Genomic DNA, 169,518 nt, shown 5'->3' with positions numbered 1-169,518 from the left:
TCCGACCCGCTGCGCAAGGGACTCGGCAACGGCTACAACGCGCTGATGAAGACCCTGCGGGAACGGCTCGACAAGGCGGGCGCGGACCGCGGTCGGTATCTGCAACTCACCTCCGCGGCTTCCTCCTCGGGCTATCTGGTACGCGGCCAGGAGAACCAACCCGCGCTCCAGTACCAGGACTTCATCAACGTGATGTCCTACGACCTGCACGGCTCGTGGAACTCCTACGTCGGCCCGCAGGCCCCGCTCTACGACGACGGCCGGGATGCGGAGTTGACGGCCGCCGGGATCTACGACGACAAGAATCCGGATACGAAGGACTACCAGAAGAACGGCTACTTCAACGTCGACTGGGCCTATCACTATTATCGGGGCGCCCTCCAACCCGGCCGGATCAACCTCGGCTTGCCGTACTACACGCGCGGCTGGAAGGACGTACAGGGCGGCACGGACGGGCTCTGGGGCACCTCCAGGATGACCGACCAGGGCGCCTGCGCACCGGGCACCGGCAACAACGGCGGGCGCAGCGACTGCGGTTCGGGAGCCATCGGGATCGACAACCTGTGGCACGACACCGACCGGGGCCGCGAGGTGGCGGCCGGCTCCAACCCGCTGTGGCACGCGAAGAACCTGGAGAACGGCATCCAGCCGCGCTACATGGGTCGTTATGGGCTCACCCCCGACCGCGACGCGGACGACCGGATGACCGGCACGTACGCCCGCAAGTGGGACGACACGCTCAAGGCCACGTGGTTGTGGAACGCCGACAAGAAGGTGTTCCTGTCCACCGAGGACGAACAGTCCATCGACACCAAGCTCCGCTATGTCAAGGACAACGGCATCGGCGGGGTGATGTTGTGGGAGATGGCCGGCGACTATGCCAAGCGGGACAACGGCGAATACGGCATGGGCTACGACCTGACCAGCCGGATCGACGGGGCGCTGCGCGGGGCATCGGCGTACGGTGACACGCGCGCGGGGCGGAACCTGCCCACGGAGAGCCTGAAGGTGCGGACGCAACTGGTCGACTATCCCACCGACGTCGGGCAGATGTGGCCGATGCAGCCGAAGTTGCGCATCAGCAACGACTCGGCGACCACGCTGGCCCAGGGCACCGAGATCGCGTTCGACATCCCCACCTCCACCCCGCCGTTGCTCAAGGACGACAACTACAAGGAGATGCCGATCGTCACACCCGGGCGCACCGGACCCAATCGCGGCGGGCTCGGCGCCGACTTCCATCGGGTCACCATCAAGCTGGACAAGTGCCAGGACATCCCACCGGGCAAGGCACTGGACATCCCGCTCAAGTACTACCTGCCGATCACCGGCCCGGCCAACGTCACGATCAAGGTCGGCGGCAAGGAGTTCGGCGTCTCGACCGAGAACCGCCGGGGTGTCACCACGGTCGAACCGCCCGCACCCGGCGGCGGCACCTGCTCGGCCGGCGAATGGAAGTCCGGCACCGCGTACAGCCCGACCGGCGGGCGGCTGTGGACCGGCTGGGACAAGGGGGCCAAGGGCTGGCAGTTCGAGTACCAGGGCATGCTGATCGACCACTACCCGGACCAGAACCGGGTGCACCTGATCGAGCCGATCGAGAGCAACACCAACCAGTACTGGCGGGTTTCCGGCGTGGCCGGCGGCTGGTACACGATCGGCAACGGCGGTCGATGCCTGACCGCCGTCGCGCCGGGCAAGGATCTGTCCACCACCGGATGTGACGGCTCGGATCGGCAGAAGTGGCGATTCGTCCCGGTCGACCCGGCCAGTGGCGCGGAAGGCACACCCGGCGGGCCGGTGCACGGCAAGGCGGTCAAGCTGCGCTCGGCGACCGGGTTCGACGCCGAGGCGGCCGGCGGCAGCGCGGCTCGCGGGACGCATGTGTTGGCCGGCGACCCGGCCGGGTCGTCGGCGGCGTATGTGGCCTGGAAGGGCTACTACTGGTACGCCCAGTGGTACACCACCGTCGAACCGGGTCTGCCGGAGTCCAACGGTGGGCGGCCGTGGCGCCGACTCGGGCAGACGCCATGAGTGCCCGATCGTGAGCAGTAGCTGACGGGTTCGCCCATCGGGCCCGGGTCGCAGTGATGGCGACCCGGGCCCTTCGTCGTTCGTACCCGACAACTTTCGTTGATCGCATCGACGTACAACGGCGCCTGCGGGCGCCCATCGGCCCGGCGCAGGGTGAGGGTATGCGATTCGACCACCGGCGACGGACGTTGCCCGGCCCCGCGCGGACCCCCGAGACCGGAGCACGCCGATGACGTTCACCCTCACCATGCGCGCGCTGCGCGCGCAGCACACCCGCCTCCTGCTGACCGTGGTGTCGATCATGTGCGGCGTCGCGTTCGTCACCGGCACGCTGATCTTCACCGACACGATCGACCGCCAGGCGGGCGCGGTGGCCGGGCGCAGCGGTCGTGGGGTTGCCGTCGACGTGCGCGCCGCGTCGCTCGGCGGGCGCGGCGCCGGTGGGGCGGGTGCCCCGGTGCCGGCCGAGGTGCTGGAGACCGTCCGCGCCGTGGACGGGGTCCGCGACCCCTACGGCGTGGTCACCGGCTACGCCGCCGTGCTCGGCCGCGCCGGCCGGGCGATCAGTGGACAGGGGCCGCAGAGCCGGGGCGCCGCCGCGCAGTCCGGGATCAACTGGATCCCCGGCGGCGACCACGACCTGACCGCCGGTCGGGCACCGCGCGGCGCCGACGAGGTCGCGGTGGACGCGGACACCGCGCACCGGGCGCGGGTCCGGCTCGGCGACACCGTGACCGTGCAACTCAAGGGCGCGGCCCAGCCGATGCGGCTGGTCGGCCTGATCGCCGCCGCCGACCTCCAAGGCGCGACGCTGACCGCCTTCGACACGCCCACCGCACAGCGCCTGCTGCTCGGCCCGGGGCTGTTCACCGAGATCCGGGCGGGCGCGGCCGGCGCGGTGGACGAGCGCACGTTGCGCGACCGGGTTGCCCGGGTGCTGCCGGCGGACCTGCGCGCGGACACCGGGACCGCGTTGCGCGCCCGTACCGCGAGCGACCTGGCGAGTGCGTTGGAGCCGATTCGGCTGTCCCTGCTCGTGTTCGCCGCGATCTCGGTCCTGGTCGGTGCCTTCATCATCGTCAACACGTTTGCGATGCTGGTCGCCCGGCGCACGCGCGAACTCGCCCTGCTGCGGGTCCTGGGCGCGGGTCCACGACAACTTGCCCGACTGATCCGGGCCGAGGCCGGCGCGGTCGGCGCGATCGCCTCGGTCCTGGGGATCGGGGCGGGCGTCGGCCTGGCCGCCGGGTTGCGCGTGGTCTTCGACGCGGGCCCGGCCGGGGGCCTCGCGGTGAGCGCGCCGACGGTCGCCACCGGGTTTGCCGTCGGGATCGGGGTCACCCTCGTCGCCGCGCACGGACCCGCCCGGCGGGCCGCCCGGATCGCGCCGATCGCGGCCCTGCGCGAGGACGAGCCGCCCGCCGGCCGGCGTTCGACCCGGCGCCGTGCCGGCATCGGCGGCGGGATCGTCGGGCTCGGCGCGGCGCTGGCCGGCGTCGGTTCGGTCGCGCCCGGTGGGGTGAGCGGCGTACTGCTGCCGGTGGCCGGGGCGTTCGTCGCGTTCGTGGGGGTCGTGGTGCTCACCCCGATCCTGGCCCGCCCGGTGATCGGCGGGCTCGGCGCGGTACTGCCCCGCCTGTTCGGCATGTCCGGGCGACTCGCCCGGGAGAACGCGCTGCGCAATCCGCGGCGGACCGCCGCCACCGCCGCCGCGCTGATGATCGGCCTTGCCCTGGTCGCCGCGGTCAACGTGCTCGGCGCTTCGATGAGCGCCTCCGTACATCGCACCATGGACCGCGAGTTCACCGAGGACTACCTGGTTCGGCCCCGGCAGTCGGCGGGTTTCGACCCGGCGGCCGTCGCACTGCTCGGCGCCGCACCCGGCGTCCACGATGCCACCGCCACCTACCAGGGCAGCGCGAATGTGGGCGGCACCGACGTCCAGTACACCGCGGGCGGGATGCCGGCGACCGTGGCGGGCATCGCCGACCGGATGATCTCGGGCACCGCCACACTCGGCGCCGACGGCGTACTGGTCGACGAGGATCTGGCGAACTCGAAGGGGTGGCATACCGGCAGCGTGGTCCAGGCGCGGTTCCCCGACGGCGCCCGACAGACCCTGCGGATCGTCGGGGTCTATCCGGTCGGCATGAGCGGATCGATGATCCTGCCCGAGGCGATCCACCGCGCACATACCCGGGTACTCGCGGTCAACGCCGCGCTGGTCACCGTCGCCCACCCCGGTCCCGCCGCCCGGGCGGCACTGGAGCAGGCTCTGCGGGCCTATCCGGACCTGGGCATCTGGGATCGCACCCAATACATCGCCGAACGTACGCGTGGCATCGACCGGTTGGTCCGCCAGTTCACCCTGCTGCTCGCGCTGTCCATCGTGGTCGCCGCGGTCGGGGTGATCAACACCGTGGCGCTGTCCGTGCTCGAACGCACCCGGGAGATCGGGCTGTTGCGCGCGGTCGGCGCGCATCGCCGGCAGATTCGCCGGATGATTCGCCTCGAGGCGATCCTGATCACCACGTTCGGGGCGGCCCTGGGACTGGCCCTGGGCACGGGGTTGGGCGTGGCGGTGCAACACGCCTTCGCGAGCCAGGGATTCGACGTGTTGCGCGTCCCGGCGGTGCCGCTCGCGTTGTGTGCGGCCCTGGCGGTGCTGATCGGGGTCGGCGCGGCGGTGTGGCCGGCTCGGCGGGCGGCGCGGTTGCCGGTGCTCGCTGCCGTCGCGGCGGCGTGAGCGGGATACGGTGAGCCGCATGCGGATGCCCCGACCTCGCTCGGCCGGACCGGGCCTGGATATCGCGCTCGCCGTGGTGGTGGCGGTGTTCGGGGCCCCGATGTACTTCGGCTCCGGCCTGGTCGAGTCGCCGCGTACCGGAGGTTCCGGGTGGACGGAAGGGGTGTTCGTCGGCGTCCAGATCGGGTGTGGGCTGGCCCTGGTACTCCGTCGCCGGGCACCCTACCCGGTGACCCTGGGCTGCGCGGCGGCCACCGTGGTCGCGTTGCCGCTGGCCCTGCCGTTCGCGTGCTACGCGCTCACCGTGTACGAGCGGCGACCCACGGCCTGGCGGTGGATCCCGATCGTGGTCCCGGTGGCGGCCGGCAGCGGGGCCGCGGGGTGGCGGATGTCCGGGCACGACCCGGGCCTCACGGCGGGCGCGACCGTGGCCCTGCTCGGCTCGGCGGTGCTCGCCCCCGCGCTGCTCGGCCTCTACCTGGGCTCGCGCAGGCGGCTGATCCAGGCGCTGGCCGAACGCGCCGAGCGGGCCGAGGCCGACCAGGAACTGCGCGCCGAACAGGCCCGGTCGGCCGAGCGCAGCCGGTTGGCGGGCGAGATGCACGACGTGGTCACCCACCGGGTCAGCCTGATGGTGCTCCAGGCCAACTCGCTGCGCACCCGGCTGGCCGACCCGGAACTGCGCGACGCCGCCCAGGAGATGGTCGAGGTGGGGCGTGGCACGCTGCGCGAGTTGCGCGAACTCGTCGGTATCCTGCGCTCGGAGCAGCACCTGGGCACCGCCGCGCAGACCGCGAAGCCGGCGATCCTGGACGTGTCCGAGCTGATCGCCCAGTCCGCCGCCGCCGGTGTGTCGATCGAACTGGTCACCGAGGGCGAGCCGGTCGCGGCGGAGCCGGCGGTGGCGCGCACCGGGTTCCGGGTGGTCCAGGAGGCCCTCACCAATACGCACAAGCACGCGCCGGGGGGTCGGGTTCGGGTCGAACTCCGTTACGACCCGGGGCTGGTCCACGTCTGCGTGCGCAATACGGCGGGTGATCCGGTCGCGCCCGCGGACTCGGCGGGCACCGGCCTGATCGGCCTGCGCGAGCGGGTCGACCTGGTCGGCGGGACGCTTCGGGCGGGGCCGTGCCCGGACGGGGGTTTCGAGTTGGCCGCCGAACTGCCGCTGGGGGCCGCGGGATCGGCGGGATCGTCGCTGGGGCGTCCGGTGCCTTCAGGGTCGGTGGGCTCCGCGAGATCTGTCGCACCTGTGGACTCTGCCGGATCTGCGGACTCTGCGGACTCCTTCGGATCTGCGGACTCTGCGGGATCTGCGGGATCTGTGGACTCTGTGGGATCCGCCGGATCTGCTGACTCTGTGCGGTCTCCGGGCTCCGCAGGATCCGTCGGTAAGGACGCCCGGTGATCCGCGTCCTGGTCGTCGACGACGATCGGCTCGTCTGTGCCCATCTGCGGATCATCGTCGATGCCGCCGCCGACGTCGAGGTGGTCGGCGTCGCGCACGACGGCGCCGAGGCGGTCGAGTCGGTGATCCGGCTCGCGCCGCACGTGGTGCTGATGGACCTGCACATGCCCGGCGTCGACGGCCTGACCGCGATCGACCGGATCGGGCGACTCCCGGACCCGCCCCGGGTGATCGCGCTGACCACGTTCGATCTGGACGCCTATGTGGTCCGGGTGCTGGCCGGCGGTGCGGCCGGATTCCTGCTCAAGGACACCCCGCCGGAGGACCTGCTCGGCCTGATCCGCGTCGCCGCCGACGGCCACACCGTGCTCTCGCCCGGACCGGCATCCCGGCTGGCCGCCGACTCGGCCCGGCGCCGCGCCGACCGGCAGCGCGCGCTGGCCCGGATCTCGATCCTGTCGCCCGGGGAGACGGAGATCCTGGCGGGCATCGGCGCGGGCCGGTCCAACGCGGAGATCGCCGCACTGCTGAACTTCAGCGAGGCCACCGTGAAGACCTACGTCTCGCGGATGCTCACCAAACTCGACTGCGCCAACCGCACCCAGGCCGCGCGGCTGGCCTACGACGCGGAACTGGGCGGCTCCTGACCGCGATCGGGTCGGCCGGCCGTGACCCGCTCCCGGATCAGGTCGGCGAAGCGGAGCACGGCGCAGGTGTTGCCGGCGAGGAAGAGGTGGGGTTCGACCAGTTCCAGTTCCATCAGTACCGGGGATCCCGCGTCGTCCAGGGCCACGTCGACCCGGGCGTAGAGCAGTTCCCGGGCCTTTGGGGCGGCGGCCAATGCGGCGTCGGCCAGGGCGAGTTCGGCCCGGGAGGGGTGGTGCGGGGCCAGGTTCGGGTGGGGCGACCGCTCGTTGTCGACCACCCCGACCTCGGTGAGCACCGGGCCCTTGCGGATCGCGTGGCTGAACGTTCCGCCGAGGAAGACCAAGGCCCGTTCGCCCTCGTCGATCCGGGACAGGTACGGCTGGACCAGTACGGTCGCGCCGGCCGCGTGCAGTGCGGCGATGTGCCGTAGCGCCGCGTCGTGTTGGTGCGCCGCGTAGCGGGCGCTGTCCCGGGCGCCGGCCGAGACGGCGGGCTTGACCACAAAATGGCCGCGCTCGGGCAGGACCGGCGCCTCGCCGGGGGCGACGAACCGGGTCGGCACCACCGGGACGCCGCGCTCGGCGAGTTCGCCCAGATAGCGCTTGTCGGTGTTCCACCGCACCAGCCCGGCCGGATTGTCGAGCCGGGTCACCGCCGCCACGGCGTCCACCCACGCCAGGTATTCGTCGAGCCGCTCCGGATAGCCCCACGTGGACCGGATCACCACGGCCGCGCACGCCGCCCAGTCGTAGTCGACCCGATCCCAGGCCACCGCCTCGGCCTCGATCCCACGCGCCCGCAGCGCCGCCACCAACGGCGACAGATCCGGGTCCAGTTCGAGCCCGATGGACGACGTGGCCACCGCCACCCGAATCGCGACCGACATTCTTGACCCCCGAAAGACACCGAAGACATGACCGACCCGCGACACCGGCGAGGCGCCGCGGCCGGGATCACCCTACGACGGGGCCGGAGGCGTACCGCCGACCGGGACGCGCCTGCCCCGGCCCGTTCGGGCCGGGGCCGGGTCGGCTACGTCCGGAGGGGTTCGCGGTGGGCCGGTCGGCCGGCCAGGGCCTCGCCCTCCATGTCGACGCGGGGGATGTGCCGTTCCCAGGACTTGGGGAACCACCACGCGAGCCGGCCGAGCAGGGCCATCACGGCCGGGACCAGGGCCATCCGGATCACGAACGCGTCGATCGTGACGCCGACCGCGAGGGCGAAGCCGATCGGCTGCACGATCGGGTCGTGGGCGAAGGCGAAGCTTCCGAAGACCGAGATCATGATCAGCGCGGCGGCCGTCACCACCCGCGCGCCGCCCGCGAATCCGGCGATCACGGCGTCGGATGCCGAGGCGCCGTGCGTACGTTCCTCCTTCATCCGGGAGACCAGGAACAGTTCGTAGTCCATCGCCAGGCCGAACAGCACGCCGATCAGCAGGATCGGCAGGAAGCTGACCACCGGTCCCACCTGCGGCACCGGGATCACGTCGGTGAACCACCCCCACTGGTACACCGCGACCACCACCCCGCAGGTGGCCGCCGTACTGAACAGGAACCCCAGTACGGCCTTGAGCGGTACCAGCAGCGAGCGGAAGGCCAGCGTCAGCAGGAGCAGCGAGATGCCGACGATGACCAGGAGGAAGGCGGGCAGCGCGGCGCCGAGCTTCGCGGATACGTCGATGTTGCCCGCCGTGCTGCCGGTGACGGTGAGTTCGGTGCCGGTCCGACGCAGGTCGGCGCGTTGGTCGCGGATCCTGGTGACCAGGTCCTGGGTCGTCTTGGCATCCGGCCCGGCGGTGGGGATCACCGTGATTGCGGCCAGGCGTCCGCTCGCGTCGAAGGACGGCGGCAGCACGTCGGCCACGCCGGGCAGGGCGGCCAGTCGCCGGGCCGCGTGCTCCACCGCCGGGCCCGGGTCGGTACCGGCGCGCACCTCCACGACGGCCACCAGCGGTCCGTTGTAGCCCGCCCCGAAGCCGTCGCTGACCAGGTCGTAGGCATTGCGCGCGGAACTGCCCTGCGGATAGGAGCCGGCGCTCGGCAGGCCCAGGCGCAGATCCTTGGCGGGGATCGCCAACACCCCGATCCCGACCAGGCAGGCGACCAGGACCAGGATCGGGCGGCGGACGACCAGACGTACCCAGCGCTCGCCCGCGCCGGGCCCGCGCCGGGCGTCCCGCAGGCCCGGGACCCGCAGCCGCTCGATGGAGCGCCCCGCGTACCCGAGCAACGCGGGGAGCAGGGTGATCGCGACGAGCATCGCGACGATCACCGCGCCGGCGGCGGCCAGACCCATCACGGTCAGGAACGGGACCCCGGCCACGGCCAGTCCGGCCAGGGCGACCACCACCGTGGAGCCGGCGAACAACACCGCGCTGCCGGCGGTGCCGTTGGCCCGGGCGGCGGCCTCCTCCGGAGCCATCCCCTCGGCCAGGTTCTGCCGATGCCGGGAGACGATGAACAGCGCGTAGTCGATGCCCACCGCCATGCCGATCATCAACGCGAGCACCGGGGCCGTGGAGATCACCTCGAAGGGACCGGTCAGCACCAGCAGTCCGGCCATCCCGACGCCGACCCCCACCAGGGCGGTCACGATCGGCAGGCCGGCCGCGACCACGGACCCGAAGGTGATCAGCAGGACCAGTACGGCGACCGCGACGCCGATCGCCTCACCGCCCTCGACCTCGACCGTGGGGGTGTACGCGTCGCCGCCCAACTCGACCCGCAGGCCCGCCGGTCGCGCGGCGTTCGCGGCGTCGCGGACCGTGTCGCGCGGCCCGTCGGCGAGGTCCTTGAGCTTGTCGTCGAAGACCACCCGGGCGAGGGCGATCCGCCCGTCCGGCGAGACCGCGTTCGCGGCGAACGGTTCGACGACCGAGGCGACGCCGCGGGTTGCCGCGATGGCGCCGGTGGCGGCGTCGATCGCCCGCCGTTGGTCGGGCGCGGTGACGGATTTCCCGGGATCGGCCGCGAACACCACCTGCGCAGAGGCGTTCGCGTAGTCCGGCAGGCTTTTCGAGATCCGGTCCAGGGTGCGCTGGGCCTCCGTCCCGGGCACCCGGAACTCGTCGCCGGTCTTCCCGGAGAACGCCGCGGCCAGACCGCCGAGCGCGAGCAATACGGCCAGCCAGATGGCCAGTACGGCCGCTCGGCGCCGGTAGCAGAACCGGGCCAGCCGGTAGAGGTGAGTGGCCATCAGGGTGCCTCCAAGTACGGAGATGGGCCCGCGGATCGGCGCGACGGCATGGTGCCGGCTGCGCGGATTCACCATACGCACGACTTGGTCAGCTGACAAAGTCGAGAGATCAAGTTGCCTGGTCGAGCATTTCGAACGAGTGGTCTCCGCCGGTCGTCGATCCGGCTCGGCGTGGTCGGCGGGGTCGGCGCGAGCACTCGCTACCCTTCACGCATGGCTCACGTCCCCGCCGCCGAACGGCGTCCGCAACTCGTCCAGGCCGCGATCACCTTGATGGCGCGCGAGGGGGCCGATGCCGGCAGCACCCGGGCGATCGCCGCCGAACTGGGCGTCGCGCAGGCCACGGTGCACTACACCTTCGGTACCAAGCGCGACCTCTACCGCGCGGTGATCGAACAGTTGACCGCCGAACTGGTCGAGCAGGTGCGCGCGGCGATCCCGGTGGATCGCGACTTCGAGGAATCGGTACGGCGGATGGCCGAGGCGCTGGTCCAGGGGCTGCGCGCGCAACCGGGGCGCTATCTGCTGCTCACCGAGCTGACCACGCACTCACTGCGGCAGCCGGATCTGCGCGAGGTGCTCGCGGCGCATCAGCGGGTGTTGGAGGAGACCGCCGCGGAACTCCTCGCGGAGGTGGCCGCGCGTGCCGAACGGCCGTTGGCGGTATCGGCGCTGCCGCTCGCCCGGTTCTTCCTGGCTTGCTTCGACGGCCTCTCGCAACGGCATCTGATCATGGACGACGAGGCGATCGCGGCGGACATGGACCGGCTGATCGAGGCCACGCTCGCACTGGCCGGACCGGGCTGAGCGGGACCGGGGTGAGCCGGGCGCCGGCGCGGGCGGGCCGAGCGGGGCGCGGCGGCGCGGGCCGAGTCGGGTAACTGCCGGGTCGGGATGGGTCGGGCGTGGGCGGTCCCTTGGGCGGGCCGCGCGGGGTGCGGTTGCCGGCCGGGGCGGGCATGACGGGCCGGGCCGGGTGCGGTTGGGGCGGGATGGGCGGAGACCGCCGGTCCGCCGCAGTCCACGGGTTCGTGGGCGTGCGGTCGGGCCGGCGGTCGTTCCGCGAAACCGGGCGGACCCGGGGTGGTTCAGGCCGCGGGACCGGTGAACAGACCGCGTCCGGTCTTGACCGCGCGTCCGGCCTTGACCAGACCCTCGGTCGAGGTACGCACGCTCTCCATCCGGCTCTTGGTGGCGGTCTCGCCCAGAGCCTCGGTGAGTTGGCGGACGTTCATCGGTTCGCCGGTACCGGCCAACAGCGCGGCGATCTCGTCGCGCAGGTGGGAACGGACCGGACGAGCGGCGGCCGGTGCCGGGGCGGCCTCGGTCGCCGTGACGACGGTGGACGCCTTCGTGCCGGCGGCCTTGGTGGTACCGGACTTGGTGGTACCGGCCTTGGTGCTGCTCGCCTTGGCGGTGGCCGGCTTGCCGGCGGGGCCCGCCTTGGCGCGTGCGGCCTTCTTCTTCGTGGCGGGCTTGGCCGGCGCGGCCTTGCGCGCGGAATCGGCTTGTATCCGCGGCTGTTCCGTGACCGCAGCGACCGCCGCGACCGCCTTGCGGCTCCGGCGCGGTGCCGGAACGGTCGCCACCGGGGTCTCCGGGGCGGCCGGTTCGGCGATCTCGGCGATGGCCGGTTCGGCCGAGGCGGTCGCCTCGGACTCGACGGCCGGCGCGGCCGGAGCCGCTTCCGCCGGGGCTTCGGGCTCCGCCGACGAGGCGGGCTCCGAGGTGAGCGGACGAATCAGCGCGAGGTGCTCCACCGCGCTCAGGCGGGCGGCCAACTGCCGTTCCACATCAGCCAGTTCGCCTTGCAGCCGGTCCCGTCGCCCGGCCAGTTCGGCAGCCTCCTGTTCCAATGAAACTCTCAATTCCTGCACCGATGATGCGACCATCCGGCGACTCCTTTTCGTGCCTCGAGGATCAGGGAAGAGTAACCGCGATCCGGTGGACCGGAGCGCGCGGTTCCCCTTTGGCGGGCGGGGTCGTCCCACCCGCGCTGTGTCCATGATCGCCCGTCCGACGCATGACTTGCACCAAAACACGTTTCCGCGTGCGGAATTGACCTGGGAACGCTACGCCGGCGCGGGGAACGCACGCGGCGCGGGGGCAGGTTCGGGGGGCGAATCGGCGTTCGGTCGGGGTGGGTTGGATCGGTGTTCCGGGCGGGCGGCGTGGGCCTGTTCGCGGTAGCGCGGACGAGGCCGGTGGACGAGGTGTGGCGGCGGCTGGCCGTCGCGATGGATCGGTTCGGTCCGGCGTGGGGAGTACGGACATCCGGCTCGTGCGCAGGCCCGGCGGGTGCTCGAGCGTGCCTCGGCGGGGACTCGGGCCGCGGGCGTGGATGCGCCGGTCGATCCGGTTCGGTCCGCGCGGTGGATCCGGGCGGAGTGTGCCCCGACGGGTGTGGGGTCGGTCCCGGTCGCCTGTCTGGGTGTATGGGGCCGGCCGATCCCATGGTCCGGCCGGCCTCGGTCATCCGGTGCGGCACCGGCGGCAGTTGTGGCGGGGGCGCCGGCAGTCGAGTTGCCCCCCGACGGTACGCCGTCGCGCGGTCGGTGGCGGCCCCGGGCGGGGGCACTCAGGATGATGGCACGGGGGCGTCGTTCTTCTCTGGAGGTCTCGTCATGCCCGTCGTCACCAAGCCCTACCTTCCCGGTACGCCCTGTTGGGTCGACCTGATGGTCCCCGATCAGCAGGCGGCCCTCGACTTCTATCGCGACCTGTTCGGCTGGCAGGGCGAGGTCGGGCCACCGGAGACGGGCGGTTACGCGGTCTGCTCGCTCAACGGCAAGCCCGTCGCGGGCATCATGAAGGCGATGTCCCAGGACGGGGGACCGACGCCGCCGACCGCGTGGACCACCTATCTCGCCGCCGCCGACGCCGACGCCACCGAGGCGGCGGTCACCAAGGCGGGCGGCACGGTGCTGGCGCCGGTGATGGATGTGATGACGCTCGGTCGGATGTTCATCGCCGCCGATCCCACCGGTGCGGTGTTCGGGGTGTGGCAGGCCCGGGACTTCTTCGGCGCGCAGGTGGTCAACGAGCCGGGGGCGGTGATCTGGAGCGAACTCAACACGAGTGACACCGGCGCCGCGTCGACGTTCGGCGCCGCCGCTCTCGGTCTGTCGGCCGCGCCGATGGAGGGCACCGACGGCAAGTACTACTCGCTCAGCGCGGGTGGGCGGGTGATCGGCGGTATGCAGGGGCTCGACCAACTGCCGCCCGGGACGCCCTCGCACTGGCTGACCTACTTCTCCGTGGACGACACGGACAGCACGGTCGACGCACTGGTCCGGGCCGGCGGCAATGTGCTCATGCCGCCGTTCGACATGATGGCCGGTCGGATGGCCGTGGTCACCGACCCGCAGGGCGGTGCCTTCGCGGTGATCAACGCGACCGCGCCCGCACCCTCCTGACCTCGCCGTACTCCTGCCGAACGCCCGGCGTCCCCACGTGGACGCCGGGCGTTTCGTATGGCCCGCCGGGCGGGCCGAAAGGGCGCGGGTGGGGGTGGCGGAATGCGCCGATGGGCCCGCCCGACAACTTTCGTGGGCGGGGCGGTCGACTTTCGTAAGAGGAAAGGCAACCTTCGCGGGTCCCGCGCCGATCCACCGAGCGGCATCGTGGGTCGGGCTCGGACGTGTTCGCGCTCCCGAACATGTCCGCTCGTGGTGGTCACCGTCGAGGGAGGGGTGCATGAGGTGACGTCCCCGGCACCGCCGGGGGCACTGCGGCCGCCGTCCGGCGCCGCGTCCGGTGCGGCGGCACCTGATGCGGAGCCGGACGGTATGCGCCCGCACGGGTGATCCCCGGCGCGCGTCGCTCGCCGGCACCGACGCACCGGCCCGGCCGTACCCGACGCTGGGCGCATGTCTCACCACCTCAGCGGACCCGACCTGCGGTCCCCCATGGACGATGCCCGACTGGACCTCACCGACCTGTTCGCCTTCACCGTGCCGGGCGAGCGCACCGTGCTGATCATGAACGCCTACCCGATCGCCAAGGCCGGCGCCGCCTTCCATCCGGACGCGGTCTATCGGATCGACGTGGACACCGACGGCGACCATCGTGCCGACGTGGCGTTCAGCATGGTCTTCTCGGCGCCGCGCGACGGACGGCAGACCGTCACCGTGTATCGGGCCACCGGCGCCCAGGCGCGTGCGCACGAGGCGGCGGGCGAGCCGATCGTCACGGACGCGCCGGTGGGCACGGGCGCCGAGCCGATCGTGGTCGAGGCCGGGCCGTACCGGTTCGCCGCCGGGCTGCGCAGTGACCCGTTCTTCGCCGATCTGGACGGCATCGTCAAGGACTTCCAGTGGACCGGCGTGGACTGGGGCGCGGACAAGAACATCCTCGGCATGGTCCTGGAGATGCCGAACGCCGAACTGTCCGCCCATCCGGTGATCGGCGTCTGGGCCCGGGTGAGCCTGCGTCGGGACGGCGAACTCAGGTCCGTCGACCGGGGCGCGCATCCGTCGTTGACCGCATACTTCAACGCCGAGGACGCCAAGGAGGCGTACAACGCGGGCGAGCCGGCGCAGGACTGGGACACCTACCGCGAGCCCTGGACCGCGGCGCTGGAACACTTCGGCAATTACGACACGGCCGCCGCCGAGGGGGCGTTGCGCACGATCCTGCCGGACGTACTGCGCTTCGACCGGGACCGGCCGGCGGGCTACCCCAACGGCCGCACGCTCACCGACGATGTCACCTCGGCCCGGCTGACCATGTTGTCCAACGGCAGGATCACCAGCGACCACATCGGGCCGCACACCGACCTGCTGGCCGGGTTTCCGTATCTGGGCGCCCCGCACGCCGGCTGACGCTACGCCATTCGGGTGATTCCCCGAGGTTGGTTCGGGGCCGGGCACGGGCGCTGAGCAGGTCGGGCGCACGGTGTGGATCCGGGCTGCTACACAAGGGTCGCCCCCGGGCCCTGTACGCGGGCGCGGACCGGTAGTTCACTGCCCGGACAACCACCAATCGGGGGTCCCGGCAGGGGACTTCCGTACCTCGGGCGCGGGCGTTCGCGCGGGCCGAACGGTCGGCTGCGGTGCGTACGCCCCGGGCCCCGGGAGGAGCGGAGCAGTGATCGGATGATGACCGAAGTCGTGCTCTTGACCGGACCCGGCGACCACGGCCGGCCGTGCCGGGTCCCGCGTACCGCCGAGGGGGCCGAACCCGATCGGATCACCGCCGACCGCGCGGGTCGGCGGGCGAACTTCGAGCGCACCGGCGAGATCGCCACGGTGGACGGCCGCGAACTGTCGATCTATCGCTGGACGTATGATCTCGTGATCGCCGAATAGGGGCGCACGGACGGCGGGTTCGGGTCGACCGGCGTGACGGCCCGACGGACATTGCCGATGTTCGGCAACCTGGGGTCGTGATCATGCCGAGAACGTGGCTGCCGGCCGACCGACCGCACCTGTGAATCCGGCTTCCGTGAGGGGGCCGGTTCGGCTGTCGCCGAACCGGCCCCCTCATCGTTGACTGCTTCTCAACGATAGTTGATCAAGGAGTCGTTGTTCCCGCGTGGTGGCTGATCGATCGTTGAGGCACACCAAGTGCGTTCCCGCTTCACCTGTGCCAAGGAGCACCACCATGCGCATCATTCGTTCCACCGTCGTCGTCTCGGCGGTTGTCGCGCTCGCCGTCGGCGGGTTGGCCGGCTGCAACGACGACTCGGAGAAGTCCAACGCGAGCAAGGACGCCAAGGCGTTGGCCGGCGATGCTCTGGATTTGTTGCGCAAGGCCGACGACGTCCGGGTAATCGGTGGCGGCGACAACGAGGGCAAGAAGCAGGATGTGGACCTCTGTCTGCGCGGCGCCGACAGTCAGGGCACGATGAAGATCGACGGTTCGGCGGTCGACGTCATCGAGATCGGCCCGGTGATGTACATGAAGGGCAATGCCGCGTTCTGGATCAAGACCATGCCGCCGGCTCCCAATGCGAATGCGATGGGGAAGTTGATCGAGGGCAAGTATGTGAAGATCAGCTACGACGACGACCCGGAGAGCGGACCCGGCAGCACTCTGGGCAGCCTTTTCGAGGGCTCCCCGGACGGTGTCAGCAAGGGCGAGGTCGTCACGATCGACGGCAAGAAGCTGATTCCGCTGAGCAAGACCAACAAGAGCGGGAATCTGGTGACCGTGCATGTTCCGGAGCGGGGTCGGCCATTCCCGACGCTGGTCAAGGTGACGGGGAAGACCAACCTGACGATGAAGTTCTCCCGGTCCGGGAAGAAGTGCACGCCTGCCGTGCCGCCCGCAGACCAGGTGATCGACCCGGCGACGCTGGATGGCGAGACGCCCGCCGCGCCGGCTGCGCCGACCCCGGCCTGAGTCGGGTCGCCGCGCCGGCGGGCCGTGTGGCGGGGTCAGTCGCGGAACAGCAGGACGATGCCGGCCGTGAGCGCGCCGATCGCGATGGCGGCGATGCCGTAGGCGATGCGGTGGGTGCGCAGGAACGGCAGGAAGCGGTCGGCGGCCAGGCGGCCCGGGCCGGTCAGGGCGAGGGTGGCGGCGGCCGCGGTGAGCAGGAGTTCGTACTCGACGCCGTCGGGGGCGAAGAAGCCGCCGTCCCATTTGACCGCGATGGCGTTGATCATGGTGCCGATGATCCCCGCGGCGGCCAACGGGGTGCACAGGCCGAGCACCAGGGCCAGGCCGCCGAAGGTCTCGGTGAGCCCGGCCACCGTCGCCATCGCCTTGCCGGAGGGGTAGCCGCTCGCGGTGAAGAACTGCCCGGTGCCGTCCAGGCCGCCGCCGTCGAACCAGCCGAACAACTTCTGCGTGCCGTGTCCGGCCATGGTCAGGCCGACCACGATGCGCAGCAGCACCAGTCCGAGGTCGGTTCCGTGCGGCGCCGGGCCGGGCGCGAGCGGTTGGTCGGGGGTGCGCCGGGTCGTCTCGGCGGGGGAGTACATGCGGGTGTCTCCTGTCGATGCGATGCGATGCGATGCGATGCGATGCGGGGGCGGTGGGTGTCAAGATCATGAGTTCAAATTTGAACTCGGTCTTCGACGCTACCGTCCGATTCGGGCTTCGACAAGCTCAGTAGGCTTGGGCGCATGACCGAACCGCGTTGGCTGGACGATCTGGAGATGGCCGCGTGGTCGGGCTTCGTCGAGGCCGGACACCGGGTGGATCGGGCGCTGGAGCGTCAGCTCAAGGACGAGGCGGGCCTGTCGCATCCGCAGTACGAGATCCTGGTGCACCTGTCCGCCGTACCCGAAGGCGAGCTGCGGATGGCCGAGTTGGCCGAGCGGCTGATCACCTCGAAGAGTGGGATCACCTACCAGGTCGCCCAACTGGAGAAGCTCGGCCTGGTCCGCCGGCGGGCGTGCCCCGACCAGCCGCGCGGCGTCTTCGCGGTGCTCACCGACGAGGGCGCCGAGCGGTTGCGGGCGGCGGCGCCGGCGCATGTGGCTCGGGTGCGGGAGGTGCTGATCGACGTGTTGGATCGCGAGCAGCTTGCGGTGCTGGCCGAGGCACTGGGTACGGTCGGCCGGCGGCTGCGCGCGCACGACCGCGACTGAGCGGCGGCCCGTCCCGGTTTGGTACCGCCCGGAACGAGGCCGCGCCCCGCTCCGGCGAGGGCCGGAAGCGGGGCGCGACTCGGGGTCGGGGGCGTGGTCAGGAGATGGAGATGTCGTCCAGGAAGAACGTGGTCGCCGCCGACTGGTCCTCGGTGCCCTTGAACTGCAGGGTGATGGTCCGGCCCGCGTAGGCGCTCAGGTCGACCGTCTTCTGCACGTAGGCGCCGGTGGCGTCGGCGTTGGAGTAGGTGGCCAGCGTGGTGCCGTCGACCTGGACGGCGAGGGTGTCGTAGGCCGTGTTGCCGACCTCCTCGGTGGTGATCTTCACCCACAGGCGCAGCTTCGCGCCCGCCGGGACGGTCACGTTGGACTGGCTCAGGGTTTCGGTGTTCGCGGTGCCGTAACCCATCATCCAGGCGTACCAGCTGCCACTGTGCGCAGTTGCCTGGGTGCTGTTGGTGATGTCGTTGGCGCTCTGCGTCCAGTTGGCGGTGCCCTGTTCGAAGCCGCCGTTCTTGAGCGAGCTACCCGGACCGGTGCCGCCCACGGTGAGTGTGTAGGTGGTCGAGTGGGCGACCGAACCGGTCCCGGTGATGGTGATCGGGTAGGTACCGGGCGTGGTGTTGGCCGCGACCGTGATGGTGGCGGTCGAGGACGCCCCGGACTGCACGGAGCCCGGGTTGAAGGTCACGCCGACGCCGGTGGGGGCGCCGCCCGAGGTCAGCGACACCGTCTGCGCCGCGCCGCTCGTGGTCGCGGTGTTCACCGTCGTGGTGGTGCTGCCACCGGGCTGGACGGTACCCGAGCCGGGCGCGACCGAGACGGAGAAGTCGTTGGTGGGCGTGGTGCCGCCGACCGCGATCTTCCAGATGGTGTACGCGACGCCGTTGGCGCTGCGGGAGAGCACGGTGGGGTTGATGTTGGTGGTCGTGTCACACGACTGGTGGTAGCAGGAGTCGTAGGACTGGTTGGCGTTGCCGCCCCACTTGGCCGCCTGGGTCGAGGACTTGGTGGCGTCGGCGCCGGCCGCGTAGCCGGACGTCGGGATGCCGCCCTGCTGGAACGAGTAGTCGTCGGAGCGCCCTTGGCCCTCGACGTTCTCCTCGGGCTGCAGGTTCAGCGTGTCCCAGTACGCCTTCATCGGCGCGGCGGCGGGGGAGGTGATGTTGTTGATGAAGTAGCCCGCGTTGGGCGAGGCCACCATGTCGAAGTTGTAGTAGCTCTTGATCGCCGCGCGCTGCGTCGAGCCGAGCTGGCCGACGTAGAACTGGGAGCCCTCCAGGCCCTGTTCCTCACCCGTCCACCAGCCGAACCGGACGTGCTTGGTCAGCGTCGGGTTGGCCTTGGCCAGCGCGAGGGCGTTCTCCAGGATGGTCGCGGAGCCGGAGCCGTTGTCGTTGATGCCGGGGCCGGCCTGGACGCTGTCCAGGTGGGCACCGAACATCACGACCGAGTCGGTCGGGCCGCCGGGCCAGTCGGCGATCAGGTTGTTGGACTGGTAGCTGCACGAGGTGCAGGTCTGCTCCGCGACGGTGAAGCCCGCCGCCTGGAGCTTGCCCTTGATGTACGCCACCGACGCGCTGTGCCCCGCGCTGCCCGCGCGGCGGTTGCCGCCGTTCTGGTTGGCGATCGAGTTGAGCTGGGCCAGGTGTGCCTGGACGTTGGCCACGTCGATGTTCGGCGGGTCACCGCCCGGGTTGCCCGGACCGGTCACGGTCAGCGTGTACTGCGCGGTGTGCGTGGCACCGGAGCCGGTGCCGGTGACGGTCACCGAGTAGGTGCCCGCCGCGGCCGTGGAACTCGCCGACAGGGTCAGCGCGGCGCTGCCCCCGGACTGCACGGTCGCCGGGTTGAACTGCGCGGTGACGCCCGCGGGCAGATTGCCGGCGGACAGGGTGACCGACTGCGCGACACCGGTGGTCACGGCCGTGCTCACCGTGGTCGTGGTGGCGGCGCCCGGGGTCAGCGTGCCGGCGGTCGGGTTGAGCGCGATCGAGAAGTCGTTCTGTCCCGGACCGGCGGTGCAGGTCGGGTCACCGGACTGGGCACCGACGCTGATCGCGTCCCACGCGGCCTTGGTCTTGTTGAACAGACCGCAGGTCGAGTCGAGGGACTTGGCCGCGCTCAGCGTGGCGGTGCGGTAGCGCTTGTAGGTCATCCCGCTGGTCTTGAGCAGCATGCCGCCGTAGAACACCTTGCCGGCCTGCTGGATGCCGACGCCGGTGAGCGAACTGCTGTTGCAGGTCGGGCTGGTCGGCTTGCCGCCGCCGGGGTTGGTGCCCTCGGCGAGCAGGTAGAACCAGTGGTTGAGCGGCCCGGCCGCCGCGTGCTCCTCGGTGCTCGGGATGGAGGAGCTATAGCAGTCCGGGTCGCCGTTGGTGGACGGCTTGTACATGTAGCGGATCGGGCCGTTGCCGACCAGGTTGACCGTCTCGCCGACGGTGTAGTCGGGGGTGTCGTACGGCGCCGGCTCGTTGGTGTACGCCTCGGTCAGCGCACCCATGATGTCGCCGGTGCCCTCGCCCAGACCCGCCTCGCCGCTCGTGCTGCCCGGGGTGAACTGGTCGATGCCGTGCCCGAATTCGTGGCCGACCACGTCCATCGAACCGATCCACTGGTTCGCCTGGTTGTGGCCGATGGACACGGACGAGCCGTCCCAGTAGGCGTTGACGTCGTTCAGGCCGACCTTGACCGGCCAGCTGCCGCCGTTGCCGTCGTGGCCGTTGCGGCCGAGCCAGTCGCGCAGCATGTTCCACTCGTGCTGGGCCGCCCACATCACGTCGACGCAGCCGGTCTCCTTGCCGGCCGCCTGGCCGTTGCCCCACGAGTCGGTGGACTTGGTGAAGACCTGGCCGGTGTCGTAGTCCGAACAGGTCAGGCCGGGCCGGGTGGGGTCGCTCAACTGGTAGGAACCCGCCGAGCCGCCGGTCTGGATGGCCAGCGGATTGGGGCCGTTCCACTGGCTGTTGCCGGTGCCGGCCTTGACGTCGTCGACGGTGTCGAGCACCGTGCCGGTGCTCGCGTCGACGAAGACGTGCATCCGGCTGGGCGCCTTCGCGGTACGGCCGACCAGCACCGTTTCCCAGGCCAGGTTGCTGTGCCCGTCCCTGACCCGGACGACCAGGCGGTGCGACTCGACCCGGTCCACTGCGGCCAGCCTGGTCCTGGACGTCGCCTCGGCGGCGCCGGCCGCGACGGTGGGTTGGATCTGTACATCGATCCGGGCATCGGTGGCGGCCTGGGTGGCCCGGACCCGGCCGTGGCCGTCGGCGAGGACGACCGCGTCGCCGCCGACCACGGGCAGGCCGCGGTAGGTGCGCTGATAGGCGACCGAGTACAGGTCGTTGACCCAGGGGGTCACCGCCTGCCGTTCATAACGTTCGTCGGGGCCCTTGGCCAGCGAGTCCATGCCGCTGCCGACGGCGCGGTCGGCGGCGGCCACGGCCTGTGCCTGTGAGCCGGTGGCGGACGGCGGGTCGGCCGAGGCCGGTTGGGACGCCACCCCTACCATGAGACCGGTGAGCATGGCCAGGACGGTCCCGGCCGTGGTCATTCTTCGATTCATCGAGGCTCCTCGAGTGGAAGGCAGACCTCGACCACGAATCCGGCATGGACCGGAGGCGCCTCGTGAGCGCCGCGGCCGACCGTGCCCGCCGGGTTCGTGCCCGAGCGAGCGAAACACTCACACGGTCCCGGGGCGGCGCGAAGGGGTGCGGCGCGGGCCGGCAAATACTGGCGAAATCCCGGCAGTCCAGGCGTAGTTCGCCCGCCGATGGCCTGCCGCGCCCGCCGCGCGGGGCGAATGGGCGGGCGAACGGGCGGGCGCGGCACCGGACTTCGGTCCGGGGCAGACCGGCTCGCCGGCGACGGCCGGGACCGAGACCGCGTACCACGCGGCGGTTGGCTGCGCACGGGCGATGTCGGCACGCTGCGTACCGACGGCAACGTGGTCGTGCCCGGCCGGATGTCCGGCGTACTCGGGGCCCTCGCGGCGATCGCGCCGGCCGACGTCGTCCGGGTGACACCGGCTCGGCGCGCACTCGGCGAGCCGCAGGCGCCCGGCGCGGCGGGGGCGAATGCCGGATGAGCCGCCGATTCGCCCGCCGGCTACGGGTGTTGGTCCTGATCGGCACCGCCGCCGGGCTGCCGGTCGACCACCCGGCCGCCGAGTAGTGGCCCGGTGTCGACGGTCGACCCGACACTGGTCAGGTTCGGAGGTGACCCAGTGGTCGGTGGGTGGGTCGATGGGCGCGCCTACGCTGTGGGGCATGGTTTCTCCCCCGCTGCGGTGCGCGAGTCCGGTCATCCGGTATGCCCGGCGCGGTCTGCCGACCCGGGCGCCGCGGGTGGGTGTACCGGGCTTCGTGCCCGAGTCGCGGCCTGCCCAGGCGAACCGCGAGGTGCGCGCGGGCCGCCGAGGTGTGGATCCGGAGATCGCGGCGTCGGTGCCGGTCCTGGACTGCCTGCTGACCGAACGCGAGTCGGACGTTTTGTGGCCGGCCCGGGAGGGGTTGAGTGTGCGCGAGACAGCGGGTCGGGCGCATCCGGCGGGTGGGACGGTGCGCGACTACCTGTCCTCGGCGATGACCGAGGTGGGCGAGCCGAGCCGGGGCCGGCCGGCACGCCGCGGCGCGCTACGCGGTGGAACGTGGTCGGTGGTAGGCGGGTGACGGGGGTCGGGATGGGGAGCGGGTCCGACGCGGCGGGTGGCTTCGAGCCGGCGACGGGTGCGGAAGCCGTACCCGTGTGGGGTACGGCCGAGCAGCGCGCAGCGGCGGTGCGCGACGCGTTCGACGCGCTGTTGCGGATTCGGGCGCTGGTGAGTCCCTCCGTCGCGGCGCCGGCGGAGTGGGAGTTGGTCCGGATGGTGCGATCGGTCGCTCTGTCGTTGGAGGCCGCCGGGATGCCGCCCTCGGCGGTCGACGCGCGCGGCGAGCGGGCCGCCACCGGATATCTGGTCAGCGCGACGGAGCAGCCGCGGGTGGTGCGGGTCGAGTGGGTGGGGCCCCGGGGCAGCGGGGCGAGTCACGCGGCGGCGGGGGCGCTCGGCGATTGTGCGCGGGTGCTGGGCGGGCTCGGTTGGGTGGTGTTGGAGTACCGGGGCAAGGGCGGCCGTCGCCACCTCGAGGTCGAGGCCCCGGCGACGGTGCGGCGGTGAACTCCGGCCCCGGCCCCGGCGGCGGCCCGGTTCGCTCGGCCCGGCTCCTCCCGGCCTGGCGGGGGCTTCCGCTGGGGGCTTGAAGACACGCCCCGGCGAAGGCGAGGCGGCGCTCCGGACCGGGGCAATCTCGTCCGGGCAGGGCGGGCAACGCGGGCAGGCCAAAACGGCGGTCCGAGCCTTCGGGTCGCCGTTGGATGGCGGTGGTCGCCGGGGCTGCCGGGTTACCGGGTCACAGGCCGGGGTCGATGCCGCCGTGGCGTCCGCACAGGGCCATGCATACCTGATTCGGGCCCTCGTACGGGCGTTCCGGGAGCGCCGCCAGTGCCCGGGTCACCCAGACGGCGGCGCCATTGACCGTCGCGGCGGCCACCAGGGCCTCCGGGCGGGCCGGGAAGCGGACCCCGAACAGCGCGCACTGGAGCGCCTCGGGTTCCATGGCCGTCAATTCGGCGCTGTTCCGCATGACTCCTCCGCAGCTGGCCCGACCGCGGGTGCACGACAACCGGCGGCCGGTGTCGCCGTACGCAACCGGAACCGACCTCCGCGCCGCCCTCGGGGCCGCGCGTCGACACGGAGGGCCGTCGGTCGCACGAGCACGACACGATGTGGCGGTCGCCGCTCGGGATCCCGGGGCGTCGGCAGCTTTCCGTTCCAGAGCTATAATACGCCGCCCGGTGGGCTGATTGTCGGGATCGGGTGGCCCGGATCCGGGTCACAGGCCCGGGGCGCCCCAGACCGGGAACCAGCGGGAGAGGTCGGATTCGAGTCGCAGGTCGTCCGCGGTCGCCGCCTTGACCTGGAGTTCGAGGGTGGTGTCGCGTTTCTCCCGGGTGCCGGGGACGGGTGCGAAGGGGTAGAACGTGCCGCGTTTGTAGAGATAGACGAGCGCGAGTCGGCGGCCGTCGGCATGTTCGAACGCGGCCAGGGAGCACAGGAGTTGCGGACCGAATCCGTTGCCTTCGAGCGCCGTGTTGATCGCGTGCAGGTCGGTGACCAGGGAGGTCAGGTCGTCGGGTGTGCGCCGGGCCAGCAGCCAGGTGTAGCCGTAGTCGTCCCGGCTGGTCGTCAAACCGGCCAACAACTCGTCGAGGTCGCGCAGCACCTGCTCGAACGCGCCGCCCTCGACCGCGGCGAAGCACACCGAGCCGGTGCCGGTGGGCCGAAAGCCGGCGGCCAGTCGGAGGGTGACCGCCGCCGACGGCAGACCGAACAGCTGATCGAGATCGGGCTTGACCGGCTTGCTCCGGCCGAAGACCGAGTCGAACAGCCCCATCAGGCGGCACCGCCGAGCTCGGCGCTGATCCGGCCGAGCTGTTCCAGGCGCCGTTCCAGGGTCGGGTGGGTGGCGAACAGGTTGGCCAGGCTCTCCGTGGAGGCGATGGCCGGTGCGAAGAAGAACGCGTTGAACGGCTCGGCCCGGCGCAGGTCGCGGGTGGGGATCCGGGCCATCTGCCCGGAGATCTTGGTCAGCGCGGAGGCGAGCGCGGACGGCCGACCGGTGAGCAGCGCGGCCGAGCGGTCGGCGCACAGCTCGCGGTAGCGGGACAGGGTGCGGATCAGCACGAAGCTCAGCGCGTACACCGCGACGCTCACCGCGGTCACCGCCAGCACCACGACCGCGGCGTTCTGGTTGCGGCGCAACCCGCCGAACATGCCGAACTGGACGCCCAGTCGGGTCAGCAGCCCGGCCAGGACACCGAGGAAGGACGCGATGGTCATCACCGCGACGTCCTTGTGCGCGACGTGGGACAGCTCGTGGGCCAGGACGCCCTCCAACTCCTCGGGTTCGAGTCGGCGGAGCAGTCCGGTGGTGGCGCAGACGACCGTGTTGTTCCGGTTGCGGCCGGTGGCGAACGCGTTGGGCACATCGGTGTCGGCGATGGCCACCCTCGGTTTGGGCATGTCGGCGAGCGCGCACAGCCGGTCGATTGCGCCGTGCAGCTCGGGCTGTTCCTCGGGGGTGACGTCGCGGGCGCCCATGGCGAACGCCGCGAGCTTGTCGCTGAACCAGAACTGGGCGACGAACACACCGCCGATCAGCACGACGGCCAGCGGCCAGGCGCGGCCCAGGATCACCACGAGTACGCCGATGAACACCACGTAGAGCAGGCCGAGCAGAAACATCGTCGCGAGCATGCGGTGCACCAGTCCGCGATCGGCCGCGAACCGGGTTGCAGTCCTGGGCATCGATTCCTCCGACTCCTCCGACGGGACCGAAAGATAACAAATCGGCCCACACTTTGATTCTGCCTCGCCGAGGGGCCTTGCGGACCCGTCCGAGGGTGCGGATTCGGTGCGGATTTCGTGCGGATTTCGGTGGTCAGGTCCGGAAACCGAGATGTACGTGGTCGTGGTGGGTCGCGTCGCTGAAGAAGGCCGCGCCGGAGAGCTGGTACGGGCCGCCGACGTTGTACGAACCGGCGTCGGCGCCCTCTCGCATGAAGCTCTCGACCAGGGCGCGCGGGGTGTTCGGGTCGACGATCGGTCGGCCGTCGACGCGCCATACGTCGACGGCCCGGCCGAGCGGGTGGTCGCTGGGGCGGGTGGTGCCGAAGACGTCGATCGGATGGCCCGAGCGCAGGATGCTGACGTCGATGGTGTGCGCTGCGGCGAGGGTTTCCAGCGCGGTGAGCACCGACGTGTGGATGGTGCCGGCCCGCAGGTCGGCGGCTGCGGCGGGAGGCAGGGTGATTCGCGAGTCGGCGAGGATGCGGGCGGCTTGGGCGTCGGGCGTGGCGGCCGGCGGGCCCGGGTCGGCGGGGTGCAGCGAGGTGACGAGCCAATCGGGGGTGGCCCGGCTCAGCCGGACGTCGACGGTGGTGCCGTCGGCCGTGACGCCCCCGTCGGCGGCTCGGGTCCATCGGCGGCAGACGACCAGGACGCTGGCGCCGCCGTCCAGGATGCCGCCGTACTGCGCGTCGACCACTTCGAGTACGGCCTGCGCTGCGTCGGACAGCAGCGGCCCGGCCTGATCGGCCAGGGCCGGCGAGTACCCGAGCGCGGCGATCCGGGTGCGCGCGGCGGCGATCCCCGAGCCGCCCGCCGGCCAGGCCCCGAGTGCCTCGACGAGGGTGACGGCCCGCTGCTTGACCTGCGGCTGCACATCGTTGGGACTGGGCGCCCAGGCGGCGACGGCGGGCAGCGTGGGGGTCGTGCTCGCGGTCGGCGCCCCGGCCGTGCTGGTCGCCGTACCGCTCGCGGGCGTCGGCGCGACGGGCGTCTTGTCGCCGGACGACGACGAGCACCCGGTCAGCACCGCGGCGGCGCCGAGCAGTACGGCCCGCCGACTCGTCACATAACGTTCATCCACCAGCACAAGGTAGGTCGCCTCGGCAGCCGATTCGGGCACATCCGGGCCGGCGATTCGCGGCGTCGGTCGGTTGCCCATCGCCCGGGCCCGCCGGGCGCGCGGCCTACCGGCTGTCGACGACGCGGTCCGCCTCGGCGAAGGCAGGGTCCTGCGTCCAGGCGTCGAACAGGCTCCGGGCCGTGGCGACGAAGCTGCCGGTCTCGGCGAGTGCCGTGGACACGACGTAGTCGTGGACGGTCAGGTCGAGTTGCGCGGCGCGCTCACGCAGGGCCGCGAGTTCGGCGGTGGTGAACTCGATGGTGTGGTCGCTCACGGGTTCACGGTAGTGGTCGTGGTGGTTGGCGGGGGAACGATCGGGCCGGTGGGGTGGGCGCGTTGTGGAAGACGAGTAGGTAGCGCCAGAAGAGGAGGCGGCGGATTCGGCTGCCGGGGAGCAGGCGGGCGGCCTCGCGGCGGATGTCTGGGAGGGGCATCGTGGGTTGGCTTACCGGGGGCTTGGTGGGGTGGTCGGTGGCGGGGGTGTTGCGTAGGCGTTCCTTGGCGGCGACGGCCAGTCGGGCGGCGGCGTTGGTGGGGGCCGCGACCAGGCCGTAGGCCCAGTCCGCCGCGGTTCGTTCCGGGTAGCAGCCCAGGACCACCAGCACGCCGCCGGGGGCGAGCGCGGTGCGCAGGGTGGTGACGGTCTCGAAGGGCATGTGGTGCAGGCTCGCCAGGCACACGATGAAGTCGTAGTGGCCGTCGGGCGGTGCCGACTCGGCGAGGTCCGCGTGGTGGAAGTGCGGGGCGTCGGGGGAGGGGGCGGTGCGGGCGCGGGCCTCGGCGATCACCGCTGCGGACGGGTCGATCGCGTCGACGGTGAGGCCGCGTTCGGCCAGGCGGCGGGCGAAGCGGCCGGTGCCGCAGCCCACGTCCAGGGCGGTGCGGGCGTCGCGCGGTAGGTGGCGCAGCAGGAGCCGGTGGTAGTGGTCGTTGTGATCGAAGGGCATCGTCCGACCCTGGCACAGTGCGGTCCCGCTTATCAGTTGGTCGGGAGGTCCCGGGTGGGGACGAGGGCGCCGTCGAGGAGGGCGTCGAGGTAGTGGTCGGCCAGCTTCGGGTCGGCGCGGTCGGGGGAGTGGCGGATGGCCAGGCCCAGTCCGCCCAGCAGGAGGAGCAGGTCGGCGGGGCGCAGCGGGGGGCGCAGGCTGCGGGTGCCGGCGGTGCGGGTCAGCAGGACGCCGGTGGCCAGCAGGAGTTGCTCGCGCAGTTCGAGGGTTTCCGGGGTGGCGACGTCGGGGTCGGAGGCGGCTGCGGCGAACGGCTCGTCCTGGACGTAGGCGGTCAGTACATCCGCCAGGAATGTGCGCAACGCCCGGGCGGGGTCCGGCAATTCGGCGGCCCGGTGGGCCTGCTCGACCAGGGTCGCCCAGCGGTCGGCGGCGAGCGCCTGGAGCAGGGCCTCCGGGGTGGGGAAGTGCCGGTAGACGGTGCCCACTCCGACATCGGCGGCCAGCGCGACCGCGTTGAGCTGCGGCGGCCTGCCGCCGCGGGCCAGGTCCCGCGCCGCGTCCATGATCCGCCGCCGGTTGCGGGCCGCGTCCCGACGCATCGTGGGTCGGTGCGGGGAGGCCGTGTCGTCCATGCGCCGACGTTATCGACAAAACGGATGGATGGTCCATTCGGATGATCAATCCGATTGTCTGTCCGATTCGGGCGTGGATTCGCCGGATCGGGTGAATTCGGTGGGGTTTTCGGGCTTGCCGGCGGGTTGTCGAGTGGAATTGGGGGTTGTCTCGGAGGGCGGTTCCGGAGGAGGTCGGGATGGGGCGCGTGGCGGCCGGCGGTGGTTTTCCGCGCCGCGGCGTGCTCCGGATGGTGATCGTGGTCGTCGCCCTGGGTGCGCTCCTCGGTGCCGCGCACGGCCCCGGGGTCGGGCGGCTCGTGCTCTCGGAATCGGATCGGTGTACCGCCGGCGCCGCTCGACCGGGCGACGTGGACGACTCGGACTCCGCGCGCGACGACGCCCCGGTGGAGGATCCCGGCGGGCGGGCCCCCGGATCGGTGGTCGGGACGGGCGGCTCGGCGGCCGGTGTGCGGATGCGACCGCGGGTTTCCGCCGCGTCGGTCCGCGGCGGCGGATCCCCGCTCGCCGACGAATCGCCGCCGGCCGTCCGGGTGTCGGGGGGTTCGAGGGTCGGCGGATCCCAGGGGACGCCGTCGCGGAGCGTGGTACTGCGCTGCTGAGGGGTCCCCGTCGCCGGGCCGACGGCCGGCCGGCGGCGTGCCGCGTTCGATTCCCCAGCCCCCGCGAACACGGGAGATTCCGCCATGCCCCACGACGTCTACCTGCTCCTGAGCGCCCTGGTCCGGGCCGAAGCCGCCCGCTCCGCTGCGACCGGGTCCGCCGCACAGACCCCGCCGCCGACCGCCGAGCCCGACCCCGACCCGGGTGCCGAGCCGGGTGCCGCGCCGGAGGCGGAGCCGATGACGCGGCGATAGCACCCGCGTCCTGCTCCGGTCCGGTGCCCCTCGGCGGGTCCATGCCGAGGGGCACCGGATTCGGAGCGTCTGGATTGGGGCCGGCTCGATTGGGACCGTCTGGATTCGGACCGTCTGGATTCGGCCGGTCTGGACACTCGACGCTCAGATGATTATGGTTTTCATTATCGAGTGCTCGGGTCGGTGTCCGCCGATCGACGCGTCGATACACCCCTGCCTGGAGAGAGTTCTCATGCATATATCCGCCCGCGCGGGCTTCGCCCTCGCCGCCGCCACCTTCCTGAGCACCGGGGTTCTCACCGCGTGCGGCTCGGACGGCAAGGACACCAAGAAGCAGGTCGGCGCCGGCCCGGTGGCGAACGCCGGTGGCACCGCCGCCGGTTCGGGGCCCAAGGTCAAGGTGGTGGCGACCACCACGCAGGTCGCGGACTTCGTCCGCAACGTCGGCGGCGACCGGGTCGAGGTGACCCAGCTGATCAAGGCCAATGCCAGTGCGCACGAATACGAGGCGACACCCGCGGACCTGAACGCGATCCGCGGTGCGAAGCTGGTCGTGCGCAACGGCGTCGACATGGAGAAGGCCTGGCTGCCCAAGGCGGTTCAGGCGGCCGGCTTCACCGGCCCGGTCGTGGACTCCGCCGTCGGGGTGGCGCTGCGCAAGGGCGAACCGGCCGCGGGCGGCGGGCACGAGGAGTTCGACCCGCACATCTGGCACAACCCGATGAACGCCAAGGTGATGGCGGCCAACATCGCCAAGGCACTGAGCGGTGCCGACACGAGCAACACCAAGGTGTACGAGAACAACCTGGCCGCCTACGCCGCCAAGTTGGACGCGCTCGACGCGGACATCCGGGCCAAGTTGGACACCATCCCGGCGGCCGACCGCAAACTGGTGACCAACCACGACGCGCTGGGCTACTACGTCGACCGCTACCGCCTGGAGTTCGTCGGCTCGATCATCCCCAGCTTCGACGATCAGGCCGAGTTGTCCGGCAGCCGGATCGAGGAGATCGTCGGCAAGATCAAGGCCACCGGCGCCAAGGCGGTCTTCGCGGAGAGCGCGCTGCCGCCCAAGACCGCCGAGACCATCGCCCGCGAAGCCGGCGTCAAGGTCGTCGACGGCGAGGACTCGCTCTACGCCGACTCGCTCGGCGCCCCCGGCTCGCCCGGCGACACCTACCTCGGCGCGGAGAAGCACAATACCGACACCATCGTCGCCGCACTGCGGGGCTGAGATGTACGACGACCACGGCGAGCGCGCGCCGGACCCGACGACGTCCGACAACTGCGGCGACGGCGCGCCGGACCCGATCCGCTTCACCGACGCGACCATGGCCTACGACCGCGTTCCCGCGCTGACCAACGTCGACGGCCGGCTGCCCGCAGGTCAGGCGCTGGCCCTGGTCGGCCCCAACGGCGGGGGCAAGTCCACCCTGATCAAGGCGGTCCTGGGCCTGGTGCCCGTGGTCGGCGGAGCGGTGACCGTGGCCGGCCGCCGACCGGCGGCGGCCCGCGCGTGCGTCGGCTACGTACCGCAGGCGGCGAGCCTGGACCCGGAATTCCCGGTCAGCGCACGCCAGGTGGTGATGATGGGCCGCTACCGGCTGATCGGCCGACTGCGCCGCCCGGGCCGTAGGGACCGGGCGGCCGTCGACGAGGCGTTGGCCATGGTCGGCCTCGCCGACCGGGCGCACACCCGCTTCGGCGCCCTGTCCGGCGGGCAGCGTCAGCGTGTACTGCTGGCTCGCGCGCTGGCCGCCGCGCCGCCGATCCTGGTCCTGGACGAGCCGTTCAACGGCGTCGACGCGGTCAGCCAGGAGGCCCTGAACGCGGCGCTGACCCGGGCCAAGGCGGGCGGTACGGCCGTCCTGGTCAGCACCCACGACCTGACCGTGGCGCAGTGCCTGTGCGAACAGACCTGCCTGGTCAACCGCCGGCAATTCGCCTTCGCCCGCACCGAACTCGCGCTCACCCCGGAGCTCCTGCGCGCCTGCTACGGCGGACAGGTCGTCGAACTCGACGCCGGCCGACTCGTCGTCACCCGGGGCTGACCCGCCGTGGACACCACCCTGTTCCTGGAACCCTTCCGGGTCCCCTACCTCACCCGGGCCCTGCTCGAGCTGACCATCCTGGGCGTACTGTGCGGCGCCGTCGGCGCGTTCGTGGCGCTGCGCCGCCTGGAGTTCGTCGCCGACGCGCTCACCCACACGGTGTTCCCGGGCGTCGCGATCGGCTTCGCCCTCCAGGGCGCCGACGGCGTGTTCGAAGGTGCCCTGATCGCGGCCGGGATCACCGCCGGCGCGCTGACCCTGCTCACCCGCAACCGGCGGACCAGCGACGACGCGGCGCTGGCCATCGTGCTCACCGCGATGTTCTCGATCGGCGTGGTGGTCGTCTCGCGCAGCCACTCCTACGCCGCCGACTTCCAGACCTTCCTGTTCGGCCAGATCCTCTACACCTCGCGCACCGAGATCGTCGAGACCGCCGTGGTGGCACTGCTTTGCCTGCTCGCGCTCGCCGTGCTCGGCCGCGAACTGCTGCTGCGCGGCTTCGACGTCGAGGCCGCCCGGGCGGCCGGCTACCGGGTCGGCGCGCTCGACCTGGCGCTGAACCTGATCGTCGCGCTGACCGTGGTCGCCGCGGTGCGCACCATCGGTACCGCCCTGGTCCTGGCGCTGCTCGTGGTCCCGGCGGCGATCGGCCGCGCGCTCGGCCGCCGACTCGGGCAACTGATCACGATCGGCGCCGGTGCGGCGGTGGTGTGCGGATACCTGGGCCTGACCATCAGCTACACCGCCTCCGTCGACCACGACCTGGCGCTGCCCGCCGGTCCGACCGTCGTACTGACCCTGGTGGCGGCCTACTCGGTCGCGCTGGCGGGCGCCGGCGCCGTACGGCGGCTGCGCCCGGCGCGCGGGCGGCGTGCCCCGAGCCGCCGGACCCGGAACGTCGCGCCGCCGGGCCCGGCACCGATCCCCCGGCCGACCGGGAGTCCCCGATGACCTGGTTCGACACCTACACCCATCGTGCGTTCGCCGAGGCCGGCATGGTCGGGCTGCTCGCCGGTGTCGTCGGCGTGCAAGTGGTGCTGCGCCGGCTGGCGTTCTACGCGATGGCCATGACGCACGCCACCTTCCCCGGTGTCGTGCTCGCCTCGATGCTGGGGGTGGACATCTACCTCGGCGGCACGGTGGCCGGCGTGTTGTTGTCGCTGGTCATTGTGGCGCTGACCCGCCGGCCGGGTCGGACCGCGTCCGGCGCGATCGGGGTGGTCCTGGCGGCGGGCTTCGCGCTGGGCGCCGCGCTGATCACGGCCGGCCCGGCCGGTGATCGCAAGTTGTCCGCATTCCTGGTCGGTTCGATCGTCACCATCGACACCCACGACCTCGCGGTGACCGCCGCCACCGGGACCACGATCCTGCTGCTGATCGCGCTGTCCGCGCGGGAGTTGACCTTCGCCGCGTTCGACCACGAGGGCATGCGGGCCGCCGGATACCGGGTCGTGGCGTGGGACCTGCTGCTCCTGCTGATCGTGCAGGCGGTGATCGTGGTGCTGACCCCGGCGGTGGGCATCATGCTCACCCTCGCGCTCCTGGTCGCGCCGGCCGCCACCGCACGCTTGTGGACCGATTCGCTGAGCCGCACCACGGTGCTCGCGGGGGTCCTCGGCGTCGCGAGCGCGATGGGCGGCCTGGAGCTCTCCCGGCACTACGACGTGGCCGCCGGCGCGACGATCGCGCTGGTCGCGGCGGCCGGGTTCGGGTGCTCCCTGCTCGTGTCGCCGAGGCACGGCGCGCTCGGCCGACTGCTCGGCCGAGTGCTCGACCGCCGACCCGACGCCGACGCCGACGCCGACGCCGCAGCCCCGCCGGTCGTCCCGGTCGGGTGAACCGCGCCCGGAGGCCCCGATGTCCTCGACCCACGAACCGCGTCCCGCGCCCGACCGGGCCGCTCCCGCGCCCGACACCGACCGGCCCGCCGGCCTCGACGGCGGGCGCCGGCACACCGCGCAGCGCGACGCGGTGGCGCGGTCGCTCGCCGCGTACGGCGAATTCGTCAGCGCCCAGGACCTGTTCGCCCGGATGCGCGATCGGGGTGGCCGGATCAGCCTGAGCACCACCTACCGCAACCTGGCCGCGCTCGCCCTGGCCGGCCGGGCCGACTGCCGGCACACCGCCGACGGCGAACGGCAATACCGGTGGCGGCGCCGACCCGAGCACCACCACCTGCTGATCTGCCGGCAGTGCGGGACCACCGTCGAGGTGTACTCGGAGGTGGTCGAACGTTGGACCGCGAGCATCGGCGCCGAGCACGGCTTCACCGAGGTACGCCACGCCATCGAACTCACCGGCCGTTGTGCCGATTGTGCGCCGTAGGCCGACCCGTATGTGACACGGGTCACACACATTTGTCGCGCCGGTGTCGACCGGGACGGGTCCCGGCGGCGTATTCCTCCCGAGTCCGAAGAGATCCGGGGGCAGTTGTTGACCGTCGAGGAGTTCGAAGAGTTCTACGCGGCTGCGGTCGGCCGGCTCACCGGTCAGCTGTACGTGATGCTCGGCGATCTGCACGAGGCCCAGGACGTCGTCCAGGAGGCGTTCGTCCGGGGGTGGAGCAGACGCCGACAGCTGGACCGGCAGGGCAATCCGGAGGCGTGGATCCGGGTGGTCGCCTGGCGGCTCGCGGTGAGCCGGTGGCGCGGCCGACGGCGCGCGGACGACGCCTGGCGCCGACACGGCGGCCCCCGCCAGACGGCCGGTCCGGAGCCCGGCACGGTGTTGCTGGTGTCCGCGCTGCGCGAGTTGACCCCGCAGCAGCGGCGGGCCGTGACGCTGCACTACGTCTGCGATCTGACCGTGGCGCAGATCGCCGCCGAGACCGGCATGGCGGACAGCACGGTCAAGACCCACCTGGTACGCGGCCGAGCCGCGCTCGCCCACCTCCTGCCCGATCCGCACGCAGAGGAGCCCCCCGGTGCCGGAGCCCTATGACCCCGCGGACCCGCTGCGGGCCGCGCTGCGCGATGTCGCCGTACGCGGGAGCCGGCGGGTGGCACCCGCACCGGCGGCCACGATCAGGCGCCGGGGCGACCGGTTGCGCCGCCGCCGATGGGCCGCCCTGGCGGTGGCCGCGGGCCTGACCCTCGGCGGGACGGCCGCACTGGTGGCCGACCTGCTGCCCGGTGACTCGAGCAACCCCCCCGCGGTGTCGCCCAGTCCCATCCGGCCGGTCCCGGGACCGATCCCGACGGTCGACTCGCCCGACTCCACCCAGACGATCGAGCCGCGCTCGACCGGCTGACCCGACCCCCTCGCCCCACCTCCGCCCGGCCGCCGACCGCCGCCGGGGGAGCCGGCCTGCCCCCGAACGCCCGCCGTGGGCCCACCCATGCCCGAAACCAGGAGCCGGACCATGACCACCCCCACCCCACCAACGCCGATACCCGGGCCGGCGCGCCCGGTTCCCGAGTCCGCCCCGCCGGTGTCGGGCAGCGCGCTCGGCCACCGGCTCCGCGCGGTGAGCGCGAGCGACCGCACGGTGCTCCTGCTCTACGCGGTCACCCGGATCGGGGTGTGGCTCACCGCCTACTGCGCCGACTGGCTGTTCGTCGGCAGCGGCGAGGCCACCGAGCCGCCGCCGCTGATCTCGCGCTGGGAGCAGTGGGATTGGCTGCACTTTCGGCACATCGCCCAGGACGGCTACTTCCCCGACACCGGTGTGCCGGACAACCGCGAGGCGTTCTTCCCCGGCTTCCCACTGCTGCTGCGCGCGGTGCGGCTGGTGGTGCCCAGTTGGACCGTGTCCGGGCTGTTGATCTCGTTCGTGGCCGGCGCGGTCGCGGTGTTGGCGCTGGCCCGGATCGCCCGGGCCGAGTCGGCGGATCCCCGGGTGGGGCCGCGCGCGGTGTTCTTCCTGCTGCTGTCCCCGTGCGCGGTGTTCCTGGCCGCCGGCTACAGCGAGGCGCTGTTCCTGGCCCTCGCGCTGACCGCGTGGTCGGCCGCGCGCGCCGACAATGTGCCGCGCGCGGCCGTACTCGCCTGCCTGGCCACCACCGTTCGGATCAACGGACTGTTCCTGGCGGCGGCGCTGGTGCTGCACTTCGTGCTCGCCGGCGAGCTGCGCCGGCGGGCCAGGCAGGCGCCCTGGCTGGCCCTGCCGGTGCTGCCGGTGCTGATCTACTTCGCCTACCTGCACGAGCGCACCGGCGACTGGATGGCCTGGCAGCATGCCCAGGAGCGCGGCTGGTACCGGCAGTTCCACGCGCCGTGGGTGGCCTGGCAGCACACCTGGGAGGGGGCCTTCTCCCAGTCGCGGCTGACCACCACGTACGCCCTGCTGTTCCAGGCGGAACTGGTCGCGATGCTCGTCGGCCTCGCCCTGGTCGCAGTCCTGGTGGCCCGGCGTCGTTGGCCGGAGGCGGTCTATGTCGGCCTGTCGTTGTGGGCGCTCGGCACGTCGTACTGGTACATGTCGATCCCGCGTGCCTCGTTGTTGTGGTGGCCGCTGTGGATACTGCTCGCCCGGTGGAGTCTGCGCCGACCGCACGTGTGGACCGCGTATGTCTGCGTGGCCGCCCCGCTGGCCACCGTGTTGGCGCTGGCCTTCGCGTCGGGGCGGTGGGCCGGCTGAGCGGGCGGCGGACCTCGGTCAGGGGCAGGGCTGTTCGGGTTCGACCTCGCTCGGTGCGGCGGGGTACGGGTCGCGGTTGTGGGTCACCTCCGGGAATCGTGGCGAGGGGGCGTCCAGGAGGTGTCCCCGGCCGCGCAGGTGTTGCTCGAAGAAGGCCACGGGGTAGGCACGTTGGAACGCCGTCGCCCGGGCCGTGGGGATACTGCCGACCAGGCTCTCCAGCGTGCACCGGGACAGGTTCAGGTGCGGCGCGAGCAGCGGCAGCAGCACCGCGTCGTCCCCGAACGACTGGTGCGCGGCGCCGGCGACGGTCAGTTCGAGACGCCATCCGCGCAGGTGCGACCAGAACGCGCGCAGCGCCGGGTTGCCTGCCATGCCGCCCTTGCGGAGTGTGTCCACGACCAGGTACGGGCGATCAAGGCCGGCCTCGACGACCGGTCCGAGGGCCGCGCCGTCCAGTCCGGCGCCGGCTTTGATCCTGGGGTCGGCCAACATCGTGGCGGACGTGGTCGCGCCACCCAGGGAGTGGCCGAACATGCCGATCCGGTCGAGATCGGGAGCACCGGCCAGGCCCTCGGGCAACGCGGCCCGCTCGGCGTCGGGGTTGCGGCCGGCGGCCAGATCGCCGAGCCGGTCCAGGACGAAGCGGGTGTCCGCGGTGCGTACGGCGACCGCCTTCGCGAAGTCGTCGACCTCGTGGGCCGGGACCGCGACCCGGCCGCCGGGGAACTCCACCACCCCGGCGTCGTAGGTGTGGTCGATGGTGACCACGAGATACCCACGACTCGCCAACTCCTCCACCACGCCCGTGCCATACGCCCGGGAGGCGTTCGCACCGGGCGAATACACCACCACCGGAAGCCGATTGCCGCCGCGCGCCACCGGCGCCCCCATGCGGCCGTGGGTCAGGCCGAGGGAAACCCGGTCGGGGGACACACCGTTGGCGCGCAGGTAACGATCGGCCGCGGCGGCCGGCAACCACGGCGCGCGGGGGTGACGGTCCGAGCTCCGGGTCGGATACCACAGGCTGATCATCAGTTCACGGTTCGGCACCGAGGCGACATACGGATCCGGGCGGCCGGGATCGACCAGGTGCAGCGACACGGTGCCGATCGCCCGCGGACCGGACGGCGGCGGCAGGGTCAGCGTCGTGATCGGCGGGTGCGAGCGGGCGGCCGCGCCGGGCGCCAGGCCCGTCGCGACGGCGAGGGTGGCGGTCAGGAACACCGCGAGCAGCGTGGGAAATCTCGTGCGGACCATGGGCTTTACGCTGCCGGCCGGCCGCCGGGCGGGCGTCGTGCGCGAGGCGGGGGGCGGCACCGACCCGATCGGTCGATCGTGGGCTCCTGCGGTGGGAGGACTCGGCCCGGGGGATGACCTCCTCAGGGCGGATCACGCCGACCGCCCCGGTCAATACCGTTGGCGCGTGAGTGATCGAGGCCCGCGCCCCCTGGTGGTTCGACGATTGCGTCCCGGTCATTGGCCCGCGCTGGACGCGATCCTCGCGGTGGTGATGGCCGGCGGCTGGATCGGGGTCGGCGCGGCGGAGCACCGGCCCTGGCTCGGCACGGCGGCGATGGCGGCCATCTGGCTGTCGGTCGCGGTGCGCCGGTGGTGGCCGCTGCCGGTGCTCGGCACGATGCTCGTCGGCGCGCTGCTCGCGGCGGCCAGCGGCTGGCCCGAGTCCTATTTCGTGCTCGGCTTCGCCCTGTTCAGCGCCGCCGCCCAGGAGCCGGCCCGGCAGGCGATCGCCGGATTGTGCCTGGCGCTGCCGGTGGTCGTGGTCACCGTGTGGCTGCCCGCCGATTCCCGGCGCTGGTGGGAGAACGCCATCGAGATCGTCTTCGGCTGCTCGGTCGTGGTGTTGACCTGGGTCTGCGGGCGGGCGATCCGGGAGACCAGGGCGCTGGCCCGGCTGGCCGCCCGGCAGTCGGCGGCGCGCGCGGTGGCCGACGAGCGGCTGCGGATCGCCCGCGATCTGCACGACGTCGTCGCGCACAGCATGAGCGTGATCACCCTGCGGGCCGGGGTCGCCGCGCTGATCGCCGAGAGCCGACCCGAGGAGGCACGGGCCGCGCTGCGCCTGGTCGAGCGGACCGGTCGCGACGCGCTGGTGGAGATGCGACACCTGCTCTGCGCGCTGCGCGCCGGGCCGGACGCCGAAAGGCCCGGCGCCGCACCCGCGCCCGGGCTCCGCGACCTGCCCGAACTCGCGGCCGGCGCCGGGGTGTTCGTCGAACTGCGGATGCCGCCGGAGGTGGCGCTACCCGAGGGAGTGGAACTGACGGTGTATCGAATCGTCCAGGAGGCGCTGACCAACGTGGTCAAACACGCGTCCGCCGCGTCGTGTGTGGTCACGGTGTGCGCACCGGCGCCCGGGGTGGTCGACGTCGAGGTGCTCGACGACGGCCCGGGCCGCGCGGCGCAGACCGCCGGCGGCACCGGCTACGGCCTGTTGGGGATGGCCGAACGAGTCCGGCCGTACGGCGGGGTGTTGCACGCCGGGCCGCGCCCGGGCGGCGGATTTCGGGTACACGCGCGGCTGAGCCACGGCGTGGTGGGGTCGCGATGACCGCGTCCCCGATCCGGGTGGTGGTCGCCGACGATCAGGAACTGCTGCGGGTGGGGCTGCGGATGCTCCTGGACACCACCGACGATCTGCGGGTGGTGGCCGAGGTCGAGGACGGCCGACAGGCCGTGCAGGCGGCCCGCGACCTGCGGCCGGACGTGGTGCTGATGGACATCCGGATGCCCGGGGTCGACGGCCTGGAGGCGACCCGGCGGATCTGCGCCGAGCAGGCGGGCCGGACCGAGGCGCCGATCCGGGTGCTCGTGCTGACCACGTTCGATCTGGACGAGTACGTCTATGGCGCACTGCGCGCCGGGGCGAGCGGGTTCCTGCTCAAGGACATGCCGCCGCTCGACCTGCTGTCCGCGATCCGGGTGGTTGCCTCGGGGGAGGGGCTGTTGGCGCCGACGGTGACCCGGCGGCTGATCGCCGAGTTCGCCCGCCGCCCCGAGTTCGAGCCGCCGCTGAGCCGGGAGCTGACCGGCCTGACCGACCGCGAGCGTGAGGTGCTCGTGCTGATCGCGCACGGTCTGAGCAATCCCCGGATCGCCCAACGGCTGGGGGTGAGCATGTCCACGGTCAAGACGCATGTACGCCGGCTACTGGCCAAACTCGCCGTCGGCGACCGCACGCAGTTGGTCATCATCGCGTACGAAAGCGGCCTGATCCCCTCGCCGGGCACCGACCGGGCGGGGGCTTGAAGACCCGCCCGAGGTGTATTCACCCGGGTGATCGACCGCGCCGACGCCGGACCGGGCCGCACCGGGCCCGAAGGCGCGGGCGGTGGTCCGGCGGCGGCGGGGGTCAGCCCACGGTCTCGGCGCGGAGGGCGGCCAGGCCCGCCTCGGGCCCGCCCGCGGCGGCGAACACGGCCGACGCGGCGACCAGGTGGTCGGCGCCGGCCCGGGCCAGGGCGCGGACGCGGGCGGCGGTCACCCCGCCGTCCACGGTGACCCGGATCCGCTCCGCGCCCTCCTGCTCGAGCAACCGGCGCAATCGCTCCACCTTGTGCACCAGGAAGTCGAGATAGTCGCTGGTCCCCGGACTGGACGTCATCAGGGTGATCTGGTCGACGAGCGGCAACAGTTCGTGCACCGCGGACAGCGGCGTGCCCGGATTGAGCACCACCCCACGCGACACGCCCGCCGTCTCCAACGTGCGGAGCAGCGCGGCGAGTTGCGACGTGCTCTCCACGTGCACCGAGACGCCCCGCACGCCGATGTCGATCAGCTCGTCCAGGTATGGTCGGGGGTCGCAGACCTGGAGATGCACGTCGAGCGGCAGCCCGGTGTGCCGGGCGACGGCCCGCACGGTGCGCGTCCCGAAGCTGATGGCCGGGACGAAGCAGCCGTCCATGACGTCGAGATGAAGCAGTTCGGCGCCGGCCCGCTCGGCGGCCAGGACGGCCTGGCCCAGATGCAGCGGATCCGCCCCGAGCAGGGCCGGGACTATGGTGGCGTTCATGTGATGGACACTCCGGTGCGAGTTGGTGGAGGGGATGTCACGGCCGCGCCGGGCCGGCCAGGGCGGCCACGGCGTCCACGACGTAGTCGATCTCGTGGTCGGTCAGATCGGGCCGGATCGGCAGACACAACGTGTCGCTCGCCTGCCGCTCGGCATGCGGAAACGCGCCGGTCAGGCCCAGGTCGGCGAAGGCCGGCTGGCGGTGGATCGGCACGGGATAGCGGATCACCGCGTCCACCCCGCCCGCCCGCAGCCCGGTCAGGACCCGATCCCGATGCGGTACGGCCACCTGGTAGAGGTGGAACACGTGCCGGTCGCCGGCGGGCCGCGCGCCGGTGAGGCCGAGTGCGGCGAGTCGGGCGGCGTAGCGCTCCGCGACCGTGCGCCGGTGGGCGTTCCACGCGTCCAGCGCGTCCAACTTGTGGTCCAGGACCAGGGCCTGGAGGACATCGAGCTTGCTGTTGTGGCCGCGGGTGACATGATCGTTCTGCGCCCGCTGGCCGAGTGCGCGCAACACCTGGATTCGCGCCGCCAGTTCGGGTACGTCGGTGGTCACCGCCCCGGCGTCGCCGGCCGCGGCCAGATTCTTGCTGGGGTGGAAGCTGAAGCAGCCCACCGTGCCCAACGCGCCGACCCGGCGCCCGTTCCAGCGGGCGCCGACGGCCTGCGCGCAGTCCTCGACCACGGCCAGCCCGTGCCGATCGGCCAGGACGCGCACCCGGTCCATGTCCACCGCCTTGCCGAACAGGTGGACCACGAGCAGCGCGCGGGTACGCGGCCCGATCGCCGCCTCGACCTGGTCCAGGTCGATCAGGTAGTCGTCCGGTGTGCAGTCCACGAGCACGGGTCGGGCGCCCGCCTCGGTGATCGCCAGGACCGATGCGTGGAAGGTGTTGGCGACGGTGATCACCTCGTCGCCGGGCCCGATGCCCAGCGCCTGAAACGCCATGGTGAGGGCGTCGGTTCCGGAGTTGACGCCGACCGCGTGCCGGGTGCCGACGTAGCTCGCGAACCGTTCCTCGAAGTGTTCGACGGTCGAGCCGAGGATGTAGTCGCCGCTGCGCAGGGCCTGCCGGATCCGGCCGATCAGGGCCTCCAGGTCCGGGAATTGGCGGTCGTAGTGGTAGCGCGGGATCTTGATGCGGGAGGTGGTGCCGATGTCGGTCACGGTTCCTTCTCCGGGCTCGGTGCGGGGCAGGGGCGGGTCGGGTACGGGTCAGGCGGGCACCACGACCGGTTTCCCGATGAATCCGGTACGTGCGAAGCCGGGCAACTCGCGCGCCGCTCGGTCCAGTTCCAGGCGGTCGGTGAGCAGGCGTTCGAGCGCGGCGCCGGGCGGTCGGCCGCCCGGGCCGGCGGGATGGTGTTCGCTCAGTACGGACAGCGCCTCGGCGAAGTCCCTCGGCAGCGCGCCGTGTGTGCCGATCACCCGAACATGGCCGCCGGATACCGGGATTCGGCCCACCCGCTCGGCGCGGCGCAGCCGATCCAGGTCCAGGCCGCGCATGCCCGGCCCCGGCCGGGTGCCCGCGTAGAGCACCAACAACCCGCCGGGACGCAGCAGTTCGAGCGCCGCGTCGAGGCCGGCCGGATCGGCCGAGGCGGTGGCCAGGATCAGCCGGTCGACCCGGTCGCCGGCCCCGAGCGAGCCGAGCGAGCCGAGCGACTCGCGGGGCAACACGTCGCGTTCGGCCAGGAAGTCGAGCCGGGGCCGACTGCGGTTGACCAGTCGGGTCGGTACCCCCCGGGTGTACAGGACCGTGGCCATCAGGGTGCCGGCCAGGCCCGCGCCGACCACCAGGACCGGTTCGTCCGGCGGCAACTCCAGCGCGGCGGCCACCGCGTCGAGCCGACCCAGACAGTGGCACGCGCAGGCCAACGGCTCGGTCAACACCGCGCGCGGCGACGGGACATGCGCGGGCAGCGCACGCAGCGCGGCGCGGACGGCGGGCCCGGTGCCGCAGAGTTCGACCAGTTCGGCGAACCCGGACGTGCGGGCGGTCAGCGCCGGATGCGGATCGAAGATCACCCGCTCGCCCGGTGCGGGGATGCCCGACGGGCCGTGCGAACCGACCACCTCGGCGACGATCTCGTGGCCGAAGTCGGCGCGCCCGTGCCGTTCGCCGGTCAACTCGCGCAGATCCGACCGACACACCCCGATCAGGCTCGGCGCGATCACCACGCGCGCCTCGGCGGCGGGGACCGAGCCGGCGCTGACGGTGGCGGTACGCAGTGTGGGCACGCCGGCCACGTTGTCCAGGCGTCGGTAGCTTGCCCCCAGCGGCAGCGTGCCGGATCTGCCGGTGGTGCCGTGCCGGTCGCCGAGGCCGGGCCCGAACTCCCGGACCGGATAGCCGTCCCGGCCGCCGGCGGTCATCGGGCACCGCACAGGTCGCCGACCGTGGTGACCGCGTCCGGGGGTCGCCAGGTGTCGCCGTCCAGGGTCGGATCGATCACCATCTTGACCCGCTCGTCCGGGCCGTACGCCGGTCGGGCCCGGCGAGCCACCGCCGGCAGCGCGACCCGGGCCGCGGTCAGGGACAGCACGTGTGTCACCAACGGCGTGAACCGGGCGCGGTGTTCGACCAGGAGATGCTGGGCGGCGGCCAGGTGGTGGGCGGCGGTACCCCGGTGTCCGACCAGCCGGATCCGGCCCTGCGGAGTGCGCGCGTCGGTATGCCGGCCCGGATCCGGCCGACCGCACACATTCGCCCGCCGGACCGCGCCCAGGTCCACGGCGGCGTCCAGGTTCGGGTCGAGCACGGCCGGATGCCGATCCCCGGAGCCGAAGCCGCCCAGCAGGTCCACCATGCCGTCCGGCGCGAGCGCCTCGACGATCGCGGCCAGCGCGGCCGGCGCCGCCTCGCGCGGCAGACACAGAAACGCCGCGTGCAGGTCCTTGGGCCCGCCGGGACGCCCGGCCGCACCGGAGAGCCCGGTACGGCCGAGCACGTCCAACGCCGCGACGAAACGCAGCCGATCCGCGCGCGGATGCACCAGATGCGTTTCCACGCCGTACAGTTCGCCGACCACCGCGGCCAGCAGCGCGGTGCTGCCCGCGCCCCAGATGCCCACCGTGGCGGGTCGCCCGGCCGGGGAGAGCAGGTCCCAGCCGTACAGCACGGCGGCCAGCGGTTCGATCAACGGCGCCAGATCCGCGACCAGTTCGGGCCGCACGTCGACCAACTCCGGGTCGTCCGGCTCGGGTGCGGGCACATAGCGGCGGAAGATCCCGTCCCGGCTGTGCCCCAGGATCCGGTCCTGGGCCGCCGGATCGACCGGGTTGAACACGACCGGCCGGACCGACCCCCGATTCTCGTCGAGGGCCAGGCCCTCGTGACCGAGGATCTCGGCCACATCCGCCCGCACCCCCCGCTGGATTTGCAGGTCGGTGCCGCAGACGCCGGCCCGCAGGATCCGCAACGGCAGTCGTCCGTCCGGCGATTCGAGGATCACCGGGTGTGTCAACTCGGCCCGGACGCCCCGGCGGACCAGCGTCGGATTGTCCGCGCGCCACCCGGACGGGCGCGGGTCGCCGGTCATCGCCCGCCGCCCGCGGGACTGGTCAGCCGCAGGCACTCGGCGGCGTCGACGGTGAGCGCGTGGGCGCGGCGCAACTCGGCCGAGGTGAGGTCCTCGACGAACACCGCGCTGCCCAACCGGCAGGGCAACGGCAGGTGTTGGTGTCCGTCGCGATGCCGGGTGGCGTCGGCGAGGCCCTCCAGGAGGAGTTCGGGGCCGGCCACCGGGTGGGTCAGCGGCAGACCCATCCGGTCGAGCAGACGCAGCGCGCGGCGGGTCTGCTCACGGCCGAGCAGGCCGCGTTCGCGGGCGATCACGCAGGACAGCGCCATGTCCACGGCGACCGCCTCGCCGTGCAGCAGCGCCGGCTCCGCGCGCAGCTCGATACTCGGACCGAAGGTGTGGCCGAAGTCCACCAGCCGGCGCAACTCGTGCTCCCACAGGTTGGGTTCGAGTTCGCCGAGCATCCCGGTGACCGCCCGCTCCAGCACCTCCCGGCCACGCTCCCCGGCCATCCGACCGGCCAGCAGTTCCTCGGCGTGCGCGTCGAGCAGCTCGAACAGGTCGCCGTCGACGACCAGGGCGATCTTGACGATCTCGGCCAGCCCGTTGGCCAGATGCCGGGCCGGCAGGGTGCGCAGGAAGTCGCGGTCGAGCAGCGTGGTGACGGCCGGGTGGTAGGTGCCGATCCGGTTCTTGTGCGGCCCGAAGTTGATCGCCGTCTTGGCGCCGACCGCCGCGTCGATCTGGCCGATCAGCGTGGTCGGCACCCGAACGAACGGGGTGCCGCGCCGGTACAGACTCGCGGCCATGCCGACGATGTCGGTCAACACCCCGCCACCGACCGCGACGATCGGGTCGCTGCGCCGATTGATCCGGGCCCGATCGGCGGCGTCCACCACCGCGAACAGGCTCTCGGCGGTCTTGCGGGCCTCGTCGGAACGCAGCACGAGGGCGTGCGCGTCGACGTCATGGTGGTGGAAGTAGGCGTAGAGGGCATCGCCGTATAAGTGGGCCACTTCGTCGTCGACCACGACCAGCCGGCGGGCGCCGGGACGCAGCTGCGCGGCGTGCCGGAGCTCCGGATTGTCCAGGGCGAGCAGGTGCTCCGTGCTGCGCACCCAGTAGGTGACCCGCTGGGTGGCTTCGACGGTCCAGGTCTTCATGCGGAAGTGCCTTTCGGTGGGGCGGACTTGGGGTTGCCGTGCGGCCGGCTCGGTCAGCGGGGGGCGGCGCCGGCCCGGCGGCCGGCCGCGGCGACTCCTCTGACGTGGAAGCCGACGCCGCGCAGGGCGTCGAGTCCGTCGCCGGCCACGATGGCCAGCCGACGGTCGAAGTAGGTGTCGTCCACGGTGCTGATTCCGTACAGGCCGAGCGCCCGCAAATTGCGGAGCAGGCTGGCCCGGTACTGCTCGCCGAACGCCTCGGCGACCCCGCCGGACACGAACGTCGTGCCCACCTCGGGGTCGAGGGTGGCCTGGGCGAGCAGCACGTGGGCCAGCGGCCGGGTGATCGCGTCGAGCAGGGTCTGTGCGGAGGTACTGCCGCGCCGGACGGCGGTGCGGAACAACTCGCGGGGATCGGTGTCGAGCGCGGCGGCCCGGGTGCGCAGCCCGCGGGTCTCGGGCAGCGTGCGGAGCAGGCTTTCGATGCCGGGCCCGGAGGCGAAGGAGGCCACGTGATCGCGGGCTCCGCAGTCGCATTCGGCGTGGATCGTGCGGCCGTCGAGCTCGCAGTGCGCGGGCAGGTGGCCGATCTCGCCCTGGAGGCCGTGTTCCGGGTCCAGCGGGATGTGGCCGTCGCGCAGGTCGATGGTGCGGCAGGCGATGCCGGTGCTGACGGTCAGCGCGGCGGCGCGGCGCACCCGGGCGGTCGGGAACTCGCGCAGCAGAATGGCGTAGGCGAGCGCGGATACGTCGTTGAGCACGAACCAGCGCAGTTCGGGGGCCCGTTCGGCGAGTTCGGCGCGCAGGTCCCAGGGGGCGATCCGGGGTCCCCACAGCGGGGCACTGGCCAGGACCCGGCCGGTGCGCCCGTTGAGCGCGGCGCCGAGCGAGATGCCGACCGTGTCGGCCTCGTACCGGCGGGCCGCGCTCATCGCGTGTTCGACCACGAAGTCCACCAGCGCGCGCTGTAATCGGGGCACCGGCCCGGGGCGGGTGCGTCGGCTGATCGCCGCGTCGCGCCGCAGTACGCGCACCTCGGCGGCGCCGGTGTACACGCCGACCCGCCACCACGTGCCGCCGAGGTCGAAGACCACCACCGGCCGTCGATCGGCGCCGGCCCGCTCCGGGTCGAACGGCTCGCTGCCGCGACTCGGGGCGGTCATCGCGGTAACGCCGGCTCGGGCCCGGGGCGGGCCGCGGCGTGATCGGTCAGGAGCAGTCCGTCCGGGTCCAGTACGGTCGCGGCGGTATCGGCGGCGGTGGTGGCACCGCTGAGCAGCCGGGCGACCGCGGGCGCCTTGCCGGGGCCGCTCGCCAGTACCATCCGGTGCTCGGCGCGGCGCAGCACGCGCGAGGTCAGGGTGACCCGGATCGACCCCTGGTACGGCCCCACGGCCGCGACCGGACCGGCATCGGCGGGCGGTGGACACTCGCCGAACAACGACGCGGTATGGCCGTCGGTACCCAGGCCCAGGACGGCGATGTCCGGGACACCGGCCGGCCGCAGTCGGATCAGCGTGCGCCCGTAGGTCGCCGCCGCCGCGTCCGGATCGTGCTCCGGGGGCAACCACAGCGGATGCCAATGGTCGGCGGGGATCGCGGCGGGCCCGATCAGATTGGCCTCGATCACCGACGCGGCGGTGCCCGCCGGATCCGTGCTGACTCGTTCGTCGGTCTGCACGATGTGCAGCCGATCGAGCGGCAGTTCGCCCGCGGCGAGCAGTCGGTAGGTGGCCGCCGGGGTGCTGCCGCCGGCCAGGGCCAGTACGCAGGACCCCTTGCGGCGCGAGGTGTGCCGGATCCAGGAACGCAACTGCGCGGCGGCCACGTCGGCCAGTTCGTCCGCCGTGCGCAGATTGCGGTGTCGGGTGGCCGGGACGGGTCGGCCCATGACGAGCTCCTTCGAAACGAATCCGAGCGCCGCGAACGGCGACGCGATCGAGCGGGGAGGATCGAAGACGTGGCGGGCAGGAGTCGAGGGACGGGCACGGGGGCCGGGGTCGGCAGTGGCGTCGGATCGGCAGTGGTGTCGGCTCGGCAGGCTCGGCAGACTCGGCAGGTGGGCTGGTCGGCAGGCTCGGCGGGTCTTCGGGCGGGCTCGGTCCCGAACGCCCCGCGCAGGGCGGTCGGTTCAGTCCCGGGGTCGGGTGGTGCGCATCGTCAGCAGCGCGGCGGCACACGCCACGCAGCCGATCGCGGCGAAGGTCCACGGGATGGCGGCCGGGTGGCCCGAGTCCGCCGCCAGTTGCACCGGCAGGGACAGACACGCGCCGCCGATCATGCTCGCGGTGAGGAGCGTGGCGGTGGAGCGGTCGGCCACCGCGGGTCCGGTGACGGCGGCCATCCAGGCCAACGCACTGGGCAATACCGGCGCCAGGGCCACCCCCACGCTCGCGTACACCACCGGTGTCGCCGCGCCGAACGCGGCGAACGGGAGCAGCAGCGTCGCACCGGCCAGGCCGCCGACGACCAGGCGTCCGGGCGGCACGTCCGGGGCCAGGACGGGGACCAGCAGTCGGCCGAGCGCGAGGCTGGTCCAGAACAGGGCGGTGAACACCGCGGCGGCGCCCGACCCGGTGCCCAGTTCGGTCAGGTGGGTGGACTCCCAGGCACCGATTCCGGTCTCGATGCCCGCGTAGACGAACGTCAACAACGCGAACGGCGCCCAGGTACCGGCGCGTTGGCGGACCGGCACCGGCACCGGCACCGGTTCGGCGGGCGTGTGGTCGGCCGGTGCCCCGGCCGCCGCCCGGGTATGTACCGGCCAGGTCAGCGGGATGGCAACGGCCAGGAGCAGGAACACCGTTCCCGGGTCGTCGGCCATCGCGACCGCGATCGGCCCGCAGACCGCGCCCGCGCCGAACGCCCCGTTGAGCAGGTTGAGCATCGTGACCCGACGTTCCCCGAAGCCGCGTGCGAACGCGCTGTTGAGGGCCAGTGCCAACCCGCCGTAGCCGGCCCCCGCCAACGCGACGCCGGGGATCAGGGTGAGCCGGTCCGGCGCCCACGCGATCACCAGACACCCCACGACGAAGGCTCCCGCGAGCGGCCCGGTGCTCAGCGCCCGGGCCCGCTCGGACCAGCGGCCGAAGCCCAACACGGCGATGGTCAGGAAGGCGCCCAGGTTGTAGACGATCACCAGGTTGCCCCCGCCGTACTCGCGGCGCAGCGCCGGCATCGCGCTGCCGAGCGCGGCGGTGGCACAGCCGAGCAGCACGAACAGCACGAATGCGGCCGCGATCGCGGTGTTTTCCCGAGTGAACCGGCCCGGTGCGGCGCGGATGTGCGGGGGTGGCGGGTCGACGGGTCTGGCGATCAGCGGTGCGGGCCCGGTTTCGGACGGCGGTGGATTCGGCCGACCCATGATCATGCATCCCTTGGTGAACGTCTCGGCTTGCCGGTAACGCGCGGGGGTGATCCGGCGCCGATGGGTCGGCGCCGCGGGCAGGACGCGGGCGATCGTACGTCCGGGCCCGGTCGTTCGAGCGGCGTGGCAGGCACCGGAGCAGCGTGGAACCAACGACGGGACACCGATTTGTTCGCCTGCCGTGCAAATATTTTGATCGCTGAGCGTGCAAAAATCAACACATGATGTTGCTGCCCCGCGACCGACTTCGGGACGGTCCCGCCACGGCTCGACTGTTGACCCTGCTCTACCGGGACGGCCCGTGCGGTCGCTCGGACGCCACCCGACGCCTCGGTCTCTCGCGCAGTTCGACGGGCGAGGCGGTGGCCGAACTGGTCCGGCTCGGGCTGATCCGGGTCAGCGAGGCCCAACCGCCCGAGGAATCCCGCCCGGGACGCCCCTCCACCACGCTCGACCTGGCCCCGGACGGCCCGATCGCGGTCGGCGCGCGGTTGTCCGGCGGCGGGATCACCACGGCCGTCCTGGGCATGGACCATCGGCCGCTGGCGATCCGCACCCGTCCCGTCGACGCCGCCGCGCTCAGCCCCGCCGAGGTGTTGCGGATCGTCGTGGACGAGGCGACGGCCCTGCTGGCCGGGCAGGAACGGCGGTGTGTGGGGCTCGGGTTGGCGGTGCCGGGGATCGTCCGGGAGTCGGACGGGACGGTGCGGTTGTCGTTGCAACTGGATTGGCACGAGGTGCCCGCCGCCGAGATCCTGGCCAACCACCTGCCGCCCGAACTGACGGTGACCGTCAACCGGGACGCGGTACTGGCCGCGTTGGCCGAGCGCCGACACGGGCCACGCTCCACGGGCAGCCTGCTGGTGCTGTACTGCGACCACATCGGCATCGGCGGTGCCCTGCTGCACGGGAACGCACCGCCCGCGGACATCGGCTTCCCGCTGGAGCTCGGCCACATCACGGTCGATCCGAGCGGCGCCGAGTGCCCGTGCGGACTGCGCGGTTGTGTCGAGCTGTACGTGGACGGGCGGGCCGTGTTGCGCGCGGCCGGCCGCGAGGACCTGCTCGACGCGGACGCGGCCCGCGCGGTGCTGGCGCCGACCCGGGACGGCGATCCCGAGGCGGCCGCCGCGGCCCGGCTGGTGGGTGCCGAACTGGGCGCGGTACTGGCCATGTTGATCAATGTGGTGGGCCCGCAGACGGTGGTGCTGACCGGACTGCTGGCCCGGCTGCACCGGGTCGCCCCGGCCGAGGTCCGCTCCTGTCTGCGTACCTCGACCGTGGCCCGGATGAACGCCACCCGGTTGTTGTGCGGATCGGTCGAGGAACCGGTCCTGGTCGGCGCGGCGGAGACGGTCTTCGCCCCGCTGCTGCACGATCCCGCCGGCGTCGTCGAGCGCGCGATATCGACCCGCTCGGCGACTCCTTCAGCGACTCGTTCAGCGACCCGCTCATCGACCTCCGCACCCGAACGCGAGACCCTGGGGAGCCGACCCGCATGACCTCCGAGGCAGCCGATACCGCCGTCGAGGACGCGCTGCACGAGCGCGCGATCACCCTGTTGGCCATCGCGCAGACCGGATTGGCCTACGTCCGCGACGTGTTCGACCTGGAGCGCTACGAACAGGTGCGCGCAACCGCCTTGGCGCTGCTCGAACTGATCAGCGACGCCGACCGGGTGCGGCTGCGCGAGGTGGTCACCGCCGAGACCGGACACGCGACGCCGAAGCTGGACGCGCGTGGCGTGGTCTTCGACGCGCGCGAGCGGGTCCTGCTGATCCGGGAACGCTCGGACGGCTGTTGGACGTTGCCGGGCGGCTGGTGCGACGTACCCGAGACGCCGTCCGAGGCGGTGTGCCGCGAGGTGCGCGAGGAGTCCGGGCTGCACGTGGACGCGGTCAAGCTGATCGCGCTGCTCGACCGGCGGCGTCAGGGCCACCTGCCGCACTACCCCTACCACGTCTACAAGATGTTCTTCCTGTGCCGCGAAGTCGCCGACCGGGCCCGGCACCTCCCCGACCCGGCGGAGACCCTGGACACCGACTGGTTCGCGCTCGACGCGCTCCCCGAACTGTCCACCGCGCGGATCACCGAGGCCCAACTCCACATGGCGCACCGCCACCTGCTCGACCCGACGCTGCCCACCGAGTTCGACTGACGACAGGGGGCCGCCCGCGCCGCGTCAGCGCACCGCGTGTTCGAACGAGGCGCCGACCTGGTCGGCGAGGGTCACCGCGACCAGCCGGGCCTGGCGCGAGGGGACGGCACCGGGGCGGGGCTCGAGCAGGAAGCGGCCGTGGAAGTGACCACCCCGGTAGACCCGCAGCTCGATCTCCTCGGCGGGCAGCCCGCGCCGCTCCACATCCCACGTCCGCGCGCCGACGGTGACCGACCCGTCCTGCTCCAGGCGCGGCGGGCGGCCGATCAGCGTGCCGTACTCGAACCGGCAACCACGCAGATCGAGCAGGGTGATCAGCTGGGCCTTGACCGCGTCCACCACCGCGTCGGGCGAGCCGGACGAGCGGGCCGCCTCGGCGATGTCCCGGATCCGGGCCAGGTGTTCCGCGTCGGTGATCACCACCACCTGCAGCCGCCGGGCCCGGGCCGCGATCTGCGATACCGCCAGGCCGACGAGCAACAGCAGAACGGCCATCTGCGCGTCGGCCGAGCGGGTGATCGAAAAGCTCTCGTACGGCCTGGTGAAGAAGAAGTCGAACCACACCGTCGCGGACAACGCGGCCACCGCCCCGGCGAGCCGGTGCCCGTTCGCGGCCACCGCGACCACCACGACCACCATGCACAGCGCCACATTCGCGGCGGCGAAATGCGCACGGAAGGGTGCCACCACCCCGGCCACCGCCACCGGCGCCAATACGGCGGCGAGCATCGCCAGCCGATCCCGCTGCGGATATCGAGTCATCACGAGGCACCTCCACGAAGCCGAGCGGGCCACGGGTCACCCTCCAACCTCCGAGTATGTCGCGCCCGCCGCGCGGGCGGTATCCCGTCGCGTCAAGGACGCGACAAGGTGGGCGGCCCGGCCGCCAAGGGCGTGTCAAGGCCCGCCGGAGCGGCCGAAGGGCGAGGAATTTGATACTCATCGATGGAGGAATTCGATACTCGTCGGTTCCGGAACGACAGACGGAGGGGGTGGCCCGACCCACCATGACGGCCCCACGACGCGGCAGACTGCGCGTCTACCTGGGCGCGGCACCCGGCGTCGGCAAGACGTACGCGATGCTCGACGAAGCACACCGCAGGCTCTCCCGAGGCACCGACGTGGTGGTCGGCCTGGTCGAATGCCACGGCAGAGCGGACACCGAGGCGATGCTGACCGGCCTGGAGATCGTCCCGCGCGCCGAACTCTCCCACCGGGGCCGCGCGTTCACCGAGATGGACGTGGCCGCCGTGCTGGCCCGGCGCCCTCGCCTGGCCCTGGTGGACGAACTGGCGCATACCAACGTGCCGGGCGCGCGCAACGAGAAACGCTGGCAGGACATCGACGAGATCCTCGACGCCGGGATCGACGTGATCTCCACGGTCAATGTGCAACACCTGGAATCGCTCAACGACGTGGTCGAGTCGATCACCGGCGTCGCCCAGCGCGAGACCGTGCCGGACGACGTGGTCCGCCGGGCCGATCAGATCGAGGTCGTGGACCTGACGCCGGAGGCACTGCGCCGCCGCCTCGAACACGGCGACGTCTACGCCCCGGAGCGGGTCGACGCGGCGTTGGCCAACTACTTCCGCGCGGGCAACCTGACCGCGCTGCGCGAGTTGGCGCTGCTGTGGGTCGCCGACCGGGTCGACGCGTACCTGCGCCGATATCGCGACGAACACCACATGGCCGCGCTCGAGCCGGCCCGAGAGCGGGTGGTGGTCGCGCTCACCGGGGGACCGGAGGGGGACACGCTGATCCGGCGCGCGGCGCGCGTGGTGGGCCGCGGCGAGGGCGGCGAACTGCTCGCGGTGCATGTGAGCGGCAGCGACGGGTCGACCGCGTCCTCGCCGGTCGACCTGGCCCGCCAACGGCGCCTGGTCACCACCTTGGGCGGCACCTTCCACTCCGTGCTCGGCGACGACGTGCCCGGCGCGCTGCTGGACTTCGCCCGGGGCGTGCAGGCCACCCGGATCGTGCTCGGGTGCAGCCGGCGCAGGCAGTGGGAGTACCTCCAGGGCCCGGGCGTCGGCGCCACGGTGGCCGCCCGGGCGGGCGACATCGACACCCACCTGGTCACCCACGAGCACATCGGCCGGGGTCGTACCGACCGGCCCAGGCGCTCCGCCGTGCCCCGGGGACGCCGGCTCCTGGGCTGGGCCGGTGCGCTGCTCGGGCCGCCCGCGCTGACCGCCGCCCTGCTGCCCTCCCGGGGCGCCTCCGCGCTGCCCGGCGAGATGTTGATGTTCCTGGCGCTGACCGTCGCGGTGTCCCTGTTCGGCGGCCTGTGGCAGGCGGTGGCCACCGCCGCGTTCGCCGCCACGCTCACCGACTACTACTTCACCCCGCCGCTGGACACGCTCGACATCGCCGCACCGGCCAACATCCTCGCCTTCGTGGTCTTCGTCGTACTCGCCCTGGCCGTCGCGTCGGTGGTCGACCTGGCCGCCCGGCGCACCCAGCAGGCCGCGCGGGGGCAGGAGGAGGCCGAGACGCTGGGCTCGCTGGCGGGCAGCATGTTGCGCGGCGAGCAGGCGCTGCCCGTGCTCCTGAACCGGGTCCGGGAGACGTTCGGGATGGATGCGGTGGCGCTGCTGCAACGGGCCGGGCCGCGCGCCGCCTGGACCAGCGTCGGCGCGGTCGGACCCACCCCGCCGACCCGACCGGACGCGGCCGACGTCGAGGTCCCGGTCGACGAGACGCTCGCGCTGGCCCTGTCCGGCCATACGCTGCCCGCGGACAGTCGGCGGGTGCTCGGCGCGTTCGCCGCGCAGGCCGCGCTGGTCCTGGAACGGCGTTCGCTGGTCGCCGAGGCCGAGGAGGGCCGCCGGCTGGGCGAGCGCCACACGGTCGACACCGCCCTGTTCGCCGCGGTCGCCCGGGACCTGCGCGCGCCGCTGGCCGCGATCAAGGCCGGGTCGTCCGGGCTGCGCGTCGAGGAGGTCGCCTGGGCACGGGCGGACCGGGCCGAACTGCTGGCCACGATCGAGGCGGGCGCCGATCGGCTGGACCGGCTGATCGGCAACCTGCTGGACATGAGCCGGTTGCGGATGGGCACGCTCGACCCGCTCCTGGGCGACCTGGCGCTGGACGAACTGGTCCCGGGCGCGGCGGCCCGGGCGGGCGACGCGGCGGTACGGCTGTCCGTCCCGGAGACGCTGCCCACCGTGCGGGCCGACGCCGAACTCCTGGAGCGGGTGGTGACGAACCTGGTGGAGAACGCGGTCCTGCACACCCCGCCGGACACCCCCGTCCTGGTGGCCGCCGAGCAGGTCGGCGACCGGATCGACCTGCGTGTGGTCGACCGCGGTCCGGGCCTGCCCGACGACGCCAAGGACCGGGTCTTCGAGGCCTTCGCCCGATTCGGCGACGCCCCGCGAAGTCGCGGGGTGGGCCTGGGACTCGCCGTGGCCCGCGGCTTCGCCGAGGTGATGGGCGGCGCGCTCGTCGCCGAGGACACCCCCGGCGGCGGGCTGACCATGGTGCTGAGCCTGCCGGTGTCGCCCGGTGCCGAGCCGAGCGAAAGCACCGGCGGCTGAGCTTGGCCGGACAGGACCTAGTCGCGCCCGGCGACGGCGGGTCGGGTGTACACCCGGTGTGTGTACCCGAACGCCCAGACCAGCATGGGGATCACCAGGGCGATCAGCCACGCGCCCTCGGTGAACTTGGCGGCGGTGACCACGATCGCGGCGATCCCGGTGAGGCTCGCGCCGAACGCGTTCAGCGCCAGCTTGCCGCGCCAGCCGGCCGGTCGCAACAACCACCAGTGCCGGACCATGCCGACCTGGGAGAGGGTGAAGCCGACGAACACGCCGATCGCGAACAGCGGGACCAGGACGTTCATATCGCCACCGGAGGCGATCAGCAGCACCGCCGAGGTCACCGCGAGCAGCGCGACGCCGGCCCCGTAGACGTGCCGCCGGTTGTGCACGCCGAACACGTGCGGCAGGAAGTCGTCCTTGGCCAACAGGTCGGCCAGCACCGGCAGTCCGCCGAACGAGGTGTTCGCGGCCAGCGCGAGCAGCAGCACGGTGGCGAACTGGACCACGTAGAAGGCGACGCCGTGCCCGAGCGAGGCATTGGTGACCTGGGCCAACACGGTGACGCCGTCGGCGGGCTCGACCGAATACTTCTGGATCAGCCCGGCGATGCCGATCAACATCACGCCGAGCAGCACGCCGAGCGCGATCTCCGCCCGCTGCGCCCGACGGGCGCGCGGGGCCTTGAACGACGGTACGGCGTTGGCGATCGCCTCCACGCCGGTCAGCGCCGCGCAACCGTTGGCGAACGCCTTGAGCAGCAGCAGGACGCCCACCGCGTGTACCGCGCCACTGTCCACGGGCGGCGCGAGCGGCCCGGCGGCCGGACCGCCGCGCAGCAGGCCGACCACCACGACGGAGAGGATGGCGAGCACGTAGACGACGGTCGGTACGACGAACACCTTCGCGCTGTAGGCGATCCCGCCCAGATTGACCGCGGTGATCAGCGCGAGCACGCCCAGACACAGCCAGATCGTGTACGGATGCAGCTCCGGCACCGCCGAGGTCAGCGCGGCCACCCCGGCCGCGACCGAGACCGCGACGTTGAGCACGTAGTCGACCACCAGCGAGGCGGCGGCGATCAGCGACGCGCGACGGCCCAGATGCCGCTTCGAGACGCCGTACGCCCCGCCGCCCTCGGGGAACGCGGCGATCACATGTCGGTAGGACAGCGTCAGTACCAGCAGGAGACCCGCGATGACCAGCGTGACCGGCAGCGTGAAACCGAGCCCGGCGCCACCCGCCAGGGCCAGGACCAGGACGATCGCCTCGGGGCCGTACGCCACCGACGCCATCGCGTCGAGTGAGAGCGCGGCCAGGCCCCCGACGACCGTGAGCCGATGCCGGTCGCCGTCCTCGGGCTCGACACCGACCTCGCGGGCGCGGCGGGACATCATGGGCACATTCACGGGTTCCTCCGGCTGGCTGGGTCGAACGAACATCAGCGTCCGCCCGTGCCGACCCTCGGAAGGTGCCCCTGACATGATCTTGGCGCCGCCCGCCCCGACCCCTACGCGTTCCTGTCACCCTCCGGCGCCGGGAGGCCCGAGGTGACCGACTCGGCCGCCGTCAACACGGCCTCCAAGACCCGGGAGACCACCGCGAGTTCCTGCCCGAGCCGCTCCTCGGCCGACTCGTGGAACAGCCGGGTGGCCTGCCAGCGCATCATCGACAGGGCCTGCCGGCCGGCCTCGACCGCCGTGCGCAATTCGTCCAGCCGTTCCCCGGGGACGGGCCCGGAGGGCACCATGAAACTCACCTTCGCCCACGTCGCTCACCCGCCGGCACCGGACCGTTCCGGCGCACCACCGAGCATGACCCGCGAGCCCCGAGCCCGCGCAGCGCCGCCGCGCGATTCTTACGCCGCGCATACGCGAACCCACCCACCGGCAACACATCCTTGACACCGATCGGCCCGCCCGCAGGTTTATCCGACGGCAACCAACCCCTCGGACCACGTCGACCACGCAGCGGTGCTCAGGCGCCCTTGCGGCCGGGGAGGCGGTCGGCGAAGGTGCCGCTGCGGGCCTCCAGTTCGCGCTGGTGGGCGACCACCTGGTCGACCAATATCGCGATGTGCGGATCGTCGAGCACATAGACCCGGCGCCGCCCCTCGCGGCGCGCGCTGACCATGCCCGCCTTCTTCAGCTTGGCCAGGTGCTGGCTGACGGTGGCCACCGTGCCGCCGACCTTGTCCGCGATGGTGCCGACATCGCTCTCGCCCTGGGAGAGCAACCACATGATCTGGAGCCGGTTGGTCGCCGCGAGCATGCCGAACGTCGCGGCGGCCTGCTGGAGGGTACGGGCGTCGAGAGGGCGCGAAGCTTCGTCGGGGGGAGTGTCGATCACGATCGGGGAGTCTCCGGGAGGGCTCGGGCGAGACGGGGGAGCCCACGTTACTTGCGCCGGCGCTTGACCATCAAGGTCGGTGGGGTGTTCACTGACCGCTGTAGCACCTCGTTCGGTGAGGCTTCTACGCGGACACAGGCCACTGACCTCCCCCGTCGAGAGACGCTCCAGGTCAGGACAGGTCTCCCCGGCCTAAGGGGTGACTCCAAGTGGCTTCCCGACCCGAAGGGCGGATACGCCGCGCAGTGCCAAAGCTCTGACGAGGAGGTGTACGCCTTCGCCTGCCCAATTCCGGGCCGGGCGAGCGGCATGCCTCGCGCTGCGCGTCGTCGGTCCGGCAGCGAGGAGGTGAGAGCAGTGAGTCCAAGCGGTAGTACCAACCCCCCGCAACCCTGCTCCCCGTGCCGGGCACCTCGCCTCGCGCGGTAGCTCGCGGGCACGGCGGCAGCGTGTGGGTCCGACTCCCCTGATCTCCCCGCCCCTTCCGTCCCTTTCCTGTCCTGCCCTTTCCCCTCCCTTTTCCTTCCCCGCCCCGGTACCGACCGGCGAACGCGGGGCGGCTTCCGTGGCGCCCGACCCAGGGTCCGCCATGGTCGGAGCCGCCCCGGGCCCGCCGGTCGCACTGCCGCGCGGCCTGCCGCGAGACGAGACCACAGACCATGACCAAGATCCTGGAAGAACTGGAGCGTGGCCGTTCGGGGCCGCGGCGTCCGGTGCGCAAGACCCGTCGGGCCGACACCCTGGGCCCGGTGACCGCCCGGATCGGCGCCGAACTGGCCGAGGTGGCCGCCGCCCCGCCCGAGCAGATCCTGCGCACCCTCGGATCCACCACCCACGGCCTGACCGAACGCGACGCGGTCGAGCGGCTGGAGCGGCACGGGGAGAACGTGGTCGGCCACGACCGTCCGCCGCACTGGACCGTACAACTGGCCTCGACGTTCAAGAACCCGTTCATCGTCGTACTGATCTGCCTGGACCTGGTCTTCTTCCTGACCGACGACGTCAAGGGCATGATCACGCTGACCACGATGGTCCTGGTCAGCGTATTCCTGCGGTTCTGGCAGGAGTTCCGCTCCACGAAGGCCGCCGAGGCGCTCAAGGCGATGGTGACCACCACCGCCACCGTGCTCCGCCGCGCCGACGAGGACGCCGAGCCGCTGGAGCGAGAGGTACCCATCGAGCACCTCGCGCCGGGCGACGTGGTTCGCCTGGCCGCGGGCGACATGATCCCGGCCGACTGCCGACTGCTCGCCTCCACGGACCTGTTCGTCTCCCAGGCCGTGTTGTCCGGCGAGTCGCTGCCGGTGGAGAAGTACGACACGCTCGGCGCGGTCGCGGCCAAGACCGCGAACGGGCAGGCGGCCGACGGGGGCGACCCGTTGGAGTCGAGCGCGCTGTGCCTGATGGGCACCTCGGTGGTGTCCGGCTCGGCCACCGCCGTGGTCACCGCGACCGGATCGCGCACCTACTTCGGGTCGATGGCCAGGAGCCTGGCCGGTACCCGGCCGGAGACCGGCTTCGATCGGGGCGTGCGCTCGGTCAGCTGGGTGCTGATCCGCTTCATGCTGGTGATGACCCCCATCGTGCTGGTGATCAACGGGGTGACCAAGGGCGACTGGCCCGAGGCGTGCCTGTTCGCGATATCCGTGGCGGTGGGCCTGACCCCGGAGATGTTGCCGGTGATCGTCACCGCCAACCTCGCGCGCGGCGCGGTGGCGATGTCCAAGCGCAAGGTGATCGTCAAGCGGCTCAACGCGATCCAGAACCTCGGCGCGATGGACGTGCTGTGCACGGACAAGACCGGCACCCTCACCGAGGACCGGATCGTCCTCGAACGCCACCTGGACGTGCACGGCCGCCCGGACGACGAGGTACTGGAATACGCCTACCTCAACAGCTTCTTCCAGACCGGCCTGAAGAACCTGCTCGACCGGGCGATCATCGACCACGTCGAGGAGGGCGACCGGCTGCTCGCCGAGGCCCGCTTCACCAAGATCGACGAGATGCCGTTCGACTTCACCCGGCGGCGGATGTCGGTGGTCCTGGAGCGCGAGGCGGACACCCACCTGATCATCACCAAGGGCGCCGTGGACGAGGTCCTGGCGAGCTGCACCAGGATGCGCGAGGGCGGCCGGGACATCGCGCTGACCGACGCGGCGCGCGCCGAGGTGCACCGGATCGCCGAGACGCAGAACGGCGAGGGTCTGCGCGTACTCGCCGTGGCCACCCGCGCGGTGCCGGCGACCCGCACCGACTACGGCGTCGCCGACGAGTCGGACCTGACCCTGATCGGCTTCGTGGCCTTCCTCGACCCGCCCAAGGCCACCGCCGCCGAGGCGATCTCGGCGCTGCGCGAGAACGGCGTCACGGTCAAGGTGATCACCGGGGACAGCGAACTCGTCGCCCGCAAGGTGGCCGCCGAGGTCGGCCTGGCCGTCGGCGCGATCCCGCTGGGCCGCGACCTGGACGCCCTCGACGACGACGAACTGCGCGAACTCGCCGAGCACACCGCGGTGTTCGCCAAGGTCAACCCGGTCCAAAAGGCCCGGGTGATCCGCGCCCTGCAGGCCGGCGAGCACACCGTCGGCTACCTCGGCGACGGCATCAACGACGCCGCCGCGCTGCGCGACGCCGACGTGGGCATCTCGGTGGACACCGCGGTGGACATCGCCAAGGAATCCGCCGACATCATCCTCCTGGAAAAGGACCTCACCGTCCTGGAACAGGGTGTCCTGGAGGGCCGGCGCACCTTCGGCAACATCATGAAGTACATCAAGATGACCGCCAGTTCCAACTTCGGCAACGTCTTCTCGGTACTGGTCGCCTCCGCGTTTCTGCCCTTCCTGCCGATGCTCGCGGTCCATCTGCTCGTGCAGAACCTGTGCTACGACATCTCCCAACTGTCCATCCCGTGGGACAAGATGGACAAGGAATACCTGCGCAAGCCGCGCAAGTGGGCGGCCGGCGACCTCTCCCGCTTCATGCTGCGAATCGGCCCGATCAGCTCGATCTTCGACATCACCACCTACTGCGTCATGTGGTGGGTCTTCTCCGCGAACACCGAGGCGCAACAGACGTTGTTCCAGTCCGGCTGGTTCATCGAGGGCCTGCTGTCGCAAACCCTGGTCGTGCACATGATCCGCACCCGCAAGGTCCCCTTCCTCCAGTCCCGCGCGTCCGCCCCCGTGCTCGTGCTCACCGGCGTGATCATGGCGATCGGCATCTACCTGCCGTTCTCGCCGCTGGCCGACACGCTGCAGATGCAATCGCTGCCCTGGACCTACTTCCCGATCCTGGTCGCGACACTGCTCGGATACTGCGCACTCACGCAGTACGTCAAGACCCGCTACATCAAGCGCTACGGCACCTGGCTGTAGCACAGGACGTCGTAGTCCGAACCCCGAAGGGAGACCCCGATGCACACGGTCACCATCACCGAGTTCCTCGTCCGGCTCGCGGTCGGCGTCTCCTGTGGCGCCCTGATCGGCGTCGAACGCCAATGGCGCGCCCGGATGGCCGGGCTGCGCACCAACGCCCTGGTGGCGACCGGGGCCACGCTGTTCGTCCTGTACAGCGAGGCCATCCCCAACACCGGCAACAACACGCAAGTGGCCGCCTACGTGGTCTCCGGCATCGGCTTCCTCGGCGGTGGCGTCATCCTGCGCGACGGCGCGGGCGTACGCGGCCTGAACACCGCCGCCACCCTGTGGTGCTCCGCCGCCGTCGGCGTCCTGGCCGCCTCCGGCCGCATCGCCCTCGCCTTCATCGGCACCGCGGCCGTCCTGGCCGTACACCTCATGTTGCGCCCGGTCGGCCGGCTGATCGACCACGCCCCGCAGGGGGAGGGGGACGCGGTCACCCACGCCACCGTGCACGTGGTGTGCGACCGGGCCGCGGAAACCGGCACCCGGGCGCTGCTGGTCCAGGCGCTGGCCCCGAACGACACGCTGATCCTGGGCCTGAGCGTGCACCGCCCCGACGAGGACACGGCCCGCCTGGAGGCGTCGCTCGCGGTGACCGGCCCGGCCGGACAGGTGCTCGAACAGCTGGTGGCCCGGTTGTCCCCGACCCCGGGCGTCCGCGACCTGCACTGGCACCTGACCGAGGGCGGACCCGAGGAGAACGAACGACGCGCGTCCTCCTGAGATCGACGGGATCGCGGAGCCGGATTCACCCGAGTGGCCGATGGTCGGCGAGCCGGAGACGATGAAGAGACCGCGTGCGGCGTCCGCGGCACGCGGCCGGGCACTGTGGGAGGCACACCACCATGACCATGGCCAAGGACATCATGCACGAGGGCGCGCAGTGGATTCCGCAGACGGAAACCCTGGACCGGGCCGCCCAGTTGATGCGCAGGCTCGATGTGGGTTCGCTGCCGGTCAGCGACGCCGACGAGCGACTGTGCGGGATCGTCACCGACCGGGACATCGTGATCAAGTGCGTCGCGATGGGCCGTGATCCGGCGAAGGTCACGGCCGGCGAACTGTGTGAGGGTACGCCGCGCTGGATCGACGCGGAGGCCGACATCGGCGAGGTGCTGCGTGAGATGGAGGAACACCAGATCCGCCGACTGCCGGTGATCGAAGACAAGCGACTGGTCGGCATGATCAGCGAGGCGGACGTGGCCAGGCACCTGTCCGAGGAGCAGATCGCGGAGTTCGCGGAGAAGGTGTACGCGTCGCGGTAGGCGATGTCGCGACAGGCGAAATCGCTCAGCGCACCGGGACGACGGCCACCGGGCAGTGCGCGTGGTGCAGGACCGCGTATGTGGTCGGGCCGAGGCGCATCGGCAGGGGGCCGTGGCCGCGGTGCGCGGCGACCACCACGAGCGCGTTGCCGTCGGACGCGGTGACCAGGTCGCGTCCGGCGGTGCCGTTCATCACCACGGTATCCACCGGGAGTTCGGGATCCAGGGTGCGGATCGGGCCGACCACCCGATCGACCATCCTGGTGCGCTCGGCGGTGACCGCGTCGACGTCGAGCATCGTCGGCAGGACCAGCGTCGGCGCGAGTCCGGTCACCGGAAGTACCCACGAATGCACGGCGCGCAGCCCACCGCCGAGCCGGCGGGCCTGGGCCGCGGCGAACCGCGCCGCCGGATCGTCGTCGGGCCCACCGATCCCGACCACCACGCCGGTGGCGTCTTCGGCCGCGGCGTTGTGCACGACGACGACCGGACACGAGGTGTGCGCACACACCCGCAACGAGACCGACCCGAGCACCAGTCCGGTGAACCCGCCGTGCCCACGACTGCCGATGACCACGGTGTCACCGCGAGCACTCGCCTCCAGCAACGACTCGGCCGCGTCCCCCTCGCGCACCGACTCCTCGACGACGAGCCCGGTGAACCGCGCCCGCAACCGGCCGGCGGCCTCCTCGACGAGCGTGTGGGCTCGTTGTCGCAGCTCCATGCGATGGGCGAAACGCCCGGCCGGGACGACGGTGACCAGGTACAACGGCACACGTCGGGCCACGGCGTCACGCGCCCCCCAGTCCAACGCGCTCTCGGCCGAGGCGGAACCGTCGTAACCGACCAGAACCCCGAGACCGACTGTGGACGACATGGAACTCACCTCGTCGGGATGCCCACCAGGGTCATACCCGCTGCGGTTGCGTCGCACTTGGCTCGGGAGGGTTTTGCCCGCCCGCTCCACCCGTTGCGTTCGGCTCGACGGCTGCGGTTTCATCGGCCGCGCGGCGACCTGGTCCGGCCCCGCGGCCCGCCGGGTGGCCGACCGGGACTCGGCGGATCGACTCCGGCCCCGACTCGGGCGACCTCGACTCGCTGCGCTCGCGACTCGGGCCTGCCGGCACGGCTGCGGGTCGCTTCGCTCGTGATCGGGGCGGGTCGGCTGCGACGGTTGCGGTGCCGACTTGGGCCATTTCCGCTTGCTGCGCTCGCGACTCGGGCCTGGCGGCACGGCTGCGGGTCGCTTCGCTCGTGATCGGGGCGGGTCGGCTGCCGCGGTCGTCGTCTCGGCGGCGGTCCAGCTCCCGGTGGGCTGTTCCAGGGCTTGAAGACCTGCCCCGGGCACCTCGCGCCTTCGGGGGGGCTCGCCGCGCCGCGCCGCGGTGCGCTTCCGGGAGCTGGTTACGAGTCTTCGACTTACAGTGACTTTCATGGACGATTTCTTCGGCGTGTCGGGTGGCGAGGCGCCCGCGGACGTGTTGCGCGAGCTGGCCGAGCGGACCGGCCGCCCGGACTGGGTGGCCGAGGACCCCGAGGCGGATCTGCTGCCCCGGCTGCGGGTCGCCTGCGATCTGCCCGGCTCGCCGTGGCGGTTGCGCGCGACGACCGTGCTGCCCGGCGGGATCCTCGCGGTGGACGTCGAACACGCCCGACCGCGCAGTCCCCGGCTGCTGGCCGACGCGATCGAGCTGCTCGCCGGGATCGCCGGCCCCGCCTTCTTCGTACGCCACACGGACGCCGCGACCTTCGACTGTGCCACCGGGACGCTCGGCCGGGACACCCCCGGGACCGGCCGGGGTCATCTGCTTCGGCTGCGGCTGATCGGCCCCGACGCCGACGGCAGGCCCACCCTTCGGGCCCGCGTCGAGGCACCGGTACCGGTGCCGGCGCGCTGACCTCGGCCGTTGGATATCCGCTGGTTCCGGGGCGGCCGGGCTGGTTGGATCCCCGGTATGACAAGTCACTTCCCCGACGGCTACGAGATGTCCACCGATCCGGATCGGCTCGATGCCGCGACGATTCATCGGTGGTTGTCCGAGGACGCCTACTGGGCCCTCGGGCGCCCCCGTGCGAAGCAGGACGCGGCGATCGCCGGATCGCTGAACTTCGGTGTGTACGACATCGGTTCCGGCGCCCAGGTCGGCTACGCCCGGGTGGTCACCGACCGGGCCACGTTCGGCTGGTTGTGCGACGTCTACATCGATCCGTCGGTGCGCGGCAAGGGGCTGGGTACGGCGCTGGCGACCACCGTGCGTGATGAGCTCGCCCCCTTCGGGCTGCGGCGGGTGTTGCTCGCGACGGCGGACGCGCACGCGGTCTACGCCAAGGTGGGCTTCGCACCGCTGACCACGACGGAGAAGTGGATGACCCTGGGCGAACAGTGACCGAAGGCGGGACCGGGGGCGCCGAATCGGGGCTCGGGGCTCATCCGCCCGGGACACCGAGACGCGCACGGTGGGGACATGAGCAATCAGGGTGACACCACCACGCGGGACCCCACGGACCCGCTGTCACCTTCGGCACTCCCCGGAAGGACCAGGACCATGTGTCGGCACACCCCTCCCTGCCCCGCCGCCTCGGCGTCCGACCACCTCGCGGCCCACGTCGTACAGAGCCATCCCGAACAGGGCTGGAGCCTCCTGTGCAACGGGGTGCTGATCTTCGAGGACACCGGCGCGCTGCTGCCCGACGGTGTGATCGAGGCACCGCACCGCCCGGACCCGGCCGGATCGCACCCGGGCCGGGTGCTACAGGCAACGGCGCCGCGCCGGATGCAAACCGCCGGGTAACCGAGTCGCATCGAACCGAACGAGGGCCGCACGCATCGCGTGTGGCCCTCCGCGCATGCCCGGCGGCGAGTACCGGCGGCGCGCGTCCCGGGTCGGACCGGGGGCGGGAACGGGACCGCGGCCTCAGGTGATCGGGACCCGGGCGCCCGCAGGGTTGGGGAGCAACACCCCCCTCCGGACCAGCTCCAGACAAGGAAGTCACCTCGTGAGCACCCTGTGTCGGCCCGCCGTGGCCGTCCCCGAGCACATCATCACGTTGGACGAATCGCTCGCCATCGCCCGTCGGTTGCACGCGGACAACCCCCGGTTGCCGCTCGCCCTGCGGCTGATCGGGAACACCGGCGTCCGCAAACGGCATCTCGTCCAGCCGATCGAACAGACCCTGCGCCATCCCGGCTTCGAGACGCGCAATCTGATCTACCAGGAACAGGCCAAGCTGCGCGTACCGCCCGTCGTCCATCGGGCACTGGCCAACGCCGACCTCGGTGTGCGGGACGTCGACCTGCTGATCTACGTCTCCTGTACCGGGTTCACCATGCCGTCGTTGACCGCCTGGCTGGTCAACGAACTCGGGATGCGGGCCGATACGCGGCAGCTGCCGATCGCCCAGCTGGGCTGCGCGGCCGGGGGTGCCGCGATCAATCGGGCGCATGATTTCTGTACCGCCTATCCGGACGCCAACGTGTTGATCGTGGCGTGCGAGTTCTGCTCGTTGTGCTATCAGCCCGTGGACGACGACATCGGGTCGTTGCTCTCGGACGGTCTGTTCGGCGACGCGGTCGCGGCGGCCGTGGTGCGCGGCTCCGGGGGGACCGGCATGCGGTTGGAGCGCAACGCGTCCTATCTGATTCCGGGCACCCAGGACTGGATCTCGTACGCGGTCAAGGACACCGGCTTCCACTTTCGGTTGGACAAGCGGGTGCCCGGCACGATGGAGCCGCTGGCGCCGGTGATCGAGGAGTTGGCGAGTCGGCATACGTGGGACGCGTCGGCGTTGGACTTCTATGTGGTGCATGCCGGTGGGCCGCGGATCCTGGACGACCTGAGCCGCTTTCTCGGGGTCGACGCGCATGCGTTCCGGCACAGTCGGGCCACGCTCACCGAGTACGGGAACATCGCCAGCGCAGTGGTCTTCGACGGGTTGGACCGGCTGTTCGCCGCCGGTGGGGCGGCCGTCGGAGGGCGCGGGATCGTGGCCGGGTTCGGGCCCGGGATCACCGCCGAGATGGCGCTCGGGACATGGACGCACAATCCGCCTCGGGCCAGTGGGCGCGGCCGTGGGCGGGCGCGCGGGCGGGTCGGGCAGCCGCGGGCGACGGCGGAACCGGTGCGGGCGGCCGCGGCCGCGTCGGGGAATCCGGCGTGAGTGGCGCGGATGCGACGGTGACGACGACCACTCTTCGACCGTGGATCCGGGGAGATTTTGATGAATACCCGTATTTCGCAGACCGCTTCCGCTGCGCCGGACGCTGCGCCGGCGGACTGGCTCGTCTGTGCGCGGTGTCGGGCGCTGGTGTATCGCAAGCGCTTCGACCGGGCCCACGGGGTGTGTCCCGATTGTGGGGCGCACGCCCGGTTGAGTGCCGCGCGGCGGTTGGCGACGTTGTTGGATCCGGGGAGCGCGCGGGCGTTGAGTGCGGCGCAGACCGTGCACGATCCGCTGCTGTTCGCCGATCTGGAGCCCTATGTCGACCGGTTGGCCGCCGCGCGGGCGGCCACCGGGCACGAGGACGCGGTTCGGGTGGCGGTCGGGACGGTGGCCGGGTATCCGGTGGTGGTGGCGGTGATGGACTTCGCGTTCATGGGCGGCAGCCTGGGCGTTGCGGCGGGCGAGGCGGTGGCGATGGCCGCGGAGGCCGCGTTGGCTCGGCACGTCCCGCTGATCCTGGTCACCTCGTCCGGTGGGGCGCGGATGCAGGAGGGCGCGCTGGCGCTGATGCAGATGGCGAAGACCGCGGCGGCGATGGCGGCCCTGGACGAGGCCGGGCTGCTCACCGTCACGGTGATCGCCGATCCGACCTACGGCGGGGTGGCCGCGTCGTTCGCCACCCTTGCCGATGTCGTGGTGTGCGAGCCGGGCGCGCGGATGGGCTTCGCCGGCCCGCGCGTGATCGAGCAGACCATCGGGCAACGACTCCCGGAGGGGTTCCAGAGTGCCGAGTTTCTGCTGCGGCACGGGTTGGTGGACGGGGTGCGCCCGCGTGCCGAGCTGCGGCAGACGCTGGCGGTCCTGCTGGCCTCGGCAGGGGGGCGGGCACCCGGGCGGGCGGGGCGCGGTGGGGCGGTCGCCGAACTGCCGCGGGCCGGTGCGGGGATGGTGGTTCGGGACCCCGCCGAGTTGGCGGTCCGGCCTGCGGCCGAGGTGGTCGTGGCGGCTCGCCATGTGGGGCGGCCCACCACGCGGGATCATCTCGCGTACTGGATGGACACGTTCGTCGAGCTGCGCGGCGATCGGGCGGGCGCGGACTGTCCGGCGATCGTGGGTGGCCTGGGCACCGTGGCGGGCCGCGCCGTGCTGGTGCTCGGGCATCAGAAGGGGCACACCACCGCCGATCTGGTGCGGGCCAACTTCGCGATGGCCTCGCCGGCGGGTTATCGCAAGGTGATTCGGCTGGCCCGGTTGGCGGAGAAGATCGGGGTGCCGCTGGTGACGCTGATCGACACGCCGGGCGCGCATCCGGGGATCGAGGCCGAACAGCAGGGGCAGGCGGGCGCGATCGCCGACTGTCTGCGGGTGTTCAGCGGACTGCGGGTGCCCGTGGTGGCGGTGGTCACCGGCGAGGGCGGCAGCGGTGGGGCGCTCGCGCTCGGGGTCGCGGATCGGGTGCTGATCAGTGCGAACGCGCTCTACTCGGTGATCAGCCCCGAGGGGTGCGCGGCGATCCTGTGGAAGACCCGGGACGAGAGCCCGGCGGCGGCGCGGGCCCTGGGTCTGGACGCCCGCTCGTTGCTCGAACTCGGCGTGGTGGACGGCGTGGTGCCCGAGCCGGCGGGCGGTGCGCAGGCCGATCCGGCGGGCGCGAGCCTGGCGCTGCGCGACGCGGTGTTGGCCGAACTGGACCAACTCGCGGCGGTGGTACCGGCCGAGCGAGTCGCCGCCCGCCGCCGCCGGCTGCGCGCCTTCGGGCTGCGCGGGCCGGTCGAGGCCGCTGCGGACGAGCGTTTCGGGGACGGGAACGGGGATTCGAACGGGGATCCGAACGAGGAGGAATCGGCATGACCCGCGTCGATGGCGAAGGCCCGGCGGCGATCCTGGCCGAGCTGTGTACCGCGCTGGGCAAGGTGTTGAGCGATGCCCCGCGACCGCCCACCCACGTGGTGGTGCGGTCCGGAGGGGAGAGCATCGAGCTCACCTGGGACCGGCCGACCGGGCCCGTCCGCGAGCCGGCACCCGTCCTGGAGGATCCGCCGGTGCCGGCGGCGGCCTCGGGGCATCTGGTCCGCGCGCCCCTGGTCGGCACCCTCTACCACGCCCCCGAACCCGGCGCGCCGCCGTTCGTCGAGGTCGGCGACCTGGTCCGGGCCGGACAGCAGGTGGCCATCATCGAGGCGATGAAGTTGATGAACCCGATCGAGGCGGACCGTACCGGGCGGGTGACCGCCGTGCTGGTCGGCAACGGCGAGGGCGTCGGCTACGACGAACCGCTCTTCGAGCTGGACCCCGAAGGGGAGGGGTGACCGGCCGTGTTCGACACCGTACTGATCGCCAATCGGGGCGAGATCGCGCTGCGCGTGGTGCGTACCTGTCGGGACATGGGCATCACCAGCGTGGTGGTGCACTCCGGGGTGGATGCCGATTCGGCCGCCGTGCGGGCGGCGGATCGGCATCTGAACATCGGGCCCGCCGACCCGCGGCGCAGCTACCTCTACCCGCCGGCGGTGATCGAGGCGGCCCGGCTCACCGGTGCGCAGGCGATTCATCCCGGCTATGGATTCCTGTCCGAGGACCCGGACTTCGCCACGATCTGCGCGGAGAACGGGCTGGTCTTCGTCGGCCCCGCACCCGAGGTGATGGCCCGGCTCGGCGACAAGTCGACGGCCCGGCGGATCATGGCGGACGCCGGGTTGCCGGTGGTGCCCGGGTCACCGGAGCCGGTCGGCACGGCCGACGAGGCCGTCGAGGTGGCGCAGCGGATCGGATATCCGCTGATCATCAAGGCGGTCGCGGGTGGCGGCGGTCGGGGCATGGCGGTGGTCCGCGACGCCGGCGCGCTGCTGCCTGCGTTCCGGACCACCCGCGCCTCGGCCCGGGCCGCGTTCGGGGACAACCGGGTCTATCTGGAGCAATACCTCTACGGCGCGCGGCACATCGAGATCCAGATCCTGGCCGACGGGCACGGCAACGTGGTCCATCTCGGCGAGCGGGACTGCTCGGTACAGCGCCGGCACCAAAAGCTCGTGGAGGAGTCGCCGGCCCCGGGGTTGCCCGCCGGCCTGGCCGAGCGGCTGGCGGAGTACGCGGTGGCCGGGTGTCGGGCGGCGGGCTATCGCGGGGCCGGCACCTTCGAGTTCCTGGTGCGCGGGGAGGAGGCGGCGTTCATCGAGGTGAACTCGCGGATCCAGGTCGAACACCCGGTGACCGAGATGGTGACCGGGATCGACATCGTCCGCGAGCAACTGCTGATCGCCGCCGGGCTGCCGCTGGGCTTCGACCAGGGCCGGGTGGAGCGGCGCGGGGTCGCGGTGGAGTGTCGGATCAACGCCGAGGATCCGGCGCGCGAATTCGCGCCGTGTCCCGGGACGTTGACCACGTTCCAGGCGCCGGGCGGGCCGTTCGTCCGGGTGGACACGCACGCGTTCCCGGGGGCGCAGGCGCGGCCGGAATACGATTCGCTGCTGGCCAAGGTGGTCGCGTGGGGGCCGGACCGGGACCAGGCGTTGGCCCGGATGCGTCGCGCGCTCGGCGAACTGCGGGTCGAGGGACGGGGGGTACGCACCACGGCGGCGCTGCTGGCCGACGTGCTGGAGGATCCGGACTTTCGGGCCGGGCGGCACGATACGACGCTGCTCGATCGGCGGGCCGCCGGCTGAAGCCCCCGCCCCGGCGGGTGACTTCGGCCCCGCACACACGTTCGCCCCCACCGTGTCGAGCGGTGGGGGCGAGGAATCGTGCGTTCACGGACCCTTGTGGGGGGTGGACGTGGGCTTGGGCGGTTGCGGCTTGGGCCGATCCGTCGTGCCCTGCGGATGTGGGTGTTGACCCGGGGTCGCGGGCCGCTCCGGGGCCGGCGGCCGCGGCGGATTCGGGGGGTGGCCCGGCTCCGGCTCGGGTGGCTCCGGCTCGGTGGGCACTACATCACACCGCGGATTCGGCGGATGGCACCCGTCCGGATGTTGGGGTTGATCCGACCCGGGAGGCGGTTCGCCCTTCGGGTGGGGGTGGTGCGTCATCGGTGTCCTCCGTTGTACGGAATGGGAACAGGTGATCGAATCGATCACCGCCCCTCCACTCTCACGCGCCCCGGTCCCGGGCGCATGTGGTCACGGTCCCGGCGATGTCCGGGGGACGTCCCGGGTGTGCGGCCCCCGGCGCGGGATCACCGCGCGCACCGTCGTGCCGTGTTCGCCCCGGATCACGGCGAACGTGCCGCCGAGTTCCTCGGCCCGCTCGGCCATCGACCGCAGACCGACACCGGTGGTGCCGTCGGCGGACTCGGCGGTCGTGGTCGGCTCGGGGCCCAGGCCCACGCCGTCGTCGGTGATCTCGACGGTGACCCGGGTGTCGGTGATGCGTACGGTCAGGTCCGCGTGCCGCGCCCGGGCGTGTCGGACCACGTTGTTCAGTGCCTCGCCGCAGATCCGGTAGACCGCCACCTCGAGTGCGGCGGGCAGCGGCGGCGGCGGGTCGGGGTCGAAGACGACCTCGATCCCGGGGTGCGCGCCGGGGCCGGCGTCGAGTCGGGCCGCGAGCTCGCGCAGCGCGCCGGCCAGGCCGAGGCGGGCCAGCCCGGCGGGGGCGAGTCCGTCGGTGATCCGGCGCAGTTCGGCGATCGCCTCGCCGATGCCCTCGGAGGCGACGATCAGCGTCCCGGCGATCGGGGCGTCCGGCGGGACACCCGCGCGGGCGGTGTCGACCTGGAGTCGGGTGCCGGACAGGGCCGGACCCAGGCCGTCGTGCAGGTCGTGGCGCAACCGGCGGCGGGCCTCCTCGCGGGCCAGCACGATGCGCTCGCGGCTCTCCTGGAGTTCCTCGTAGAGGCGCAGCGACGCGATCGCGGGGGCGACCTGGTCGGCGAGGAAGCGCAATACGTCCACGTCCTGCCGGTCCAGGGTGTCCAGGCCCGGGCGCGGCGGGGCGTACAGCCGGCCGATCGGCACACCCTCGTAGGCGAGCGGGAACACCTCGCAGTCGGCGGGCACGCGGCCCAGGCGGGCCAGTTCGCGCTCGCCCCGGCGGGTGTCGACCACGACGCTCGCGCCGGGCAGGCCCAGGGTGTGTACGACGGTTCGGCACAACAGTTCGGGGGCGGCGCCCGGGGCCACCGCCCGGCTCAGCTGTTCGGCCAGATCGCGGACCACCTGGTAGGGCTTGGCCCGTTCGCCGTAGTAGAAGCGATCCACCACCCGCGCCGCCCAGCCGACCGTGGGCCGCAACAGCGCGCCGATCACCAGCGCGCCGCCCGCCACCACGATCGCCCCGGTGCTGCGCGCGCCCGGCAGGTAGCCGGACAGCTCGACGGCGATCGTGAGATAGCCGGCCATCAGTACCGCGGCCAACGAGAACGCGGCCAACACCTTGCGTACGGAACGATCCAGATGCCAGCGCCGGTCCCGGGCGAAGGCGTACGCGAAGGAGAGCTGCCACACCACGATGCCCCCGTAGAGCAGGAAGTTGTAGATCGTGTCGGAGAGTTCGAGGTGGTAGCCGAGGAACACCACGGCCAGCCACAGCAGATAGGGCAGCAGCGGCAGCAGCCGTACCGGATGCGGCCCGCGCGAGCGTGCCCAGCGCACCGCCATCACGGTCAGGCTCAGCCCGATCACCAGCGGCGGGACCAGGTCCAGGCGCGGGGTCAACCAGCCGTCCAACCAGCGCTCCACCGCCGCCCAGGTGCCGTGCGCCAGGAAGCTGGGCAGGCCGTACCAGTCGAACCCGGCGTAGTCGTTGTACGCGTGCAGTGCGCTCCACGGCACCAGGAGCAGGGCGTACCCGCGGACCGCACGCGAATCGGGCAGCCGACCCTGGGGCAGCCACAGGGGCAGTGCGTAGGTCATGAACAGGTAGACGGTGTCGGCGATCAGGAACAGCACGATCGCGAAGCCGGTCGGTAGGGGGCCGGCGTCGGTGAACAGCGCGGTGAGCAACACCGCGTAGGCGACCGGGAGGGCCAGTCCGGCCCACAGCAGCAGCCAGCCCAGACCGGGTGCGCAACGATGCGCGATCACGAACAGCCCGGACAGCGCGAACGCGCAGCCGAGCAGGATCAGCACGCCGGTCAGGCCGGGGTCGGGGGCCAGCCGGGGATCGTCGAGGTGGGTGATCAGCAGCACCAGCGCGACGAAGCAGCCGAGCAGGCTGACCGCGCATACCCCGTAGGCTCGGGCGAGTTGCTCTCGCGTGCTCTTGGGCATGGGGCCTCCTCACGGGACGTCGTCGAATGACGTCGCGGACGAGTGGAGCCGAGTCGCCCCCGATGGGTCCGGTGGCCGGGTGCCATCGTTGTTCGCCGATTCCAGGATGGGCGCGGGCGGGTCCCGAACGCGCGAGGCAGGAGTCCCGGGCCGGTCCCGGGTGGGCTGGGACCGGGCACCCCGGCCTCGGTTCGGCGGGCGCCGGCTCAGTGTTCGGGGGGCGGGTCGGCGCCCAGGCCGACGTCACGGGCCCGGGCCACCGCCTCGGCCCTGGTGCCCACGTGCAACTTCTCGAAGATGTGCGTGATGTGGTTGCGCACCGTCTTCTCGGCCAGGAACAGCCGGCGGGCGATCCGCCGGTTGTCCATGCCTCGGGCCAGCAGATCGAGCACCTCGCACTCCCGGTCCGTCAACTCCGGGAACACCCGTTCGGCGCCGCGCCGGCCGCCGCCCGCGAGCAGCGCGGTCAGCCTCGGCACGGTCTGCGCGCCGAACACCGCGCCGCCCGCGGCGACGGTGCGCACCGCGTGCAGGACCTCGTCGCGGGCCGCGCCCTTGACCAGATAGCCGCCGGCGCCGGCCCGCATCGCGGCCAGCAGGCTGCCGTCGTCGTCGGACATGGTGAGCACCAGGACCGGAACGGACGGCGAGTCGGCGATGATCGCGCGGGTCGCCTCCAGACCCGAACCGTCGGGCAGATTCAGGTCCATCACGACCAGATCCGGCCGGTGTTCGGCCACCGCGGCGGGGACCGCGGCGGCCGTCTCCACCTCGGCGACCACCGCGATGTCACCCGCGCTCTCCAGGGCCGCCCGTAACCCGGCCCGGAACAGCGGATGGTCGTCGACGATCACGATGCGCAGCGCCGCGGACCCACTTTCACCAACCACGCGGTACATACTACGCGTTGATCAGACGTCACCATGTGTTGAATCGATCGACGCCCGGATGACCGAGATCGCGGATCGTCCGGCCGGTGCCGCTCACCGGTGCACCGGGCCGTCGGCGCGGGCGGGGTCAGCGCAGGCCGAGGATGTCGAGCGCGGTGGTCCAGTTCGTGGCGATCGCCGTCCGGGCCGCGTTCAGCGTGACCTTGCGGGCGCAGACCGCCCGCTTGAGGCGGTTCTCCACCGTGTCCTTGTTGCCGGCGTTCGGGCTGCCGTACCGGGGCTCGGGCCACAGGTTGCGCGGGTCGCGGGGTGCGCCGCCGAGCTCCAGCGGGACCAGGTGGTCCTCTTCGTAGTCGGCGGTCGAGGTGTCCGCGTAGCCGTACTCGGCGATCTGCCGGACCTTGAGCGCATTGGTGTACGACGCGGGCGGGCGTACGGTCTTCGTCCAACCGGGGACGCAGATCGTCGAGTCGATCGTGCCCTGGGTGACGGCCGGGTTGTAGGCGCCGGGCTGGCAACTCGGGTCCGGCAGCGGCAGGTACGCCTGCGAGCACGTGGACGCGGCGGTGATCGGGTGGGCCTGTGCGGTGGTTCCGGTGGCGACGACCAGGCCGAGGCCGGCCAGGCTCAGCGCGGCGCCGGTGGCGGTGAGGCGGCGGATGGTACGCATGCGGGCTCCCAGCGGGATCGGCCCGGCGGGATCCGGGCGATTGCGCCCAGGACACCACCGAGAACGCGCGCCGGGGGAGGGGGAGAAGGGTAAACAGTGCGGGTAGGCGAGGGCAACACCCGGTTGCGGCACGCGAGTTGATTGTCCGGGCAGGCCGGTTGGCCGCGGATTGATTGTCCGTGCGGCTCCGCTGTTGGCGCATGATCCGCGCTCCGCCACCGTGAGGGGTCGCGCCGGGTGCGATCCCGGCATCGAGACGATTGGAGACCTCGTGAAACTCTTCGGGACGTGGCTGGGCCGGATGACGGCGGCCCTGGCCCTGATGGCGGGCAGTGTCGTGCTCTTCTCGGGTCCGGCGCAGGCCGGGACGACCGAGTCGGTCGGCACCAGGGGCGGGTTGAATGTGCGGTTCGTCTGCGGCAATTCGCCGGTGCCCGCGCCCTGGGTGGTGATCGCCCAGGGGCGGTCGAACAATTGTGGCGGCTCGGTGCAGATGACCATCACCGACACGATCACCGACGGCATGACGGTCTGTTTCAACTCGAAGAACATTCCCCTCAATTGGGTGACGGTGTCCGCGTCGCAGTCGCAGGGCTGCGGGAACCTGGGCCTGTTGATCACGGGCCAACTCAGGAGCCCGATGGACGTGTGTGCGAACTCGACGATTCCCGACGGCTGGGTGGTCGTCGGGCAGGGGCATTCGCCCTACTGCGGGGGCTATTCGTACGAGACCATCACCAAGTTCTAGCCGAGCGACGGGTCGGATCGGGCCTTCGGCCGGCGCGGTCGGTCGGGGGCGGAGCAGAGGGAGATCGGAGACGTCATGAAACTCTTCGGGATGTGGCTGGGTCGGATGACGGCGGCCCTGGCCCTGATGGCGGGCAGTGTCGTGCTCTTCTCGGGTCCGGCGCAGGCCGGGACGACCGAGTCGGTCGGCACCGCGGGCGCGTTGAATGTGCGGTACGTCTGTTACGGCTCGGCGGTGCCCGCCCCCTGGGTGGTGATCGCCCAGGGGCACTCGAGTGCCTGCGGCTCGGTGGTGATGACCATCACCGACACGATCACCGACCGGATGCAGGTCTGCGCCAACTCACCGAACATTCCCACCGATTGGGTGACCATATCCGCAGGGCAGGCGCCGAGCTGCGGGAACGTGGCCCTGACCATCACGGGCGTGTTGACGGACCGGATGCAGGTCTGTGCCAACTCGACGATCCCCAACGGTTGGGTGGTCGTCGGGCAGGGGTCCACGAGCAACTGCGGGGGCTGGGTCTACAAGACCATCAGCAGGTTCGGCTGACCGACCGGGCGCGCGGTCTCAGGGCTTCGGGGTGGGGTTGTCGGTCGGCGCCGACCACAGGGAGCGGATGTGGCCCAGGTGTTCGGTCATCGCCCGACGGACACCGTCCGCGTCGCCGGCCAGGAGCAGGTCGAGGATCTCCTCGTGCTCGCGCGCCGAGGCGACCAGCGCGCCGCGTTCGGCGAGTTGGGTGAGGCCGTACAGGCGCGAACGTTTGCGCAGGTCGCCGACCACCTCGACCAGGCGCTGGTTGCCGCCCAGGGCCAGCAGGCCGAGGTGGAACTGGCGATCCGACTCGAGGTAGCCGATCAGGTCGCGGCGCTCGGCGGCGGCCACGATCGCGGCCGCCACCGGGCGCAGCGCCTCGAGCGCGGCGCGCTCGGCGGTGTCGGCGAGCCGGACGATCACCGGGATCTCGATCAGTGAGCGGATCTCGGTGTACTCGTCCAGGTCCCGGCCGGACAGCGCGGTCACCCGGAAGCCCTTGTTGCGGACCACCTCGACCAGGCCCTCCTTGACCAGGTCGAGCATCGCCTCGCGGACGGGGGTGGCCGAGACCCGGAACTGGGCGGCCAGGCTGGGCGCCGAGTAGACCACCTCGGGGCGCAGCTCACCGGCGATGAGCGCGGCGCGCAGCGCGTGCGTCACCTGGTCGCGCAGGCTGCGGTGCTCCCGTACGGACGGCAGGTTCAACGATCCCGCATCGCCCCCCGGGGCGGTGACGGAGCCGGCGTGTCCGGTCGATACCTCTGCGTCCGCGCTCATCTGGTGTGTCCTTCCTCGGGACCGGCCGCGCCCCGACTGCTGAGCGCTGTGCGACGTACGATGTGCAATGTCACAGAGTAGCCGCCGCCGGGCCCGTCACCTCGCCATTCGCTCGATCGGCCGGCTACGCGGCGCCGCTCGGATCGGCCGGCAGCAGGCTGATCGTACGGGTCGAGGTGTAGAAGTCGGCCGCCGCCCGGCCCTGCTCGCGCGGACCGTAGCCGGACGCCTTGCTGCCGCCGAAGGGCAGATGGAAGTCGACCCCGGTGGTCGGCGCGTTGACCTTGACCAGACCGGTGTCGATCCGGTCGACCACGGCGAGCGCGGCGTCCAGGTCGCGGGTGTGCACGGAGGTGACCAGGCCGTGCGGCACGTCGCGGGCGAGCGCGAGGGCCTCGGTCAGGTCCTCGGCACGTTGCAGCACCACGACCGGGCCGAACACCTCCTCGCGCAGGATGGGATGGTTCGCCGGCACCCGCTCCAGGATGATCGGGACGCTGAACCACCCCGCGCTCTCCGCCTTGCTCGTGGCCAGCACCCGGGCGCCGGCGACCAGTGCCGAGTCGAGCGCGGCGCGGATCCCGTCCCGGGCCGCCTCGGTGATCACCGGGCCGCACACCGTGGCCGGGTCGGCCGGGTCGCCCACCGACAGGGCCCGGGTGGCCTCGGCCAACGCGGCGCGCAGCGGATCCGGGTCGCCCACCACGATGATCCGCCGGGTCGCGGTGCACTTCTGGCCCGCGTAGCCGAACGCCGCCCCGACCAGGTCGGCGGCGGTGCGCTGCAGATCGGCGTCCGGCAACACCAACGCGGCGTTGCAGCCCCCCAGTTCGGCCTGAACCGGCACGCCCCGGGCGGCGGTCGCACGGACCACCTCCGAGCCGACCGCGGTCGAGCCGGTGAACGAGACGATGTCGGCGGCGGCGACCACCGCCGCGCCGGTGGCGGCCTCGCCGGGCAACACGGTGAACACCCCGGCGGGCAGCACGCCGTCGAGCAGTTCGGCCAGGCGCAGCGCGCAACCGAGCGCCTGCGGGGCGGGCTTGAGCAACACCGCATTGCCGGTGGCCAGCGCGGGCGCGGCCTTCCAGAGCGGGATCGCCAGCGGGAAGTTCCACGGCGTGACCAGCCCGGCCACCCCGTACGGCCGCCGCCGGGTGAGCAACAGGCCCGGCCCGGCAACGGGTTCGTGCACCGCGCCGACCGGGTCGAAGACCTGCTGGGCCTGGTAGCGCAGGATCGACACGGCTCGGGCCACCTCGCCGCGCGCCTCGGTGATCGGCTTGCCGACCTCGCGCACGATCAGCTCGGCGAACTCACCGGCAGCGGCGGCGATCCGGTCGGCGGCGGCGCCGAGCGCGGCGCATCGGGCCCCGGCGCCGGCGGCGAGCCAGGCCCGCTGGGCGATCCGGGCCCGGTCGGCGGCGTGTGCCACCTCTGCGGGCGAGGCGGCCGGCGCCTCGGCGATCAACTCGCCGGGGGCGGCGGGGTTGTGGCTGCGGATGGACGGGGTGGCGGTGCCGGTCACGGCGGAGGATCCCTTCGGGCAGGGGTCGGGGGGGGCGGGGTCGGGTCGGGGGCGGGGCTCGGTCGCGGTTTTGGTCAGCTCAGGCCCGCTGCGACGGCCCGTTCGGTGGCGGCCCGGATGGTGTCCTGGAGTTCGGGGCCGAGCGGTCGGCGCGGCGGCCGGCACGGACCGCCGGGCAGCCCGACCACGTCCATGGACAACTTGATCGCCTGGACGAACTCGGAGCGGGTGTCCCAGCGCAGCAGCGGGTGCAGCAGGTCGTAGAGCTCGCGCGCGCGGACCAGGTCGCCGCCGACGGCCGCGTGATACAACTCGGCGCAGGAGGCGGGGAAGACGTTGAGGAAGCCGCCGATCCAGCCCTTGGCACCGGCCACCGCCAGCTCCAGGAGCACATCGTCGGCGCCGGCCAACAGGTCGATCGCGGGCGCCAGTTCGGCGATCCGGTAGGCGCGGCGGGGGTCGCCGCTGAACTCCTTGACGGCGACGATGTGACCGTCGGCGGACAACTTGGCCAGCAGTTCGGGGGTCAGGTCCACCCGGGTGTCGAACGGGTTGTTGTAGGCGACGATCGGCAGGCCGACCGAGGCCACGTCGGCGTAGTGCGCGTGCACCTCGGCCTCGTCGGCACGGTAGGCGTTGGGCGGCAGCAGCATCACCGCCTCGGCGCCGGCCCGGGCCGCCTGCTCGGTCCAGCGCCGGGCCTCGGTCGAGCCGTACGCGGCGACGCCGGGCATGACCCGATCGCCGCCGATCGCCTGGACGGCGACCTCGACCACGGTGGCCCGTTCCTCGGCGGTCAGCGTCTGGTACTCGCCGAGGGAACCGTTGGGCACCACGCCGTCGCAGCCGGCGTCGACCAGGCGGCGGGCGTGCTCGGCGAACGCGTCGTAGTCGATGCTCAGGTCGGCGCGCAGGGGCAGTGGGGTGGCGACCATCAGGCCGCGCCACGGGTGGGTGCGGCCGGTGTGCGCGGGAGCCGGGGACTCGGTGGCCGCGGACCGGGGGGTTGCGGTTTGGGTGGCTGCGGTTTGGGTGGCTGCGGTTTCGGTGGCTGTGGTTTTTGTGGCTGTGGTTTTTGTGGACATGGGCGGAAGCTCCTTCGAGGGTGCGGAGGTTGGGGCTGGTGCTACCGGTCGTGATCAGTACAATGTCACATGGCAAAAGGTTGCGCCAGATCCGCTCTGGTTCGATCCGCTGTCCGACTCTCGTCCGGCCCCGCACGAACGTTGGCACGAAGGAGAATCCGTGACCTCGCAGGACCCCACCGCGGCACTCAACACCGGCACCCACGACCTGCCCGTATCGCCCGCGCTCGACGCGTTCATGAGTACCGGGTGGGCGCCCACCCCGCTGCCCGACCTCGGCGCCGAACCGAGCGCGCCGTGGGCGGCCAAGCGCCGCGAACGCCTGTCCGCGCATTACCCCGGCGAACGGCTGGTGATCCCCTCCGGCACGCTCAAGGTCCGCAGCAACGACGTGGACTTCCGGTACCGGCCGCACACCGCCTACGCGTATCTGACCGGGGATCACGAACCCGACGGCGTACTGGTGTTGGAGCCGACCGGGGACGAGCACGAGGCGGTGCTCTACCTGCGCCCGCGATCGACGCGCGACACCGGCGAGTTCTATCGCGACCGGCGCTACGGCGAGTTCTGGACCGGACGACGACCGACCCTCGACGAGTCGCGGGCACTGCTCGGCATCGAGTGTGCGCACCTGGACACCCTGCCCGGGCGGCTCACCGGCCCGGCCGTACCCACCCGCGTGCTCGCCGGCGTGGATCCGCGCGTGGACGGCCTGGCCGCCCCCGGCGACCCCGGGCGCAACGCCGAACTGGCCACATATCTCGCGGAGATGCGCCTGATCAAGGACCCGTGGGAGGTCGAGCAACTGCAACTGGCCGTCGACCACACCGCCACCGGCTTCGCCGACGTGGTCCGCGCGCTGCCCCGGGCACTGCGGCATCCGCGCGGCGAGCGGTGGATCGAGGGGGTGTTCGACATGCGGGCCCGGATCGAGGGCAACGGCACCGGCTACAGCACCATCGCGGCGGCGGGGGCACACGCGTGTGTCCTGCACTGGATCCGCAACGACGGGCCGTTGGATCCGTCCCGGATGTTGCTGCTTGACGCCGGCGTGGAGGTGGACAGTCTCTACACCGCCGACATCACCCGCACCCTGCCGCTCTCGGGACGGTTCAGCCCCGCTCAGCGCGAGGTGTACGAGCTGGTCCTGGCCGCGCAGCAGGCCGGGATCGACGCGCTGCGCCCGGGCGCGCGGTTCCGGGACTTCCACCTGGCGGCGATGCGGGTGATCGCCGAGGGGCTGTACGGGTGGGGCGTGTTGCGGGTGCGGCCGGACGAGGCACTGGCCGCGGACAGCGGGCTGTATCGGCGCTACACGCTGTGCAGCAGCGGACACATGCTCGGGATGGATCTGCACGACTGCGCCCGGGCGCGGGCGGAGACCTATCTCGACGGGGTCCTGGCGGCCGGGCACGTGCTCACCGTCGAACCCGGGCTCTACCTGCAACCCGACGACGAGACCCTGCCGCTCGAACTGCGCGGGATCGGTGTGCGGATCGAGGACGATCTGGTGATCACCGAGGACGGCGCTCGGTTGATGTCGTCGGCGCTGCCGCGGACTCCGGACGCGATCGAGGAATGGATGGGAACGTTGGCGGGCTGACCACGACGGTTACGGGGGAGAGCGAGGCAGCGGGGGAAAGCGAGGCAACGGTGGTGGCATCGGTGCGCCGGGGGCGCGGCGCCGGGGCACGGCGGTGTTCGGCGTGCCGGTGCCACCAGCGCCAGGCACGTTGGATCGGGTGCACGGCCGGGTTGTCCACCGATTCCACCACTGCGGGTCGGCGCGGTGCGGGCCGGTCCCGGTGCGGGCCGAGCCGGCCGCAGGCGGTGGCCAGGACGGTGGCGAGCAGGGCGGTGGTGAGCAGGACCACGACGGTCGCCGCCACCGGGTAGCGGCGCGAGCTCTTCGGCGGGGGCGGGCCGTCGGGCGTGTCACGGGGAGCCCGGCCGGGTGTGTCACCGGGGGTGCGGCCGGGTGCGTCACGGGGAGTCGGGCCGGGTGTGTGGCGCATCTCAGGACCCGTCGAGTGTGGCGTCGAGGGCGGACGTGGGAGTGCTGCCGTGGGGGTGGTTGACGGGCATGCGGACAGAGTGCCGGCGAGTCCGTGAGGTTTTCGTGAGGCGGTGCGGGGGCCTGACGGTGGGTCAGGGGGCGGGCTCGGCCGGCAGGCGCAGCTCGGCCTGTGCGCCGCCGTCCGGGGCGGCCACGATCCGCGCGGTGCCGCCGTGGAGTTCGGCCACCCAGCGCACGATGGCGAGGCCGATGCCGGTACCACCGGTGGGGCCGATCGCGCGGCGCTCGAAGACGCGCTCCCGATCGGCCTCGGCGACGCCGCGCCCGTGATCGCGTACCCGTACGGTCGCGTCGGCGACCTCGACCTCGATCGGGGCGCCTGTTCCGCCGCCGTGTTTGATCGCGTTGTCCACCAGGTTGCGGACGGCCTGGGCGAGCAGTTCCGGGTCGCCGCGCACCACCGTCGGCTCGGTGTGTACCTCGATCCGCGCCTCGGACGGCGGCAGTTCGGCGATCACCTGCTCGACCAACTGGTCCAGGCGCAGCGCCTCGCGTTCGATCTCCTGGGTGCCGGCCTGGATCCGGGCGCGGACCAGGAGGCCGGTGACCAGTCGGCCGAGTTGATCCACCAGCCGGGTGGCGCGGGCGAGTTCGCGCGGCGCGGTATCCGGCGTCGCGGCGCCCGCGGAGGTCACCAGGCGCAAGGTGGCCAGGGGAGTGCGCAGTTCGTGCGCGGCCTCGGACAGGAACTGCTCCTGCTCGTCGAGCGTGCGCAGTGCGGGCCGCATACTGCGCCCGGACAGCAGGTGTCCGGCGCCGCCGGCCGCCGCGGCCAGGCCGAGGCAGCCCAGGAACAACCAGCGGACGAGCCGGTCGTGGTCGCGGCGACCGGGGCCGGGGTCGGCCACGGTGATCAGCGCCGCGCCGATCCGGTCGCCGTTCCAGACCGGGGCCGCGGCCATCCGTACAGTGCGGCCGTCGGTCGCCTCGGCGTCCCAGGTCACGCTCGCCTGCGAGTGGCGGGCGTCGTTGCCGATCTCGGCCAGTTGGTCCAGGTCCGGGAGCAGCGGGGAGTTCGGCGGCTCGGCGTAGCTCTGCCGGGGGCGGTCCGCCGCGTCCCATTCGACGAGGGCGATCAGCACGTCCCCCTGGGCGAGTTCGTCCTCGCGGAGGGAGTCGAGGCGGAGCGTGCCGTCCTCGAAGTAGACGGTTCGGGACAGCCCCGATACGCGGCGGTCCAGATCGTCGTCCAGGGCTCGATCGCGGGATTCGCCGTCGATGGAGGCGGCCACGACGGCGAGTACGACCAGGCAGATCGCGGTGGTGAGGGTGAACAGCGCGGTGAGTGTCCAGCGCAGCCGGCGAAGGCGGGTGACGGCGGGGCGGGTGGGGGGTTTCGCCTTTGCCGGGTTGCGGGTCGGGCTCATCGCGGGCGGGGTGGGTGGGTGGTGCTGCGGGTGCTGCTGCTGATGTTGCCGGTGCCTCCGGTGCCTCCGGTGCCTCCGGTGCTTCCGACGCCTCCGGTGGCTCCGACGATGAAGCCCACGCCGCGGACGGTTTCGATCAGTGGGGGTGGGCCGAGTTTGCGGCGTAGTTGGGCGACCACCGCGTCCACGACGTTGGACATCGGCTCGGCCATTTCGTCCCAGCAGCACTCGATCAGGTCCGCGCGCGGGACCACCTGGCCGGCACGGGCCACCAGGAGTTCGAGTACCGCGAACTCCTTGACGGTGAGGGTGAGCAATACGCCGGCGCGGCGCACCCGGCGGCGGGCGGTGTCCACCTCGACGTCGCCGATCGTCGAGATCGAGGGCCGGGGCTGCTCGGCGCGTCGGCACAACGCCCGTACCCGGGCCGCCAGTTCCTCGAAGACGAAGGGCTTGACGAGGTAGTCGTCCGCGCCGTTGTCGAAGCCGGCGAGCCGGTCCTGGACGGCGTCCATCGCGGTCAGCATGAGTACGGGTGTGCGGGCGCCGGCCGCCCGCAGTCGGTGGACCAGGCCGAGGCCGTCGCCGTCCGGCAGGCCGCGGTCGATCACCAGGCAGTCGTAGGTGTTGACCGCGACCTTCGGCTCGGCGTCGGCGATCCGGGCGGCCGTGTCGACCGCGAATCCGGCCGCCTGCAGGCCGGTTGCCACGGCTCGGCCCAGTTCCGGGTCGTCTTCGAGGACGAGTACGCGCACGGTGGTGGGCCTAGCCGTGGTGCGCGGGGTGTTGCGCGGGCTTGCCGGCCAGCTCCCACCACGGGCTGACCTGCGGGATGTCGTCGGTGTCGATGCGGTCGCCCGGGCGCGGGACGACGAGTTGTACGTCCTTGGCCTTGGCCTCGTGCCACAGGCGGTGCACCGGCTCGGCCCACGGGTGGAGGGCGAGGCTGAAGGTGGCCCAGTGCACCGGCAGGAAGGCCCGGCCGCCCAGGTCCAGGTGTGCGGCGATGGCCTCTTCGGGGTTCATGTGGATGTCGGGCCAGCTCGGGCTGTACGCGCCGATCGGCATCAGGGTCAGGTCGAAGGGGCCGTGCGCGGCGCCGATGCGGGCGTAGCCGTCGAAGTAGCCGGAGTCGCCGGCGTAGAACACCCGGCGTCGGGAGCCGGCCACGACCCACGAGCCCCACAGCGTGTCGTTGCGGCGCAGCGTGCGGCCGGAGAAGTGCCGGGCCGCGGTGGCGGTGAAGCGCAGGCCGGCGACGGCCGCGTCCTCTTCCCAGTCGAGTTCGATGATGCGTTCGGCCGGTACGTTCCATCGCTCCAGGTGCGCGCCGATGCCGAGCGGGACCAGGAACGGCGCGGTCTGGGTGGCGGTGAGCGCGCGGACGGTGGCCCGGTCGAGGTGGTCGTAGTGGTCGTGCGAGATGACCACGGCGTCCAGCGTGGGCAAGGTGGTGAGCGGGACGGGCAGGGGGTGCAGCCGGCGGGGGCCGACGAGCTGGGAGGGGGATACGCGGTCGCTCCAGACCGGGTCGAACAACACCCGGCGGCCCTCGATCTCGACCAGGGTGGTGGCGTGGCCGTACCAGATCACGCTCAGGCCGTGCGCGGAGCGTGGCGTGGCGGGGGCGGCGACGAGCGGTACGGGAGCGGCGGGGTGGCGCTCGTCGCGGTTGCGGAGCATCTGGCTGATCAGCTGCGGTGCGTTGCCGGCCGCGACCAGATCGGCGGGTACGGGGTTGTGGAACGCGCCGTCGGCGAACTGCGGCGAGCGTCGCATGCGGGCGAGCCGCTCGCCGTCGGCCCGGCCGCCGAACTCGGCCGGGACGTCGCGCAACGCCCACCCGGCGGCGGCCAGCGCCAGTCCACCGGCGACCAGTCGACCCGCCGATACGTTTCCCGCCATGCGTGACACTCTCCTCGTGCTGCCTGTGGGCTCTCGGGGTGTTCAACCGACGGCGGGGCGGACACGTTCCCCGATTCGGGAATTTGCCTGCGTGTGGGGGACGGGGGGGTTCGGGCGAGGGGTGCTGTGGGGGATTCCATTCGCGGTGAAGGACCTCGGGTGTGATGTCGCCGGGCCGGCGAGTACGCAGGGGCCGCGGTTGTTCGCGGACGCGGTGGCCGAGCGGGACGGGACGCCGGCCGCGCGGTATCGCCGGGCCGGGCTGGTGATCGTCGGCAAGACGAACACGCCGGAGTTCGGCAAGAACGCGGGCGGCGGCTCGGGGGTGGGTGGCGGCTCGGGGTTGGGTGGCGGCCGGGCGGCGGGCGGCGGTTCGGTGGCGGGAGGCTAGTGGACGGCACTGGGCTTGATGCCCACGCCGCCGTAGCCCCAGACGTTCTCGAGGTGGTCGAGCGGGTCTTCGGGCTCGTCGTCCGGGTTCCAGTGCGGACGGATGCCGGGCGGGTCGACCAGGTCGAAGCCGTCGAAGAAGGCGAGTACGCGGGCGTGGTCGCGCATCGTCATCCGGGCGGAGGCGTTCCTCCAGCCGGCGGCGCCGGCCTGTCCGCGTGCGGGGTCGGCGTCGGAGGAGGCGTGCGAGAGGATGAGCATGCTGCCCGGTGCGAGGGCGTCGCGGAGCGTCGCGACGATCTCGGCCGGGTGCTCCGCGTCCTCGATGAAGTGCAGGATGGCCACCAACAGCACCGCGACCGGCTCGCCGAAGTCGATCACCGCCAGGACGTCGGGCGCGGTCAGGATCGCTTTCGGATCACGCAGATCGGCCCGGGTGAAGGTGGTCCGACCCGGGCCGGCGTCGGCCATCAGCGCGCGGCCGTGGACGAGCACGATCGGGTCGTTGTCGACGTAGGCCACGCGCGCGTCCGGGGCCACCTGGTGGGCGGCCTCGTGGGTGTTGCCGTTGGTGGGGATGCCGGTGCCGATGTCCAGGAACTGCCGGATGCCGCGCCGGGCGGCGAAGCGCACACTGCGCTGGAGGAAGAGCCGATTGAGCCGAAGCGTGGTCGGCAGATCCGGGATCGCCGCGAGGATCCGCTCGGCGGCGGCCCGATCGACGGCGAAATTGCTTTTGCCGCCGAGGAGATAGTCGTAGATACGAGCGGTGTGCGGGACGGTGGTGTCGATGTCGGCGGGGGTCGGGGCGGGGCCGCCGGCGATCTCGTCGAGCCGGGGGAGCCGCCACGTGTCGTCGTCGCCACCGTGGTTCTCGTTGCCGCTGCCGCTGCCGTTCGATATCGACGTCACGCTTGCACCCTCCATACCGCAACGACCTTCCCGGACGAGGCGAGACTACTGCGGCCGGGGGTGGGGTGGGGCGTTGGGGCACGGGTCCGGGCGGCGAACTCCCGTTGGTTGGTGGTCAGTTGTAGCCGCCGTTCGGCCAGTCGGTGAAGCCGAGTACCCGGATCCGGAACCCGGCGACCAGGACCGAGCAACTCGGTCCCGGCAGCGGGCGACCGCTGGGCAGTTGGCGGCGCCGGGCCGAAGCCACCTCCGAGACGCCGACCAGGACCCCGGCGGCGAAACGAGCCGGCGAGACCGGGTCGTGAGCGGACCGAGCCGGGTGGGCAGGAGTCGCGTCCCGCAGCGAGAGTGACCCGGGCCGGGGATGGCCCGAGACAGCCCCGCCCGGCGTTGACGGGCCGAACGGGGCTGGGGCGAACTACACCGCGAGGGCGCGGGGCGGCAACGGGCCGCCCCCGGCGGCGGGTCGCGCCGACGACGGGGTAGTCGGGATGTGCTCGGCGCACACCCACAGGGCCCACCCGGACGCGCCACGCCCGGACTCGACGTGGGCGGGCCTCTCGGTGGTCAACTCAGCGGCCAGGACTCGCCGTCAGGGTCGTCCAGCCATGCGTGCCGGCCCTGCTCACCCACGGTCAGGCCGATTCGCCATCGGTACCCAGCTGGGAGATCCGGATGTGGACCCGGTCCGTGGCTGCGGATGTGCCCGGTTTCCGTGCCCGGGTTTTGGGCACGATTTCCGGGCTGGTTGGCCGCTGCGGGTCAGCCGCGCACCGCAGCCAGGCACTCGTCGTACAGGTCCAGGATTTCACCCTTGCCGTCGTTGGCGACCCACGTCATCGATGCGGCATCCAGGCACGCGAATGCCGTCGCGATCACCGCGCGGGCCTTCGCGCCCTCGGTGCCGGTGGCTGCGTCCATACGGGCCTCCATGAGCGGCAGCAGGTTCTCTTGGAACCGCAGGCACTTTTCGAGCCAACCGGCACGCAGCGAGGCGGTGTTGTGCAGGAGGCGGAACCGCTCCAGGGCCTGTTCTCGGCTGTCGTGCAAGGCCAGTACGGCAGCAACCCCCGCGCGTAGGGCCTCCCAGATGCCGGAATCGGCGGGCTGTTCGCTGATCGTGTCCATCAGGACCTGCCCGAACCGGCGTTCAACGTGGGCGCCGCCGAAGGGCTCGGGGTCGCGATGACAGTGGCCAAGGGTGCTCTACTGCCCCTCATGCGGTCCCTCGCGCTCGAACTCGCCCCCCGCCGCATCCGCGTCAACGCGGTCAGCCCGGGAATCATCAACACCCCCGTCTACTGCAAGATGGGTGTCTCCCAGGAAATGATCGACTCCTGGGCCCGGGACGTCCCGCTCGGCCGCGTCGGCGCTCCCGCCGACATCGCCGAAGCCGTGGCCTTCCTCGCCTCGGACGCCGCCGGCTACATCACCGGCGACAACCTCACCGTCTCCGGCGGCATCGGTGTCCACTCCAACGCCTGACCAGTAATTTGGCTGTGCCCTGGAAGGTTCACCGGGTCCGATGCTCAGGCTGGGGCCCTGGCGAGCCAACGGCCCGTGCGGGAAGCCGGCCCCGCCGCTTCGTTCTCCACCGCGGGTGGATGGGCCGCCCTCCTTCCCTGCCCGGGTGCTCCGCCGTGCCCTTGGACCGACCGCTGCCGAGCGCCACCGGCTCGAGAAGACGGCCCACGGTCACCGGACGATCCGCCGGCTCAGTCGGTCCGGGTCCGGGTGGCGGTGAGGCGTTCCTCGAGGTGTTTGCCCTCGATGTCGGGGTCGGGGACGTACTTGGCGAACCACTGTGGGTGGTACCAGAGTTTCGCGCGGACGATCGCCATCGTCGCCGGGACCAGGGTCAGGCGGACCACGAAGGCGTCCAGGAGGACGCCGACGGCGAAGCTGAAGCCGATCGCCTTGATGGTCGGGTCGTCGGTGAACATGAACGCCACGAAGATCGCGAACATGATCAGCGCCGCCGCCGTCACGACCCGCGCGGACAACCCCGTCCCGCGCGCCACCGCGCCGCGTGCGTCGCCCGTCGTGGTGAAGTCCTCCTTGATCCGGGAGACCACGAACACCTCGTAGTCGCTGGACAGTCCGAAGATGATCGCGAGCATGATGATCGGCAGGAAGCTGATCGTCTCGGCCGGCGTGATGCCGAAGATGTGCTCGCCCCACCCCCACTGGAACATCGCCACCTGCGCGCCGAACGCCGCCGCCACCGACAGCAGGAAGCCGATGATCGACTTGATCGGCACCAGGATGGTCCGGAACGCGAAGGTCAGCAGTACGAAGGCCAACCCGATCACCACGACCAGGAACACCGGCAGCGCGGAGGAGAGTTTGGCGGATACGTCGATGTTGGACGCGGTACTGCCGCCGACCAGGATCGGCGCGCCGGTCGCCTGCTCGAACGTCGCCCGATCGTCGCGGATGCGGTGGACCAGATCGGCGGTGGCGCTCGCCTCGGGCCCGGTGCCGGGGATCACCCGGACCACGGCGACCTGATCGTTCGCGGCCAGCGGCCCGGCGGCGGCCACGTCGGGCTGTTGCTTGAGCCCGTCCACGAGCCGTTGTACGCCCGCCTGGTCCACGGCCTTGTCCGCGACGACCAGGAGCGGGCCGTTGAACCCGGCGCCGAAGCTCGCCGCGGTCAGGTCGTACGCCTTGCGCTGCGTGTTCGACTTCGACTTGGACGCGCCGCTGGGCAGGCCCAGTTCCATGCTCGTCGCGGGCACCGCCAGCAGAAGCAGCAGCCCGACCCCCGCGACCAGCACCGGCACCCGGAACCGCACCACGAACCGGGCCCAGCTCGCCCCGAAGGTGCGCGCCGGCTCGTTCGCGGTGATCCGGGCGACCTTCTCGTGATGCCCGCGGCGCAGCGGCGAGTCGATGAACGAGGCGACCCTGTGCCCGGCGAAGCCCAGGATCGCGGGCAGCAGGGTCAGTGCGATCAGCAGCGCCACCAGTACGGCCGCCGCGGCGCACAGTCCCATGATGGTCAGGAACGGGATGCCCACCACGGCGAGTCCGCACAGCGCGATGATCACGGTGAGGGCGGCGAAGACCACGGAGCTGCCCGCCGTACCGAGGGCCAGCGCCGCCGACTCCTCCACCGCCATGCCGCCGAGCAGGTTGTTCCGGTGCCGGAAAAGGATGAACAGCCCGTAGTCGATGCCGCAGGACAACCCCAGCATCAGCGCCACCGTGGTGGACGCCGACGCGATGTTGATCACCGACGCCAGCGCGGTCACCCCCATCAGCGCGGTCACCACGCCGACGATCGCGGTCAGGATCGGTACACCGGCGGCGACCACGGCGCCGAACGTCACCAACAGGATGAACAGCGCGACGGCCAGGCCGATCAGTTCCGGCACCTCGGACGGGGTGAACCGCCATCCGGGATACACGGTGCCGGAATACTCCACCTGCACACCGGCCTGCCGAGCCGGCACCACCGCGCTCTTGAGCGCATTCAACGTGGCGTCCTTGACGTCCGCCGGCTGCGCCGTGTACTGCACCCAGCCCAGCGCGACGTGCTGCGCGGGCGCGACCCCCTGATCCGTGAACGGATCGGACACGGAGGCCACTTGCGGCACGGTGCGCAGCCGGGCGATCGCCGCCTCGATCCCCGCACGAGACGCCGGGTCGGTGACCTTGGCCGGATCCTGCACGGCGAAGACGACCTGCGTCTGTCCACCGCCCAGCGCCGGCAACTTCTGCTTCAGCAGATCGGAGGTCCGCTGTGCCTCGGTCCCGGGGATGGTGAAGGTGTCGTTGGTCTTCCCGCCGCTCACCGTGGCCAGCACCACCGTGCCGACCGCGATGGCCAGCCAGATCCCCAGCACGAGACGTCGATGCCGAAACGCCCATTGGCCGAGCCGGAACAGATAGGTGGACATCCCAGTTCCCTCCACGCCGACCGGCTCTGCTCGTCTACGGAGGTATTTTGTCCACTTTGCCGGGCAAACTCGTCGCCGACGCGCCGAGCGTCACCGCCCGGGCCCGGGAAGCGGTGTCGGGGTCTTGGCGCCGGCACGCCCGGCCCCACCCGGGCGGTGGTGGGGTCGGGGCGTGTCCGGTGGGTCAGTTGGGCTTGGTCGGGTGGACGGTGCCGGCGTAGCGGCGGCGGAAGGTGTTCGGGGCGGCCACGGTGAAGTCGTAGCGGCCGTAGCGGTCGGTCGGCCAGTCCACCGTCTGTCGGTCGCGGGCGCCCACCCACACGTCGCGGGGGGTGCCGCCGAAGTCGTTCGGGGCGAGGGTGAAGCGTACGTCCGTGTCGCCGTCGTTGCTCAGGCGCAGGTCGACCCGCGCGGCGTCGGGGCGGTGTCCGCGCAGGGTGGCTCGGACCGAGGGGACGGCGATGTCGCGTTGCGGGTCGCGGACCACGACGCCCGCGAAGCGCCGGACGAAGCCGTCCGCGCCGTGCACGCTGAAGTCGTAGGCGCCGTCGGTGGCCGCCGCGTCCCACACGTAACTCGCGCTGTGCCCCGCCGCGACCGTGAACGGGGTGCCTGCGAACGGGTGCACGATGTTCGGGAACACGGTGAAGTGATACGCCACCGTGCCCTCGTTGGCGAGCGTGCAGGTCACCTTGCCGGTGCCCCGGTCCACCGTGACGTCGGCCCACGGGCGATACGGCAGCGGTCGGTGCGGGCGATATCCGGCCTCCTGCGCCGGCACCTGCTGGGCGCCGGGCGCGGGCAGTTTGACGCCCGGCAGCGCCTTGGCCGCGTCCGCCTTGGCGATCAGCGGATTGGTGTCGGGCAAGGTCGGGATGCTGAAGTCCGGCCGGGTGAAGTCGAAGCAGGATATGAGATCCCCGCAGACCGCCCGCCGCCACGCCGAGATGTTGGGTTCGGCCACCCCCGTGACCGTCTCCAGGAAGCGCAGTACCGAAGTATGGTCCGCCACCTGGGAGTTGACCTGACCGCCGCGCGACCAGGGGGAGACGATCCACAGCGGGACGCGCGAGCCGAGCCCGATCGGCCGCCCGCCGACGAACTCCTCGGGCGTGCCCGGTTCGGGCATCGGCGGCACCACGTGGTCGAAGTAGCCGTCGTTTTCGTCGTACATCAGCAGGAACGCGGTGTGCTGCCACACCTGCGGATTGGCGAACATCGACTGCAGCGCCGTATTCACCCAGTGCGCACCGTAGTTCGGCCCGGCGTCCGGGTGTTCGCTGAACAGGTAGGGCGCGACCAGCCACGAAACCGTGGGCAGCGTGCCGTCCTTGCAGTGCGCGTCGAACGCGCTCAGGTCCCACTTGGTCATCGCGTTGAGGTAACGCGGGTCGTCCTTGGGGAAGTTGTGGAACTGCTTGAAGTACGACAGCCCGTTGTCGTCGTAGTCGCCGTAGCGCTCGTCCTTGCTCGGGTTGTGGTACACCCGCCAGCTCACCCCGGCCGCCGACAGCCGCTCGGCGTAGGTGGTCCAGTCGGCCACCGGGTTGTCGGTGACCGGCGTGTTGTCGATCCACGGGCCGGTGGTGCCGTCCCGCCCCGGGCCCGCCGTACCCGACCACAGGTAGAGCCGGTTGGGGTCGGTCGGGCCGTTGAGCGAGGTGAAGTAGGCGTCGCAGACGGTGAACGCGTCGGCGAGGGCGTACTGGTACGGGATGTCCTCGCGGGTGAAGTAGCCCATCGAGCGCTCGCCCTTGGCGGCCACCCACCGGTTCAGCGCGCCGTTGTTGATCGCGGTGTGTCCGGTACTCCAGTCGTGCGGGAGGCCGCCCGCGTTCTGCGCGTTGTACTTGGTGGAGTCCATCCGGTACGGCAGCAGATAGCCGCCGTCGGTGCGACCCGGGTGCGGCTGGCGCAGTACGTCGTCGCCGCCCGGCAGCACCAGCGCCTGCCGGTCGGCGAAGCCGCGCACTCCGGCGAGGGTGCCGAAGTAGTGGTCGAAGCTGCGGTTTTCCTGCATCAGGATCACCACGTGTCGAACGTCCCTGATGCTGCCGGGGGCCGGCCGGCGGGCGGCGTCCGCGGCCGGCTCCGGATCCGCCTGGGCGGGGGCCGCGGTGAGGCCCACCGCGCCGGCCGCGCCGACGGCCGCGGAGGCGCCCACGAAGGAGCGGCGACTGAACTCGGTCATGGCGAACCGACCTTTCGGGAGGGGGAGGTGACGGGGAGTCAGGCGCGGAGGGTGAAGGTGGCGACGGCGGCGGCGTGATCGCTGGGCCAGCCGTTCGCGGCGGTGCCCGGGATCGGCTGGGGCCAGCCGGTGACCAGGGTGTGCGCCTCCTCGACGGCCAGCGGTCCGGCCGCGTGCAGCGCGTCGATCCGGTCCTGTGGCTGGGACGGGTCCACCGGCGACCAGGTGTTGCCCGGTTCGCGGGCCGGATCCCGGTGCGCGCCGCGGAAGACGTCGATCAGCCGGGCCTGGTCCAGGAGTTGGGTGACCGGCCAGCGGACCGGGCCGGTCGTCCCGTGCGCCCCGGCGGTACGCGCGGTCCAGTCCAGATGCGACGGCGAGGCCAGGGCGCCGGCCAGCAGCACCGGCAGGTCCCGGGCCGCGCGCAGGTCCGGGGCCATCGCCGCGACCAGTGCCTGGGCCTGCCGGTAGCGCACGCTCGCCCACTCGGCCGCCTCGGCCTGCGCCGGCGTACGCCCTCGGCGGATCCCGTTGGGCCCGTAGTCGCCCTCGTCCAGGCGCGTGGTCCACACCCGTACCGGCCGCACCCCGGGGGCCCGTACGGTGGCCGCGACCGCGGGCAACTCGGCGCTCGCCGCGCGCGGGTCGGTGAGCGGATGCCGACTCAGCAGCGCGAGCCCGGCCGGGTCCTCGTACACCGCCCACCCCAGCGCGCCCGCAAGCGCCGTGCCCAGCGTGCCGCCGGTGTCCTGGAGCGCGAGTACGTCAAGGCCCTGGGTGAGCGCGACTCGGATCAGTTTGGTCACCGCGCCGTCCACATGCCGGCCCGCGTCCCAGGCGTCCAGTGTGGCCACCTTCAACGCGACGCCGCGCGCGTCGCGCCGCACCGGCACCTGCACGGTCAGCTCCGACACCGCGCCGGTGGGCCCGTCGCGCCCCTCCACGGTCAGTACGCCCGGCCGATGCGCCCCGCCGCGCGGCACCTTGGCGGTGACCGTGCCGTCGCCCCCCACACTCAGCCAGGCGTCCCCGCCCCGGGCCCGGAACGTGACGCCCTGCCCGGACTGTTGCCCGGTCGCGGCGGTCCACAGGCCGGCCAGCCGCACCACCGCCGCCTCCCCGGGCGCGACCGCCGACGTGGTGACGGTGTCCACGGCGAACCTCGGCCGCGGCGGCGCGGGGCGGGCCGCGAACCCGAACGGCGGCGTCTGGGCCAGGATGTCGTAGCCGTCCTTGGCCAACAGGTAGGCGGTGTAGGGGCCATCGGTCAGCCCCTGCGTCTCCAACGTCACCTCGCCCTCGGCGGTGGTGACGTACTTCCAGACCAACGACCCCCCGCTGCCCGGCCGGCGTGCGCCGTCGTACACCCCCACCCAGTTCTTCGCGTGCGGCGCGTCGGCGGCGAAGCGGAAGGTCAGCTGATCACCCTCCTTCGGCGTGGTGGGACGCAGGAGGGCGAGCGAGCTACCTGACATGGCGTCGATTCCTTTCCGGAACGGGGAGGTGCGGAGGTGGTGCGGGGTCGTACGGCGCATCCGGAGGCGGCCCGCGCGCTTCGCGGCTGCTGAGACACGTCCCAGGGGGGCGGTCGGTACCGACGGCGCACCGGCAGCGCACCGGCGGACCGGGCCGGGTCGAACGAAGTACTCCATGCAGAAGTCGAGTTGGCCGAACGGTTCGGCCCAGTAGGCCGGCGGCCGATGGCCGGCGCATGAACAGGCCCACACCACGAGACGAGCTTCACGGGAAGACCCGCCACGCCGGCAACCCGGCCACCCGATTCCCCGACACCCGTTCGACCCTCGCCGCCTCGACCCCCGACCGTCACCCACCGACGAGCGCCCGCCACGCGCCGTGGGCGCCACGCGCCGCCGGCAGGGTCTCGGTGACCCGGTCGGTGTTTCCTCCGATGTCTGTTCGACCCGCACCACCTCGCCCCCGTCACCTCGCCCCGGCCGCGACCCACCGACTGCGGCTCACCGGCTGCGGCTCGCCACCGTCCGCCACCCGCCGCCGGCGTGGATCCGTCGACCCGGACGGCGCCTTCCCCGACGCCCGTCCGACAGCCGCCGCTCGTTCCCGGGCCGCCACCCCTCCGCCGACCCCGCCCCGACCCGCCTCGCCCCGCCTTCCGACACCGTCGCTGCGCTGCCGGCGCGGTTCCTGGTCAACGCCCGGTCGGTCCCTTCCCCGACACCGGTTCGACGCGCCGCCACCTCGCCCCCGGCCGCCACCCAGCACCGACCCCGCTTCGCGGCCCGCGCGGTTCCTTGTCAACGCCCGGTCGGAGAGTTAAATAGATGGAGTCCTCCCATATGCGCCGAAAACGATAAAAAGCAAAGAAGATCAAACAGGAGTGGCCAAAGGTGCACATGGGCACCGCCGCGTTCCACCCGGGGGACCCGGAGCGCATCCAGCTCCACACGCAACGCGACGGGAATCCGACGGGTGAGCCTCCCACCCACCTGCTCATCGACCCGCGCCGCCGGGTCCAAGCAGCGCGACACAAGAGAAGAAGGTCCGATGGAAATGCCGATGCGATGGGAATCCTTCCTCGCGGCGGTCCGGGAACGGGGCGAGTACGGCTCGCCCGAGGAGGCGGAACGAGCCACCCGGGTCGTCCTCGCCCTCCTCGGCGCCCACCTGGTCGGCGGCGAACGTGCGGAACTGGCCGCCCGCCTGCCCGAGACCTGCGCCCTGGTCCTGCTCAACCCGCTCCCGGCCCACGAGCCACTCAGCGCCGACCGCTTCGTGCGGGCCACCGGCGCCTGGATCGAAGGGGCCACCGACGAGACGGCCAAGTGGGACGTCGGCGCGGTGCTCAGCGTCGTGGCCGACGCGATCGACGAGGACCTGATGAACCGCGTACTCCTGCAACTGCCGCCGGGCTACGACCTGCTCTTCGGGCACCCTCGACGCTGAAGAAGCCGGGCGCCCCCGAAAGAGAAGCCGGGCGCCCCCGAAAGACAACCGGACCACAGTCCGCTAAGCTAAACGGACCGTGGTTCGAATAGCTGTTCGGGCCTTCGAGCTTCGAGTAGGTACGGGAGTCGAAATGCCACGAACACGACGTCGCTGGAGATGGGCCCTGCCGGCGGCCCTGGCCCCGGTCATAGCGCTGGGCGGGGTCGCGTCGGCCGCGACGGAGACCACCGCCGCCGCCGGCCACGACAAGGTCGTCTACCACCATCACCGCCCGGGCGTCGGTTCACCGTGCGAGGGCCTGGCCGGCTGCACGTTCGTACAGCTGACCGGTGACCCCAAGACCGGCCCCTCCGAGGCGATGTTCACCCTCAAGGCGGGCACCCGCTTCGCCCCGCACTGGCACACCAGCCCGGAACACGTGGTCGGCGTCTCCGGCACCGTCCTGTGGAACGTCGAGGGCCACAAGCGCTACCGCGTCGGCGCCGGCGACTTCCTCGACTACCCGGGCAAGGCCGTGCACTGGGGCCAGTGCGCCCCCGGCGCCGACTGCGTCTACTACGTGTACGACGAACTCCCGTACGACTTCCACCCCGCCAAGTAGCGCCGAGATCCGCGGTCAACCCGACCGACCGGCGGGGCCGGCCACCCGCCGGTCGGTCAGGCTCGGATCCTCGGCGCCTCAGCGACCGAGCAGCCGAACCGCTTCGTCGAACGCCGAGTCCCGTCCCCGGTGGAACTCCTCGCGGGTGAACACCGGCATCCGTATGTCCGGCGGGATGCCGGCCCCGTCGAAGGTGGTGTTCGCCGCAGTCAGATAGATCTCGTTCGGCAGACCGAAGATCAGCCCATCCGGTAGTTGACAACCCATCACATCCGAGAAGATCCCCTGCGTGTTCTCGCCGATCCGAGTGGTCCGCGGACGGGCCACCAACGCCTGGGCGAACGTCTCCGCCGCACTGCGGCTCGCCCCGCTCGTGAGCAGCGCGACCGGCCCGGTGTACACCGGCCCATCGGCCGGCACCACGTCGATGGGCTGCGGATCGGTGTACCGCGTCGGCTCGTTCGGATCGTTCCGAGCCTGCTTGGTGTAGGCGAGGTACGAGGTGCACGTCAACCACGACGCCAACTGAAGGCCGAGCGCGTCCTTCCCCCCGTGGTTGACCCGAATATCCACGATCAACCCACGCCATGCACCGCCCACACCGGTATTCGCCGCCGTGAACACCGACCTCAATGCCTGATCGAGCGCCGCGGACTCCTGCGCGAAGTCCGTCCGCGTCGGGGTATAGCCACTGAACCCGGAAACCCGCAGATAACCGAGCCCGCCGGGCAGATCCGCATACGAGATCCGGTCATTGGCCAACGACGTCGGCGGCCGTTTCAAGTCCCGGGTGTCCACGAATCGCCGCGTCCCGGCCTCGAACTTCTCGTCCGGATCCCGGGTCCCCGGCCGACTCCCGGTGTACTCGTGCTCCCCCCACCGCAGCTTCGTATGCGCGTCGTGCAGCGGCCTGATCATCTCCTCGAGAAGTGCGAACAACGCGTCGTCCGTGGTCTTCACATGCACCTGTGGTCGGTAGTAGCTCCGCTCGTCGCGCCAGTCGATACCCTTGGCCGCGAAGAATGGGTAGTTCTCGGCGAACGTGTCCCAGAAGATGTCGAACGTGGTCAGCGCGTCTCCCGGCGTCGGTACCCGAGCCGCGCGCGGCAACTGCCGTCGCCGCCGCAACCCCCGCACCCCGACCGACCCTTCGACCCGCAACACGGCCCGTTCCCGAGTCGGCCCGGGCGTGAGCACGAAGGTCCCCAGCGCACTGCCGTATCGCGTCACCCCCGCCGCATCCGGCCCATTCAGCCGCGCGGCGGGATAGGGCTGCCGCACACAGTTGGCCCGGGTGCGATGGTAGGTGTCCAACGTGTCACCCTCGATGCGCAACACGGTGGCATAGCCATCCATCTCCCACACCCCATCGAGCGAACTCGGCGGCCGGGAAGGGGCGTTCGCCCCCGCCGGCGCGGACGTGGCGGCCCCCGCCCGCCCGGCCGCCCCGAGCGCGAGTCCAACAGAGATACCGGTGAGTTGTCGGCGATTGATCGACATGCCAAAACGTTGTCACGCGCCTCAGGGTCCCCACCAGCATCAAAAGTTGCATCCTCAACCGCTGAGTTGCGAATCACGCCCGGCCCCCGACAACCTCCGGAAGGGCTCGCGCACCCACGCCCCCGGCTCTTCGAGCCACGCCCGTTGGCCTTTCGGCGACACGGTGAGCCCGAAGCGGTCCGGGTCGGGACGACCGGCGTCGATCCACCATGTTCGGGCCGCCAGCACCTCGTCCCACAGGGACCGGTCGCCGGACTGCACCACAGTCGACGTCGTGCCCTCACCGAACGCGGCTCCCGCGACGGACCTGTCCGACGTCGAGTAGAGCCAGACGGTCAGGACACCGTCCACGTCGCCCGCGCCCATGACCACGTCGGGCACCCGTAGGCCCATCGCGAACGCCGCGCTGCCGCCGGTGATCTCGCGTACGTCGGCCGTTGCGATGTCTGATTCGGCTTCGCGTGCGTGCTCCCTCCAGCCGTCCGGTGTGTATGCCTCGGTGTCGATGTGGAGCTGCTGACTCCGCAGCTTCATGAACGACACGCCATTGCCGAACCGTCCGCTCGCCGTGTCGTCGTCGTCCACGACGAGCCGCAACAACCAGTCGTGCGGGGTGAAATCCGTTCCCCAGGGCACGACCATCACCGCGCCGGGCGTGCACTGCTCGACCCACGCGTACGGGATCTCCCGGATGCCGCAGGTGACATGCACCCGCTCGTACGGGGCTCTGTCCCACCATCCCTTGAACCCGTCCGCGTTGACGACGATGACGTTGCGGACGTCGGCTCGATCGAGGTTGTCGCGCGCGGTCTTCGACAGCGCCGCGTCGACTTCGAGGCTGACGACGCGTCCCGTCTCGGTGACGAGTTCGCCCAGGCGTCCGGCGGTGTACCCGGAACCCGTGCCGATTTCCAGCACCGTCAGACCCGGACGGACGTCCAACGCTTCGATCATGCCGTGGACGATCGAGGGCATGGAGACCGATGACGTGGCCAACTTCCCCGGATCGTCTCCGTAGTGCTTCCCGTCGTCCCACTGCGTGACGATCGCCGTGTCGGAGTTGACGAACTCGTGCCAACGGTCGGGGTCGGTCCGCTTGTCCGCCACCGGCCCGTACCGTCCGGTCTCGCTGTCGTGGGGCCAGAAGCGATCGGGGACGAACTTCTCGCGCCTGATCACTTGGTCGGCTTTCCGTGGCCGGGTTTGGTGGGCGGTTGCGTGCCGTCCGGGTGGGGCTCGGGGAGCGGGACGGGCTTCAGCGGAATGGGAGGGCCCTTGTGGTCTGCCATGGTTTTCTCCTTGGACGAGTTGCCTTTGCCGTCGTCGTCGGTTGACGACGGAGGTTCTTCTTGCGTGCTCTGTGCGCCCTGTCCTCGGATAGGAGAGGGAGTGTGTGTCGGCCGGGTGCCGAACTCAACGAACCGCGGTTCCGATCGGGCGCGTTCGTCGGAGCTGCGCCCGGTCACGTGGACCAGGTCGGCCGTGGTCGGCCGTGGTCGACGTACGCCACTTCCGTACCTTCCGGGTCAGTCCGCGTCGGCCGCGACGAGGAATCCCGCGCGGGCCCGGTAGGCCCGGGTGTTGGTCTCGACGGTGATCACCGGCCCTTGCTCGTTCACGTCCGACGTGTCGACGGCGACGACCCGGCCGAGCGCGGTGCGATAGCCCGCCGACCGGCGTACTCGGTCGCCGACCGCGAACACGGGTACCGGGGTGGTGTCCGGCTCCATCACGGCCACGTCGCGCGGGAACGCCAACCAGGGGCCACGCCCGCTGTGAGGGGTTACCTCGTAACGCAGCGGGGACGTGAATACGTCCGTCACCACACCCGGCGGACACGCGGGCCACTCCGACCGGGTGCGGTGGGCAACCTCGGTTCCGATCTTCAGCTCAACCAAAGCTCCACCTCTCCCGAAGTCGTTTCTTCAACTCTCGGCGCACGGGGTCGCGGCGCTCGCGGATGGCGTCGAGTACCCGAGCGATCAGCAGTTCCCGGCTGATCGCGTCGTGCCGACTGAGGAGCGCCCCGGAACTCCTAGCGCTCGTAGACGAGATCGCGCGCATACGCCTGGTAGGTCCGGCCGGACCGCATCTGCACCGTGATCAACGGACCGGTGTCCGGCCCTCTCTTGAGACCGATCCGCTGAACGAGGCCACGCCGGGGACGCCACGTATCCACGCCCTTCACCGCGTCGCCGATCTCGAACGGGCGTACCTTCCAAGCGGGGATGAGCGGCGGCTCCTCGCTCACGTGCCGAACCTCCCCGGGGCGCCGAGGTCTTCGACGAAGCGCACGCGCCACGGATCGGCGGGCCGCTGCTCGCGGGCGGTGTCCTCCCAGCCGTGGCGCAGCTCGTCCGCGTGTGCCAAGTACCACTGCCCTTGCGGTTGTCGGACGCGAATCATCGGTCCGTGCTCGGGATCCACGTCGTTCTCGTCGATCGACTCGACCCGGCCGCGCCGGGGTCGCCGTGCGTCGGAGTGCCGGACCCGACCCGAGATCTCGAACGGGTTTTCAATCCAGGGTTTCTCGGTCATCTCATGTCCTGGGGTGAAGACGGGTATCAGGGGCTCACGTTCGGGATAGGCGACCGTCACCCCGCCGAACGGGCATACCAAAGCCTGTCGTTCATGCCGTTGCACCTCTCGTCCGGATGAACATGACGGTGTGTACAGCGATGATTACGCGTACTCGGTATGGTCGGAAACCATCCACCGTTGTCTCGAAATGGTGGCAACCAAAGGGGGAATGACTGTGCGATTCCGTCCGCGCCCCAAGGATCCCGGTGAGGGGGCCCGCGCCGAGTACGGGGAAGCCATGCGGGTCCATCGGGAGCGGGCAGGGATGTCGCTTGCCGTATGTGCGACTCATCTCGGTTACGACACAAGCGCGTTGTCGCGTTTCGAGACGGCGCAACGGGCCATCCCCCCGGACCTGCCACGCAAGTTGGATGACTTGTTCGGCACGGTGGAGATGTTCGCGACGATGTACCTGATGATCCAGCACGACGTACACCCGGGCCGGTACCGCCAGATCATGGAGTTCGAGACGCAGGCGGTCCGGATCTCCGAATACGCCGCCGCCGTGGTGCCTGGGCTGCTTCAGACCCTCGACTACGCACGCGCGCTGCTGCGTACCGGTCTTCCGGATGCCAGTGACGACGAGATCGAGGAGAAGGCATCCCTTCGCATCGCTCGCCAAGTCATCCTGACCGAGGACGATCCACCCATGTATTCCGTGGTTCTCGACGAGGCCGTTTTGCGCCGTCCGATCGGCGGACACGACGTTACGTACGCTCAGTTCGAGAAGTTGCTGCCCCTCGTAGACTCGCCGCGCGTCACCGTGCGCGTCTACCCGTTCGAACGTGGGGAGCATCCCGTACTCGGCGGCTCCCTCACGCTGCTGACGTTGCCTGACGGCAAAGTCGGGGCATGGCTCGAAGGCAGCAACTCCGGTCAAATGATCGAAGACCCTGAGACCGTAAGAGAGCGCCAAAGGTCTTACGATCGCCTAAGCGCTTGGGCCCTCTCCCCAGGTGAGTCGGCGAGCATGATCACGGCAGCGATGAAGGAGTACGGACCATGAAGACGTCCCCAGATCTGAGCGCCGCAACGTGGCGGAAGTCGAGTCACAGCAACACCGATGGTGGCTCGTGCGTGGAAGTCGTAGATGGCTTGGGTATGGTCCCCGTCCGCGACTCGAAGGACCCCAGCATCGGGAACCTGTCGATCGACCCCACCGCCTGGGCTTCTCTCGTGAGCACGCTCAAGCGAGCCTGACGGCCCGGCACATCCCAACGCCCCGTCACCCACTCCACTCCTTCTCGGGCGGCGGGGCGTTCCGCGGTCCGCTCGCGGGTTCGGATCGAGACCTTCGAGCGCGTCGCCGAAGTGGAACGTCGGTACGATCTCGCCAAGACGGCCGCCTTGTTGCCGTCCGACACTGTGACCTACCTCCGCGATCTTCTGGAGAACCGAACATGAGTGCAATCACCGAGCAGTCCAACACCGGGTGGCGCAAGAGCACGTACAGCGGGAACACCGGTGACTGCGTGGAAATCCGGGACGGCCTCGGCGTGGTCCCCGTCCGCGACTCCAAGGACCCGAGCGTCGGCCACCTGTCGATCGACCCCACCGCCTGGGCTTCTCTCGTGCGTACGCTCAAGCGAGCCTGACGGCCCGGCACATCCACGTGGAACAAGCGCCTGTCCGCGCTGACCTCGTTCACCGCGTATGCCCGCCGCCAGGACTGGCCGACCGGCGACCCGTGCCGAAGGCCGGAGCGCCGCAGGATCGTTCGCGACCGGGACAGGGCGATCCCGCGCGCCCGGCTGGAGCGGCTGTTCGCCGACGACCGGAACCCGTTGCGTGAACGGGTGTTTGTCACACCCCGGTCGCAAGCGCCCGTGCCGCCGCGAACCCACGGCGGCGCGCCACTAACCTCACGCGGCATGAGTCATCCCCTTTCCCCCGCCGAGTACTACGCCACCCTGCCCAAGCACATCGGCGGCGCCGGTGCGATCCTCCACGACGAAGACGGGCGAATCCTGCTCGTCGAACCGTCCTACGGCGACGGCCGGTGGGAGATCCCCGGCGGCGCCATGGACGCCGGCGAATACCCCTGGGACACCGCCCACCGCGAGATCAAGGAGGAACTCGGCCTCGACCTGGCCCCCGGCCGACTGCTCGTCGTCGACTGGGTCCCCCCACAACCCGACGGACGGCCCGCGCCGGCGAACTACCTGTTCGACGGCGGAATCCTCACCCGAGCCGACGCCGAGGCTCGCGTCCACCTCGCGGCCGGTGAACTCGTGGCCTGGCACCTCGCCGAACCGGCCGAGTGGGACGTCCTGATGGCCCCTCACATGGCCCGCCGCCTGCGCGCCTGCGCGAACGCGCTGACCTGCGGCACCACCGCCTACCTGCACCACGGATCGGATCCCGCGACACATCACAACTGACCGCGCACCGGGTTTCCCGTGCCCGCCGGCGCCGACACGGGAAGGACCACCGACATGACCCCTCCCATCCCGCTCGCCCACGCAACCCTGGACGAGGCGGACATCACCGCCGCCAGGCACGACCTGCTCCCGCTCGCGCGCCGGCCCGGCCCTGGTCGAAGACGCCGCCCAGGCCCACGCCGCCGCCCTCCTGCTTCTGGTCGGGCACCCGGAGCCGGCGGCGCCGATTGTCAAGGCCGTTCGCCGGGACCGGCGCCTCGCCGACGTCATGATCGGTGCTCCGGGCGGGCAACCGGAGTTCGCCGAATGGGCGACCTTGCCAGGCGACGACGGCGCCGCGATCCCGTTCCTGCGCTACCTGCCCGAGCGCCTCGGCCGCTCGGTGTCCGAGTCGAGACGGTCCTTCGCGAACGGCTGGACCAGGCGCCCTCCTTCGTCGCCTTCGAGGGCTATGACACGGTCGTTGTGCTCGCCGATGTGCTGTGTTCGCACGGCGCGGGCCGGGCGCGCACCGCCGAATTCCAGCCGCACGTCGCCGTCGAAGGCACCCGCGGGCAGATCCGGTTCTCCCGCGCGCCGGGTATCAGCGTTTGGCAATGGGCCTGGCCGCCGGTCCAGGTCGTCGATCGCGATCGCGATCGGGATCGAGATCCGGTGGCACCCGATCGTTTCCGGGTCTTGCCCGCCGGCTGAGCGGCCACGGAGGTATGTTCGTCCGGATCTGTCCGAACGAACGTGGTGCCCGGCGGGTCGGGTGGGCCCTCGCGGCCGAAGCCGGCGCGAGCGCCGGAGCGGCCTGCCCCGCCACCACCTAGTGCTCGTTGCTTCGGACATCTTTGGCGTTGAGTGCAACTGATCCGGCCCATCCGAGCGTTGATGAACATGACGCACCGTTTCGGGTCCGTCGGACACCCATAGTCAGGAGAGGCCATGCCCGGTCCCTTGATCCTCGGCCGCAGGGCTCCCGTTCCCACTCGGGGCGCTCCCGCTTTGCCCCGACACCACTACGACCCCGATCTGTGCGTCAACGTCACCCCGGGCGGGACGCTGCTGATCCACGCCGTCGACTCGGGCACGTACACGGGTACGCAGGAACCCCGCGGATACAAGAAGGATGACTGATACCGATCACGATTCGAGCGTCGTGATCGTGGCCACCGAGGAGGACCTGACCGCCGACCTGGTGGTGGCCCACCTCCTCGGCGGCCCCACCGCCGTACTGCGCCTGGACCCGGGTCGGCTGCGCGAACGCCCGTCGATCACCGGCCACTTCGCCGACGGGTGCTGGCGTACCGCGCTGACCTCGGGGAAGGCGACCGTGGTGCTGGACGAGCACTGCGCGGTCTACTGGCGCAAGCCCACCCGGCCCGACACGCTCGGCTCGGGCGAGGAGCGCTGGCGGGCGGACGAGAACACCACCGCGCTGCTCGGCCTGTTGCGTGCGCAGCCGCTCAAGGTGTGGGTCGACGATCCCACGATCGTCGAGGCGTCCCGGCACAAGCCCACCCAGCTGCGCGCCGCCGCGCGCCGCGGGTTCACCGTGCCCGACACGTTGTTCACCAGCGATCCGGGCGCGGCGCGCGCGTTCATCGCCGCGCACCACGACAAGGTGGTGGTCAAGGCGTTGACCCAGCGGCACACCACGTTCATCCCCACCACGCGCATCCGCCTCTCCGACGATCTGTCCGGGATCGCCGGCACCGTGCACTACCTACAGGCCCTGGTCGAGGACCGCCTGTTCGACGCGCGGGTGACCGTCGTCGACGACCACGTGTTCGCCGCCGCGATCAGCACGCCCGACGCGCTCGACTGGCGCGCGCTCCCGGCCGCCGCGTGCGAGCACCGGGTGATCGAGCCGCCGGCCGAGCTGGTCCGGGCCTGCGTCGAGCACGTCCGCGATCTCGGACTGACCTACGCCGCCCTGGACTTCGTGGTCACCGAGGCCGGTTGGACCTACCTGGAAACCAACTGCGTCGGCGAGTTCGGCTGGATCGAGAGCGCTACCGGGCTGCCCATCTCGGCCCGGATCGCACACACCCTGCGGCACGGCCGCAGCGGCCCGACCGGCGCCTCCCGGCACACGCCGGCGCACGGCGGGAGCGGTACGGTGCCCACGCCCGGCGACCGGTGAACCCGCGGCCCCCCACCGCGCGGTCCACACGGCGGAGGTTCCCTGCGAAGATCGGGGAATGGATCCGCTGCTCGCCGCCGCCCTCGACGCCCTGGGCGTCGACGAACGTCCGCGCCCGCTGACCTCGCACCACACCAACGCCTGGCGCGTGGGGCAATGGCGGATCAAGACCGCCACCCGGCCGGCGGACGCCATCCCGCTGCACCACGAGGCGCGTGTACTCACCCTGTTGCGCCGGCAGGGCCTGTACCCGGTGGCGGGCACCCACGGACACACCGCCGTCGGCCTGTGGACCGCCGTCGAATGGCGCCCGGGGGTGACCCTGTGGCGCTGGTGCGAATCCGCCCGCCGGACCGGCCCCGAACTCGCCCACCATCTGCCCGCGCTGGCCCGCCGGGCGTTCGAGGCGCTCGGCCGACTGCATACGGCCGGCTGGCATCACGGCGACATCCAGCCGATGAACATCCTGGTCACGCCCGGCGGTGAGGTCGAGTTCATCGACCACGACCTCACCCACCATCCGGACCTGCTCCCGCTGCCGGTGCCCTACCGGGGCGGGATGGACCTGACCACGGCCCCCGAGATCGCCCGGCGCCTGTTGGACACCGGGCCCGGGGACCACGTCGAACTGACCGACGCCGCCGAGGTGTACAGCCTCGGCGCGTCCTTCCGGGCGGCCTGGACCGGTCGGGCCCCCGCGACCCACCGGGCGATCGGCGGTCCGGTGACCGCCGCGGACATCCTCGAGGACATCGCCACCGGCCGATACCGCGCGCGCCTGGTGGACGCGCGTCCGTGGCCGGATCCGGACCTGGAGGCGCTGATCGAGGCGACCATGTCGCTCGACCCCGGCCAGCGGGCCAAGGGCCTGTGAGGCCGCGCCGGGCGGCCGGCCGCTGCGCCCCGACGCGGACCATGATTACCCGTGTGGGTGACCATCACTCACGTGGGTGACAGCCGCCGCACGCCACCGCGTTCACCCCCGCCCACCCGCCGCCGCGACCAGCGCCCGGGCAACCCGCAGGTCGAGCCCGGACTCCGGGTGCCACTGGACGCCGACCACGAACGGCTCGCCCGGCAACTCCACCGCCTCGATGATCCCGTCCCGGGCCCGTGCGCTCACCACCAACCCGCGACCGAGCCGATCCACCGCCTGGTGGTGGTAGGTCGGCACGTCGTACGGCTCGACGCCCAGCGCGCCGAGCCGGGTCCCGGGGATCGGCTCGACCACGTGCGCGGCCAATTCCCCCGGCGGTCCGCTGTGCCCCTCGTGTCCGACCACGTCCGGGAGATGCTGGATCAGCGTGCCGCCCAGGACCACGTTGAGCAGCTGCATGCCCCGACAGATGGCCAGGAGCGGGGTGTTCGCGGCCAGCGCGGCCTCGATCAGGGCGCTCTCCCAGACATCCCGAGGATCGTTCGGCGGCCCGGTCCGGGGATGCGGCTCGGCGCCGTAGCGCGCGGCAGCCACGTCCGGACCGCCCGCGATCACCACCGCGTCCACCCGCGCGACCGTCTCGGCGGCGGCCTCCGGTACGTCCGGCGACAACAACACCGCCAATCCGCCCGCGCGTTGGAGGTAGGTGGGGTAGTCGAGGGGAAGCAGGACGGCGGGTCGCTGCCATGGTCCCCAGCGTGCGGATTCCTCGTGGTAGGTACTGATCCCGATCAGTGGCTTGGTCATGAAGTGCCGCTCGGTTTCTCGGAGTTGGCGTCGGTTGGCGGGATTGTTCAGGATCGGTCGAGTTCGGCCTCGGCCGCGGCCAGGGCGGCGAACTCCTCCTCGGGCGCGTTGGCGACCAGGTGATGCCGGCTGTACAGCGCGAAGTAGGCCAGCGCCACGGCGTAGACGCCCAGCGCGATGAACGCGGCCTGCTTGTCCACCAGGAATGTCGCGGCCAGCGCCGAGCAGGCAAGCACGAAGGCCACCGACGAGGTCGCGCTGCCGCCGGGGGTGCGGTACGGCCGGGGCAGGTCGGGCTCGCGGCGGCGCAGCACGAGGTGCGACAGCGACATCAGCGCGTACGAGATGGTCGCGCCGAACACCGCGATGTTGAGCATCCGGGCGCCGTCCCCGCTCCACGCGGCCAACCCGAAGCCCAGCGTGCCGGGAACGAGCAGGCCGAGGTAGGGGGCCTTGCGCCGGCTGGTCAGGGACAGGAAGCGGGGCAGGTAGCCGGCCCGGGACAGGGCGAACAGCTGGCGCGATCCGGCGTAGATCAGCGAGAAGAACGAGGCGACCAGTCCGGCCAGACCCGCGTAGTTCACGAACCGGCTCAGCGGGGTCGGCGCACCGTCCCCCTGGAGCGCGGTGACCAGCGGGTTGCCCGCGTCCCGCACCGCGCTCGAACCATGCGCGCCGGTCGCGGCCAGGAAGGTGAGCACCGCCAGGAGCAGCAACACGCCGATGGACAGGCCCATCGCCCTGGGCAGCGTACGCGCCGGATCCCGGGTCTCCTCGGCGGCCAGCGGCACACCCTCCACGCCCAGGAAGAACCACATCCCGAACGGGAACGCCGACCAGATACCGAGGATGCCGAACGGCAGCCAGGAACTCGAACCGAACGCGGAGTGGTCCACCGGGATGTCGTTCAACCCGCCGCCGTCGAACTCGGTGAACGCGCCCACCGCGAAGATCAGCAGCGCGGCGACCGCGATCCCGGTGACCACGAAGCTGAACCGCAACGCCTCGCCGACGCCGCACAGATGGATCCCGATGAAGACGACGAAACAGGCCAGGTAGACCGGCCAGGACGAGTGCAGGCCGAACAGGTTCAGCGATTCCACGTAGTCGCCGATGAAGATCACGATCGCGGCGGGTGCGAGCACGTATTCGATCAGGATCGCGGTACCGGTCAAAAAGCCGCCCCAGGTGCCCAGGGCGCGCCGGGCGAAGCCGTAACCGCCGCCCGCGGCGGGCAGGATCGAGGCCAGTTCGGCGAGCGAGAACACCATGCACGTGTACATCAGGCCCATCAGCGCGGCGGCGATCGCCAGACCGCCGAAACCGGCCTCGGCCAGCCCGAAGTTCCAGCCGGAGAAGTCGCCCGAGACGACGTAGGCCACGCCCAGACCGGTCAGCAGCAGCCAACCCGCGCTGCCCCGGCGCAGCGTGCGCTTCTCCAGGTACGCCTCCGCACCGGCGGCGGACGCGGCGTCGGTGCCCTGCTTCGTGCGCGCTTGGATGTCGTCGACCACGAGCCGCTCCTGACGGGAGGGAGGGGAGGATTATTGGTTTGATCGCATACCTTTGCCCTTCGGCTCGGGGCAGCGCAAGGCCCGGGAGGGAATTGGTGCCGGCCGCCGGGGAGCGCAGCCCCACCCCGGGACCCGGTCGGGCGTCCGACCGGGCGTCCGTCCACGGGTGCGACCAGGCGTCCGCCGGGCCTGCGACCAGGCGCCCGACCAGGCGCCCGACCAGGCGTGCGATCAGGCCAGAAATCCGCGCAGCAGTGCGGCGGTTCCTGCGCAGTGCTCGCGCATCACCTCGGCCGCGGCGTCCGGGTCGCCGTCCAGGATCGCCTCCACCAGTGCGGTGTGCTGATGTTGCGAATGCTCCAGATTGCGGACCAGGAGCGGGATGCAGTCGAGCAGGTCGTTGACGGTGGCCCGGACCGCCGCGTACTGCGCGGCCAGCGACGGCGAGCCGGACAACCCGGCCAGCGTCAGATGGAACAGCGTGTCCCGGCGGCGATACTCCGCGGGTGCGGCGTCGCCGGTCCGGGCCAGCGCCGCGCGCAACCGCTCGGCCTGCGCGCGGTCCAGGCCCTGCGCCGCGCACAACCCGGCCGCGCCCACCTCCAGCACCTCGCGAAACCGCAGCGTGTCCTCGACGTCCACCTTCGTGATCCGGCGGCGCAGCTCGGCCGCCGAGCCGGCCGAGGCCGGATCGGGGCGTTCCCGGACGAACGTACCGCCGTAGCGGCCCCGTCGGCTCTCCACGATGCCCTGGTCCTGGAGTACCTTGAGCACCTCGCGCAGGGTCACCCGGCTGACCCCGAGTCGGTCCGCCAGATCGCGCTCGGCCGGCAGTCGACCGCCGTCCGACACCAGCCCCAGGCGGATCACCTGGAGGATCTGTTCCAGTGCCTCCTCGAAGCCGTTGCCCGCGCGGACCGGGCGCAGCAGCGGCGACAACCGGTCCCCGGACTCCGGCTCGGCTCCCTCGTCCACGATTCGCCCCTCCGGCTCTTCCCAATCAATGGTTCGTGGCCATACCTTATGGCTTCCGGTTGGACCGACAGGAGGCATTCCCTTGGCAGACCGAACGCCCCCGCTGTCCGTCGACGAGCTGCGCGCACTCGTCGACACCGGGGAGATCGACACGGTAGTCCTGGCCTTCACCGACATGCAGGGCAGGCTCCAGGGCAAACGCTTCGCCGCCCGCTTCTTCCTCGACGACACGCTCGCCCACGGCACCGAGGGCTGCAACTACCTGCTCGCCGTGGACACCGACATGAACACCGTCGCCGGCTACGCGATGTCCTCGTGGGAGCGCGGCTACGGGGACTTCGTGCTGCGCCCGGACCTCGACACACTGCGCCGCACCCCATGGCATCCCGGCACCGCGCAGCTGACCGCGGACCTCCTGTGGCACGACGGCTCGCCGGTCGTGGCCTCGCCGCGACAGATCCTGCGCCGCCAACTCGACCGGCTCGCCGAACGCGGTTGGACCGCGTACGCGGGTACCGAACTCGAGTTCATCGTGTTCAAGGACACCTACGAGGCCGGCTGGGACCGCGCCTACCGCGGGCTGACCCCGGCCAACCAGTACAACGTCGACTACTCGATCCTGGGCACCGGCCGGGTCGAACCGCTGCTGCGCCGGATCCGCAACGAGATGGGCGCGGCCGGCATGACGGTCGAGTCGGCCAAGGGCGAATGCAACCTCGGCCAGCACGAGATCGCCTTCCGCTACGACGACGCGCTGACCACGTGCGACCAGCACAGCGTCTACAAGACCGGGGCCAAGGAGATCGCCGCCCAGGAGGGCATGTCGCTCACCTTCATGGCCAAGTACGACGAGCGCGAGGGCAACTCGTGCCACATCCACCTCTCGCTGCGCGACCCGGACGGGCGGCCGGTGCTGGCCGACCCGGACGGCCGGTACGGGATGTCCGAGACGATGCGGCACTTCCTGGCCGGACAACTGGCCGCGATGCGCGAGTTCACCCTGCTCTACGCGCCCAACATCAACTCGTACAAACGTTTCCGGCCCGGCTCGTTCGCGCCGACGGCGGTCGCGTGGGGCCCGGACAACCGGACCTGTGCGCTGCGCGTGATCGGACACGGCCCCTCGCATCGGTTCGAGAACCGCCTTCCCGGCGGCGATGTGAACCCCTACCTCGCGGTGGCCGGGATGATCGCGGCCGGACTGTACGGGATCGAACACGAACTCGAACCGGGCGAGGCCTGTACCGGAAACGCCTACACGGGCGATGCGCCGCACGTCCCGGCCACGCTGCGCGACGCCGCCGAGTTGTGGGCGGGCTCGGCGATCGCCCGGGACGCGTTCGGTGCGGAAGTGGTCGACCACTACCTGCACATGGCGCGGGTCGAACAGGACGCTTACGACACGGCAGTCACCGACTGGGAGCGGTTCCGCTCCTTCGAGCGCATGTGAGGAATCAGCACGTTGTCCGAGCAGCATGAGCAGGCCGAACAGCACGAGCAGCACGAGCAGCACGAGCAGCACGACGGTCCCGCCGAGCACGACATCGTCGACCCCGTCACCGAGGAGGTGGTGGCCACCATCAGGGCCACCACCGCGCCCGAGGTGGACGCGGCGGTGGCCCGGGCCACCCGCGCCGCCGCGCGGTGGGCGGCCCGCGCCCCCGGGGAACGGGCGCGCGCGTTGCGCCGGTTCGCCGTGGTCGTGGACGAACACCTGGAGGAACTCGCACAGTTGGAGGTCCGCGAGGCCGGGCACCCGATCGGCAACGCCCGCTGGGAGGCGGGCAACGTCCGCGATCTGCTGGACTACGCGGCGGGCGGGGCGGAACGGCTGAACGGCCGGCAGATCCCGGTGGCCGGCGGCCTGGACGTCACCTTCCATGAACCGCTGGGCGTGGTCGCGGTGATCGCGCCGTGGAACTTCCCGATGCCGATCGCCGCCTGGGGACTCGCTCCCGCGCTCGCGGCCGGCAACGCGGTGTTGCTCAAGCCCGCCGAGACCACGCCGCTGACCGCACTGCGCCTGGCCGAACTGGGCCTGGCGGCCGGGCTGCCCGAGGGCCTGTTCCAGGTGCTGCCCGGCGCCGGACCGGTGGCCGGGCGGGCTCTGGTCGAGCATCCGGGCGTGGCCAAGGTGGTGTTCACCGGCTCCACCGCGGTCGGCAAGGACATCATGGCCCGATGCGCCGCCGGCGTGAAGCGGGTGACCCTGGAACTGGGCGGGAAGAGCCCGAACATCGTCTTCGCCGACGCCGACGTCGAGGCCGCCGCTGCTGCCGCCCCCGGCGCGTTCCTGGACAACACCGGGCAGGACTGCTGCGCGCGCACCCGCATCCTGGTGCAACGTGACGTCTACGACCGGTTCCTGGAACTGCTCGAACCGGCGGTCCGGGCCTTCCGGGTCGGCGACCCGAACGATCCGGCGACGCAGATGGGCCCGCTGATCTCGGCCGCGCATCGCGAACGGGTGCGTTCCTACGTCCGTGAGGACGCACCGGCCGCGATTCGCGGCGAGATCCCGACCGGCAAGGGCTTCTGGTATCCGGCCACGGTGCTCACCCCCGAGTCGGCAAACGCGCGCGTCGCGGTCGAGGAGATCTTCGGCCCGGTCGCCGTCGTGCTGCCGTTCGAGGACGAGGCGGACGCGGTACGGCTGGCCAACGGCACGGCGTACGGCCTGTCCGGGTCGCTGTGGACGCGCGACGTGGGCCGGGCGCTGCGCGTGTCGCGGGCCGTCCGGGCGGGCAACCTGTCCGTCAACTCGCACAGCAGCGTGCGCTATTCGACCCCGTTCGGCGGGTTCGGCCAATCCGGCCTGGGCCGGGAGCTGGGGCCGGACGCGCTGGCCGCCTTCACCGAGACGAAGAACGTGTTCATCAGTACCGAGGAGAACCAATGACCGAGCAGACCACTCCCGTATGCCGCCGCCTGGTCGGCCGCACCGCCGTCGTCACCGGCGCGGGCAGCGGCATCGGCCTGGCCACGGCCCGGCGCCTGGCGTCCGAGGGCGCCAACGTGGTGTGCGCCGACGTCGACGCGACGTCCGGGAAGGCCGCCGCCGCCGAGGTGGGCGGACTCTTTGTGCAGGTCGACGTGACCGACGCCGAGCAGGTCGAGGCGCTGTTCAAGACCGCGTTCGACACCTACGGCTCGGTGGACGTCGCGTTCAACAACGCGGGCATCTCGCCGCCCGACGACGACTCGATCCTGACCACCGGGCTGGACGCCTGGCGCCGGGTCCAGGACGTCAACCTGACCTCGGTCTTCCTGTGCTGCAAGGCGGCGTTGCCGTACATGCAACGGCAGGGCAAGGGCTCGATCATCAACACCGCGTCGTTCGTGGCCGTGATGGGCGCGGCGACCTCGCAGATCTCCTACACCGCGTCCAAGGGCGGCGTCCTGGCCATGTCCCGGGAACTGGGCGTGCAGTTCGCGCGCGAGGGCATCCGGGTCAACGCGCTGTGCCCGGGGCCGGTGAACACACCGCTGCTCAAGGAGCTGTTCGCCAAGGACCCCGAGCGGGCGGCCCGCCGACTGGTGCACATCCCGGTCGGCCGCTTCGCCGAACCCGAGGAACTGGCGGCCGCGGTCGCGTTCCTGGCCAGTGACGACTCGTCGTTCGTCAACGCCGCCGAGTTCCTGGTCGACGGCGGCATCGCGGGCGCCTACGTCACCCCGATGTAGGTGCCGCGTGCGGGTCCCCTCCGCATACAGGCGCCGAGGGGGCCCGCAACGCGCCGCTACGCTCAGCCGGCCGTCCACTGGGCCCAGGACAGCGTCCAGCCGCTCCACCCGTTGTCTGCGGCGATCGTCTTCTCGGGCGAGTTGATCACCTCGATCACGTCGCCCTCCATCGAGTTCGCGAAGAACCAGGCGCCGGCCTTGGACGCGTCGCCGCCGCCGACCACGTCCTCCAGGCCGATACAGCCGTGGCTGGTGTTCAGCCGGCCGAACGGCGGGTTCGCCTTGTCCTTGAACCAGTGGTTGCCATGCACATAGGTGCCGCTATCGCTCAGCCGCATGCTGTGCGGAACATCCGGGATGTCGTACGACTTCGCGCCGAAGCCCACGCTCTGTCCGGACATCCGGATCGTGCCCTCCTTGGCCATGATCAACATCTTGCCGTTGTAGGTGGTGTACTCGTCACTGCCCAGGCTGGCCGGCAACGTGTTGATCACCTTGCCGTCGCGGGTGACCTTGAGAGTCTTCGCCTTGCTGTCCGCGACGCTGGTCTGCGCCCGGCCGATGGTGAAGGTGACGTTCTTCTTCTGCTTGCCGTAGACGCCCGGGGAGGTCTGCTTGCCGTCCAGGTCCAGATGGAGGGTGACCTTGGTGCCGGGCTGCCAATAGTCCTCCGGGCGGAAGTCCAGGCGCGTGTTGGGCTCGCTCGTGGCGTCCTTCTTGAACCAGCGGCCCTTGACCTCGACCCCCGAATCCGAGGTGACCGTCACCGACCGGTTCACCAGCGCTGTGTCGGTGACCGCCTTGTCGAAGCTCAGCGACACGATCATGCCGATGCCGTAGGTCTTGTCCGGATTGATGTTGAAGTGGCCGATGTTGGTGTTCGCCGGGGTGAGGGTGGTGAACGAGGACTGCATCGCCGACACCAACCCGGCGGCATCGGTGGCGGTCGCGTTCACCGCGTACTTCGTGCCGGTCTGTAGGGCCGCCGCCGGCGCCCAACCGGCCCCGTCCGGCGTGATGGCACCCTCGACCGCCTTGCCCTCCGAGGTCTTGACGGTGACCTCGGTCAGCTTCCCGGCGGTCGCGGTCACCTTGAGGGCGCCCTCGGTGGCCACGCCGGTCGCGCCGTCCTGCGGGGCGATGGTGACCACGGCCTTCGAGGTCTTCGGCGCGTCGCCGGAGTCCTTGGCCTGAGCGGCGGGTTTGGTATCGCTCTTGCCCTTGTCGTCCTTCGAGTCACCGCCGCTGCTGCACGCGCCCGCGCCCAGTAGGGCGACACACAGCGCCAGCGTCGGCAACACGCGGCGAGCGCGCCGCGCGGGAGACCTCCTCGGGCTCTCGCGGATGGTGTTCGGCATACGTTCCCCTCGATTGTGGTTCCTGAGGAGATGACGGTGTTGCCGCTCGAACAAGTCACGACGTCTCGGCATGACATGTGTCACGGCTCGAACCGGGAACCGGGTACGCCCGAACGAGGGTGTCGGTAAAGGCTGTTCGGCTCGTTCGACTGCTGTCGCGACACCCAGCCGATAGGATCGCGCCGCATTCCGACAACTGTTCGTGATCAAGGGGGATCCATGAGTGATCAGGACGACGTGCGGCAAGACCGGTCGGAGGACTGGCGCAGGCGGGGGATCGACGTGCACGTGCCGAGCATCGCGCGCGTCTACGACGCGGCACTCGGTGGCAAGGACAACTTCGCCATCGACCGGGCGGTGGCCGACGAGTTGCTCGCCGTCGTACCCGGGGCCCGGGACTGCGCCTTGTCCAACCGGGCGATCCTGTCGCGCGGGGTGCGCTTCCTGGTCGAGCAGGGCATCGACCAGTTCCTCGACCTGGGGTCCGGGCTGCCGTCCGCGGAGAACACCCACCAGGTCGCACAACGGCACAACCCGCTCGCCTCGGTGGTCTACGTGGACATCGATCCGATCGTGCTCGCCCACGGGCGGGCGCTGCTCGAGGAGAACTCGCGCACCCGGGTGGTCACCGCCGACGCGCGCGAGCCCAAGGCCGTGCTCGCGCTGCCCGAGGTGCGCGAACTGATCGACCTGGACCGGCCGGTGGGCCTGCTGATGGTGGCCATCGTGCACCACCTGGAGGACGACGAGGATCCGGCCGGCATCGTGCGGACCTACCTGGACGCGCTGCCGTCCGGGAGCTACCTGTTCCTGACCCACTTCTGGGCCAACGGCACCCCCGAGGCGGCGGTGATCGAGGAGATGTTGCACGGCGCGCACAACACCGGGCGGTTCCGCTCGCGGGAGGAGATCGACGCGTACTTCGACGGACTGACCCTGGTCGAACCCGGCCTGGTCAACCTGCCGCTGTGGCGCCCGGACGAGGAGGTGCCCGATCCGCTGCCGGTCTCGGGCACGTTGCTCCTGGGCGGGATCGCCCGCAAACCCTGATCGGTGCTCGAAGGCGGCGGTCGAACGGGTCGGCCGCCGCCCCGGGTCAGTACGACCAACTCCCCGAGCGCGGCGCGTGGTCGAACAGCGTGAATCCGGCGCCCGGAGCGATGGTCAGGAACGGGCGCGGGTCGGTGCCGTCGAGGTCGGTGGTGTACATCCGGACCCCGTCGACGGCCGGCTCGCCGCCCTCGACGTGCACGAGTCGGCCGTCGATCGCGGCCCACAGGCCGTGCCAGGCCCGTCGCCCCTCGTGCCGGCGGCAGTCGCCCTCGGCCACGTCGGCGACCAGGATCGGCGCGATCTCCTCCTCGAACTCGTCCGGCGTCAGCACCAGTTCGTGCTCGCCGAGCCAGGCACCGTTGGGGCCGGGCAGGATCGACATCGCCTCGTAACGGCGCACCACCCGGCCGTCCCGGGCATCGAGCACGATGCTCGCGCCGTCCCCGTCGAGCGTGGTGTACGAGCCGGCCAGCAACCGTCCGTCGAAGGACCAGCCGAGCGCGCCGTCCATCGACGCCATGCCCGCGCCCGACCACAACCGCCGCCGGGTGCCGGTGCGAAGGTCGGTCACGTCCACGAACGTGTCGTCGCCCAGGTCCCCGATCGTGGCCAGCGAATAGCCGTCCGGGGACAGTGCGGCCGACTCGTGCGTACCGTCCGCCTGCGCGTCGAAGCTGCGTTGCGCACCGGTGGCCAAGGTGTGGACGACCAGTTTCCGGGTCGACCGGAAGCGCGCCTTCGTCCGGAACACCACCTGTGTGCCGTCCGGCGAGAGGGACAACGTCTCGGTGGCCGCGCCCGCGGGCGCGCCCGGGATGCCGACGAACTCCCCGCTGTCCGCGTCCAACACCACCGTGCTTCGCCCGCGTGCGTGCCCCACGACGAGCAGCAGCCGGGCGCGCCGGACCGGCCGCTCCCGCACCGTGTCGAGTGCCAACTCCCAGGGAGGGTGTATCGCCACTGTTCCTCCGCACCTCGGTGTGATCAGTCGGGCCTCATCCTGGCACCGGGCCCGCCCTGGTGCGGCGTCAGGCCGTCGGTGCCGGCAGCAAGACCCGTCACGGCGTCTTCGCCAACCGTCGGGCGGGCGTCGGCAGCAGCACCTCGGCGGGGGCGGGGAAGTGGCAGGCCACCCGGTGGTCGGGGCGGCCGTCGAGGGCGGTGAGCGGCGGTGCCTTGGTCGCGCAGACGTCCTTCGCCTTATGGCAGCGGGTGCGGAAGTGGCAACCCGAGGGCGGGTCGATCGGGCTGGGGACATCGCCGGTGAGCAGGATGCGTTCGCGTTTGCTGCCGTCGGGCATCGTGCTGCCGGGCACCGCGGAGAGCAGGGCATGCGTGTACGGGTGGTGCGCGTCGCCGTACAGGGACGCGCGATCGGCGATCTCCACCACGCGCCCGAGGTACATCACCGCGACCCGCTCGCAGAAGTGCCGGACCACCGCGAGGTCGTGCGCGATGAACACGAAGGCGATGCCCAGCTCGTTGCGCAACTCGCCGAGCAGGTTGATCACCTGTGCCTGGATGGACACGTCCAACGCGGACACCGGCTCGTCGGCGACGATCAACTTGGGTTCGGCGGCCAAGGCCCGGGCGATACCGATCCGTTGCCGCTGCCCGCCGGAGAACTCGTGCGGGAAACGGTTGCGGTGTTCGGGGTTGAGCCCGACGGTGGCGAGGAGTTCCTCGACCCGGCGGCGCCGCCCGCCCGGCGGGTCGATCCGGTTGATCTCCAGGGGCGCGGTGAGGATGCGGCCGATGGTGTGGCGGGGGTTGAGCGAGGAGTACGGATCCTGGAACACCATCTGGATCTGCGCGCGGATCGGCGCCAGGCCGCGCCGCGAGGTGTGCGCGATGTCCTGGCCCTGATAGCGGATGGTGCCCTCGGTCGGCTCCAGGAGCCGGGTGATCAGCCGTCCGGTGGTCGACTTGCCGCACCCCGACTCGCCGACCAGGCCGATGCTCTGCCCGGCGCCGACGGTCAGGTCGATCCCGTCGACCGCGCGCACGGCGCCGCCCCGGCGGCCGAACAGGGTCCCGTTCGCCGGGAAGTGCTTGGTCAGCCCCTCGACTTCGAGCAGGGGCGCCTCGGTTGTGCTCATGCGGTGGCTCCTTGCTCTTCCTGATCGATCGGCCACACCGTCGAGTCGGCCGACTGCAGATGGCAGGCGGCGGCGTGCCCCTGGGCCGTCGTTGCCGGGGTGAGCACCGGGAGCAGCGTGCGGCACGGCGACTCGGACCCCTCGATCACCTGCGCGCAGCGCGGGTGGAACGCACAACCCGGCGGCGGCGCGAGCAGGCTCGGCGGGGAGCCGGGCACCGGTTGCAGCGGTACGTCCACGTCGTCGGACAGCCTCGGCACCGAGGCGAGCAGGCCCCGGGTGTACGGATGCCTGGGCGCGCCGAGCACCTCGTCCGCACTGCCCCGCTCCACCGCGCGCCCCGCGTACATCACCAGCACGTCGTCGGTGACATCGGCGACCACCCCCAGGTCGTGGGTGACCAGGATGATCGCGGTGCCCAGTTGGGCCTGCAACTCGGCGAGCAACTCCAGGATCTGGGCCTGCACGGTGACGTCGAGCGCGGTGGTCGGCTCGTCCGCGATCAGCAGGTCGGGCTCGCAGACCAGCGCCATCGCGATCATCGCGCGCTGCCGCATGCCGCCGGAGAACAGGTGCGGATGCTCGCGGGCGCGCCGGTCGGGCTGCGGGATGCCGACCCGGTCCAGCATCTCGACGGCTCGCACGGCGGCCTCCTTGCGCCCGGCGCGGGTGTGCCGGCGGTAGGTCTCGGCGATCTGCGCGCCCACCGGGTAGTAGGGGGACAGCGCGGTCAACGGGTCCTGGAACACCATCGAGATCCGGCGCCCGCGCAGGTCGCGCAGCGTGCGCTCGGGCGCGCCGATCAGTTCGGTCCCGTCCAGGAGCGCGCTGCCGGTCACCGTGGTGCGGGCCGGGTTGTGCAGGCCGAGCAGGGTCAGGTTGGTGACGCTCTTGCCGGAGCCGGACTCGCCGACGATGCCCAGCGTCTTCCCGCGCTCCAGCGTGAAGGACACGCCGTCGACGGCCTTGACCACGCCGCCCTCGGTGGCGAACCGCACCTTGAGGTCGCGGACTTCGAGGAAGGGGCTCACGAGACACGCACCCGGGGGTCGATGAGGGCGTACACGGCATCCACCACGACGTTGGCGAGCACCATCGCGGTGGCCGCGATCAGTACCACGCCGGTGATCATCGGCAGATCGGAGTTGGCCACCGCGTTGACCGCCAGCTTGCCGATGCCCTGCACGTTGAACGTGGTCTCGGTGACCACGGCGCCGCCGAGCAACACGCCCAGCTCGATGCCGTAGACGGTGACCACCGGGGTGATCGCACCACGCCAGGCGTGCTTGAAATGCACCTGACGAAACGTCAAACCCTTGGCCCGCACGGTCCGTACGTGGTCCTCGCCGAGCGCGTCGATCATCGACGCCCGGGTCAGCCGGGCATACACCGCGGCCTGCACGAAGGCCAACGTCAGCCAGGGCAACAGCAGTCCGGCGAACCACCTGCCCGGATCGTCGGTGAACGGGATGTACTCGGGTTTGTCCAACCAGCGCAACTCGTCGACGAACACGTAGCGGGCGATCACCCCGAGGAACTGGATCGTCACCGAAGCCCCGATCAGCGAGAACGCCATCGTGGACTTGTCCAGCCAGGTACCGCGGCGCAGCGCGGCCAGCATGCCGATGGCGATGCCGCCGCCGAGGAAGAAGGCCGAGGCGCCCAGTGCCAGGGACAGGGTCGCCGGGAAACGGTCGAGCAGGGTGTCGAGCACCGGCTCGTGGTTGACGAACGAGTAGCCCAGGCACGGCGCCGCGCAGTGCGAGTCGCCGAAGTCGCGGCCGGCGAAGACGCCGGTGATGTAGTGCCAGTACTGCATCGGAATCGACTCGTCCAGACCCATGTTGGTCTGGATCGCGGCCAGTGTCTCGGGGGTGCAGGTCTTGCCGCAGGACAACCGGGCCGGGTCGTCCGGCATCGCGAAGAACAACAGGAAGGTGACGGTGAAGACGATGAGCAGGATCAGTATCGCGCCGAGCAGTCGGCGCACCAGGAAGCCGAGCATGGGGTCCTCGCAGGAATTCGGACCGAGGGCGGGTTTTTTGGCGGGTCATCGGGAACGCGCCGGGCGGTCCCGGGTGGAAGACCGGGACCGCCCGCGTCGGACGGGGACCTACTTGACCCAGACGTCGGTCGGGTAGGTCGAGCCGATGAAGCCGACCCTGGGGCCGCCCAGGCCGGGGCCGTAGAGGGTCAACTGGCGTCGGTAGACGAATGGCACGACCGGCGCGTCGGCCATGATCTTCTTCTCCAGGTTCGACCACTCCTTGCCGGCGGCGACCACGTCCGGCAGCGCGGTGATCCGGTCCATCTCGGCGCTCATCGCCGGGTTGTTGTACAGGTTGTACTCCGTGCCGTCGTCGGCGATCTTGCGGCCGTCGAACTTGGCGGGTAGCACGGTGGCGGCGCTCGGCCAGTCCGCGCCCCAACCGGACCAGTACAGGTCGTACTTGTTGTCGACGTGCCCGATCTCGGTGTAGTAGCTCTTGTCGTTGACCGGCTGCGGGACCACCTTGAAGCCCGCCTGCTGGAGCGCCTGGACGATGGTCACCGACACCTGCTCCCACATCGGCGTCTGGTTGTAGGCGTAGACGATCGTGGGGTTGGGCGTGCCCGACTCGGCGAGCAGTGCCTTGGCCTTGGCGATGTCACCGGTGGGCGGCACGCCGGCCAGGTCGTACTTCTCGAAGCCGAGCACGGTCGGGCCCATCAGCGTGGTGGCGAACTCGCCGTAGGCCGGGCCGCCGAGGATCTGCCGTACCTGCTCCTTGGGGAACGCCGCGATCAGCGCCTGGCGCACCTTGACGTTGGTCTGCCGCTTGTTGTTGATCTCGAAGTATTCGGTGAACGGGGTGCCCGCGTCGGCGGTGCGCGCCTTCAGGTCCGGGGTGGTGAGCACCTGTTGGGCGACCTCACGGCCGACGTTGGCCCGGAAGGTCATGGCGTTCTTGTCGTCGCCGTTGGCCGCGATCAGCCGCTCGTTGATCTGCTGGGTCTGCATGCCGAACTCGAAGTTCCACTGGTTGGGGTAGGCATGTCGGACCGAGTCGGTATCCGCGTTCCAATTCTCGTTGCGCACCAGCGTCATGGACTTGTCGATGTCGCGGGCGGAGATCTTGTACGGGCCGCTGGACAACGGGTGCTTGTCGAACTCCAGCTTGGTGTCCTTGGCCTTCGGCACCGGGGTGGAGGTCTGCATCGCCACCGCGAACGGGAAGTCGCCGTGCGGCGAGGCGAGCGCGAACTCGATGGTGCGCTCGTCGGGGGTGCGGATCGCGTCGAGTTCACGGCCGTTGTACGGACCGTCGTAGACCGAGCGGATGTCGGCCGTGCCGGTCAGCCACTCCTGGATCCAGGTCGGGCCGCCGGTGATCTCCTTGGCGAACGAGCGCTCCACGCCGTACTTGACGTCCTGTGCGGTGATCGGCGAGCCGTCCTCGTACTTGAGCCCGTCCTTGAGGGTGAACTTCCAGGTCTTGCCGCCGTCGGGGCTCGATCCGGTGTCGGTGGCCAGGTCGCCGACCAGGACGGTCTGGTCGCCGTCCTGTTTGTAGGTGGTGAGCTGACGGGTGAGCAGCAGGTCGACGGTCTGCTCGTGCGAGACGTATACCCGCGCCGGGTCCAGGTGGTTGAAGTCGGTGCGCTCCAACACCTTGGCGGTGCCGCCGGACTTGGCCCCGGGGATCGGCTTGGCCGGGCCCTTCGAGTCGGCGGCGGTACCGATGCTCACGGCCCGGACCTTGGCCTCCGGGGCCTTGTTCGGGGTTTTGCCGTCGTCGGACGAGCCGCCTCCGCCGCTGCTACAGGCGGCGGCGCCGAGGGCGAGCGCGGCGGTGAGCGCGGCGAGTCTGGTGGTGGGACGAGGGTTCATGGTTCCTTCCGAGGGTTGCGGGCAGCGCGGGAACTGATCGCTCAGCGGTCGCTCTTGGGATCGAGCGCGTCGCGCACCGAGTCGCCGAGCAGGTTGAAGGCCACGACGAAGACGAGCATCGTGATGCCGGGAACGCACATGTAGGTGATGTCGGTCCGGTAGACCTCGGCACCCTTGAGCAACATCCGGCCCCAGTCGGGGGTGGGTTCGACCATGCCCACGCCCAGGTAGGACAGCGCCGCCTCGGTGGTCACGTACGCGGGCACCGCCATCGAGGCGCTGACCAGGATCGGGGTGACCAGGTTGGGCAGCAGCTCGCGCAGCACCACGCGCATCGGCGAGGCGCCGAGCACCCGGGCCGCCTCCACGTATTCGCGGGTGCGCAGCGAGAGCACCTGGCCGCGCAGCAGGCGGGCCACGCTCGCCCAACCGAACGCGGAGAGCACGGCGACGATGATCGTGCCCCGCAGCAGGGGCGACATCTGTTCGCCCGGGTTGGTCAGCAGCGAGGTGACCACCGGGGTGAAGGCGATGAAGAAGAGCGTCGCCGGGAAGCTCAACATCACGTCGATCAACCGACCGACCAGGAAATCGGTACGCCCGCCGAGGTAGCCGGCGGTCACTCCGATCACCACGCCGAGCACGGTGACGATCGCGACCACCGCGAGCGAGATCAGCAACGAAGTGCGGATGCCGTACAGGAGTTGGGTGAGTACGTCGCGGCCCAGGCCCGGTTCCAGGCCGAGCCAGTAGTCGCCGGACATGCCGCCGTTGGGCGCGATGGGGAAGCCGAACTCGTTGAGCAGGCCGTGTTGGTTCTGGCCGTAGGTGGTGTAGGGGTCCTTTCCGTACAGGTTGGCGAACAGCGGGGCGCCGAGGCCGGCGACGAAGAAGAGCGCGACGACGCAGCCGGCGGCGATGCCGACCCGGTCGCGGCGGAAGCGACGCCAGGCGAGTTGCGCGGGACGGAGTCCGGCAGGGGCGGGACCGACGGCGGGAGGGTCCGCGAGATCGGTCGGATCTGGGTTGGGCGCGAGGGTGGTCATGACGGCGGGCCTCTCGGGAGGCGGCGGAATCTGGTTGCTGAAGTGGCCGAGTGGTGGTGGGGACTCTGGTCAACGCACGCCTACGGGTCAAGACATAGCAGTGTCACATTTGAGGTGCGACATTGTATTTACTTTTCCTTTACCATCCACCTGCGGTTTTGCCGCGCGATCCACCTCTCGCCGTGATCGAATCGAGGCTGGTGGAACGTTAGAGAAATGTGACATGGTACTGAGGTGAACGAAGTGGAACCGCGGATCCGGTGCTTCCCGGAGCCGGCGACGCCGCCCGAGTTGCGCGTCCAGGTGGTCGAACTCCAGGACCAGGCATGGCCGTTGCCCGAGCCTGCCGAGGGTGTGGCGGCGATCGGGCCGAGCCATGACCCGGCGCTGCGGCCGTTGTCGATGCTGCTCGTGGACGACGACGGCGTGGTGGTGGCCGCGCTGGACATCCTGGCCAAGGAACTCGCGCACACCGGTGGGCACTTCGCCGTCGGTGGGCTGAGCACCGTGGTGACCCGGCCGGCGGCGCGGGGGCAGGGGCACGGTCGGCGCCTGGTGGCCGCGGCCCGGGAGGAGATGCTCGCCGGCGGCTTCGACTTGGGGTTGTTCACGTGTGACCGCCCGCTCCGGGCGTTCTACGAGCAGGCGGGCTGGGAGGTGCTCCCCGGTGCGGTGTTGATCGGCGGCACGCGGGCCGCGCCCTTCCGCAGCGATCGACCCGGCTTCGACAAGGTCACCATGGCGAGCTTCTTCTCGGCCGATGCCATCCGGGCCCGGGCATCGTTCGAGCACTGCGACATCGAGCTGTATCCCGGGGAGATCGACAAGCTCTGGTGACCCGGGTCGGCTATGCCCCGGGTGTCGCCCTGGGGGCGCCGGTGCTGGTGCGGATCACCAGGGCCGGATGCAGCAGGTGGCGGGCCGCCCGGGTGCGTTCGCCGCGCAGGCGTTGGAGGAGGGTTTCCGTGGCCAGTCGGCCCATCTCCTCCCGGGGCTGGTTGATCGTGGTCAGGCCGATGTGCCGCAGGCCCGCCAAGTGGGTGTTGTCGTAGCCGACCACCGAGACGTCCCGGGGCACCCGTACGCCGGATTCGGACAGTTCGCCGATGATGCCGACCGCGTTGACGTCGTTGGCCGCGACGATGGCCGTCGGGAGGGTGCCGCCGGCGAGCAGGGCGCGGGCGGCCTCGGCGCCGCCGGTGTCGGTGTACTCGCTCGGCACCACGCGCAGGTATCGCTGCAACGCGAGCCGGTGCATGGCCTGTTCGTAGCCGCGGCGACGGACCGCCGCCTGGGAGCCGTGGCCCCCGTCCACGTGCACGATGTCGCGATGGCCGAGCGCGGCCAGGTGCTCCACGGCCAGCGCCGATCCGGTGGCGCCGTCGTCGTTGACGGTGTCCACGTGCGCGGCGCGCACGCCCCTGGCCACCAGGACGGTGGGCACCTGCTCGGCGGCCTCCTCGATCGCGGCGGTCGCCACCACCGGGCCGAGCAGCACCAGGCCGGCCGGGCGGAACTGGAGAAGCCGTTCCAGGCTGCGCCGTTCGTGCGCCGGGCGGCGTCCGCCGGTGCCCAGGACGATGTCCATGCCGTGGTCCCGCGCGGCGGCCTCGACGCCGTCGACGACCTCGGCGAAGTAGGGGTTGTGCAGATCCGAGATCAGCACGCCCAGTGTGCTGCTGCTGCCGGTGGCCAGCGTGCGGGCGTTGAGGTTGGGCCGGTAGCCCAGCTCGCGGGCGGCGGCCAGGACGGCCTGCCGGCGGCCCGCGCTGACCTTGGGCGAGTCGCGCATGACCAGCGACACGAGGGAACGGGAGACCCCGGCGCGGGCGGCGACGTCCTCGAGGGTGGGACCGGACACTGATGCTCACCTTTCTCCGACGCGAACCACGTGAGCCACGCGCACGACACGAACCACGTGCACGACACGCACGGCGCGAACGACACGCGCGCCTCGGCGAGATCGCGACCCGCACCACCGCGACCCACCCCACCCGGCGCCGCGCCCCCGGCCCGGTCGGCCCCGGCGACCCGGTGGCAGCACGATGGCACGATCGTGCGACGAAGGCTACACCGATGGAGCGCTCCAACCGAATGGAGCGCTCCAAGTGGATCGGCGGAATCGGTCGGACGGCGCCGACGAATGGCTGCAATGCGCGTCGATCATGGTGTGTCGGCGGGATACCGGGCACGTTGCGAGTGACCCTTGACACGCTCGGACGGCGAGGATCAGTCTTGGGGCGTTCCCGAATTGGAGCGCTCCAAAGGGTGCGGCGCGCCGACGGGACGTTTCCTGGAGCATTCCCGGTTGTCCGGTTCCACCCGTCCACTGGAGAAATGAGTCTCATGCGTATCGGAGTCGCAGGCGTGGGGCGGATCGGCGCGATGCACGCGCGCAACCTCACCGCCCTGGAGACGGTCGACGAGCTCGTCCTGTTCGATCCGCAACCGGAACGCGCGGTGGCCCTGGCACGCGAACTGGGCGCCGCGGCGGTCGCCGACCCCGACACCCTGCTCGCCGGCGTCGACGGCGTGGTGCTGGCCACGCCCACCGACACCCACCCGGAGTGGGTGCGGCGGACCGTGGCCGCCGGCGTGCCGACCCTGTGCGAGAAGCCGATCGCGTCGGACCTCGCCGAGCTGATCGTGCTGATCGCGGACGTCGAGGCAAGCGGGGTGCCCGTACTGGTCGGCTTCCAGCGCCGATTCGACCCGGCGGTGATCGAGCTGAAGCGGCGCCTGGACGCGGGCGAGTCGGGTACGCCCTACCTGGTCCGGGCGATCGGGCAGGACGCCGCGCCGCCCGATCTCGGCTATCTGCCCGCGTCCGGCGGGATCTTCCGCGACCTGCTCATCCACGATCTGGACGCGGTGCCATGGTTGCTCGGCGAGCCGGTGGTCGAGGTGTTCGCCGGTGGGTCGGTGCTGGTCGACCGGGCGTTCGCGGACGCCGACGATGTGGACAACGCGGTGGTGGTGTTGCGCTTCGCCGGCGGCGCGCACGCGGTGCTCACCGGCGGGCGGCACAACCCGGCCGGCTACGACCACCGGATCGAAGTGCTCGGCTCGGCACAGTCGTTGGTGGTGGGCCTGGATCCGCGGACGCCGCTGACCTCGCTTGAGCCGGGCGGTCCGCAGGCCCGGCCCGACGCCTACCCGGGCTTCCCGGAGCGGTTCGCCCGCGCGTACCGCAACGAGATGCGGGTGTTCGTCGAGGTGGTCGCCGGGCGGCAGGCCAATCCGTCGCCGGTGCGCGACTCGCTGGGCAGCCTGGTCCTCGCCGAGGCCTGCGAGCGGTCCCGGCGTGCGGGCCGGCCGGTCGACCCGGCGAGCGTCCCGGCCGACGTGGGCATCGGTCCGGCGGCGGCCGTCGAGGTGGCCCGATGACCGTGTCGGCCCCGCCGGAGCTGCGCCTCGCCGGGGCGCCGATCTCGTGGGGGGTATGCGAAGTGCCCGGCTGGGGGCCGACCCTGCCGGTGGACACCGTGCTCGGCGAGATGGCCGGTCTCGGGCTGACCGCCACCGAACTGGGCCCGCCCGGCTACCTGCCCGCCGACCCCTCGGCGCTCGACGGCGTGCTGCGTGGCCACGGGCTGTCCCTGGTCGGCTCGTTCGCCGCACTCGTGCTGCACGACCCGGACCGCGCGGCGCAGGCGCGCGCGACGGCGAAGCGGACCGCCGAGCTGATCGCCGCGGCCGGCGGCGAGGTGTTGGTCCTGGCCGCGGCCACCGGGCTCGACGGCTACGACGTCCGCCCCCGGTTGTCCGCCGCACAGTGGCGGCGGCTGATCGACACCGCCGACGAAGTGGCCGGGATCGCACAGGAGTTCGGGTTGCGCGCCACGCTGCATCCGCATGTGGGGACCCATGTGGAGAGTGCCGCCGAGGTCGAACGTTTCCTCCGGGACAGCACGCTGCCGCTGTGCCTGGACACCGGGCACCTGCTGATCGGCGGGAGCGATCCGCTCGACCTGGTGCGCCGGCTGCCTGAGCGGATCGGACACGTGCACCTCAAGGACGTACACGCGGACACCGCGGCGCTGGTCCGGGCCGGTGTGCTGAGCTACGCCGAGGCGGTCGGCCGGGGCCTGTATCGGCCGCTCGGCGCGGGGGACGTGCCGATCGCGGAGATCGTCGCGACCTTGCGGGCGGCCGGCTACCGGCAGTGGTTCGTGCTCGAGCAGGACACCAGGCTGAGCGACGATCCGGCCGACGCGGAGCTGCCGCGCCGGGACACCGCACGCGGTCTGGCCCATCTGTGCGGCAACCGAGGCGCCGGGTCGGCGTGATGCCGCCGGCCGAATTCGCCGTTGGCGGGCGTCGGGGCGGGTACGACATCCCTGACCGCCATCCGGCGACGCCGCCGACCGTACCGTCCGGACCGACCGCCGCCGCCACCGAGCCGACCGCGCCGCCGCCCCCACCGTCCAGAGCCTCCCCGCCGTCCCGATCGTGCTGACGAGGAGTATTCGATGCCCAGACGTTCCCTCGGACTCGCCGCCGCCCTCGGCGTGTCCGCGCTCGTGCTCGCCGCCTGCAGCAGTCCCACCGGTATCGACCCGGACGCCGAGAAAACCGCCGCCGGCGGCGCGCCGAGCGCGGCGGCGAAGGGGAACAACACGGTGGCCGTGATCACCCACGGCTCGGCCGGTGACGCATTCTGGAGCGTCGTCCAGAACGGCGCGCAGGACGCGGGCCGCAAACTCGGCGTGGACGTCCAGTACCAGGGCAACGGTGATCCGGCGGCCCAGGCCCGGTTGATCGACAACGCGGTCACCCAGGGCGTGGGCGGCATCGTGGTCTCGATGGCCAACCCCGACGCGCTCGCCAACTCGATCAAGGCGGCCACCGCCAAGGGCATTCCGGTGATCACCATCAACTCCGGGCAGGCCAGGTCCGCCGAGTTCGGCGCGATCGCGCACGTCGGCCAGGACGAGTCGATCGCCGGCGAGGCGGCCGGCGCCAGACTCCGACAGGCGGGCCGGACCAAGCTGCTGTGCGTGATCCACGAGGCGGGCAACATCGGCCTGAACCAGCGCTGCGACGGCGCCAAGGCCGGGTTCGCCGGGCCGGCCCGGACCCTTCAGGTGGACATCGCGAACCCCACCGACACCCAGGCGCGCATTCGCGGCGCGCTGCAGTCCGACTCCTCGATCGACGCGGTACTCGCGCTCAACCCGCAGGTGGCCGCCGTCGCGGTCGGCGCGGTCGGGGACGCGGGCAGCAAGGCGCAGATCGCCACGTTCGACCTCAACCCGGACGTGGTGGCCGGGATCAAGGCGGGCACCATCGGCTTCGCGGTGGACCAGCAGCAATACCTCCAGGGCTACCTCCCGGTGACGATGATCAAGCTCTACCGGGACAACGCCAACACGGTCGGCGGCGGCAGACCCGTACTGACCGGTCCCGGCTTCGTGGACCGGAACAACGTCGACGTGGTGGCCGGATACGCGCGGCGGGGGACCCGATGACCACGACCCCGGCGCCGCCCACCACGCCCGCCTCGCCCGCCGCCGACGAACGGGTGACGCCCGCACGGTTGTTCCACCGGCTGTTGGTCCGACCCGAACTGGGCTCGCTGATCGGCGCGCTGCTGGTGTTGGGCTTCTTCTCGTTCGTCGCCGACGGGTTCTTCACCGCCGCCGGCGCGGCGACCTGGCTGGACGACTCGGCCACCCTGGGCATCATGGCGGTGGCCGTCGCGCTGTTGATGATCGGCGGCGAATTCGACCTGTCCGCCGGGGTGATGACCGCCTCGACCGCGCTCATCACCGCGATGTTGTCGACCCGGGCCGGCTGGTCGGTCTGGCCGGCGCTGACCGTGTCCCTGCTGTTCGCGCTGGCCGTGGGCGCGCTCAACGGCTGGCTCGTGGTGCGGACCGGACTGCCCAGCTTCATCATCACGCTCGGCACCTTCCTGGCCCTGCAGGGCCTCAACCTCGGCGTCACCCGGCAGGTCACGGACAGCGTCCAGGTCAGCGGGATGCGGGCCACCGAGGACTACGCGGCGGCGGCCCGGTACTTCGCCTCGACGCTGCACGTGGCCGGTACCGAGATCCAGATCTCGGTGTCCTGGTGGCTGATCCTGGCCGCGCTCGGTACGTGGGTGCTCGCCCGGACCCGGTTCGGCAACTGGATCTACGCCGTCGGCGGCGCGCCGGTGAGCGCGCGCAACGTCGGGGTCCCGGTGGACCGCACCAAGATCATGCTGTTCATGACCACCGCGGGCGCCGCCTGGCTGGTGGGCTCGATCAACATCCTGCGCTACACCTCGGTCCAGGCCAATCAGGGCATCGGCCTGGAATTCCAGTACATCATCGCCGCGGTGATCGGCGGCTGCCTGCTCACCGGCGGCTACGGCTCGGCGATCGGCGCCGCGGTGGGCGCGCTGATCTTCGGGATGGCCCGCCAGGGCATCGTCTACGCCAAGTGGAACAGCGACTGGTTCCAGCTCTTCCTCGGCGTGCTGTTGCTCGCCGCCGTACTGGTCAACAACTCCTTCCGGCGCCGCGCGGAGAGGTCTCGCCGATGACGAATCCGACCACCTCCCCGAGTGCCGGGGAGCCGGCCGGCGCCACCCGCGCCGGAGCCGAACACCTGCTCGAACTGCGCGCCGTGGGCAAGCGGTTCGGCAATGTGATCGCGCTCGACGAGATCTCCACGACGGTGGACGCGGGCGAGGTGACCTGCGTCCTGGGCGACAACGGCGCGGGCAAGTCGACGCTGATCAAGATCCTCGCCGGGGTGCACGAGAACGACAGCGGCGACTACCTCGTGGCGGGGGTGCCGGTGCGGTTCGGCTCGCCGCGCCAGGCACTGGACCACGGGATCGCCACGGTCTACCAGGACCTGGCCGTGGTGCCGCTGATGAGCGTCTGGCGCAACTTCTTCCTCGGCTCCGAACCGGCCAAGGGCCGCGGTCCGTTCGCCCGCATCGACATCGCGCAGGCCAAGAGCACCGCCCGGCGCGCGCTCCTGGACATGGGCATCGATCTGCGCGACGTCGAGCAACCGGTGGGCACCCTGTCCGGCGGCGAGCGGCAGTGCGTGGCGATCGCGCGGGCGGTGCACTTCGGCGCCAAGGTATTGATCCTGGACGAGCCGACCGCCGCGCTCGGGGTCAAGCAGGCCGGCGTGGTGCTGCGCTATATCGCCCGGGCCCGCGATCGTGGCCTGGGCGTCGTGTTCATCACGCACAACCCGCACCACGCCTACCCGGTGGGCGACCGATTCCTGCTGCTCAACCGAGGCCGCGGCCAGGGCAGCTTCGCCAAGGCCGAGATCAGCCTGGCCGAACTCACCCGGCAGATGGCGGGCGGTGCCGAACTCGAAGCATTGGCCCACGAGTTGGCTACGGAGGCCAAGGCATGAGCGGGGTCGAACCCGAACTGCTCACCGTTGGGCGGGTCGGCGTGGACCTCTACCCGCAGCAGAGCGGCGTCCCGCTCGACCGAGTGGAAACCTTCGCCCGATCGCTGGGCGGTACGGCCACCAACGTCGCGGTGGCCGCCGCCCGGCTCGGCCGGCGAACGGCCGTGCTGACCAAGGTCGGCGCCGACCCGTTCGGCACGTTCGTACGCACCGCGCTGACCGGCTTCGGGGTGGATCCCACCCGGGTGTCCACGCACGAACGGTTGCTCACCCCCGTGGTGTTCTGCGCGCTCGACCCGGCGGAGGACCCCCCGCTGCTGTTCTACCGGCTGCCCACCGCACCCGACCTCACGCTCACCGACGAGGACGTGCCCTGGGACCTGGTCCGCCGGGTGCCGGTGTTGTGGGTGACCGGGACCGGGGTGAGCGTGGAGCCCTCGCGCGGCACACATCTGCGGATGCTCGCCGCGCGCGGGCGGCGCGCGCACACCGTGCTCGACCTCGACTACCGGCCGATGTTCTGGCCCGACCCGGCCACCGCCGCCCGGCACATCGGCGCGCTGGTGGACGAGGCCACCGTGGTGGTGGGCAACCGCGCCGAGGTGGCGATAGCGGTCGGCACCACCGATCCGGACCTGGCCGCGGACCGCCTGCTCGCCCGGGGCGTGCACCTGGTCCTGGTCAAGCAGGGCGCCGCCGGTGTCCTGGTGGCCGGCCCCGGGGGCCGCGCCACCGTCGCGCCGCGCCGGGTCGAGACGGTGTGCGGGCTCGGCGCGGGGGACGCGTTCGGCGGCGCCCTGGTGCACGGCCTGCTGGCCGGCTGGGACCCGGTGCGGATCGCCGAATACGCCAACGCCGCCGGGGCGCTGGTGGCCGGGCGGCTCGCCTGCGCCGACGCGATGCCCACCGGCCGGGAGATCGAGGACCTGATGAACGACCCGATGTCGGAGACCCGAACGTGATCAGCGACCGCGACTGGACCACCCTGCTGGCGACTCGGGCACACCGACCCGACGCCGTCTCCGCCGGCTACGCCGCGCGTCGGCGCCGACCACACCTGCTCTCCGCGCACGGCACGCTGTTCCTGGTCGCCGCCGACCATCCCGGGCGCGGCTCGCTCGGGGTCGGGACGGACGCGCTGGCCATGGCGGATCGGCGCGACCTGCTCGGCCGGTTGGTCGCCGCGCTCGAACACCCGGACGTGGACGGGGTGTTGGGCACCCCCGATGTGATCGAGGAACTGCTGCTCCTGGGCGCCTTGGACGACAAGATCGTGATCGGCTCGATGAATCGGGGCGGCCTGGCCGGCGCGGCCTGGGAGATCGACGACCGGTTCACCGGCTACGACGCGGACGCGATCCGCCGGCATCGACTCGACGGCGGCAAGATGTTGTTGCGGATCGTGGACGCCGACGCGGGCACGATACCCACCCTGCAGGGCTGCGCCCGGGCGGTGGGGGAGCTCGCGGAGCACGGCATCGCGGCGATGATCGAGCCGCTGCCGTATCGGCGGGACGCGGCCGGGCGGCTGGTGCTTGATCGGTCGACCGAGGCGAACGTGCGGGCGGTGACGGTCGCTTCGGCGCTGGGTACGACCTCGGCCTACACCTGGCTCAAGTTGCCCGCGACCGACGAGCCGGAGTTGGTGATCGGGGCCACCACGCTGCCCACCGTGGTGCTCGGCGGTGTGCCGTCGGCCGACCCGGGCGCCGATCTGTCCTCGTGGGGACGCGCGTTGGCGCAACCGGCGGTGCGCGGCCTGGTGGTGGGACGCGCACTGCTCTATCCGGCCGACGGGGACGTGCGCGGCGCGGTGCACGCCGCCGCGCGGGTACTGCGGGCGGCATACCCGAGGGCGACGGAGGCGAACACGTGAGCGAGCAACGGCTGTTCCATCCCTGGGGCGCGGATCCCGGGGCCGAGGATCCGGTGTCGATCACCCCGGAGCTGGCAGGCTGGCGGTACAGCGGACTGCGCGTCGTGCACCTGGCACCGGGCGGGCGGCGGGTGTCGGCCACCGGGGACGACGAGGTGGCGGTGATCCCGCTGGCCGGCTCGGTGACCGTGGAGACCGAGGGGCGGCGATTCGAACTGGCGGGCCGCGACTCGGTGTTCACCGCCGTCACCGACTTCGCCTACGTACCGCGCGACGCGGAGTTGCGGCTGTCGACGAGGCATGGCTGCCAGCTGGCGCTGGCCTCGGCGCGGGCGGGCCGGCGGTTGGACCCGGCGTACGGGCCGGCGGCCGGGGTGCCGGTCGAGGTGCGTGGCGCGGGACGGGCGACCCGGCAGGCGAACAACCTGCTGACCCCGGACGTGTTCCCGGCGGACAAGCTGGTGGTCTGCGAAATCCTCACCCCGGACGGCAATTGGTCGTCGTACCCGCCGCACAAGCACGATCGGGCGAGCGCGCACGAGGTGGTCAACGAGGAGATCTACTTCTTCCGGGTGGCCGGGCGGGACGGGCGCACCCCCGACCGGGAGGGGTTCGCACTGCATCGCACCTACACCGCCGACGGCTCGATCGACGCGACGGTGACGGTTCGGGACGGCGACGTGTTCCTGGTGCCGCGCGGCTACCACGGGCCGTGCGTGGCGGCGCCCGGACACCACCTCTACTACCTCAACGTGATGGCCGGTCCGGCCGCGGAACGCGCCATGCTTGCGTGCGACGATCCCGCGCACCACTGGGTCCGGGAGAGCTGGCTCGGGCAGGACCCGGACCCCAGATGCCCGCTGACCCCCCGGCCGGTCCCGAGCGGAGGAACCCGATGAGCACCACGCGTACCGTGCGGCTGACCACGGCCCAGGCCCTGGTCCGCTGGCTGGTGGCCCAGGAGACGGAACTTGTGGACGGCCGCCGGGCCCGGCTGTTCCCCGGGGTGTTCGCCATCTTCGGCCACGGCAACGTGCTCGGCCTGGGCGACGCGCTGCACGAGGTGCGCGCACGACTGCCGGTGTGGCGCGGCCAGAACGAACAGGGCATGGCGCTCGCCGCGGTCGCCTACGCGCGGGCCACCGAGCGGCGCCAGGTGATGGTGGCGACGTCGTCGATCGGACCCGGCGCGCTGAACATGGTCACCGCGGCGGGGGTGGCGCATGCCAATCGGCTGCCACTGCTCCTGGTGGTCGGGGACACGTTCGCGAGTCGGGCGCCCGATCCGGTGTTGCAGCAGGTCGAGCACTTCCACGAGCCGGGTACCACGGCCAACGACGCGTTTCGCGCGGTCAGCCGCCACTGGGACCGGATCACCCGGCCCGAGCAGCTGATCGGGACCCTGCCCCAGGTGGCCCGGGTGCTCACCGATCCGGCCGAGTGCGGGCCGGTCACGCTGGCGTTGCCGCAGGACGTGCAGGGCGAGGCGTACGACTTCCCGGTGGCGATGTTCGCGCCGCGCCTGCATCGGGCCCGGCGACCTCGGCCCGATCTGGGCGAACTGGCCGATGCGGCGGAGTTGTTGCGTGGGTCGCGGCGGCCGTTGTTGGTGGTCGGCGGTGGGGTGCGATATTCGGTGGCGGCGGCCGAGGTGTTGCGGTTGGCCGAGGCGCACGGTGTCCCGTTCGCCGAGACGGTCGCCGGACGTACCCTGCTGCCGCACGAACATCCGCTGCACGCCGGGCCGTTGGGCATCACCGGGTCGGCGTCGGCGAACACGCTGGCCGGTGCCGCCGATCTGATCCTGGCCGTGGGTACGCGCCTGCAGGACTTCGGTACCGCGTCATGGACGGTGTTCGCCCCCGACGCGCGGTTGTTGTCGATCAACGCGGCCCGGTTCGACGCGGTCAAGCGGCGCGCGCTGCCGGTGACCGGCGACGCGCGCGAGGCGCTGCGCGAACTCGCCCCGCTGCTGGGCGATTGGCGGGCGGACCCGGCCTGGTCGGCGCGGGCCGAGATCGAGCGCCGGGCCTGGGACGCCGTGGTCGACGGGCTGCGCGCGGCGCCCGGCGACCTGACCTACGCGCAGGTGGTCGGGGTGGTCAACCGGCTCTCCGGGGCCGACGACTACGTGCTGGGCGCGGCCGGCGGGCTGCCCGGCGAACTGGTCGGCGGGTGGCGGGCGTCGGGGGCGGTGGGCGCGTCGACGATGGACGTCGAGTACGGATTCTCCTGCATGGGCTACGAGATCGCGGGCGCGTGGGGCGCGGCGATGGCCCGGCCGACGGGGGTGGTCACCACACTGCTCGGCGACGGCTCCTACCTGATGCTCAACTCCGAGCTGTACTCGGCCGTGCTGGCCGGGCACCGGTTCGTCGCGGTGGTCTGCGACAACGGGGGCTACGCGGTGATCGCGCGGCTCCAGGAGGGCCAGGGGGCGGCACCCTTCAACAACATGATCGCGGACTGCCGGGGACCGGGCGGGGTCGCGGATCGGCGGGTCGACTTCGCGGCACATGCCGCTGCGCTCGGCGCGGAGGTGTTCACCGCCGAGACGGTCGAGGAGTTGGCGAAGGCGTACACGACGGCCCGGACCTGCCGTGGCCCGGCCGTGGTGGTGGTCCACACGCGCCCCGACCGCTGGACCGACGCGGGCGCGTGGTGGGAGGTGGGCGTGCCGGAGGTGTCGGCGCGCCCCGAGGTGCGGGAGGCCCGCCGCCGGCTGGACGTCGTGCGGGCGGAGCGGTCGGGCCGGGCGTGAGCGGAGGGCCGGGGGCGTGGCCGGCGTGTGGGTGGCGGTGGGGTTGGCCGTTGTTGCGGTGGGTGGTCGGGCGTGGTTGGGGGTGGTGCCGGAGCGATCGGCCCGGCCCGAGGTGACGGCGGCCCGCCGGTGGCTGGACGTCGTGCGGGCGGAGCGGGCGGGCCGGGGGTGTGGCCGGCGTGTGGGTGGCGGTGGGGTCGGCCGTGGCTGGGGTGGGTGGTCGGGTGTGGTTGGGGTGGTGCCGGAGCGATCGGCCCGGCCCGAGGTGACGGCGGCCCGCCGGTGGCTGGACGTCGTGCGGGCGGAGCGGGCGGGCCGGGGGTGAGTGGGCGGGGCTGCGGGCGGACGGGCACGTCGGTGGTGGGCTTGGCGGCGGCCTCGGCGAGCGGGTCGTGAGTGCTTTGGGGCGCCGAGGGCGTGGCTGGGTCGGGTCGGGTGGTGCGGCGTCGGCGCGGGCCGGTTCGGGTTCGAAGCCGGTTGGCGGTGGCCGGGTGGAGTGGGTGGGGTGGGGCCGAGTCGGCGGGGTTGTGGGCCGGCGATCGGGCCGTCCGGGAGTGCTCCGGGGTGCCGCAGGCGTGGGTGGCGGGTCCGGTGGGCTCGGGGATCGGGCCGGACGCGGTGGGGACCGAGGCCGCCGGGCGCGGCGTGTGCGGAGCGGTGAGCCGACGGGCGGCAGGCTCGGGCCGCGGGTTGCGCGTGGTCGACGGGCGTGGCGTCGGTCGGGCGCGGTCGAGGCGGCGGCCTTGCGGTTCGGGGGCCTGACGTTGGCGGCCCTCGGGGTCAGGCCGCCAAGGGCCGCGTCGGCAGGCCCGCGTCCGCCCTCGCGCCGGCGAAGGAGCGGAGCAGGTGCTCGTGGATGGCGCCGTTGGAAGCGATCAGCTCGCCGTCGCCGGGCTTCCAGTCCTCGCCCTCGAACGTGGTGGCCCGCCCGCCCGCCTCGCGGACCAGGATCGCGCCGGGCGCCCAGTCCCACGGGCCGCACCGCTGCTCCCAGTAGGCGTCCAGCCGACTCGCCGCCACCCAGGACAGATCGATACCGGCGCAGCCCAACCGCCGCACGTCGCGGGTGCCGTTGACCACCGAAAGGAACTCGGCCAGGTTGTTGTCCGGATCGGTGGCCCGGGACGGCGGAAAGCCGGTGGCGAGCACGCTGCGCCCGAGCGTACGCGTATCCGACACGCGCAACCGCTTGCGGCCCTCGTACGCGCCGCGCCCGGCCTCCGCCCAGTAGGTGCGCCGCCGGGTCGCGTCCGCGACCACGCCGAGCGCGAGCTGTTCGCCGTCCCAGAACGCGATCGCACAGGCGTAGTGCGGGAGTCCGTGCGCGAAGTTGGTGGTGCCGTCGAGCGGATCCACGAACCAGGTGGGCCGCCGCAGGTCCAACTCGGCCAGCCCGCCACCTTCTTCGCCGACCACCGCGTCCTGCGGGTAGTGGTTGCTCAGCCAGGCCCGGACCAGTTTCTCCACCCGCAGGTCGGTCGCGGTGACCAGGTCCGCGGCGGAGGACTTGAGCCGGATCCGCCGCGGCCGGCCGGCCCGGCGAATCGTCTGGGCGGCCTCACGGGCGATGCGCAGTGCCGCGAGCGTACGGGGGAGGGGGAAGACCACGGTGTCGCTCCTCGCCTACGGCGATCGTGAAGTCGTCCCCACCTCGGATCGCCGTCATGCATGGGATTGGCCCCTGCATTATGTCGAGGCCCGCCGTCGTCCACCACCAAGTTGGGCCGCGTCGCCGGATCGGGTCGGTGACCCGCCGCCGGCGCGGCCCTTCGGCGCGGCCCGTCGGTGCGACCGGTCAGCCCGTCGTGGGCTGGTAGTTGCGGAAGTTCACCCACAGCCGCGACGGCGCCACATCCAGCGTGTGCATCACCGCGCCGTCGGGCGTCGGCAGGAACGCCAGGCCCTCCGCCTCGGTGCCGGACGGCAGGTTGCGGTCGAGCACATCGGTGAGCGTGCCGGTGTCCGGGTCGATCCGGTAGATCGACTTCACGTCGTTGTCGGCCGCCGCGTACAGCTTGCCCTGGTAGATCTTGGCGCCCTGGATCCGACTGACCGTGCTGCTCAGCGGCACCCGCTTGACGAACGAGAGGTCGGCCAGGCTGAACACGTTGAGCGCGGTGGTGTTGTTCCACTCGGCGGTGTAGACGTAGCCGCGCGCCGGGTCGACGGCCACCCACGGCACGCCCTGGGTGTGCAGATTCTGCGGAAGCGCGTACGCGGTGCCGGTGAACTCCAGCGTCTTGGCATCGAACAGCGCGATGAACGGGTGCTGGTAGGCACTGCCGTCCTCGATCGGGGCGTAGATCTTCCCGTTGTAGTAGTCGATGTCACCGATGTGGTTGCCACCGAGATCGGCGATCTGCTTCGGGATCGCGAACGGCCGGTCGACGATCTTCGACCCGTCGAGCGTGGTCCGCTGGAGCCCGTTCTGCCAGGAGAAGAACCAGTTCTGCCCATCGGTGGCAACGCCCTGGGACCGCTGGAGCGCGTCCAGGAACAGAAAGGTCTTACTCGACGTCTGTTTCCACTCGGTGGCCGCCAACGCGGGCGACGCGGTCAGGGCAACGGCAAGCACGGCACCGCACAACACACTCGTCGCGGCGCTCAAACCTCGGCGTACGGAACGTCGACGCATCAACACGAACCCTTCGACCAGGCCGCGCCCGGATGGCCAAGCACCGCCAGGGCAACGGCAGTTGCAACACGATCCCAACACGGACCCGACCAGCACACCCCCTATCACCCACCCCTGCCAAGCCTTCCCCGATGAACTATCTGCGACCTACACCCATCCCACCCGCCACACCCACGAATCACCCCACCGCCGGCCCGGTGCAATACGCAGGTCGTGGAGGTTCGGTTACCCGATGTAGGGGGGTCGGGGCTCGGGGTGGTTGTTGGGGGTGGGTGGGTTGGTTGGGGGGATCTTGGGTCATATTTCGGGGGTAGTACCCGCACGGCCGCAAGGTACGAGAGCTCGGTGGCGGTTTCGCGGGTCGGGGGTCGTTGCGGTGCCTTCGGTGTCGCGGCGGCGCGGGTGTGCCATCGGAGCGTGTGACGTTCGAGGAGCGCCGTCATGGCACGTCCGGTTGGTATCGACCTCGGTACGACGAATTCGGTGGTCGCGGTTCTCGAAGCCGGTGAACCCACCGTCATCACGAACGCGGAAGGGGCGCGGACGACACCGTCGGTGGTCGCGTTCGCGAAGAACGGCGAGGTGCTCGTCGGTGAAGTGGCCAAACGCCAGGCGGTGACCAACGTCGAGCGCACCGCGCGGTCGGTGAAGCGACACATGGGTGACAACTCGTGGCATTTCCCCGAGACGGGCGACATCGACGGCAAGCGCTACACCGCGCAGGAGATCTCGGCGCGGGTGCTGCAAAAGCTCAAGCGCGACGCCGAGGCGTATTTGGGGGAGAAGGTCACCGACGCCGTGGTCACGGTGCCGGCGTATTTCGACGACGCGCAGCGGCAGGCGACCAAGGAGGCCGGCGAGATCGCCGGGCTGCATGTGCTGCGGATCGTCAACGAGCCGACGGCGGCGGCGCTGGCGTACGGCCTGGACAAGGTGCGCGACCAGACGATCCTGGTGTTCGACCTGGGCGGCGGTACGTTCGACGTGTCGCTCCTGGAGATCGGCGAGGGCGTCGTGGAGGTCAAGGCGACGCACGGCGATACCCACCTGGGCGGCGACGACTGGGACCAGCGGGTGGTGGACCACCTGGTCAAGCAGTTCCGAAACGCGCACGGGATCGATCTGTCCAAGGACAAGATGGCCCTCCAGCGGCTGCGCGAGGCGGCGGAGAAGGCCAAGGTCGAATTGTCGAGCGCGACGGAGACCTCGATCAATCTGCCCTACATCACCGCGTCGGCCGAGGGCCCGCTGCACCTGGACGAGAAGCTCACGCGTGCGCAGTTCCAGGAGCTGACCCGGGATCTGCTCGAGCGCTGCCGCGGACCGTTCGAGGCGGCGATCAAGGATGCCGGGATCTCGTTGTCGGAAGTGGACCAGGTGGTCCTGGTCGGCGGCTCGACCCGGATGCCCGCGGTCGCCGAGTTGGTCCGGGAGTTGACCGGCGGCAAGGAGCCGAACAAGGGCGTCAACCCGGACGAGGTCGTCGCGGTCGGCGCGGCGCTGCAGGCGGGTGTGCTGAAGGGTGAGGTCAAGGACGTTCTGCTGTTGGATGTGACGCCGCTCTCGCTGGGGATCGAGACCAAGGGCGGCATCATGACGAAGTTGATCGAGCGCAACACCACCATTCCGACGAAGCGTTCGGAGATCTTCACCACCGCGGACGACAATCAGCCGTCGGTGCAGATCCAGGTGTTCCAGGGTGAGCGGGAGATCGCCGCGTACAACAAGCGGCTCGGCATGTTCGAGCTGACCGGGCTGCCGCCGGCCCCGCGCGGGCTGCCGCAGATCGAGGTGACGTTCGACATCGACGCGAACGGCATCGTGCACGTGTCCGCGAAGGACCTGGGCACGGGCAAGGAGCAGTCGATGACCATCACCGGCGGCTCGGGCCTGCCGAAGGACGACATCGACCGGATGATGCGCGAGGCGGAGGCGCACGCGGAGGAGGACCACCAGCGTCGCGAGGCCGCGGAGACCCGCAACCAGGCCGAGCAACTGGTGTACAGCACCGAGAAGTTCATCAAGGACGAGGGCGACAAGGTACCGCCGGAGGTACGCACCGAGGTGGAGACGTCGGTGGCCGAGCTGAAGACGGCGCTGGCGGGTGAGGACCTGGGCGCGATCCGCGACGCGGCGGAGCGGGTGAGTACGACCAGCCAGAAGCTGGGCGCGGCGATGTACGCGAACGCGCAGCCGGGCGCGGCGGGTGCGGCCGGCGCCGGAGCGGGTGGCGCCGCCGCCGGGGGCGCGGCAGGCGCGGGTGCCGCCGCCGAGGACGACATCGTCGACGCCGAGATCGTCGACGAGGACAAGCGCGGAGGTGGGACCCCATGAACCGGATCTCGCCCGGCCCCGGGCTGTTGCCGGTCCCGGCCGGGCAGCCGCAGTCGCCGATCCTGGCCACGCTGCTGGCCGAGATCGCCACGCTGCGTGGTCAGGCGAACGAACACGCGGACGAACTGCGCCGGCTGCACGCGGACTACGCCGGCTATCGCGACCGGGTGCGGCGGGACCGGCTCGCGGTGCGGGAGGCGGCGCTGGCCAATGTGCTGACCCCGCTGCTGCCGGTACTGGACGGCTTCGACCGGGCCCGGGCGGCGGGCGACCTGAAGACCGGTGTCGCGGGGGTCGTCGACGGCTTGGAGGACGCGCTGGCGGCGCTCGGGCTGCGGGCGTTCGGCGCGATCGGTGACGTGTTCGACCCGCATGTGCACGATGCGTTGGCGCTGTCCGTTCGGGCCGATGTCGATCCGCCGATCTGCTCGGTGGTGCATCAGCCGGGCTATCGGGTGGGCGAGCGGTTGTTGCGGCCCGCCCGGGTGACGGTGACCGGGCCGCCGGCGCCGCCGGCGGTGGCGGGCGAGTGATGATCCGCAGGCGGGTGATCGTGGCCGGGGACGTGCAGGGCGTGTACTTCCGGGACACCTGTCGCAGTACGGCGATGTTGCACGGCGTGGCGGGCTGGGTGCGCAATCTGCCGGACGGCACGGTCGAGGCGGTGTTCGAGGGCGAACCGGCCGAGGTGGACCGGCTGGTGGCGTGGGCGCGACAGGGACCGTCGCGAGCCATCGTGGATCGGGTGTACGTGTTCGAGGAGGACGAAATCCCGCAGGGGCTCGGCGGGTTCGAGATTCGGGCCACGCCGATGCCGCGGCCGGGCTGAGCAACGGGCCCGTGCCGGGCCGGCGGAGGACTGGCGGAGGGCCGGCGGAGGGCCGGTGGAAGGGAGGTGGGAGAACTATCGATTTTCGGCGGCGTGACGGATGCTGGTGGGAGGGGCACAGGTGAATCCGAGTGGACAAGGGGGGCTTGGAGGCGGCGGTTATGCAGGTCGTGGGATGGCACATCGAGATGGAGTTCAAAGAGGACGGCAAGCGGACCGAGGCCGCCGCGCTGCTCCGGCTGCGGGACGGTACGGAGCTGCGTTCGCACGCGCATGCCAGCCGCTACCCGGACGATCCCGATCAGCCGAAGGTCGGCGAAGAGATCGCCGCGGCACGGGCGTTGACCGGGCTGACCCAACAACTCCTGGACAAGGCGGCGGGCGAGATCGAGGCCACGACGCAGCGGCCCGTGCGGACCCTCGTGTGAGCCGGCGCGCCCCCCGTTGAGCCGGCGCGACCCCGCGCGTGGCCGAATCGACCGCGTGCGGGCGGGAGTCCGCGAGTCGGTGCGGTCGCGGACTCCCGTTCGTGCGTGCGGACGGTCGTGCGACGGTGCGGTCGGGGGACCCCCGCCGGCGCGAGGGCGGCTGCGGATTTCCGTTCGGGTGACGGTGGTTCGTGGGTCGTGCTGTGATCTGTGGGGCGATCCGCGGACTTGTGGCGAGATATCGACCACGACGCTACGCTTTAGCGCGACCGATCGATTACGTTGAGTCGTCAATGGTCAATGGTCGATGGGCGCAGTCGCCGGTTTCGGCACGCCGGGCGACGGTTTCGCGGGTGGAGCGCCCGCTGCGCGCGTGCCACGGCGGGGGGCAGAGAAGAGCCGATGAGTGCGGCGATCGAGGTAATCGTGATCACCCCGGTCCGGATCTATCGCGAAGCGACCGTGCGGGCGCTGGCCGACGAACCGTCGTTGCGCCTGGTCGGTTCGGGCGGCTCCGCCGCCGAGGCGGTGACCGGCGCACGGCGCCTGCGGCCCTCGGTACTACTGCTCGATCTCGCCACCCCCGACAGCATCCCGGCGATCCGGGCGATCCGGCGCGGCTCGCCCGACACCCGGCTGATCGCGCTCGGCGTGGACGAATCGCGCGACGACGTGATCACCGCGGCGGAGGCGGGTGTGGCCGGCTTCATCGGCCTCGACTACTCCGTACTGGAGACCGCCGCGGCGATCGTCGGCGCGGTGCGCGGCGAGGCGTCGTGCAGTCCGCGGATCGCGGCACTGTTGTTGCAGCGCGTACAGTCCCCGACGATCGGCCCGCAGCGGGGGGTCGCGGGGCTGCCCGAGACGCTGACCGCGCGCGAACGCGAGATCCTCTTCCTGGTCGCCGAGGGCATGTCCAACCACGAGATCGCCCGGCAGTTGTCCATCGGCCTGTCCACGGTCAAGACGCATGTGCACGCGTTACTGCGCAAGTTGGGCGTTCCGCACCGGGAGGCCGCGGCGACACTGCTGCGGGCGGCGCCGACGGCGGACCCGCTCGGCCTGGCCCGGATCGCCGACGCGACCTCGGGCCGCCGGGGTGGTGCGAACGGCGCGTACGGCACGGCGTCGACACAACCGTGGACCCGGCGCACACCGCGCACCCGACCGACCCCGGACCACGAGCAACCGACGGAGGACGGCGCGGGAGCACGGTAGGTGGTGGGGTCGCGAGCGGGGTGGTGCCGAGGCGGGGTCGGGGGCGTTGAGCGCGCGCGCTGATCGTGGGCGGAGCGGGTCGGCGCGGCCGGGGTCGGGTCGGCGGCCACAGCCGTGGGCGCCGACGCGCCGAGGAGTGGCCGCATAGCGTGGCCGGGCTCGTGGGTGGCGCTGCGCCAGGGTGGACCTGAGGGGGCCGCGTCCGCGGCGCCGACGTGTCACGGTGGGCGCGCGGGGATGGCCGGGGTGTGGGTGTCGACGTGCCGGTTGTGGGCTCGCCCGGTGCTCCTGGGCGTGGGCGTCGACGTGCTGCGCGGGTGGCTGACGTCCTCGGGGGTGGATGTGGGGGTCCAACCCGGGTGGAGAGGTGGGTGGTGGGTGGGGGTCCCGGGTCTACTCCTCCGGAGGGGAAAGATCGGCCTGTCGGGTGGATGACGGGGTGGCGGGGCCTGATCAAGGATCGCGGCATGGCCTCCATAGCCTCGGCCGGTTCGAGCGTGCCCAGCGCGGCTCCAGACGCGTCTCCCGATGAGTCTCCCGGTGAGTCTCTCGGCGGGTCCGGTACATCCGGTACATCCGGGTTTCCCGATCTCTCCGAGTTGGAGCGGTGGGTCGCCGATGTGCTGATCCGCGCGGTGGCGGCGGGTGACGTGAACGGGGCGCAGGCCGGCGAGAGTTCGTTGGAGCGGCTCTACCCCTCCTACGGGGAGGTTCGGGACGCTTTGGCGGACCAGGGTTCGCGGGGCGTGCCGGTGGTGGTTGCCGGCCCGCCGTTGCCGGCGCATCTGGCCTTGCCGTTGCGCCGATACGGGTTCGACGCGTTCGATCTGGCCGTGTTGGCGTTGGTGCTCGGGCCGGATCTGGATCCCGTTTTCGGCCGGGCGATCGCCTGGTTGCAGCGCGACTCGGGGCAGCCGTACCCGACGCTTGATCTGCTCGCTCGGCTGTGTTGTGAGACCGGGGAGGATCGGGCGGCGGTGGCGGTGCGGCTCTCCTCAGCCGGGCCGTTGTTGCGCTGCGGGCTGGTCGAGGCCGTTGGTGACGGGGGGCGTGGTGGGCCGTCGTACGCGACCGCCGTACGGGCCTCGGGCGTGTTGTTGCGGCGGGTGTTCGCGGTGAGCCGACTCGCCGATGTGCTGGTGCCGTTCGCGACGTTGGACGGGTACGCGCCGGCCGAGGTGCCCGATCCGTTCGTGGCGGAGGCGCTGGTCGCGCGGCTGGTGGGGGACGCGGCCACACTCACCCATCTGCATGGCGCACCGCCGCCGAGCTGCCTGGATGTGGCCTGGTGGAGCGTGGTCCGGGCGGGCCGGCGGGCGTTGACCGTGCGGGCCGAGGCGTTCGCCGACCCGGTGCTCGTGCGCGCGCTGGCCGCCGAGGCGTTGTTGCGGGACGCGGTGTTGGTGGTGGACGCGCATGCGGTGATGCCGCCCGACGCGGTTTGGGAGCGGTTCGCGCACACGATCGTGGTCGGCGGCCCCGGGTCGCTGCCGCCGGGCGGGCCCGAGGTGCCGGCCGAACGGGTGGTCTCACTCGCCGTGTCGCGGCTGCCGTCGGTCGGCGTCGCGGGCGGCTTGGCCGGCGCGCTCGCCGCCCACGGGGTGCGGGTCGCGGGCGCGGACGGGGCCGATCCACTCGCCGGCTGGACCCACCTCGCCGGGCCGGAGTTGCGGCAGACCCTGGACGCGGTCGCCGCCCGGGCTCGCGGCCGGGTCGAGCCCGGGACGCCGCTGCACACCACCGCGGCCGAGGTCGCCGACGTGGCCGCCCGGGTCAGCGGCGGCGAACTGGGCCGCCTCGCCTCGCGGTTGACCACCTCGACCGACTGGTCCGCGCTGATCGTCCCGGGCGAGGTCGGCGAGCGGCTCGACGACGTGTGTGCCCATGTCGCGGCGCATCGCCTCGTGCTCGACGGGCACGGCTTCGCCGAGCGACCGGGCCAGGGACGCGGGGTGTCGGTGCTGTTCGCCGGGCCCAGCGGGACCGGCAAGACGCTGGCCGCGCGGCTGATCGCGGGCCGACTCGGGCTGCCGCTGTATCGGGTGGACCTCGCCTCGGTGGTGTCCAAGTACATCGGCGAGACCGAACAGAACCTGGACGCCGTGTTCACCGCCGCCGCACGCACCGACGCCGTGCTGTTGTTCGACGAGGCCGAGGCCCTGTTCGGGAAGCGCAGCGAGGTGCACGACGCGCGCGATCGTTACGCCAACCTGGAAGTGGCCTACCTGCTCCAGCGGATGGAGGAGCACGACGGGCTCGCCGTACTCGCCACGAACCTGCTGCATCACATGGACGACGCGTTCGTCCGGCGGTTGACCTACTGCGTGCACTTTCCCTTTCCGGAAGCGGCCGAGCGGCGGCGGATCTGGGAGACGGTCTGGCCGCCGGCGCTGCCCCTGGATGTCGACGTCGATCCGGGCGAACTCGCCGAGCATTACCCGCTGTCCGGGGGCCACATCCACAACGTGGCGGTCGCCGCCGCGCACTTGGCGGCGGCGGCCGGCCGGATCGTGGATCGGGCGGCGGTGTTGCGGGCGATGGAGCGCGAGTACGACAAGATCGGACCCGCCCCGCAGGCCCCCGTCGGGATGGGGGTGGTGTGATGGCGTCCGGTACGAAGGCGGCCGGGGAGAGCGCGGCGCGGCTGCCCGCCGAGCTGGAGTCGCGGACCGAGCGGGCCCGGCCGCTGGACGCGGCGCTGCGGGCGCCGATGGAACGTTCGTTCGGGGCGTCGCTGGGTGACGTGCTGGTACATACCGACACCGACGCGGCGGCTTCGGCCGACCGGCTGGACGCGAAGGCGTACGCGGTCGGCCGTCATGTGGTGTTCGGCCCCGGCCGCTACGACCCGCACTCGGACGCGGGCCGGGCGTTGATCGGCCACGAACTCGCGCACGTGGTGCAGCAACGACGTGGTGGCGCGCAGCCGAGACCGAGCGGCGTACACCCGGCCGGCACCGCCGCCGAGGGCGCGGCGCACAGCGCCGGGGCGCGGGCCGCCGCCGGGATGTCCGCTCCGGTCGCGGGCGGCACCGCGCCGGGGGTGTCCCGGGCCCCCAAGGGCGAGAGCGACGAGGAGGCCGAACTCGCCCGACTCAAGGCGGAGAACCGGCACGACGCGATGGTCTCGCTGGGCGTGACGGAGGGTGTGGTCCAGGAGGTCACCGGCCTCGCGGACACCGTCGTCGGGCTCGCGTACGCGGCGCACGACGTGGAGGAACGCGCGCTGAACAAGGCTGCCTCGGCGCTCGGCCTCACCGACGAGGAGAAGAACGTCCTGCACCTGGCGTCCGATCTGCTCACCGGTGGCGCCGCGTTGGACGCGCTGCGGGACAAGGCCAAGGCGTCCGGGTGGGTGGACCCCTATACCGGGGCGCCGGCCATCTCGCCCAAGGTGACCGCCGCGGGCGACTGGCTCGAGGCGCACTACGACAAGGCGACCGGGAGCAAGGCGCCGGAGTCCGACGACCTGTTCACCGATCGTGAGTTGTCGCAGATCGCCGGCTCGCTCGGGGTGCAGACGATCCTGGCGTTCACCGGCGTCGAAGAGGTGGCGCTGGCAGCGAAGGTCGTCGGGCCGGCGAGTTCCGCCAAGTCGATCCTGGACGCGATCAACCTCAACCCGGAGGACTGGCCGCACGATGTGCACTTCTGGGCGCAGGTGGTCGGCGCGGTGCTCAATGTGGCCGGGCTCGGCGCGTCCTCGGCGGGCAGGAAGCTCGCGGCGCTGCTGATCGACGCGGCGCTGACCACGCTGTCCGTCGCGCCGGCCGTACGCAAGTTGTGGACCGACCGGAAGGGCGCCCAGGGTGCCGACCGCGAGGCGGTGTTGCGCCAGGACCTCAAGGACGTGGTCCGGGCGCTGATCTCGGTGCTGCATCAGATCGTGTTGCATGCCGCCACGTATCGGCGTTCCAAGGCTCCGGGTGCCGCGCCGCCGGCCGGCGGAAAGGGTGGTGGCGGTACGGGCGGCGAGGAGCACGCGGGTCCGCCGCGCGCCAAGCAGCCGCAGCCGCCCGCCGAGGCGCACCCGGCCGGCGGCACGCCACCGACACATGCCCCGGCCGGCCCACCGGCCCCGGCGCACCCCACGCCGCACGTGAGCACACCCGCCCCCGCCACCCCGCACGCCGCGCCGCCCACCGCGCCCGGCGCCGCACCGCAACCGGTCGCCGAGTCGGCGGGGAAGGCCGCGGGCAAGACGGGCAAGAAGGCCGCGGCGAAGCAGGCCGCCGGCAAGGCGCAGGCCAAGACCGCAGCGGCCAAGGCGAGTTCCGCCGAACCGGTCGCCCCGGCTCCGGCCCCGGCGGCGGGCAAGCAGGCCGCCGGGACGAAGGCGGCGGCGCAGCAGGGCGCGGCCAAGAAGAGCGCGGCCAAGAGCAGTGCCGCCAAGAAGAGCGTCGCCAAGAAGAGCGCCGCGAAGAAGAGCGCCGCCAAGCAGGCCACACCCGAGCAGACCGCGCCCGAGCAGGCCCTGCTCGATCAGGCCACGGCGACGAACCCGGCGGTCAAGAAGACGGCGGTCAAGAAGAAGACGACGGCCAAGAAGGCAACAGCCGAGCAGGCCGCCCCCGCGGCCCCCGCCACGACCACACAGGAGCCCGGCACGGAAGCGATGAAGCCGGCCGCCACGGGGATCAAGGTCGAGCCGGCCCCCTCGGCCACCCCTGGCGTGCCCAAGGCGGCCAAGGCGCCGAAGGCCACCAAAGCCGGCGGCAAGGGCAAGGCCCCGGAGGCGCCCCGGCAGGACCCGAATGCCCCGTTCGATCCCAAGCTCCGGCGCCCGTCGTTGCGTGGGCTCACCGACCTCGCCGCGGTGGATCGCCATACCGGGGTGCGGACCAACCCGGATGCCCGGGTGTCGGTCTTCCACGACCCGCTGGGCAGCCAAGTCGCCCCGGTCACCGGTGACACCCCGCAGCAGCAGGGGCACGACTTCGAACGTGCACTGAAGGAGGACCTCCTCGGCGGCGGGACGTATCGCGAACGCCACGAGGCGGCGGACAAGCCGCGGATCGGCGACATCGGCAGCTACGAGGCGAAGCACATGACCGACTTGGGTTCGGAGGAACTCGACCAGGTCTGGCGGGATCTCGTGGCCCGGGACCGAGCCGTGGTGATCATGCCGAAGGCCGGTGACGGGACGATCAAGAACCTCGCGCTGCTGGCCGCCCAGTTCGAGAAGATGACCGGGCGTCGGCCCACGATCGCCGTGCGGGAGACGTCCAAATGATCGACATCCTCGACCTGATCATCCGCGAGACGCTGGTCGCCGGCGTGCCGGGGCTGACCAGCGCCCGGATCGGGTTTCAGCCGCCGGACGACGATTGGCGGCAGCGGGTGGGCGCCGGTCAGGGGGTCTGGGTCAACTGTGCGCTCGTCGACCTGCGCGAGGACCGGCATCTGCGGCAGAACATCCGGCGGCGGAGCAGTACCGGCGCGGTGACCGTGGAGCGACCGGAGCCCGCGCGGATCCGCTGCCACTACCTGATCACCGCGTGGAACGCGGCCAAGGACAGTGCCCAGATGCCCGCCACCGAGCAGGAGCACACGGTGCTCGGCGCGGTCCTGGGCACGCTGCTGGACGCCGATCCGCTGGTCGCCTCGGCCGTGCTGACGCCCGATCAACTGGCCAAGGCACCAGGGCTGTTGCGCGAGACGGAGTTGCCGATCGAGGTGGTCCCGCCCGAAGGTTTCGGCAAACTCGCCGAGTTCTGGGGCACGGTCGGGCGCGCGACGTCATGGCGGCCCGCGGTCTACCTGATCGTCACCATGCCGTTCCCCGAGCTCGACCGGCGGATCGACGGCGTCGTGCACACCGTGCTCACCTCCTACGACGGCAGCTCGCCCGGCGGCGCGGACGGGCCCGTCGAGCAACTCGCCGACGTGGGTGGCATCGTGCTCGACGCCACCGCCGGAGCGGGTGTGCCCGCCACCCCCGTCGCCGACGCCGCGATCGTGCTCACCGACCCGGCGGGCCGCGAGGTGGCCCGGGCCCACAGCCGCGAGGACGGCCGGTTCGTGCTCGTCGATGTGCGCCCCGGTGCGTACCGGGCGCTGGTCACCGCCGCCGGGCTGCCGCCACCCCCGCCCACCGCCGTTCAGGTCCCCGGTTCACCCGACGCGTTGATCGAACTGCGCTTCACCTGAGAGAGGACACCCGCCATGGCCGTGCAGGTCTCGTACCCCGGCGTCTACATCGAAGAGACCGAGCCCGCCGCGCCCATCCAGGGCGTGTCGACCAGCGTCGCGGCGTTCATCGGCATCAGCGCGCAGGGGCCGATCGCCGAACCCACCCTGGTGACCAGCCCGGATGCCTTCACCGCGCTGTTCGGCCCGCCGGTGGACGGCGGTGACGTGCCCTACTACCTGCCGCTCGCGGTGGACGGGTTCTTCCGCAACGGTGGCACCCAGTGCTTCGTCCTGCGCGTGGGCACCGCGAAGCCCGCCGGGGTCGATCTGTCGGGGCGCGCGACCGGGGCTCCGGCGGTGGGCCGGGCGGTGGCCCGCCTGGACGGTCCGGACGGTGAGGGCGGCCAGGTGAAGGTGGTCGACTCCAGCGCCCTGGCCACCGCGCTGACCGCGGCCGGCGCGGGCGTCGATCTGCCGGTCGTGCGCGGCGCGGCGAACATCACCGCCGTCGACGCCACCCGGCGGCTGCTCACCGTCAACGCGGTCGGCAACCTGGCGGCGGGCGAGCGGGTGATCGTGGCCAAGGGCGCGGACAGCCAGACGGTCCGGGTGAAGTCGGTACAGGCGCCGGACACCGTGGTGCTCGAAACCGGCCTGTCCGGTGCCACCGACTTCGCCGGCGGCACCGTCACCTCGGACGATCTCGCGGCCGGCGACTCGGTGTTGCGCCTGACGGTGCCCGCCGCGGTGGCGTTGCGTCCGCTGGTCCCGGTGGGGTCGTCGGTGAAGGTCACCGACGGCACGAACACCGAGTGGGGGATCGTGGCGTCGGTCACCAACGACTCGATCACCCTGCGCAAGCCGCTCACCAAGGCATACAAACCGGCCGCGCCGACCCGGGTGTCCACCGCCGAATTCGACCTCACCATCACCGACCGCAACGGCGCGGCCGTGCTCTACCCCAACCTGTCCACGACCCCGTCGCACCCGCGTTGGTGGGGTGGCCCGGCGGTGGCGAGCAACTACCTGCGGCTCGTGCTGCCGGCCAACGCGCCCACCCCGGTGGGCGATCCGCGCCCCAAGGCGGGCACCTTCGGGTTGGCCGGCGCGACCGCCGACGTGCCCGCCACCTCCTGGGCGGATGTGGCCGGCCGGATCGACGACCACCTCAAGCTGCTTCGGCCGATCGACGAGATCAGCCTCGTGCTGGCCCCCGGCTGCACCGACATCGGCGCCCAGCGGGCCATCGTCGAGCACTGCGAATCGCTCTACAACCGGTTCGCGATCCTGGACAGCGCGCCCGGGATCGACGTGGTCACCGTCAAGGCGCAGCGCGCCCAGCTGACCGGCGCGCTGGACAAGGGCTTCGCCGCCCTCTACTACCCGTGGATCCAACTGCGCGACCCGGCCAAGCAGGCGGTGGCGTTGCAGCCGCCGTCGGGACATCTGGCCGGGATCTACGCGCACACCGACGCGACCCGGGGAGTCCACAAGGCGCCGGCCAACGTGGGCATCGCGGGCGCGCTGGGCCTGGAGCGCCGGCTCGGCGACGCGGACCAGGGCCTGCTCAATCCGGACGGGGTGAACGCGCTGCGCATCCTGCCCGGCCGCGGCTCGCCGGTGGTGTGGGGCGCGCGGACCACCACCGGGGACCGCAACTGGCAGTACATCAACGTTCGCCGGCTCTTCCTCTTCCTGGAGGAGTCGATCCAACTCGGGCTGCGCGGCTCGGTGTTCGAGCCCAACGACCTGGAACTGTGGGGCAAGCTCAAGCACACGCTCACCGAGTTCCTCACCCGGGTGTGGCGCGACGGCGCGCTGTTCGGCGCCAAGGCCAAGGACGCGTTCTTCGTCCGCATCGACGAGGCATTGAACCCGCCGAGCACCCGCAAGCTCGGCCTGCTCTATATCGAGATCGGCGTCCAGCCGGTCTACCCGGCGGAGTTCATCGTGGTCCGGATCGGCATCTGGGACGGCGGCGCCCAGGTGAGCGAGCAGTAGCGGCCGACCCCGCGCGGCGGCGCGGACCCACGCATCCGGGCACCCGCGCGGGTGCGCAGCACCCCCGACCAGCAACGGACAGGCAGCGGAGGACGCGGTGAGCACGGGCGATATCCAGGACCCCTTTGTCAACTTCAACTTCAAGGTCGAACTCGACGGGATCATCCGGGTCGGGTTCCACGAGGTGAGCGGCCTCGACGCGACGGTGGACGTGGTGGAGCACCGCGAGGGGGGCTGGAACATCACCCCGTACAAGTTCCCCGGCCAGGCCAAGTTCGCCAACATCGTGCTCAAGTGGGGCATGACCACCGACACCGAACTCTACGACTGGCACCAGCAGATCGTGGAGGGCGACATCGTCCGCAAGAACGGCGCGGTGTTGCTGCTCGATCGGCGCGGCGTGGTCACCTCGCGGTGGAACTTCGTCCGGGCCTGGCCGACCAAGTACACCGCGCCGGCGCTGACCGCGGAGTCGAACGACATCGCGATCGAGACCCTCGAACTGGTCCACGAGGGCCTGGCGCGGGTGCAGTGACCATGTTGCAGATCGAACACGACTTCACGCTGCCGGTCGGACTGCTCGGCGAGGACGGTGCGTTGCACCGGGACGGCACGATGCGGCTGGCCACCGCCGCCGACGAGATCCTGCCGCTGGCCGACCCCCGGGTGCAGCGCAACCCGGCCTACCTGTCGGTGATCCTGCTCAGCCGGGTGGTCACCCGGGTGGGCGGGGTGGAGAGCGTCACGCCGCGCACCATCGAGACCCTGTTCGCCGCCGATCTGGCCTATCTCCAGGACCTCTACAACCGGATCAACACCGTGGACGAACCCGGCCCGGCGCCGGTCGACGGGTCGTGTCCGCACTGCGGGGAGGAGGTCCGACCGGGCCACGAGCGCCTGGGGGGATCCGTGGATATCCGCTCGATCGGCTGAGGGAGGAGATGGCCTTCGTCGCGTACCACCTGCACTGGTCGCACGCCGAGGTGATGGGCCTGGACCACGCCGAACGGCGGCGCTGGGTGGAGCAGGTGTCGGCCATCAACCAGCGGCTGAACGAGGCGGCGGGCACCTAATGAGAGGGGAGAGCACCGTGACGGTCACGGGAGTGCCTACGCCGGTGGCGGCTTGGCCGGTGCGGTCGGCCGCGGCGGCCATGCTCGCCGGGGTTCGGGCGCGGGCCGAGGGCGGTGGTCGGTGCGCCGCCGGTCGGGTGGAGCCGTGGATGCCGAGGGTCGGCCTCGTGTTGCATACGCTGCCGCGTGCGATCGGGTCGCGCGCGCCGCGGACCGCGCCGACCCGGGTGTTCGACATCCGGCGTTCGGCGCGGGTGCGGCTCGACGTGCGGGTGAGTGTGCCGCGCATGGTGGCACCGACCCGGGTCGAGACGGTCGGGCCGGGCGGGCCGGCGCCGACCGGGGGCGGCCCGCTGGTCCCGGTGCTGCGTACCGGCTTCCTCGGGCCGGGCCGCGCGGCGGCCGAACGGGCGCGGGCCACCCGGGAGTTGGCCGAGCGCGGAGCCGGGCACGGGCGACGGATCGAGGATGCGGGCCGACCGGGCGCGGCGGTTGGTACCCGTCCACCCGCCGGCGCGCCGGGGTACGCCGCCCCCCACCCCCGCGCCCCGCTGACCTTCGCCGCCCCCGCCCGCCCCGCGCCCGCGCCGACCGCGCCGGGGCATCCGCCCGGGTTCGTCGACGCGGCGCCGCGGGACCGGACCGGGCCGCCGTCGCCCGGCCACGCCGCCACCCGGGACGCGCTCACCTCGGCCGACCTGCCGCGCCTGGTCGACGGCGTGGTCCGGGAGATCGACCGTCGGGTGCTGGCCCGCCAGGAGCGCCGGGGGTGGAGCCGATGACCGTCATGGAGCGCGCGACGATCACCAACACGGTCACCGGGAAACGTACCCGGGTGTTGTTCAACCCGGAGGACTACACGGTCAACCGGGAGACCACCTACGCCCAACTCCCGGTCCCCGGGCTGTCCGCGCCGGTCGTGCAGTTCGTGCACGGCAATGCGCAGACCCTGGAGATGGAGCTGTTCCTCGACTCGCTGGAGAAGAACGACCAGGCGGGTGCGGGCAGCGACGTCCGGCTCCTGGTGCGCCGGATCGTCGACCTGATGGACATCGATCCCACGCTGCACGCCCCGCCGCCGCTGGTCTTCGCCTGGTCGAGCCTGACCTTCACCTGCGTACTGACCCGGGTCGCACAGAAGTTCGTGATGTTCAAGCCGGACGGCACCCCGGTGCGGGCCCGACTGACGGTCACCTTCAGCGAGTTCCGCAATGTGGACATGGAGGCCAAGGAGGTCAAGCGGCAGACCTCCGACTACACCAAGGCGCACACCGTGGTGGCCGGGGAAACGTTGCAACTGATCGCCTGGCGCGAGTACGGCTCCGCCGCCGCCTGGCGGCCGATCGCGCTGCACAACGGCCTGGACGATCCGCGCGTACTGCCGGTCGGCAGCACGCTGCACCTGCCCCGGCTGCCGTATCGCGACCGCGCCACCAACGAGGTCTTCGACGCGCCGCCGCCGGAGGTGCCGGCATGACCGCATTCCCCAGCTATGCCCCGGAGATGCGGCTGCGGTTCGCCGGCCGACCGGCCCCCGCCACACTGCGCGGCTCGGTCACCGGGGTGACCTGCCAGACCGGCATGGGCGACGCCGACCGGCTCGAAGTCTCGCTCGCCAACGAGGGGTTGCGCTGGCTCGACGATCCGTTGTTTCGGCTGGACACCGAGGTGAGCATCGCGCTGGGCTACGCGCCGGACGAGCCGCGCCGGCTGTTCACCGGCGAAGTGGTCGGCAGCGAGGCGAGTTTCCCGGCGGACGGGATGCCGATGTTGCGGGTGATCGCCCAGGACCGGCGCACCCGGCTGGCCGCCGCCTCGCCCGCGCGCTGGTTCGGCGTACCGATTCCCAAGCTCGGCGTATTGCCGCTGCCGGACCTGGTGGTCGCACCACTGCTCGCGGTCGAGCACGGAATGGTGCCGCTGCTCGATCCGCTGGGCGCGTTCCTGTCGGCGGCGCTGGGCGTGGTGGACGTGGTGGCCACCGCCGAGGACCCGAGCATGCGCCAGCGGGTGGTCCGCCGCCAACACTCGGAGACCACCCTCGACTTCCTCAAGAAGATCGCCGCGGAGAACGCGTGGGAGCTGATCGTCGAACACGACAGCGAACCCTCGGGCTTCGTCCTTCGGTTGATGTCGCCGGCCGCCTTCCTGTCGCCGGATGTGACGCTGCGCTACGGGCATTCGCTGATGGAGTTCACCCCCAGGATCAGTACGGTCGGCCAGGTCGCGCGCGTGTCGGTGCGGGTGTGGCGGCCGGAGGTGCACCTGGAACTGACCATCTCGGTCGGCTACGACTGGGATCGCCAGTCGCTGAGCATCGAGGTGTCCCCGGGATTCGAGCGGCCGCAGGGCGGCGGCTCGTCGGGGAGCGAGGCGTTCCTGGTGGACGAGCCGGTGACCATCGCCACCGCCCCGCGGCTGATCGTCGCCAAGCTCATTCCCCGGTTGAACCGGCGGACCACCGCGAGTGGTTCGTGTGTCGGCGATCCCCGGATCACCGCCGGGCGGGTGTTGCGGATCGAGGGCGTGGGCGAGACGTACGGCGGCCTGTGGCGGGTCGTCTCGGCCGAGCACACCCTCGACGGCGGCGGCTATCGCACCTCGTTCGAGCTGCGCAAGGAGATCTGGTTCGGCGGCATCCCGCCCGCCGCGCAGGGCGCGGTCCGGGTCCAGGGCGGGCTGTTGTCGCTGCCGGCGCCCAACTCGTGATCCGCACACGGCAGTTGTCCACCCGTCCGATCCACGACTCGTCCGATCCACGACTCGTTTGCTCCACGACGCGACTGCCCGGGAGGCCCGGCGTGTTCGAACCGCTCTTCGACGCTCTCGACGACATCCACGAGTCGGACAGCCCCCGGGTGACCGGCGTGGCACCGGCCACGGTGGTGGACAACCTGGATCTGACCGGCGCCGGTCGGGTGCAGGTCAAGTACGCGTGGCTGCCCGGCGTCGAACCGTGGGCCCGGGTGTGTGCCACGGTGGCGGGCAACGGCTCCGGGGTGTGGTTCATGCCGCAGCCGGACGACGAGGTGTTGGTGGCGTTTCGCAACGGCGATGTGCGTGAGCCGTACGTGCTCGGCGGGTTGTGGACGATGACCTCGCGGCCCCCGGTGGCCCTGCCCATCGACTCGGTCGCCAAGCGGGTGATCCGCACCCCGGTCGGTCACGAGGTGGCCATCGACGACCTGCTCCAGAAACTCACCCTGACCCACACCCTGGGCCATTCCATCGAGATCGCCGCCGACGGGATCACCCTGGCCGTCGCGGGCGGCGCGGCGAAGATCGAGCTGAGCGTCTCCGGCGAGGTGACCGTGACCGGCACCCGATCGGTGTCGGTGAGCGGACTCGACGTGACCGTCAAGGCCGGGAACGGCCTTGCGGTGAACGCCACTCGGGCGGACATCCAGGCCGCCGCCACGTGCAACATCCAGGGCGCCATCGTGAAGATCAACTGAGCGGCGACCGGCCGAGCCGGCGACGAACGTACGAAACGACACCGCGTACCCCCGAGGAGGCAGCCGTGCCCGCAGCAGCGCGCGTCACCGACCCCACCGGTCACCCCGGCATGGTCGCGGGACCGGGCGTGGCCACCGTGCTGATCGGCGGCCTGCCCGCCGCCGTACAGGGCGACATGCACGCCTGCGCCTTCCCGCCACCGGCCGCCCACCCGCCCTCGCCGTTCACCAAGGGCTCCGCGACGGTGCTGATCGGCGGACGCGGCGCACTGCGCCAGGGCGACCTGGCCGGCTGCGGCGCACCCGTACTGGCGGGCGCCCCGACCGTGTTGATCGGAGGTTGACGGTGGTCGCACCGAACGCGCCGATCGATCCCGACCCCGCGCAGCGGACCCCGGAGGGTGCCGCGGTGCTCGGCCGGGGCTGGACCGCGCCCGCGCGCCTGGACCCGCTCGGCGAGGCGGCCCAGGCGACCGGCCCGGAGAAGGTCCGCGAGTCGGTGCTGCTGATCCTGGGCACCCGGCGCGGCGAGCGGGTGATGCGCCCCGACTTCGGCGCGGGCCTGGAGGACATGTTGTTCGAGCCGATCACCGCGGCCACCGCGGCCGTGGTCCGACTGCGGGTGGAACAGGGGCTGACCGCCTGGGAGCCGCGGATCGACGTGCTCGGCGTGGAGGTGTCGGTGGCCGACCGGGCCGGCGGCCGGCTCGACGTGAGCATCGACTACCGGATCCGGGCCACCAACACGTTCTACAACCTGGTCTACCCGCTCTACCTGCACGAGGGAGCGGCCACATGAGCGCGCCGCGCGGCCGGGCCGACGTGGTCGCCGCCCTGCTCGCCGCCCGCACCGGCTGGGTGCCCGACTGGCATCCCACCCCCGGCGGCCCGTCGCTCGGCGTCGCACACGGACTCGGCGCGCTGCTCGCCGCGTTGGAGGAGCGGCTGGCCCACCTGCCCGATCGGCAACTCGCCGCGCTCCTGGACATGGTGGGCGTATCGCTGCTGCCCGCGCAGGGCGCGGACGGCACGGTGCTGCTGCAACCGCTGCCCGGGGTGCCCGGCGCCCGGGTGAGCGCCGGCTCCCGCCTGGGCGCCACCGTGCCCGGCCACGACGCGCCGCTGGTGTTCGAGACGCAGGACACCGTCGCGCTCGCCGGCGCGCCGCTGGTCGAGGTGTGGAGCGTGGACCCGGGTGCGGACGCCGCCGCCGACCACTCCGCCGACGTGCTGGCCCGGCGCCCGGTCACGCTGTTCACCGATCTGCGGCCGACGGTACGGGAGTTGTACCTCGCGCACGAGACGTTGCTCGCGTTCGCCGGGCGGGCCACCGTCGAGGTCGCGATCGTGCTGCGCCGGCCGGCGGCGACACCGCTGCGGCTGACCTGGACCTGGTGGGACGGCTCCGCATGGCGGCCGTTCGCGCCGTGGGGCGAAGGCGACGAGGCGTCGTTCGACGGCACCGCCGGGCTCACCCGCTCGGGCACCGTGCGGCTGGTCGCGCCGTGTGCGACGGCGGTGACCACCACGGTGGCGGGGGTCGAGGCGTACTGGCTGCGGGCTCGGCTTGACACCGGGCTGAGCCGCGAACCCGGCTTTGTCGTCCCGGAGTTGGCCCACCTGCGGTTGTCCGCGGTGACCACGCACGCCCGGATCGCGCGGTTCGTGGGCCCGGCGGGCGGCGCCGGCAACACGGTGACGATCCGCACCCCGATCGGGACGAGCGTACCGGCGGCGGTGACCCTGCATGTCGCCGACGCCACCGCCGGTACCAAGGAGGACGTGCCCGCGGAGCCCGGCAAGCCGGTCACCCTCGCCGCCGCGCATCAAGGGCACACCGTACGATTCGGCGTCACCGTGCCGCCGACCGCCGCCGACACGTTCGGCACCGGCAAGGACGGTCCGAAGCCGGGCGTCGACTATTTCCCGCTCGACGACCCCGACGACCTCACCGCGCCGCTCACCCCGGACAGCCCGGTACACGTGGACCTGACCCTGCGCCCCGGCCTGGCCCCGGACAAGGCGGTCGCCGACGCCCAGGCGGTGGACCTGACCCGGGCGTTCAACCCGCTGGGCCCGGCGCCGGTCCGCGGCAGCGCCTTCCACGTCGCGTGCGACGCGGCGTTCGGCAAGCCCGGCGCGCGGGTGACCCTGGTGATCGGCCGCCCGCGCACCGCGGCCGAGGAGGCCGACCAGCGCACCGGCGAGCTGACCGGCGGCGTCCAGAACGCCAAGGACTTCCGGGACAAGACCGTCGCCGACATCCGCGCGGTGGCGAGCAGACTGGCCGAACTGACCGCGGTCACCGGCGCGTTGGGCCGCGCCGTGGTCTCGCCGCTGTCCGGCGAGGACCCGGTCGCCTGGTACACCTCGGTCAAGAGGCACATCAGGGACGCGCTCACCGCACTGAGCTCCGCCGCGAACGCCGAACCGGTACTGTTCACCAACGTCGGCAGCGCCCGGGACCACGTCAAGGCCGCGCAGACCGCGAGCAATCCGGCCGCCGATCTCGCCGCCGCCTCGGCCGCCCTCGGCGGCGCGCCCAAGGCAACTGCCGGACTACTCCTGGCCACCGCCGATGTGGCCGGGCAACTGTCGGCCGGGGCGAGTTCGTTGGCGGCGCCGCGCGCCGCACTGGCCCAGGCGCTGGCGAGCGGCACCGACGCCCAGGTGGTCAGCGCACACGACGTGCTCGCGTCCGCGCTGGCCACGGTGCTCGCCACGCCCACCCCCTACCTGGCCGACACCCCGCTCCCGTCCTTCCTCTCCGGCGATCCCGTCGCGTTCGTCACCGACGTCACCGCGCGGATCAACACCGCCAAAGCCGCCGTGGACACCCAGGTCACCCAGGCCCGGACGATCGCCGACGCGCTGGCCAACCTGTCGCCGGAGGACCTGCTCAAGGCGGTGGCCGGGTCGCAGACCCCCGACCAGCTCACCGCCCCCGAGGTGACCTGGGAATACTTCGACGGCGCGAGCTGGCGCCCGATCGGCGCGGCCGGCGCGCCCGCCGTACTGGCCCTGCAACGCTCGGGCGCACTGCACTTCACCGTGCCGCCCGACTGGGCGCGGACCGACGTCACCGGCGACGAACGACGCTGGTTGCGCGCCCGATTGGAACGCGGCAGCTTCTCGTTCCTGCGCCAGGTGAGCTGGACCGACAAGTCCGGCGTGCTCAACTTCCTGCCCGTGGTGGAACCCCGCCCGCCGGTGCTCGACCGGTTCGAGGTGTTCTACCGGCACGTCGCCGGACCCGACGACCCGCGCCACACCATCGCGCTCGACGACCACACGTGGACCGAACTGACCGGCGAACTCGCCTTCCCCGGACCGGGTGCCACCCCGTTTCGAGCACCGGCCGAACCCGGCCCGACCCTCTATCTGGGCTTCGACGGCGAACTGCCCGCCGACCGCCTGGGGTTGTACGTGGAACCCGCCGGCGAGGACCCCGACGCGGTCCCGGTCCGGCCGACCTGGGAGGGCTACGACGGCACCACCTGGGTCACCCTGGCCACCGACGACGGCACCGAGGGCCTGACCCGCACCGGGGTGATCGGCCTGCTCTGGCCCGGCACCGGCGGCGCGCCCGGCGCCCCCGTGGCCGGCGCCGTCGGCCGTACGGTGACTCTGCTCGGGCGCGGCGCCGCGGCCCGATTCGCGCCGGGCGACCGGCTGTTGCTCACCGACCTGCGCGGCGGCGAACCGGTCACGGTGGCCGCCGCCGAGGGCGAGACGCTGACCCTGCGCGACCCGCTCTCCCGCGCCTTCGCGGGCGGCGAACTGCGCGCCGCGCCGCCCGCCCGGTTCGGCACGCCGCGCACCTGGATCCGGGCCGCCTTCCCGGCCGAGGCCGACCCGCCCCGGGCGGCGCTCACCGCCCTGGTGCCCAACGCGGCCAAGGTGCGCCAGGTGCAGACGATCACCGACGAACTGCTCGGCTCCGCCGACGGGAGCGCCGCCCAGGTCTTCCAGGCACTGCGGATCCCGGTCCTGGACGGCGCGGTGATCGAGATCCGCGAACTCGACGGCGACCGGGCCGCGGTCGATCTGCCGCTGCTACAGCGGGAGTTGGGCGCGCGGTCGGCCGCCGCGCTGCGCACCGTCGCGGACCCGCGCACCGGCCGGGTCAGCCAGGTGTGGGTGCGCTGGGACGAACTGCCCTCCCTGGGCCTGGCCGGACCCGGCGACCGGGTCTACGTCTGCGACCACGCCACCGGGCGTGTGCTGTTCGGCGGCGACGGCCACGGCCGGGTGCCGCCGGTGGGCCCGGACAATGTACGACTGCGCAGCTACCGCACCGGCGGCGGCGCCGTGGGCAACGTGCCCGCGGGCGCGATCACCCAGGCGATCAGTGCGGTCGCGGTCGGCGCGGTGAGCAACCCGCGCAGCGCGAGCGGCGGTACCGACGCCGAGTCGTTCCCCGACGTGTTGCGGCGCGGCCCGGCGCTGCTGCGGCATCGACGCCTCGCGTTGACCGAGACGGACGTGGCCGCGCTGGCTCGGGAGACCGTCCCGGCGATCGCGGCGGCCCGCGCGCTGGGCGCGCGGGATCGGCACGGGCGGGTGTTGCCCGGCGTGGTCCGGCTCGTGGTGGTGCCGCGCGACGGGACCGACCGGCCCGAACCGACCGGCGAACTGCTGCGCCGGGTCCGGGACGCGGTCTCCGCCCGGCTGCCCGCGGCGGCCCGCCTGGTGGTCGAGGGTGCCCGCTACTTCCCGGTCGGGGTGAGCGTCACCGTGCGACCGGCGAGGGCGGGCGACGCGGGACCGGTACGCGGCGCGGTGCTCGCCGCGTTGGGCCGCTTCCTGCACCCGCTCGACGGCGGCCCCACCGGCACCGGTTGGCCGTTCGGACGCGGCGTCTATTTGTCCGATGCGGCCCGCCTGCTCGAGGAGGTAGCGGGGGTGGACGTGGTCACCTCGCTCGACCTGACCGTGGACGGTGTCCCGGCCGGCGACGTGGTCACCGTCGATCCGGACGCGGTGGTCTGCGCCGGGCCGCTCGCGGTGCGGTTGGCCGGACCGGCCGGGTCGGGGTCCGGGTCGGGGTCCGGGTTCGGGTCCGGGTCCGGGTCCGGACGATCCTCGGGATCCCCCGGATCCCCGGGAAAGGAGTTCTGAGCCATGCCGCTGTTCCCGCCGAGTCTGGACACCCGACGCTGGCCGGACCTGGTCGCCGAGGTCCGGGCGCTGCTGCCGCTGGAAAGCCCGCAGTGGACCGACCACAACTACTCCGACCCCGGCATCGCGATCCTGGAGATGCTCGCGTGGGTCGTGGACACCGACGTCTACCGGGCCTCCCGGGTCACCGACCGGCACCGCCGCAAACTGCTCGCCCTGCTGGGCGTACGACCGGCACCGCCGCGTGCGGCGCACGTGGTCCTGGCGATCCGGCCCGGCCCGGGCGCGCCCGCCGAACTGCCCGCCCGGCTGGGCTTCGTGGCGCACGGCGCGGCGGCGGCGATCGGCCTGGAAACGGTCGAGGCACTGCCGCTGACCGGCGCGGCGGTGGTCGTGGCGGGCACCGACGACGGCTCGGCCGAGGCGTCGGGATACACCACCGGGTGGGCCGAGCACACCCCCACGCTGCTCGCCGGGACCGCGGTGGACGCGCTCGGGCCCGACCCGGTCGTGGGCGCCGCGCTGGTCCTCGGCCTGGACCGGGCACTGCCGGCCGGTGCGGCGGTGGCGCTGTGGCTGGACGCCGACGGGGCCGAGGACGACGTCCGCACCCCGCATCACGGCGCCGGCACGGTCTGGGAGGCCCGGGTGGGCGGTGACTGGACGGCGCTCGCCGAGGTCGAGGACCGCACCCGGGCGCTGACCCGATCCGGCGCGGTACGCCTGCGGATCGGGCCCGGCGGACTGCCTGTGGAGCCGCTCGGCGCGGCCGGCGCCCGGGCCTGGTTGCGCGCCCGGCTCGGGTCCGGCCGGCCGGACGCGCCGCCGAGGCTGCGCCGGGTGGTGGCCGACGCGGTCGAGGCCGAGTCGGCCACGGCGGCGGTCGGCGCCTACGACGTCGCGCCGGGGACGGTGGTGACCGGGGGGACGGCCCCGGTCGAAGGGGCGTTGACGGCGCTGACCGTCACGGTGGACGGCGCCCGCGTGATTCGCACCGTGCATACCGGCGATCCGGCCGCGCCGGTGGTCCGGATCCTGCGCTGGATCGCGCCGACGGCGGTCGATCCCGGCCGGCTTGTGGCCGAACTGGTCGCGGTCGGCGTCGGGGACGGCGGGCCCGAGCAGACCTTCACCCTGCCGGGCGGCGCGGTCGCCGAGGGCCTGGTGTGGCTGGCCGATCCGACCGGCGGGGTGGAACCGGTACGCCTGGTCCCGGACCTGGACGCGGCCGGCCGCACCGACCTGGACGCCGTCCTCGACGCCGCCACCGGGACGTTGACCTTCGGCGACGGCCGGGCGGGCCGGGTGCCCGAGGCGGGCCGTACCGTCCTGGCCGGCTACCGCGGCACCTCCGGGGCCAAGGGCGGCGCGCTCGCCCCGCCCGCCCCCGTCGTGGTCGCGCCCGACGCCCGTACCCGTGTCCTGCTCGGCGGCCCACCCGCCCCCGGCGCGCTCGCCGCCGCCCTGGTCGGCCCGGCCACCGGTGGCGCCGATGCCGAGGACACCGCCGCCGCCGCGGCCCGCGCCGAACGGGCCCTGTGGGCGCACGAACGCCTCGTCGACGCGCTCGCCGCCGCCGACGCGCACTCCCTCGACGACCTGCCGCGCGACACCGTGCTGCGCCTGGCCGCACCGGAGCGCGCGGTGACCCTGGCCGGCGTCGAACGATGCGCCCTCGACACCCCCGGCACCCGGATCGCCCGGGTCCGCGCCTTCGCCGAGACCGACCCGCGCCTGCCGGGCCTGGTCGCGTCCGGCTGCGTCACCGCCGTGGTCGTCCCGTACCTCCCGCAGGAACGCCCCGAGCCCACCCCCGGCCTGCTGCGCGCGGTCCGCGGCCACCTGGCCGGGCGGCGTACGGCCGGCACCCGCTTCTTCGTCACCGGCCCGAGCTATGTCCGGGTCGGCGCACAGGTGACGGTGACCCTGCTGCCCGGCGCCGACCCGACGGCCACGAGCGCGGCGGTCCGTACCGCGCTGAACACGTTCCTCCACCCGATCACCGGCGGCCCGCGCGGTACGGGCTGGCCGTTCGGGCGTGACGTCTACCGCAGCGAGGTGCTGCGGGTGATCGACGAGGCTCCGGGCGTCGACCACGTCACCGCGCTGTCCCTGCGAGCCGACGGCGGCCCACCCGGCTGCGGCGGCCTGTGCGTGCCGGCCACGGCCCTGGTGGTCCCCGGCACCCACGACGTGGTGGCTGTCCGGGCGGGGGTGGGGCGATGAACACCATTCCGGACCGCGTGGTGGCGGAGCCGGGGGTTCGGCTCCGGGCCGTCGACCTGCGGGACCAAAACGCCGATGACACCCGGGTATCGGCTCGGCATACCCGGGCGGCACACCGCACCTGGGGCGTCGGGGCCGGGTTGACGGTGTGGGCGCTCGGTGGCGGGCGGGTGTTGGTCGAGCCCGGGGTGGCGCATACCCGGGCCGGGGAGTTGGTGGTGCTCGGGTCCGCCGCGGCGCTCGATGCGCCCGGCCCGGCGACGGTGGTGTTGCGCGCCGAGTGTGGGGGACCGCGCGGGCGGATCCACTTCGTGCCGGCCGGCGAAGTCGCCCGGCCCGAGGACGTGCCGCTCGCCGTCTATCACCCCGACACACAGGCGGTGGACCTCGGCGACGGGGCTCGGCGCAGTGCGCACGGGCCGGGACCTACCGTGCTGCGGGCCGGGCGGGTGGCCCGGGGGGCGATCGCGGCCGAGGGCTCCCGGGGGCAGTGGTCGGCCCGGGTCGACTTCGCCCGGCCGTTCGCGGATGTGCCGCAGGTCTTCGTGGCGGCCGAGGGGCCGGCGCCGGGTGCCGGCGGGGCCGGTTCGTCCACCGTGCAGGTGTCGAGCGTGGACGTGGGCGGCTTTCGGATCACCGTGCGACACGCGCTGCCGGGCACCGGGGACATCCCCGACCTGGCCAAGGTGTCGGCGGTGCCGATGGCGTTCACCTGGACCGCGGTGCGCACCGCCGAACCGGTGCCGGTACGCGCCGAGGCGGCCCGGGCACCGGGTCCCGTGCCGTGCTCACCACCGGTCGTATTCGTGCCGAGCGTCGATGTCCGAACCAGTCCCCGAGCGGTCCGCCGACCGGGAGAACAATCGAGGGGGGAGTCCGGATGACCGGCCCGACCACGAGCGGCGCGGCGTTGCCGTCGACACATCGCCCGACCTTCTTCGCCCAGCAGGTGCTCGCCGCCGCCGACCTGAACGACGCGGTCACCGTGGAGCGTTCCCGGCGCTGGTTGCACAACCGGGTGCTGCACGGCTGGGGCGTGGCGCTCGGCCTGGACGTCACCGCAACGCGCGGCGCCAAGGTCGTCACGATCGGCGCGGGGTACGCGCTGGACGCCCTCGGGCGCGACCTGATCCTGCCGGAGGGGGCCGCCCTCGACGTACCGGCGGTCGCCGCCGGCCCGGACGGCGGCGATGTGGTGTTCTGCCTGACGCTGCGCTGGACCGAGGACGACGAGGCGGCGGTGCGCACCCGGACCGGCGCGTGCGGCGTGGTCGGTGCGGTACGACTCGCCGACGGGCCCACCGCGGCCTGGCGGGCCCCGGCCGAACTGCGGGACGGGCTCGACGTGTTGCTGGCCACCGTGGCGGTGCGCGGTTGTGCGCTGACCGCGCCGCCGGACCCGGCCGGCCGGCGAATCCTGCCGGTGGTGCCCACGCCGTATGTGGCCACCGGCGACTCCGGCGCGTGGGGGACGGTGTGGTCGGCGGTCAAGGATCCGGCGTCGGGTGTGGTGTTCGGGCTGCGCACCGTCGTGGACACGAGCGCCGCGGGGTTCGGCGACACGCCCGCTTACCTGGTCCGCCTTGACGGCGTACGGGAGTTGACCGCGACCCAGGCGCCGGGCGGGCAGGCGTGCGTGCTCGACGGCACGCCGTACGTGGACGCCCCCGAGCCGGGCCGGCTGACCGTCGTGGTGCCGCTGCCCGCCGGGCGGATCGGCGGGGTCACCGGCGGGACGACCACGCTGCCGCTCAATCCGGCGCCGGTACTGGCCGACATCGCCACCCCCGAACTGGTACGCACGGTGCTCGGCTGGCACATCTCCTGGATGGGGGTGGAGGGTTCGTGACCGGCGCGAGCGGCTACCGCTGGGTCAACACGCTCGGCCGCTGGCCCGGGGCCCGGTTCGAGGGCGTACACACCGTCGGCGAGCGGATCGAGCTGAGCCCGGGCGCCGCCTCGCTCGAACCGATCGCCGCCGCCGACCTGGCCCCGGCGGATGGGCCGCTGGGCCTGGTCGTCCGGGCCGACGGCACGATCGTGGTCACCGACCCGGGCCACGGCCGGGTATTGCGCGTCGACGGCTGCGACCACGTGGTCTGCGTGCTCGGCTGCCTGGACGTGGCCGGCGGCGACCCGGCCGCACTCGCCGCACCGCGCGGCCTGTGGCTGCTCGACGCGGAACGCCTGCTGATCTTCGGCGACGAGCCGAAACCGACGACCGGACGCGGCGGTTCGGGTGGACCGGCCGCCGGCGGCGGGTGGGTCGGTTCGAACGTGGCTGCCGGGACGGGCGGTTCGGGCGGTTCGGCCGGGTCGGAATCGAACACCGGTGGCGGGTCCGGAAGTTCCGTCGCCCGGAGCAGGTCGGGCGGGCCGAACGTCCGGACCGGGCCGAACGTCTCCGCCGGGTCGGGTGGTTCGGCCGCGACGGGGCCGGCGGCGGAATCGAACGGCCCTGACGCGTACGGCCCTGACACGTACGGCAGTTCGGTTGCCTGGAGCAGGTCGGACGCTCCGCGCGCCGCGGCCGAGTCGAGTGATCCGGCCGGGTCCGGAGCATCCGGCGGGCCGACCACCCCCGGCGGGCCGACCACCCCCGCCGCGCCGAACCGGTGTCCCGGCCACGGTCGTTCCGGTGGTGTCGTGGTTCGTGCGGACACCGGTGAATATCTCACCCCCTGGGCCGATCCGCCGCCGACCGAGGACCCCGGGCTGCGGGCCGCTCGGGAACGGGTCGGGGGACTGGCGGCCGTTCGGGTGTCCGATGGCGTGCTCGTCGTCGGCGGAGCCGGCCAGGTACCGGGCCCCGGCGTGCTGCTCGTGCCGGACGGTGGCGGCGCGGTCCGGCTGCTCGCCACCGGCGACCTGGCCGGGGTCGCGGTGGATCGATGCGGCCGGGTGTTCGTGGCCGGCCCCGGCGGGATCGCCCGACTGGGACCCCGCCGCCCGGACCCGCGCGGCGTTGCGGTGCTACCCGCGCCGGTCGAGCCGGCCGGCATCGAACACTGGGACCGGGTCCGGGTGTTGCTCGCCGAGCCCGCGCCGCCGGGGACGCATGTGCGGGTGTGGACGATGTTCGCCGGCGGCGCCGGCACCCCCGATCCGCCCGATCCGGCGCACGCCGACGCCGACGACGCGCCCGTGCCGACCGCCCCGGACCGCTGGCGGGCGGGCCCGCTGGACGGCCTGGACGTACGTGTGTTGGCCCGACCCGCGGGCCCCGGCAGCCGGCTCTGGATCGGCGTCGAACTGCTCGGCGACGGCAGCGGCACACCCCGCGTCGACGACGTGCGCGTGGAGCACTTCGGCCGAGGGCTCCTGGACGCGCTGCCCGCGGCCTACACCGGCGACGACGACGGCTCCGGCACGCTCGGCCGGCTGCTCGGCCTGCTCGCCTCCGCGCACCAGGACTCCGTACGCGAACTCGAGGACCTGCCCGCCTCGCTCGACCCGGGCTCCGCCCCCGACCGCCCGGACGACCCGTGGCTGGACCGGCTGGCCGGCTGGGTGGACGCCGAACTCCCGGGCACCGCCGACGAATCGGCCCGCCGGGCGGAGATCGCCGGGGCCTACGCCGCGCACGGCCGCCGCGGCACCCCCGCCGGCCTGGTCGAGGCCGTGGCGCGGGAGACCGGGGTCACCGTCACCGTCGCCGAACCGCTGCTGCGCGCCCAGGTCTGGCAACTGGGCACCGGCGGCCTGGGCCGGGACACCACCACCCGGATCGCCGACCCGGGCCCGCCCGCCCTGGACACCACCGCCGTGCTCGACGGCGCCCACCTCGTCCCGGCACAGGACCGCGGCCTGCCGCTCTACGCCGGCTACGCACACCGGGTCTGCGTACACGTCCCACCGGACCACGCGGACGCGCTGCCCGAGATCGCCCGCGTGGTCGAACGGGAGCGCCCGGCCCACGTGTTCGCGCAGGTACGGATCGCCCACCCGGGTCGGATCCCGGGCCGGGTCGGCCTGGACACCCACGTGGCCGGCCCGGCGCCCGCCTGGGCCTCGGGCGTCGGCCCCGCACTGGGCGGGGACGTACGGCTGCCCGGGCAGGCCGCCGCGCACGTCGGCGGCCCCGTCGAGACACGCCTCGACGCCACGCTTCCCATACCAGGCGGTCGCGGGTCGACCTCCCGACCATCTCCAAGGGGTTGAGCACAAGTGAGTCAGGATCGTCGGAACAACGCGTCGGACGACGGCTGCGGCTGCGGCGGGAGCGATCCGGCCCCGGTACCGCCGGTGCGCAACCGGTTCTACCCGGGCAAGCTGATGGACGTCCGGCACTGGTACGTCGAACAGGACTACCACCGCCAGACCGCGGCCACGCTGGCCCGACTGGGCCTGGGCACCGGCGTGTTGTGCGGCCTCGACGTCGAACTGGGCACCGACGGCGCGCTGACCGTCACGCCCGGCGTCGCGGTGGACGGGCACGGCAAGCTGATCGTGGTGGACCGGCCGGTCCGGATCGACAAGCCGAACCAGCCCACGGACTGCGCCGGCCAGGCGACCGGCAGCCCGGTCAGCACCGGCACGGTCGCGGTCCTGGTGTGCCGGCACGAGTGCGGGACCGAGTTCGTTCGGATGCCGGTGGTGGACTGCGAGGTGCGCGAGGAGTGTGTACCCTCGCTCACCCTGGAGCGGTTCTCGATTCGAATCGTCGCCCAGGACCCGACCCCGGTCGGTCTGACCGACAAGCAGTGCGCGACGATCTTCCCGCCCCGGCGCGGCGAGGGCTTCGACCGCCGCGAGGTGGTCGCGGACACCGTCGGGCACGACTGCGGGTGCGCGGACGACTGCGTGGTCCTGGGCACGGTGACCTACGCACCACCGGCCGCGCCCGATCTGGACGCCACCACATCGCGCCCGGTCGTGTACTCCAACCGGGTGCTGTTCGACCTGCTGATGTGCCTGGCCGCCCGGGTGGACACGTGTTGTGCGACCACCGTGCCGCCCCGGATCACCGCACTGTGGCCGCAGGTGGGCGCCGCCGCGACCGGCGCCACCTGGCGGGCGTTCGTCGCCGAGAAGCGGCTAGAGATCGCCTTCGACCGACCGCTCGTCGACGCCGCGTTCGATGCCCCGGACACCTGGCTGGGCCTGTGGCAGCTCGACCACACCGGCGCCCGCCGGCTCACGCTGACCCGGGCCGGCGGTGCGTTCACCCACATCGCGGTGCCCGCCGGCGGTGAGGGCGTGGCGTACACCGTCGGGCTGCAGAGCGACGGGCTGCCCACCTCGACGGTGTTCGTGGTCGGCTCCCGGGTCCCGGTCAGCGGACCGCCGCGCGCCCAGGGCCCCGACGGCCTGGCCCTGGACCCCGACCTGATCGGCACCGCGCTGACCCAGGCCGACCGCGACGCGCTGTGGGCGCAGGTTTCGGGCGGCGCGAAGGACACCACGCTGACCGCCCTGGTGGACCGCGCGCCGTTGCCGAACGTGCCGCCGTTCCCGACCGGCAACGGCAATCAGGGCGGCGAGTTGCACGTGTTCACCCCACCGCCGCCGCCGTCGTTCGCGCCCGAGACGATCGAGCACGGGCCGCGGCTGCTCCGGGTCTGGCCCGAGGGCGGCTCGCGGCTCGATCGTGCGGGCATGTCCGCACCGCAGTGGGCACACTTCGTCCGCACCCCGCGGATCGAGCTGACGCTGGACGCCCCGCTCGCCGACGCCCCACTCGCCGACCCCACCGGCTGGATCCGGCTGTTCCAGGCGGTCCACGACGGCGACTGGATCGGCGGCTTCCGGCCGCTCGAACTGGGCCCCGGGGCGCGCACGATGCCCGAATCGGACCGGCCGCTGCCGGCCGACTCGGTGACCTACGCGTTCGACGTGCGCGGGATCCGGCCGCCGGCCGGCCACGAGCCGGACGCGGTGTTCCTGTTCCAGATCCGCTCCTCGACCGCGGCCCCCGTGCCGCCGGTGGGCGCGGACACGCCGACGTTGCCCCTGGACGCGGACTTCCTCGGCACCGCCCTCGACAACCACGCCCTGTTCTCGATCTGGACCGGACAGCAGCTGCCCAGGCCGCTGCCGCCCTCGGTGGTCGGCGCCCGATCGACCGTGGGGGAGCGCCTGTTCGGCGACAACCCCGGCGGGTTCCTGCACATCGCGTTCGCGGTGGCACCGGAGTGAGCGGGATGCCCGGCGCGGGCCGCCGGCGAAGCCAAGCGGGCGCGCGGCGCCACCGAGACGACGCATACCGAGGAGCTGAGGGACGTTGACCGGGTACGAGCAAACGATCCGGCCCATCGTGGTGGCCGGTCAGGGCGGCTGCGGCTGTGGTTGCGGCGCAGGCGCGGCCGGCGCCGGAAGTGCGTCCTGCGGCTGCGGCGACTGCCTGGCCGGGAACGCGACCGGGCGGCTGCGCCCCCGCTGGTTCGGCGGCCAACTGGTGGGACCCGAGGACCTCGCCCAGACCGGCGTCTGGCTGCTCGAACGTATGCGCCGGCACAACCGGTTGTTGCACGGCTGGGGTGTGGTGTGCGGGGTGACGGTGCGCACCGTGCCGTTCGGGGACGGCGGCCGACTGCCGTGGCTCCTGGACGTGTCGGCCGGCTATGTGCTGGGTCCCTACGGTGACGAGATTGTCGTCGACCACCCGATCCGGGTCGACGTGCGCGACTCGCTGCCCGCCGGCGGCGACGGTTGCCCGCCGCCGACCGACCCGTGGTGCGCGCCGGTGCGCGGACGCCGCGAACCGGGACATACGTACTATCTCGCGGTGCGCTACGACGAGTGTTTGACCGCTCCGGTGGCGGCGGCCGGGTGCGACTGCGAGGACACCGCGTGTGAGTACAGCCGGGTCCGGGAGGGCTTCCGGCTCGGCGTGTTGGACACGCTGCCCGACCCCTACGTGCATCGGAACGACGACACCCGCACCGAGACGACCGGCTGTTCGTCCCGGATCACCGACGCCGGCACCCGGGCCTGCCCGCCGTGTCCCAGCCAACCGTGGGTGGTGCTCGCCGACTTCACCGTAGCGGCCGACGGCACGGTGAGCGTGGACCCGCTGCGCAACCGGCGCTTCGCGGCCTCGTTCGGCGGCTTCGGCTACTACTGCGGCCAGCCCACCCTCGCCGCACCCACGGCGTCCCGATGGAGCGAGGTGACCCGACAGGCCACGGCGAACGTGTTCGCCGCGACGCACACCCAGGACGTGCTGAGCGCACCCGATCCGGCCGCCGTCCGCACGTTGCCCGCGCGCGCCCTGCTGGGCATCGCGGACACTCCGCATCTGGCCGAACTGCTCGGCGATCGTACGGTGGCCGACCTGGCCCGCTCCGATCCCGGGCAACTCGCCGCCGCGGCCGACGCGGCGGCCATCCCGCCCACCCCCGTCCTGGACGCGATCGACCGGGCCAACCTGGTGCTGCGGCTGACGGACGGCTGACCGACGGCTGAGCGCCGGGGGAGGAGTGCGGGGAGAGGAGCACGGAGCAAATCCTGCACTATCGGTCAACTCTCAACCTGAAGTGGAGGTTCAGGTCGGCGTCGCCGAGGCCGCCCGGGGGTGGGTCGCCGGCCCCGCCCGCCCGGTGGTCCGGGGCTACCCTGAGAGGCAGCCGGTGTCGACCTCGTGTTCGAGTGCGCGGGCCCGCTCCGGGCCGGCGACGACGCCGGCGATCGGGCCTCCTAGGCGGCCGGCGCCGCCCCCACCGGAAGAGCCCGTTCGTCGACGGCCACCGGGCGGGAAGGGGCGCTCATGGCCACCGCGTACGTCCACGACTTCGACGCCGGCTCCCGCGAGCAGGCCGCACTGCTCGGCGGCAAGGGCGCCAACCTCGCCGAGATGACCCGGCTCGGCCTGCCCGTACCACCCGGCTTCACGGTGGGCACCGACGCGTGTCGGGTGTTCCTGCGCACCGGCGAGGTGCCGGTCGGGCTCGACGCCGAGATCGCCGAACACCTGACCGGATTGCAGCGGGCGATCGGCCGGCGGCTGGGGGAGCCGGACGATCCGCTGCTGGTGTCGGTGCGTTCCGGCGCCCGGTTCTCGATGCCCGGGATGATGGACACCATCCTCGATGTGGGCCTCAACGACGCGTCGGTGTTCGGCCTGGCCAAGGCGAGCGGCCGGGAGCGGTTCGCGTGGGATTCCTATCGCCGGTTGGTGCAGATGTACGGCACCACCGTGCTCGGCGTGGCCGCCGCGCGGTTCGAGGACGTGCTCACCCGGCGGCGGGCGGAACGGGGCCTCGCCGACGATCTGGGTTTCGAGGTGTCGGATCTGGCCGGGATCGTCGAGGAGTTCAAGGCGGTGATCGGCCAGGACACCGGCGAGGAGTTCCCGCAGGACCCCCGCGCGCAGCTCGACCGGGCCGTCCGGGCGGTGTTCCGGTCCTGGACCGGCGAACGGGCCCGGGTCTATCGGCGGCGCGAGCACATCCCGGACGACCTGGGCACTGCGGTGACCGTGCAGGCGATGGTGTTCGGCAACTCCGGACCCGACTCGGGCACGGGCGTCGCGTTCACCCGCGACCCGGCCACCGGCCGGGCCGGCGTCTACGGCGACTATCTGCCCGACGCGCAGGGCGAGGATGTGGTCTCCGGAGTGCGCAACGCGCTGCCGCTCCAGGAGCTCGAAGCGCTGGATCCGCGCTCGTACGAACGGCTGACCGGGATCCTGGGCCTGCTGGAGACCCACTATCGCGACCTGTGCGACGTCGAGTTCACCATCGAACGCGGCCGGTTGTGGATCCTGCAGACCCGGGTCGGCAAACGGACCGCCGAGGCGGCCTTCCGGATCGCCTGCGCGCTGGTCGACGAGGGACTGATCGACTGGCCGCAGGCGCTGAGCCGGGTGGACGGCGGGCAACTCGACCAACTCACCTTCCCGCGCTTCGACGCGCACGGGGACGCCACGCTGCTCGCCCGCGGGGTGCCGGCCTCGCCGGGGGCCGCGGTCGGCGCGGTCGTGTTCGACGTGCCCGAGGCGACCCGGCGGGCCGCGGCCGGCGAACCGGTCGTCCTGGTCCGGCCGGAGACCAGCCCGGACGACCTGCCCGGGATGATCGCCGCCGAGGCGGTGGTCACCGGGCGAGGCGGCAAGACCAGCCATGCGGCGGTGGTGGCCCGGGGGATGGGCAAGGTCTGCGTGTGCGGCGCGGCGGACCTGGACATCGACGTGGCCGGCCGCCGGTGTACGGGGGCGGACGGGACGGTCGTCGCGGAGGGCACGACGGTCTCCGTGGACGGTACGGCCGGCACCGTGTATGTGGGCGCGCTGCCATTGGTGGCCTCGGCGGTGACCCGGTATCTGGAGACCGGTATCCGTTCGGCGGGGGTGGTCGAGGCGGTTGCGCGGTGTCTGGAACAGGCCGACGCGGCACGCCGGTTGGCGGTGTTGGCGAATGCCGACACGCCGGCGGACGCGGCCCGGGCCCGGCGCTTCGGCGCGGGCGGGATCGGGCTGTGCCGTACGGAGCACATGTTCCTGGGCCCGCGTCGCCGACTGGTCGAGGAGCTGATCCTGGCCCGCACGGACGCCGACCGGCGGCCTGCGCTGGACGCCCTGCTGCCGTTCCAGCGCGCGGACTTCACCGAGATCCTCGCGGCCATGGACGGCCTGCCGGTGACCATCCGGCTGCTCGACCCACCGCTGCACGAGTTCCTGCCCGACCACACCGAAGCGGCGGTCCGGCTCGCGGTGGCACGCGCGACGGGCGAGGAGCCGGACCCGCACGAGGTCCGGGTGTACGAGGCGAGCGAACGGCTGCGCGAGCAGAACCCGATGCTGGGCCTGCGCGGGGTACGCCTGGCGCTGCTCGTCCCGGGGCTGATCGCGACCCAGGTGCGGGCGATCGGCGAGGCGGTGGTGGCGCGGGTACGGGCCGGCGGTGACCCGCACCCGGAGATCATGATCCCGCTGGTGGCCACCGTCGCCGAACTGCGCCTGGTCCGCGCCGAGGTCGAGCGGGTCCTGGCCGAGGTCGGGCAGGAGGCCGGCATCCCGGTGGACTGCCCGGTGGGCACGATGATCGAACTGCCCCGGGCCGCGCTCACCGCCGGGGAGATCGCGGCGGCGGCCGACTTCTTCTCGTTCGGGACCAACGACCTGACCCAGACCACGTGGGGCCTGTCCCGCGACGACGCGGAGGCCGCGTTCCTGGCCGACTATCTGGACCGGGGGATCCTCACCGTGTCGCCGTTCGAGACGATCGACCGCGAGGGGGTCGGCCGTCTGGTCCGGCTGGCCGTGGAGGAGGGTCGGCGGGCCCGGCCGGACCTGCGGATCGGGGTCTGCGGGGAGCACGCCGGCGATCCGGCGTCGATCCACTTTTTCCACGAGGTCGGCGTGGACTACCTCTCCTGCTCGCCCTACCGCCTGCCCGCCGCTCGACTCGAGGCGGGCCGGGCGGCGGGATCGGTGGATGCGGAGGAGGTCACACGCCGGCGGCGGTGACCACCGCGTCGGTGGCGAAGCCCAGGAACAGCCCGGCCAGGATCATCCACGTGGTCAGTTCCTTGACCGCGGCCCGGCGGGCGACGGCGAGGAGTTCGATCACCACGTAGAGGATGGACCCGGCGGCCAGGCCGAGGAACGCGACGCTCAGCACGTCGTTGACCAGGTGTTGCCCGAGCAGCGTGCCGACGAAGGTGGGACCGCCGCCGATCAGGCCGAGCAGCGCGAGCGAGGCCCAGGAGGGGCGTTCGCCCTCGGCGGCGAGCGGGGCGACGATCCCGAAACCCTCGGTGGCGTTGTGCAGGCCGAAGCCGATGATCAGCAGTACGGCCAGGGAAAGCTCGCCCCGCGCGGCCGAGTTGCCGATGGCCAGGCCCTCGGCGAAGTTGTGCAGGCCGATGCCGACCGCGATCATCAGCGCCAGTTCGGCGGCCTGCGTACGCGGCGCGGGGGCCCGCTCGGCGACACCGGCCGCGCCCGGCCCGGCCGGCAACGCGGCCTTGGCCCGGCGCTGCGCGGCCCAGCGGTCGTACCAGACCAGGCCGCCCAGGCCGATCGCCAGCCCGACGAACAGGACCGACGTGTCGGCCGCCGCGCGACCCCAGCGGTGGTCGGTCAGGGCGCTGTCGGTGGGTGCCCAGGCGTGCGAGAGCACGTCCCACAGCAGAAAGATCAGGATGCCGATGGCCAGCGCGTTGAGCGCGGCGCGCAGGCGGGGCGCGGGGTCGGAGAGCCGACCGATCGGCAGGCCGAGGTAGATGGTGAATCCGGCGATCGCGCCGAGCAGGGTGATCTGGGCACTGGACATGGGCTTCCCCAAGGCAGAGGCCGAGTGACGCGGACGTCGAGCGGTCGCCGCCGGGTGTGTGGACACGATCGGCGGCGGCTGGACAGAACATATGGGCCGCTTACCGATTAATACCC

The 169,518-nt window shown here is 72.2% G+C and carries 151 protein-coding genes, 2 pseudogenes and 1 riboswitch; of the genes and pseudogenes, 93 read left to right on the top strand and 60 right to left on the bottom strand.

Annotation, left to right across the window (positions count from 1 at the left end; translation table 11 throughout):
* The 4 genes from ABIA38_RS13050 to ABIA38_RS13035 all read left to right on the top strand — a co-directional run.
* Positions 1-2,034 (top strand): chitinase C-terminal domain-containing protein (locus tag ABIA38_RS13050; protein ID WP_424638726.1); only part of this gene is annotated, 2,034 nt, incomplete at its 5' end.
* Positions 2,035-2,263: 229 nt separating this feature from the next.
* Positions 2,264-4,780, top strand: a complete 2,517-nt coding sequence (locus tag ABIA38_RS13045) for an ABC transporter permease (RefSeq protein ID WP_424638725.1) — start codon at positions 2,264-2,266, stop codon at positions 4,778-4,780.
* Positions 4,781-4,799: 19 nt separating this feature from the next.
* On the top strand, positions 4,800-6,188 hold the full coding sequence (locus ABIA38_RS13040; RefSeq protein WP_424638724.1) for a sensor histidine kinase: 1,389 nt from the start codon (positions 4,800-4,802) through the stop codon (positions 6,186-6,188).
* On the top strand, positions 6,185-6,835 hold the full coding sequence (locus ABIA38_RS13035; RefSeq protein WP_424638723.1) for a response regulator: 651 nt from the start codon (positions 6,185-6,187) through the stop codon (positions 6,833-6,835). The genes ABIA38_RS13040 and ABIA38_RS13035 overlap by 4 nt, the downstream gene beginning before the upstream one ends.
* Here the strand turns inward: ABIA38_RS13035 and ABIA38_RS13030 are convergent.
* Entirely contained in the window at positions 6,808-7,722 is a 915-nt protein-coding gene (locus ABIA38_RS13030; protein WP_424638722.1) for an ATP-grasp domain-containing protein, read from the bottom strand. The genes ABIA38_RS13035 and ABIA38_RS13030 overlap by 28 nt on opposite strands.
* Positions 7,723-7,868: 146 nt before the next feature.
* Positions 7,869-10,034 (bottom strand): MMPL family transporter, encoded by a 2,166-nt coding sequence (locus ABIA38_RS13025; protein WP_424638721.1) that lies wholly within the window; start codon positions 10,032-10,034, stop codon positions 7,869-7,871.
* Between the two features lie 213 nt (positions 10,035-10,247).
* Between ABIA38_RS13025 and ABIA38_RS13020 the strand changes: the two genes are divergently transcribed.
* Positions 10,248-10,841, top strand: a complete 594-nt coding sequence (locus ABIA38_RS13020) for a TetR/AcrR family transcriptional regulator (RefSeq protein WP_424638720.1) — start codon at positions 10,248-10,250, stop codon at positions 10,839-10,841.
* A 281-nt stretch (positions 10,842-11,122) separates the two neighbouring features.
* Here the strand turns inward: ABIA38_RS13020 and ABIA38_RS13015 are convergent, their stop codons facing one another.
* Positions 11,123-11,890, bottom strand: a complete 768-nt coding sequence (locus tag ABIA38_RS13015; RefSeq protein WP_424638719.1) for a hypothetical protein — start codon at positions 11,888-11,890, stop codon at positions 11,123-11,125.
* A gap of 768 nt (positions 11,891-12,658) precedes the next feature.
* Here ABIA38_RS13015 and ABIA38_RS13010 point away from each other — a divergent pair.
* The 4 genes from ABIA38_RS13010 to ABIA38_RS12995 all read left to right on the top strand — a co-directional run bounded on the left by ABIA38_RS13010 (position 12,659) and on the right by ABIA38_RS12995 (position 16,379).
* Positions 12,659-13,450, top strand: coding sequence for a VOC family protein (locus ABIA38_RS13010; RefSeq protein WP_424638718.1), 792 nt, complete (start codon positions 12,659-12,661; stop codon positions 13,448-13,450).
* Between the two features lie 453 nt (positions 13,451-13,903).
* On the top strand, positions 13,904-14,857 hold the full coding sequence (locus ABIA38_RS13005; RefSeq protein ID WP_424638717.1) for a DUF4331 family protein: 954 nt from the start codon (positions 13,904-13,906) through the stop codon (positions 14,855-14,857).
* A gap of 273 nt (positions 14,858-15,130) precedes the next feature.
* On the top strand, positions 15,131-15,343 hold the full coding sequence (locus ABIA38_RS13000; protein ID WP_424638716.1) for a DUF5988 family protein: 213 nt from the start codon (positions 15,131-15,133) through the stop codon (positions 15,341-15,343).
* A gap of 295 nt (positions 15,344-15,638) precedes the next feature.
* Entirely contained in the window at positions 15,639-16,379 is a 741-nt protein-coding gene (locus tag ABIA38_RS12995) for a hypothetical protein (protein ID WP_424638715.1), read from the top strand.
* A gap of 35 nt (positions 16,380-16,414) precedes the next feature.
* Here ABIA38_RS12995 and ABIA38_RS12990 read toward each other — a convergent pair whose 3' ends face one another.
* Positions 16,415-16,963 carry a DoxX family protein gene (locus ABIA38_RS12990; protein WP_424638714.1) on the bottom strand — a complete coding sequence of 183 codons (549 nt, stop codon included), beginning with the start codon at positions 16,961-16,963 and terminating at the stop codon, positions 16,415-16,417.
* A 144-nt stretch (positions 16,964-17,107) separates the two neighbouring features.
* Between ABIA38_RS12990 and ABIA38_RS12985 the strand changes: the two genes are divergently transcribed.
* Entirely contained in the window at positions 17,108-17,575 is a 468-nt protein-coding gene (locus tag ABIA38_RS12985; protein WP_424638713.1) for a MarR family winged helix-turn-helix transcriptional regulator, read from the top strand.
* Between the two features lie 97 nt (positions 17,576-17,672).
* Here the strand turns inward: ABIA38_RS12985 and ABIA38_RS12980 are convergent, their stop codons facing one another.
* On the bottom strand, positions 17,673-21,140 hold the full coding sequence (locus ABIA38_RS12980) for a M28 family peptidase (protein WP_424638712.1): 3,468 nt from the start codon (positions 21,138-21,140) through the stop codon (positions 17,673-17,675).
* A 237-nt stretch (positions 21,141-21,377) separates the two neighbouring features.
* Between ABIA38_RS12980 and ABIA38_RS12975 the strand changes: the two genes are divergently transcribed.
* From ABIA38_RS12975 to ABIA38_RS12965, 3 genes are all read left to right on the top strand, one after another.
* Positions 21,378-21,662, top strand: coding sequence for a hypothetical protein (locus tag ABIA38_RS12975; RefSeq protein ID WP_424638711.1), 285 nt, complete (start codon positions 21,378-21,380; stop codon positions 21,660-21,662).
* Between the two features lie 181 nt (positions 21,663-21,843).
* Positions 21,844-22,245, top strand: coding sequence for a hypothetical protein (locus ABIA38_RS12970; protein ID WP_424638710.1), 402 nt, complete (start codon positions 21,844-21,846; stop codon positions 22,243-22,245).
* An 11-nt stretch (positions 22,246-22,256) separates the two neighbouring features.
* Entirely contained in the window at positions 22,257-22,733 is a 477-nt protein-coding gene (locus ABIA38_RS12965) for a hypothetical protein (RefSeq protein WP_424638709.1), read from the top strand.
* A 232-nt stretch (positions 22,734-22,965) separates the two neighbouring features.
* Here ABIA38_RS12965 and ABIA38_RS12960 read toward each other — a convergent pair whose 3' ends face one another.
* From ABIA38_RS12960 to ABIA38_RS12930, 7 genes are all read right to left on the bottom strand, one after another.
* Positions 22,966-23,199 carry a DUF2795 domain-containing protein gene (locus ABIA38_RS12960; protein ID WP_424638708.1) on the bottom strand — a complete coding sequence of 78 codons (234 nt, stop codon included), beginning with the start codon at positions 23,197-23,199 and terminating at the stop codon, positions 22,966-22,968.
* Between the two features lie 249 nt (positions 23,200-23,448).
* A complete protein-coding gene (gene pspAB, locus ABIA38_RS12955; RefSeq protein WP_424638707.1) occupies positions 23,449-24,009 on the bottom strand; it encodes a PspA-associated protein PspAB in 561 nt (186 codons plus the stop codon).
* Complete coding sequence (gene htpX, locus ABIA38_RS12950) at positions 24,009-24,923, bottom strand: zinc metalloprotease HtpX (protein WP_424638706.1); 915 nt, start codon at positions 24,921-24,923, stop codon at positions 24,009-24,011. Before htpX ends, pspAB begins: the two co-directional genes overlap by 1 nt.
* A gap of 133 nt (positions 24,924-25,056) precedes the next feature.
* Positions 25,057-26,046, bottom strand: a complete 990-nt coding sequence (locus ABIA38_RS12945; RefSeq protein WP_424638705.1) for a hypothetical protein — start codon at positions 26,044-26,046, stop codon at positions 25,057-25,059.
* A 103-nt stretch (positions 26,047-26,149) separates the two neighbouring features.
* Complete coding sequence (locus tag ABIA38_RS12940) at positions 26,150-26,359, bottom strand: hypothetical protein (RefSeq protein ID WP_424638704.1); 210 nt, start codon at positions 26,357-26,359, stop codon at positions 26,150-26,152.
* A gap of 4 nt (positions 26,360-26,363) precedes the next feature.
* A complete protein-coding gene (locus ABIA38_RS12935; RefSeq protein WP_424638703.1) occupies positions 26,364-27,032 on the bottom strand; it encodes a class I SAM-dependent methyltransferase in 669 nt (222 codons plus the stop codon).
* 32 nt (positions 27,033-27,064) lie between these two features.
* Complete coding sequence (locus ABIA38_RS12930; RefSeq protein WP_424638702.1) at positions 27,065-27,667, bottom strand: TetR/AcrR family transcriptional regulator; 603 nt, start codon at positions 27,665-27,667, stop codon at positions 27,065-27,067.
* A gap of 179 nt (positions 27,668-27,846) precedes the next feature.
* Here ABIA38_RS12930 and ABIA38_RS12925 point away from each other — a divergent pair, with 179 nt between their 5' ends.
* The 10 genes from ABIA38_RS12925 (at position 27,847) to ABIA38_RS12880 (ending at position 35,154) form a co-directional block, all read left to right on the top strand.
* Positions 27,847-28,269, top strand: a complete 423-nt coding sequence (locus tag ABIA38_RS12925) for a hypothetical protein (RefSeq protein WP_424638701.1) — start codon at positions 27,847-27,849, stop codon at positions 28,267-28,269.
* Between the two features lie 84 nt (positions 28,270-28,353).
* The gene (locus ABIA38_RS12920; RefSeq protein ID WP_424638700.1) at positions 28,354-28,524 is read left to right on the top strand and encodes a hypothetical protein; all 171 of its coding nucleotides are present in this window, start codon (positions 28,354-28,356) and stop codon (positions 28,522-28,524) included.
* 232 nt (positions 28,525-28,756) lie between these two features.
* Entirely contained in the window at positions 28,757-29,758 is a 1,002-nt protein-coding gene (locus ABIA38_RS12915; RefSeq protein ID WP_424638699.1) for a metal ABC transporter substrate-binding protein, read from the top strand.
* A 1-nt stretch (position 29,759) separates the two neighbouring features.
* Positions 29,760-30,575: a metal ABC transporter ATP-binding protein gene (locus ABIA38_RS12910; RefSeq protein ID WP_424638698.1), complete on the top strand. Its 816-nt coding sequence runs from the start codon at positions 29,760-29,762 to the stop codon at positions 30,573-30,575.
* A 6-nt stretch (positions 30,576-30,581) separates the two neighbouring features.
* Positions 30,582-31,526: a metal ABC transporter permease gene (locus ABIA38_RS12905; protein WP_424638697.1), complete on the top strand. Its 945-nt coding sequence runs from the start codon at positions 30,582-30,584 to the stop codon at positions 31,524-31,526.
* Positions 31,523-32,413 carry a metal ABC transporter permease gene (locus tag ABIA38_RS12900; RefSeq protein ID WP_424638696.1) on the top strand — a complete coding sequence of 297 codons (891 nt, stop codon included), beginning with the start codon at positions 31,523-31,525 and terminating at the stop codon, positions 32,411-32,413. The genes ABIA38_RS12905 and ABIA38_RS12900 overlap by 4 nt, the downstream gene beginning before the upstream one ends.
* Positions 32,414-32,432: 19 nt before the next feature.
* On the top strand, positions 32,433-32,900 hold the full coding sequence (locus ABIA38_RS12895) for a Fur family transcriptional regulator (protein WP_424638695.1): 468 nt from the start codon (positions 32,433-32,435) through the stop codon (positions 32,898-32,900).
* Between the two features lie 108 nt (positions 32,901-33,008).
* A complete protein-coding gene (locus tag ABIA38_RS12890; RefSeq protein ID WP_424638694.1) occupies positions 33,009-33,515 on the top strand; it encodes a SigE family RNA polymerase sigma factor in 507 nt (168 codons plus the stop codon).
* Positions 33,499-33,825 carry a hypothetical protein gene (locus ABIA38_RS12885; RefSeq protein ID WP_424638693.1) on the top strand — a complete coding sequence of 109 codons (327 nt, stop codon included), beginning with the start codon at positions 33,499-33,501 and terminating at the stop codon, positions 33,823-33,825. Before ABIA38_RS12890 ends, ABIA38_RS12885 begins: the two co-directional genes overlap by 17 nt.
* Positions 33,826-33,936: 111 nt before the next feature.
* On the top strand, positions 33,937-35,154 hold the full coding sequence (locus tag ABIA38_RS12880; protein ID WP_424638692.1) for a mannosyltransferase family protein: 1,218 nt from the start codon (positions 33,937-33,939) through the stop codon (positions 35,152-35,154).
* Between the two features lie 18 nt (positions 35,155-35,172).
* Here ABIA38_RS12880 and ABIA38_RS12875 read toward each other — a convergent pair whose 3' ends face one another.
* Complete coding sequence (locus ABIA38_RS12875; protein ID WP_424638691.1) at positions 35,173-36,414, bottom strand: alpha/beta hydrolase family protein; 1,242 nt, start codon at positions 36,412-36,414, stop codon at positions 35,173-35,175.
* Between the two features lie 166 nt (positions 36,415-36,580).
* Here ABIA38_RS12875 and ABIA38_RS12870 point away from each other — a divergent pair, with 166 nt between their 5' ends.
* Positions 36,581-37,726: a sensor histidine kinase gene (locus tag ABIA38_RS12870; RefSeq protein ID WP_424638690.1), complete on the top strand. Its 1,146-nt coding sequence runs from the start codon at positions 36,581-36,583 to the stop codon at positions 37,724-37,726.
* The gene (locus ABIA38_RS12865) at positions 37,723-38,424 is read left to right on the top strand and encodes a response regulator (protein ID WP_424638689.1); all 702 of its coding nucleotides are present in this window, start codon (positions 37,723-37,725) and stop codon (positions 38,422-38,424) included. Before ABIA38_RS12870 ends, ABIA38_RS12865 begins: the two co-directional genes overlap by 4 nt.
* Before the next feature lie 103 nt (positions 38,425-38,527).
* Here ABIA38_RS12865 and ABIA38_RS12860 read toward each other — a convergent pair whose 3' ends face one another.
* The 8 genes from ABIA38_RS12860 to ABIA38_RS12825 all read right to left on the bottom strand — a co-directional run bounded on the left by ABIA38_RS12860 (position 38,528) and on the right by ABIA38_RS12825 (position 47,239).
* On the bottom strand, positions 38,528-39,187 hold the full coding sequence (locus ABIA38_RS12860) for a ribulose-phosphate 3-epimerase (protein ID WP_424638688.1): 660 nt from the start codon (positions 39,185-39,187) through the stop codon (positions 38,528-38,530).
* Positions 39,188-39,224: 37 nt separating this feature from the next.
* Entirely contained in the window at positions 39,225-40,355 is a 1,131-nt protein-coding gene (locus ABIA38_RS12855; RefSeq protein ID WP_424638687.1) for a DegT/DnrJ/EryC1/StrS family aminotransferase, read from the bottom strand.
* A 48-nt stretch (positions 40,356-40,403) separates the two neighbouring features.
* Positions 40,404-41,564 carry an FAD-dependent monooxygenase gene (locus ABIA38_RS12850; protein WP_424638686.1) on the bottom strand — a complete coding sequence of 387 codons (1,161 nt, stop codon included), beginning with the start codon at positions 41,562-41,564 and terminating at the stop codon, positions 40,404-40,406.
* Complete coding sequence (locus ABIA38_RS12845; RefSeq protein ID WP_424638685.1) at positions 41,561-42,730, bottom strand: dehydrogenase; 1,170 nt, start codon at positions 42,728-42,730, stop codon at positions 41,561-41,563. The genes ABIA38_RS12850 and ABIA38_RS12845 overlap by 4 nt, the downstream gene beginning before the upstream one ends.
* Positions 42,727-43,875: a sedoheptulose 7-phosphate cyclase gene (locus ABIA38_RS12840; RefSeq protein ID WP_424638684.1), complete on the bottom strand. Its 1,149-nt coding sequence runs from the start codon at positions 43,873-43,875 to the stop codon at positions 42,727-42,729. The genes ABIA38_RS12845 and ABIA38_RS12840 overlap by 4 nt, the downstream gene beginning before the upstream one ends.
* 53 nt (positions 43,876-43,928) lie before the next feature.
* On the bottom strand, positions 43,929-45,038 hold the full coding sequence (locus ABIA38_RS12835) for an ROK family protein (RefSeq protein ID WP_424638683.1): 1,110 nt from the start codon (positions 45,036-45,038) through the stop codon (positions 43,929-43,931).
* Positions 45,035-45,766 carry a 6-phosphogluconolactonase gene (locus tag ABIA38_RS12830; protein ID WP_424638682.1) on the bottom strand — a complete coding sequence of 244 codons (732 nt, stop codon included), beginning with the start codon at positions 45,764-45,766 and terminating at the stop codon, positions 45,035-45,037. Before ABIA38_RS12830 ends, ABIA38_RS12835 begins: the two co-directional genes overlap by 4 nt.
* A gap of 240 nt (positions 45,767-46,006) precedes the next feature.
* The gene (locus ABIA38_RS12825) at positions 46,007-47,239 is read right to left on the bottom strand and encodes an MFS transporter (RefSeq protein WP_424638681.1); all 1,233 of its coding nucleotides are present in this window, start codon (positions 47,237-47,239) and stop codon (positions 46,007-46,009) included.
* Positions 47,240-47,463: 224 nt separating this feature from the next.
* Here ABIA38_RS12825 and ABIA38_RS12820 point away from each other — a divergent pair, with 224 nt between their 5' ends.
* Both ABIA38_RS12820 and ABIA38_RS12815 read left to right on the top strand, forming a co-directional pair.
* Positions 47,464-48,744: an ROK family transcriptional regulator gene (locus ABIA38_RS12820; protein ID WP_424638680.1), complete on the top strand. Its 1,281-nt coding sequence runs from the start codon at positions 47,464-47,466 to the stop codon at positions 48,742-48,744.
* Positions 48,741-49,400, top strand: a complete 660-nt coding sequence (locus ABIA38_RS12815; protein WP_424638679.1) for an NUDIX hydrolase — start codon at positions 48,741-48,743, stop codon at positions 49,398-49,400. The genes ABIA38_RS12820 and ABIA38_RS12815 overlap by 4 nt, the downstream gene beginning before the upstream one ends.
* Before the next feature lie 24 nt (positions 49,401-49,424).
* Here the strand turns inward: ABIA38_RS12815 and ABIA38_RS12810 are convergent, their stop codons facing one another.
* Positions 49,425-50,162, bottom strand: a complete 738-nt coding sequence (locus ABIA38_RS12810; protein WP_424638678.1) for a DUF4118 domain-containing protein — start codon at positions 50,160-50,162, stop codon at positions 49,425-49,427.
* A gap of 245 nt (positions 50,163-50,407) precedes the next feature.
* Here ABIA38_RS12810 and ABIA38_RS12805 point away from each other — a divergent pair, with 245 nt between their 5' ends.
* Positions 50,408-52,939 (top strand): ATP-binding protein, encoded by a 2,532-nt coding sequence (locus ABIA38_RS12805; protein ID WP_424638677.1) that lies wholly within the window; start codon positions 50,408-50,410, stop codon positions 52,937-52,939.
* A gap of 41 nt (positions 52,940-52,980) precedes the next feature.
* Here ABIA38_RS12805 and ABIA38_RS12800 read toward each other — a convergent pair.
* The 3 genes and pseudogenes from ABIA38_RS12800 to ABIA38_RS12790 form a co-directional block, all read right to left on the bottom strand.
* A pseudogene (locus tag ABIA38_RS12800) lies at positions 52,981-54,336 on the bottom strand (APC family permease); the annotation flags it as partial.
* 113 nt (positions 54,337-54,449) lie between these two features.
* Positions 54,450-54,689: a hypothetical protein gene (locus tag ABIA38_RS12795; RefSeq protein ID WP_424638676.1), complete on the bottom strand. Its 240-nt coding sequence runs from the start codon at positions 54,687-54,689 to the stop codon at positions 54,450-54,452.
* A 227-nt stretch (positions 54,690-54,916) separates the two neighbouring features.
* Entirely contained in the window at positions 54,917-55,288 is a 372-nt protein-coding gene (locus ABIA38_RS12790; protein ID WP_424638675.1) for an ArsR/SmtB family transcription factor, read from the bottom strand.
* A gap of 100 nt (positions 55,289-55,388) precedes the next feature.
* Positions 55,389-55,562: riboswitch (M-box (ykoK) riboswitch) on the top strand.
* Between the two features lie 385 nt (positions 55,563-55,947).
* Between ABIA38_RS12790 and mgtA the strand changes: the two genes are divergently transcribed.
* The 3 genes from mgtA (at position 55,948) to ABIA38_RS12775 (ending at position 59,975) form a co-directional block, all read left to right on the top strand.
* Positions 55,948-58,665, top strand: coding sequence for a magnesium-translocating P-type ATPase (mgtA, locus tag ABIA38_RS12785; protein WP_424638674.1), 2,718 nt, complete (start codon positions 55,948-55,950; stop codon positions 58,663-58,665).
* Positions 58,666-58,704: 39 nt separating this feature from the next.
* Positions 58,705-59,433, top strand: a complete 729-nt coding sequence (locus ABIA38_RS12780) for an MgtC/SapB family protein (protein ID WP_424638673.1) — start codon at positions 58,705-58,707, stop codon at positions 59,431-59,433.
* Between the two features lie 122 nt (positions 59,434-59,555).
* Positions 59,556-59,975, top strand: a complete 420-nt coding sequence (locus ABIA38_RS12775) for a CBS domain-containing protein (RefSeq protein ID WP_424638672.1) — start codon at positions 59,556-59,558, stop codon at positions 59,973-59,975.
* 25 nt (positions 59,976-60,000) lie between these two features.
* On the opposite strand, the gene ABIA38_RS12770 is transcribed toward ABIA38_RS12775, so the two are convergent.
* Positions 60,001-60,852: a universal stress protein gene (locus ABIA38_RS12770; RefSeq protein ID WP_424638671.1), complete on the bottom strand. Its 852-nt coding sequence runs from the start codon at positions 60,850-60,852 to the stop codon at positions 60,001-60,003.
* Positions 60,853-61,408: 556 nt separating this feature from the next.
* Between ABIA38_RS12770 and ABIA38_RS12765 the strand changes: the two genes are divergently transcribed.
* From ABIA38_RS12765 to ABIA38_RS12735, 7 genes are all read left to right on the top strand, one after another.
* Positions 61,409-61,873, top strand: coding sequence for a hypothetical protein (locus ABIA38_RS12765; protein ID WP_424638670.1), 465 nt, complete (start codon positions 61,409-61,411; stop codon positions 61,871-61,873).
* Between the two features lie 57 nt (positions 61,874-61,930).
* Positions 61,931-62,362 (top strand): GNAT family N-acetyltransferase, encoded by a 432-nt coding sequence (locus ABIA38_RS12760; RefSeq protein ID WP_424638669.1) that lies wholly within the window; start codon positions 61,931-61,933, stop codon positions 62,360-62,362.
* A gap of 159 nt (positions 62,363-62,521) precedes the next feature.
* Complete coding sequence (locus ABIA38_RS12755) at positions 62,522-62,767, top strand: DUF5999 family protein (protein WP_424638734.1); 246 nt, start codon at positions 62,522-62,524, stop codon at positions 62,765-62,767.
* Between the two features lie 205 nt (positions 62,768-62,972).
* Positions 62,973-64,133, top strand: a complete 1,161-nt coding sequence (locus tag ABIA38_RS12750; RefSeq protein ID WP_424638668.1) for a type III polyketide synthase — start codon at positions 62,973-62,975, stop codon at positions 64,131-64,133.
* Positions 64,134-64,193: 60 nt separating this feature from the next.
* Complete coding sequence (locus ABIA38_RS12745) at positions 64,194-65,987, top strand: carboxyl transferase domain-containing protein (protein WP_424638667.1); 1,794 nt, start codon at positions 64,194-64,196, stop codon at positions 65,985-65,987.
* Positions 65,984-66,445: an acetyl-CoA carboxylase biotin carboxyl carrier protein gene (locus tag ABIA38_RS12740; protein ID WP_424638666.1), complete on the top strand. Its 462-nt coding sequence runs from the start codon at positions 65,984-65,986 to the stop codon at positions 66,443-66,445. The genes ABIA38_RS12745 and ABIA38_RS12740 overlap by 4 nt, the downstream gene beginning before the upstream one ends.
* 6 nt (positions 66,446-66,451) lie before the next feature.
* Positions 66,452-67,798 carry an acetyl-CoA carboxylase biotin carboxylase subunit gene (locus ABIA38_RS12735; RefSeq protein WP_424638665.1) on the top strand — a complete coding sequence of 449 codons (1,347 nt, stop codon included), beginning with the start codon at positions 66,452-66,454 and terminating at the stop codon, positions 67,796-67,798.
* Positions 67,799-68,248: 450 nt separating this feature from the next.
* Here the strand turns inward: ABIA38_RS12735 and ABIA38_RS12730 are convergent, their stop codons facing one another.
* The 3 genes from ABIA38_RS12730 to ABIA38_RS12720 all read right to left on the bottom strand — a co-directional run bounded on the left by ABIA38_RS12730 (position 68,249) and on the right by ABIA38_RS12720 (position 71,899).
* Entirely contained in the window at positions 68,249-70,339 is a 2,091-nt protein-coding gene (locus ABIA38_RS12730; protein WP_424638664.1) for a GAF domain-containing sensor histidine kinase, read from the bottom strand.
* A gap of 206 nt (positions 70,340-70,545) precedes the next feature.
* A complete protein-coding gene (locus ABIA38_RS12725) occupies positions 70,546-71,229 on the bottom strand; it encodes a response regulator (protein WP_424638663.1) in 684 nt (227 codons plus the stop codon).
* Positions 71,230-71,356: 127 nt separating this feature from the next.
* On the bottom strand, positions 71,357-71,899 hold the full coding sequence (locus ABIA38_RS12720) for a hypothetical protein (RefSeq protein ID WP_424638662.1): 543 nt from the start codon (positions 71,897-71,899) through the stop codon (positions 71,357-71,359).
* Between the two features lie 271 nt (positions 71,900-72,170).
* On the opposite strand from ABIA38_RS12720, the gene ABIA38_RS12715 reads away from it, so the two are divergent.
* The gene (locus ABIA38_RS12715) at positions 72,171-72,647 is read left to right on the top strand and encodes a hypothetical protein (RefSeq protein ID WP_424638661.1); all 477 of its coding nucleotides are present in this window, start codon (positions 72,171-72,173) and stop codon (positions 72,645-72,647) included.
* A 75-nt stretch (positions 72,648-72,722) separates the two neighbouring features.
* A complete protein-coding gene (locus ABIA38_RS12710; protein WP_424638660.1) occupies positions 72,723-73,199 on the top strand; it encodes a hypothetical protein in 477 nt (158 codons plus the stop codon).
* Between the two features lie 18 nt (positions 73,200-73,217).
* Here ABIA38_RS12710 and ABIA38_RS12705 read toward each other — a convergent pair whose 3' ends face one another.
* The 3 genes from ABIA38_RS12705 to ABIA38_RS12695 all read right to left on the bottom strand — a co-directional run bounded on the left by ABIA38_RS12705 (position 73,218) and on the right by ABIA38_RS12695 (position 76,427).
* A complete protein-coding gene (locus tag ABIA38_RS12705; protein WP_424638659.1) occupies positions 73,218-73,964 on the bottom strand; it encodes a GntR family transcriptional regulator in 747 nt (248 codons plus the stop codon).
* A gap of 124 nt (positions 73,965-74,088) precedes the next feature.
* Positions 74,089-75,492, bottom strand: coding sequence for an aldehyde dehydrogenase family protein (locus ABIA38_RS12700; protein WP_424638658.1), 1,404 nt, complete (start codon positions 75,490-75,492; stop codon positions 74,089-74,091).
* 74 nt (positions 75,493-75,566) lie between these two features.
* Complete coding sequence (locus ABIA38_RS12695) at positions 75,567-76,427, bottom strand: dihydrodipicolinate synthase family protein (protein WP_424638733.1); 861 nt, start codon at positions 76,425-76,427, stop codon at positions 75,567-75,569.
* Positions 76,428-76,737: 310 nt separating this feature from the next.
* Here ABIA38_RS12695 and ABIA38_RS12690 point away from each other — a divergent pair, with 310 nt between their 5' ends.
* Entirely contained in the window at positions 76,738-78,180 is a 1,443-nt protein-coding gene (locus ABIA38_RS12690) for an aminopeptidase P family protein (protein WP_424638657.1), read from the top strand.
* A 545-nt stretch (positions 78,181-78,725) separates the two neighbouring features.
* Here the strand turns inward: ABIA38_RS12690 and ABIA38_RS12685 are convergent.
* Genes ABIA38_RS12685 through ABIA38_RS12675 form a run of 3 tightly spaced genes read right to left on the bottom strand, consistent with a single transcriptional unit; the run spans position 78,726 to position 81,926 of the window.
* Entirely contained in the window at positions 78,726-80,021 is a 1,296-nt protein-coding gene (locus tag ABIA38_RS12685) for a sensor histidine kinase (RefSeq protein WP_424638656.1), read from the bottom strand.
* Positions 80,018-80,776, bottom strand: a complete 759-nt coding sequence (locus tag ABIA38_RS12680; protein WP_424638655.1) for a response regulator transcription factor — start codon at positions 80,774-80,776, stop codon at positions 80,018-80,020. Before ABIA38_RS12680 ends, ABIA38_RS12685 begins: the two co-directional genes overlap by 4 nt.
* Before the next feature lie 10 nt (positions 80,777-80,786).
* Positions 80,787-81,926: an MBL fold metallo-hydrolase gene (locus tag ABIA38_RS12675; protein WP_424638654.1), complete on the bottom strand. Its 1,140-nt coding sequence runs from the start codon at positions 81,924-81,926 to the stop codon at positions 80,787-80,789.
* On the opposite strand from ABIA38_RS12675, the gene ABIA38_RS12670 reads away from it, so the two are divergent.
* Positions 81,925-82,317 carry an amidase family protein gene (locus ABIA38_RS12670; RefSeq protein ID WP_424638653.1) on the top strand — a complete coding sequence of 131 codons (393 nt, stop codon included), beginning with the start codon at positions 81,925-81,927 and terminating at the stop codon, positions 82,315-82,317. The two genes, ABIA38_RS12675 and ABIA38_RS12670, sit on opposite strands and share 2 nt — an antisense overlap.
* Here ABIA38_RS12670 and ABIA38_RS12665 read toward each other — a convergent pair.
* The 3 genes from ABIA38_RS12665 to ABIA38_RS12655 all read right to left on the bottom strand — a co-directional run bounded on the left by ABIA38_RS12665 (position 82,314) and on the right by ABIA38_RS12655 (position 84,356).
* On the bottom strand, positions 82,314-83,228 hold the full coding sequence (locus ABIA38_RS12665; protein WP_424638652.1) for an SAM-dependent methyltransferase: 915 nt from the start codon (positions 83,226-83,228) through the stop codon (positions 82,314-82,316). The genes ABIA38_RS12670 and ABIA38_RS12665 overlap by 4 nt on opposite strands.
* 115 nt (positions 83,229-83,343) lie before the next feature.
* A complete protein-coding gene (locus tag ABIA38_RS12660) occupies positions 83,344-83,475 on the bottom strand; it encodes a hypothetical protein (RefSeq protein WP_424638651.1) in 132 nt (43 codons plus the stop codon).
* Positions 83,476-83,990: 515 nt separating this feature from the next.
* Positions 83,991-84,356, bottom strand: coding sequence for a hypothetical protein (locus ABIA38_RS12655; protein ID WP_424638650.1), 366 nt, complete (start codon positions 84,354-84,356; stop codon positions 83,991-83,993).
* A gap of 57 nt (positions 84,357-84,413) precedes the next feature.
* Between ABIA38_RS12655 and ABIA38_RS12650 the strand changes: the two genes are divergently transcribed.
* Complete coding sequence (locus ABIA38_RS12650) at positions 84,414-84,713, top strand: SDR family oxidoreductase (protein ID WP_424638649.1); 300 nt, start codon at positions 84,414-84,416, stop codon at positions 84,711-84,713.
* Positions 84,714-84,943: 230 nt separating this feature from the next.
* Here the strand turns inward: ABIA38_RS12650 and ABIA38_RS12645 are convergent, their stop codons facing one another.
* From ABIA38_RS12645 to ABIA38_RS12635, 3 genes are all read right to left on the bottom strand, one after another.
* Positions 84,944-87,133, bottom strand: a complete 2,190-nt coding sequence (locus ABIA38_RS12645) for an MMPL family transporter (RefSeq protein WP_424638648.1) — start codon at positions 87,131-87,133, stop codon at positions 84,944-84,946.
* Positions 87,134-87,317: 184 nt separating this feature from the next.
* A complete protein-coding gene (locus tag ABIA38_RS12640) occupies positions 87,318-89,324 on the bottom strand; it encodes a phosphocholine-specific phospholipase C (RefSeq protein WP_424638647.1) in 2,007 nt (668 codons plus the stop codon).
* 38 nt (positions 89,325-89,362) lie between these two features.
* On the bottom strand, positions 89,363-90,799 hold the full coding sequence (locus ABIA38_RS12635) for a hypothetical protein (RefSeq protein ID WP_424638646.1): 1,437 nt from the start codon (positions 90,797-90,799) through the stop codon (positions 89,363-89,365).
* Between the two features lie 1,054 nt (positions 90,800-91,853).
* Between ABIA38_RS12635 and ABIA38_RS12630 the strand changes: the two genes are divergently transcribed.
* On the top strand, positions 91,854-92,246 hold the full coding sequence (locus tag ABIA38_RS12630; RefSeq protein WP_424638732.1) for a DUF2267 domain-containing protein: 393 nt from the start codon (positions 91,854-91,856) through the stop codon (positions 92,244-92,246).
* Positions 92,247-92,379: 133 nt separating this feature from the next.
* Entirely contained in the window at positions 92,380-92,850 is a 471-nt protein-coding gene (locus ABIA38_RS12625) for a cupin domain-containing protein (protein ID WP_424638645.1), read from the top strand.
* A 78-nt stretch (positions 92,851-92,928) separates the two neighbouring features.
* On the opposite strand, the gene ABIA38_RS12620 is transcribed toward ABIA38_RS12625, so the two are convergent.
* From ABIA38_RS12620 to ABIA38_RS12600, 5 genes are all read right to left on the bottom strand, one after another.
* On the bottom strand, positions 92,929-94,206 hold the full coding sequence (locus tag ABIA38_RS12620; RefSeq protein ID WP_424638644.1) for a S41 family peptidase: 1,278 nt from the start codon (positions 94,204-94,206) through the stop codon (positions 92,929-92,931).
* Between the two features lie 198 nt (positions 94,207-94,404).
* A complete protein-coding gene (locus ABIA38_RS12615; protein WP_424638643.1) occupies positions 94,405-95,529 on the bottom strand; it encodes a protein-L-isoaspartate O-methyltransferase family protein in 1,125 nt (374 codons plus the stop codon).
* 347 nt (positions 95,530-95,876) lie between these two features.
* Positions 95,877-96,173 carry a hypothetical protein gene (locus ABIA38_RS12610; RefSeq protein ID WP_424638642.1) on the bottom strand — a complete coding sequence of 99 codons (297 nt, stop codon included), beginning with the start codon at positions 96,171-96,173 and terminating at the stop codon, positions 95,877-95,879.
* Positions 96,174-96,385: 212 nt separating this feature from the next.
* Positions 96,386-96,601 carry a hypothetical protein gene (locus ABIA38_RS12605; RefSeq protein ID WP_424638641.1) on the bottom strand — a complete coding sequence of 72 codons (216 nt, stop codon included), beginning with the start codon at positions 96,599-96,601 and terminating at the stop codon, positions 96,386-96,388.
* Positions 96,598-96,888, bottom strand: a complete 291-nt coding sequence (locus tag ABIA38_RS12600; RefSeq protein ID WP_424638640.1) for a hypothetical protein — start codon at positions 96,886-96,888, stop codon at positions 96,598-96,600. Before ABIA38_RS12600 ends, ABIA38_RS12605 begins: the two co-directional genes overlap by 4 nt.
* 130 nt (positions 96,889-97,018) lie before the next feature.
* Here ABIA38_RS12600 and ABIA38_RS12595 point away from each other — a divergent pair, with 130 nt between their 5' ends.
* The 8 genes and pseudogenes from ABIA38_RS12595 (at position 97,019) to ABIA38_RS12560 (ending at position 102,316) form a co-directional block, all read left to right on the top strand.
* Positions 97,019-97,936 carry a helix-turn-helix domain-containing protein gene (locus tag ABIA38_RS12595; RefSeq protein ID WP_424638639.1) on the top strand — a complete coding sequence of 306 codons (918 nt, stop codon included), beginning with the start codon at positions 97,019-97,021 and terminating at the stop codon, positions 97,934-97,936.
* On the top strand, positions 97,933-98,130 hold the full coding sequence (locus ABIA38_RS12590; protein WP_424638638.1) for a DUF397 domain-containing protein: 198 nt from the start codon (positions 97,933-97,935) through the stop codon (positions 98,128-98,130). Before ABIA38_RS12595 ends, ABIA38_RS12590 begins: the two co-directional genes overlap by 4 nt.
* Before the next feature lie 200 nt (positions 98,131-98,330).
* The gene (locus ABIA38_RS12585) at positions 98,331-98,525 is read left to right on the top strand and encodes a DUF397 domain-containing protein (protein WP_424638637.1); all 195 of its coding nucleotides are present in this window, start codon (positions 98,331-98,333) and stop codon (positions 98,523-98,525) included.
* A gap of 276 nt (positions 98,526-98,801) precedes the next feature.
* Positions 98,802-99,311 carry an NUDIX domain-containing protein gene (locus tag ABIA38_RS12580; RefSeq protein WP_424638636.1) on the top strand — a complete coding sequence of 170 codons (510 nt, stop codon included), beginning with the start codon at positions 98,802-98,804 and terminating at the stop codon, positions 99,309-99,311.
* Positions 99,312-99,486: 175 nt separating this feature from the next.
* A pseudogene (locus ABIA38_RS12575) lies at positions 99,487-100,004 on the top strand (ABC transporter substrate-binding protein); the annotation flags it as partial.
* A 237-nt stretch (positions 100,005-100,241) separates the two neighbouring features.
* Positions 100,242-100,433, top strand: a complete 192-nt coding sequence (locus tag ABIA38_RS12570) for a hypothetical protein (protein ID WP_355541728.1) — start codon at positions 100,242-100,244, stop codon at positions 100,431-100,433.
* Complete coding sequence (locus ABIA38_RS12565; RefSeq protein ID WP_424638635.1) at positions 100,426-101,442, top strand: hypothetical protein; 1,017 nt, start codon at positions 100,426-100,428, stop codon at positions 101,440-101,442. Before ABIA38_RS12570 ends, ABIA38_RS12565 begins: the two co-directional genes overlap by 8 nt.
* A gap of 58 nt (positions 101,443-101,500) precedes the next feature.
* Positions 101,501-102,316, top strand: a complete 816-nt coding sequence (locus ABIA38_RS12560) for a hypothetical protein (RefSeq protein WP_424638634.1) — start codon at positions 101,501-101,503, stop codon at positions 102,314-102,316.
* Positions 102,317-102,418: 102 nt separating this feature from the next.
* On the opposite strand, the gene ABIA38_RS12555 is transcribed toward ABIA38_RS12560, so the two are convergent.
* The 3 genes from ABIA38_RS12555 to ABIA38_RS12545 all read right to left on the bottom strand — a co-directional run bounded on the left by ABIA38_RS12555 (position 102,419) and on the right by ABIA38_RS12545 (position 105,615).
* A complete protein-coding gene (locus ABIA38_RS12555) occupies positions 102,419-103,126 on the bottom strand; it encodes a gamma-glutamyl-gamma-aminobutyrate hydrolase family protein (protein WP_424638633.1) in 708 nt (235 codons plus the stop codon).
* 47 nt (positions 103,127-103,173) lie between these two features.
* Positions 103,174-104,628, bottom strand: a complete 1,455-nt coding sequence (gene eat, locus ABIA38_RS12550; protein ID WP_424638731.1) for an ethanolamine permease — start codon at positions 104,626-104,628, stop codon at positions 103,174-103,176.
* A gap of 243 nt (positions 104,629-104,871) precedes the next feature.
* Positions 104,872-105,615, bottom strand: a complete 744-nt coding sequence (locus ABIA38_RS12545) for a FadR/GntR family transcriptional regulator (RefSeq protein ID WP_424638632.1) — start codon at positions 105,613-105,615, stop codon at positions 104,872-104,874.
* An 82-nt stretch (positions 105,616-105,697) separates the two neighbouring features.
* On the opposite strand from ABIA38_RS12545, the gene ABIA38_RS12540 reads away from it, so the two are divergent.
* From ABIA38_RS12540 to ABIA38_RS12530, 3 genes are all read left to right on the top strand, one after another.
* Positions 105,698-107,065: a glutamine synthetase family protein gene (locus ABIA38_RS12540; RefSeq protein WP_424638631.1), complete on the top strand. Its 1,368-nt coding sequence runs from the start codon at positions 105,698-105,700 to the stop codon at positions 107,063-107,065.
* 93 nt (positions 107,066-107,158) lie between these two features.
* Positions 107,159-108,514, top strand: coding sequence for an aldehyde dehydrogenase family protein (locus ABIA38_RS12535; RefSeq protein WP_424638730.1), 1,356 nt, complete (start codon positions 107,159-107,161; stop codon positions 108,512-108,514).
* Complete coding sequence (locus tag ABIA38_RS12530) at positions 108,511-109,299, top strand: 3-oxoacyl-ACP reductase (RefSeq protein ID WP_424638630.1); 789 nt, start codon at positions 108,511-108,513, stop codon at positions 109,297-109,299. Before ABIA38_RS12535 ends, ABIA38_RS12530 begins: the two co-directional genes overlap by 4 nt.
* A 62-nt stretch (positions 109,300-109,361) precedes the next feature.
* Here ABIA38_RS12530 and ABIA38_RS12525 read toward each other — a convergent pair whose 3' ends face one another.
* Entirely contained in the window at positions 109,362-110,657 is a 1,296-nt protein-coding gene (locus tag ABIA38_RS12525; protein WP_424638629.1) for a L,D-transpeptidase, read from the bottom strand.
* 219 nt (positions 110,658-110,876) lie between these two features.
* Here ABIA38_RS12525 and ABIA38_RS12520 point away from each other — a divergent pair, with 219 nt between their 5' ends.
* A complete protein-coding gene (locus ABIA38_RS12520; RefSeq protein ID WP_424638628.1) occupies positions 110,877-111,707 on the top strand; it encodes an SAM-dependent methyltransferase in 831 nt (276 codons plus the stop codon).
* A gap of 46 nt (positions 111,708-111,753) precedes the next feature.
* On the opposite strand, the gene ABIA38_RS12515 is transcribed toward ABIA38_RS12520, so the two are convergent.
* From ABIA38_RS12515 to ABIA38_RS12490, 6 genes are all read right to left on the bottom strand, one after another.
* Positions 111,754-112,671 (bottom strand): TolB family protein, encoded by a 918-nt coding sequence (locus tag ABIA38_RS12515; protein WP_424638627.1) that lies wholly within the window; start codon positions 112,669-112,671, stop codon positions 111,754-111,756.
* Positions 112,672-112,768: 97 nt separating this feature from the next.
* Positions 112,769-113,809, bottom strand: a complete 1,041-nt coding sequence (locus ABIA38_RS12510) for an ABC transporter ATP-binding protein (RefSeq protein ID WP_424638626.1) — start codon at positions 113,807-113,809, stop codon at positions 112,769-112,771.
* Positions 113,806-114,840 carry an ABC transporter ATP-binding protein gene (locus tag ABIA38_RS12505; RefSeq protein WP_424638625.1) on the bottom strand — a complete coding sequence of 345 codons (1,035 nt, stop codon included), beginning with the start codon at positions 114,838-114,840 and terminating at the stop codon, positions 113,806-113,808. Before ABIA38_RS12505 ends, ABIA38_RS12510 begins: the two co-directional genes overlap by 4 nt.
* Entirely contained in the window at positions 114,837-115,814 is a 978-nt protein-coding gene (locus ABIA38_RS12500; RefSeq protein WP_424638624.1) for an ABC transporter permease, read from the bottom strand. The genes ABIA38_RS12505 and ABIA38_RS12500 overlap by 4 nt, the downstream gene beginning before the upstream one ends.
* A 108-nt stretch (positions 115,815-115,922) precedes the next feature.
* Complete coding sequence (locus ABIA38_RS12495) at positions 115,923-117,680, bottom strand: ABC transporter substrate-binding protein (RefSeq protein ID WP_424638623.1); 1,758 nt, start codon at positions 117,678-117,680, stop codon at positions 115,923-115,925.
* Between the two features lie 41 nt (positions 117,681-117,721).
* Positions 117,722-118,726 (bottom strand): ABC transporter permease, encoded by a 1,005-nt coding sequence (locus tag ABIA38_RS12490; RefSeq protein WP_424638622.1) that lies wholly within the window; start codon positions 118,724-118,726, stop codon positions 117,722-117,724.
* A gap of 234 nt (positions 118,727-118,960) precedes the next feature.
* Between ABIA38_RS12490 and ABIA38_RS12485 the strand changes: the two genes are divergently transcribed.
* Entirely contained in the window at positions 118,961-119,563 is a 603-nt protein-coding gene (locus ABIA38_RS12485) for a GNAT family N-acetyltransferase (protein ID WP_424638621.1), read from the top strand.
* Between the two features lie 10 nt (positions 119,564-119,573).
* On the opposite strand, the gene ABIA38_RS12480 is transcribed toward ABIA38_RS12485, so the two are convergent.
* Complete coding sequence (locus ABIA38_RS12480; protein WP_424638620.1) at positions 119,574-120,587, bottom strand: LacI family DNA-binding transcriptional regulator; 1,014 nt, start codon at positions 120,585-120,587, stop codon at positions 119,574-119,576.
* Between the two features lie 476 nt (positions 120,588-121,063).
* On the opposite strand from ABIA38_RS12480, the gene ABIA38_RS12475 reads away from it, so the two are divergent.
* From ABIA38_RS12475 to iolD, 9 genes are all read left to right on the top strand, one after another.
* A complete protein-coding gene (locus tag ABIA38_RS12475) occupies positions 121,064-122,113 on the top strand; it encodes a Gfo/Idh/MocA family protein (RefSeq protein WP_424638619.1) in 1,050 nt (349 codons plus the stop codon).
* Positions 122,110-123,015, top strand: a complete 906-nt coding sequence (locus ABIA38_RS12470; protein ID WP_424638618.1) for a TIM barrel protein — start codon at positions 122,110-122,112, stop codon at positions 123,013-123,015. The genes ABIA38_RS12475 and ABIA38_RS12470 overlap by 4 nt, the downstream gene beginning before the upstream one ends.
* Positions 123,016-123,198: 183 nt before the next feature.
* Positions 123,199-124,197 (top strand): sugar ABC transporter substrate-binding protein, encoded by a 999-nt coding sequence (locus ABIA38_RS12465; protein WP_424638617.1) that lies wholly within the window; start codon positions 123,199-123,201, stop codon positions 124,195-124,197.
* Positions 124,194-125,258, top strand: a complete 1,065-nt coding sequence (locus tag ABIA38_RS12460) for an ABC transporter permease (protein WP_424638616.1) — start codon at positions 124,194-124,196, stop codon at positions 125,256-125,258. Before ABIA38_RS12465 ends, ABIA38_RS12460 begins: the two co-directional genes overlap by 4 nt.
* The gene (locus ABIA38_RS12455; RefSeq protein ID WP_424638615.1) at positions 125,255-126,097 is read left to right on the top strand and encodes an ATP-binding cassette domain-containing protein; all 843 of its coding nucleotides are present in this window, start codon (positions 125,255-125,257) and stop codon (positions 126,095-126,097) included. Before ABIA38_RS12460 ends, ABIA38_RS12455 begins: the two co-directional genes overlap by 4 nt.
* Positions 126,094-127,059, top strand: coding sequence for a 5-dehydro-2-deoxygluconokinase (iolC, locus tag ABIA38_RS12450; RefSeq protein ID WP_424638614.1), 966 nt, complete (start codon positions 126,094-126,096; stop codon positions 127,057-127,059). Before ABIA38_RS12455 ends, iolC begins: the two co-directional genes overlap by 4 nt.
* Positions 127,056-127,973 carry a Cgl0159 family (beta/alpha)8-fold protein gene (locus ABIA38_RS12445; protein ID WP_424638613.1) on the top strand — a complete coding sequence of 306 codons (918 nt, stop codon included), beginning with the start codon at positions 127,056-127,058 and terminating at the stop codon, positions 127,971-127,973. The genes iolC and ABIA38_RS12445 overlap by 4 nt, the downstream gene beginning before the upstream one ends.
* Entirely contained in the window at positions 127,970-128,872 is a 903-nt protein-coding gene (iolB, locus tag ABIA38_RS12440; protein WP_424638612.1) for a 5-deoxy-glucuronate isomerase, read from the top strand. The genes ABIA38_RS12445 and iolB overlap by 4 nt, the downstream gene beginning before the upstream one ends.
* Positions 128,869-130,734, top strand: coding sequence for a 3D-(3,5/4)-trihydroxycyclohexane-1,2-dione acylhydrolase (decyclizing) (iolD, locus tag ABIA38_RS12435; protein ID WP_424638611.1), 1,866 nt, complete (start codon positions 128,869-128,871; stop codon positions 130,732-130,734). Before iolB ends, iolD begins: the two co-directional genes overlap by 4 nt.
* 780 nt (positions 130,735-131,514) lie before the next feature.
* Here the strand turns inward: iolD and ABIA38_RS12430 are convergent.
* Positions 131,515-132,342: an inositol monophosphatase family protein gene (locus tag ABIA38_RS12430; RefSeq protein ID WP_424638610.1), complete on the bottom strand. Its 828-nt coding sequence runs from the start codon at positions 132,340-132,342 to the stop codon at positions 131,515-131,517.
* Between the two features lie 187 nt (positions 132,343-132,529).
* Entirely contained in the window at positions 132,530-133,369 is an 840-nt protein-coding gene (locus tag ABIA38_RS12425; RefSeq protein WP_424638609.1) for a DUF6923 family protein, read from the bottom strand.
* A gap of 441 nt (positions 133,370-133,810) precedes the next feature.
* On the opposite strand from ABIA38_RS12425, the gene dnaK reads away from it, so the two are divergent.
* The 26 genes from dnaK (at position 133,811) to ppdK (ending at position 168,594) form a co-directional block, all read left to right on the top strand.
* The gene (gene dnaK / locus ABIA38_RS12420; RefSeq protein ID WP_424638608.1) at positions 133,811-135,703 is read left to right on the top strand and encodes a molecular chaperone DnaK; all 1,893 of its coding nucleotides are present in this window, start codon (positions 133,811-133,813) and stop codon (positions 135,701-135,703) included.
* The gene (gene grpE / locus ABIA38_RS12415) at positions 135,700-136,236 is read left to right on the top strand and encodes a nucleotide exchange factor GrpE (protein WP_424638607.1); all 537 of its coding nucleotides are present in this window, start codon (positions 135,700-135,702) and stop codon (positions 136,234-136,236) included. Before dnaK ends, grpE begins: the two co-directional genes overlap by 4 nt.
* The gene (locus tag ABIA38_RS12410) at positions 136,236-136,532 is read left to right on the top strand and encodes an acylphosphatase (protein ID WP_424638729.1); all 297 of its coding nucleotides are present in this window, start codon (positions 136,236-136,238) and stop codon (positions 136,530-136,532) included. The genes grpE and ABIA38_RS12410 overlap by 1 nt, the downstream gene beginning before the upstream one ends.
* Positions 136,533-136,693: 161 nt before the next feature.
* Positions 136,694-136,960: a DUF1876 domain-containing protein gene (locus ABIA38_RS12405; protein ID WP_424638606.1), complete on the top strand. Its 267-nt coding sequence runs from the start codon at positions 136,694-136,696 to the stop codon at positions 136,958-136,960.
* A 402-nt stretch (positions 136,961-137,362) separates the two neighbouring features.
* Positions 137,363-138,178, top strand: coding sequence for a LuxR C-terminal-related transcriptional regulator (locus tag ABIA38_RS12400; protein WP_424638605.1), 816 nt, complete (start codon positions 137,363-137,365; stop codon positions 138,176-138,178).
* 599 nt (positions 138,179-138,777) lie between these two features.
* Positions 138,778-140,781 (top strand): AAA family ATPase, encoded by a 2,004-nt coding sequence (locus tag ABIA38_RS12395; protein WP_424638604.1) that lies wholly within the window; start codon positions 138,778-138,780, stop codon positions 140,779-140,781.
* Positions 140,781-143,411: a DUF4157 domain-containing protein gene (locus ABIA38_RS12390; protein ID WP_424638603.1), complete on the top strand. Its 2,631-nt coding sequence runs from the start codon at positions 140,781-140,783 to the stop codon at positions 143,409-143,411. The genes ABIA38_RS12395 and ABIA38_RS12390 overlap by 1 nt, the downstream gene beginning before the upstream one ends.
* Positions 143,408-144,328, top strand: coding sequence for a Pvc16 family protein (locus tag ABIA38_RS12385; RefSeq protein ID WP_424638602.1), 921 nt, complete (start codon positions 143,408-143,410; stop codon positions 144,326-144,328). Before ABIA38_RS12390 ends, ABIA38_RS12385 begins: the two co-directional genes overlap by 4 nt.
* A 15-nt stretch (positions 144,329-144,343) precedes the next feature.
* Positions 144,344-146,311, top strand: coding sequence for a phage tail sheath family protein (locus ABIA38_RS12380; RefSeq protein ID WP_424638601.1), 1,968 nt, complete (start codon positions 144,344-144,346; stop codon positions 146,309-146,311).
* Positions 146,312-146,408: 97 nt separating this feature from the next.
* The gene (locus ABIA38_RS12375; protein WP_424638600.1) at positions 146,409-146,846 is read left to right on the top strand and encodes a phage tail protein; all 438 of its coding nucleotides are present in this window, start codon (positions 146,409-146,411) and stop codon (positions 146,844-146,846) included.
* 2 nt (positions 146,847-146,848) lie between these two features.
* Positions 146,849-147,244 (top strand): hypothetical protein, encoded by a 396-nt coding sequence (locus ABIA38_RS12370; RefSeq protein ID WP_424638599.1) that lies wholly within the window; start codon positions 146,849-146,851, stop codon positions 147,242-147,244.
* A gap of 8 nt (positions 147,245-147,252) precedes the next feature.
* Positions 147,253-147,384, top strand: coding sequence for a DUF6760 family protein (locus ABIA38_RS12365; protein ID WP_424638598.1), 132 nt, complete (start codon positions 147,253-147,255; stop codon positions 147,382-147,384).
* A 17-nt stretch (positions 147,385-147,401) separates the two neighbouring features.
* Positions 147,402-148,166 (top strand): hypothetical protein, encoded by a 765-nt coding sequence (locus ABIA38_RS12360; protein ID WP_424638597.1) that lies wholly within the window; start codon positions 147,402-147,404, stop codon positions 148,164-148,166.
* Positions 148,163-148,861 carry a peptigoglycan-binding protein LysM gene (locus ABIA38_RS12355; RefSeq protein WP_424638596.1) on the top strand — a complete coding sequence of 233 codons (699 nt, stop codon included), beginning with the start codon at positions 148,163-148,165 and terminating at the stop codon, positions 148,859-148,861. The genes ABIA38_RS12360 and ABIA38_RS12355 overlap by 4 nt, the downstream gene beginning before the upstream one ends.
* The gene (locus ABIA38_RS12350; RefSeq protein ID WP_424638595.1) at positions 148,858-150,093 is read left to right on the top strand and encodes a phage late control D family protein; all 1,236 of its coding nucleotides are present in this window, start codon (positions 148,858-148,860) and stop codon (positions 150,091-150,093) included. The genes ABIA38_RS12355 and ABIA38_RS12350 overlap by 4 nt, the downstream gene beginning before the upstream one ends.
* Positions 150,094-150,185: 92 nt before the next feature.
* The gene (locus ABIA38_RS12345) at positions 150,186-150,839 is read left to right on the top strand and encodes a phage baseplate assembly protein V (protein ID WP_424638594.1); all 654 of its coding nucleotides are present in this window, start codon (positions 150,186-150,188) and stop codon (positions 150,837-150,839) included.
* 65 nt (positions 150,840-150,904) lie between these two features.
* Positions 150,905-151,183 carry a PAAR domain-containing protein gene (locus ABIA38_RS12340; RefSeq protein WP_424638593.1) on the top strand — a complete coding sequence of 93 codons (279 nt, stop codon included), beginning with the start codon at positions 150,905-150,907 and terminating at the stop codon, positions 151,181-151,183.
* A gap of 2 nt (positions 151,184-151,185) precedes the next feature.
* Entirely contained in the window at positions 151,186-151,638 is a 453-nt protein-coding gene (locus ABIA38_RS12335; RefSeq protein WP_424638592.1) for a GPW/gp25 family protein, read from the top strand.
* Entirely contained in the window at positions 151,635-155,960 is a 4,326-nt protein-coding gene (locus ABIA38_RS12330) for a baseplate J/gp47 family protein (RefSeq protein ID WP_424638591.1), read from the top strand. Before ABIA38_RS12335 ends, ABIA38_RS12330 begins: the two co-directional genes overlap by 4 nt.
* A gap of 3 nt (positions 155,961-155,963) precedes the next feature.
* The gene (locus tag ABIA38_RS12325) at positions 155,964-158,186 is read left to right on the top strand and encodes a hypothetical protein (protein ID WP_424638590.1); all 2,223 of its coding nucleotides are present in this window, start codon (positions 155,964-155,966) and stop codon (positions 158,184-158,186) included.
* Complete coding sequence (locus tag ABIA38_RS12320) at positions 158,183-159,070, top strand: hypothetical protein (RefSeq protein ID WP_424638589.1); 888 nt, start codon at positions 158,183-158,185, stop codon at positions 159,068-159,070. Before ABIA38_RS12325 ends, ABIA38_RS12320 begins: the two co-directional genes overlap by 4 nt.
* A complete protein-coding gene (locus ABIA38_RS12315) occupies positions 159,067-160,035 on the top strand; it encodes a hypothetical protein (protein WP_424638588.1) in 969 nt (322 codons plus the stop codon). Before ABIA38_RS12320 ends, ABIA38_RS12315 begins: the two co-directional genes overlap by 4 nt.
* Positions 160,032-162,347, top strand: a complete 2,316-nt coding sequence (locus ABIA38_RS12310) for a phage tail protein (protein WP_424638587.1) — start codon at positions 160,032-160,034, stop codon at positions 162,345-162,347. The genes ABIA38_RS12315 and ABIA38_RS12310 overlap by 4 nt, the downstream gene beginning before the upstream one ends.
* Positions 162,348-162,353: 6 nt before the next feature.
* Positions 162,354-164,324, top strand: a complete 1,971-nt coding sequence (locus tag ABIA38_RS12305) for a hypothetical protein (RefSeq protein ID WP_424638586.1) — start codon at positions 162,354-162,356, stop codon at positions 164,322-164,324.
* A gap of 85 nt (positions 164,325-164,409) precedes the next feature.
* Positions 164,410-165,582, top strand: a complete 1,173-nt coding sequence (locus tag ABIA38_RS12300) for a hypothetical protein (protein WP_424638585.1) — start codon at positions 164,410-164,412, stop codon at positions 165,580-165,582.
* A 312-nt stretch (positions 165,583-165,894) separates the two neighbouring features.
* Positions 165,895-168,594, top strand: coding sequence for a pyruvate, phosphate dikinase (gene ppdK / locus ABIA38_RS12295; RefSeq protein ID WP_424638584.1), 2,700 nt, complete (start codon positions 165,895-165,897; stop codon positions 168,592-168,594).
* Here ppdK and ABIA38_RS12290 read toward each other — a convergent pair.
* Positions 168,575-169,402, bottom strand: a complete 828-nt coding sequence (locus tag ABIA38_RS12290; protein WP_424638583.1) for a ZIP family metal transporter — start codon at positions 169,400-169,402, stop codon at positions 168,575-168,577. The genes ppdK and ABIA38_RS12290 overlap by 20 nt on opposite strands.
* Positions 169,403-169,518 lie beyond the last annotated feature (116 nt).

Source organism: Embleya sp. AB8 (assembly GCF_049739465.1).
In the GTDB taxonomy this organism is placed as follows: domain Bacteria; phylum Actinomycetota; class Actinomycetes; order Streptomycetales; family Streptomycetaceae; genus Embleya.
The sequence above is the reverse complement of the archived record's forward strand: the minus strand, read 5'-3'. Positions and strand labels throughout refer to the sequence as shown.

What these genes read in the sequence shown, in the direction of transcription:
- ABIA38_RS13045 (WP_424638725.1), top strand. Translation starts at nt 2,264, where the DNA reads ATGACGTTCACCCTCACCATGCGCGCGCTGCGCGCGCAGCACACCCGC.
- ABIA38_RS13040 (WP_424638724.1), top strand. Translation starts at nt 4,800, where the DNA reads ATGCGGATGCCCCGACCTCGCTCGGCCGGACCGGGCCTGGATATCGCG.
- ABIA38_RS13030 (WP_424638722.1), bottom strand. Translation starts at nt 7,722, where the DNA reads ATGTCGGTCGCGATTCGGGTGGCGGTGGCCACGTCGTCCATCGGGCTC.
- ABIA38_RS13025 (WP_424638721.1), bottom strand. Translation starts at nt 10,034, where the DNA reads ATGGCCACTCACCTCTACCGGCTGGCCCGGTTCTGCTACCGGCGCCGA.
- ABIA38_RS13020 (WP_424638720.1), top strand. Translation starts at nt 10,248, where the DNA reads ATGGCTCACGTCCCCGCCGCCGAACGGCGTCCGCAACTCGTCCAGGCC.
- ABIA38_RS13010 (WP_424638718.1), top strand. Translation starts at nt 12,659, where the DNA reads ATGCCCGTCGTCACCAAGCCCTACCTTCCCGGTACGCCCTGTTGGGTC.
- ABIA38_RS13005 (WP_424638717.1), top strand. Translation starts at nt 13,904, where the DNA reads ATGTCTCACCACCTCAGCGGACCCGACCTGCGGTCCCCCATGGACGAT.
- ABIA38_RS13000 (WP_424638716.1), top strand. Translation starts at nt 15,131, where the DNA reads ATGATGACCGAAGTCGTGCTCTTGACCGGACCCGGCGACCACGGCCGG.
- ABIA38_RS12995 (WP_424638715.1), top strand. Translation starts at nt 15,639, where the DNA reads ATGCGCATCATTCGTTCCACCGTCGTCGTCTCGGCGGTTGTCGCGCTC.
- ABIA38_RS12990 (WP_424638714.1), bottom strand. Translation starts at nt 16,963, where the DNA reads ATGTACTCCCCCGCCGAGACGACCCGGCGCACCCCCGACCAACCGCTC.
- ABIA38_RS12985 (WP_424638713.1), top strand. Translation starts at nt 17,108, where the DNA reads ATGACCGAACCGCGTTGGCTGGACGATCTGGAGATGGCCGCGTGGTCG.
- ABIA38_RS12980 (WP_424638712.1), bottom strand. Translation starts at nt 21,140, where the DNA reads ATGAATCGAAGAATGACCACGGCCGGGACCGTCCTGGCCATGCTCACC.
- ABIA38_RS12975 (WP_424638711.1), top strand. Translation starts at nt 21,378, where the DNA reads ATGGGCGGGCGAACGGGCGGGCGCGGCACCGGACTTCGGTCCGGGGCA.
- ABIA38_RS12970 (WP_424638710.1), top strand. Translation starts at nt 21,844, where the DNA reads ATGGTTTCTCCCCCGCTGCGGTGCGCGAGTCCGGTCATCCGGTATGCC.
- ABIA38_RS12965 (WP_424638709.1), top strand. Translation starts at nt 22,257, where the DNA reads ATGGGGAGCGGGTCCGACGCGGCGGGTGGCTTCGAGCCGGCGACGGGT.
- ABIA38_RS12960 (WP_424638708.1), bottom strand. Translation starts at nt 23,199, where the DNA reads ATGCGGAACAGCGCCGAATTGACGGCCATGGAACCCGAGGCGCTCCAG.
- pspAB (WP_424638707.1), bottom strand. Translation starts at nt 24,009, where the DNA reads ATGGGGCTGTTCGACTCGGTCTTCGGCCGGAGCAAGCCGGTCAAGCCC.
- htpX (WP_424638706.1), bottom strand. Translation starts at nt 24,923, where the DNA reads ATGCCCAGGACTGCAACCCGGTTCGCGGCCGATCGCGGACTGGTGCAC.
- ABIA38_RS12935 (WP_424638703.1), bottom strand. Translation starts at nt 27,032, where the DNA reads ATGCCCTTCGATCACAACGACCACTACCACCGGCTCCTGCTGCGCCAC.
- ABIA38_RS12930 (WP_424638702.1), bottom strand. Translation starts at nt 27,667, where the DNA reads ATGGACGACACGGCCTCCCCGCACCGACCCACGATGCGTCGGGACGCG.
- ABIA38_RS12925 (WP_424638701.1), top strand. Translation starts at nt 27,847, where the DNA reads ATGGGGCGCGTGGCGGCCGGCGGTGGTTTTCCGCGCCGCGGCGTGCTC.
- ABIA38_RS12920 (WP_424638700.1), top strand. Translation starts at nt 28,354, where the DNA reads ATGCCCCACGACGTCTACCTGCTCCTGAGCGCCCTGGTCCGGGCCGAA.
- ABIA38_RS12915 (WP_424638699.1), top strand. Translation starts at nt 28,757, where the DNA reads ATGCATATATCCGCCCGCGCGGGCTTCGCCCTCGCCGCCGCCACCTTC.
- ABIA38_RS12910 (WP_424638698.1), top strand. Translation starts at nt 29,760, where the DNA reads ATGTACGACGACCACGGCGAGCGCGCGCCGGACCCGACGACGTCCGAC.
- ABIA38_RS12900 (WP_424638696.1), top strand. Translation starts at nt 31,523, where the DNA reads ATGACCTGGTTCGACACCTACACCCATCGTGCGTTCGCCGAGGCCGGC.
- ABIA38_RS12895 (WP_424638695.1), top strand. Translation starts at nt 32,433, where the DNA reads ATGTCCTCGACCCACGAACCGCGTCCCGCGCCCGACCGGGCCGCTCCC.
- ABIA38_RS12880 (WP_424638692.1), top strand. Translation starts at nt 33,937, where the DNA reads ATGACCACCCCCACCCCACCAACGCCGATACCCGGGCCGGCGCGCCCG.
- ABIA38_RS12875 (WP_424638691.1), bottom strand. Translation starts at nt 36,414, where the DNA reads ATGGTCCGCACGAGATTTCCCACGCTGCTCGCGGTGTTCCTGACCGCC.
- ABIA38_RS12865 (WP_424638689.1), top strand. Translation starts at nt 37,723, where the DNA reads ATGACCGCGTCCCCGATCCGGGTGGTGGTCGCCGACGATCAGGAACTG.
- ABIA38_RS12860 (WP_424638688.1), bottom strand. Translation starts at nt 39,187, where the DNA reads ATGAACGCCACCATAGTCCCGGCCCTGCTCGGGGCGGATCCGCTGCAT.
- ABIA38_RS12850 (WP_424638686.1), bottom strand. Translation starts at nt 41,564, where the DNA reads ATGACCGCCGGCGGCCGGGACGGCTATCCGGTCCGGGAGTTCGGGCCC.
- ABIA38_RS12845 (WP_424638685.1), bottom strand. Translation starts at nt 42,730, where the DNA reads ATGACCGGCGACCCGCGCCCGTCCGGGTGGCGCGCGGACAATCCGACG.
- ABIA38_RS12840 (WP_424638684.1), bottom strand. Translation starts at nt 43,875, where the DNA reads ATGAAGACCTGGACCGTCGAAGCCACCCAGCGGGTCACCTACTGGGTG.
- ABIA38_RS12835 (WP_424638683.1), bottom strand. Translation starts at nt 45,038, where the DNA reads ATGACCGCCCCGAGTCGCGGCAGCGAGCCGTTCGACCCGGAGCGGGCC.
- ABIA38_RS12830 (WP_424638682.1), bottom strand. Translation starts at nt 45,766, where the DNA reads ATGGGCCGACCCGTCCCGGCCACCCGACACCGCAATCTGCGCACGGCG.
- ABIA38_RS12825 (WP_424638681.1), bottom strand. Translation starts at nt 47,239, where the DNA reads ATGGGTCGGCCGAATCCACCGCCGTCCGAAACCGGGCCCGCACCGCTG.
- ABIA38_RS12820 (WP_424638680.1), top strand. Translation starts at nt 47,464, where the DNA reads ATGATGTTGCTGCCCCGCGACCGACTTCGGGACGGTCCCGCCACGGCT.
- ABIA38_RS12815 (WP_424638679.1), top strand. Translation starts at nt 48,741, where the DNA reads ATGACCTCCGAGGCAGCCGATACCGCCGTCGAGGACGCGCTGCACGAG.
- ABIA38_RS12810 (WP_424638678.1), bottom strand. Translation starts at nt 50,162, where the DNA reads ATGACTCGATATCCGCAGCGGGATCGGCTGGCGATGCTCGCCGCCGTA.
- ABIA38_RS12805 (WP_424638677.1), top strand. Translation starts at nt 50,408, where the DNA reads ATGACGGCCCCACGACGCGGCAGACTGCGCGTCTACCTGGGCGCGGCA.
- ABIA38_RS12795 (WP_424638676.1), bottom strand. Translation starts at nt 54,689, where the DNA reads ATGGTGCCCTCCGGGCCCGTCCCCGGGGAACGGCTGGACGAATTGCGC.
- mgtA (WP_424638674.1), top strand. Translation starts at nt 55,948, where the DNA reads ATGACCAAGATCCTGGAAGAACTGGAGCGTGGCCGTTCGGGGCCGCGG.
- ABIA38_RS12780 (WP_424638673.1), top strand. Translation starts at nt 58,705, where the DNA reads ATGCACACGGTCACCATCACCGAGTTCCTCGTCCGGCTCGCGGTCGGC.
- ABIA38_RS12775 (WP_424638672.1), top strand. Translation starts at nt 59,556, where the DNA reads ATGACCATGGCCAAGGACATCATGCACGAGGGCGCGCAGTGGATTCCG.
- ABIA38_RS12770 (WP_424638671.1), bottom strand. Translation starts at nt 60,852, where the DNA reads ATGTCGTCCACAGTCGGTCTCGGGGTTCTGGTCGGTTACGACGGTTCC.
- ABIA38_RS12765 (WP_424638670.1), top strand. Translation starts at nt 61,409, where the DNA reads ATGGACGATTTCTTCGGCGTGTCGGGTGGCGAGGCGCCCGCGGACGTG.
- ABIA38_RS12760 (WP_424638669.1), top strand. Translation starts at nt 61,931, where the DNA reads ATGACAAGTCACTTCCCCGACGGCTACGAGATGTCCACCGATCCGGAT.
- ABIA38_RS12755 (WP_424638734.1), top strand. Translation starts at nt 62,522, where the DNA reads ATGTGTCGGCACACCCCTCCCTGCCCCGCCGCCTCGGCGTCCGACCAC.
- ABIA38_RS12745 (WP_424638667.1), top strand. Translation starts at nt 64,194, where the DNA reads ATGAATACCCGTATTTCGCAGACCGCTTCCGCTGCGCCGGACGCTGCG.
- ABIA38_RS12740 (WP_424638666.1), top strand. Translation starts at nt 65,984, where the DNA reads ATGACCCGCGTCGATGGCGAAGGCCCGGCGGCGATCCTGGCCGAGCTG.
- ABIA38_RS12730 (WP_424638664.1), bottom strand. Translation starts at nt 70,339, where the DNA reads ATGCCCAAGAGCACGCGAGAGCAACTCGCCCGAGCCTACGGGGTATGC.
- ABIA38_RS12720 (WP_424638662.1), bottom strand. Translation starts at nt 71,899, where the DNA reads ATGCGTACCATCCGCCGCCTCACCGCCACCGGCGCCGCGCTGAGCCTG.
- ABIA38_RS12710 (WP_424638660.1), top strand. Translation starts at nt 72,723, where the DNA reads ATGAAACTCTTCGGGATGTGGCTGGGTCGGATGACGGCGGCCCTGGCC.
- ABIA38_RS12705 (WP_424638659.1), bottom strand. Translation starts at nt 73,964, where the DNA reads ATGAGCGCGGACGCAGAGGTATCGACCGGACACGCCGGCTCCGTCACC.
- ABIA38_RS12695 (WP_424638733.1), bottom strand. Translation starts at nt 76,427, where the DNA reads ATGGTCGCCACCCCACTGCCCCTGCGCGCCGACCTGAGCATCGACTAC.
- ABIA38_RS12685 (WP_424638656.1), bottom strand. Translation starts at nt 80,021, where the DNA reads ATGAGCCCGACCCGCAACCCGGCAAAGGCGAAACCCCCCACCCGCCCC.
- ABIA38_RS12670 (WP_424638653.1), top strand. Translation starts at nt 81,925, where the DNA reads ATGCGTGACACTCTCCTCGTGCTGCCTGTGGGCTCTCGGGGTGTTCAA.
- ABIA38_RS12675 (WP_424638654.1), bottom strand. Translation starts at nt 81,926, where the DNA reads ATGGCGGGAAACGTATCGGCGGGTCGACTGGTCGCCGGTGGACTGGCG.
- ABIA38_RS12655 (WP_424638650.1), bottom strand. Translation starts at nt 84,356, where the DNA reads ATGGACACGATCAGCGAACAGCCCGCCGATTCCGGCATCTGGGAGGCC.
- ABIA38_RS12650 (WP_424638649.1), top strand. Translation starts at nt 84,414, where the DNA reads ATGACAGTGGCCAAGGGTGCTCTACTGCCCCTCATGCGGTCCCTCGCG.
- ABIA38_RS12645 (WP_424638648.1), bottom strand. Translation starts at nt 87,133, where the DNA reads ATGTCCACCTATCTGTTCCGGCTCGGCCAATGGGCGTTTCGGCATCGA.
- ABIA38_RS12640 (WP_424638647.1), bottom strand. Translation starts at nt 89,324, where the DNA reads ATGACCGAGTTCAGTCGCCGCTCCTTCGTGGGCGCCTCCGCGGCCGTC.
- ABIA38_RS12635 (WP_424638646.1), bottom strand. Translation starts at nt 90,799, where the DNA reads ATGTCAGGTAGCTCGCTCGCCCTCCTGCGTCCCACCACGCCGAAGGAG.
- ABIA38_RS12630 (WP_424638732.1), top strand. Translation starts at nt 91,854, where the DNA reads ATGCCGATGCGATGGGAATCCTTCCTCGCGGCGGTCCGGGAACGGGGC.
- ABIA38_RS12625 (WP_424638645.1), top strand. Translation starts at nt 92,380, where the DNA reads ATGCCACGAACACGACGTCGCTGGAGATGGGCCCTGCCGGCGGCCCTG.
- ABIA38_RS12620 (WP_424638644.1), bottom strand. Translation starts at nt 94,206, where the DNA reads ATGGATGGCTATGCCACCGTGTTGCGCATCGAGGGTGACACGTTGGAC.
- ABIA38_RS12600 (WP_424638640.1), bottom strand. Translation starts at nt 96,888, where the DNA reads ATGACCGAGAAACCCTGGATTGAAAACCCGTTCGAGATCTCGGGTCGG.
- ABIA38_RS12590 (WP_424638638.1), top strand. Translation starts at nt 97,933, where the DNA reads ATGAAGACGTCCCCAGATCTGAGCGCCGCAACGTGGCGGAAGTCGAGT.
- ABIA38_RS12585 (WP_424638637.1), top strand. Translation starts at nt 98,331, where the DNA reads ATGAGTGCAATCACCGAGCAGTCCAACACCGGGTGGCGCAAGAGCACG.
- ABIA38_RS12580 (WP_424638636.1), top strand. Translation starts at nt 98,802, where the DNA reads ATGAGTCATCCCCTTTCCCCCGCCGAGTACTACGCCACCCTGCCCAAG.
- ABIA38_RS12570 (WP_355541728.1), top strand. Translation starts at nt 100,242, where the DNA reads ATGCCCGGTCCCTTGATCCTCGGCCGCAGGGCTCCCGTTCCCACTCGG.
- ABIA38_RS12565 (WP_424638635.1), top strand. Translation starts at nt 100,426, where the DNA reads ATGACTGATACCGATCACGATTCGAGCGTCGTGATCGTGGCCACCGAG.
- ABIA38_RS12560 (WP_424638634.1), top strand. Translation starts at nt 101,501, where the DNA reads ATGGATCCGCTGCTCGCCGCCGCCCTCGACGCCCTGGGCGTCGACGAA.
- ABIA38_RS12555 (WP_424638633.1), bottom strand. Translation starts at nt 103,126, where the DNA reads ATGACCAAGCCACTGATCGGGATCAGTACCTACCACGAGGAATCCGCA.
- ABIA38_RS12530 (WP_424638630.1), top strand. Translation starts at nt 108,511, where the DNA reads ATGACCGAGCAGACCACTCCCGTATGCCGCCGCCTGGTCGGCCGCACC.
- ABIA38_RS12525 (WP_424638629.1), bottom strand. Translation starts at nt 110,657, where the DNA reads ATGCCGAACACCATCCGCGAGAGCCCGAGGAGGTCTCCCGCGCGGCGC.
- ABIA38_RS12520 (WP_424638628.1), top strand. Translation starts at nt 110,877, where the DNA reads ATGAGTGATCAGGACGACGTGCGGCAAGACCGGTCGGAGGACTGGCGC.
- ABIA38_RS12510 (WP_424638626.1), bottom strand. Translation starts at nt 113,809, where the DNA reads ATGAGCACAACCGAGGCGCCCCTGCTCGAAGTCGAGGGGCTGACCAAG.
- ABIA38_RS12500 (WP_424638624.1), bottom strand. Translation starts at nt 115,814, where the DNA reads ATGCTCGGCTTCCTGGTGCGCCGACTGCTCGGCGCGATACTGATCCTG.
- ABIA38_RS12495 (WP_424638623.1), bottom strand. Translation starts at nt 117,680, where the DNA reads ATGAACCCTCGTCCCACCACCAGACTCGCCGCGCTCACCGCCGCGCTC.
- ABIA38_RS12490 (WP_424638622.1), bottom strand. Translation starts at nt 118,726, where the DNA reads ATGACCACCCTCGCGCCCAACCCAGATCCGACCGATCTCGCGGACCCT.
- ABIA38_RS12475 (WP_424638619.1), top strand. Translation starts at nt 121,064, where the DNA reads ATGAGTCTCATGCGTATCGGAGTCGCAGGCGTGGGGCGGATCGGCGCG.
- ABIA38_RS12470 (WP_424638618.1), top strand. Translation starts at nt 122,110, where the DNA reads ATGACCGTGTCGGCCCCGCCGGAGCTGCGCCTCGCCGGGGCGCCGATC.
- ABIA38_RS12465 (WP_424638617.1), top strand. Translation starts at nt 123,199, where the DNA reads ATGCCCAGACGTTCCCTCGGACTCGCCGCCGCCCTCGGCGTGTCCGCG.
- ABIA38_RS12460 (WP_424638616.1), top strand. Translation starts at nt 124,194, where the DNA reads ATGACCACGACCCCGGCGCCGCCCACCACGCCCGCCTCGCCCGCCGCC.
- ABIA38_RS12455 (WP_424638615.1), top strand. Translation starts at nt 125,255, where the DNA reads ATGACGAATCCGACCACCTCCCCGAGTGCCGGGGAGCCGGCCGGCGCC.
- iolC (WP_424638614.1), top strand. Translation starts at nt 126,094, where the DNA reads ATGAGCGGGGTCGAACCCGAACTGCTCACCGTTGGGCGGGTCGGCGTG.
- iolD (WP_424638611.1), top strand. Translation starts at nt 128,869, where the DNA reads ATGAGCACCACGCGTACCGTGCGGCTGACCACGGCCCAGGCCCTGGTC.
- ABIA38_RS12425 (WP_424638609.1), bottom strand. Translation starts at nt 133,369, where the DNA reads ATGCGTCGACGTTCCGTACGCCGAGGTTTGAGCGCCGCGACGAGTGTG.
- dnaK (WP_424638608.1), top strand. Translation starts at nt 133,811, where the DNA reads ATGGCACGTCCGGTTGGTATCGACCTCGGTACGACGAATTCGGTGGTC.
- grpE (WP_424638607.1), top strand. Translation starts at nt 135,700, where the DNA reads ATGAACCGGATCTCGCCCGGCCCCGGGCTGTTGCCGGTCCCGGCCGGG.
- ABIA38_RS12410 (WP_424638729.1), top strand. Translation starts at nt 136,236, where the DNA reads ATGATCCGCAGGCGGGTGATCGTGGCCGGGGACGTGCAGGGCGTGTAC.
- ABIA38_RS12405 (WP_424638606.1), top strand. Translation starts at nt 136,694, where the DNA reads ATGCAGGTCGTGGGATGGCACATCGAGATGGAGTTCAAAGAGGACGGC.
- ABIA38_RS12400 (WP_424638605.1), top strand. Translation starts at nt 137,363, where the DNA reads ATGAGTGCGGCGATCGAGGTAATCGTGATCACCCCGGTCCGGATCTAT.
- ABIA38_RS12390 (WP_424638603.1), top strand. Translation starts at nt 140,781, where the DNA reads ATGGCGTCCGGTACGAAGGCGGCCGGGGAGAGCGCGGCGCGGCTGCCC.
- ABIA38_RS12385 (WP_424638602.1), top strand. Translation starts at nt 143,408, where the DNA reads ATGATCGACATCCTCGACCTGATCATCCGCGAGACGCTGGTCGCCGGC.
- ABIA38_RS12380 (WP_424638601.1), top strand. Translation starts at nt 144,344, where the DNA reads ATGGCCGTGCAGGTCTCGTACCCCGGCGTCTACATCGAAGAGACCGAG.
- ABIA38_RS12370 (WP_424638599.1), top strand. Translation starts at nt 146,849, where the DNA reads ATGTTGCAGATCGAACACGACTTCACGCTGCCGGTCGGACTGCTCGGC.
- ABIA38_RS12365 (WP_424638598.1), top strand. Translation starts at nt 147,253, where the DNA reads ATGGCCTTCGTCGCGTACCACCTGCACTGGTCGCACGCCGAGGTGATG.
- ABIA38_RS12355 (WP_424638596.1), top strand. Translation starts at nt 148,163, where the DNA reads ATGACCGTCATGGAGCGCGCGACGATCACCAACACGGTCACCGGGAAA.
- ABIA38_RS12350 (WP_424638595.1), top strand. Translation starts at nt 148,858, where the DNA reads ATGACCGCATTCCCCAGCTATGCCCCGGAGATGCGGCTGCGGTTCGCC.
- ABIA38_RS12330 (WP_424638591.1), top strand. Translation starts at nt 151,635, where the DNA reads ATGAGCGCGCCGCGCGGCCGGGCCGACGTGGTCGCCGCCCTGCTCGCC.
- ABIA38_RS12325 (WP_424638590.1), top strand. Translation starts at nt 155,964, where the DNA reads ATGCCGCTGTTCCCGCCGAGTCTGGACACCCGACGCTGGCCGGACCTG.
- ABIA38_RS12320 (WP_424638589.1), top strand. Translation starts at nt 158,183, where the DNA reads ATGAACACCATTCCGGACCGCGTGGTGGCGGAGCCGGGGGTTCGGCTC.
- ABIA38_RS12315 (WP_424638588.1), top strand. Translation starts at nt 159,067, where the DNA reads ATGACCGGCCCGACCACGAGCGGCGCGGCGTTGCCGTCGACACATCGC.
- ppdK (WP_424638584.1), top strand. Translation starts at nt 165,895, where the DNA reads ATGGCCACCGCGTACGTCCACGACTTCGACGCCGGCTCCCGCGAGCAG.
- ABIA38_RS12290 (WP_424638583.1), bottom strand. Translation starts at nt 169,402, where the DNA reads ATGTCCAGTGCCCAGATCACCCTGCTCGGCGCGATCGCCGGATTCACC.